Raw genomic sequence first — 225,473 nt, forward strand, 5'->3', positions numbered from 1 at the left:
TCCACCTGCGTTCTTTTCGGTGACGGCGCTGGCGCAGTGGTACTGAGTGCCTCCGAGGCCGACGGCACATCACAAGACCGTGGCATCCTGTCGACCGACCTCAATTCGGACGGGCGCTACCTCGACATGCTGTATGTGGACGGGGGCGTGTCGTCGACCGGCACCTCGGGCAAGCTGAAGATGCAGGGCAACCTGCTGTTCAGGCAGGCCGTGGAAAAGCTGACCACCACCGCCGAAGCCGCCCTTGAGAAGGCCGCGCTGAGCGATGACGATGTCGACTGGATCGTGCCGCACCAGGCCAACATCCGGATCATCCAGGGTACCGCGAAGAAACTTGAGGTCCCCATGGACCGGGTCGTCGTGACGGTGCAGGATCACGGCAACACATCGGCCGCATCGATCCCGCTGGCGCTTTCGGTGGGCGTGGCAGAGGGCAAGATCAAACGTGGCGACGTGATAGTTTCAGAGGCGATCGGTGGCGGCTTGGCCTGGGGTGCTGTGGTTCTGCGCTGGTGAATGCCGGAACAAAGCGCGATTTTTCCGCTTAAACTCTACCTTCCAAGTCATTGACATTGACTCGGAAAATTCTTCCCCCCTAAAGTTCTTCGCAAACGACAAAGGGGATGTGATGACAAACGATACTGTGACACGGATGGACCTGAGCGAAGCAGTGTTTCGCGAAGTGGGTCTGTCACGCAACGATTCCGCCCAACTGGTCGAAAGCGTTTTGGAGCATATGTCGGACGCTTTGGTGCGCGGCGAGCAGGTCAAGATCTCGTCCTTCGGTACCTTTTCTGTTCGCGACAAGTCTGCCCGCGTGGGGCGCAACCCGAAGACCGGGGAAGAAGTCCCGATCAACCCACGGCGTGTTCTGACATTCCGCCCGTCGCACCTGATGAAGGACCGGGTGGCGGCAGGCAACAAGGCCTGAGGGCTCGCCGATGGGCAAATCCGCCGACGCGTTCCGGACCATAAGTGAGGTCGCCGACTGGCTTGAAACTCCGGCGCACGTGCTTCGATTCTGGGAAAGCAAGTTCAGCCAGGTGAAGCCGGTGAAGCGCGCCGGTGGTCGGCGGTACTACCGTCCCGCCGACATGAAGCTTCTGGGCGGCATCAAGAAACTGCTGCATGACGATGGCATGACCATCAAGGGCGTGCAGAAGATGCTGCGTGAACAGGGCGTTGGCCATGTTTCGGAGTTTTCCCAACCGCTGGGCGATGCGGCGGATGACGTCGTCATAGATCATGTCGAGGATGCGCCCGCAGCAGAGACGCCTGATCCCGTGGCGGACACCACCTCGCCTGAAGCTCTGCCGGAAGCGACGGACGCGGTGGCGCGCCCTGCCCCGCCCGCGTCTGTGCCTAGGTCGGACGCACCCCCGCAACAGAAATCGCCGGGCTCCGTGCCCGACCCCGCACCTCTTACGCCAAGTGCCGCGCCCGAGCCCGCGCCGGTCGCCTCAAGCCTACCGCCGCGGCCCGATCCTCCGGTGGCAGGGGCCGAGACACCACCGTCCGTGACACCCAAGAGCGCAAGCGACGAAAACCCGTTGACCTTCAGCCGGAACAAGGCCGAAGCCGAGCCCGAACCGGAGAAGGAACCGAAAACAGAGGCAGAGTCGCCGCAAGAAGACGCCCCGCCTCTGCCAAGCTTTCTGCAACGGCGGAATGCCTCGACTGAAGCCTCGGCGGCGTCCGGCACCGTGGACGGCCCTGCCGCCGAACCGGAGCCTGTCAGCGCCGAGCCGCCCGCGCCGCAACCGATCAAGGTAGATGTGCCCGACGACCCTGACGACGGCCTCGACTTCGATCCGGGCGTTCTGTCGATGCTGGCACGGGTACAAAGACCGCTGACGCCCGAAACGATTACCAGTCTCGAAGGCCTGCTGTCCCGGCTCCGCGCGACGACGGGTTCAACGCCCAGAGAGTAGCGCGTGAATCTGGAATTTCCCCCTTGTCCTTGGCGCGAAAACCAGTATGTACGGCCAGACGTCGGGCTATGGCGCAGCCTGGTAGCGCGTCCGTCTGGGGGACGGAAGGTCGCAGGTTCGAGTCCTGCTAGCCCGACCAATTCTTCGCGTACCACAGGCCTTTTTTCCGCGCATCGGAGCAAGACATGCGCTGCGATGACGCGTGGGAGGAGGATTGCATGACCGGCGTTCTGGCCAGCCAGCAACTGAAGGCGATGATCCTGGACGGCCGTCTTTCGGCACAGCCGGCGATCACGGACGAACAAGTGCAGCCCGCATCCTTGGATTTGCGGCTTGGCAAAACGGCGTACCGGGTCAGGGCGTCGTTCCTTGCCGGGTCCGGTGCGAAGGTCGAGGACCGGCTGAAGGAATTCGAGATGCACCGGATCGACCTGTCGGACGGCGCGGTGCTTGAAAAGGGCTGTGTGTATGTCGTGCCGCTGATGGAGCGGCTGGACCTGCCTTCTGATATCCATGCGGTAGCGAATGCCAAATCCTCGACCGGGCGGCTGGACCTTCTGACGCGCACGATTACCGATGGCGGCGAAGAGTTCGACCGTGTTCCAGCCGGTTATACCGGGCCGCTTTATGCCGAGATCTGCCCGCGGTCCTTTTCGGTGCTGGTGCGGCCCGGCATGCGCCTGAATCAGATCAGGTTCCGGTCCGGCCAGGCGGTTTTGAACGATGCCGCTCTGAGCGCGCTGCATGCCGAAAGCCCGCTGGTGGACGCGGCGCCGGTGATAAGCGACGGGCTGGGATTTTCAGTTGATCTGAAGCCCGAGGACGGTACGCTGGTGGGCTATCGCGCCAAGCCTCACACGGGCGTGATCGACCTGGACAATATCGCAGGCTATGACGCCGCTGATTACTGGGAAGAAGTGCATAGCGACACGGGCCGCATCATTCTTGACCCGGGAGCGTTTTACATCCTGGTAAGCCGGGAGGCGGTGCATATTCCGCCTGCCTATGCCGCCGAGATGGCGCCCTACCTGGCGATGGTGGGTGAATTCCGGGTGCATTACGCGGGATTCTTCGACCCCGGGTTCGGCCATGACGCGGCCGGCGGTGCAGGATCGCGCGGGGTGCTGGAGGTGCGCTGTCACGAGGCCCCGTTCGTGCTGGAACACGGGCAGACCGTCGGGCGGCTGGTGTACGAGCAGATGGACGAAGTGCCCGAGCAGCTCTACGGCGCGGGCATTGCGTCAAATTATCAGGGCCAGGGGCTCAAGCTGTCAAAGCATTTCCGGGCGGCCTAGAACTTTCCGACCTTGCGCGCGACACGCATCGACTGGCGCATACGCTTCTGCGTCTCTGCCGTTTGATGCTTTTGCTGCGGATCCGCGGCGCCCTGACCGTCAGGGGGGGTCTTGCCGCGCTGCGAGAACTTGTCGATGCCGGCATTCACGCCCGAGCGGATCAGACGATTCATGACCATGCGAATGACCATGTTGATGATACGGTTGGCGTTCATTGCGTTCTCCTCGTCCTGTGCGTTTTCCATGATGTAGCACGGAAAGGTGAAATTTTCAGGGCGCTTTGACCGAAATACCGCGTCTCAATCCTCGAATAGCTCGGTTTGGCCCTCTTCAGTTTCTTCGTTCAGGTCTTCATCGCCTTCCCCCATCTGCGGCATGTCTCCGGGTGGAGGACGATTTTCCAGCAGGCCGGCTGCGCGCAATTCCTTGAGTCCCGGCAGGTCGCGGGCGTTTTCCAGGCCGAAGTGGTCAAGGAAATGCGGTGTAACCACGAAGGTCACGGGCCGTCCCGGCGTCATTTTGCGGCGTCCGAAGCGAATCCACTCCATTTCCAGAAGCTGATCCACCGTGCCGCGGCTGACGCTGACGCCACGGATTTCCTCGATCTCGGCGCGGGTGACGGGCTGGTGATACGCGATGATGGCCAGCGTTTCGATAGCGGCGCGGCTGAGCTTGCGGGTCTCGACCGTTTCTTTTTGCATAAGGAAGCCGAGGTCGGGTGCCGTGCGCATGGCCCAGGCGTCGCCAACCTTGACCAGATTCACTCCCCGCCCTTCGTAGCGTTTGCGCAGGTGCACCAACGCCTCGGCAGCGTCGCAGCCATGCGGCATGCGAGCCTCGATTTCCTTGGCGGAAATCGGTTCCGCTGTGGCAAAGAGGATCGCCTCGCACATGCGCTCCTGCTCGGCCATTGGCGGGGCCTCGAACAGGCTTTCTTCCTCCGGTGCGTGTTGTTCGGTTTCGTCCGACATGGGCCTCTTATCCTTTACGCCGCAATTCCAGCGGCGCGAAAACCTCGGACTGGCGCAGTTCGACCTTGCCCTCCTTTGTCAGTTCAAGCGCGGCGGCAAAGGTCGAGGCAGTCGCCGAGCGGCGGCGCGCCGGATCGGCGGTGAAGCCATCGGGCAGATAGGATGCGATATCAGTCCATGTGCCGGCAAAGCCGATCAGGCCGCGCATTCTTTCCAGCGCCTGTTCCAAGGTGAAAAGCGCCTCGCGGTCAAACGCGTATGGGCGAAACTCATCCCTTGTGCGAATGCGCGCGTAGCCCTGCATCAGGTCGAGCAGCGTGGCGGTGTATTGCACGCGGCGAATGCGCGTGACGTCCTCGGGTAGGCCACGGGCAAAGAAATCGCGGCCAAGCTGGTCACGGCCCATCAGCCGAGCGGAGGCCTCGCGCATGGCTTGCAAACGCTCCAGCTGGAAGGCGAGGTGTGCGGCAAGCTCCTCGCCCGAGGGTCCCTCTTCGGTGGGGTCAGGCGGCAGCAGGAGGCGGGATTTGAGAAAGGCCAGCCAGGCAGCCATCACAAGGTAATCGGCCGCCAGTTCTAACCGTAGCGCCTTGGCGCGTTCGACAAAGGCGAGGTATTGTTCGGCCAGCTGAAGCACGGAAATCTTGCGCAGATCGACCTTCTGCGTGCGGCTCAGTGTCAGCAGCAGGTCAAGTGGCCCCTCGTAGCCATCCACGTCGACGATCAGAGCCTCGGCCGCCATGCGGTCGCTCACGCTTTCGACTTGCCCCATTTCTTCGAATGTATCTTCAGACATTGCCCTGGCCGTGTAGCAGTTCGGCAAGCTTTGCCTCAAGCGCAGGAATGTCAACCGTTGTTGGGGTTTTCCGCGCCGCTAGGGCAGTTTCGGCCCGCCGCAGGGCGGCGGCGGCCAGCGTGCCGGTAGCGTCAGTGACCGCCTTCATCTCGTCGAATGTGCCGTTGCAATGCAGGATCACGTCGCAGCCCGCTTCGATCGACTGCCGCGACAGCGTGGCAAGATCGCCCTTGAGCGCTTTCATCGATATGTCGTCTGTCATGATCAGGCCGTCAAAACCGATCCGGTCGCGGATCAGTTGCATCATTCGGTGCGAGGTCGTCGCGGGCGCTGCATCGCAGGCCTCATAGACAAGATGCGCGGTCATACCCATCGGCAGATCGTTGAGAGCGGCGAAGGGACGAAAATCGATCTCGGCGAGGGTGTCAATATCGGTGTCGACGACAGGCAGGTCGAAATGGCTGTCCACGACGGCGCGGCCGTGGCCGGGGATGTGTTTTACCACTGGCAATACGCCGCCGTCCAGATGCGCGTTGGCCACGGCGCGGCCAACCTTCGCCACCGTATCGGGATCAGTTCCATAGCAGCGGTTCTTCAGGAACGGGTGCGTTTGGTGCCCGGCGACGTCGACCAACGGCGCGCAATTGGCGTCTATGCCCAGTTCGATCAGTTCGTGCGCGATGATGCGGTAGCGCGCATACATAGCCTGTTCGGCGTGGTTTCCGGCCAGTTCGACCTGTTCCAGCGGCGGCAGCCACTCGCGCCAGATCGGGCCGCGCAGTCGTTGGACGCGCCCGCCCTCCTGGTCGATCAAGATGGGGGCGTTGTGATCCGCCGCCTCGCGCAAGCTGTCACAGAGCGCCCGCACCTGGTCCGGGTTGTCGATATTACGGGAAAAGAGAATGAAGCCGAAAGGACGGCTCGCGCGGATGAGCGCGGTCTCATCCAGCGTCAGTTCCGTGCCGGCCACGCCAAGGATCGTGGCGCCAAGCGTGCTCACCTTGTCACCACCGGGATGCAATCGGCCTTCTCGGCGACGAGGGCCGAGCAGAAGCGACGCGCATCGCTGAGGTCGCCGAAGCCCATGGCCCGCAAGCGATAGAAGGTACGGCCACCGCTTTGCGCTTTCTGGATCACCCGCTGCTTATCGTCGAGATATTCCGCGAACTTGTCCGACAGCTTGCCCCATTGCTGTTCTGCAATGGCGGCGCTTTCAAAGGCGCCGAGCTGGGCCATGCGTGTGCCGGCGGGGATGGTGTCGGGGTTGATCTCGGGCGCGGCCTGCGCGGCGACGCTTGCGGCGACAGCATCCTCAACAGTGCTGACCTGCGCGGGGCGCGCCCTGGGCCGCAATGAGCGTCCAAGACCTTCAGTCACCTGTGTGGCAGTGGATTCTTCAGGCTCTGCCGCAGTCTCTTCTTCGGCGTCAGGCGCCGGGTCGGGGGCGGCGTTGTCAGTGCTGTCTTCCGTTGCAGGGGCAACCGGAGTCAGGGGGGCGACACCATCGGACAATTCGTCGGCCAAGGTGTTGAGAGCGGCCAGAGTGGCTGCGTCTTCGTCGGTTTCAACGGCATCCTCGGACTCGGCGATTGGAGCCACTTCTTCTGTTGCATCCTCGGCCCCTGTTGCCGGAGCGGCAACCGGAATGTCTGCCTGAGGCGTGTCCTCCAGGCTGAGTGTCAGCGGTTCCGGTGCCAGAACGAGCCGGTCCGCCGGCTGTGCCGCAGAGCCGTCGGCGGCCACGTCATTGACCGCAAGCCCCTGGTTTTCAGCCGTGGAGCCACCGGGGTTCTCGGGCTGAATACGCATCGGGCCTTCGGCGACGCGCACCACCGGCACGCCGCTGACATCGCGCGCGAGGATCTTGTAACCCCAGACTCCGATCCCGATCACGAGGGCCAGCGATATCGCCGCGCCTGCCATATTGGTGAATTTCTGAACTGATATCTGCCGAACTGTCCCCGTTTCATCGGAGACACCATGCATCTGTGCCATCGCTCGCCTCGCTACCTCCGGCGATACTTGGCCGCCGGGTTGGATTACTGCCACGTCCCCGGCGCTGGCACGGTTTCTTACCGCATCTCTTCGGCCGGAGTTACGCCCAAGATACCAAGACCGGCGGAAATAACAACGGTTACGGCCCGCGCAAGCGCAATTTTCGCCTGCGAACCGGCGATATCGGTCTCGTCGAGGAAGCGAAGCGCCGGCAGGTCGTTGCCCCGGTTCCAAAGGCTGTGCAGGTCACTGGCGAGGTCGTAGAGATAGAAGGCGACGCGATGCGGCTCGTTCGTGCGGCCCGCGATCTCGACCATGCGGGGCCATTCGGCGATTTTTTTGGCGACGGCCAGCTGCGCACTGTCCTGAAGCAGAGTGAGATCAGCTTCGGCCAGGGTGGTATCATCGACATCAATCCCGGCCTCACGCGCCTTGCGCATGACGGAGGACACTCGCGCATGAGCGTATTGCACGTAAAAGACGGGGTTTTCCTTGGATTGCTCCAGAACCTTGTCGAAGTCGAAATCGAGCGGCGCGTCGTTCTTGCGGGTCAGCATGACGAAACGGGTCACGTCCGGACCGACCTGGTCGACAACGTCACGCAGGGTGACGAAGGTCCCTGCCCGCTTGGACATCTTGAACGGCTCGCCGTCCTTGTAGAGCTTGACCAGCTGAGTAAGTTTGATGTCGAGCGGCACGCGGCCATCGGTGAGCGCGCTGACAGCCGCCTTCATCCTTTTGACGTAGCCGCCATGGTCGGCGCCGAAGACATCGATCAGCGCGTCGAAGCCACGCTCGACCTTATCGTAGTGATAGGCGATGTCGGGCGCGAAGTAGGTCCAGCTGCCGTCGGATTTCTTGACCGGTCGATCGACATCGTCGCCATGTTCGGTGGATTTGAAGAGCGTCTGTTCGCGCGGCTCCCAATCTTCGGGCTTCTTGCCTTTGGGCGGCTCGAGCACGCCTTCGTAGATCAGACCCTTGGCCTCCAGCGCGTCAAGCGCCTGCTCGATCCGGCCCGTGCCATAGAGGGACTTCTCGCTGTAGAAGACGTCCATCTGGACACCGAGAGCACGCAGGTCTTCGCGGATCAGATCCATCATCGCGTCGGTGGCAAAGTCGCGGACGTCTTCCAGCCAGACGGCCTCCGTCTGGCCGACATATGCGTCGCCCACCTTGGCCTTGAGCGCTTCACCGACCGCGATCAGGTAGTCGCCCGGATAGGTGCCGTCTTCGAAGGCGATTTCCTGGCCATGCGCCTCTAGATACCGCAGGTAGACGGAGCGCGCGAGCACGTCGACCTGCGCGCCGCCGTCGTTGATGTAGTATTCGCGGGTGACATCGTAGCCCACGTAATCCAGCAGGCTGGCCAGCGCATCGCCGAAGACTGCGCCGCGGGTGTGACCCACATGCAGAGGGCCGGTCGGGTTGGCCGAGACGTATTCGACATTGACCTTTTTGCCCCTGCCCAGCTCGGACCGGCCATAGGCCTCGCCGCGCTCAAGCGTGGCGCGCAGGACGTCCTGCCAGAGCGTGTCGGACAGGCGCAGGTTCAGAAAGCCCGGTCCCGCCACTTCGGCGCTCTCGATCCGGTCATCGGCGGCCAAGAGACCGGCCAGCGTGTCGGCGATATCGCGGGGTTTTTGGCCAGAGGGCTTGGCCAGAACCATCGCCGCGTTGGTGGCCATGTCGCCATGCGCGGGATCGCGGGGCGGCTCGACCGTGACGTTCGACATCTCAAGGCCGGCGGGCAGTTGCCCCTGACCCTGCATGGTATCGAGAGCGGCAAGCACACAGGCGCGGATTTCGGTAAACAGGTTCATCGGACAATCCTTCGTTTCGGCGCCGGTTTATCACCCGGGCCGGTCGCGTCAATCCGCGCTGTCCGTCTCGGCGGACGCCTCGGGTGTCTTGTCCTCGCGCGGCGGGCCGAGCCAAAGAAGCTTGAACTCGCCGCCGGTCTCGACTTTCGAGGTTTCGGACAGGAACCGCAGACCGGTGGTCGGGCTGTGCGTGGCGAGGGGGATGCCTTCTTCGTTCTGGGCTGACCAGTCCTCCATCGTGAAGTCGTCGGTCATGTTGGTGGCGCGGACCTGCCAGTCTTGGACCATCCTGCTCGCCAAATCGGTATAGCCATAGCCCTGCGCCACGACGCGCCCGCCCAGCGAGGCGGGAAGCGCGTGACGCTTGCTGTCCTGCTTGGCGCGGCCAAGCTGGTAGACGTTCTCGCGCCCGAACTCCGGCGCGAGGTCGGTGGCGACCAGCGTGTTGTAGGCATCGTTGTCACTGAGCGCGAGAACGACGCCGTATTTCATGATCTCGGCGCTGTGCTCGGCGGCCTCGGACAGCACGTCGCCGAAGAAGGTCGGCAACCCGGCTTCGCGTGCGCTGCGCAGGCGCGCGCGGTTGGTGTCGGTGATCAGGATCGGCACCTCGAGGTCCTGAAGTGTTTTGGCGAAGGAGGTGGCGAATTGCGATCCCCCCGACAGCAGAACGCCCGGCTGCCCCTTGCCCGCCAGTCCCATGGCGCGGGCCAGCGGAGCCAGCGTGAAGCCGTGCAGAACCACCGTCGCGGCGACCAGCGCAAAAGCGAAAGGGGTGAGAAAGGCTGCGTCCTCGACCCCTTCGGCCACAAGCCGCTCGCCAAAAAGACCCGCGACCGCGACCAGCACGACGCCGCGCGGCCCGGTCAGCCCGACAAGCAGTCGCTCGCGGAAGGGAATGTTGGTGAAGGCCAGCGAGAACAGCACAGTCAGCGGGCGCACCAGCAAGATCACGACCGCCACCATTGCGGCCGCGTTCCAGTTGATCCTTTTGAGTGTTGCGACATCCATGCTGGCAGCCAAGAGGATAAACACGCCCGAGACCAACAGGATCGTCGCGTGCTCTTTGAAGCGGCGCAGCTCGGTATAGCTGGGCAGGTTGGCGTTGGCCATGACTACGCCCATGACGGTGACCGCCAGAAGGCCACTTTCGTGAAGCATGTAATCGGTGACCGCGAAGATTCCGAGCAGGATGGCGAAGAGCACAGGCACCTTCATGTATTCCGGCACGTACGCCCGGCGGAAAGCCTCGCTGAGAACCCAACCTCCGGCCCAGCCAAGCGCGCCCGCGACGACGATACCACGGATGATCTGCCAAGCCGCGAGGCCGAGGCTGCTCTCGCTGGCCGTGAGGACGACAACCTCGAACGCCAGCACGGCGGCAAGCGCGCCGATGGGATCGTTGACGATGGCTTCCCATTGCAACAGCTGCGCGGGGCGACGATTGAGACGCGCCTGGCGCAAAAGCGGTGCGATGACGGTGGGACCTGTGACGATCATGATGCCGCCGAAGACTGCGGAACTTTCCCAGCTGAGACCGCCCACATAATGCAACGCCAGAGCGCTGCCGATCCAGCCCACGGGCGCGCCCAGAAGGACCAGGCGCTTGACCCCTTGCTCGGCCCCGCGAAGGGAGTGGAAGTCAAGCGTCAGGCCGCCCTCAAAAAGAATGATTGCAACGGCGATGGAAATCATAGGTCCCATGAGCGTGCCGATGTCGCGCGCGGGATCAAAAATGCCGAGGATCGGCCCCGCGATGAGGCCCGCAGCCAGCATCAGCACGATCGCCGGCATCCGCAGTCGCCACGCCACCCATTGGGCTCCGACGCCGAGTGCCCCCACCAGCGCGACCGCCATGACCGGGTCGATCGCACCCTCCGTACCGCCAGTTGCCATCGGCTATATTCCCTTTCTCTCGCTCACGTCGGCGTCGCCGCCCAGCAGCCGCGCATGAGCCTCGAGCGCGAACCGGTCCGTCATCCCCGCGATATAGTCGGCGACCAAACGCGCCAGCGCCGTTTCATCGGGGGCGCGGGCCACGTCGTGGCGCCACCGCCGCGGAAGAAAGTCGGGGTGTGACATGTAGAACGGAAACAGGTCCTCGACTACATTCGTGACACGCCTGCGCATCTCAACCACTTTAGGAGCACGGTACATACGCTTGAAAAGAAATGACCTTATTTGCTGAAGATCAGACCACATCGGTTCAGAAAAGCGGATCACGGGACGGCCAAGGTCGCGTACTGCCTGAGCGTTGGCCGGCGCGGCGCGCTGAAGAAGCGCGTGCGAGGTTTCGATCACGTCCGTGACCATGACGCCAAAGACCCGGCGCAGCGCCTCGTGCCGTCGGCGATAGGGATCGAGGCCAGGATACTTCGTATCCACTTCGCTGTAGCACGCGCCGACGACGGGAAGCTCGGCAATGTCGTCTTCGCTGAAAAGTTTTGCGCGCAGGCCGTCATGCAGGTCGTGATTATTATAGGCTACGTCATCGGCAAGTGCGGCCACTTGCGCCTCGGCACTGGCATATGTGTCGAGTTCAAGGTCGTGGCGGGCATCATAGTCGGCCAGCGCATAGGGCAGATCACCCGTGACAGGACCGTTATGCTTGGCGATGCCTTCTAGCGTGTCCCATGTTAGGTTCAGGCCGTCGAACTCAGCATAATGCCGCTCCAGCGAGGTGACGATGCGAATGGCCTGCGCGTTATGATCAAACCCGCCATACTGCGCCATCAGCGTGTCGAGCGCGTCTTCGCCCGTGTGGCCGAAAGGTGTGTGGCCCAAATCATGCGCCAACGCCACGGCCTCGGTCAGTTCGACATTCAGGCCAAGCGCCCCGGCGATCGTCCGGGCCACTTGCGCCACCTCGATCGAGTGTGTGAGGCGGGTGCGGAAATAATCGCCCTCGTGCTCGACGAAAACTTGCGTCTTGTGCTTGAGACGGCGAAACGCGCTGGAATGGATGATCCGGTCGCGATCCCTTTGATAACAAGACCGAAATGCGCTTTCTTCCTCGGCGTATAGACGTGCGCGCGCCGTTGCCGGATCCGAAGCATAAGGGGTATGCATCGCCTGTTTCCTTGTCGTCCTGTCCCAGCGTTCGTATATTCCATGATGAACGGCAAAGAAACCTTGAGGATCGCCAGATGCAAATGCCCCCCAAAGTGACGCAACGCGCTTATGAACGCCTTGCTGAAATCGGTGCCGGCGAACAGGGTCAGGCCCTGCGCGTCGCCGTCGAAGGCGGCGGGTGTTCGGGCTTTCAGTACGACATCAAGCTGGACGCACCCACGGGTGATGACCTTGTTCTGGAAAGCGGCGATGGTCAGAAAGTCATCGTCGACAGCGTGTCCCTGCCCTTTTTGGCCGGGGCGACGATCGACTTCACCGAGGAACTGATCGGCGCCCGGTTCACCATCGACAACCCGAACGTGACCAGCGCCTGTGGCTGCGGGACGTCTTTTTCAATGTGATCTATTCGGCAGGAACGGCTGTTTTCGGCGCGTGGATACGGACCTGGTCCCAGACCAGCCATGCGCCGGCTGCGATCATTAGGGCTGCGCCAAGAAACACCCCTGCCCCGGTCCGCTCGCCGAACGCGACCGATCCGATAGCGACCATCCAGAGAAACTGCAGGTTCATTAAGGGCGTGACCACGTAAGCCGGTAGCAGTTTGAGCGCGGCCACGAGAACCCAGCGCGCGGCAAACAGCAGCGCGGCGTAATAGCCGACCCACAGCACATCCAACCAACCCATCGGCACGAATACGAAGGGCAAGGCAGCGCTCATAACGACCATCAGCGCGAGGTTCGGATAGAAAACCTGTGACAGAAGTCCACCCGGGTCTCGCTGGCCGATATAACGCGAGGCGACCATGGAAACCGCCCCCATCGCAACGGCAAGAAATGCAACAAAATGGCCTGCCCCGAAACTGTCCACGCCGTCTTGAAACAGCGCGGCCATCCCAAGGACGCCCAGGATCATCGCGCCCCAGACCTGCCCGCCCGCGCTTTCTTTCAGCATCACCCGCGACAGAAGCGCGGCGAGGACCGGGATGATGGCGATAAACAGGAACACCTCGGCGAAGGGCAGCAGCTTGAACGCATAGAAGAAGGCGCAAGTGCCGATGACGGTGGCGGCGGCGCGCAGGGCCATGATGCGTGGGCAACGGGTGGCAAGTACGCGTGTGGCGGCGGATTTGTGGCCCGCTGCAAGACAAAAAAGTGCGACCAGACCGCCGGAGAGCGCGAACATCTGGGGGGCGGCAAAATTGGTTGAAAAAAGCTTGGTGATGGCATCAGCGCCTGTGATCAGCAACGTGTAGATCACTGCCAGGGACACCCCCAAAAAGACCGCCTCGCGGCCACGGGCGATCATGCTGGTATTCCTTGAGAGGCAGCGGCACGGGAAAAGCCGTGGAAGAAGGCGTCGAAATCGACGGCCTTCTCAGCGGCCTCGACCACCTCGCGAGCCTCGGAGGTCAGGAGCGGGTCGATGCGGGCGCGCATCAGAGACCAGTCGGCGACGCGGTCGCCTTCGAGACGATACATGCATTCAGACAACTCGCGCAGCGGGGCCACGGGCGGTCTTGGCGCGGTGATGCGAAGACCGCCTTCGGGCAGCATCGCGCCGAACCCGCCAAGTCCGGCAGTGGATAGGAACCATTGAACCATCAGGTAGGGATGGTAGTCGTCCGACATCCAACCCGTAGCGTCGGCCTCGATCACGAAATGCCGCGCCTGCGCTGCCAGCCAGTTTTCCCATGTGTCGGGCGGGGTTTGCCCGGCAAAGCGCAGCGCGATGCAGATTTCGGCAAGAAGGTCGATGTTCATCTCGAGAAAGGCGACCGTGCCTGCAAACCGGAGGCTGTCGAGGAACGCGTCGGGCAGGTCTGGATGATTCCTTCCGTACTCTGAAAGGTAGAAGGCGATATGGGTAAGCTCGTAGGCGGCCTTCTTGTTCGGCAGCGTAAAGGTCGCGCTGCGGCAACCAAAGCTGCGCAGGCGATCGTCGAGCCCGGTATCATGCGAGATCGGATCGATCCCACGGCGCAGGCAGAGGCGCCGCGCCTCGGCCCGCTGAAGGTCGGACAATTCGGTGGCGACAAGCCGTTCGGCGGCTACCCACTCGACTGCTCGCGCACCAGTCTCACCCTCCATGCCGAGATCTTCAAGATCGAGGCAAAGCGACAGCAGGAAACGGTAATATTGTGGGAAGAACCCCAAGCGTCGGTCGAGCGTGCGGTAATGCGTGTCAAAAGGGTCAAAAGCAAATCGCGGGAGAGCCGCGCTTGTGCTGGACAGGATGTTTAGAACTTCGGCGTTTTCCTTGAGCCAAAAAACATCGGTGTCCGAACGACGCTCGACGGCGAAGCGGTGCAATAACGCGGTTTGGCGCGCTTCCCGCGTGGTCTGGCGGAACGGAAGATCAAGTGTGACGACGGATCCCATGGTAGTGATATCCTTGTATCGTGTTTCCGTTCCGCCGTCGGCCTTACAGGCTCGACGTGAAGGCGCCGACAACGTCGCCTTCGTCTGCGCGGTCTGCCCGTGCGGGGCCAAGGCTGGACGTGAAGAGTTCGACCGCGTCTCCGGTGCCCGCATGGGACGAGACCGTGGGCGCGAGGCTGGAGGTGAAAGCCTCGACCGCGTCACCGGTCATCCGGCTGGACTCGGCGACCGGACCCAGGCTGGAGGTGAACATCTCGGTTGCGGCGCCGTCCAGCATATCGCCGGCGGCGTGTAGGGACGAGGTGAACGCTTCGACAGCGGTGCCGTCATGAAGGCTGGCCTCGTTGGAGGCGGCGAAGTTTTCGACGTGGCGAGTTTTGCGAATTGCAACCATTGGTGGTCTCCTAATTTGGTCAACACCAAAAACGGTTGCACGCAAAACGGGATTTTCAAACTACTTTTCACCGTTAGCGAGTTATCCACAGGTCACTATTTTGGGCGACGAAATTTAAGCGCCCTTGCCAGCTTTTGCGTGCGCTGCTCTGCAGCGCACGCAAAAAATTGTTTTCCACAAGGCAACAAAACTGTGGATAACTCATGGATTGTTTCCAAATCAGGCCGAATCACCCTACCTGGAAATCCTTAATGAAATGCTGTTGGCGGCTTGCCTCCGTCGCCGTGCTGGGCGATAGATCGTCCATGACCGGGAGGCCGCGGATGAAGATCGCCAGTTTCAACATCAACGGGATCAAGGCGCGTCTGAACGCCCTGACCGACTGGCTCGACGACGCGCAACCTGACGTCGCGCTGTTGCAAGAGATCAAGACGGTCGACGAGGGTTTCCCGCGCGAGATATTCGAGGACCGCGGCTATAACGTCGAAACCCACGGTCAGAAGGGCTTCAACGGCGTCGCCATCCTATCCAAACCGCCGCTGGAGGACGTCACCCGGGGGCTGCCGGGCGACGACGAGGACGATCACGCAAGGTGGATTGAGGCGACGGTCGTGGGCGATGTTTCTTCGGTGCGATTGTGCGGCCTATATCTGCCCAACGGGAATCCGGCGCCGGGTCCGAAATACGACTACAAGCTGGCCTGGATGCAGCGTCAGAAGGCCCGTGCAACCGAGTTGCTTGCCTCCGAGGAACCTTTCCTGATGGCGGGAGATTACAACGTGATTCCGCAGGACGACGACGCCAAGCACCCGGAGGCCTGGGCCGAGGACGCGCTGGCCCTGCCGCAAAGCCGGGCGGCCTTTCGTGAACTTCTGGCAATGGGGTTTACCGAGGCCTTCCGCGCTAGGGTACACGGGCCGGGTCATTACACGTTCTGGGATTACCAGGCTGGCGCGTGGAACAGGGACGACGGCATTCGCATCGACCATTTTCTGCTAAGCCCGCAGGCGGCAGATCACCTGGTGGACGTGGGTATCGACAAGGATATCCGCGGACGGGAGAAGCCCTCGGACCATGTTCCGGTTTGGGTCGAACTGGATATTTGATCCGCGAGAAAGCCAGAGGCATGCATATCATGCATGCCTCTGGCAGCTTTTTGAAACGCTCCGCGTTCAGAACGCCGCGTCAAGCCCGGTCGATACTGCATTGTGGCGCGGCGACATGACAGAGCGCGAAACGCTGTTGAGCGGAGGTTCGGCGTTGGCACCGACAAGAGGAACTGTGACCCCAAGGCGCACGGTGTCCACATCTGCGCTTCCTGCGCCCAAGGACACGTCGGTCCGCGCCAGTTCGAGCGACAGCATTGCCGAGGTACTCATGACCTGATCAAGGCTGTAGCCTGCACCGATGCCATACGTCGTAGCGTCCGCGTTCACGTTGCTGATGTCCAGATGGTTCACCCCGGCAAAACCGCTCAAGCCATTCGCAAAGGAGTAGCTGGCGCCAAGGCCCCACGCGGCAATGTCGACGCTGCCACCACCGCCGGAAAGCTCGGAGTTGATGTAGTGGCCGCCCACTCGAAATTGTTCCGACGCCGCATAACGAATATTTACGCCGTAATCTGTCCAGTCTGCGCCAGCAGGCAAGCTCGGCGAGGTTTCAGATTCCCCAAGGAAAAGCTCGATACCGAACTGATTGGTCACATATCCACCACTCAAGCCGTAAGAGGTGACATCGAGACTTCCGGCACCGGTCGGGTCCAACGAAGCGTGGTCGAGATAACCGCCAACCACGGCACCGTTGTTGAACTGGTAATTGAGTGTCAGACCGAGATCCATTGTATCCAGATCACCAGCTCCGTCGGGGTCGATTTTTGCAATCGTTCCATCAAAGCCGAGATGGACACCGCTATCGAAGCTGACGGAGCCTGCACCGTCCAAGGTGAATGAGGAAATGTCGCCACCGCCATTGGAAACGGACGAGTGGGCGTAGCCCAAAGTTCCCACGCCACGAAATTCCTGCGCCAGCAAGCCAGCCGGCAAGCAAACCACCACAGCCCCCACAAGGGTACCATACGAATAAGTCATTGCTTTCCTCACCATTACTGCTCGTAAAACAACGCTAATTCTAAGGGCGGGTGAGGTTAACGCAGCAGCTCAACGCAAGGTTGACAAGCCTTGCGGCGTGACTCATTTGCCACAATCTGTAGCCGTAACATCATAGCCATAGATCCAGTCGAATTGCCCCACCAGGCGGCCAGGCATCAACGTCCCGCCGACCCGCAGCGCCGCGTGGGCGGCACGGCGCAGCGGTGGGAAGGCGAGATGGTATTTCCATGCATTTCGGCCGGCCACGGCGACGACCCGCCGCACCCGATCGGACCGCATGTCTTGATAGGCCGCGAACGCGCTGCCCAGATCAGCGCATTGGTCCAGGCAGGTGCCAAGCGCGTAGGCATCCTCGAGCGCCATATTGGCCCCCTGAGCCATGAAAGGCAGCGTCGGGTGGGCTGCGTCGCCGGCCAGCACAACGCCACCCAAGTGCCATTTTGTGGCCACTGGATGGCGGAAAAGCCCCCACCGATGCACTTTTTCCACACGTTCGAGCAAATCCTTCGCGTCGCGCCCGAAATCGTCGAAGACGCCGCGCAGCGTGTCCGGATCATCCTCGGCGGTCCAGCTTTCCTCGTGCCACTGGGCCCGTTCCTGTACAGCGACGAGGTTGCGCATACGCCCGCCGCGCAGGGGATAGGTGACAAGATGCCGGTGCGGGCCCATGAAAACTTGCGCCTGTGGGTCGGCGCCGGTTTCGAAGATCACGGCGCGCCAGGCAACCTGCCGGGTGAAGAAAGGCGCGGACGTGCCGTTGAGCGCCTGCCGCGCGACCGAATGGAGCCCGTCCGCGCCGACAAGCAGGTCGCATGTCAGCGGCGTGCCATCGCGCAGCGACACCTTGGGCGCGGGATCCGGGCTCACGGACGCCACCCCATGATCCAGACATATCTCAACCCCGGCCGCGCGGGCCGCGTGCTCCAGGATATGGATCAGGTCGGCGCGGTGCACGAAATGGTAGTCTCCGCAAGGGAGCCGTGCGAGATCAAGCCGCACGACCTCGGCCCCCTTGTAGTCGCGCAGAAGTACCGACTGCCCGCGCACGGATGTGGCCCTCAGTGCACTGCCCAAGCCCAGCTTCTCGAGTACGACGAACCCGTTGGGACTGATCTGCAGCCCTGAACCCACTTCCGTGATCCGAGGGGCTTGTTCGAGAACACGCACGGCGGCGCCCGCGCGGCGCAGCATGATCGCCGTAGTCAGCCCACCGATGCCTCCGCCGAGAACGATGCAGTTGAGAGACGCGATATCCATGACGGTCCTTTGAATGCGAAAACGCCGAAGCAAAAGCCTCGGCGTCTCGATCTCGCTTAGGTTCCCCGGCGGTCAGTCGTCGCGGTGAACCTTTTCGCGCCGTTCGTGGCGCTCTTGCGCCTCGAGGCTCATCGTCGCGATCGGGCGCGCATCCAGACGCTTGAGGCTGATCGGCTCGCCGGTCACTTCGCAATAGCCGTATTCGCCCTCGTCAATCCGGCGCAGCGCAGCGTCGATCTTGGCGACCAGTTTGCGCTGGCGGTCGCGTGTGCGCAGTTCCAGCGCCCGGTCGGTTTCCTCGCTGGCGCGGTCGGCCACGTCGGGGATGGCACGCGTGCCGTCCTGAAGGCCTTCGATGGTGTCGCGGCTGTCCTCGAGCAATTCGCTTTTCCAGGTCAGCAGCTTGCGACGAAAATACTCCACTTGCCGTTCGTTCATGAACGGCTCGTCTTCAGCCGGAGTGTAATCCTCCGACAGAACCACGTCCTGTTTCATTTCCACTCCCTCCTGCAGGTCCCCGTCGGTCACCCAACTTCCCCTTTAGAAATCCACCTTGTGGCGTGCAATTACACGCGCCTCGACAGATTGTCACTACACAAATGCCCGCCATTGATGTGAATTCCCCATGACACTAGGGTGCAGCAAAAATTCCATGCCACCCGCCACTTGCGCGTGGCGGTACCAAAAAAGGGACGCTCATGAAATTCGAAGGCACCGACGCCTATATCGCCACCGACGACCTGACCGTTGCGGTAAATGCTGCCGTGACGCTCGAGCGCCCCCTTCTGGTTAAGGGCGAGCCGGGCACCGGAAAGACCGAGTTGGCCCGGCAAGTTGCCAACGGGCTGGGCCTGCCGATGCTGGAGTGGAACATCAAGTCCACTACCAAGGCGCAGCAGGGTCTTTACGAATACGACGCGGTGTCGCGGCTGCGCGACAGCCAGTTGGGCGAGGAACGCGTGCACGACGTGCGCAACTACATCCGCAAGGGCAAGCTTTGGCAAGCGTTCGAGGCCGAGCAAAAGATCGTGTTATTGATCGACGAAATCGACAAGGCCGATATCGAGTTTCCCAACGACCTGTTGCAGGAACTGGACCGGATGGAGTTTCACGTCTACGAGACCGGCGAGACCATCCGCGCGGTCGAACGTCCGATCGTGATCATCACCTCGAACAACGAAAAGGAACTGCCCGACGCCTTTCTGCGGCGGTGTTTCTTTCACTACATCCGCTTTCCGGACCCCGACACGATGAAACAGATCGTCGAAGTTCACCATCCGGGCATCAAGGAACGGCTGCTGACCGAGGCGTTGACCCAATTTTACGACATCCGAGAGCAATCGGGACTGAAGAAAAAGCCATCGACCTCCGAAGTGCTGGACTGGCTGAAGCTTATCTTGGCCGAAGACCTGACAGCCGAAGACCTCAAGCGCAACGGGGCCGATGCCCTGCCCAAACTGCATGGGGCGCTGCTGAAGAATGAGCAGGACGTGCATCTTTTTGAACGGTTGGCCTTTATGGCGCTTCGCCAGCGTTAGTCGCCAGCGTTAAAAGGTTTTTACCTGCAGATTTGACACCGGCGCGCAAACGCGTGCCGAAGCGGCACCAAAACCAGTCCAGAACGGAGATTGGAAATCGCATCGTCCCAGAGTTCGCGGGGCATTTCGCACACGTCTCGAATCACGATTCGCACTACTGGCGAATCGGCCACAGTTTTGTCTTTTTTGCTCCTTACTGGGAACGAAGTAAGAGGCGAACAACACAGCTGTCCGGTAGGCTCAGTGGGCAGCGGGTCGAATTGCGTGCGATCAAGGACGCGCAGAACGATCTGGCGGCGATTGCGCCGGATGGCAGTGTGGATCACGACGGCCGCCTGCCACTTGAGGTTATACAGGTATCGGGGAGCTCATGCGCCGCGTCATTCTTCCATTGTTCCTTATGCTGGGCGCGTGCGTTCCTGGTCCTTCGAGTGAAATGCCGACCCGTGCGGCAACACCGTCCGCCAGTTCCCTTCCCGCGTTGAAGTCCTTCTCTGCGCCGCGCCCTGTGCCGCCGTCACGCTCCAACCGCGAAATCGCTCGCGATTTCCTGGAACTGTCCTTCCAGCTTGAGTCGGGACGCAAGTTGCAGCACTTCTCGCGGTTCGAGGGACCGATTTCAATCCGGGTCACGGGTAATCCTCCGTCGACGCTGATACCCGACCTTAACCGGCTGGTGCACCGACTGCGCACCGAAGCGAAGATCGACATCGCGCGCGTCCGGTCTGACGTCGCCAACATCACGATCGAGGCCGTGCCGCGGGCAAAGATCCGTAGGCATCTGCCCAAGGCGGCCTGTTTCGTGGTCCCCAATATCAGCCGCCTGTCAGAGTACCGCGCTGCGCGCAACAAGCGGCAGACGAACTGGAGCACCCTGATAGAGCGCAAGAAGATCGCGATCTTCCTGCCAAATGATGCCTCGCCGCAAGAGGTGCGCGACTGCCTGCACGAGGAAGTCGCGCAGTCACTTGGTCCGCTCAACGATTTGTACCGACTGCCCGACAGCGTGTTCAACGACGACAACGTTCACACAATTCTTACCGGCTTCGACATGCTGATACTGCGGGCCTACTACTCGCCGGACTTGCGCTCTGGTATGACAAGAGGCCAGGTCGCGGCGCGCCTGCCGTCGATCCTGTCGCGCCTCAATCCCGGCGGTGATTCCATCGCACCGCGTGCCCTGTCGTCGACGCCGCGCGCGTGGATCAAAGCCGTACAGACCGCGCTTGGGCCCGGCGCAGGCCATTCGCAAAGACTGGTCGCGGCCAGTGAGGCGCTTCGGATTGCAGACGCTATGAACTGGCACGATCACCGGCGGGCATTCTCGCATTTTGCCATGGGACGCCTGACCCAGGCCGCGCAGCCCGATACGGCGTTCAAACATTTTCGCCTGGCCGAACGGTTCTACAGTCAGACCCCCGGCACCGAGCTGCACCGCGCCTACTCCGCCTCGCAGTTGGCCGCGTTCGCCATTGCCGAGGGCAATGGCCAATTGGCCCTGACCATACTGGCGCCGCATCTTGCGATCGCGGAACGCCATGAAAATGCGGCGCTTCTGTCTACGCTGATGTTGCTGAGGGCCGAGGCGCTGGACCTGACGGGCCGCGTCGCTGAGGCGCAGTCGGTGCGGCTGGACAGTATCGGCTGGGCACGGTACGGGTTCGGCGCGGACTGGGCGGTGCGCGCGAAACTGCGGGAAATCTCGTCGCTCAGCCCCCTGAAGTGACCTGACGGGAAGACACGATGATCGTAGTATTCGGCGCGATCCTGGGCGCGAGCCTGGGCGCATTCACCGCGTGGCGGCGCAAAGGGCGAACTGCCGACATTCTTCTTTACGCGGCGGTCTATTGCCTGATCTTCACCCTGCTGGGGCTTTTCGCTACGCTGATTATCCACCGCATGTCGATCTGAGGTAAGCGATGTTCCTGCCCTTCTTCGAGAATCTCAGGAAGGCGGGCCTGCCGGTCTCGCTGCGCGAGTACCTGACCTTTCTGGAAGCGATGGGCGCGGGCCTCGTGACCTATGACTTGGAGGGGTTCTACTATCTCGCCCGCACCGCGATGGTGAAGGACGAGCGGATGATCGACCGCTTCGACCGCGCCTTCGCCGCCAGTTTCGAGGGTCTGGAAGCCATCAGTTCGAACGACGTGATCGAGGCGGTCGATATCCCACAGGAGTGGCTGGAAAAGCTGGCAGAAAAGCACCTGAGCGAGGAGGAACGGGCCGAGATCGAGGCGCTTGGCGGCTTCGACAAGCTGATGGAGACCCTGAAGGAGCGGCTGAAAGAACAGCAGGACCGCCATCAAGGTGGGAACAAGTGGATCGGCACGGCAGGCACCTCACCCTTCGGCGCCTATGGTTACAACCCTGAAGGCGTGCGCATCGGCCAGAAGGAAAGCCGCCACCAGCGGGCCGTCAAGGTCTGGGACAAGCGTGAGTTCCGCAATCTCGACGATACGATCGAGTTGGGGACACGCAACATCAAAGTGGCGCTGAAGCGGCTGCGGCGATGGGCGCGGGACGGCGCCGAGGAGGAACTGGACCTCGACGGTACGATCCGAGCGACGGCCGAGCACGGTTATCTCGACGTCAAGACGCGCCCCGAGAAGCGCAACGCAGTGAAGGTGCTGTTGTTTCTGGACGTCGGTGGGTCAATGGACCCACATATCAAGATGGTCGAGGAACTGTTTTCTGCCGCGCGGACCGAATTTAAGCACTTGGAATACTACTATTTCCACAATTGCCTCTACGAAGGCGTCTGGCGCGACAACCGCCGCCGCTGGGACGCGCAGACTCCCACCGACGAGGTGCTGCGCACCTATGGGCCGGATTACAAGTGCATCTTCGTCGGTGACGCCTCAATGTCGCCTTACGAGATTGCCTATCCGGGTGGCGCAAACGAGCACTGGAACGCCGAGGCCGGACAGGTATGGCTTCAGCGGGCTCGGGCGCAATGGCCCGAGCACTTGTGGATCAACCCCGTGCCCGAGGCCTATTGGGGCTATACCCACTCGATCGGAATGGTGCGCGAGATTTTCGAGGATCGAATGGTGCCGATGACCCTAGACGGGATCGAACGCGGAATGAAGGAGTTGGGTCGCTGATCCGCCTGAGGTGCCGCACCACGCAAGACCGATTTGGGTAGACAGCCTGAAGCTCTGATCCAATCCGGGATAACGCCCCTGGCCCGGAGTATTTCCGCCAAGACAAAACATGCGCAGTGGACAAGCAATGTCCACCGTGACAGGGGATTTGCATGAGCGCGCGCAAGATCATCATCGACACCGACCCCGGGCAGGACGACGCCGTCGCGATCCTTCTGGCGCTGGGGTGTCCGGACGAGATCGACGTTCTGGGAATTACCTGCGTGGCCGGCAACGTGCCGCTCGACCTGACCACCCGCAATGCACGGATGGTGTGCGAGCTTGCCGAACGACGTGACATCAAGGTTTACGCCGGATGCGACCGCCCGCTCAACCGTGCTCTTGTGACGGCAGAGCATGTGCACGGCAAGACTGGCCTTGATGGTCCCGACCTTCCAGAACCGACGATGCCGGTCGAGGATATGCATGCCGTCGATTTCATCATCGAGACACTGCGGCAGGAGCCCGCGGGCAGTGTCACGGTAGTGCCGATTGGGCCGCTGACCAATATCGCCACCGCGCTCCACAAGGCGCCCGAGATCGTTCGGAAGGTGCGGGAGATCGTCCTGATGGGCGGCGCCTACTTCGAAGTCGGTAACATCACGCCCGCGGCCGAGTTCAACATCCACGTTGATCCTCAGGCGGCCGATGTCGTCTTCAGTGCCGGCGCGCCGATCGTCGTCATGCCGCTTGATGTCACGCACAAGGCGCTGGTGACACGCGCGCGCAACGACGCCTTTCGCAGCATTGGCAACCGGGTCGGCACGGCTGTCGCAGAGATGACCGACTTTTTCGAGCGCTATGATCGCGAGAAATACGGCTCGGAGGGGGCGCCGCTGCATGATCCCTGCACCGTCGCCTACCTGATCCGGCCAAAGCTGTTCTCGGGCCGACATATCAATGTCGAAATCGAAACCCAGTCGGAATTGACCATGGGAATGACCGTGGCGGACTGGTGGGGCGTGACAGACCGGACGCCCAACGCGCTGTTCATAGGCGACCTGGATGCCGACGGATTTTTCGACCTACTGACCGAAAGGCTGGCCCGGTTATGACGAAACTGACCCTTGCCGCAACCGAAGACTTGGAGCGCCTTGTGCCGCTGGTGGCGGCGTTCCACCAAGAAGAAGGCATCGTGCAGGACGATGTAACCCGACGTGACGCCCTGGCGCCGCTGCTGGAAGGGTCGCCGTACGGATGCGTCTACCTAGCCGGACCGAGACGTGCGCCGATCGGCTATGTCACCATCACGTTTGGTTGGTCGGTCGAATTTGGCGGGCTGGATGGGTTCGTCGACGAAATCTTCATCCGCCCCGGGGTGAGAGGCCGCGGCATAGGGTCGGAAATCCTTCTGACCTTGCCCAAGACGCTGGCGTCGGCCGGCATGAAGGCAATTCACCTGGAGGTCGGCCGCGACAACGCAAAAGCGCGGCGCATCTACGAGAAGCTGCGCTTCGAGCCACGCGAGAATTACATCCTGATGTCACGCAAGCTCTAGCGTTCGCGGGATATGCGACTATGTTTTGGGCTATGAGCCTGCAAATCCCCTTCGATAATTCCTATGCCCGCCTGCCCGACCGCTTTTACACCCGGCAACCTCCCGCGCCTGTCAAATCTCCGCAGTTGATCGCATTCAACGATGCGCTGGCACGTGACCTCGGGATCACAACGGGCTCCGAGGACGAAATGGCACGCGTGTTTGCCGGCAACGCGATTCCAACCGGCGCTGACCCGCTGGCACAGGTCTATGCGGGGCACCAGTTCGGCGGCTTTTCACCACAATTGGGTGACGGCCGGGCCAACCTGTTGGGAGAAGTCACGTCGAACGGGACGCGGTTCGATATCCAACTCAAAGGCTCCGGGCCGACGCCCTATTCGCGGATGGGCGATGGACGCGCCTGGCTGGGGCCGGTGCTACGGGAATACGTGGTGAGCGAGGCGATGCACGCGCTTGGCATCCCCACCAGCCGGGCGCTGGCGGCGACGCTGACCGGCGAGGCGGTGTTCCGCGATACGGGCGCCCTGCCCGGTGCCGTTCTGACCCGTGTGGCGCAAAGCCATATCCGCGTCGGCACGTTCCAGTTCTTTGCAGCAAGGCGCGACCTTCCCGCGCTACAGGCACTCTACGAACATGTGGTGGAACGTCACTATCCCGATGTGCAGTCCCCGACGGAGTTGCTGGACGCGGTGATCGCGCGACAGGCGCAGCTGGTGGCGCAGTGGATGTCTGTCGGCTTCATTCATGGCGTGATGAACACTGACAACACCACGCTGTCGGGCGAAACCATCGACTATGGCCCCTGCGCTTTCATGGACGCCTATCATCCCGAAACGGTGTTTTCGTCCATCGACATGCACGGGCGCTACGCCTTTGCAAACCAGCCCAACGTCATTGCATGGAACATGGCTCAACTGGCCACGGCGCTGGTGCCCTTGATGCCCGATCAGGACAAGGCGGTCGAGGATTTTACCAAGGCCATTCACGCCATGCCTGGTCAGGTACACGACGCCTGGCGCGAGCTTTTCGGGCGCAAAATCGGCTTGGCCGATGCGACGGTGGAGGACGAGCCACTGATCGTATCGCTTCTGGATGCGATGGCCGCCAATCGCGCCGACTTTACCAACACTTTCCGGGCGCTGAGGGACGGCACGCCACGGGACGAGTTTCTTGAGCCGGCAGCCTTTGATGCGTGGGAAAAGAAATGGCGTAAGCGGCTGGAGAATGAAGATGCGCCGGACGACATCATGCGGGTCGCGAACCCGGCTTATATCCCTCGCAATCACCGCGTCGAGCAGATGATCACCGCGGCGGTGGCCGGGGACATGGCGCCGTTTCACCGGCTTTGCGAGGTGCTGGCCGAGCCATACCGCTCCCGGAGCGATGCTGCGGACCTCGCCCGACCACCAGAGCCGTCCGAAGCGGTTCAGCAGACCTTCTGCGGAACGTGAGGCTACTCTTGTCTGTCGCGACGCCGGCGCAGTCTGCGGAATAGACGCGGGTTACGCCGCACAAACTCGTCGATAAAGGCTCCGATACCAACATGCCGCCCCTTGAGATAGCCATAGCCGGTCGCCGCGCCTACCAAGGCACCGACCGCGTTTATGATGAGGTCACCCATCGTATCCTGAAGTCCGGATTTCTGCATGTTGAACCCGAAGGTCTGGTCCATGCCGAACTCAAAGATTTCCCACACGGTGCCGATCGTCATGGCGAAACAGAAAGCGAGAAAGCTCAGTTGCAGGTGCGGCGCGGCGAAACGGTCGCCCTGGAACATCATGAAAACGAAAACAAAGCCGATCAGTCCGAAGGCGACAGCGGAGGTTCCGTGCATGGCAATGTCCCACCACCAGAACCGTTCGTAGAAGTCGAAGACCTCGCCCAGAAACAGTGTCGCCGCCACGAAGATCACGACGACCGCAATGAAGGTCGGCGGCACATGCACCTGCGCCCAGTTCGCCACCACGACCGGGGCGAGAGACAGGCCCAGCGTCGCCAGCGCCACGAAAGCCAACTCGAGCCGCAGTACGGCAAGCGCCCAAACGGCCGCCCCCGCAAGTGCCATCCAGATGATCCGCGCCAGCCAGGTCTGATCTGCGAACATGAGCAGCATTCCTTTCTTCGTCGTGCAGGTGTCGTAGCATGAACGAACCTTGGCTGAGAATTGCAACTTACAACCTGCAAAAATGTGTGGGCCTGGACATGCGCCGGCGACCGGATCGCAGCCTTCAGGTGATCAACGCCCTGAACGCCGATATTGTGGTTTTGCAGGAAGTCGACAAGCGCTTGCCGCCCCGACCCGCAGCCCTGCCTCATAACCTCGTGGAGCGTGACGGCTGGCACATCCTGCCATTCGGCGCGCCGGGTGGATCGCTGGGCTGGCACGGCAATGCGATGCTGGCGCGGCGCACCCTGTCGGCGCGGCAGACACGGCATGTCGAACTTCCGGGGCTGGAGCCGCGCGGTGCGGTCATGGCCGAATTCGAAACCTGTCTTGGTTCCCTCCGGGTCGTCGGCGTGCATCTGGGGCTGGTGCGACGGTACCGACTGCTGCAGATGAAGGCGGTGATGAGAGCGGTTGCCCGGTGCGAGACGATGCCGCTCGTGCTGGCGGGCGATTTCAATGAGTGGCGTCCCGCCGCCGCGCTGCGAGGTGTGGCAGGCGGCGTGGAGTTCGTGCCTACCCCGGCCAGTTACCCCGCGATACGCCCTGTGGGTCGGCTGGATCGGATCGCCCATTCTCCCGAGTTTGAAGTCGCAGCAACCGGCGTTCACTCTGACAAGCCGGCGCATATCGCCTCGGACCATCTGCCCATCTGGGCGGACCTGACACGGCAGCGTTAGTGGGTAGCAAAAAGCTGGATTTCCGATACCACACCCGTTATTCAACGCTGCGAAAACGCGAAGAAGGCCGGAATGACAGACACCATCATCGACCGTTGTGAGGCGAAGGGCTTGAGGATGACCGACCAGCGGCGCACCATCGCGGCCGTGCTGGAATCCTCGGACGATCATCCCGACGTGGAGGAACTGTATTCCCGCGCCAGCGGTCGTGATCCGAAGATTTCTATCGCTACCGTCTATCGCACAGTTAAGCTGTTCGAAGAGGCCGGGATCATCGACAAGCTGGAATTTGGAGACGGTCGCGCACGCTACGAAGACGCCGAGCGTGACCACCACGATCACCTGATAGACATGCATTCCGGCGAGGTGATCGAGTTTGTCGATCCGGACATCGAGAAGTTGCAGGAAAAAATCGCCGCCAAGCTTGGCTACAAGCTGAAGGGTCACAAGCTGGAACTTTACGGCGTGCCGATCCGAAAGGACTGACCCGGCTCCGGTCTGCCGACAGACTTGTATCGCCCCCAAAAGCCGCCTATCGCGGCAGGGAAACTCTCAAGCGGTACGGCGATCATGGACAATCTTCGCGGAATAGTACTGGTCATCCTGTCCATGGCGGCCTTCACCGTCGAGGACATGTTCATCAAGAAAATGTCGGCGGATATTTCCGTTGGCCAGATCCTGATCTTCCTCGGGATTGGCAGCGCGTCGATCTTTGCGGTCGTGTCACGCCTGGGCGGGCACCGTATTTTCGCGAAGGAAGCGTGGCGCAGACCGTTCCTGCTGCGTGCAGGATGCGAGGCCGGTGCGGCGCTGGCCTTTACCACCGCGCTGTCCCTAGTCGATATCTCGGTCGTGGCCTCGGTGTTCCAGGCGACGCCGCTGTTCATCACCATGGGCGCAGCGCTTTTTCTTGGCGAGGACGTGGGCTGGCGCCGGTGGAGCGCGATTCTGATCGGGTTCTGCGGTGTGCTGCTGATCATCCGCCCTGGCCTTGCCGGTTTCGACCCTTCGGCGCTGCTCGTTCTTGTGTCCGTAGCCTGCGTGGCCGCGCGTGACCTTATCACCCGGCGCATCGATGTCGCCGTGTCCTCAGCTGTGGTGTCGTTCCAGGGCTTTGCCGCTGTGGTACCGGCCGGGATTCTGCTGATCCTGCTTGGTCCACAGACGCTGTCGCCGTTGACGCCGCAGCTGTGGGCGATGATCGGGGGCGGTATGGTGTTCGGGGCTTTGGGGTACTACGGCATCGTTGCGGCCATGCGCATGGGCGATGCGGCGGTGGTCACACCGTTCCGGTATACCCGTTTGTTGTTTTCGCTGATCGTCGGTGTAGTTGTCTTTGCCGAACGGCCCGACAGCCTGACGTTGTTGGGGGCGACGCTGATCATAACGACTGGGTTATATACCTATCTGCGCGAGCGGCGGGTGGCTCGATGTGTTCGCCCCGCCTGAGCAGGTGAAAGATTACTGCGGCCCAGCCTTGCGTCGCAGTTCCCATTGACGCGCGTTCTTGCTATGGGACCTGCAATTGCATACTGCCAAAGGATCTCAAATGAGCATCATTCTTGACATTCACGCACGCGAAATCCTCGACAGCCGTGGCAATCCGACGGTCGAGGTGGACGTGATCCTCGAAGACGGCACCATGGGCCGCGCCGCCGTGCCGTCTGGCGCGTCGACCGGTGCCCATGAAGCGGTCGAGAAGCGCGACGGAGATGCCGCCCGCTATAACGGCAAGGGCGTGCTGGAGGCCGTGGCCTCGGTGAACGGCGAGATCGCCGATGCGCTGGCGGGGTTCGATGCAACGGAGCAGGTCGCGATCGATGAGGCGATGATCGAGCTTGACGGCACACCGAACAAGGGGCGTCTGGGCGCCAATGCCATCCTTGGCGTCAGCCTTGCCGTGGCCAAGGCTGCGGCGGATTTCGCCATGCAGCCGCTCTTTCGTTATGTCGGTGGCACGTCGGCCCGTACCCTGCCGGTGCCGATGATGAATATAATCAACGGCGGCGAACATGCCGACAACCCGATCGACATACAGGAATTCATGATCATGCCGGTCAGCGCGGGCAATATCCGCGATGCCGTGCGCATGGGGGCAGAAGTCTTCCACACGCTGAAAAAAGAGCTGTCCAGCGCTGGTTTGTCGACTGGCATAGGTGACGAGGGTGGCTTTGCCCCCGATATTGCCTCGGCCCGCGATGCGCTGGATTTCATCCTGCGGTCGGTCGAAAAGGCCGGCTACAAGCCCGGCGAGGATATCTACCTTGCGCTTGATTGCGCCGCGACCGAGTACTTCAAGAACGGCAAGTACGAGCTTGCGGGCGAAGGCAAATCGCTGTCGTCAGATGAAAATGCGGCGTACCTGGCGGCGCTAGTGAACGACTATCCGATCATCTCGATCGAAGATGGCATGTCCGAGGACGACTGGGACGGCTGGAAGGCCCTGACGGACCAGATCGGCGACAAGGTGCAGCTGGTGGGCGACGATTTGTTCGTGACCAACCCCACGCGCCTGTCGGACGGGATCAAGCGTGGTGTGGCGAACTCCATGCTGGTCAAGGTCAACCAGATCGGCAGCCTGACCGAAACGCTTCAGGCGGTCGAAATGGCACATCGCGCTGGCTACACCAACGTCATGTCGCACCGCTCAGGCGAGACCGAGGATGCCACCATCGCCGATCTTGCCGTGGCTACCAATTGCGGGCAGATCAAGACCGGGTCGCTCGCGCGCTCGGACCGGCTGGCGAAATACAATCAGCTGATCCGTATCGAAGAGGCGCTTGGCGACACGGCGATCTATGCCGGGCGCTCGATCCTGCGGGACTGACTTGACCGCCGACGAAATCATTGCCGCGCTCGATTTGTCGCCGCATCCCGAGGGCGGGTTCTTTAGCGAAACATGGCGCGCGTCCAACGCCGGGCGCGCTCATGGCACGTCGATTTACTTCCTGCTGCGGGATGAGGACAAAAACCAGTGGCACAAGGTGGACGCAGTCGAGATCTGGCATTTCTACGCCGGGGCGCCGCTGGTTCTGTCGATCTCGGAAAGCGAGGCCGGACCCGCGCGGGACGCGGTGCTTGGCCCGGACCTAAGCCAAGGTCAGCTACCGCAAGTGATCGTGCCGCCCGACGCCTGGCAAATGGCGCGGTCGACCGGGGACTACACGCTTGTCGGCTGTACAGTGTCCCCCGGATTCGAGTTCGAGCAGTTCACGCTTGCGCCTGAGGGGTTCGACATTCCGCGCTAGCCACGGATGGCTTTTAGAAAGGCCAGAAGGTTTTGGGTCGAGCTGTCCTTGTCGTCGAGCGCAGCCTCACCCGCCACCAGCGGCTCCATCTCCTTGGCCAGTTCCTTGCCCAGCTCGACTCCCCATTGATCGAAGGAGTTGATGCCGAGGATCACCCCCTCTACGAAAACCCGGTGTTCATAAAGCGCGATGATCTGCCCAAGCCGGTAGGGCGTCAGCCTGTCATAGACCAGCGTGGTCGAAGGGCGGTTGCCTGGAAAGACCCGGTGCGCGGCCTGCCGTTCCAGCTCGGCGCCTTCAAAGCCCGCCTTGCGCATCATGTCGCGTGCGGTGTCGATGTCGCGGCCCCGCATCAACGCTTCGGACTGGGCAAGGCAATTGGCGATCAGCAACCGATGATGGTTGTCCATCCCTGGCTCGCCCCCCCAGGCCGCGACCATGAATTCGCAGGGCACGACCTGGGTGCCCTGATGAATCAGCTGGTAGAACGCGTGCTGCCCATTTGTGCCCGGCTCGCCCCAGACAATGGGCCCCGATCCGCCTTCAACGGGGTCGCCCTGCTTTGTCACGCCCTTGCCATTGCTTTCCATCTCAAGCTGCTGAAAATAGGCGGGCAATCGCAACAGGCGTTGATCGTAGGGCAAGACGGCGCGCGTGGGATAGCCGCAGGCGTGACTGTGCCACAGTCCTGTCAGCGCCAGCATCACCGGCATGTTTCGCTCAAGCGGCGTAGTCCTGAAATGGGCGTCCATCGAGGCACCGCCGGCAAGAAACGCGTCGAATTCCTCCGATCCGACGGCCAGCATCAGCGACAGCCCGATCGGCCCCCAAATGGAATAGCGCCCGCCGACCCAGTCGGCAAAGCCAAACACGCGCTCGGGCGCGATACCGAAAGCCTCGGTCTTGTCGTGCGCCGTCGACACAGCCGAGAACTGAGCCTTCAGATCCCCGCCGCCAAGCTGAACCCAGGCCTTGGCGGTCTCGGCGTTGGTCATCGTCTCGATGGTTGTAAAGGTCTTGGAGGCGACAATGAAAAGCGTCGTCTTCGGCTCCAGCCCGTCGAGACAATCTGCAATATCCGCGCCATCCACATTCGACACGAAATGACAGCGCGGTCCCTCATGATACGGGCGCAGGGCCAGCGTGCACATTTCGGGGCCGAGATGCGAACCGCCGATGCCGATATTCACCACGTCGGTGATCGGACCGCCCGCGCCCATGTGCCGCCCCGAGCGTACATCGTCGGCAAAGGCGCGCATCCGGGACAACACGTCGCGGACGCCGGGCATCACATCCTGCCCATCGACCTTTATCACCGCGTCGGCCCCTGCCCGAAGCGCCACGTGCAGAACAGACCGACCCTCGGTCTCGTTGATCGGCTCGCCCGTGAACATCGCATCCCGCCGCTCGGCAACGCCGCGGTCGGCGGCCAGTTGCAAAAGCGCCTCACGGGCCGTTTCGGTCATCGAGGTCTTGGCGTAGTCGAACAGCATCCCATCGGCCTGGACCTGGAACCGGGCCGCGCGATTGGACGATTGCATGAGATCAACTATCGTCGCTCCGGTCTCAGATTTCAGCGCCGCCCAGGTCATGCGGCCTCCTCCTTTTTTTGTCTCGATCCGACTGTCCGGCATGCTAGGGCGCCCAGTGCACATCGGTTTCGTCAAGGATCGCGGCCACAGGGGCCTGTTCAGGCCGGCAGGTGCGGGCGCGCTCGACAGCCTTGCGCTTGTCCTCGCCGGTGATCACCAGATGCTTGGCCACCGCCGCGTTCAACACCCGCGCCGACAGGCTGATCCGCACATCCTCGACCTTGCCAGGCCGCAGAGGAACCAGCACCGGCGCGTCATTTGCCAGCGCTGCGTCCAACCCGTCAGTGCCCGGAAAGAGCGAGGCGGTATGCATGTCCGCGCCCATGCCAAGAAGTAGAACGGCGATTGGCAGGCGCGGCTGGATGACGGCCTCCAATTCAGCAAGCACCGCCTCGGGCGCCTCCGCGCGGGCGTATAGCGGAAGATAGCCGGCCTTAGCGGCACGGCCCACCAAAAGCCGCTCGCGCAGCATCCGGGTGTTGGAGCGGATGTGCACCTCGGGAACCCAACGTTCGTCGCTGAGGCAGATGTCGATCCGCGACCAGTCGAGGTCGGCGTCGCATAGCACGTCGAAGACCGGACCCGGCGTACTGCCCCCCGGCACCACGAACAGCGCGCGGTCGTCATGTTCCAGCGCGGTGTTGAGATCCCCGGCGAGCTGGTTGGCGAGATTGATCGCCATCATCTCTTCGTCAGCGTATTCGATAAGCCTCATGCTCGTATCTCCCGCCAGCGGCGCCCGTCGCGGTGCATTAGCATCAGCGCGTCATCGGGTCCCGAACTTCCCGTGGCGTATGTATGCGGCGCGCGGCCGGAGTCTTCCCAAAGCGCAATGATAGGGTCGATCCAGGCCCAGGCGGCCTCAACCTCGTCGCCGCGCATGAACAGCGTCTGGTTGCCGCGGATCACGTCCATGATCAGACGCTCGTAGGCATCGGGGAAATCAGCCTCTTCGGGCCCCAGTGCCTCGGCGAAGGTCATGTCGAGCGGCACGTCCACCAATCGCATACCGCCCGGCCCCGGCTCCTTGATGGTCACGCCCAGCTCGATCCCCTCGTTGGGTTGCAGCTTGATCGTCAGGATGTTGCGGTGTCGTCCCGCGTCGGCGCCGAAGATGGAGTGCGGCGCGTCCTTGAAGACCACGGCGATCTCGCTGGCTCTTTCGCGCAGGCGCTTGCCCGTGCGCAGGTAAAACGGCGTACCGGCCCAACGCCAATTGCTGATCGTGGCGCGCAGGGCCACGAAGCTTTCGGTCATGCTGTCGCGGTTGCCGACCTCGTTGCGATAGCTGCCGGATTGGCCGCTGCCTTCGTACTGGCCCCGCACGGCGTCCTCGGGCGCAACGGGATCCAGCGCGCGGATCACTTTGAGCTTTTCATCGCGCACCGAGTCTGGGTCAAACTTGGCCGGCGGCTCCATTGCGATCAGGCACAACAACTGCATGATATGGTTCTGCATCATGTCCCGCATCGCGCCAGAGCGGTCGTAGTAATCTCCGCGCCCGCCTACGCCCACGTCCTCGGCCACGGTAATTTGTATGTGATCGACATACTGGCTGTTCCACAGCGGCTCGAACAGAGTGTTGCCAAAGCGTATCGCCATGAGATTCTGCACCGTTTCCTTGCCGAGGTAGTGATCGATCCGGTAGATCTGATGCTCGTCAAAATACTCAGCGATGGTTGCGTTCAGCGCCTTGGCCGTTTCGAGGTCGCGGCCGAAGGGTTTTTCCACCACGATCCGGCAGTTCGGGCAGTCCATGCCGTATTCGTGCAGCCTGTCGGCAAGATCCCCGAACAGGCTGGGCGCGACGGAAAAGTAAAAGGCGCGAATCTGGTCATCGCGCAGCATGGAAGTCAGCTCGGACCAACCGGCTTCGCCGCGGGCATCGATCGTCACATAGTCGAGCTGTTGCAGGAAGCTGTCGAGATGCTCGCTGTCTTTCGCGGCCTCTGGCTCGAACTCCATCACGGCTTCGCGGGCGAACTCTCGATAAGCGGCAGCGTCCATGTCGCTGCGCGCTGCACCGATCACGCGGGCATTGTCGCCCATCTGGCCCGCCCGGAACCGGCGGAACAGGCCGGGCAGGATCTTGCGCTGCGCCAAATCCCCCGTGCCCCCGAAGATCACGAGGTCAAAGGGATCGACCGGAATGACGCGAGATACCATGTTTTTCTCCTGAACTCGCTGCAAGTCTAGGTGGCGATCACGAAGGTGTCACCTGCCCGAACTCGACTTTCAAGGGAAGAAAGGACAGGTTATGGCCGAAACGCAAATGAAATTCGGAAGATAGTAAGATGAAAGATGTGGCAGCGCCCCGTGCGAACGGTGGAAAATTCATCGACCCCAAGGTCACCGCAGATGGTGAACCGAGGGCGCATGTCGCGCTGAGCAACCCGCAGACGCTTTGGTTCAATACCGGGACGCTGTGCAACATCACCTGCGCGAATTGTTATATCGAAAGCTCTCCGGAGAACGACAGCCTAGTCTATATCACCACGGCCGAGGTAGAAGACTTTCTCAATCAGCTGGACACGCGTGCGTGGCCCGTCAGCGAGATCGGATTTACCGGCGGCGAACCCTTCATGAACCCACAGATGGTCGAGATGACCCGCGCCTGCCTGTCGCGCGGCTACGACGTTCTGATTCTGACGAATGCGATGCGCCCGATGATGCGCAAGCGCGTTCAGGATGGTCTGCGGGCGCTGCACGAAGAGTTTGGTGAAAAGCTGACCCTGCGCATCTCGGTCGATCACCACTCCGAGGTGCTGCACGACGAGGAGCGCGGCAAGGGCAGCTTCGCCCGGACGCTCGAGGGTATGCACTGGCTTCGTAAAACCGGGATCCGCATGGCTGTCGCAGGCCGGAGCCTTTGGAGCGACAGCGAGGCCGAGTCCCGCGCGGGCTATCAGGCGTTTTTCGACGCGCATGGGTTCGACATCGACGCACACGACCCTGCAATGACGGTTCTGTTCCCGGAAATGGACGAGAGCGTCGAGGTCCCCGAAATCACCACCGGCTGTTGGAATATCCTCGGCAAATCCCCGGACAGCTTGATGTGCGCGTCTTCGAGGATGGTGGTCAAGCGCAAGGGCGCGGAACGTCCCGCCGTGCTGGCCTGCACTCTTCTGCCTTATGACGCGGAGTTCGAATTGGGTGAAACACTGGCGGAGGCCGAGGGCGACGTGGCGCTGAACCATCCTCACTGCGCCAAGTTCTGCGTGCTGGGTGGCGCCAGTTGCTCGGGCTGACCCTGGGTTCGGGTCGCCTGTCGTTTTACAAATGTCCAAGGTTGCGCGGTCATTCTGGATCTCAGGCGGCGATGCGTCGCTTGCCCTGCCCAGCGACAGGGCCCATATCTACTAAATGATCAAGTTCACCCCGATCCTCCTGGCGATCCTCTATGCTGTGGTTATGTACCGCTTCTCAGTCTGGCGCACCAAGCGAGAACTGGACGCGCGGTCGACCGAGTTGGTTGATCCTGCTTTGACGCCGTTCTTCACGCGGCTTGCCAAGGCGCTCGATCTGCCGCGGATCAAGGTACACATCTATGAGATCGACCCGGTCAACGGGTTGGCCGCACCAGATGGGCGGATCTTCATCACGCGAGGCTTTTACCGCAAGTTTCTTTCCGGGGAGGTCTCGGCAGAAGAGATGACTAGCGTCATAGCGCACGAGCTGGGCCACGTGGCGCTTGGTCATTCGCGACGCCGGATGATCGATTTTTCGGGTCAGAACGCACTGCGTACTGCGCTGGCGATGGTGCTGTCGCGGTTTTTGCCCGGTATTGGCGTCTGGATCGCCAATGGCATGGCTTCACTGCTTGCGGCGCGGCTCTCGCGGGGCGACGAGTACGAAGCCGATGAATACGCCGCCGCTTTGCTGACAAAGGCGGGGATCGGCACCGCGCCGCAGAAGTCCCTGTTTGAAAAGCTGGAGGCGCTGACCCAGTCGCGCGGGGGCGCGATGCCGGCCTGGCTGATGAGTCATCCCAAGACGACCGAGCGGATTGCCGCTATCGAAAAGCTTGAAATGCGCTGGAACGGCTTGCCCGAGACGCAGGACTAGGGATTGGCGACGTGGTGGGAGTCAGGCAAAGGCCAAGGCCTTACCCAAGCGCGGCAACCGCGCTTTCTTCATCAGGTCTCTGATGTCCCAGTCTCCGCCGCTGAGCCGCCGTGCGTCGGCCAGCACCGCCGCGCCGACGTCCTGCATCACGTCCGGCGTTGCCTCGAAAACGCCGAGGAGGAAGGTATCGGGATCAGCCCGGCTCACGCCTTCCTCGGCCAGGATGTTGCGCGGGAAATCCTTGGCGTTGACCGTCAGGATCAGGTCGGCCGAGCCGGCGATGGCAGCCGCCAGCACATGGATATCCGCAGGGTCGGGCAGCCATAGCCGCGATTCCAGCGACGGCGGCCAGGACACCTCCGCGTCGGGCCACTCGACAGCCAGCATCGCCGCCTCGGCCTGGGCCTGTGCGATGCCATCCGGGCCCAGCTTGACAACCGAGCGCTGCCACTCCTCGATGATGCGGGCAGACCAGAGCGGTTTGAAAACGCCCCGTTTCGCTGCGCCAAGCAGCATCTGGCGCATCACGGTGGGATAGATCACGCAGGTGTCGAGAACCGCCCTCATAGCCTGAAGAAGAGGGACTTGAGATACCCGCTTTCGGCCAGTTGCGGATGCAGGGGATGGTCCGGACCGGCAAAACCGGTATGGATAAGCGCACCCTCGCGCCCGGCCCGGCCGATGCCCCGTGTGCAAGCCGTGCGAAACTTGTCGAGTGTCGCGGCATGGGAACAGGAGCAGAGCCCCAGATACCCGCCTGCCGCCACCAATGGGGCCGCCAGCCGCGCGACCCGCTCATAGGCGCGCAAGCCCTTTTCCAGCGCTTGCTTGTTAGGAGCAAAGGCCGGTGGGTCACAGATGACAACGTCAAACCGTTCGCCCTGTTCGGCGAGTGCCGTCATAACCTCGAAGGCGTCGCCGCGTTGTGTGGTGAAGCTTTCCCAAAGCCCCATACGCGCGGCCCCGTCGCGGGCCAGATCAAGTGCCGGTTGGGAGCCATCGACTGCAAGCGCCTCGGACGCGCCGGCTGCCAGCGCAGCGAGGGAAAAGCCGCCCACGTGGCTGAAAACGTCGAGCACACGACTGCCCTGTGCGAGCGTCCCGGCAAAGGCGTGATTGGGACGCTGGTCGTAGAACAGCCCCGTCTTCTGCCCACCGGTGACGTCGGCCATGTAGGTTGCGCCGTTCATATGCACCGGCAAAGGGCTGTCGGGCAAGTCGCCCACGAGAGCTAGCGTAGCATCGTCAAGTCCTTCCAGCGCCCTCGCCCGGCCCGACGCGTTCTTGATAACGCATGTAACGCCAGTGACGTCCACCAGCGCCGCGGCGATCTGCGGTAGCAGCGCTTCGGCCCACGCCGCATTGGGCTGGATGACGGCGACAGAGTCGAAGCGATCTATGATCACACCGGGCAGACCGTCCGCCTCGGCATGCACCAATCGATAGAAAGGGGCGTTGAACAACCGGTCGCGCATTTCGAGGGCGAGGCGCAGTCTGATTTCGAGCCAGGATTGATCAATCCGCGCGTTCGGGTCACGGTCCAGCACCCGTGCCATAATGCGGGACTTGGGATTGACCGCGACCGTGGCCAGCGGTTTTCGCTCGGCGTCTTCCAGGACCGCCACAGTGCCGGGCGGCAGCGCTTTGGTCCGGCGGTCGGTCACGAGCTCATTGTCGAAGACCCAAGGAAACCCGTGCCGGATGGCGCGGGCCTGCACTTTGGGTTTTAAACGTATGGAAGGCAAAGAGGACGGCGTCATGCCGTCCCCTTAAGCCGTTTCAGTTTTTGTTGGAAGCGCCGAGTTGATTAAGCGCCCCCATCAGGCCCAAGTTTGCCGCCTGATACCCCTCTGGGCTAGTCAGCTGGCGCTGGATTACCGCGGCCAAGTGGTTGGTGATGCGGTATTTCTGGGTCATGCCTTGCTGCTCGGCCTTGATCGCCGCCTGCCCGCCAAGCGCCTTGAAGTCGGCCTTCACGAATTGCGGCTCGCCATAAGCCATGCCGGTTGCGGGGTTGCGCAGTTGCATGTGGAACTGAAGCGAATGAACGCCGCCGACGGTATAGCGCGCCTTTTCCGTCAGCGCATGGAACCGCGTCACCTGGATGTCCAATATGGCGGGCACGTGACCGCTTTGCATCGCGTTTACGCCCTGCATCATCGCCGTCTCGAAGATCGCCTTTACTTGCGCGTGGCGGTCACCTGCCGGATCCTCGCGCCAGACGATGTCGCCGCCCGGATAATAGCGGTTGGCTTCGGACACCTTCAGGGTCTTGGGAACGCTGACGCGGACCTCCTGAATGGCATAGGCCGGTGCCGCCACCGTCGCTGTGGGGGTATCGAGCGGGGCGTTGCGCGTGGCGGTTTCGGGCGCAGAACACCCGGCAACGGTCAGGCCCATGATCAGGGCTGCAATGGCGTTACGGGTCAGCATGACTTCCTCCTTTGCGCACTTCAGGCGCGGTGGTCGAAGACGTTGTGACCGCAAATTAAGGCGAGTTTTCGGCGAATTCGGTACTTAACCAAGAAAACATGGCGAAACCATCAAGCGACGGCTTCGGCTCAGCGCACTCGTCCACGAGACCCGCCGCGGCGCTTAGGCGACCCTGCGGCCTTCAGCCCTTCGTGCAAGACGGCGGTCATTGGGTGATCCGGATTGACAACGCCGTAACGCTCGATCAAACGCTCGATTTGCACCCGTGTATCACCGTCACCATCCACCGACAGCGCCCAGTCCAGAAATATCGACCGGCATTCGGCGGGCGTTATTCCCTCAATCCTGTACGATTCGCGGATCAGCCCCTTGGGATCCATCGCGTCAGCCATCTTCGGTTCCTCGCGTCAATGCCGCATCAATCACCACGGCCGCGTTCGCCGTGCGTCGTTCCAGTTCTTCCAGCAGGTCCGCCATACGTTCATGCCCGGTCTGCCGCAGGACAAACGCCTTGGCTCCGTCGCCCAAGGCGTCCTCGTCCAACGGTTTGTCGCCCAACAGACGCGCGGCCTGCGTCACTTGCCAGCAAAGCGCGTAAGCGACACCGAGCGCTGCCTCTTCGGCGTCATCCAACCAACCGGCAGCGACACCGGCGGCCAGCCCTGCCTCGACGCTGCGCTCGGGCCGCCCAGCGAGCAGACACCCCGCCTGCGCGATCAGCTCGATATCCTGCATCCGGCCATCGCCCAGTTTGGTCTCCCACAGCCCGCCCGAGCTCTTGGCGGCCTTGATGCGCGCACGCATTTGTTCGACTTCCTTCAGAACGGTTTCACGGTCGCCTTTGCGCGGTAGCAAATCGCAACGAAAGGTTTCGACATCCGTGGCCAGCGCATCCGGGCCGGCCACAACGCAGGCGCGGGTAAGCGCCAGGTGCTCCCACACCCAAGCCTCATTTTCCTGATAGGTCTGGAACGAGCCCCAACTGGTGGCGACCGGGCCCTGGTTGCCCGAAGGCCGCAGGCGCATGTCCACCTCATAGAGCCGGCCTTCGGACATCGGCGCCGTCAAGGCAGTGATCAGCGCCTGCGTCAGACGCGCGTAATAGGGCCGTGTCGCCAGCGGTCGGCGACCGTCGGATCCTTCGACCCCTTCGGCGTCGTAGATCACGATCAGGTCCAGATCCGAACCTGCATTGAGTTTGCCCGCACCAAGCGACCCCATGCCCAGCACCACTGCCCCGCGACCGGGCGGCGGACCGTGTTTTTCAGCGAACTGGGCGCAGACCACGCCCCAGAGCTCGGCGAGGATCACGTGGGCCAGATCGGCATATTGTGCGCCCGCCTTATCGGCGTCGATCAGGCCGCGCAGCAGGTGCACACCGGTGCGAAAATGCCATTCCTTCAACCAGCGGCGGGCCGCGTCCAGCTTTCGTTCATAGTCGTCCTCGCGGTCCAGCCGCGCCGCCAGTTCACCGCGCAGATGCCCCCTGTCCGGCCAGGGCGCGAAGAAATCCCCGGCAATCACCGCGTCGAATACGCCGGCGTGGCGCGACAGGTAGCTAGACAGCGCGGGCGACACGCCCGCGATATCCACCATAAGGTCGATCAGCTGCGGATTGGCCTCGAACAGCGCGAAAACCTGAACACCCGCAGGCAGGCCGGACAGGAAGCCGTCGAAGGCCAGAAGCGCCTCGTGCGGGGTCGAGGACCGGCTAAGGCGCTCGAGGATTTCGGGCTTCAGCCGGTCGAAGATCGTATTGGCCCGTTCGCTGCGCAGGGCCGGGTAGCTGCGCCAACGGGCGATGATTTCATCGTCCAGCCCCTCGAAGCTTTCAGGCTTCTCGGCGCTGGTGTCGGGGGCGAAGAACCCCTCGATCAGGTCGTGCACCTGTTGCAGCCGGTCTGTCAGCTCGTCACGGAACGCGGACACGTCGCGATCACACAGCGCGGCCAGCCGCGCCCAGCCATCGGCATTTTCGGGCAGGACCTGGGTCTGCGCATCGCGCAGCATCTGAAGCCGGTGTTCAATTTCGCGATGCGCGCGGTAATGCCCGGCCAGTGTATCTGCCGCGTCCGAAGGCACCCAGCTCTTGAACGCAAGGCGCGCCAGCCCGTCGATTGTGCCACGCACTCGCAGATCGGGGTCGCGACCGCCGGAGATCAACTGCCGGGTCTGGGTAAAAAACTCGATCTCTCGGATTCCGCCCCGGCCCAGTTTCATGTTGTGACCGTCAAGCCGGATGGGACCGTGAAGCCCCTTATGCTCGCGGATGCGCAATCGCATGTTGTGGGCATCCTCGATGGCAGCGAAATCCAGGTGCTTGCGCCAGACGAAAGGGCGCAAGGTGTCAAGAAACCGCTTGCCCGCTGCAATGTCGCCCGCGGCAGGACGCGCCTTGATATACGCCGCGCGTTCCCACGTTCGACCCAGGCTTTCGTAATAGGTCTCCGCCGCTCCCATCGCCATGCACACAGGCGTGACGTTGGGATCGGGGCGCAGACGCAGATCAGTGCGAAACACATAGCCGTCCGCCGTGCGGTCGTTCAGCGTGGCCGCCATCCGGCGCGTCGCGCGTACAAAGCCGGCCCGCGCCTCGTGATAGCTGTCGCCATCGAACCGCTCTTCGTCGAACAGGCAGATAAGGTCAATGTCAGAACTGTAATTGAGTTCGTACGCGCCCATCTTGCCCATGGCCAGAACGACCATCCCGGCGGCATCTTCCAGCGCATCCTCGTCCTGTCCGGGTATCTTACCGCGCCGCAACTCGGGCAACAGGGCCGCGCGCAGCGCGTGCGTCACCGCAAGATCGGCAAACCGCGTGAGGGCGCTGGTTATGTCCTCGAGCGCCCAGACCCCGGAAAGATCGGCCAGTGCCGTCAAAAGCGCCACCCTGCTCTTGGCCCGGCGAAAGCGCGGGCCCGTTTCGTCCAGAGGGATCGCGGACACCTCGTCCATCAGCGCGTCAAATGCCGCCTCGGGGCTGTCGAAAACTTCGGGCAACCAGTCGCGCTCCTTTAGACAGAGGGCTTGCAGGAACGGGCTGGATCCCGCCGTGCCTGCGACAAGTGCGGCTGTGTCAGGGGAAAGACCCGGCACTGCTTCGCGGGCCTCCTGCCCCGGGGTGGTCTCGAAGGGGCGCGGACAACGGGTCATGCGATCGGAAAAACTCATGGGTGCAGTGATACACCCCCTGCAGATCCGGTCAACGGCCTGTGAGACAGGGTTTCAAGCCGAATGTGAAATTCTTTAACATACCCCCTTGCAACGCAAGCGACCACGTCCCATCTCTTGAATGTAAATATGCTTTACATACCAACCTCAGACCCTTCCCGAAAGGACACCTTGATGACGACATATACCTACAATTCGCCTGCCACCGACGTCTCTGGCTGGTTTGCGCGGACCGAAGCCTGGCTTGACGACAAGGGCAAACCCGCCTGGATTGCGGCGCTTGTTGTCTCGATGATCGTGTTCTGGCCCGTCGGCCTTATGCTGCTGGCCTATATGATCTGGCGCAACAAACTATCCTGCCCGTCCGGGCGCGTGGCACGTCGCCAACAGATGCGCCCGATGAACGGCTCTTCCGGCAACAGCGCATTCGACGCTTACCGCGACGAAACCCTGCGCCGGCTTGAAGAAGAACAGCAGAACTTCGAGGCTTTCCTGGAGCGTCTGCGTGCGGCGCGCGACAAGGCGGAGTTCGACCAGTTCATGGACGAGCGCGCCCGTAAGGCTGACGCCGATGCCGCCGAGGATACCGATGGCGACGCGCAAGACGACCGTGGCCCTGCACGCGCCAACTGAATCGCGAGCATCCAAGCGCTCCCCGTGCCGCCACCTTTCACGGCGCGGGAGCAAACCTATATACTGTAAATGACCGATACGATCTGGCACATACCCGACCCCGAAACGCAACCCGACTTCTACGCGGATGTCCCGCTAAAGCGCTTCCTGGCATGGCTGGTCGATAGCGTTCTGGTGCTGGTACTTTGCGTGCTCGTGCTGCCTTTCACAGCTTTCACCGGCTTGTTCTTCCTGCCGTTCCTGTTTCTTGCCCTAGGCTTGGTCTATCGTACCGCGACCATCGCGCATAGATCCGCAACATGGGGCATGCGCCTATTTGCGCTGGAGTTTCGAACCGCCATGGGGCAGCGTTTGGACACCGCAATGGCATTTTGGCATTCGATGGGTTTCACCTTTTCCTGCGCCGTGCCGCTGGTGCAACTGACGTCAATCCTGCTGATGCTGACAGGAGCGCGGCGGCAGGGCCTGACGGACCTCGCCCTTGGAACCGTTGCCATAAATCGCCGCGCGGCGAACTGACAGAGGCTACGCTGCCGAGGATTTGACCTCTTGGCGCAGCGTCACATCGTTGTTATCGTCGGTACCGAAAGTTACGAAACCTGCCATGCGTCACACCCTTCCCATAGCGCCCCAATTTTACGTGACGGCGCCCCAACCCTGCCCCTATCTGGAAGGCCGGATGGAGCGGAAGCTGTTCACGGCCCTTCAAGGCGACGGGGCGCAACGCCTGAACGACACACTTTCGAAACAGGGGTTTCGTCGGTCGCAAAATGTGCTCTACCGCCCGTCTTGCGCGGATTGCGCCGCTTGCCTGTCGGCCCGCGTGAACGTCGAAAACTTTGCAGCCTCGCGCAGTCAGCGCCGCACGTTAAGGCGCAACCGGCATCTTGACCGGCGCGCCACATCACCTTGGGCCACCGAGGAACAATACGCGCTCTTTCGCGAATATCTCGAGGACCGGCACGCCAACGGCGGCATGGCCGACATGGATACGTTCGAATTCGCCGCGATGATCGAGGAAACGCCCATTCGCACGCGCGTGGTTGAATACACCGACAGAGAAAGTGGCGAGCTGGTCGCGGTTTGCCTTACAGACGTGTTCGACGACGGCGTCAGCATGGTTTACTCGTTTTACGACCCCGACAGACCACGCGACAGTCTGGGGACTTTTATTATTCTCGATCACATCGAAATCGCGCGCGAGGCTGGCCTGCCGTACGTTTACCTGGGATACTGGGTGCCGGGGAGTGCCAAGATGGGCTACAAAGCCGCGTTCTCGGGGCTAGAGGTCTACTCGGGCGGGGAATGGCAGCCAATGCGCGATCCGGCCGATTTCGAGGCGCACCGCCATCCGCTTTCCAATGATCCGATTGCCGAGCAGGTGGCGAATATCGCGCTTCCCGACGGCAAGCCTTTGCGCAACAGGAAATATTGACGCGCTTGGCAGTTTGCCAGCAGCGCCTAGTATGAGCTTCAGAACACTTTCCCGTGTGTATCGGCGATTCATTGAACCTCACTATAGCCGTTCCCAACGACCGTGATACTTCGTGAACGACAAGCAGCGAGCGAGGTTTCATGTCTCATTTCCACCGTCGTACTGTTCTTGCTGGCGCTACTGCACTCGCCGCCTGGCCAGCCGGGGCACAGCCTGCCGCGTGGCGCGCCGTGGCCGATGCCGCAGGAGCGCTGGACCAATGCCACGCCGTTGTTATTCACCAGCACGGTGCCGAGATGTTCGTCGAGGCGTTTCGCGGGCCGGACATCGGAACACCCGTGCCGATCAAGTCGGTGTCGAAAACCCTTGTCGCCGCCTTGACCGGCGCGGCGCTCGATCGTGGTGAGATACCGACGATGCAGGCCACCATTGGGCAGCTTGCCCCTGATCTGATCCCGCAGGATGCCGATCCGGGCGTCTCGGAGATCACCGTCGAGAATCTTGTCACGATGCAGGCCGGGCTGGAACGCACATCCGGGCCCAATTACGGCGAATGGGTCAGCAGCGTCAACTGGGTCGCAAACGCCTTGTCACGTCCCTTCGAGACGAAGCCCGGAGCACGTATGCTTTATTCCACGGGTTCGTTCCACGTATTGGGCGCGATCCTTTCTGAAGTCACCGGGCGAAGCCTGCTGGAGCAGGCGCGTGACCGGCTTGGCGACCCGCTTGGCATCAGTATCCCGCCTTGGACAACTGATCCGCAGGGGCGCTATCTTGGCGGCAACGAGATGTCGCTTAGCCTGCCCGCGATGATCCATTGCGGCGAAATGTACCGGCGCGGCGGCATGTGGGCTGAGACGCGCGTGCTGAGCGAGGACTGGGTCAACCGGTCCTTTGTGCCGGTAACGCGGTCGCCCTGGTCCGGGCTGCGCTATGGCTATGGCTGGTTCCTTGGAGAAGCGCAGGGCGACAAATTCGCTCTGGCCCGAGGATACGGCGGACAGCTGATCTGCGTCGTGCCCGGGCTGGGTTTGACGCTTGCAATCACCTCGGACTCAACCCGCCCGGCCCGCAGCATCGGATATTTCGGAGATCTGATGAATTTGATCGAGGGTACGATCTTGCCACTGGCCCGGCGCGATACGACCTAAGAGTAACGAGACCGCATCTTACGCCCGTTTTCAGGGCACGCGGCTGCACGACTCCGGACCACACGCGGATGTGACTGCAAGCCGCTTGCCCTAGCAAGTGATGCCGGGAAGGATCGAAGGATGCGTATTCTGGCCTGCCTCATCTGCCTGCTTGCCGGTCCCGTCCTCGCCGAAACCCGGCAGGAGGTCGGGCTTGAGTTGGTCCTGCTTGCGGATGCTTCCGGGTCAATCGACGACATTGAACTGTCCTTCCAGCGTCAGGGCTATGCCAGCGCCATCATTGACCCGGAAGTTCTGAACGCCATCCAGGATTCACTCTATGGCAACGTCGCTGTGACTTACGTCGAGTGGGCCACCAACACCGCGGTTGTCGTGCCTTGGACGGTGATCGACGGCGAAGCTTCGGCACAAGCCTTTGCCAACGCGCTCACCGGGCCGCCGCGCCAAGCCTATGGCAGCAACGCAATCGGGGGCGCCTTGCTGGACGCGAAACGCCTGATCGAGACGAATGAGATCATCGCGCCCCGTGCGGTGATCGATTTTTCGGGCGATAGCATCCGCAACTCGTCTGGGCCCGCCATTGCCGCAGCACGGGCCGAGGTTTTGGCAGCGGGGATCGTCATCAATGCCTTGCCAATCCTGCGCGCAGAGGATGGACGGCGCGCTGGTGCCAATCTTGAGGAAGAATACGCAGAGAGGATCATCGGCGGGCCCGGCGCCTTCATGGTGACGGCCGAGGGTCGCGAAAGTTTTGCCCGCACGGTGCGCCGAAAGCTGGTGCTGGAAATCTCAGGCCGGACGCCGGCCCCGCGCAACGGGCGCATCGCCGCGCGCTAGGCACCGCGCGATTCAGCCCATACGGTTCAGAACGAAAGCAACCCGCTCGGCGACCGCGGCCTCCGGCAGGATCACCAGCGTGTATCAAAGCCGGTCATAGGCCCGGCACGAGCGGTGATACTCGTCGATCGCGGCAACGAAGCCGTGACGCCGGTCGTCGTCGTTTCGGTACGATTCAGGCCAAGCCGGCGTCATGAAGACCTCCTGGTGAAATCGCGCGGAACCGGCCAAGGTCTCTATCAGGCCACGGTTGAAGAAGATACAGCCAAGCGCGTCCCGGACACCAGCCCTGTCCTGCATCGCCATGTCCACGGCGCGACAGGCGAACGCGGCAGAATCGTCCCATGGGAGCGCGAGGCCGCGACCGGCCGACTCTTCCGCGACGATGCGTCGGCCGGGTTCGGTCACGGTTTGAAGCCCGGCAAGGCCGAAAGCCGCCAGAAGCGTGGACTTTTTTCGCCGGAACATCCCGAAAGGATGACATGCCGAATACGTGCCGTGTCTGTCATGGTGTGCGCGATGCCCGACGCAAGGATTCAGGGCCCGGTAATGACCGGGCCCATCCCAAGAGTGCAAAGTCGGGATCAGCCGCCCAGCAGGTCCGGGACGATCGTGACGATATCCGGGAAAAACCACAAGATCGCCAGTCCGACCACCTGGATCAGAACGAAGGGTGCGACTCCACGATAGATGTGGCCCGTCGTCACCTCCTTGGGGGCGACACCTCTGAGATAGAACAGCGCAAAGCCGAAGGGCGGCGTCAGGAATGACGTCTGAAGGTTGACCGCGATCATGATCGTCACCCATTTCGGGTCGAACGTGCCTCCGTAAATGACAGGCCCGACAATCGGGATCACGATGTAGATGATCTCGAGAAAGTCGAGCACGAAGCCCAGGATGAACAGCACCAGCATCACGATCAGGAAAACCTTGTACTCGTTGTCGAACGAGCGCAGGAACTGCTGGATATAGTGTTCACCGCCGAACGAGATCACCACGAGGTTTAGAAGCTGCGAGCCAATCAGGATGGTGAAAACCATGCTGGTCACCTTGGCGGTCTCGCGCACCACCGGGCTGAGCACCCCGCCGGCAAAAAGCACCCAGCAGGCGAACAGCAAGCCGAACAGCGCATAGAGATAGGCTGCTTTGGCCACGATGAACGCGATCCAGCTTTCGGCCGAGGCGCCCTCAACGTTGATCCGCAAGTCGAAGTTGATGCCCACAATAATGGCTATGACGATCGCGAAAGTGGCGAATATGATGATCTTGCCCGAACGTTCCTGGTCTTTCAGCTTGCGATAGGCAGCAAGCATGATCGCCCCGCCCGCACCCAAGGCCGCGGCCGGCGTTGGATTGGTGATCCCGCCCAAGATCGAGCCCAGAACCGCCACGATTAGCACGAGCGGCGGAAAGACCACGCGGATCAGCTCGTTCTGCGCCAGTCGTTTTGCGGCATGAGTGCAGCCATAAAGCGCCACCGCCACGGGGATTGCCATGATCGCAAAGGTAGCGGCCGAACTCCACTGAGGGCCGATCAGCAGGATATCGATCAGCAGACCCAGCACGATCCCGATTCCCCCAACAATCAACGGCGTGGGGCTTTGCGATGGCAGAACACCGCGCGCCAGCGTCAGGACGAGCGCGAAAATCAGCATCATGACGGCGATGCCAGTACCGATGGGCGCCGCGTTCGCGATCTTGCGCTCAAGCATCTCGGCGCGTTCTTCTTCGGTCAGACGCACGCTTTGGGTCACGCCGCCGGACTCGTTGATGGACTCCTGTTCGGACACTGCCCGGTCCCAGGCCGCCTGACCATGCAGTTCGATCATGGATTCCTTGCACTCAGCGCCCACGGCGGTGCGCAGGCTGGCGCTCTGGCCTTGCTCGCTGAAGCTGTCGATGCTCGTACTTTGGCTGCCAATCACGTTCATCTGACCAAGCACCAATACCCCGACAACCAGCGCGACCGGAATGCCCAAAAACCAGGTGAAAGCCTCGCCGCGGGTGATCGCCTCGGCGTTGGTGGCGCCCAGTTCGACCGCCGGCGCCCTGCTCGGGTTCAGCAGGGCGTAGCCGAAAGCGTAGAGCGCATAGAGCAAGGCCAAAAGGATGCCTGGAAGCAGAGCCGCCTGAAAGAGCGTCCCGACCGAGACCACGGCCGGCTCGCCCAGGTAGGTTAGCGCATCGGTGCAGCCCGCCTCCTGCGCCCGCGCTTCCTGTGCGACCGAATAAAGATCACCGGCCAGAGTGCCCAGCAGGACGATCACGATCGAGGGTGGAATGATCTGCCCCAGTGTGCCCGAGGCCGCGATCACGCCCGTGGCAATCTCTGGGCTGTAGTTGTTGCGCAGCATTGTCGGCAGGCTGAGCAGACCCATCGTGACCACAGTTGCCCCGACAATTCCGGTGGAGGCGGCAAGAAACGCACCCACCACCACAACCGACACGGCAAGGCCGCCCGGTAGCGGGCCGAACACCCGCGCCATCGTTGTCAGCAGGTCGTTGGCAACCTTGGAGCGTTCCAGCGTGATGCCCATGAGCACGAACATCAGCACGGCCAGCAGGGTCTCGATCGACTGCCCCGCGAAGACCCGTTCGTTCATCCTGTTGACTACGAAGCTTAAGTTCCGGTCCAGCGCCGTTTCCCATCCCTGCGGAAAGACCGGCTCGCCCACGCGCGGCAGGTCCGGGTATCGGAATATAGACACGGACTCGGGCTTCACGCCTGATCCCACCAGGGTGCGATAGGCATCGCTGCCCCTGTCGATCGCCTGGTGGATCAGCAGGCCGGCACTGTCAAGACCTGCGATGATACCGAAAGAGATGACCCCCGCGCCACCAATGGCGAAGGCCACCGGAAAGCCGGACAAGATGCCTCCGAAGAGGCACAGGAACACGATGATCAGGCCGATCTCGACGCCATCCAGTCCAAACAACATCAGTGTGTCCCCTCATAGGCTTCTTCGCCTTCTCCGAGGCTGTCCTTGTCAAGGTATTTGCCGTCGCTTTCCGGGCCCTCCTTCCATTCGAGGTAGGAGCGGTAGAAGAAGGCGACGGACTGGATGAACACCATCCCCGCGAAGGCGACCATCAGGACCTTGAACAGGAAATACCCGTTAAACCCGTTCGGGCTGAAGCCGATTGTTTCTACGTTCCAGCGGACAGCGCGGGCCTTCATCATCAGCCGTTCCAGGGATTCCGATGCCGAAGGTTTCGGCGTGATCAGGTGCCGCCACATAAAGTACCAGCCGTACATCCAGATCAGCACGGCCATGGGCGCCATGAAGACGACACAGCCGATCATGTCGATAAGGCGTTGCGTGCGAAATTTAACCGCGGCATAGACGAGGTCGACCCGCACGTGTCCCCCTTGGACAAAGGTGTAGGTACAGCACAGTGCAATCACCAGCGCGTTGTGAAATTTCAGCGCTTCGGCCCACCAGCTGATGTCGAAGGCCAGCGGAACACCGAAGCCGAACGAGATATCCGGCCGCACGAATATCCGCTGTATGAAGACGATGACGATTTGCTGGAGCACCATGATGAGGCCAGCCCAGGCAAAAAGCCGGCCGGTGATGTTGGCAAACCCCTCCATCACCCGCACACAACCCCACATGAAGCTGTTGCGCCATATCCCGATGGCTGTCAGGACCAGTACGAAGGTGAAGATGACGAAGAAAAACTCGACCGATCCGCCGTAATAGACGAACCGCATGATTGCTTCCTTGTCGGCCCAGTTCAGCCACAACCCCGGATGCGTGATCGCGTATGCCAAGTCGTAGAACGATCCGATAATACTGCCGAAGAACCAGAGTATCGCATCCAGTATGGCGAACCCGGTGCCGGCCGCTTCAGTCTCGTCCATCAACCATTCCCCCCATGTCCTGCGTATCGGATTCGCCCGGATGCCCTTGCATCAATTTGGACAGTCATGCTCCTGGACGAACTGCCGGTCGTGCAGAGGACTCACACCTTTATGCGCGAAATGCCCCCGCGCCGGTCACGGCGCGGGAAGCGTAAATTTCTGGCGACAAGCAATCAGATGTCCAGGACCCGGTCGCGCTGCGAACGGAAGCTGCCTTCGGACCGGCTGATCCATGAGGCCGAGCTTTCCAACGACTCGCGGTAGCTGTCATAGGCTTTCTTGTACAGTTCGTCGCCCATGTTCTGCTGCAGAACTTCCTGTGCCGCGGCGCCGAACGCATCCCAAACCTCGTCGGGGAATTCGCGCAGGGTGACGCCCGACGATTGCAGACGCTGAAGCGCCGCACCGTTGTTGGCCATGAACTGAGACATGTTCCAGATGTTGGTGGCTTGCGCCGCGTTCGAGATGATCGACTGCTGCGCCGGGGTCAGGCTCTCGTAGACTTCGAGGCCGACAACGCAGTTCAGGTTCGGGCCGGGTTCGTGGAAGCCGGCGGTATAGTAGGTCTTGGTGATCTCCTGGAAGCCAGCCTTCTCGTCCGCCCAGGGGCCGATCCATTCGGTACCGTCGATGGCACCCGACGACAGCGCCTGATACACTTCGGAACCGGGCAGGTTCTGAACGCTGGCGCCCAGCTTGCCCAGCACTTCGCCGCCCTGGCCGGGCATACGGAAGCGCAGGCCCTGGAAATCCTCGGGCGAGTTGATTTCCTTAGCGAACCATCCGCCCGACTGAGGGCCGGTGTTGCCACAGGGGAACGCTTTCAGGCCGAAGATCGAGTAAAGCTCGTCGCCCAGCTCCTTGCCGCCGTCGATGTACCACCAGTTGGAATATTCCTGGAAGGTCATGCCGAACGGGATCTGCGAGTAGAACGACAGCGCCGGGTGCTGACCGAGGAAGTAGTAATCGACACCATGATACATATCCGCTTGGCCGGCGGTGACAGCATCGAACACCTCGAACGCGCCGACGAGTTCGCCGGCAGCTTTCAGGTCGACGGTCAGTTGGCCGTCGCTCATCGCGGTGATCTGGTCGGCGCAATACTGTGCGGCGTCATGCACACCGGCCAGTCCGCGGCCCCAGGTTGTGACCATGGTCAGGGTGCGGTTGCCTTGGGCATAGGCCGGTGCGGCCAGCGACGTAGCGGCCGCAGCCGACCCGCCCAGTGCAGTATTCTTCAGAAATGAACGACGATCCATTCGGTATATCCTCCCAATTGATGAAGCGCGCATGCCGTCCCTAGCAGCCTGCGCGCGGACCGTTGCAGGTGCCGGGACACTATCGTGTACAGGTATCGAAGGGAATACCGAGTAGTGCGTAGGTTTTGCGCCGCAGCTTACCGGAAAACCCTGAATCCGCTCAGATTCAAGGCATGGCCGCGGGGCATCGTCAGTTCCTTTCGGTCGCCGGCACTGGGCTTCCGTCAAGATTCGCTTTAACGATTCGTCCAAGGAGAATCGATGATCCGACCGCATCTGAATTATGGTCAGAAACTGTTTTTGACGGCGACACTGCCGCTCATTCTGGCCATGGTGACGATTTCCGTTCTGGTAACCTTGCAGTCCCGGCAGATGGCGGAGCGTGAGATTCACTCGCTCGAGGAAAAGCTGATTGCGGCCAAGCGGGACGAGCTGAAGAATTATCTGTCGCTCGCCAGGACCGCGATCATCAACATATATGGCCGCGCGGCACCGGACGACGAGACCGCCAAGCTTGAAGTCACGCAGATCCTTTCCGCCATGATTTACGGACAAGACGGTTATTTCTTCGTCTTTGACTATGACGGCAACAACCTTGTCAGCCCCCGTCATACCCAGCTTATCGGGCGCAACTGGAGCGGAATGCAGGACGAATCCGGCGTCCCGATTACCGACGAACTGATCCGCATCGCCCGAACCGGCGGCGGCTATCACAGTTACCAATGGACCAAGCCGTCGACGGGCGAAAAGGCACAGATCGTTACCTATGTCGTCGGGCTGCAGGATTGGAGATGGGCCATCGGCACGGGTGTCTTCATCGACGATGTCATCGCAACTGTGAACAGCGCGCGTGCCACGGTCGAGCAGCGCGTCCAACGCACGTTTCTTTATATCGGTGGCCTGACCATGGGAGCGCTTTTGCTTGTGTTCACCTCGGGTCTTTTCGTCAACATCCGTGAGCGCCGGGTTGCAGACGCCAAGCTGAAGAAACTGACCCAACGGGTATTCGACGCCCAGGAAGAGGAGCGCGGACGTGTGGCGCGCGAATTGCATGACGGCATCAGCCAGATCCTAGTGGGTGTCCGCTATGCCCTCGACAGCGCCCGCCGCCGGTTCGAAACCGGAGATGCACGTGCCGGAGAAACACTGGATCGTGGCATCCTGAATCTTTCGGCCGCGATCCAGGAAGTGCGCCGCATTTCGCGCGACTTGCGGCCCGGAGTGCTGGACGATCTGGGCGTCGGTCCCGCGCTGAAATCTCTGGTCGAGGATTTCGGCGCACGCACGGGCATCAAGACCGAATTTCGCACCGTACCTTTCCGCAACCGGCTTGACGACGACGCCAAGACCGCGCTTTACCGTGTCGCGCAGGAAGCACTTACAAACATCGAACGCCACGCCGATGCCACCTGCGTGTCAGTCGATGTGCGCGGTCACAAGAGCGGCGCGACCTTACGGATCTCGGACAATGGTCGGGGGCTGGACCTGGGCCGATCCCTTGCCATGAACTCGCAAGGGTTGGGCCTGCGCAACATGCAGGAACGGATCGAACAACTGGACGGCACGCTGCGCATCCTGAGCTCGAAGAGCGGGACCGTGATCGAGGCCGACGTGCCGCTGACTCATATGCTGCAACCCGAAGACGGCTCCGGGTCTGGCAAGGAAACAAAGGCAAGCGCATGACTGCAACCATCCGTATCGCCATCGTTGACGACCACCCTATGGTGGCCGAGGGCATCGAAGCCATCCTCGAAAGCTATGACGATATCGAAGTCGTCGCGACCCTGTCTTCGGGGCAGGACATCATCGACAAGGCCCCTGCCCTCGATCCCGATGTGATCCTGCTGGACCTGAACATGCCAGGCCTCGGCGGGCTTTCTACTACCGAAATTCTGCTGGAACGCCGACCGGATACGCGCATCCTGATCCTGTCGATGCATGACAGCCCCGAATACATCAACTCCGCTCTGGGACATGGCGCAATGGGCTACGTGCTTAAGGACGTGCCGACGGATGAGATAAAGCGCGCCATCGAAGCGGTCAGCCGAGGCGAGCGCTATCTTTGCACCGGGGCGAAGGGCTCGCTTACACCGGACATCAGGGACGGGCGCGTTCAGCTGACCAACCGCGAACAGACGATCTTGCTGCAATTGGCGCTGGGCAAGTCGAACAAGGCGGTGGCGCAGAGTTTGGAAATCTCGGTGCGCACCGTGGAAACCCATCGCAAGAACATCAAGCGCAAGCTTGGGATCAGTTCGACAGCTGGTCTCACGCGCTATGCGATGGAACATGGCGTGCTTCAGGGGACGGGTGTCTCGCTCTAAAGACGCGGCGTCTTTGCGATCAACTTTGCGTCACCTGATGCCGCGGCGCAGAAAAAGTATGCTGCACCCCTTCCATATTTTTACGAATCTGTCATCGTCGTGACATTCTTGGCCATGGGGGACACCATGCAGAACGTTCAAGAAGACTACGGCGAAAGCACGGTGGAGTTCGCCGACTTTACCTTCGACCGCCAGAAAGCCGTGTGCTACGGCCTTCAGAACAACGCGGGCGGCACCACGACGATCATCAACTTCGCGTCGCAGCGGTTGGCCGACAGGTTTCGCACCGCTTATCTCAATGATCTCAACATCCGCATCATCCAGAACGAAGCGCAGCTGATCTGTTTCGCAGACTACGACACGGTAATGCGCAAATCCCAGGATGATCCGCGCGTGCAATCCCTACATTACAACCGCGACTATATGATGGGCACGCTGGGCCACATGATGTAGGCCATACGCCCCAAGTGTTTTCTAAAGAAGACACTTGGGCCTGAAATTCGTGCGTATTTGCTTTATCCCAGCGGCGCTCCGTCTTCTCGCTTGACGGTTATGATCGAGGACCGCGGCAGCTTGCCTTCGCCATCGGGGAACGGCGCGTCGGGATGCTGTATGCCTACGAACATCGTGCGCCGGTCGGTCGACCAGGTCAGCCCTGTCACCTCGGATCCTTTCGGCCCCGTTAGGAACCGGGCGATTTCGCCGGTCACCGGATCGCCCGCCAGCATCTGGTTGTTGCCCATGCCTTCGAATTCGCCCGCGTTGCTGTCGTCGCCATCGGTCTGGATCCAGACCAGACCCGCAGTGTCGAAGGCCATCCCGTCGGGAGAGTTGAACATGTTGCCAGCCGTGATGTTCTCGGAACCGCCATATGTGTTGTTGTAGACGTCGGGGTTGCCCGCCATGACGTAGAGGTCCCAAGTGAAACGGTCAGCGGCATGATCGTCATTTTCTGGTCTCCAGCGGACGATCTGGCCATACTTGTTGGTCTGGCGCGGATTGGGACCGTTGACCGGGGTCTCATCCCCGCCCGCGTTGGGTTTGACGCCACGGTTCTTGTTGTTGGTCAGACAGCAATAGGCCTCCACCGCATGAGGGTTCGCTGCGATCCACTCCGGGCGGTCCATGGTCGTGGCGCCGACCGCCGAGCCCGCCTGACGGGCAAAGATCCGGCTCTCGGCAAGGCTGTCCATGCCCGTCGTCTCTGGCGTCAGAGCCAGCCATTCACCGGTCTGATCGTCGTTGAACTTTGCCGCCGAAAGTGTGCCGTCATCCAGCAGCCCCTCGGTAGAGCCGCCCGGCGTGTAGGTGCCGTTCGATACGAACCGATACATGAACTCGCCCCGCTCGTCGTCGCCCATGTAGACTACGACCCGCCCATCGGGCGCCAATACCACCTCGGCATTCTCGTGCTTGAACCGGCCAAGGCCGGTATGCTTGACCGGCGTGCTTTCGGGATCGGCGGGGTCAATCTCGACCACCCAGCCGGCCCGGTGCGGCTCGTTGGGATTTTTCGAGACGTCGAAACGCGCGTCCCATTTGTGATAATCGTAGTCCCAGCCATCGGGGCCGATGCCGTACCTTTCGTACCCCGCAATGACCTCGGTGCTGGCTTTGATTTGACCGGTGGCACCGAAATAGCCATTAAAGTTCTCCTCGCAGGTCAGATAGGTGCCCCAGGGCGTTTTACCCGATCCGCAGTTATTGAAGGTGCCCAGGCTTTCGGTGCCGGTCGGGTCGGCCTTGGTCTTCATCAGCTCATGCCCAGCAGCCGGACCCGCGATGGTCATCGGCGTCAGGTGGGTGATGCGGCGGTTCAGCGGGCTGTCCTTGACCACAATCCAGCCCTCCGCATCTTCGGCGACCTCGATCACCGCGACACCCTGAAGGTTTTGCAGTTTGCGCACATCGTCGAGGCCAGTCGGCGTGCCGTCCTCGGTATGGGGCAGGTTCACCTCGGGATTGGTGTATTCGTGGTTGATGGCCAAAATCTGGCGTCCTCCAACCTGAAAGCTTTCCATCCCGTCGGTGTTCTCACCAAAGACGCGGTCGGCGCTGTCGACGGCGCCGCCGGTGTCATGATCGAACTCCGGCGTATCGGGGAAAATCGGATCGCCCCAGCGCACCAGCACGTCCCATCCGTAGCCTTCGGGCACATGAACGGTGTGGTCGGTTTGGATCGCGATCGGCCCAAAGGCAAAGCGACTCGCCGTTTGCGCCTGCGCAGTGGTGCCTGACAGCAGCGCGGGCCCCATGCCCATCGCCGTTGCGCCCGAACCAAAGGCCAGGACCCCGCCCAGAAAGCCGCGGCGCGAAATGGCGGCCTCGACCACGCGGTCGAACTCGGTCTCTTCGGGACGCGGATGCATCTTTTCGTCCCAGTCGTCGGCGCTCAAACGGGTGTGGTCAGCATCTTTCATGGCTGGTCTCCTGGATGGTGATGGCGTCAAATCACCCCAAGGTTGTCACACGAGTGTAACACCTCTCGGAAGGGTCCGTGACGATCTTGCAAACCTGCGCGTTTCTGCCGCGCCAATTTTTGCGCAACAAATGCAAAGAAACCGCCCTCTCGCGCGACATTTTTCACGGAAATCCTGTTGACGCTTCTTAGCGCCGCACATAATGTCCCCGAACGCAGCAAGGAGTCGCCTAAAATGGCATCGCTAATCGTAGTCGTAGGTAAATGGCGCATGGGCCGGTAACGGACACCATAACGGTACCCCATGCGCCCTCGGATCCCTCCGGGGGCTTTTTTATGCGTAACAGAATGAGACATACGTCATGAACGGAGCAAAAAGATGACACGTCAGATGACCGGAGCGAAAATGGTGGTTCAGGCCCTGAAGGATCAGGGTGTGGACGTCGTATTCGGATATCCCGGCGGCGCGGTGCTACCGATTTATGACGAGATTTTTCAGCAGAACGACATCCGGCACATCCTCGTTCGGCATGAGCAGGGTGCGGTGCACGCCGCCGAAGGCTATGCCCGGTCGACCGGAAAGCCGGGCGTCGTTCTGGTGACCTCGGGTCCAGGGGCGACCAACGCGGTGACTGGCTTGACCGACGCGCTTATGGATTCGATCCCGCTGATTGTGCTGACCGGCCAGGTACCCACATTCATGATCGGCTCTGACGCATTTCAGGAGGCCGACACGGTCGGCATTACCCGCCCCTGCACCAAGCACAACTGGCTGGTCAAGGAAACCGAGCGTCTGGCCCAGACCATCCACGAGGCGTTTCACGTGGCGACCTCGGGCCGTCCGGGTCCGGTACTGGTGGACATCCCGAAAGACGTGCAGTTCGCTTCGGCCAAGTACCTGGAGCCTGCGCAGACCAAGACCTCGCATTATCAGCCCCAGACCACGGGCGACATCGACACGATCACCGAACTGGTCGAGGCGCTGGAGCAGGCCGAGCGGCCGATATTCTACACCGGCGGGGGCGTCATCAATTCCGGCGACGAGGCGACCGCGCTTCTGCGCGAGTTGGTCGAGGTGACGGGTATCCCGATCACATCGACCCTGATGGGCCTTGGCTGCTACCCGGCGTCGGGCAAGAACTGGCTGGGTATGCTGGGCATGCACGGCCTCTACGAAGCCAACATGGCGATGCATGACTGCGACCTCATGATCAATATCGGCGCGCGGTTCGACGACCGGATCACAGGGCGGCTGGACGCGTTTTCGCCCGGGTCGCAGCGGGCACATATCGATATCGACCCGTCCTCTATCAACAAGGTGATCCGGACAGACTTCCCCATCGTGGGCGACGTGAAGGAGGTTCTGCGCCAGATGCTGTCGGTCTGGAAAGAGCGCGGCAGCAAGGTCAACCGTGAAGCCATTCGCAACTGGTGGGGCCGGATCGAAGAATGGAAGAAGATCAACTGCCTGGCCTTCAGCCAAGCGGGCAAGACGATCAAGCCCCAACACGCAATGCACCGTCTGGAAGAGCTGACCAAAGGGCATGATCGCTACATCTGCACCGAAGTGGGCCAGCACCAGATGTGGGCGGCGCAATACCTTGGGTTCGAAGACCCCAACCGCTGGATGACGTCCGGCGGTCTGGGCACGATGGGATACGGCTTCCCGGCCTCTATCGGCGTTCAGGTGGCCCATCCCGAGGCGCTGGTGATCAACGTCGCGGGCGAGGCGTCGTGGCTGATGAACATGCAGGAAATGGGCACAGCGGTGCAATACCGCCTGCCGGTCAAGCAGTTCATTCTCAACAACGAGCGCCTTGGCATGGTGCGCCAGTGGCAGGAGCTGCTGCATGGCGAGCGTTATTCGCACTCGTGGTCTGACGCCCTCCCCGATTTCGTCAAGCTGGCAGAAGCGTTCGGTGCGAAGGGTATCCAATGTTCGGATCCTGCCGATCTGGACGATGCGATCATGGAGATGCTGAACTACGACGGACCGGTGATTTTCGATTGCCTGGTCGAGAAGCACGAGAACTGCTTCCCGATGATCCCGTCGGGCAAGGCCCACAACGAGATGCTGCTGGGCGAGACTGCGTCGACCGCGGATGCCATCGACGCAGGCGGGGCGGTGCTGGTCTAGGCCACCCCCTTCCCTGCCCTGCACGACAATCTTAAAAGGATTACTCCCATGTCAGCCCTGAAAATCAAGAAAGGCGCGTCCAGCCATTCCGCCTATAACTTGCGGCCCACGTTTTCGGACGCAGAAGAGCGCCACACGCTGGCCGTCATCGTGGATAACGAGCCGGGCGTTCTGGCCCGCGTGATCGGCCTCTTTTCAGGACGCGGCTATAACATCGACAGCCTGACCGTGGCCGAAGTGGATCACACCGGCCATATGTCCCGCATCACCATTGTCACTACTGGCACGCCTCAAATCATCGAGCAGATCAAGGCGCAACTTGGCCGGATCGTGGTGGTGCACGAAGTCCACGACCTGACCGTCGAGGGCCGCGCGGTAGAGCGGGAGCTGGCGCTGTTGCGCGTCACCGGCACCGGGGACAAGCGTGTCGAAGCGTTGCGGCTGGCGGATATCTTCCGTGCCAATGTAGTGGACAGCACGTTGGACAGCTTCGTGTTTGAGATCACCGGCACGTCGGAAAAGGTTGACGCTTTCGCCGACCTCATGCGTCCGTTGGGCCTTGAAGAGATCGCCCGTACAGGCGTTGCGGCGTTGTCCCGCGGAAACTGATCCGCGATCCTGGTAAGCCTAGCGGGACAGCTTCACGTTTCCAAGCCGAGCTCTGGACTGCCGCGGCGGCGCATCGTTGCGGGCGTTCACGCCGGCCTTGGCTGGAAATGGCAGGATCTTGCGGTCGTCGCGGTGCGTCGCAGCGGCGTGTCCAGGATCGCTATCCGGGTTGGCACAGAGCAAATCGGCGGCGAGGCGGGGATATTCGTCGGTTGCAACAACCTTGACCTCGAACGCAAGGCGCATGCCGCGACCATCGCGGATCTTGAACGCGACGAAGTCGCCCTCCTCGAAATTCGAAGCGTCGGCGTACTCGCTTGACTCACCTTCGAAAAAGGCCAATTCACCATGATCTTCGCACCATATCAGCGCGCGGTTCGCGCACCGATCAGCCCACAATACTGCACCGTACATAGCACCCTCGCTTCTATCCTGAATTCAGGATAGGCCACTGCAAGAGGCCGATCACTCGAAATCTGGAGCATCAGTGCAACGCATTTGTGTCAGCAGCTGACCAAACTGACGCTAAAGCGCGTCAGATCCTAGACAGAGCCATGCAACTTCGTGTAAAAAGTGCATAAAGTCCAATCGCGATATCATGGAAGGCGTATGGCCGGAAAACGAATCGATGCTGTTTTGACCCGGAAAACGCCATCAATTGAACCACCGACCAAGTCCTCCGATCCTGCGGTTGTACGTGGTATATTCGGGCGCAACTTACAGATCCTTAGTGCATCGTACAATTCGATCTCCGGCCTTTGCAGGGAGATCGGGATCAACCGGACGCAGTTCAATCGATACCTGTCGGGTGAGAGCTTTCCACGGCCCGACCTATTGCAAAGAATCTGCGAGTTCTTCGATGTGGATGCCCGGATCCTTCTGGAACCGGTCGAGTCGATCTTCGCGACGTCGCCCGAACTTCTGGGGCATTCTTTCCTGTCAGGCTTTTTCGGCGCGTCGCCCACCGCCGTGCCCGAAGAGATGTTTCCCAGCGGCTTCTACAGTTTCGTCCGGCGGTCCTTCATCGACGACACCCTGTTTACCATCGGTCTTGTCCACGTCCACCGCGAGGCGCCCTATACGTTCCTGCGCGGCTTCGAGCCGCGTGATGCGATGCGCAACCAGGGTCTTTCTACCGAACCCTCAAACCGGGAGTTCCGCGGCCTGATCATGCGGCAGGAGGAAGGCGTGGCGGCGCTGGTCACGCACCGCAATTCGCTGGCCTGTTCGTTCAATTTCCTGACGCCCGAAACCTCCTTCCAGTCCAATATCTGGGAAGGGTATGCGACACGCACCGTGCGCGAGAAAGTGACCGGGCGGCGCGCGGCTCGTATGGTATATGAATACCTTGGTCCGGGGCTGACCAAGGCGCTGCCGGTCGCGCGGCAAGCCGGGCTTGTGGCTCTGGAAGACGTGCCGGTATTTCATGCGCGCCTGCTGCGCCTGAAAGAGGAATTCCGCTAGGCCGCAGATCTCCTCTGTCTTGAGACAGTCGCTTTGCGGAAATTCGTGTCGTGAATCGTCGGTTTTTCCGGCGCGATTTCAGGCAATCGGTGAACATCACCAGCCAAGGGGATGTGTTACCGATGTCTGCAACGTTCACCGATCTGTCTGCCGTTCGCGCCAGTGTCGACAAGGCCAACGGCCTTCCCAACGCCCATTACATCGACCCCGCCATCTACGCCGAGGAGCGGCAGGCGCTGCTTTATACGCAATGGGCCGGGCTGTCGGTCGCGGCCGATGTGCCGGAGCCGGGTGACGCCAAGCCGATCGAGTTTCTGGGGATGCCCTTGCTACTGCTGCGCGACAAGGATGGCGATGTCCGGGTGTTTCAGAACATCTGCCGTCACCGGGGCATGATCCTGGTGGAAGAGCCGCGCAAGATCGAAGGCGCGATACGCTGTCCCTATCATTCGTGGTGCTATTCCACCAAGGGCAAGCTGGTCTCGACCCCGCATGTGGGCGGGCCCGGTCACAACACGCACGACGCCATCAAGCGCGACGATCTGGGCCTGATCGAGGTGCGCAGCCACGTGTGGCGCGATGTCGTGTGGGTCAATGTCTCGGGCGATGCGCCGGACTTCGAGGAGGCCATGAAGGAGGTCATCGCGCGCTGGTCGGAATTTGAATTGCCGGTCTATCACGGCGGGTTCGACAGCAAGATCGAGTTCGAGGTCAATACCAACTGGAAGCTGGCGGTAGAGAACTATTGCGAGAGCTACCACCTGCCCTGGGTGCATCCGGGGCTCAACAGCTACTCCAAGCTGGAGGACCACTACAACATCGAGGAGCCCGGTGCATTCTCGGGTCAGGGTACGATGGTCTATCGTCAACTGACCAACGAGAACGGCGAAAAATTCCCTGATTTTGAAGGGGTTGGGGCGAAGTGGAATGAACAGGCGGAGTATATCGCGGTTTACCCGAACGTTCTGCTGGGTGTGCATCGCGACCATGCCTTCGCCATCATCCTGGAGCCCAAAGGCCCCGAGAAGACGGTCGAGCATATCCACCTCTACTATTCGGTGCCCGATAGTGATGAAGGGCTGCGGATGCGTAACACGCAGCTTTGGAAGACGGTGTTCGAAGAGGACATCTTTGTGGTCGAAGGCATGCAGCGAGGGCGGCACGCGGACCAGTTCGACGGGGGCCGTTTCTCGCCGGTGATGGACAGCCCGACCCATTGTTTTCACGCCTGGGTCGCCGGCAAGATCGAGGCCTATCGGGGTATGGGAAAGGCGGCGGAATGAGTGCGGTTCTGGACAACGCGATGATCGCCGCGCACGAGGCGCATGACAGCGCCGCGCTGGTGCATTTGTACACTCAAGCAGCGGATGCGGCGAACGATCTGGACGCGTCGTGCTTTTACCTGACCCATGCATATGTTTTTGCGCTGGAAGCCGGGGCGCCGGCTGCGCGGCGTCTGCATGCGCGGCTGGTGCGGCACGGGCGCGAGGCGTAAGGCGGCAGAGAGGTTAATTTTTGCGATCGCCCGTTTCCGGCGTCGGTATCGCGTCGGTATTTGGGTGGTTTCGCGACGGTGCCGTTTTCGCCGGGACCAGATTAACAGGGCGTGCGCTGCGCACCGGGCGGTCGGAAAGATGTGAAGATAGGGTGAAAACGGCGCGCGGAGGTCGCGTGGGTTTTCACCCACCCTACGAATTTGGTTAAGACGCTATCCCGGACCTGATCCGGGATCTCTGGTGGCAAGGGATTTTTAAACCCTGCCCGCAAATCGAACGATGAGCGAGCCAAAACCGCCTTAATGGAATGTAAGGGAGTTCGCTCGACAATGAGCGAAACTCTCGTTGAGGCCACATGCAAAGCAGACCGGACCATATCCCGATGTCCCGCCACGCGCGGCTGTTCGAATTGTTACGCCAAGAGAATGCGGCGCGGCGCGTGCGTGACCGGGCCAAGGCCGGACAGATCACCGACGGCAACGCGGCCCTGGTGTTTCGCGAGTTGGCGGAACTGTCCTTTGAGGCCAGGCCCGCGGTGCTTTAGCCCCGGAAGCCCGTAGCGACCACGAACTTCTCGGAACTGTCGGAACGTGAAGCGGGTGGCTTGACGTTGGCCACCTTTGTGAAGCGTTGCTTCAGCAATTTCTGCAGATCGCCCTCGGCCCCTCCGGCCAGCACCTTAGAGACAAAGGTGCCGCCCTCTTCCAGCACGTCGAAGGCGAGATAGGCCGCGGCCTCGCACAGCGCGATGATGCGCAAGTGGTCGGTCTGCTTGTGGCCCGAGGAAGACGCGGCCATGTCGGACATGACCACATCCGCCTTCCCGCCGAGCCATTCCTTCACCTTGTCGTCGGCGTCGTCTTCCATGAAGTCGAGCACGTGCAGTTCGCAACCCGCGATGGGTTCGACCTCTTGCAGGTCGATGCCGAGGATATAGCCCTGAGCCTTGCCGGATTTCTCGCCCAGTGCATTCACGCGCGGCACGGCCACCTGGCACCAGCCGCCGGGGGCGCAACCAAGGTCGACGACGCGCGCGCCGGGGACCAGAAAGCGGAACTTGTCGTCAAGCTCCATGATCTTGTAGGCGGCGCGGCCGCGATAGCCTTCCGCCTGGGCGCGTTTGACGTAAGGGTCATTGAGCTGCCGTTGCAGCCAGCGGGTGGAACTGCTGCGCCGGCCCTTGGCGGTCTTGACCTTGACGGTCAGGTCGCGCTGGCCGCGGCCAGAGGTGTTCTTGCCCGTGGGACCCTTTCCGGTGGGTGTCTTGGCCATGTCGCTACCTGCTCGCTATCTCTATGCCCTCATGGGCGATTTCCAACGTCTCGATGGCGACCTCGTTGCCCTCGGCCTTGAGATCGGTGCTGCTGATCTTGACGGGGAAAGCATTCTGCAAGGTCCACGTCATCGTCGGTTTGCCCGTCTCGTCCACCAGCGCGATGGTGACCGATTTGCGCGAGATCGTGTTCATTTTGATCGCGTTGAACCAGTCCCAGACGCCGTGATCACCGGTCACGACACCGCGTTTCAGCGTGATATTCGATGTCTTTTGCACGCCCGGCATTTTGATTGCGGAGAAAACCTTGGAGTTGCCCGCACGATAGTCGATCACGTCACTCTCGGCATCAAGGCCGGAGACCTCCTGAAAGCTGAGCTCGGTGTCGTCCCACGAGACGAGAAAGCTGAACTTCGGCAGCGGCCATGAGGTCTGATCCGGCGTATCCTGCGTCATCAGTCCTGTCCTTCGATCAGCACGCCGTCGGCAGCCATCTGGGCGTAGAGCATCCCCTCGCGCAGGCCGCGGTCGGCCACCGATAGGCGGTCCGTGGGCCAGCAGCGCAGAAGCGCCTGAAGGATCGCGGCGCCCGACATGATGAGCGCCTGACGGTCGAGGCCGATACGCGGATCGCGGCGACGGCCGGCGGGGCCCATGGCGAGGTAGTCGCGGATCACCCGGTCGATCTGATCGGAGGTCATGCGCAGCCCGTCCACCTTGTTGCGGTCATAGCGTTTGAGGCCGAGATGGCTGGCGGCGACGGTGGTGACAGTGCCGGAGGTCCCGACGATCTGGAAGCCATCACGGGGCGGCTCGTCCTTGTAAGGGGCAAATTCTGCGAGGTTTTCCTCGAAGAACCAACTCATGAGTGCGAAGCGGGCGGCGTCATCCTCGACATCGTTGAACTGGTCGCGGAGGGTGGCCACGCCCAAGGGCACGCTGATCCAGTCGACCACGCGGGCCGACGGGCCATCGCCGCGGCGCGCGTCGGGAAACCCGCCATGCATCCGCATGATGGCCGAGGCCCGCTCGCGCGGGCGCACGTTGGTGAGGTCGATCCAGACAAGCTCGGTCGAGCCGCCGCCGATATCGACCACCAGAAGCTGCTCGGTCTTCTTGCTGACCAGAGGGGCGCAGGAGACGACGGCCAACTGCGCCTCTTCCTGCGGCTCGATGATGTCGAGTCGCAGGCCGGTTTCCCGCTCCACTTTACTCATGAAGGCGGCACCGTTGGAGGCGCGGCGGCAGGCCTCGGTCGCCACGAGGCGCATGTTCTTGACCTTGTTGCGCTTGAGCTTTTGCTGGCAGACGCGCAGGGCCTGGATGGTGCGGTAGATCGAGGCGCGCGACAGCTTGCCGCTCTGTTCCAGCCCCTGCCCCAGCTGCACCGATTTCGAGAAGCTGTCCACAACTTTGAACTGAGCACCGTCAGGTCGGGCGATCAGCATACGACAACTGTTCGTTCCCAGATCCAGCGCCGCATAAAGCGAGCCGGATTCGGGCGAGATCAGTGCGGGGCTTTCAACCTTTTGCCGTCCATTTGAACGAGGGACCGCGCCCGCACTTTCGGGACGCTTGGGCGCCATAACTCACGCCCTCCATTTCGAGTTACCTTGAAGGTAGTGGTTGCGTGCGCTTCGCGCAAGCTTTGAGCCACGCACGGGATAAACTTGAATCATTTTCCGGTGCCTTGCGGTGGCCTTGAAACGGCATGGCGGATAGGGTGACGTCGCTGGATGACGTCGTTAAGTCGAAAAACGACCCTGTCGGAGGCAGCGGGTGAATTAGAGAGAGTCAACCGAGGTAGAGGAATCAGCGATGGTTGATGTGACTGTGGTATACTGGCGGGACATCCCCGCGCAGGTGATCGTCGGCAAAGGCCGGCGCGGGTCCAAGCGCCCCCTGCCCGAGCGGTTCGAGCAGGCCATCGACCGCGCCGCGATGAAGATCGGCGCGGAGGATACCGATGCCTATCTCGCCGAGTGGCGCAAAGCCGCACCCTACGAGGTGGAGGGCGAGGCCGACGCGGTGGCCGAGGCCGAGGCCGCACGGCTGGACAAGGAATACGATCAGGTGCGCATCAAGCAGCTGATCGCGAATGACGGTTGGGCCGGCTCGTCGTGAGCACGGGTCGGAAATCTTTCTGGGAGGCCGCGATGGCGCTTTTGAACTTCAAGAAACGTGAAGCGCCGGGCGCGCGCACGGTGAACCCGCAGGTCGAGGCGTTTCTCGATGGCTATTCCATCGAGGTGATGCCGCGCACCGCCGAAAAAGTGGACAATTTCCGCGACCTGCTGCCGGAAGGCACGCGCGTCTACATCGCGCATATCGAAGGCACGCCGATCGAGGACATGGTGGTGACCGCCAAGCGCGTGACCGCCGAGGGCTACAAGGTGATGCCGCATTTCCCGGCGCGGATCATCAAGGACCAGGCGACGCTGGAAGACTGGATCGCGCGCTACCAAGGCGAAGCGGGCGTCGACCAGGCGCTGGTGCTGGCCGGCGGCGTGAAAGATCCGCATGGCGATTTCGACAGCTCGATGCAACTGCTGGAAACCGGCGCGTTCGACCGGGCGGGATTCAAGCGGCTGCACGTTGCGGGCCACCCCGAGGGCAACCGCGACATCGACCCCGATGGCAGCATGAAGAACGTCGAGGATGCCGTTCAGTGGAAACAGAAATTTTCGGAACGCACCGACGCCGAGATGGCGCTGGCCACGCAGTTCGCCTTTGACGCCGACCCGATCATCAAATGGGCCGACGACCTGGCCGCGGCCGGTGTGACCTTGCCCATCCATATCGGCATCGCGGGGCCTGCAAAGCTGCAGACACTGATCAAGTTCGCCATCGCCTGCGGCGTGGGTCCGTCGCTGAAGGTGCTGCAAAAGCGCGCGATGGACGTGTCCAAGCTGCTGCTGCCCTACGAGCCCACGGATGTTCTGACCAAGCTGGCGGCGCACAAGGCGGCGAATCCGGACTTCAACATCACCAACGTTCACTTCTTCCCGCTGGGCGGCATCAAGACCAATGCCGAGTGGGCGATCGAAAACGGTGGCGCGTCGACTGTGCCCGCCGCCAAGCAAGGATAAGTCATGACGCGTACTATCGTCGAAAGCAAAACCAAGACCGCCATCATCGGGTTCGACCAGCCGTTCTGCGTGATCGGCGAGCGGATCAACCCGACCGGCCGCAAGAAACTGGCCGCGGAGCTGGAAGCGGGCGATTTCTCGACCGTGGAAGCCGACGCCATCGCGCAGGTTGCCGCCGGAGCGACGGTTCTGGATATCAACGCGGGCGTTGTCTACAACTCGAACCCCGATCCCAACCAGACCGAGCCGCCGCTGATGCGCAAGGTCGTGGAACTGGTGCAGGGGCTGGTCGATGTGCCGCTGTGCATCGACAGCTCTGTGCCCGGCGCGCTGGAAGCGGGGCTTGAGACCTGCGAGGGCCGTCCGCTGCTGAACTCGGTCACCGGCGAGGAAGAGCGGCTGGAACTGGTTCTGCCGCTGGTCAAGAAATATAACGTGCCTGTGGTGGCGATCTCGAACGACGACACCGGCATAAGCGAAGACCCCGACGTGCGCTTTGCCGTGGCCAAGAAGATCGTGGAACGGGCCGCCGATTTCGGCATCCCGGCGCATGACATCGTGGTCGATCCGCTGGTCATGCCGATCGGCGCGATGGGCACGGCCGGTCTGCAGGTCTTCACGCTGGTGCGGCGTCTGCGCGAGGAACTGGGCGTGAACACCACCTGCGGTGCGTCGAACATCAGCTTCGGCCTGCCCAACCGGCACGGCATCAACAACGCTTTCTTGCCGATGGCGATGGGCGCGGGCATGACCAGCGCGATCATGAACCCGATCGCCCTGCCCGTGAAAGAAGCCGACAAGGCCGCCAAGCGGGCCGAGGCCGAGGCCGCGGGGATCATCATCCCCGAGGACATGGACGACGAGACCTTCTGCCGGCTTTTCGAACTGGGCAGCACCAAGCCGCGTGCCGGCAAGGAAATGGAAGCCATTCGCGCAGCCAACTTCCTGACCAACAACGACCCGCATGGCGGCGAGTGGATCAAGTTCAACAAGGCCCCGCCTAAAGCCGGTGAAGAAGACGCCGGACGTGGCGGACGCGGTGGACGGCGGCGTCGCCGCGCATAAGTGACTTTGACAGTGAAGATGGAGAGGCCCCGGTTTTGCCGGGGCTTTTTCTTTTGGGAGTAGAGCGACGCGCGGCTTGGTCGCCGCTTAGCATTATGCGCTGTCCGACTGCCCGTGCGGATGGGTGTCGGCCTTGACGGCGCCACGCTGCCCCTCGGGCTGCGCCGGGCCTGTGGTGGGATCCTTGCGGGTCTGGTGTTCGATCTCGGAATTCAGTTCGGCCCCGGCCAGTACGATGAAGGACGACAGCCACAGCCATGTCAGCAGGATGATGACTCCGCCGAGCGTGCCGTAGGTTTCGTTATAGCTGCCGAAGTTCTGGACGTAGATCGAGAACCCGACCGTGCCGATCAGCCACAGGATTGTCGCGACCACCGCACCGGGGCTGACCCAACGCCACCGAGCGTTCGCCCGTGACGGTCCAAAGCGGTAAAGCACCGACAACCCCAAGACCGTCAAGAACGTGAAAAGCGGCCATTGCAACCAGATGATCGCCGTCTCGACCGTTTCGGGCAGACCGAGATAGCCGATCAGCGCAGGCAGGACGATCATTGCGCCAATCGCAATAATAAGCCCGACTATAACAAGAAGCGTGAGGGCAATGCCGGTTGCATAGAGTAGGATGAAGCCGCGTTTCTCCGCCTCGTCATAGGCGATGTTCATGCCTTCCATGAGGGTCATCATGCCCTTGGTCGCGCCGTAGAGTGCCAGGAGCAGCCCGAATAGCGCAGCAAAGCCGGTCGCGGTTTCGTCGCCGCCGGTGACCTGAAGGACCTGTTCTTCGATGATGGCGGCGGCATTCTGCGGCAGCATGGCGACAAGCGCCTCGAGCTGGCTTGCCACATCCGATGGGTCCAGCAGCAGGCCGGAGATGGAAATCAGAGTGGTCGCGGCGGGAAAGATAGCCAGCAGGCCGAAGAAGGCGACACCGGCAGAGACTACCGAGACGTGGTCGGCCACGATCTTGGACTTGACCCTGAGAAGTATGTCCCACCACCCGCGTCGCGGTATTTCGGTGGGATGATTTGCGGATTGGCCGCGGGTTGCGTCCTGCACTTTACACGCTCCTGGTCGTTATTGGCTGAGGAAAGAACGCACGAGCGGGGAAAAAGATCGGTGCTTGGTCGGGAAATTGGCGCAGGAGACAAGGAAGTCCCGGGTCAGGCCCGGGAAAGGGTGGCGTGTGGGCTTACACGATCAGCACCGGCACCGGCGACAGGTAAGTGACCTTCTGCGAGACGCTGCCCAGAAGATAGCCTTCCATCGAGCCCATGCCGCGGCGGCCGATGACGATCAGGTCGATGCCGTGTTCCTCGACGAACTTCACGATGTTGCGCGACGTCGGGCCCGCTTTGACGAAGGCGCGGACGTCGGTCTTGCCGGCATCCTGGGCGCGCTTCTTGGCGGTTCCGACGACCTCTTCGGCGTGCGTGCGCATGGCGTCGTCCATGTTGCCCGGATCGTCGGGGCGGACCATGGACAGCGACGCCTCGAGCATCGAATGGTGGCGATAGACCGTCAGGATCGTCAGCGCGGCCCCACCGCAGAGCGCGGCCATCTCGATGGCCTTGTCGACCGCCAGCTCGGAATTGGGCGACCCGTCAAAGGGCACCAGTATGGATTTGTACATGTCTCTCCTCCGGTTACTTGTCGAAGGCCAGGTCCCGCAGGAACAGGGCGATCTGTGGGAAGAAGATCAGCAGCACGGCGACCGACAGCAGGATGAAGATAAAGGGCGGCGTGCCGCGGATCACTTCCATGTAGGGCCGTTTGAACACCGCGATGGCCGTGAAGATGTCACAGCCGAAGGGCGGCGTGGCCGAGCCGATGGCGACTTGAAGCGTGATGATCGTGCCAACCAGCACCGGGTCGAGGCCAACGGAGTCGACCACCGGCGCGAAGATCGGGACCAGAACCAGGATCACCACGATCGGATCGACGAACATGCAGCCGACGAAGAAAGCGATGGAGATGACAAAAAGCACCCCGATCTGGCCCATCTCGTCAATGCCGATGGAGCCGAGGATTTCCTGCGGAATTTGCGCAAAGGAAATCACCCAGGAAAACGCGGCGCCCACGCCGACGAGGATGAACACGACGGCGGTGATGAGGCCGGTGGACTTGGCCGTCTCATAGACGCCCTTGAGGTCCATCTCGCGGAAGATGATGACCTCGAGCACCAGCGCGTAGAGCACGCAGGCCGCCGCCGCCTCGGTCGGGCTGAAGATGCCGCCGTAGATGCCGCCGATAATGATCACCGGGAAACCCAGTGGCCATAGCGCCTTGCGCCCGGCGTTGAAACGTTCGCCCCAGCTGTATTTGGGCTCGGTCGGCACGTTGTTGCGGACCGCGTAGATCCAGGCGTAGACCGAAAAGAGGAACAGGATCAGCAGGCCCGGCCCGATGCCGGCGATGAAAAGCTCGGCGATGGAGGTGTTGGACACCACGCCATAGATGATCATGCCGATGGAGGGCGGGATCAGGAAGGCGATGTCCGAGGCGTTGACGATGAGGGCGAGAATGAAGCTGTCATTGTAGCCTGCCTTTTGCATCCGGGGGCGCAGCGGCGAGCCGACGGCCACCACCGTGGCCTGGGTCGAGCCCGAGACGGCACCGAACATCGTGCAGGCGGCGGCGGTGGACACGGCAAGCCCGCCCTTGAGGTGGCCCACGAAGGCCATCACGAGGTCGATCAGGCGATTGGCGGACTGGCCACGGGTCATGATGTCGGCGGCGAAGATGAACATCGGCACCGCAATCAACGAGGCGGGCCGGATGCCGGCCATGATCTGCTGAATCATCGTCTCAAGCTGACCGAAACCGCCGAACATGGTGTAGAAGCCGATGAAGGCGGCGACGATCAGCGGGATCATCATCGGAAAGCCCAGGAGCAGAAGGACGACCATGATGGAAAAGATGGTAAGGGCCATCGGTCAGACCTCCTTCTCGGTATCGTCATACCCTTCGAGCACGGCGGTCGAGAGGTAGATATCCTTGTCGATAATGTTCTTGATCGCGGTCAGCAGGTACTGCACCCCGGTCATGAAGAAGCCCACGGGCACCCAGACCAGTGTGATCCAGACCGGGATCTGAAGCGAGGGCAGCACGCGGCCGCGGCCGGCCTGCGTGAGGATGTAGGTATAGGCGTAGTATGCCAGGCCGAACATGAACACCGCGGTGACCAGCGTGATGACGATCATCATCAGCTTGCGGGCCTTGGGCGGCATGGTGTCATAGATCGCCGACATGCGGATATGCCGGCCATGGCGGGCGGCATAGCTGATCCCGGCGAAAGTGATCAGGATGATGAGGATGCGGTTCAGTTCTTCGGAAAAGAAGATGCTGTTCTGAAAGACGAAGCGCCCGACCACGTTGGCGATGGTATTGGCCGCCATCAGCAGGACGCCCACGGCGAGCATCACCGCCTCGATCTTGCTTATCAGGATGTCGATGGTGCCGAGAAACCCGGGCAGCGTGGAGACGTATTCGCCTGTGGGTTCGTCGTCGGTTCCGGTCGTGTCGGTCTGCGACTGTATTTGTGAGCCGTGTTCGTCTGACATGGGCTGTCCCCGCATTCAGTAGGATGCCACGGCGGCCACGCGCGAAGCGCAGCCGCCGCACGGCTTTACGCCTATTGCACGGCCTCGAGATCGGCCTTGAGCTGGTCAAGGATCTTCTTGCCACCTTCGCCGGTCATTTCGAGGAACGTTTCCTCTACCGAGGCGCCTGCCTCGACGAAGGGCTGACGCTCTTCCTCGCTGAGGGTGTTGACCTGCATCGAGGGCTTGGCTTCCTTGATCTTTTCGATGCTCTCTTCGTGAAGACCTTTTTGGTAGTCGATGATGTGGTCGAAAGCGACGTCGATCGCGTTCTGGATCATCGTCTGGTCCTCTTCGGACAGGCCGTCATAGAAGTCCTTGTTGGCCATCACGGCGGTGGTGAAGTTGTTGTGACCGGCGCAGGTGATGACCTCGGTCACCTCGTACATCTTGGTCGACTCGATGAAGAACATCGGGTTTTCCTGGCCCTGAATGATACCGGTCTGAAGCGCGCCGTAGACCTCGCCCCAGGGCAGCGGCGTGGGTGTCGCGCCGAAGGCCTTGTAGCTTTCCACCAAGAGCGGGTTGGTCATGACGCGGAACTTGACCTGGTCGAGGTCAGGCGGCCCGGTGACGGGTTCCTGCGTGGTCATGCAGACCTCGCCTTCGGGGAACATGGTCAGGAGTTCCAGCCCCTGCTCGGCGTAAAGCTCGGGAAACATCTCGTTGATGGCCTTGGAGGTGCGGAAGAACTCGCCCAGCTTCTCGGTGTCCTGCGGCAGAAGGTACGGCACGAAGAAGACCTGCGCCTCGGGGATCAGCGAACCGGTGAAGCCGGGGCTTTGATCGACAAATTGCAGGATGCCGGTCTGGGCCTGTTCCATCGTGTCGGCGGATTCGCCGAGAGTGCCATAGGGGAAAAGTTGAACAGTGTGGTCGGAATTGGCTTCGACCTCTTCCTTGAACTTCTGCGCGAAGACGCCCTGCACCTCGTCGAGCGCTTCTTCGAACGCGTAGCGCCATGTCTCGGCGTTGGCGACACTTGCGCTGAGCGCGAGTCCGGCTGCGACGGCTGCCGCGAGTGACTTGGGCAAAAATCTAGCCATTTCAAATCTCCCTGATGTTTCGTGACTTTTTTAGGCTGAGGGTCACAGGATAGCGTGTCAATGGCACATTGTAAAAACGGATGGGTGCAACATCCTGGTCTGCCCCCTCGTCGAGCAATCAAATTTAAATCGACATATCAATGCTTTATGTAAGAATGCTGCAGGCGGTTACGGCAGCAAAGGCGGTATCCAAAAAATCTTTGCGATTTTCGCCCCTGCACGGGTCTGCCGCCTTTTGCACCTTAAACGCAGTCAACCAAGGCGTGCGCGGGCCTTGTAGACATGGTCGACACCGGAGTTGAACTGCGCGCGTTTCATTCTTTCTGCAGCGCCGCGCAATCGTGGCCTTCGGCGGCATTATTCTACTCCTTTAGGACCGAATTTCATGCTACCTTGAGGTTATTGCAAAAAATCAGATTGGAGTAAGGCCATGGAACTGGTTTTCGTTCCTCCGCACAGCACACTTGCGGCAACCGACAATACCGAAGAGATGCAGAAAGCCTCGGAAGCGTTGCCGGGTATCGGCGCGGCGCTCGCCGAACCGATGAAGGCATTCTGGGAAAACTTGGCTGCCGCAGGCAACCCGCCGGACACGATCGAGATGGGGCTGAACCTGCTGTTTGAGGGCAAGGCGGGCTGGGCCATCATTTCGGCCCGGACCGAGGCCAGTCTGAGCCTGAAACTGACTTGGAAGGCGAAGCCGGATGTGTAACTTCAAGCCGGGAGAGGTCCTGGCCTTCGGTCGACTGCACGAGATGATCAAGCGTACCCGCAAGTGGAGCATCCCGGGCGAGACGGATTACGTGCCATTGCTGCCTGAAGGGTTGGAGCCCGTGGTGCCGCCAGACTATAGCGGTCAGGGGTTTCTTCATGTCAAGCATGTGCCCGAGGGGCTTGAGCTGCTAACCGTATCCAAGCTGTCGGCAGCTCTGGCCGATATGATCCGCGACCACCAAGCGGTGGTGGAGCCGAATTATATTCTGCCGTTCGGCGGGCCCGCCGCAAACGCCCCAGCCCCGTTCTCGCCCGCGATGCAAACAGTGATCGACGCATTCAAGCCGATGATTGCAGCGCGATCAAACCCGTATCGGATGGCGGTGCTGGACAGCGGCCTGTCTGCCGATCAGCTGCAAAATTTCACGAATCTGAGGTGTTTCGACTACATGGGAGCGCAGCCAGTCGAAGTCCCCGACAGTGTGGTGACAGACCGGCAGAATCACGGGTCGCTGGTTTGCCGGATTATTTCGGCAGTGATGGATGGCCAGGCTGAACTGGTGTTCGGCAGGGTCGCGATCGGCCGGTCTGACGTGACGGTACTGAGCCTGTCGAAAGCCCATGCCCACATGGTCGCCGAAACGCGGCCTGACGTGATCAACCTGTCGGTCGCGCCGAGCGGCGACAGTGTTTTCTGCCCGGATTGCAACAGGGTGGTGCCGGTCGGACATCTGCATTCGATGATATTGCCGCGCATTTTTGAGCTGGCAGGGCAAACGACATGGACCGTGCTGGCCGCGGGCAATACCGGCAAGCCCAGCGTCGGTCAGCACGAACTGTCCGTGTGCGACCGCATGGTGATCGCCAGTGCCGTGGGATCTGACAACGTGAGAACGGCCTATTCGAGCTATGCCACGCATCCCGACATTGCCAACCTGTCGTGTTTTGGCGGGGATGACCGCACGGTCCCGGGTCGGCAAGGCGTTCTGGGCAGTGGTCCACATGTTTGCGGCACATCGTTCTCGGCGCCGCTGATCTCCTGTGCTTTGGCAAGTTCCATAGAATGGAACAGCGGTACAATGAGAACGAGCGCCAACACTTTCGAAAGCGATGTCGTCACCCATGCGCAAAACAGCATCGCGCAAGTACATGCGGCGCTTTAGCAGACGGGGGGAGCGCGCCGGGAAGACACGCGACGCACTATATGACGCGCCGGATCAGAGCCGTATGAACTTGAAGGGCAGAGGCGCACCCGGCCGCCGCTGCCCTTCAGGTCACGCGTTGAGCCACCAGCGTTCCATGTAGCGTTCGCCGTCGAGATCCCAGTTGGTGGCAAGCTCTTCGGGCACGCCAACGTCGTCGCCCACGCCGAAGACGTAAGACGCGAACATCGGGATGGCCGAGCCGCCCTGTTCGTTCAGAATCTTCTGCATTTCGAAATACATGTCGCGGCGCTTGGCCTCGTCGAGTTCGGCGCGCGCTTCGACCAAGAGCTTGTCGAAACGTTCGTTGGACCACTTGGATTCGTTCCACGCCACGCCGGTCTGATACGTGGTCGAGAACATCTGGTCCTCCACCGGGCGGCCGCTCCAGTAGCTGGTGATGAAGGGCGACTTGATCCAGTGATCGGCCCAGAAGCCGTCATTGGGCTGGCGATTAACCTTGAGATCGATGCCCGCGCCCTTGGCGGAGTTCTGGATCAGGATGGCCGCGTCCACCGCGCCGGCAAAGGCCGCCTCGGAGGCCATGATCTCGATCTGGATCGAGTCCATGCCGGCCTCCTTGAGGTGGAATTTGGCCTTGTCGGGGTCGTATTGACGCTGTTCCAGCTCGTCGTTGTAGAACCGCTGGCCCGAGCCGATGGGATGGTCGTTGCCGACCTCGCCGTAGCCGAAGAGGATCTTGTCCACCAGTTCCTGCCGGTTGATGGCGTATTTCACCGCGAGGCGGATGTTGTTGTCTGTATAAGGGTCGGTATCGCAGAGCATGGGCAGCGAGTAGTGCAGTGTGCCTGTGGTGGTCTTGAGGTTGACCCCGTCGCGACGGCCCAGAAGCGCGGCGGTCTTGAGGTCGACCCGGTCTATGACGTGCACGTCGCCCGAGACCAGCGCCGAGGTGCGGGCGTTCTGGTCGATGATCGACAGCACCTCGACCGTGTCAAAGAAGGCCACGTCGTCGGACCAGTGGTTGGCGTGGCGCGACAGGCTGGAGCTGACGCCGGCATCGTAATTGTCGAGCACGTAGGAGCCGCAGCCGATCAGATCCTGCCAGTTCATCGTGCCGTCGTCATTGGCGGGCATTACCGGCAGGTGGTAATCGGTCATGATGAAGGGGAAGTCGGCGTTGCCGCTTTCAAGCTCGACCACAACGATCAGGTCGCCATCGGCCTTGAGGTCGACCACAGGCGCCACGAGCGGGCCGGCGGCGGAGGTGTTCCCCTCGCCCCGGTGGTGGTTGATGGAGGCGATCACATCGCTGGCCTTGACCGTGCGGCCATTGTGGAATTCCAGCCCGTCGCGCAGCTTGAACGTCCAGGTCTTGGCATCAGGCGAGGATTCCCAGCTTTCGGCGAGAGAGGGTTCCAGGCTGCCGTCGGTGCCGATCTGGGTCAGGTAGCCCTGGTAGCCGCCAAGCGACAGGCCGATCGTGTAGCCGTTCTCGATCACGCCGGGATCAAGCTTGTCGGTGGTCGCGCCGTGGCCACGGGCGACACGGAAATGGCCGCCCTTCTTCGGCGTCTGGGCGTGGACCATGTCGGCGGTCAGGGAGAGGGCCGAGACGGTCGCCCCGGCGGCGAGGCCCTGTTGCATGAAGCGGCGGCGTGAGATCCGGCGCGTGCGCAGGTCGCGCGTCAGTTTATCGAGGAAATCCATTCTCTTCTCCTTGTTGGACCGGCCTTTTGGCGGCCGTTTTTGTATTTTCTTCGGTGACGGTCATGCCGCATTGCCCTCAGTTTACAGCGGTTGTCGCCGTTCTGTCAGGTTTCTGTTGCCGCGACGGGGATTTTCGCCCTTTGGCGACCGGGCTTTGCAGCGCCCTGCCCGTCTTTGCAGCACTGCGGCGCGATTTCGCGGAAGTTTACGCGTCATCGCGGCACAGCGCTTGGGACAAGCAATGCACGCCGCCGCCGCCCAGCGTGAACATCGACATATCCGGGTCGTAGACGGTGAAGCCCAAGCTGCGCATTTTTGCGTTGAGGTCGGTGGCGCCGGCCATGGACAGCACCTTGTCATCGCCGAGCGCCACGAGGTTGACGCCAAGCGCCTTGGCCTCGCGGTAGGCCACGTCGATGATCTCGATCCCCCAGCCGCGGATGATGTCCACCAGCCATGGCTCCATCGCGTCGATGCAGGCGACGGCCAATTTCGGGGCGAGCGGCACGATCAGGCCGTCCATGTGGACGAATTCGCGGCTGATCGGGGCCACTACGGCGTCCCACCCTTCGGCGCGAACGAACTCGGCCACCTGCTCGCTGCCCGCTTTCTCGGACCGTTCGCCGCAATAGCCGATCAGGACGCGGCCCGGCTCGATGATGTTGAAGTCGCCGCCCTCGAAATGCCCGGCGGTGGCGAATTGCCAGATGGGGATGTCGTGTGACTGGTAGAAGCGGATCGCGGTGACGTAATCGGCGCGGCGGCACTTCAACTGCATATGGCAGATCAGCGGCCCCCAGGGCGTCATGGCAGAGCTGTCGCGGGCGAAGAAATTGCGATGCAGCACCGGGTCGGCGTCGAGATAGTGGCAGGTGACGCCGTTCTCTTCGTAGATCGACACCATCTCGGCGTGTTGCTTCATGGCCAGTTGCAGGTCGAACCGGTGGCCGGTGTGCTCCGCATTGGCGAGCGTGCGACCGATCAGAGGCCCGGCCTCGACCCAGCGGTAGTGTTCGGGCTTGCCCAAGAGGACATGGCGCAGCTTGGCGTAGTCGTTGTTGATGCCCCATGGGATAGAGGCGTGCGAAGCGTCTTTCATGGTATGGCCCTTTCCGGCGTGGTGCTCTGGAAGAGTGCCAGAACGCGACGCAGCGCCAAAGCGATATCTGCGCGGAAGCGGCACGGGCCATTTGGCAGGGGGTTTTCGCGTGATGCATAGGCACGAGGCCCGGGACGGGAGTGCCGCGCCGTAGTCAGGCGACGGCGGTGCGCACGCCCTCGGTCTGGAAGAGCCGCCCCGGGCCCCATCCGCGCGCATCGGTTCCGGCACGGCCCAGTACGTGCCACAGCAGCGCCTGGTTGGAGCTGATGACGGGCAGGCCCAGCTCGGATTCCAACGTGTCGATCACGCCGAAGGTGCGCAGGTTGGTGCAGGAGGTGAAGATGGCCTGCACGCCCTTGGCCTCGGCGGCCTCGGTGACGGCGGCGTGGGTGGAGCTTTCGGTGATGCGCGCGACGCGGCGGTCGTCGGTTTCGCCGAAGCTGAGGTTGTGCACTACCTCGATGCCGCGCGATTCAAGAAAGCTGCGCATGGGCGCGATGACCTGCGCCGAGTATGGCGTGACCATCGCGATGCGGGAGGCATTGAGCGCGCGCAGCCCGGCGACCACGGCGCTGATCGGGTTGGTGACGGGGACGCCAGGATGCGCCAGCTGCACCTGCCCTTCGACCAGATCGGGGCCCATAAGTGCCGACGCGGAGGTACAGCCATAGCCCACGGCATCGAGCTCGCCCGGCAAGAGCGAGGCGGAGGCGGCCATGCGTTCCTGCATGGAAATCAGGTTTTCGGCGGTGACCTCGTTGTCCGAGAAAATGCGGGTGTGATGCGCGGCCACGTCGCGGCCTGCGAGCACGCTGCGCGCCTCGGTTTCCAGTGTCTCGTCGGTGCTGAGCACCACGAGACCGATGCGGGTTCCCATGCCGGTGTCGAGGTCGTATTTCATCGCGCGCTCCCGTCCGGCCAACTGACAGTTCCGCCTGCCACTGCCGCCGCGACGCCGGTTGTCGCGGGGCAGGATGTGGGCAGGCCGCGTAGCACGCGCACGGCGAGGTGGCCGAACGCCTGTGCTTCGAGCATATCCCCGTCGAGGCCCACCGCCTCGACCGGGTCCACCACGGCGTCGAGGGCAGCGCGCAGCATGGCCATCATGACAGGGTTCTTGCGCCCGCCGCCGCAGACCAGCAGGCGTTCGGGCGGGGATGGGCAATGCTCCATCGCCTGCAGCACCGCCGCGGCGCTCATCGCCGTGAGGGTGGCGGCGGCGTCGGCGTCGCTGAGTTCGTGCACGAGGGTGTAGAGGTCGGAAAACGCATCGCGATCGAGGCTTTTCGGGGGGATCTTGCGGAAATACGGCTCGTCGAGAAAGAGTTCGAGCGCGCCCTGGGCCACGGTGCCTTGCAGTGCCAACGCGCCGTCGCGGTCGCAGGGTTCGCCCCGGCGCTGCATCATAAGGTCGTTGACGGGGGCATTGGCGGGGCCGGTGTCAAACGCAAGCAGCGCGCCGTCCTGATCGGGGCGGTCGCGGCTGGGGTCGATCCAGGTGATGTTGCCGACGCCGCCGAGATTGAGGAAGGCCAGAGGGCGGTCGGCGCCCATCCACCTGGCGCAGGCGAAGTGGAAGAACGGGGCGAGCGGCGCGCCCTCGCCGCCCAGACGCACATCGGCGGAGCGAAAATCCCAGACCACCGGCAGGCCGAGATGCATGGCCAGCGCCTCGCCATCGCCAAGCTGGTGCGTGCCGCGCCCCTGCGGCTCGTGCGCAAGGGTCTGGCCGTGAAAGCCGATGATCTGCGCGCCTTCAAAGCGCGAGAGGACATCGACATGGGCCTGCTGGACGAGCGGCAGAACCTCCTGCCCCAGTTCATCGGGCCATTTGCCCAGAGCGTCGCGCAGCACGGCCTCTTCCGTGGGGGAATAATCGCGATAGGCGCTGTCGCCGAAGGCAAAGATCGTCTCGCCGTCGGTCTGGACCATGGCGGCATCGACCCCGTCCAGCGAGGTACCCGACATCGCCCCGAGCGCCCAGACCGGGCCGCTCTTCAAACCGGCCTTCAACATGGCCTTTTCCTTCGCCTGAACCATCCCTATACATGCCGCGCAAAACCAGCTGGGACAAGCGATATGACCTACCACGCCAAATCGGATTTCATGGCCACGATGATCGAGCGCGGCTTTCTGGCCGATTGCACCGATTACCAGGGGCTGGACGAGGCCCTGAGCGCAGGCGTGGTGCCAACCTATATCGGTTATGACGCCACGGCGCAGTCGTTGCATGTGGGGCACTTGCTGAACATCATGATGCTGCGGTGGTTGCAGAAGACGGGGCACAAGCCGATCACGCTGATGGGCGGCGGTACCACGAAGGTGGGTGATCCGAGTTTCCGGTCGGACGAGCGTCCGCTGCTGGGGCCTGAGCAGATCGAGACCAATATCAATGGGATGCAGCAGGTTTTTGCGCGCTACCTGAAATATGGTGACGGGCCGACCGATGCGCTGATGCTGAACAACGCGGAGTGGCTGGACGATCTGAATTACCTGGAGTTCCTGCGCGATATCGGGCGGCATTTCTCGGTCAACCGGATGCTGTCGTTTGAATCGGTGAAATCCCGGCTGGACAGGGAGCAGTCGCTGTCGTTCCTTGAGTTCAACTACATGATCCTGCAGGCCTATGACTTTCTGGAGCTGAACCGGCGCTATGGCTGCCTGTTGCAGATGGGCGGGTCGGACCAGTGGGGCAATATTGTCAACGGGATCGACCTGACGCGACGGGTGCTGGACCAGGAGATCTATGGCCTGACCTCGCCCCTTCTGGAAACCGCCGACGGGCGCAAGATGGGCAAGTCGGCGGATGGCGCGGTGTGGCTGAATGCGGATATGCGGTCGCCTTACGAGTTCTGGCAGTTCTGGCGAAACACGATGGATGCCGATGTGGGGCGGTTCCTGAAGCTTTATACCGAGTTGCCGGTGGACGAGTGCGAGCGGTTGGGCGCGCTGGCGGGAGCCGAGATCAACGAGGCGAAGATGATCCTGGCGAACGAGGTGACGACCCTGCTGCACGGGGCCGATGCGGCGGCGAAGGCGCAGGCCACGGCGCGGGAAGTGTTCGAGAAAGGCGGCGTCGGGGATGATTTGCCGACGCTGGAATTGTCTCCGGAGGATGTGGGTGACGGGATTTCCATCGTACAGCTGATCGTCAAATCGGGGCTGGCTGGATCGGGCAAGGAGGCCAAGCGCCTGATTGCCGAAAACGGCGCGAAGCTGGATGACCAGCCGCTGACCGATGCCGGGTTGATGGTGGATGCGCAGGCGCTGGCCAGCCCGATCAAGCTGTCGGCAGGGAAAAAGCGGCACGCGCTGGTGAAGATCGCCGGGTAAAGCATTGGCGCCCCGGAATTTTTGAGAAATTCCGGGGCGCTTATTACTTCAGGAAAGCCGCCTGTCGCGCGCTGGCGACACTCGCAGGCTCAGCCGCATTTCAGCTTGTCGGGGTGCAGGACATGGCTGCGATGCGCCTCGACATAGGCAATGATCCCGGCCATGCAGGACGGTTTGCCGCCGAAGCCCGGCCAGGGCTTGAAATGCGGGATGTGAACGTATGTGGTCGGATCGCGCTTCAGCAGGTTGGCGAAGACCGAGGCAACGATGGTGCCGCCCACGCCGGTGAGCTTGCCGCCGCCGTGTTCCTTTGCTTCTTGCAGGGCGTAGAACCACAATGGCGTCTTCTTGAAGCCCTTGTCCTTCAGTTCTTGCGGGATATCGACCGCGTCGGTCCCCAGATGGGCCGCGAATGTCTGGCCGCTTGCCAGTTGATAGGTGTATCGGTCGCGCACCATGTTGCGCAGAGCGAGGTTTTTCGACTGTGCCTCGGTTAGCGTGACGTTCACGTCTTCGAGCTCGATCTGGCCTGAGACGAACGGCAATGCCAGGAGGGCCTCGCCCATTTTCGGGCCGACCGGACGCGCCTTTTGCGACGCGTTGTCGCCCATCTCGAAGAAAAGATTATAGTCGAGGTTCTGGTCTTCGGGCCGCTTGCCGAATCCTTGCGTGGCGAAGAGCGGCACGGGGCTTCCGGCGTCGTTCATCTGATATTCGAACTGCGTGGTGGCGTGGCCGAAGCGATAGCAGGCCCCGGTAAATTCGACCGGCATGACAGGCGCGTCCCAGCCGAAGGCGGGTGCTTGCATGGCCGCGTCGAGGCAGCTTTCGTGGACGAAAGCGTCGAGCAGCTCGTTCCAGACGATCCACTGGTAATGCAGGCGGATAAAGCGGCGCACCTCCTGAAAGCTGGTCAGCGCAGGGGAAACATGGGCATCCCAGACTTCCTGGCTCATGCCGTCATGGGCGCAGGCCTTGATGTCGGCGGCCTCAGAGCCGCCCTCGATCACCTTGCTCACGAGGATGTTATGCAGTTCGATGAAGAGGCCCTGGATCTGGGCCACGATGATGTTCTCGTCATTGCGCGGATCGCCAATCAGGGCCTTGCCGGCGCAGGTCCGGGCAAGGTCGAGCGCGTTGTCCTGACGTCCGAACATCAGCATGTGATCCTGCTCGTCCGCGCCGTAGAGATGCGGCGAGGCCTCGGGGCCGTCGCCATAGACGCAATCGAGATCGAGGCTGGGCGTGCGGATGTTGCGGATCGTTGCCGGGTCGATCCGCGTGCCGAGGGCCGAGGTGGCATCGAGGGTGATGTCGTGGTCGACGAACTGCCCCAGGAAGGTCATGCCCGCATCGGCCGGACCGTCTTCGTTGCTGGTGGCGCGCATCGTCTGCGACAGGGCGTCGAGCGCGTCCACAACGTCCTGATGGGTGATGTTTTCTATGAAGACCGGGTTGGCGGGCTTGAGACGTCCCAGCGTCTGCACGAAGGGCTTGGCGGGACCTTCGTTCTGAAGACAGGTTTTGACGAGTTGGTCGAGGCGCGTAAGGCCGTGATGGATTCCTGGCATGAGAAATTCTCCTATTTAAAAAAAATTGAAAAAATCAGTTACATCGGTTCCGGGAAACAGTCCGGATACCGCGGCAATAGCATAAATTTACGCGTCATTCTACCTTGACTTGTTTTGCTCGAGGTGGAGGCGAGAATTTGCGTGCGGAGTCGCCGGATGATTGCCTTGAGATCAGCGTATGCCCCCCGCAGCGCGTCAATTTTCCGCGGGGGGCCGTAGTCCTGTCACGTAGAAACCGGCGTGGCGTCAGGGTTTCAGCATGACCTTGCCGTCACGACCGGCGGTCAACGAAGCGGTCACGGCGTCGGCAACCTGATCGAGGGAGTACGTGCCTTCCCTTGCAAGCGGCAGCTTGCCCTGCGCCGCGAGTGTCACCAGTTCTGTCATCAGGGCTTCGCGGCGGCCAGAGTCCATCTCGGACCCGACGCGGGCGCCCCAGAAGCCCTTGACCGTGATCTGCTTCATGATGAGCGGGCCGGAGGCGAGCGGCATCGGCGCGCCGGTGGCGGTGCCGAAGACGATCATTTCGCCGTCGCTCGACAGGAGGTCGACCAGATGCGCCGCGATGTCCCCGCCGACGGAATCGATGGCCGAGACGACTCTTCCGTCTTTGACGGTTGCACGGACCTGATCGGTCCAATCATCGTCAGAGGTGGAAATGACGTTCGTGGTGCCTGCATCGCGCAGGCCCTGCGCGGCCTCTTCCCGGCGCACGAGATTGACGAGGTTGATGCCGCGTTCCTTTGCCAGAACGGCCATGATGCGGCCCACCGCCCCGTTGGCGGCGGTCTGGATCACCCAATCGCCCTCATCGGCCTTGAGGCTGTCGAGCAGGGAAATGGCCGAGAACGGCATGGCGATAAGCTGGGCACCTGCGTCGTCGGAGATCTGCTCGTGCAAGGGCATGAGGCCGTTCGCGGGCGCGAGGAAATACTTGGCCCATGTGCCATGCACGCCCGCGACGGCGATGCGCTGGCCCTTGAGGCTGTCATCGACGCCCGCGCCCACGGCATCGACGATGCCGGCCGCCTCGGACCCGCCTATGGCGCCGGGCAATTCGGGTTTGTAGCCGTAGGTGCCGCGCACGGTCCAGAGGTCGTGGTTATGGATGGGTGACAGGAGGGTTCGGATTCGCACCTGCCCCTCGCCCGGTTCGGGCGTGTCGGTGTCGGTGGCGTAGAGCACCTTTGCCGGGTCGCCGAATGTGTCGTGGAGTGCGGCTTTCATGGGAATCGACCTTTCTTTTGGAGTGTGCGGCCGGGCTACGGGCCTGTTCTTGGCGAAACGGGTGGCGATCGGCTTTGTTCCTGCGCCGCCGCGCTGCCGTGGCGGCAGCGGGCAGATGTCACATAAACATCGCTTGCGTTTCGCGCCATATATCCATAGTTCTAGATATATGGATAAGCCAAGCGCCCTTGCCGCCCTTCAGGCGCTGTCGCAGGACACGCGGCTGGACGTGTTTCGCCTGTTGATGCGCGCCGGCCCCGAGGGCATGGCGGCGGGCGAAATCGCGCAGCGATGCGAGGTGCGGCAGAACACCATGTCGGCACACCTGTCGATCCTGTCGCAGGCGGGTTTGATCCGGGCCGCGCGGGAGGGGCGGTCGGTCCGCTACCGGGCCGAGATCGAGGGGGTTCGGGGGCTTCTGGGCTTTCTGATGGAGGATTGCTGCGGCGGAAATCCGGAACAATGCCAAACGCTTATCGACGAAATTTCACTCAAGTGCTGATCGCGACAGACCCGAAAGAGAGGCAAAGATGACCGACAGGGCCGACACCCCGCAGGACAGCGGTCTGGGCGTTTTCGAACGCTACCTGAGCGTCTGGATCGCGCTGGCGATCGTGCTGGGCATCGCGCTTGGCGTGGTGGCGCCGGGGTTGGTGGAGGCCGTCGCGGCAGCAGAGGTGGCACAGATCAACCTCGTGGTCGCGGTGCTGATCTGGGCGATGATCTATCCGATGATGATCGGCGTGGACCTGAGCACCATTCCGGCGGTGGCGAAACAGCCCAAGGGGCTGGTGATCACGCTGATCGTCAACTGGCTGATCAAGCCGTTCACGATGGCGCTGCTGGCGGTGGTCTTCTTCGACTACGTCTTCGCGCCGTGGATCGCGCCGGAAGATGCGGCGCAATACGTTGCCGGGCTGATCCTGCTGGGCGCTGCGCCCTGCACGGCGATGGTCTTTGTGTGGTCGCAGCTGACGAAGGGGGATGAGACCTATACGCTGGTACAGGTATCGGTGAACGATCTGATCATGGTCTTCGCCTTCGCCCCCATCGTGGCGATTTTGCTGGGCGTGACCGACATCACCGTGCCGTGGCAGACGCTGGTGACGGCGACGGTCCTCTATGTGGTGCTGCCGCTGTTGGCGGGGCTGCTGACGCGGCGGATGCTGGGCTCGAAAGCGGCGATCGAGGCGTTCACGGCACGGGTGAAACCGTGGTCGATCATCGGACTGATTGCGACGGTGGTGATCCTGTTCGGCTTGCAGGGCAGCATCATCCTGGCGAATCCCTTCGTGATCGCGCTGATCGCGGTGCCGATCCTGATCCAGAGCTACGGGATTTTCGCGCTGGCCTATGGCGCAGCCTACGTGATGCGCGTGCCGCACCGGGTGGCGGCGCCTTGTGCGATGATCGGGACCTCGAACTTCTTCGAGTTGGCGGTGGCGGTGGCCATCAGCCTGTTCGGCCTCAATTCGGGGGCTGCGCTGGCCACGGTGGTCGGCGTGCTGGTGGAGGTGCCGGTGATGCTGTCGCTGGTCGCGTTTGCCAACCGGACACGTGCGCGGTTCGGTCAGCGCCAGGAGGTACGCGGATGAGTGACATGCCCAACCTGAAGGCGGACGCCCTGCCCCGCATCGACGAAGAGGGACTGTTTCCGACAGAGCGGGCCCGCCATGCGCCGCGAATTCTGCTGCTCTATGGCAGCTTACGGGAACGATCGTTTTCGCGGCTGTTGAGCGAGGAAGCGGCGCGGGTATTACGCCATCTGGGTGCCGAGACGCGGACATTCGATCCGCATGGCCTGCCCCTGCCCGACGATGCCGAGACGAGCCATCCCAAGGTGGCGGAGCTGCGCGAATTGGTGCTGTGGTCTGAAGGTATGGTCTGGGTCAGTCCGGAGCGGCATGGCGCCATGACCGGCGTGATGAAAGCGATGATCGACTGGATCCCGCTGGCGCCCATCGGCGGCATCCGCCCGACGCAGGGCAAGACCCTGGCGGTGGCACAGGTGAGTGGTGGCTCGCAGAGCTTCAACGCGGTGAACCAGATGCGTATCCTGGGCCGGTGGATGCGGATGTTGACGATCCCGAACCAGTCGTCGGTGCCGAAGGCGTGGGATGAGTTCAACGATGCCGGGCGGATGAAGCCGGGGCCGCTTTACGACCGGGTGGTCGACGTAATGGAGGAGTTGGTGAAGTTCACACTGCTGACGCGTGGACAGGCGGGGTATCTGACGGATCGGTACAGCGAGCGGGTGGAGACGCTGGAGGACCTGTCGAAGCGGGTGAATGCGCCGAAGGCAATCGGGACGGAGTAGCGGGGTCCCGCGTGGGTTTTCACCCACCCTACGCAGGTGGCGGCGGGGCTCAGCGGGCGGCGAGCGCGTCGTGCAGCAGTGTGCGGACCACATCCATGTCCACGTCCTCGGCCACGAATGCGTCGCCAATGCAGCGCGCGAGGATGAAGCGCAGCTTGCCGTCGACCACCTTCTTGTCCTGCCCCATGAGGTCGATCAAGCCGTCGGCATCCGGCAATTCTCCTGCGATATCAGACAGGTCGACCTTCATATTCATGTCGCGCAGATGGGCGCGGACGCGGCTGGGGTCTTCTTGCGAACACAGGCCCAGACGGCTTGAGAGCTCGAACGCCAGCGCACAGCCGATGGCCACGCCCTCGCCGTGCAGCAGGCGATCACCGTAGCCGGTGGCGGCCTCGAGCGCGTGGCAGAAGGTGTGACCGAGGTTCAGAAGCGCGCGGCGGCCGTGTTCTTTTTCATCCTCGATGACGATTTCGGCCTTCATTTCGACCGAGCGTTTGACGGCCGCGATGCGGGCGGCCATATCGCCTTGCGCCACGCCCGGGCCGTGGGTTTCGAGCCAGTCGAAAAAGGCAGCGTCCCCCAGCAGGCCGTACTTTACCACTTCGCCGTAACCCGCCAGAAAATCACGATTTTCAAGCGTTCCGAGTACATCCGTATCCGCCAGCACGAGGCTGGGCTGATGGAAGGCACCGATGAGGTTCTTGCCCTGGGGCGCGTTGATGCCGGTCTTGCCGCCCACGGAACTGTCGACCTGGGCCAGCAGGCTGGTGGGCACCTGCACGAACCGCACGCCGCGGCGCAGGACGGACGCGGCAAAGCCCACGAGATCACCGATGACGCCGCCACCGAAGGCGATGATCACATCGCTGCGCTCGACCTTTTCGGAGAGGAGCCATTCGACGCAACGCTCGAACTGCGGCCAGCCCTTGGTGCCTTCGCCGGGGGGCAGCGCGAGGGCCGTGCTGTCGATGCCGCCCGCCTTCAGTCCAGCCTGAAGCGTGGCGAGATGCAACGCTCCGACGGTTTCATCCGTGACGATGGCCACGCGGGGGCGGCGCAGCAGCGGCGCGATCAGCGCCCCGGCCTGCCCCAAGAGCCCGGGGCCGATATGGATATCATAGGCCCGGTCGCCCAGCCCCACGTGAACGCGTTCTGTCATGTCACCTGCTCCAGCACATCGGGCCGCTGTTCAAGCGCCTCGCAAACCTTGGTGGCCATCTGGTCAATCGTGTAGGACGCATGCGCGGGCACCGCGAGATCGGCCATCTCGTAATATGGCAGCCGCGCCTCGTAGAGATCCTTCAACGTATTGTAAGGATCAGCCGTGCGCAGCAAGGGCCTGGTATCTTTATGCTTTACGCGATTCCACAGAAGCTTCAGGTCGGCCTGAAGCCAGACCGAGATGCCCTTGGCCCCGATAAGATCGCGGTTGCGCTCGGAGAGGAAAGCGCCGCCACCGGCGGACAGAATGCAACGATGGCCGTCGAGCAGGCGGTCGATCACCTGCGTTTCGCGGTCGCGGAAGAAGGCCTCGCCGTCGCGGGAAAATATCTCAGCGATGGTCATATTCGCCGCGGCCTCGATCTCGACGTCCGAATCGAGGAACGGCACATCAAGCATGGCCGCCAACCCCTTTCCCACGGCGGTTTTTCCGGCGCCCATCATACCCACCAGCACGACCGTTTTCTTCAACTGCCAATGTCCCGAGACCGCCACTTTCGGCGCTCCTATGCCAATCTCTTCTTTTCAGCCACTGAATGACGTGATCTTGATGAAATTGCCAGTTATAAAGTGGTAAAAGACGGTAAGAAACGGGCAGGCACCTTATGTTCAGACTTCTCAAATGGCTGATCTATCTTGGCATTCTGGCGTTCCTGGCGCTCGTGGGCTATGCCTATATCGGCCCGTTCTTTGGGGCGGATTTCTCGCCCGAGCGAGAAGAAATTCGACAGGAAATCATACTTGAAGACACTTGAAACCGTTTGTTTTTCAATAATTTTCGCCACGCCGGCACTGGCGCAGGAACCGCTGGCGGCCATTGACTGGCTGAACGATCCCGCGCCGATCAGCGTGGCACGCCCCTTGGAAGAGGCGCTGAAACCGCCCGACGCGGACGACGTTGAAGGCGCCGTGGTGCCGGACGTCGAGGTGATGCCGCTGGACGGCGCACAACCCGATGCCGCGGGGCTCTTGCCCGGCAGCACCACGGGCCTGCCGCCGAACCTGTGGGCGGGCAGCAGCACCGACACCCTTGTCTCGCAGTTCTCGCGCCTGCCGCCGGATCCGTTACCGGCGATTCAGGCGCTTTATTACACGTTGCTGTTGGCCGAAGCCGAGGCACCCGCCGACGCGGGGCGCGACGCGCGGTTTCTGCGGGCACGGCTGGCCGCGCTGCGCAAGATGGGCGCCGTCGACCCTGCGCTGGCGCTGGTGCAGCAGGCGGGGCCGTATGACGCGGGCCTGTTCGATCAATGGTTCGATCTGGCGCTCTTGAGCGGGACCGAGGAAGAGGCCTGTGCCGCGCTGAGTCAAGACCCTGAGCTGAGCGAGCGCTATGACGCGCGGATCTATTGCGGGGCGCGCGCCGGGGACTGGCAGACGGCCGCGCTGACCTATGAGACGGCGACGGCGGTGGGTGTGTTGGACGCCGCCAGCGCGCGGCTTTTGGCGCAATACCTGGACCCAGAGACGATCGACGCGGAGATGACGCTGGCCCCGTCGGCAGAGATGACGCCACTGCTCTATCGCCTGTACGAGGCGGCGGGCACGCCCCTGCCCACGCGCAACCTGGCGCGGGAATACGCGGTGGCGGACCTGCGCGGGCTGACCGGGCTGAAGGCCGAGATCGAGGCGGCCGAGCGGTTGACCCGCACCGGCGCCCTGCCCGCCAACCGCCTGCTGGGGCTCTACACCGATCAGCGCCCGGCGGCCTCGGGCGGGGTGTGGGACCGCGTGGCGGGGGTGCAAAAGCTGGAACAGGCGATTGCCGATACCGACCCGCAGGCGGTTGCGCGTCATCTGCCGGGGCTGTGGCGGGACATGAAACGCGAAGGCCTTGCCGTGGCCTTTGCCACGCTGTTCGCGCAGTCGCTGTCGACGCTGGAACTGGACGGGCGGGCGCGGGAAGCGGCGTTCGAGGTGGCCCTTCTGTCGCAGGAGTACGAGACGCTGGCGCCAAAGCTTGCCGGGAGCGACGCGCGGGCGCAGTTCCTGGTGGGGCTGGCGCGGGGTGCGCCGGATGCCACGCTGGCCAGCGAGACGCCGCAGATCGCCATCGCCGAGGCCTTTGCCGCGACGTCCGCCCATCCCGACCACGCCGACATGCTGGAGGCCGGGCGGCTGGGCCAGGCGATACTGACCGCGGCGTTGCAGTTGGACACTGCCGGACCGAACCAAGCGAGCGACATCGTGGCGGGCCTCGCGACGCTGCGCTCGGTGGGGTTGGAGGATACCGCGCGGCGGGCGGCGCTGCAGATCCTGCTGCTGAAGGCGAACACGTGAGCACGGCGCATTGGCTGGCGAATTTCCTCGACGCGCAGGCGGCCGAGGCCGGGGCGGCGAAGAACACGTTGCAGGCCTATGCCCGGGATCTGACGGATTTCACCGAATGGCTGGAGCGGGCCGGCAAGGATGCCGCCAGCGCAGGCCAGACGGATATCGAGGCCTACCTTGTGCATTGCGACGCCCAAGGGCTGGCGCGCTCGACAAGGGCGCGGCGGTTGTCGGCGATCAAGCAGCTGTATCGGTTCGTTTTCGACGAGGGGCTGCGCAGCGACAATCCGGCAATCCAGATCAAGGGGCCGGGCCGGGATCAGCGCCTGCCCAAGACGCTGGAGCTGGACGAGGTGGACCGCCTGCTGGAGGCCGCACGGGCCACGGGCCGGAGCGAGGCCGACAAGCTGCGCAACACCTGCCTGATGGAGCTGTTATACGCCACGGGGATGCGGGTGACCGAGCTGGTGTCGCTGCCGGTCGCGTCCTGCCGGGGCGATCCGCAGATGTTGCTGGTGCGCGGCAAGGGCGGCAAGGAGCGGCTGGTGCCGATGTCGCCGCCTGCCCGGCAGGCGCTGGTGGCTTGGCTGGAGAGGCGTGATGCCGCCGAGGAGGCCGCAAAGGCCAAGGGCAAGCCGGTGTCGGCGTTCCTGTTTCCCTCGGGTGGCAAAACAGGACACCTGACGCGCAATCGCTTTTTCCTGTTGGTCAAGGAGTTCGCCGTAACGGCCGGGATCAGCCCCGAGCGGGTGTCGCCCCACACGCTGCGCCATGCCTTCGCCACGCATCTTCTGGCCGGCGGCGCCGATCTGCGCACCATCCAGACGATGCTGGGTCATGCCGATGTGGGCACGACAGAGATCTATACCCATGTGCTGGAGGACCGCCTGCGCGAACTGGTGTTCGATGCGCACCCGCTGGCTCAGGAGGAACGGCGCAAGGCGGCGGGCAACACGTCTTCGGACGGCCAGTAGCCGGTGGCGAGTGCCGCGTCGTAGCCTTGGATCAGCCCTGCCGCCTGCATGTCTGCTCGGGCGGCGGCGCAATCGTAGTCCAGCTTGTGCAACGAGACCGCGCCGTCCCGCAAAAGCGCGTATTCGGTGCGCGGCGTGCCGTCATTGGGCGGCATGCCGATCACACCGGCATTGACCCAGAGGACCTGACCGATGCGACGCCGGAAGGCGATGCCGGAATGACCCGCGAAGACGATATCGACGGGGCCGCCCTGCGCTTCGATAAGGGCGATTTCGCTGGCGAAGGCAGGCGCGGGGCTGCTGGACCATAGAAAGCGGCTGATATCGCTGAGACCACCATGGATGACGGCGCAACGCAGGCCGTGATGGGTGAAGCGGATCATGTCGGGCAGACCGTCCATCCAAGCGCGATCGTCCGCGCCGATGGCGGCGTCGGCATGGGCGTACCAGCCAGCCGACAAGAGGTCACAGGTGCTGCCGTCCTCGAATCCGCAGCCGCAATCCATCTGGTACGCGGCCAGCTGTTTTTCGCAGTTGCCGGCCACGACGGGCAGACCCGCCGACCGGATCAGCGCCACGGTTTGTGCAGGCGCCCCGCAATAGGCCACCAGATCGCCGGTGCAGATGGTGTCGCGCGGGGAAATGCCGAGGCGCGCCGTACGGGCCAGCAGAGCCTGCGTGGCATGCCGGTTCGAGTACGGCCCGCCGAAGACGGCGAGCGGAGTGTCCCGCGTGCCCAAATCGACAAGTTTCATCGCCTGTTTCCTTGAATGACCGGCGTCCACGCCCCATAACCCCTGCAACGCATAACGTGACTATTGGACAATGGACCCCGCCTTAACAACCTTTGACGCCGCCTTTTGGATCACCGCCGGCGCGATCCTTCTGCTTCTTGTTCTGTCCGCCTGCTTCTCGGGCAGCGAAACCGCGCTGACCGCCGCCTCGCGCGGCAAACTGCGGGCCCGGGCGGACAAGGGCTCGAAAGGCGCCGAACGGGCGCTGCAGATCACCGAGGACAACGAGCGGCTGATCGGCTCGGTCCTTCTGGGCAACAACCTGGTGAATATCCTGGCAACCTCGCTGGCCACGGCGCTGTTCACCCGCGCCTTCGGCGAGAGTGGCGTGGCGCTGGCGACGCTGGTGATGACGCTTCTGGTGCTGATCTTCGCCGAGGTGCTGCCGAAAACCTACGCGATCACAAATGCCGAGGCGGCGGCATCGCATGCCGCTCCGGTCATTCGCTGGGTGATCGTGGTGTTCTCGCCCGTGGTATCGGCGGTGCGCCTGCTGGTGCGCGGCGTGCTGCGGGTGTTCGGGGTGAAGACGGACCCCGACAGCCAGATCCTGGCCGTGCGTGAGGAAATTGCCGGGGCGCTCTACTTGGGTCATTCAGAGGGCGTGGTGGAAAAGGAGGACCGTGACCGGATCCTGGGCGCGCTGGACCTTGGCGACCGCGCGGTCGAGGAAATCATGCTGCACCGCAGCCAAATCGAGATGATCGACGCGGCGCTTGAGCCCGAGGCGATCCTGGACCAGTGCCTGAAGTCCAACCACACGCGCCTGCCGATTTATCGCGACGATCCCGACAACATCATCGGCGTCGTCCATGCCAAGGACTTGCTGCGCGCCATGCACACGCTGGCGCTACAGGCCGAGGGCGCGCGCGGCGCGCTGGCGACGTTCGATATCTGCGATGTGGCGATGGAGCCCTATTTCGTGCCCGAGACCACGACGCTGGATGACCAGATGCGGCAGTTCCTGCGGATGCGCAGCCATTTCGCGCTGGTTGTGGACGAATATGGCGACTTGCAGGGGCTGATCACGCTGGAGGATATCCTGGAAGAGATCGTGGGCGAGATCACCGACGAGTTCGACCCCGACGGCGATCATCCGGTGGGGCGCAGCGATGACGGGCAGTTCCTGGTGGACGGGGGCACGACGATCCGCGACCTGAACCGGGCGACGGACTGGACCTTGCCAGACGATCAGGCGAATACGGTGGCCGGTCTGGTAATCTACGAGGCGCAGATCATCCCCGAGGTGGGACAGGTGTTCAATTTCCACGGCTTCCGCTTCGAGGTTGTGGAGAAGGAAGACAACCGGCTGACCAAGTTGAAGGTGCGGAAATTGTAGGGGGTGCGCGTGGGTTTTCACCCACCCTAGGCAGCCATGAGGTCACGGGTCAGGCTTGGGGCGCGGCCTTGTACGGTGGGTGAGAATCCTCGCGCCCTTCCATCCGATCTGATCGCGTCTCTCAGAACAACTCCATCTGGTCCCCGGCCCGCGCCGGCGGTTCAAACAGATCACACCGCAGCGGCGGCTGTTTGCGGTCCAGCCCCAGCCGCTTTGCAGCCACCTTGAACCGTTGCGCCACCATTTCGGCATAGGGCCCTGACCCGCGCATCCGACGCCCCCAATCCGAGGCATAGTCCTTGCCGCCATGCATGTCGCGCACATGGCCCATGACACGGGCGGCCCGGTCGGGGCAGGTCTCGGCCAGCCATTCGCGGAACAGCGGCGAGACCTCCAGCGGCAGGCGCAGCATGATCCAGCTGGCGGCGTCGGCCCCTGCCCCGGCAACGGAATTCAGAATCGGCTCCATCTCGTGGCAGGTCAGGCCCGGGATCACCGGCGACACCATGGCGCGCACGGGGATGCCCGCCCCCGCCAGGCGCTCAATCACCTTCAGCCGCCGGGTTGGGGCCGGCGCACGCGGCTCCATCGCGCGCGACAGCTTTGCGTCTAGCGTGGTCACGGAAATGCCGACCCGCGCCAGCCCGCGCGCCGCCATGTCCGACAGAATGTCGATGTCACGCTCAACCAGGCTGCCCTTGGTCACGATGGCGACGGGATGATTGAACTCCGACAGAACCTGAAGGCAGGCGCGCATGATACCATGGGTCTTTTCGATCGGTTGGTAGGGGTCGGTATTGGTGCCGATCGCGATCGGCCGAACCTTGTAGCCGGGCTTGCGCAGCTCAGACGCCAGCACCTCGGGCGCGTCGGGGCGGGCGACAAGCCGGGTTTCGAAATCAAGCCCCGCCGACAAGCCGAGCCAGGCGTGGCTGGGCCGGGCAAAACAATAGATGCACCCATGCTCGCAGCCCCGGTAGGGGTTGATCGAACGGTCGAAGGGCAGATCGGGAGAGCGATTATACGTGATGATGCTGCGCGGCCGCTCGATGCTGACGTTTGTGCGCAAGGCCGTCTCCTCGGGCGCGAGGTTCCAGCCGTCATCTTCAAAACTGCGCGACTCGCGCTCGTAACGGCCCACGGCATTGCTGACGGCGCCCCGGCCCGGACGGCGCAAACGCGGATCAATGGTGTCGGAGATATCGGACATGGCTGAATTATAGGAACATTAAGAGAACATATGCAACAAGCGCATACTGATCATGGGAATTTTCCACTGCCGGGGCGCGTGAAACTGCGCCATCTGTCGGTGCAAGAACCGCGCATGTCGGAATTGGAAAGTCGCGTGCGACAAAATGGACGTAATCGCGGGTACTAGATAAAGGGCCACGCGCCACACCAAGGGATCAAGCATATGTCCGACGAAGAAGACGACATCATCCTCAGCGAACTGGACGACGAGGAACTTGTCCAGCAGATGTTCGACGACCTCTATGATGGTCTGAAAGAAGAGATCGAAGAAGGCGTGAACATCCTGCTGGAGCGCGGCTGGCAACCCTACCAGGTGCTGACCGAGGCGCTGGTGGGTGGCATGACCATCGTCGGCAAGGATTTCCGCGACGGTATTCTGTTCGTCCCCGAGGTGCTGCTGGCGGCCAACGCGATGAAGGGCGGCATGGCCATCCTCAAGCCGCTGCTGGCGGAAACCGGCGCACCGCGCGTGGGCAAGATGGTCATCGGCACCGTCAAGGGCGACATCCACGACATCGGCAAGAACCTGGTGTCGATGATGATGGAAGGCGCGGGTTTCGAAGTGGTCGATATCGGCATCAACAACCCGGTCGAGAATTACCTCGAAGCGCTGGAAACCGAAAAGCCTGACATCCTGGGCATGTCGGCGCTGCTGACCACCACGATGCCCTACATGAAGGTCGTGATCGACACGATGGTCGAACAGGGCCTGCGCGACGACTACATCGTGCTGGTGGGCGGTGCACCGCTGAACGAGGAATTTGGCAAGGCCATCGGCGCTGACGCCTATTGCCGCGACGCCGCCGTGGCCGTGGAAACCGCCAAGGACCTGGTGGGCCGCAAGCACAACCAGGGTGCGACGGGCTAAGCCTTTGCCAATGGTGATCGAGAAAGCCCTGCCCGACCCGGCGGGGCTTTTTTCGTCGAAGGACAGCGCTTATGTCATTGCGGAAAGGAGCACGCCGATGCCGTTCAACAAGCTGGTCCTGCTGCTGATCGTGGTGATCGCCGCCGCGGGCGCTACGATCTTCCTGCTGACGTCGGCCTGGGGGCCGGAGACACTGTCGGAGAACTGGATGATCGCGGTGCCGCTGGTGCTGGTGGTCTACCTGGTGGTACGCGTCATCGGCCTGCGCGGCGGCGGGCGCTGAGATGCTGCCGAGCGACACAACCCTGACCGAGGACGGCTTTGCCGAGCGCGCGAAAGGCAACATCCTGCTGATCGCCTGCGGCGCTCTGGCGCGCGAGATCCTGGCGTTGAAACAGGCCAATGGATGGGATCACATGGTGCTGCAATGCCTGCCAGCAAAGTACCATCTTTATCCCGAAAAGATCGTGACAGCGGTCGAAGAAACGGTGGCCGAGAACCGCGATGCCTATGACGAGATCTTCGTTGTCTACGCCGATTGCGGCACCGGCGGATTGCTGCAGGCGAAATGCCGCGAGCTGGGCGTCGAGATGGTCGAAGGTCCGCATTGCTATTCCTTCTTCGAGGGCAACGAGACCTTCGCGGGCCGCGACGAGATCAGTGCCTTCTACCTGACCGATTTCCTGGTCAAGCAGTTCGACGCCTTCGTCTGGAAGCCGATGGGCCTCGACCGGCATCCCGAACTGCGCGACATGATCTTTGGCAACTATACCACGCTGGTTTACCAGGCCCAGGTCGAGGATCCCGCCCTCAAGGCCAAGGCGCAGGACTGCGCCGACCGACTCGGGCTCGACTTCGAATACCGGTTCACCGGCTACGGCGACCTTGAAACCGCGCTTGCCGCCCGCGCTTGAGCGCGCTTTTCCTCTGGCCAGAAATATCCCGGGGAGGAGGTCGAAACATCGTTTCGACCGGAGGGGCGGCGCCCCTCTTCACGAAAAAATCGAGCGTGGCGCAGCCACTCCGCTGGGTCAGGCGGCCTCCGACGCGACCGCGCGGATGCGCTCGATCATCGCGCGCAGCCCGTTGGAGCGTTGCGCCGACAAATGGTCGTTCAGTCCCAGCCGAGCCAGTTCGCCGGGGGCATCCACCTGCCCCACCTGCCCCACCGGCAGATCATTGTAGAGCGCGCGCAGCACCGCGATCAGGCCGCGCACGATCAAGGCGTCCGAATCGCCGTCGAAGCGGAACGTGCCGGCCTCGGTCTGCGGGTGAAGCCAGACTTGGCTGGCACAGCCGTCGACCTTCGTGGCGGGCACCTTGAGCGCGTCATCAAGCCCGTCCATGGACTTGCCGCGGTCGATCACGTAGCGGTAGCGGTCTTCCCAGTCCTCCAGAAACTCGAAATCTTCGACGATCTCTTCGAATGCCTGCTGCGCCATGCAACGCGTCTCCTGTCTGTTTCTTGCCCCACAGTTAGGTGTGCAACACCTCAAGGTCCAGTGCGCCAAGTCCCTTTTCAAGCCCGCGCGGATGGGGTAGTCGGAAACAAACGAGGAAGGGGCGGTCGAAATGCGGGTTCTGCTTTCGGTAATGTTGATTTCAAGCATGACGCTGACGGCGTGCAGCGGCTGGCGCGACTCGGGCGTCAACCCACGCAACTGGTTCGGAAACAGCCGATCCGCCCCGATCGTGAACACCACCAATACTGGCGAACGTCGCTCGCCCAGCGACCGGCAGACCGGCAACCCGCTGATCGAAGATGAGAACGCGGAACTGATCGTGCGCCGCAATGCCTCTTCGGCGCAGAAGGCGGGCATCTTCCGCCGTCGCGCCCGGGTTGAAATCTACGACGGTAGCCTTGTCGATCAGGTGACCAGCCTGGTGGTCGAGCCGCTGCCCACGGGGGCCATCGTGCGCGTGACCGGCCTGCCGCAGCGCGAGGGCGCGTTCGACGTGCGCCTGCTGCCGATCAGCGAGGACGGCCCCATCAACGGCGTCATGGAATACACGCTGAACGCCTATCAGCCGATCGAGACTCCGGTGGGCACGCAGAGCACGCGCGAAGTGCGCGTGGGCGCGTTCCTGAGCAATAACGATCTGGAAGAAATCAACGAGATCCGCGTGCGCGGCGAGTTGAACGCTCTCAGCTCGCGCCGCTGACTGCTTAAAGCGTTTCGCCAGAAACCTGAATCACAGCTTTTGGCGAAGCGCAGTGCAATTCTCGGTCGATGCGCGCGCCCCGCCTTTATCCGATGTGTAGGTTAAAGGAGGAACGCTTTAGAGGTCGATCGCCACGATCGAGCCGCGACGCGCGGCCAGCGCCACCTTGCCGTCGCAAAGCCGCATCGCATCATCCCCGAACACATCCCGCCGCCAGCCGCCCAAGGCCGGAACGTCGCGTTCGCCCGCCGAGATGGCGTCGAGATCGGCCGCCGAGGCGATGAGCTTGGAGGCCACTGAATACTCCTCGGATTTCGCCTTGAGCAGAACACGCAAAAGGTCGGCCAGCGCCGGGTTGATCTGAAGCCGCTCGCGACTGCGGTCGGGTTTGGGCAGGTTGTCGTTCGCGCAATCGAGCCCCGCCTTGACCGCGGCGATGATCCCGTCGGCGATGTCACCCCGCCGTGCCTCGCGCAGCAAGAGCCGCGAGCGCGACAGGTCGTTCGCGGACTTGGGCTTGGTCGAGGCCAGTTCGACCAGTGCATCATCCTTGAAGACGCGGTTGCGAGGAATGTTGCGGGTCTGGGCGTAATCCTCTCGGAAGCGGGCCAATTCCCGCACGATGGCCAGGAACCGGCCCGACGAGTTGCGGGTCTTGACGCGCTGCCAGGCCTCTTCGGGCCGGGCGATGTAGGTTTCAGGATCGGTCAGGACCTGCATTTCCTCGGCCACCCACTTGTCGCGGCCCGACTTGGCCAGTTTTCCGGCCAGACACTCGTAGATGTCGCGCAGGTGCGTGACGTCCGCAATGGCGTAGGTCTTCTGCGCGTCGGTCAGCGGGCGGCGCGACCAGTCGGTGAAGCGCGAGGTCTTGTCGAGCGACTGCTTGGCGATCTTGCGCACAAGGGTTTCATAGCCGACCTGTTCGCCGAAACCGCAGACCATCGCCGCCACCTGGGTATCGAAGAGCGGGTCGGGGATTAGCCCTGCATCGACATAGAAGATTTCCAGGTCCTGCCGGGCCGCGTGAAAGACCTTGACCACGGAAGGATCGCGGAAGAGATCGTAGAGCGGTTCGAGCGACATGTCCTGTCCCTCGATCGGATCGACCAGCACGGCGTCGTCCTCGCCGCGTGACGGCAGGGCCAGCTGGATCAGGCAGAGCTTGGAATAATAGGTGCGCTCGCGCAGGAACTCGGTATCGACGGTGACATACTCGGCCTCGGCCGCGCGGGCGCAAAAGGCGGCGAGGTCTTCGGTAGTGGTGATGGTGTGCATTCCTGCTCCGGCGGATCGATCTTGGTAACCCAACCGCCTATACCGTGGCGCGGCAGAAAGCAAAGCGCAAGTTTAGGCCATGTAAGAAGGAATTGGCGCAAGGGGGCCATACATCACCGGGATTGATGGATGGCTCAACATTCATTCATTTTCAATATGGCTTCGACGGGCCTATGTCGGATGCATCCGGCATGAAGGAGACACGCCATGACCACCCTAGACACTTATCCCACGCGCCCTGCCCTGAGGGTCGACCTGCGCAATATCGCGATGCTCGTGACCACGGTTCTGCTGTTGGCGCTCGGCGGCGTCGCCCTGACCGCCCCGGATGCGGGCGTATCCGGCGACTGGCACGGCAACGTCGCGGTGTCGGCACCGCGCTGAAACGAGGGAGGGCCGGCAGCTACGCCGGCCTTTCCCGCCCCGTCACGGCAGATAGACCGGCGTGCGGTCGCCGGCGGTGAAACGGCGCAGGACCGCCGGGTAAAGACGGTGTTCCTGTTCCAGCACGCGGGCGGCCAGCGCCTCGGGCGTGTCGCCGGGATGCACGGGCACGCGCGCCTGGCCGAGGATCGGGCCGTCGTCGAGTTCCAGCGTGACCTCGTGGACGGTACAGCCCGCCTCGGTCTCGCCCGCCGCGATTGCGCGGGCGTGGGTGTCGAGGCCGCGATACTTGGGCAGCAGCGACGGGTGAATGTTTATCATTCGGCCCTGCCAGCGCGAGATGAAACGGTCTGTGAAGATCCGCATGAACCCGGCGAAACATATGATGTCGGGAGCGTGGCGTTCCAGAGTCTCATTGAGCACGGTTTCGAAGGCCGCGCGGTCGCCCTTGAAGGGACGGTGATCGACCACTTCGGTCGCCACGCCCCGTGCCGTCGCCTTTTCAATCCCCGGCGCATCGGCGTTGTTGCACACCGCCACTACGGGGCGCGCGGGATGATCTCCAGTCATGCTATCGATCAGCGCCACCATGTTTGAGCCACCGCCGGAGAACAGGATTGCGACGCGTTTGGTCACGCGAGATTGCCACTATAACGGACGCCCTGACCCTCGGTGACATGGCCGAGGCGGACCACGTTCTCGCCCGTGCCATTCAGCAGGTCCGTGAGCGCGTCGGCGCGGTCCGCCGAGACAGCCAGCACCATGCCCACGCCGCAGTTGAAAGTCTTGAGCATCTCGGTCTCGGCCATGCCGCCCTGCTCCATCAGCCAGCGGAAGACGGGCGGCAGGTCGAAGCTGCCGAGGTCGATGTCGACGCCAAGGTCGTCGGGCAAGACACGCGGGATGTTCTCGGTCAGGCCGCCGCCGGTGATATGCGCCAGGGCGTGGACGCCGCCCGCGCGGACGGCTTCCAACGCTTGCGTCACGTAGAGGCGCGTCGGTGTCAGCAGAGCCGCGCCTAGGGTACCATCAGACCACGGGCAGTCGGCGTCCCAGCCGAGGCCCGACATCTCAACCAGTTTGCGCACCAGCGAATAGCCGTTGGAATGGACCCCATCGGAGGCCAGCCCCAGAAGGACGTCGCCGGAGGTCACGCCCGCCGGCAGGTCGCTGCCGCGCTCCATTGCGCCCACGGCAAAACCGGCAAGGTCGAAATCGCCCTCAGGATACATGCCGGGCATTTCCGCCGTCTCACCGCCGATGAGCGCGGTGCCGGAGCGCACGCAGCCTTCGGCGATGCCTTCGATGATGCGCGCCGCCGTGTCGGTGTCGAGCTTGCCGGTGGCGAAGTAGTCGAGGAAGAAGAGCGGCTCGGCCCCCTGGCAGACAAGATCGTTGACGCACATGGCGACAAGATCGATGCCAACGCCATCCACGTTGCCGGTGTCGATGGCGATGCGCAGCTTGGTGCCCACCCCGTCGGTGGCGGCCACGAGAATGGGATCGGTATAGCCCGCGCCCTTGAGATCGAAGAGCGCGCCGAAGCCGCCAAGGCCCGCCATGACGCCGGCGCGGTTGGTGCGCTTGGCGGCAGGCTTGATCCGGTCGACAAGGGCATTGCCCGCGTCGATATCCACGCCGGCATCGGCATAGGTGATCCCGTTCTTGGCGTCGGTCATGGGCGGTCTCCAAATCTTTGCCACCTGCTAGACCAAGCACACAGTGGGTGCAATATGCGAGGCGCATCGCTTGACAGGTTGCATGGACCCGCGATGATACCAGCAAAAGCAGATTGGGGAACGGGCGGTTTGGACTGGCAGACATTAGGTGCCATCGCGGGTGTGTTGGCTTTCGTCGGATTTCTGTTGCAGTGGCGGGCGACCGCGCAGCGCAACGGACGCGATGACCTAATGGTGGAGATCAAAGCGGCAGGCACACGGCAAAAATTGATCCAGCAACACGACTGCTCCCGCGCAGAGCGGTACGATGCGTTGCTCAACAAATCTTTGTCCTGGGCGGAACGTTTCTATGGACCGCGCTGGAGCTTGAGAAGCTTCGGAATATGTTTGTCTCTGGCGCTCCTGTATCCACTGATCGCGGCGCTTGTCGCGTGGGTCGTATCGGGGCAGACCGATATTGGGACGGTGCCGGTGTTCAAAGAAGTCGAGAGCAAGACACGCCGTTTCATGGCGGCGTGCCTTTTCTTGATCGCTACCGGCGCTGGTGCGGTGATCTTTTATGCAGCAGCCAAGTATTCCGCGCATGCGGGGTTGTGGGCCAGAAAAAAAGTTGAAAACATCACCGGGCGGGCCGGTTTTCTATCGAAGCCGGCCCGCCCGGTGATTGAGTGGGTTGCCTTTGCCGTTACCGTTGCCGTAACCGTTACCGTTGCCGTTGCCGTTGCCTTTGCGGTTACCCTTGCCTTTGCCTTTGCCGGTGCCTTTGCCGGTGCCTTTGCCGTCGACTTTGCCGGTGCCTTTGCCGTTGCCGTTGCCTTTGCCGTTACCGTTGCCGTTGCCGTTGCCGTTGCCGTAACCGTTACCGGTGCCGTTGCCGTTGCCGTTGCCGGGGATTCGGAAACCGCAACGTTGGTCCTGCTTATCTACAGTCTGCTTCCCCTCGCGAATGCCACTGCGGATTGGGCGTCGGTCTCTGTCACGCGCTGGTTCCTGCAGAAAGCGCATGACCACCGCCAGCGCGGCTGGTCGTTGGTGAGTTTCATGTTTCTTGATTTCCTCGCGGGGCTGGTGTGTCTGGCGCTGTTGCTCGGCGGCTTGGTGGCGCTTCTGGAATTATGGAGCGTCTTCGCGGCGCCGCCGCTTGACTGGCGGGCCTATTGGCAGGCGGCACAGAACAATCGCAGCACGGGCATAGCACTTTGGCTGATGTGTTTTACCACGCTGCTGCCCACGCTTGTGCACCTTGCCTGGGCGCTTGCGGTCTGGCTCTTCGATAGTCCCAAGGACACGCGACAGGCGGTGGAGGAGATGCGGTATTGGGACGACACGGCATCTGACGCCGATCAGGCCGCCTTGGCGATGAATGTCGCGCGCCAGATTCAGAACGGTCAAAGAACGGCATTTCTGCGCTTTGCCGGGCTATTGGCGCTCTTGGCCCCAGTGACGCTCTATTTCGAGGTCTGGAGCCTGACGGGACTATCGGAATTTCTAAGTTCCGTATCAGCAGAGCAATGAGCGTCAGAGCCCTTGACGCCCGCCCTGCCCCCGCCTATCCCGAGCAAAGGTCGGGCCTGTAGCTCAATTGGTTAGAGCAGAGCGCTCATAACGCTTTGGTTGGGGGTTCGAGTCCCTCCGGGCCTACCAGTACAACCCCGGTGAGAGGCACCATGCGCAAAACCCTTTCGATTATTGCAGCCCTAGGATTTCTGTCTGCCTGTGCCGACACCACGCCGGTCACGGCGTTCACCTCGGACATCTACGAGGTCTACGGCGTGGAAGAGGGCGACATGCTGAAGCTGCGCGGTGGGCCGGGCCTGGGGTTCGAGACGCGCGTGGGGCTGCCCAACGGCACGCTGGTGCGGGTGCGCGACTGCAACCGTGTCGGCGGCACGCGCTGGTGCGACGTGGCGCTGGACCGGGCGCCGGGGCTGACGGGATATGCGTCGGAGACCTACCTGCGGCCCAAGCGCTGAGCGGCGCGAAAGCGTGATGTCCAAGCCGTTTTCATTTGAAAAGAAGACGTTGCGTCAACTGATCACCGGCTGAAAAACTAAACTGTTGGTTTCACTTTTCGCCTGCGCTATGTGACGGCCTAGCTGCACGTCCATTGTCAGGAGCCTTGTCATGCGCCGCCACACCCTCGCGTTTCTTGCCTGCGTGCTGTCGCTGGTAATGTCCACCGCGGTCCCCGCGCAGGAGGACGGCCAGACCCCGGATGCCGAAACGCCACCCAAACCGGTCAAGCTAATGACGCTGTCGAGCGAGCCCGTCACGGTGACGCGGCAGTTCTTCGGTCAGGTTGCGGCGCGGCAGACTGTCGATCTTGCCTTTCAGGTGCCGGGCAAGCTTGAGATGCTCAACGCCGAGGAAGGCGCGCGCAAGGCTGAAGGCGCCGAGATCGCGCAGTTGGACCTGTCGGGCTACGAACGCGCCGTGGCAGAGGCAGAGGCCAATTTCGACAAGGCGCAGCGCGATGCCGATCGGCTGGAATCGCTGCGTGGACAGGCGGTCAGCGAGGTGCAGGTGCAGGACGCGCAAACTCAGCTGCGGCTGGCCGAGATCGCGCTGAACAGCGCCCGGGAAGACCTGGAGCACGCCACCTTGCGCGCGCCCTTCGACGCGCTGATCGCCAAGCGGCTGGTCGCCAATTTCCAGACGGTTCAAGCCGGCACGCCGGTGGTCCGGCTGCACGACGTTTCGGAAATCCGGGTCGATATCCAGGTGCCGGAAGTTCTGTTCCGGAAAGCCGGGGCCGATGACGACGTCGCGTTCCACGCCGAGCTTCCGGGGGACGGACGCCGCTATGAGCTTGCGCTGCGGGAATTCGAGACCGAGACTTCGGCCACGGGGCAGACCTATACGATCACGCTGGCCTTTATCGAAAATCCCGGCGCCTTCGTTTTTCCGGGTGCGTCGGTCACGGTCTACACCGCCGTCGAAGGGCCAGAGCAGACGGGCGTCATCCTGCCGGAAACCGCGCTGGTCTACGACCCAGAAGGCAATGCCCAGGTCATGGTCTTCGAGGACGGAAAGGTCACGGCACGCGCCGTCAAGATCGAGGTGCACGAGGACAGCCGCATCTATATGACCGAAGGCCCCGCCGACGGCACTCGGATCGTCGAGACCGGCGCCGCGCAACTGCGCGACGGCCAGAGCGCGCGCCCCTTCACCCGCGTCGGGGAGTAAGCCCATGTCCATCGCACGCGCCTCGATCGACAGGTCGCTGATCACGTGGATCCTGATGCTGACCTGCCTCTTGGGCGGGATCTGGGGGTTTGCCACGATCGGCCGTCTGGAAGACCCGGCCTTTACCATCAAGAACGCCATCGTGATCACGCAGTATCCCGGCGCCTCGGCCGAACAGGTGGCACGGGAGGTCAGCGAGCCGATCGAGTCAGAAATCCAGAAGATGGGCGAGATCGACTTCATCACCTCGTCCAACAAGCCGGGGGTCAGCCGGATCTCGGTGAATATCGAGAGCACCTATGACGGCTCGGAACTGCCGGCAATCTGGACCAAACTGCGCAACCGGGTCGAGGACGCCACGCGCAACCTGCCGTCCGAGGCACGGCAACCTATCGTAAACGACAATTTCGGCGACGTCTTCGGCGTGTTCTATGCCTTTACCGCCCCCGGTTTTTCCGATGCGGAAGTGCACGAGATCTCGGAGTACCTGAGGCGCGAGTTGCTGGCGGTGGAGGGCGTGGCCGACGTGGCGCTTGCGGGCCTGCCGTCGGAGGCGATCTACGTCAACGCGCGGACCTCGATCATCACCAACCTGGGCGTCAGCCCCGACGCCATCGCAGGTGCCCTGTCAACCGCCGACACGCGCACGCCCGCCGGCAGTTTCCGGCAGAACGGGCAGGATATCCGTATCCAGGCGCCCGTGGGGTCGGACACGGTGGACGAGATCGCCAACCTGACCATCGGCGTGGGCGGCGACGTGATCGACCTTTTGGACCTAGCGCAGGTCGAGCGGGACCGGGTCGAGAAGCCCACCGAAATAATCCGGTTCCAGGGCAAGGAAGCATTCACGCTGGGGGTCGCCGGCAAGGCTGACCTGAACATCGTGGATGTGGGCAAGCGGGTGGATGCGCGGCTGGCCGAACTGATGCGCGACGTGCCCGCCGGGGTGGAACTGAACCCGATCTACCAGCAACACGTGGTGGTGGACGAGGCCTCGAACGATTTCCTGCTGAACCTGGCGATGTCGGTGACGATCGTCGTGCTGGTGCTGGCGGTCTTCATGGGCTGGCGGTCGGCCGTTGTGGTGGGATCGACATTGCTTCTGACCGTGGTGGGCACGGTGTTCCTGATGGCCATCTTCGGGATCGAGATGGAGCGGATCTCGCTGGGGGCGCTGATCATCGCGATGGGGATGCTGGTGGACAACGCCATCGTGGTGGCCGAGGGGATGCAGGGCGACATGGCAAGCGGCAAATCGGCCCGCGACGCGGCAGAGGACGTGGCCAGCAAGACCCAGACGCCCCTGCTGGGCGCGACGGTGATCGGGATCATGGCCTTTGCGGGCATTGGCCTGAGCCCCGACGCCACGGGCGAGTTCCTGTTCTCGCTTTTCGCGGTGATCGGCATGTCGCTGCTCTTGTCATGGGTGCTGGCGATCACCGCGACGCCGCTTCTGGGGCATTACTTCTTCAAGGTGGGCAGTGGCGACGATCATGACCCCTATGCCGGGCCGCTCTTCCGCGCCTATCGCGCGGTGCTGTCCGGCGCGCTGCGGATGCGCTACCTGGTGATCCTGGCGCTGATCGGGGTGACGGTGGTGTGCTACATGGGTTTCGCACAGGTCAAGCAGCAGTTCTTTCCCGATTCCAACACGCCGCTGTTCTACGTTCATTACAAGCTGCCACAGGGGGCCAGCATCCACCGCGTGTCACAGGACATGGCCGAGGTCGAGGCGTGGCTGGCCGAGCGCGACGACGTGGTGTCGGTGGCCACCTTCATCGGCGGCGGCGCGACGCGGTTCATGCTGACCTACGCGCCCGAGGAGGCACTGCCGACCTATGGCCACCTGATCATCCGCACCGAGACCCTGGAGCAGATCCCGCCGCTGCGGGCGGATGTCGAGGAATTCGGCCGGACCGCCCTGCCCGAGGGCGAGTTCCGCACCGAGCGGCTAGCCTTCGGCCCCGGCGGCGGCGCCCCGATCGAGGCGCGGTTCTCGGGGCCGGACCCCGACGTGCTGCGGCAACTGGCCCAAGAGGCGGAAGAGGTCATGGTCGGTGCGTCAGATAGGCTGGTGGATCTGCGCACCAACTGGCGCGAGCGTGAACTGACGCTGGTGCCGCGCTTCGCCGACGAGCGGGCCAAGGCGGCGGGCGTTGCCCGCGACGACCTGGCGCAGGCGCTTCAGTTCGGGACCGAGGGCGTGCAGGTGGGGTTCTACCGCGAGCAGGACCGGCTGATCCCGATCATCATGCGGGCCGACAGCGCCGGGGGTGAGGGCGCGGAACACCTGGCCGACCTGCCGGTCTATTCCGACGCGGCGCAAGCCTATATCCCGGTGGCACAGATCACCGACGGGTTCGGGTGGGAAGCACAGAACACGTTCCTTGTGCGGCGCGACAGGGTCCCGACGATCTCGGTTCAGGCCGGGGTGCCCGCGGGCGAGAATGCCGCCAGCGTTTTTGGTCAGCTGCGCGGCGCGGTCGAAGCGATGGAGTTGCCCGAGGGCTATGCCCTGGAATGGGGCGGCGAATACGAAAGCTCGACAGAGGCGCAGACGGCATTGGGCAAGCAACTGCCGGTGTCCTTGCTGATCATGGTTCTGATCTCGGTGCTGCTGTTCGGCAAGATCCGCCAGCCGGTGATCATCTGGCTGCTGGTGCCGATGAGCGTGAACGGCGTGGTGATCGGCCTGTTGGGCACCGGTCTGCCGTTTTCGTTCACGGCCCTTCTGGGGCTGCTGAGCCTGTCGGGCATGCTGATCAAGAACGGCATCGTTCTGGTAGAGGAGATCGACATCGTGCGGGCCGAGGGCGTGCCCTTCCGACAGGCAGTGCTGGACGCCTCGACCTCGCGTCTGCGGCCCGTGGTGCTGGCGGCGGCGACGACGATCCTGGGGATGATCCCGCTCTTGTGGGACGCGTTCTTTGCCTCGATGGCGGTGACGATCATGGGCGGGCTGGGGTTCGCCTCGGTGCTGACGCTGGTGGCCGCGCCGGTCTTTTATTTCAGCTTCTTTCCCAAGGAGCGAAAAGCCGACGCCGCTCCCCAAGCCTGACACTCGGCCCCTGCCCCCGGCCCTGATCCTGAACCTGATTCCGGCCCGATGCCTGTCAGCGCCCGATCACCAGGTCGACCTGCAGCCCGCCGAGGCGCTCGCTTTCGCCAAGGCGCAGCGTGCCGCCATGGGCGCGGGCGATATCCATTGCGATGGCCAGGCCCAGCCCGACCCCGGTGCCGAGGTTCTGGTTGCGGGCCTCGTCCAGCCGGGCAAAGGGTTTGAGCGCCTCTTCGCGCTGTGCCTGCGGGATGCCGGGGCCGTCATCCTCGATGCGGATGCGCAAGGCGCGGTCGGTCAGTTGGACCGACACCTCGGCCCTCGTGCCGTAGCGCACGGCGTTGCCGATCAGGTTTTCGAGCGCGCGACGCACTCCGCCGGGGCGCAACGCCACGACTCCCTGTCCTTCGCAGGAGCCAAACCTTACGGGCTTGCCGACCCGTTGAAACTCCTCGACGATCCGGGCGACAAGGGCCTGCGGATCGGTGGGCTCGGGTGTCGTTTCCTGTGCGCCGCGGGCGAAATCGAGGAACTCGTTGATCAGGCGCTCCATGTCGGCCACGTCCTGTTCCATCGGTTCGCGATCCTCGGCGTCAAGCATCGAGAGCGCCAGTTTCAACCGGGTGATGGGCGTGCGCAGATCGTGGCTGACCCCCGAAAGCATAAGCGTGCGCTGTTCGATCTGGCGCTCTATCCGGGCGCGCATGTCGATGAAGGCCGCACCCGCGGCGCGCACCTCGGTCGAGCCGGAGGGCCAGTAATCGATGTGGCGGCCACGACCGAACGCCTGCGCCGCGTTGGCCAGGCGTGTGATCGGGCGCAGCTGATTGCGCAGGTAGAAATAGGCGATCACGGTCATCAGCGCGGCGAAAAAGAACATGTAGACCAATAGCTGGTGGGGGTTGGAGGCCGAGACGCGCCGGCGGTCGAAGGTCAGCCGCAGGCCCTCGTCCTGCATGGCGAAATAGAGATGCACAACCTGGTCGTCGGGCAACTCCAGCGCGTGCAGCATCGGCAGAAGCCGGTTGAACTCGGCAATCACGTAGCCAGCTGTGAAGTCATACCAGCGGCGGCTGTCGTCGGCGGGCAGCGCGTCGAGCGGCATTTCCTCGACGGAGATGCGAAGGTTGCGCGCGAGCCGTGATTGTCCGATCTCGGACGGCCCAAGGCCGGAATCGAGCAGCACCTCGACCTCGCGGCTGGCGGTGCGGGTCATCTGCTTGGTCACACCTTCGAAATGGCGCTGCACGAAGACGATCGAGACGACCAGCATCAGGGTGATGACCGGCAGCAGCAGGATCGCAATGGCGCGACCGTAAAGCGACCGGGGCATATAGGGTTTGAGCCAGCGAAAGGACATGCGCTAAACCTAGCCGCGACGATCAGGATCGAAAAGAGCCAAGCATATGGATGAAGACCGCCCCACACCCGGCATCGCCGAGGAACTGTCCCCGGGCCTACGCCGCGTTCTGGCCGACAACCCGTCGCCAATGACCTACTGGGGGACGAACACCTATCTGGTAGGCACGCGCGACATCGCGGTGATCGACCCCGGGCCCGACGATGCGGCACATCTGGCCGCCATACTGGGGGCGTTGGACACGGGCCAGAGGGTGAGCCATGTGCTGGTCACGCACAGCCACGTCGATCATTCGCCGCTGGCGCATCGGCTGGCACGCGAGACGGGCGCGCAGGTGCATGGCTTCGGGCTGTCACACGCAGGGCGCAGCGCCATCATGACGCAGCTGGCCGCGTCAGGGCTGGAGGATGCCGGCGAAGGCGTGGACGCCGGCTTTGCCCCGGACGTCGCGTTGAGCGATGGCATGGTGATCGAAGCCGAGGGATGGGCGCTGGAGGCACTTTGGACGCCAGGGCATCTTGGCAACCACATGGCCTTTGCCGTGGGCGACACGGTGTTCTGCGGCGACCTGGTGATGGGCTGGGCCAGTTCTCTGGTGGCGCCGCCGGACGGGGACCTGACGGATTTCATGGCCTCCTGCCGCCGGCTGAGGATCCGCGGCGCAAAGGTATTCCATTCGGGCCACGGCGCGCCGATCCAGGACCCGATGGGGCGGCTCGACTGGCTGCTCGCGCACCGCGAGGGGCGCGAGGCGTCGATCCTCGATGCGCTGCGCGACGGCCCGGCAGACGCGCAAAGTCTCGCGCGGCGCGTCTACACCGACACACCCGTCGCGCTCCTTGGCGCGGCCGCAAGGAACGTTCTGGCGCATCTCATTGATCTTCATGGAAGAAACCTGGTTGCCCCGGACGGAAACTTGACCGCGACCTCCCGTTTCGAATTATTGTGAAGGCGGAGAATTTTTTGTCACAATCCCTCTGGACGCCGCCAGAGGAGATTGCTATATCCGCCTCCGGTATTCCGGCGTAGCTCAGCGGTAGAGCAGTTGACTGTTAATCAATTGGTCGTAGGTTCGATCCCTACCGCCGGAGCCATTTTCCTCGACCTATCCCCTTGAAAGCCTTGAGAACAAGGGCTTGCGGTGTCCCTGCGGGCTACATTACGGGATACACCGGGGATACATCCAATCATGGCACTGCTGATGAAGCTACCGAACGTAGTCACCAACAAAGGGAAGTTCGTCTACAGCCGACGCATCCCGATTGACATCAAACACCATTATCCATCTTCCAAGGAGCCATATTTCCGCTGCCGCTTTCGAGTCCAGAACATGAACGCGGAAATGGTCGCGGAGCATTCTGCGCTTGAAGCTGCCTACGCGAGTTTGGTGGGCGATGCCCGTGATGGTGTGCCGGAGGCCTTTGGCGATAGCGGCTTAGAGGCTTACAAGCGAAAGGCATGGGCGAGCCTCGATGATCCCCGAACACTGTCTAACGTCAGCACCTACCGGACAGATTTAGGTGTTTGAGGAACGGAGGATTTCTGGTTCATCGAAGCCATAATGGAGCGAAGATGAACAAGAGATCCGGAACATCCAAGGATGCTGCTGACAAGCTTGTTAGGGGTATCAAGCGTAAGACCCGCAAGCACTACTCGGCGGAGGAGAAGATCCGCATCGTGCTTGCCGGGATGCGGGGCGAAGAAAGCATAGCGGCCCTGTGCCGTCGTGAAGGGATCGCTGAGAGCCTTTATTACAGCTGGTCGAAGGAGTTTCTTGAGGCTGGGAAGAACCGGCTGGCGGGTGACACAGCCCGTCAGGCGACAGCTCCCGAGGTCAAGGAACTGCGCTCTGAGGCAGCCGCGCTGAAAGAAGTGGTCGCGGAGCTGACACTGGAGAACAGGCTGCTCAAAAAAAGCACGTTCGGGGATGGGGAGGACGACGCATGAGATACCCAGCCTCGGAGAAGCTCGAGATCATTCGGACAGTCGAAGCCTCGCATTTGCCGGTCAGGCGGACCCTGACCATGCTCGGCATTCCCAGCAGCACCTATTACCAGTGGTATGCGCGGTGGGCCGATGGCGGCGTTGACGCTTTGCGTGACACGTCCCCGCGGCCTCGGGCGGTGTGGAACCGCATCCCGGACGAGATCCGCGACGCCTTCGTTGAGTTCGCGCTGGATCATGAGGATCTGACGCCACGGGAATTGGCGGTCAAATACACCGATGAGAAACGGTATTTTGTATCTGAGTCCTCGGCATACCGCATTCTCAAGGCCCAGGACCTGATCACGGCTCCGGCCCATGTGGTGATCCGTGCCGCCGATGAGTTCCGGGACAAGACAACTCGGCCCAACGAACTCTGGCAAACCGACTTCACCTATCTCAAGGTCATCGGTTGGGGCTGGTTCTATCTCAGCACGATCCTCGACGATTACAGCCGCTACATCATCGCGTGGAAGCTCTGCACGACAATGAAGGCCGTGGATGTGACGGACACGCTGGATCTGGCGCTGGAGGCCTCGGGCTGTGCTCATGCGACAGTCGTTCACAAGCCCCGGCTGCTCAGCGACAACGGCTCGTCCTACGTTGCGGCCGACCTGGCCGACTACCTCGATACCAAAGGTATGGATCACGTCCGCGGAGCGCCGCACCACCCACAGACCCAGGGCAAGATCGAACGCTGGCACCAGACCATGAAGAACCGGGTTCTGCTGGAGAACTACTATCTGCCGGGGGATCTTGAACGCCAGATCGGCGACTTCGTCGGATACTACAACACTCGGCGATACCACGAGAGCTTGGATAACCTGACGCCGGCTGACGTCTACCACGGTCGGGGTCGGACGATCCTGAAAATGAGAGAGGAGATCAAGAAACAGACAATCCGAAAGCGCCGGTTGCAGCACAAAGCCGCGGTCGCCTAAACTCAAACAGAAACCGAACCAGAGCCTCCGTTACCAAAACAAACGACTTGTCCGAAAAACTCTGAAGACGGACACCCGAACTGAGTCGAGGTCGATGCGGATGGTATCAGTCACTTCGGTTTTCCTTCTTGGGAAGAGAAAAGCCCCCGCCGGGGTGACCGACAGGGGCGCAATTGAGTTCGTCGAGCCATGCAAGATGCATGGTCTATAGGGTGCATGGTTAGGTGGCTTTCAGTTCAACCTCGCGGACATCTCAAGGGGTGTCGTTCGATTGCCCGTGAAGTCATCTTCATCGCCGTCATCGTCGTTGAAGTAGCCCCCTTCGTTGATGTCGGGTTCCATCCATCCGGTGTCCCTATCATCTTCTTCATCACCACCCCCGAGGTAGTCCATCACGAACGCCAACTGGCGTGCGCCTAGAGCTTCCTGAATGGCATCGCCGATGATCTCGTAGTCTCGTGTTCGGGCATCGCTGAGGGCCGTCCTGAGGGCCTGTGAGATGGAGGTGATGATCGCTTGTCGTGCGGCATCAGAGGGAGGCTCAAACTCGCTTTTAACGGGGAACCTGCGGTCTACCAGCCAGTTGCCGTCAGGGCATTCTCCTGCCTCGGCGAACTTGCGCAGTTGCTGCCTCATGTTGGCGATGGTGCGCTCTGCCACCCCTGAGGCCCCCGCCAAACGGGGCTTCGAGATGCCGTTCCGATATGTCCGCACCAACATCCATGCCGCGTTAAGGCGCTCCTGCATGGTCAATGGCAGGGTGTCCTTGGAGTTTGCCATGAGCGCGGCCAAGTGGGCCTCTATTCGGTTTCCCGTCAGAAGCACCGCAGGGATGCCTCTTCCTTCGATCTTCCCGGCGGATTGCTCTGCCCTATAGGCTGCCAGCCGATAGTGCCCATCGAGAAGAACCAAGCGACCCGTTTGGTTGTCCTTGGCGTCTGTCTCCTGCCAGACCAGCACAGGGTCCAGCCTACCAGTGTTCCGAAGGGTCTTCCTGAGGGCGGCCAGAAGGGTGCCACTATTGGAGCCTGAACGGTGCCTGAAGGTGCTGTCTGTGGTGATCTTGTTGCGGTCGATATTCGTGAGAGTTCTGTTCAGCATGTCATTAGTCCTTGTTGCATGCGGGGATGTCTGCGGGTGATGATGTGACAATCTGTGAAAAGCGTTGGTCGCGCTCCTCCGAAGGCATGCGCCAAAAAAGAACCCACCCCGGCAACCCGAAGGGTCACCGAGGAGGGAACCATGAAGTCAACATCACTTGTTCTGAGAGAAGACATCCGTCGTCGCATAGCCAGGGTCGGCAGTGCCCGTTAGAACCACCGGGAGTGACCGCTCAGGGTGTCTTATCTCTCGTATGGGGGTTAATCGCCCAACCCGCCCTCTCAGAAGCCTTCGAAACCCGCAGAACCGCTGTCTAACCCTAGTATGTGGGATAATCTGTTTTCATCCCTCAGACAGCCTTTTCCTTCGCTTCGCTTAAGATGCGATAGACGCTGGATTTGCCGATGCCGAGGGTTTCCGCGATCTTGAGCGGCGGCATGCCTTCACTCTCCAGCTTTAGAATATCATCAGCCTTGGCCTTGGCAGTCGGTTTCCTGCCTTTGTAAAGTCCAGCGGCCTTCGCCTTCGCGATACCCTCACGCTGCCTCTCCAGCATGATCTCTCTCTCAAACTGCGCGATGCTGGTGAGCATGTTGAGGTGAAGCCGTCCGTTCGCGGTCGTGGTGTCGATAGCCCCATCAAGGATACGCAAGGCCACGCCCTTGGCTTCAAGACGCTCTGTGATCTTGACCAGATGGGCTACCGAACGCGCCAGTCGATCCAGCTTGCTGACAACCATGACATCTCCCTCACGGGCGAACTCGATGGCCTCTTCCAGCTTCTCTCGCTTAAGCATATCGACTGATGACACTTGCTCGGTAAAGACCTTCTCACAACCTGCTACCGCGAGGTCGCGTTGCTGGGCCGCTAGGCCTGCCTTCTGGTCGAGTGTGGACGTGCGGGCGTATCCGATGATCATGAAATGTCACTCCAAATAGGTTCTCAGACATATGGGGAATACCTTCCCAAAATGTCAACACCACTCTTATGGGAACACTTCGGACGAGTTCGGATTTTCCCACATAACCTTGGCCTAATGGGAATTTACTTCTCTCAGCTAGATTAGAACCTGCAATGGTCGTTGCATGTGAAAGTGCGCCCCACCGGGGGGAAATTCGTGCGGCACCTTTTAATACCTGCGGCACGCAAATTTGCGCTGAAATAAACCGAGAGTCTATTCCGCGGCGCCGCGTTAAAGTCAAAAAACCTTCTGTGGCCCATTGCAGCAAGACTAGGATGCCACCATATACTGTGTTATATAGTCGTACTATAGGCTCATTTAGTAGCCAAGAGGGAGGATCGCGACGGATTGGAACCAAGGAGTTCTATATGGCTGATGATGTGAGTGCGGAGGGGCCTGAAAAGCCTGAAAATGAAAGCTGGAAGAAGGTTGCGCGGGGCGCGTTGCAAGTAGCAGGAGCTGTGCCTTTCGCGGGAGGCCTTTTCTCGGCTGCCGCGGGCTATTGGTCGGAACGCGAGCAAGATCGACTGAATGACTTTCTCAAGCAATGGATTGCGATGCTTGAGGACGAGCTACGTGAGAAACAGACTACTATAGCTGAGATTGCCATGAGGCTTGACCTACATGATGAGGAAATCGCGGAGCGCGTAACCTCTGACGATTATCAGGCGTTGGTGAAAAAGGCATTCCGAGATTGGGCCGGAACAGAGAGCGCAACCAAGCAAGAATACGTTCGGAACATACTCACTAACGCGGCGTCAGCCAGGCTAACCTCTGATGATGTCGTCCGACTATTTCTCGAGTGGCTTCACAGTTATTCTGAACTACACTTCGCGGTGGTTGCCGAAATCTACAACAGCGATGGTATCACTCGAGGGGAAATCTGGGACCGACTTGGCAAGGGCCGCCCTAGGGAGAACTCGGCCGAAGCGGACCTTTACAAGCTGTTGTTCCGCGACCTGTCAACTGGTGGAGTAGTCCGACAGCATCGTCAAACCGACTACGCGGGAAACTTCATCAAGAAGAAGCGACCGAAGCGCGCCGGATCGACTGACCCACGGATGAAGTCGGCTTTCGATGACGAAGAGGGATACGAACTGACTGCACTCGGCCAGCAGTTCGTACACTACGCCATGACCGAGATCACACCGAAGATCGAATACCACGACGCTGCAGATGATGCGGAGCCGGTCGACGAAGAAGGAGAAAAGGTAGATGCGTGATGATGTTCTGTTCTGGCAGTATGATTGGACTGCCGTAGTCGAAGGTCAGAAGCGAGCCGCACGCGACGCCGCGAGCAAGCTGACGTCGAACGCGTTTGCAGAGAAATCCATCGAAGAGTTGGCGGGTGAGCTATGCGAGAAGTATTCTCTGGAAGTCCCTGCCCTTGATACTGAAAACATCACGGTCAAACAGCGCGAAGTCGAAATCGACGTATCGAACAATCGAATGCGCCACTTCTCATCTGGCGGACCTCAATACGTGAAAGGCACGGCAATAGATGTCCGAATTCCGTTCACCGGCGATGCCCAGATGTTCAAGATAAAGCCCAACACTTGGACAACATCGATCCCGCGAGGTCGCGTGGAAGGTAACTCGGTCGTGTTCACGATCAGCGGCACCAATCTTGAGCAAGAAAAGGTGAAAGCTGAGATCGACCGTCAGATTTCCGAAATCCAGACATGGCTCGGTTTCCAACAAAAAAGCAAGGGGAACTTCGCTGCGGAGCTTTCCCAGATTGCACAACAAGCAGTTGAGGCGCGGAAAACCAAGATCGAGGCAGACGCCGATCTGGTATCTGGGCTGGGTTACAAGACTGAGTAGGCACCTCAGGGCGAACACGAGCATTGACCTTTTCGCAGATTGACGGGATACATATGGGGCACCTTCGGGGATACATGCAAAACGTCCATTTCGTTTTCTTGTTGTTTTCCAAAGGGATAGATGGATAAAGGAATCCTCCGGCATTCCTACCGCCGGAGCCAAAAATTCTTCAAGACCCGGATTTCATTGGAACGTCGCTCATGCGAATTTGCCGAATGTGTACCCTGTGCACCCGAGGTGCACGAACGGGGGCACAAAATGCGGCATGATCCGGTACACGAACCAATGCACGCGCGATTCCGGGATGCCCCGAAATGCAGAAGGCATCGCCCAGCAGAATGAGGCTCAGGCCGTTTGAGGCAATATCGGTGATCACGGTCACCAGATCCATGGGACCGGACAGAAGCCTGCTGGGGCGATCAAGATGCCCGGAAGCGCGTTCAAAGACGAGTGGATTACCGGCACGGATGAAAAGGGCGATGAAACATTCGATAGCTTTTGCCCTGCCAGCCTGCGAAGGTTGGTCGAGAACCTCGAGGAAGGCCCAAGGCATGTGCTTGCTAAGTGGTGAATTGGCCGCACTCTTATGACTCTTCGGAGAAGTCATTCCGAGCATTGCGCGCGACACTTCTCAACTTGGCTAAGGAGCACGACGACAACGCAAATCGTTAAACGCTCCATGGTCACCGTCAACGCGCATGCGTTGAACTCGCGGCAGCCAAATGCGCCGACGCGGAAATCCAAGCTGTAAGAGGTCAGAGCGCCAAAACAGTAGCATACTACTGGAAACAGGCGTACCGGAGAGCAATGTCGCGGACCGCCAAGAAGCGGCGCTTCAAGGAATGACGTGGGAGTCGCTTGTGGAAGTCACGCATAGCCCAAGGGCATGCGATAATAGCTCAGCGTGCACCCCCCTGAAGTCATTGGTACCCAAGGCCGGACTCGAACCGGCACGGTATCACTACCGGGGGATTTTGAATCCCCTGCGTCTACCATTCCGCCACTTGGGCACGGACCCAACCTCTACCCAACTCGCCACCCGAGGACAATAGGCGAACTGGCGCTGGCGTCCGGACGTGCGATTTGCTACGCGAGATCTGCCGATCTTTCTCGATCCGTTGACCAAGGGCCCACAGGAATGACCGCGAAACCGCCGGAAGATATCGCGATATCGGACCGGCTCGACCAGTTGACGGCCCTTGCCGCGGGCGACCGCGTGTCGCTCGGCTGGATTCTGGAACAGCTTCACGAACGCGCTTTCGGCCTGTTCCTGCTGATACTCGCCCTGCCCTGCTGTATCCCGTTCCTCTACGGCGTGCCACAGGTTGTCGCCCTGCCGCTGATGTTCGTCGCGGTCCAGATCGCCATCGGGCGTCGGGTGCCGTGGCTGCCGACGAGGCTGGCCGCGCGCGATGTGGCCACCGAAAGCCTGCACAGGCTTTCCGCCCGCGCGGGCCCCTGGCTGCGCCGGATCGAGGCGATTAGCAAACCGCGCTTGGCGTTTCTGACCCGCAGGCCGCTGGATCAGGTCGTCGGCCTGGCGCTGGTCCTGTTCAGCGCCTCGATCCTTGTCCCTCTGCCCGCCACCAACACCGTGCCGGGCTTTGCCGTGGTGGTGGTGGCGATGGGCCTATTGCAGCGTGACGGCATCCTGGTGCTGATCGGCGCCGTGCTGGGCACCGCTTGGATTGCCACGCTGGTGTTTGCCGGGGCGACGCTTGTCAGCCTGATCAAGGGATGGCTTGGCCTGTGACACGGAAAAATGGTCCCTTGCGCCGCCCCGCACACCCGATCTAATTGCCCCTCAAACGTCGAGGCCAAACGTGACACGTAACTCTTTCATACTTCTCGCCGCTGGCGGTTCGCTGGCCTTGCTCTTGGGGGCCTGGGCGTTCCAGCACCTGGGCGGGCTGGCCCCCTGCAAGATGTGCATCTGGCAGCGCTGGCCCCACGGCGCGGCGATTGTCCTCGGTGCGCTGGTGCTGTTGGTCCCGCTGGGCCTCGGTGCGGTGCGGCTGCTGCTGGGCGCGGGACTGCTCGCGGCGCTGACCACCGCCGTGATCGGGGGCTATCACACCGGCGTCGAGCGCGGCTGGTGGGAGGGCCCTTCGTCGTGCACCGCGGGCAGCACTACCGGCATGAGCACCGACGAATTGATGGACCAGATCATGTCCGCGCCGCTGGTCCGCTGCGACGAGGTCCCGTGGGAGATGATGGGCCTGTCGATGGCCAGCTGGAACATGCTGGCGTCATTGCTCTTTGCGGTTTTCTGGGCGATGGCGCTGCGCCGCGCAGTCTGACCGCCCTGCTTTCTAGCCGGCCTGCTTCTTCGTACTCAGCAACAGGCTCGTCTCGGAGGTCGCGACGCCCTCAAAGCGCCGGATCTCGGCCAGCACGCTGTCGAGTTCCTCCAGCGTTTCGGCCCCGATCTCGACAATCAGGTCCCAGCGGCCATTGGTGCTGTGCAAGGCCCTAACAGCAGACAGCCCGCGCAACCGCCGTTCCACCCGTTCCGTGCCGCGCCCTTCGATCCCCAGCATCATCAGGCCCCGCACCGGGTCACGGACCGTGTCCTGCTTGACCACCACGGTAAAGCCCACGATCTCGCCCGAGGCCTTGAGGCGGTCGATCCGCGACCGCACCGTGGTGCGCGACACGCCCAACGTCATCGCCAGTTCCGACAGCGACGCGCGGGCGTCGTGGCGCAGGGCCGATAGCAGTTTCTGATCCACCGCATCCATATTGCAGGTCCAAGCCTCCGTTTTGCCGATTATGGTTTCGTTCTGGACAAAATACCTGCTTCATTCCGATCAAATTCGCAACAACATTCTGCGCAACAGGAAAGGAGCCTCTGACATGACCCCGTCGAACTGTATTCTGATCGGTGCCCCCGTAGACAGCGGCAAGGCAAGGCGCGGCTGCCTGATGGGCTCGGACGCGCTGCGGGTGGCGGGGATCGAGAAATCGTTGTCCTCGCTGGGTCACAGCGTCGAGGACTGGGGCAACCTCAGCCCTGCCCCGGCCACCGCGCCGGCCTCGCTGCCCGGCCACCTGGTGCAGCCCGCGGAAACCATCGGCTGGACCAAAAGCATTGCGGACGCCGCTGAAAAGGCGATAGAGACAGGTCTGCCGATTTTCCTCGGCGGCGATCATGCGCTGTCGTTGGGCAGCGTAATCGGAGTGGCCAATCATGCAGCTCGCGTGGACCGCCCCCAGTTCGTTCTGTGGCTCGATGCCCATACCGATTTCCACACGCCCCAAAGCACCGAATCCGGCAATCTGCACGGCACGCCGCTGGGCTATGCCACGGGGCGCGACGGCTTTGACGGGTTTCCACAGGTGAAAAACCCGGTTCCCTATGAGAATATCTGCTTCCTGGGCCTGCGGTCCGTCGACCCCGATGAGCGCGAGTTCCTGCAATCCACCCCCGCGCACCGCCACGACATGCGCAGCATCGACGAACAGGGCATCGCGCGGCCCCTAGCCGCCTTCCTCGACACGGTCGCGGCAGCGAACGGGATGCTGCACGTGTCCTTCGACGTCGATTTCCTCGACCCCGGCATCGCGCCCGCCGTTGGCACCACCGTGCCGGGCGGTGCGACGATCCGCGAGGCGCATCTGGTGATGGAGATGATCTGCGACAGCGGCCTGATGACCTCGCTCGATCTGGTCGAACTCAACCCCTTCCTAGATGAGCGCGGCCGCACAGCGCAGGTGATGGTGGAGCTGACCGCCTCGGCCCTCGGCCGCCGTATCTTCGACCGACCAACGCGGGCTTTCGCATGAGCGTTCAGGCGCCTTCCTCCGTCGTAATGATCCGGCCCAACCGGTTTCGGCCCAACCCCGAAACCGCGGCGGACAACCGGTTTCAGTCGCTGCCAGACCTTGACGCAGATGCGGTCGCCACAGGTGCCGCATCCGAGTTCGACACTGCCGTGGCGGACCTGCGCGCAGCGGGCGTGACAGTGCATGTCTTTCAGGACGAAGCGTCGGACACGCCGGATTCGGTTTTTCCGAACAACTGGTTCTCGACCCATCACGGCGGCCATGTGGCCATTTACCCCATGTATGCCGAAAGCCGCCGGCGCGAACGCCGCACCGACGTGATCGAGATGCTGAAGCGGGAATATCGCGTGGCCGAGATCACCGACTATTCCGGACTGGAGGTTGACGGTCTGGCGCTCGAAGGGACCGGCGCGATGGTGCTCGACCATATCGGGCGCCTTGCCTTCGTCGCCCGCTCGCACCGCGCCGATCCGCTGCTTCTGGAACGGTTCTGCACCCGCTTTGGCTATGAGCCCATCCTCTTTGACGCGGTCGACGAGACGGGCACGCCCATCTACCACACCAATGTCCTGATGGCGGTCGGCACCCATTTGGCGCTGGTCGGGCTGGACATGGTGGCCGATCCCGAGCGCCGCGTCACCATACGTGAACGTCTGGAGGAAAGCGGCCGCACCGTCATCGCGCTCAGTGCGCAGCAGATCGCGGATTTCGCGGGCAACGCCATCGAACTCGCCACGCCGTCGGGCCTCGTGCTGGTCCTGTCGTCGCGAGCGCTGCGCTGCCTGACACACGATCAGAAAACTGCGATCGAGCAAACCATGCGCCTCGTGCCGCTGAACCTGCCGATCATCGAAAGCGCGGGCGGCTCGGCCCGCTGCATGATCGCAGGCATCCACCTCGCGCGCCGCGCCACCAACAAGGAAAGTCACTGACATGCCCATCCTCGCCCCCTCGGACAAAGCCTTCGTTCCGTTCGTCTCTGTCGAGAACATGATGCGCCTGGTGCACCGCATCGGCATCGAGAAGATGCTGGAAGGTCTGGCCGACTACATCGCCGCCGATTTTGCCCGGTGGGAGCTTTTCGACAAGACACCCCGCGTGGCCAGCCATTCGGACGTTGGCGTGATCGAGCTGATGCCCACCTCCGACGGCGAGGCTTATGGCTTCAAATACGTCAACGGCCACCCCAAGAACACCAAGGACGGGTTGCAGACCGTCACGGCCTTTGGCCTTCTGGCGGATGTGGACACCGGATACCCTGTGCTGCTGACCGAGATGACGGTGCTGACCGCGCTGCGTACCGCGGCCACCTCGGCTCTAGTGGCCAAGCATCTGGCGCCCAAGGGGGCCGACACCATGGCAATGATCGGCAACGGCGCGCAGTCGGAATTCCAGAGCCTTGCGATGAAGGCCGTCCTTGGCCTCAAGACCGTGCGCCTGTGGGACACCGACAAGGCCGCCACGAAAAAGGCGGCGCGCAACCTCAAGGGGCTGGGCCTGAACGTGGTGGAATGCGACAGCGCCGAGGACAGCATGGAAGGCGCGCAAATCATCACGACCTGCACGGCGGACAAGCAATATGCCACGATCCTGACCGACAACATGATCGGCGAAGGGGTGCATATCAACGCCATCGGCGGCGACTGCCCCGGCAAGACGGAACTGGCCCCGGCGATCCTGTCCCGGTCGGATATCTTCGTGGAATACCCCGAGCAGACCCGCATCGAGGGCGAGATCCAGCAGATGGACCCAGACCACCCGGTCACCGAATTCTGGCAGGTTCTGTCGGGGGCCGCGCCCGGGCGGACCAGCGACCGGCAAATCACGCTCTTCGACAGCGTCGGCTTCGCCATCGAGGATTTCAGCGCGCTTCGCTACATCCGCGACCATATTCCCGGCACGGATTGCTTTCTGGACCTCGACCTTCTGGCCGACCCGGACGACCCGCGCGACCTCTTCGGCATGGTGCAACGCGCGATGCCCTGACGCCTGCGACGCATACGCTCTCGCCTTGTGCGGTGAACTTGGATATGACGCCGCCCAAGACCCAAGCGAAAGAGCGTGACGATGGCTTCACTGAAACGATGGCTCGACCGGCGGCGCAACCCGTGGAAGGGCGTCTTCTACGATGCCTTCCGCCAGTGGCGGCGGCAGAACGGCCAGGCGCGGCTTGTGCAATATGGCGACCTGGTGCCCGGCGACGTGGTATTCGACGTGGGCGCCTACAAAGGCGAGTGGACTGACACGGTTCTGGGCCAGCAGCCCGCCGCGCAGATGCACCTCTTCGAGCCGCATCCCGGCTTTGCCGAGGCGCTGGAGCAGAAATTCGCGGGCCGCGACCACGTACACGTGCACGAGCTGGCCATCGGGTCGACGACCGGCACGATGGAGCTGTCGGATGCGGGCGACGCGTCCTCTTCGGTGGCCGATCACGGCAAGAGCTTCGAGGCCAAGACCATGTCGGTGTCGGATTTCTTTGCCCATACGCCGGTGGACCGGATCGCGCTGATGAAGGTCAATATCGAGGGCGGCGAATACGACCTGCTGCCCGCGCTGATCGAGTCGGGCGACATATCCAAGGTCGACCGCCTGCAAGTGCAGTTCCACCTGTTCGAGCCGGATATGAAGGCGCTGCGCGACGATATCCGCGCCCGGCTTAACAAGACGCATCATTGCGTCTGGTCCTATCCCTTCGTCTGGGAAGAATGGCAGCTACGCCCCTGAGAGACAAAGAAAAACGGGGGGCCGAAGCCCCCCGGTTGAGTTTCGCCGCTCAGGCTCACTCTTTATGTACCGCCCGGTTTCTGCCTGCGGCCTGAGCTGCGTCAGGGGCGAGCGCACCCTCCCCGGATCAGGATGGGTCAGAGCGATAGTCTGCCCCCACCCTAGTCTTCAGACCTCGCGCGATGTCTCGCGCCCCTGGCCTGTCTCGTCGGGGCGGCCGGCCTAACGCCAAACCGGGACCGCCCCTGCACATCCCCCAGGGATGTGTGTTCCGTCAGCTACACCCGCTCGTCGCGCCGCAGGTGTTGCACTTCATGCAAGTCCCGTTGCGCACCAGCGTGTAGTTGCCGCATTCGCCGCAGGCCTCACCCTCGTAGCCCTGCATCCGCGCCTTGGTCGCGGCGTTCATGCCGACCGTGCCCGAGGATACCGCCGTCGTCGTGGTCGCCGCGCTGACGGCCTTGGTCTCGGGCACCAGCGTTTGCAGGGCCGCCTCTGGATCACCGCTCTCGAGCGCCGTGGCCAGCGACGCGCCGCCGTTCAGCACCACCAGTTCCTGCGGCAGTCGCTTGCGCAGGTAGCCGGTCGAGCTGATCTGCTTGAGAACTTCGAGGGATTTCGAGGCAGCTTCGCCCGACATCTCCTTGATATTGCTCACGCCTTCCTCTTCGCCACGGCCTAGGTCGTCAAACGACGCGCCTTCGGGTTTGACGTGTGCGAGGTCCGTGCGGTCTAGGTAGCTGACCGCCAGTTCGCGGAAGATATAGTCCAGGATCGACGTGGCGTTCTTGATGCTGTCGTTGCCCTGCACCATACCCGCCGGTTCGAACTTGGTGAAGGTGAAGGCGTCGACGAACTCCTCCAGCGGCACGCCGTATTGCAGGCCGACGCTGACCGCGATGGCGAAGTTGTTCATCATCGCCCGGAACCCGGCACCTTCCTTGTGCATGTCGATGAAGATCTCTCCAAGCGAGCCGTCGCCGTATTCACCCGTGCGCAGGTACACCTTGTGCCCGCCGACGACGGCCTTTTGCGTGTAACCTTTGCGGCGCTCCGGCATCTTCTCGCGGTGCGATTTCACCACTTCCTTGACGATCACCTTCTCGACGATCTTCTCGGCCAGCACGGCGGCCTTTTCCTGGGTCGAGCCGGTCTCCAGCACCTCGGCGGCCTCGTCGTCATCCTCGACGAGCGCGGCGGCCAGCGGCTGGCTGAGTTTCGAGCCGTCGCGGTAAAGCGCGTTGGCCTTGACCCCCATCTGCCAGCTGCGCTCATACGCGGCCTGGCAATCCTCGATGGTGGCGTCGTTGGGCATGTTGATCGTCTTGGAGATCGCACCAGAAATAAACGACTGCGCCGCCGCCATCATGTCGATGTGGGAGTTCACCGACAGGAAGCGCTTGCCCTTCTTGCCGCAGGGGTTGGCGCAGTCGAAGACCACGTAGTGTTCTTCCTTGAGGTGCGGTGCGCCTTCCAGCGTCATCGTCCCGCAAACGTGGTCGTTGGCCGCCTCGATGTCCTGCTTGGAATAGCCCAGCGAGGCCAGCAGGTCGAAGGTCGGGTCGTTCAGCTTTTCCGCCGGAATGCCCAGCACGTTGCGGCAGAACTCCTCGCCCAGCGTCCACTGGTTGAAGACGAAGCGGATATCAAAGGCGCTGCCAAGCGCCGCATCGATCTTGGCCAGTTCGTTGGCGCCGAAACCGTGGCCCGCGAGCGTGGTGTGGTTGACGCCCGGCGCGTTGCCGATGGTGCCGTGACCCACAGCGTACGCGACGATCTCCTCGATCTCGGCGCTGCCATAGCCCAGCTTTTCAAGCGCGGCGGGCACCGATTGGTTGATGATCTTGAAATAGCCGCCACCGGCCAGCTTCTTGAACTTCACCAGCGCGAAGTCGGGCTCGATGCCGGTGGTGTCGCAGTCCATCACCAGCCCGATCGTGCCGGTGGGCGCGATCACGGTGGACTGCGCGTTGCGGTAGCCGTGCTTTTCGCCCAGTTTAAGCGCCTCGTCCCAGCTGGCCATCGCCAAATCGGCCAGTCGGCTGTCGGGCACGTTGGCCAGGTCCAGCGGCACGGGTTTCACGGCCAGCTTTTCATAGCCTTCGGTCGCGCCATAGGCCGCGTTGCGGTGATTGCGCATCACGCGCAGCATGTGCGCCTTGTTGCGCTTGTAGCCTGCGAACGGACCCAGCTCCTTGGCCATCTCGGCCGAGGTCGCATAGGCCACACCGGTCATGATCGCGGTCAGCGCACCGCAGAGCGCCCGGCCCTCGTCACTGTCATAGCCGTAGCCCATGTTCATCAAGAGGCCGCCGATATTGGCATAGCCCAGCCCCAGCGTGCGGAACTCGTAGCTCAGCTGCGCGATTTCCTGGCTGGGGAACTGCGCCATGGTGACCGAGATTTCCAGAGTCACGGTCCAAAGGCGCGTGGCGTGAACATAAGCTTCCGCATCGAACGTGTCGCCGTCAAAGAACTGCAGCAGGTTCATCGACGCCAGGTTGCAGGCCGTGTCATCAAGGAACATGTACTCCGAGCACGGGTTCGAGCCGCGGATTTCGCCGTCTTCCGGGCAGGTGTGCCAGGCGTTGACGGTGTCGTGGTACTGGATGCCCGGATCGGCGCAGGCCCATGCGGCATGGCCCACCTTCTCCCACAGCTCGCGGGCGGGGATTTCCTTGACCACGCTGCCGTCGGTGCGGTTGGTCAGCGGCCACATCGCGTCGTCCTTGACCGCCTTCAGGAAGGCATCGGTCACGCGGATCGAGTTGTTGGAGTTCTGGCCCGACACGCTGGCGTAGGCTTCGGAGTCCCAGTCGGTGTCATAGGTCGGGAACTCGATGCTTTCATAGCCCTGCTTGGCGTAGTCCAGGACGCGCTTGACGTAGGTTTCCGGAATGGCCGATTTCTTTGCGCCGCGAATGGCCGCTTTCAGTTGCTCGTTCTTGCTGGGGTCGACCGCATCTTCGGTGCTGCCGTCCCAGGCGCGGATCGCGCCGAAGATATCGTTCAGCTTGGCTTCGTGCATCTTGGAGCCGGCGACGATCGATGCCACTTTCTGCTCTTCGATGACCTTCCAGTTGATGAAATCCTCGATATCGGGATGGTCGACGTCGCAGATCACCATCTTGGCCGCACGGCGCGTGGTGCCGCCCGACTTGATCGCGCCCGCCGCGCGGTCGCCGATTTTCAGGAACCCCATCAGGCCGCTGGACTTGCCGCCGCCCGACAGCGGCTCGTTGGCCGCGCGCAGCGAGGAAAAGTTGGTGCCGGTGCCCGAGCCGTACTTGAACAGGCGGGCCTCGCGCACCCACAGATCCATGATGCCACCGTCGCCGACAAGGTCGTCCTTGACCGACTGGATGAAGCACGCATGGGGCTGCGGGTGCTCATAGGCGCTGCTCGATTTTGTCAGTTCGCCCGTTTTGAAATCCACGTAGTAGTGACCTTGACCGGGGCCGTCGATGCCGTAGGCCCAGTGCAGGCCGGTGTTGAACCATTGCGGGCTGTTGGGCGCCGCCATCTGCCGCGCCAGCATATAGCGCATCTCGTCGAAATAGGCGCTGGCGTCTTCCTCGGTGGTGAAATAGCCACCTTTCCAGCCCCAGTAGGCCCAGGCGCCCGCCAGCCGGTCAAAGACCTGCTTTGCGCTGGTCTCGCCGGTTTTCGGCGTGTCGTCAGAGGCGGGAACCGAGCGCCACAGGAACTCGGGCACGTCCTTTTCCTGGACCTTCTTCAACGCGGTCGGCACGCCGGCCTTGCGGAAATATTTCTGGGCGATCACGTCGCTGGCGACTTGGCTCCATTTCGCGGGGACTTCGACTTCATCCAGCTTGAAGACGGTGGTGCCGTCAGGGTTGCGGATTTCCGAACTCGTGGTGACGAAGTCCAGCTCCGCGTAAGCGTCCTGACCTGCCTTGGTAAACTTTCTTTCAATCTTCATTTTGGCTGCCCCATGATCCAGCGTTCTATGACCAGCACGACCGTTCCGGCCGCAAACCCTCGCGTTTCAGTGGCCCAGGAGGCAAAACCCATCCCCGCCGATACGCCGCATCCGGTCGCATTGGCTAAATCCGGCCCTGCCGGTGGAAGTCTTGGGTGTCTGTCCCTACCCAGATCCGCGCCACTATATCTTGTGGCTTGCTGATCCGCCTGCACAACCTGACGTATGTAGCCACAAACGGTCAACGGATTTTTTACCAAGATGGCCGAAAAAATTCAGTTGACCGGGTTATCCACAACGGCGGATTCACGCTCACCCCGATTCATTTCCAACCGCGCGTCGATGCCTGCCAAAAAAAGGAGCGGAAAAAGCGCTTTTATCCGTGTGGCTTAGCCAGTTCTGAACAAAAGAGTTCGGTAAGGGCATGGGCACGCGCCCACCAATCCACCAGATGTGGTGTTCCGGGCACGCCGGAACCCATAGATAGTGCGGCCGCGTATCCCGGCGACACGCTCAACAGTGTTATCCACAGAATCGACCCAAGGTCGCGTGCGCCCCCGTGTCATCTTCGTCATGTCGGAAAGAAGTGGTCGGGGCGGCAGGATTCGAACCTACGACCCCCTGTACCCAAAACAGGTGCGCTACCAGACTGCGCCACGCCCCGGACCGTGACGCCCATGTAGACAGCTTTGCTGCGAATGGAAAGCCCCTTTGCGACGTGCCCAAGCTCTGCGCGACATGTCATCCCGGACGCGATCCGGGATCTCGAGCGGAGAGGTCTGGGGTCAGGCCCGGGGACCCGCGCAGGCAGACCTACTCGGCCTCGCAGGGCCAGGCGGCAGTGTCTCCGATCACCGGGTGGCGCAGTTCGGAACCTTCCGAAATGCCCATCTGCCGGGCCAGCCCGCCATTGATCTCCAGCACGTACTGGATGGCATCGCCGCCATAGATCAGCGACTCGTCCAGCGGCTGGGCCTCGTGATGGACCTTTTGCACGGTGCCTGCCTGGTCGAGAAAAATCATGTCGAGCGGGATGAGCGTGTTGCGCATCCAGAACCGCACCGGGCGCGGCGCGGGATAGGCAAACAACATGCCCGCCGAGCGCGCCATGCTTTCGCGGTTCATCAGGCCCTGTGCGCGTTCGGCATTGTCGTCGGCCAGTTCCACCGTGAAGCTGGCCGAGCCCCAGGCGCCGCGCAGGTCAACCTTGTCTTCACGGCAGGCACCCATCGCCGTGCCCGCCATCAGCACCAGCGCCGCTGCGCCTGTCAGGAGCCTTTGGATTCCTTGACCGCCATTTCCCATCCACACACCTCCGTGGCCATGCGGCCGCGTTTACCTTCAATCACACGAATGGCAAGCGCCTCGCCCGGCTGCAAGTCCGCAAGGCCCGACCGGCGCAACACTTCTATGTGAACGAACACGTCCTCGTCGCGTCCGAAGGTGTTGGCAAACCCGAACCCCTTTCCCTTGTCGAACCATTTCACCCGCGCCGGTTCTAGCGGGGCGGCGCGGATCTCTTCCGGGTCTACGCCTTCCAAATCCGCAAGCCCGGTTGCGTCGGCATCCTCGGGCGGCTCGATCTCCAGAACCTCGACAGCCTGAACGCCACGCTCGGTTTTCTGAACGGTCAGCAGGATCCCCGCCCGGTCAGCGACCGAGCTTTGGCCGAAGTTCCGCAACACGTTGGCATGCAAGAGGATATCCGGACCGCCTTCGTCCGCGACGACGAAGCCGAACCCCTTTACGGGATCGAACCACTTCACATGGCCATGCAATTGCCTGGTGCCGTCTGCCGAATTTTCCACGTTCACTGTCCGGTTGGGCCTTCGTTACAGGCTGTTACAGAATATTGCGCCGAAGTGAGCGGCAGTTTCAAGGGAATCGCATTGCATTCAAAGGTTTGCATATCCGCACTCGGGCTTCCCTACGGGCTGAGCCGCGTGATTTCCCAAGCATTTTCAGGTGCTTCGCGACGCCAGACAAAGCGATCATGCAAACGGAATGCGCCATCCGCCCAGAATTCGATTTCAACCGGAGCGATACGAAACCCACCCCAAAACGCGGGTCGCGGTGGATTCGGCCCCTTGGCGGCGGTAACGCGGGCGACCTCTGCCATCAGATCCGTGCGCGATTCCAAGGGCTGCGATTGTTTCGACGCCCACGCCCCCAGCCGGCTTTTGAGCGAGCGGGACGCGAAATAGGCGTCGGCCTCGGGCCCGTCCTCGCGGGTCACCGTGCCGCGCACCCGGATCTGACGACGCAGCGATTTCCAGTGCATCACCAGCGCGACCTTTCCGCTGGCGGCGATCTCCTGGCCCTTGGCGCTGTCGTAATTGGTGTAAAAGACGAAACTGTCCGCGCCGATGCTTTTCAGCAGCACCATGCGCACATTGGGCAGGCCGTCCGGGTCCACTGTCGCAAGTGCCATAGCGTTAGGATCGTTGATTTCCGATTCTTCAGCCTCGGCCAGCCATGCGCGGGCGATCTCGAACGGATCGTCGCCTGCGAATTTTCCGGTTCTGTCGGTCATGTCGCCCCCAATCACTTATACAGGATCGCTAGCCCGCGCCCCATCCAAAGGCAAGCCGAACCTGTCTGCGCTGCCACAGGCGTCGCCGACATGGCGCATCGCTTGGTCTTTGGCTTGATGCACCTTTGGCAATCGCCTAAAGCAGTCAGACAACCGAAGTGGGCCGAGGGCACTGAATGTCAAATCAACTGATGGCGGGCAAGCGTGGGCTGATCATGGGATTGGCCAATGACAAATCCATTGCATGGGGAATCGCCAAGGCCTGCGCCGACGCCGGTGCCGAACTGGCTTTCTCCTACCAGGGCGAGGCGCTGTTGAAACGCGTCGCACCGCTGGCCGAGGAACTGGGCAGCGATACCGTCCTGCCCTGCGACGTGGCCGACATGGCTTCGATAGGCGCGCTGTTCGATGAGTTGGACAAGAAATGGGGCAAGATCGACTTTCTTGTCCACGCCATCGGCTTTTCCGACAAGAACGAGCTGCGCGGGCGCTATGTCGACACCAGCCGCGAGAACTTCATCAAGACGATGGACATCTCGGTCTATTCCTTCACCGCGGTCGCCCACCGCGCCGAGAAACTCATGACCGACGGCGGCTCGATGCTGACGTTGACCTACTACGGCGCCGAGCAGGTGATGCCCCACTACAACGTCATGGGCGTCGCCAAGGCAGCCCTCGAGGCGTCGGTCAAATACCTGGCCGAGGATCTGGGCCGTGACGGCATCCGCGTGAACGCCATTTCCGCCGGCCCGATCCGCACGCTGGCCGCCAGCGGTATCGGCGATTTCCGCTATATCCTGAAGTGGAACGAGCTCAATTCGCCTTTGCGCCGCAACATCACGATCGAGGACGTGGGCAAATCCGCGCTCTATCTTCTCAGCGATCTGGGCAGCGGCACCACGGGTGAAAACCTGCACGTGGACGCGGGGTATCACATCGTCGGCATGAAGGCCGTCGACGCGCCGGATATCGACAAGAGCTGAGCCTTACCCGCTGCGCCGCCGCACCAGTTCGCGGCGCAGCCCTTCCTCGCCCCGGGCCATGGCCCACTTGTGGTTGGCGATGAAAACCGGCCATAGCAGCGGCGCCATGATACGCATCCAGGGCCGCTCCACATCCACCGTCCAGACATAACGGGCCACGGCCACGTCGCCCTCCTGCGCGAACGTCCAGACGCCCTGCCCTTCAAGGTCGCCGCTCGCGCGGATCGTCCACCCGTCGTCCTGTACCGAGATCACCTCGCCCTGCCAGCGCAGCGTGTGGGGCAGCTTGCCCCGGCTGTGAAACGCCACCACGCGGCCCACGCCTTTTTCGTCACCGTCTTTCAGGATCTCCACGCTCAGGTAGACATCGCCCCACCAGTCGGTCAGCGCCTCGGCGTCGCCCAGCACATCGACGACCTCCTCGACCGTACCGGGGACGCGCCATTCCGAGGTCAGTATGCGCGAGGCCATCAGCGGCATTCCTTTCACGATGCAGGATACACGGCCCCGGCCCGCGCGCAAAACCCGGCTTTCGCTTTGCGCGGTGTTGCGCTAGACGATTGAGGCAAAGGAGACCGCTTGAGATGACCGACCGCCTGCCCCACGAAAAAGGCTTTCACGTCAGCTGGGACCAACTGCACCGCGACGCGCGGGCGCTGGCCTGGCGGTTGCAGGACGAGGCGCCCGCTGATGCCGACTGGAAGGCCGTCGTGGCCATCACCCGCGGCGGCATGGCGCCTGCGATGATCGTGGCGCGCGAGCTGGACATTCGCGCGGTCGATACGATCAGCGTGAAATCCTATGACCACCAGACGCAGGGCAAGCCGCAGATCCTGAAATCCCCGGACCCCGACCTGGTGGGCGATGGGACCGGCGTGCTGATCGTCGACGACCTCGTGGACACCGGCAAGACGCTGGAGGTGGTCCGCGCCGCCCTGCCCAAGGCGCATGTGGCAACGGTCTATGCCAAACCGCAGGGGCGCGAACTGGTCCATACCTTCGTCACCGAAGTCAGCCAGGATACTTGGATCTTCTTCCCCTGGGACATGGCCCTGCAATATGTCGAGCCCTATCGCGGGACCTGAGGACGCATCATGACAAGCCGCACCGAGACGACCTTTTCGCCCCCGGTGATGGAGGCGCGGCGCTGGCTCGATGGCATCACCTTTCCGCCCGAGCGCCCCCTGATCAACGTCAGCCAGGCCGCCCCGGTGGACCCGCCGCCCGACCAGTTGCGCCAAGTCATTGCCGAGGCCGCGCTCAATGAGCCGCAAGCGCATCTCTACGGCCCCGTTCTGGGCCGCCCCGACCTGCGCGAGGAGGTGGCCCGCCAGTGGTGCGGTGCCTATGGCGGCGCCATCGCGGCAGACCAGGTCGCCATCACCTCGGGCTGCAACCAGGCGTTCGCCGCCACCATCGCCGGGCTGTGCACCGAGGGCGACGAGGTCATCCTGCCCACCCCGTGGTACTTCAATCACAAGATGTGGCTGGACATGCAGGGCGTCACCTCCGTGCCCCTGCCCACCGACGACGCCCTTCTGCCGGATCCTGCGCATGCCGAGGCCCTGATCACCCCGCGCACGCGGGCCGTCTCATTGGTCACCCCCAACAACCCCGGCGGCGTGGAGTACCCGGCCGAGCTGGTGCGCGCCTTCTTCGACCTCGCCCGCCGCCACGGCATCGCGCTCATCGTGGATGAGACCTACCGCGATTTCGACGCCCGCAGCGGTGCGCCGCATGACCTCTTCACCGATCCCGGCTGGGACGACACGCTCATCCAACTTTATTCCTTCTCCAAAGCCTATCGCCTGACCGGCCACCGCGTGGGCGCCATGGTGGCCAGCCGCGCGCGGCTGGCCGAGGCCGAGAAGTTTCTCGACACCGTCACCATCTGCCCCAACCAGCTGGGCCAGATCGCCGCCCTCTGGGGGATGCAGAATCTCAGCCAATGGCTGGCCGGCGAACGTGACGAGATCCTCGACCGCCGCGCCGCCATTTCCGACAACATGGCCAAGATCCACGATAAAGGCTGGAAACTGATGGGCTGCGGCGCGTATTTCGCCTATCTCCGCCACCCCTTTGTCATGCCGTCCGATGAGCTGGCGCAGAAACTGGTGCCCGAGGCCGGCATCCTGCTCCTGCCCGGCACCATGTTCCAGCCCGCCGATGCACCCCAAGGCCAGCGCGAGCTGCGCGTCGCCTTCGCCAACGTCAACCGCGCCGAGATCGGCACGCTTTTCGACCGGCTGGCCGCGCTCGACTGGCCCCTTGCTCCTCGCTGAAACCGGCCTTAGACAGTCCTGAACGCAAGAGCAGCCCCGGGGGAGGCCAAATGGCAGCCAAAAGCATCACGAAACCGCTTGTCTGGATACTGATGGGTCTTTTGATCCTCGGTCTTGGCGGCTTCGGCGTCACCAGCCTGTCGGGGACCCTGCGCACGGTCGGCACCGTGGGCGAGGCCGAGATCTCGGTCCAGGACTATTTCCAGGGCCTGCAAAACGAGATCCGCGCCGAAGAGGCCGACCGCGGCGAAAGCATCAGCTTTGCCGAGGCGCAGCGGCTGAGAATCCCTGAGCAGGTGATGGGCCAGCTGACCGTGCAGGGCGCGCTGGACCACGAAACCATCGTCAACGACATCTCGGTGGGCGACGCGAACCTGGCCGACCAGATCACCTCGATGCGGCAGTTCACCGGTCCCGGCGGCGAGTTCGACCGCGAGGCCTACCGCTTTGCCCTTGACCGCATGGGCATGAACGAATCCGAGTTCGAGGACGACATCCGCCGCGAAATCGCCCGCAGCTTTATCCAGGCCGCCGTCTTATCGGGCGTCACCATGCCCGAAATCTATACCGAGACCATGCTGCAATACTTGGGCGAACAGCGCGGCATCGAATGGGCCATGCTCGGTCGCGAGGATCTGGAGGTCGGCCTGCCCGAGCCGGACGACGCGGATCTTGCCGCTTTCCATTCCGAGAACGAGGCGATGTTCACCCGCCCCGAGGTCAAGCGCATCACCTATGCGTGGCTGACGCCCGAAATGATCCTCGACACGGTCGAGGTGGACGAACAGGCCTTGCAAGACGCCTACGAGGCGCGGCGCGACGAGTTCGTGCAGCCCGAGCGCCGGCTGGTCGAACGGCTGGTCTATCCCGACACCGAAGCCGCCGAGGGCGCGATTGCGCGGCTGGACGAAGGCGAGGCCAGCTTCGAGGATCTGGTGGCAGACCGCGGGCTGGAGTTGGCGGATACCGACATGGGCACCGTCGAGGCGGCCGATCTGGGCGAGGCCGCCGACACGGTGTTCGAGGCCGCCCCGTCCGAAGTGGTCGGCCCCCTATCGACTGATCTGGGCCCTGCGCTCTTCCGTGTGAATGCGGTGTTGCAGGCACAGGAAACCGCCTTTGAAGAGGCCGAGCCGGAACTGCGCGACATCCTCGCCGCCGACCGCGCCCGCCGCGTGGTCGAGGGCCGCATCGACGAGGTCGACGACCTGCTGGCGGGTGGCGCCACCATCGAGGATCTGGGTGCCGAAACCGCCATGCGCGTGGCCAGCATCGACTGGCATCCCGGCATGTCCGACGATATCGCCGCCTACGAGGGCTTCCGCGCCGCTGCGGCGAATCTCAGCCAGGAGGACTACCCGGAGGTAATCGAACTGGAGGATGGCGGCATCTTCGCCATGCGTCTTGACGAGACCGTGCCCCCCACCCTGCAACCGCTCGACGAGGTGCGCGACGCCGTCACCGCTGCCTGGACCGAGACCAAGATCAACGAACTTCTGCGCGAGCAGGTGGCCGGCAAGGTCGGTCAGCTCGCCGCCGGCGAAAGCTTCGAGAATGTCAGCCTGACCGTCGACGGCAGCGAGGAAGTGACCCGCCGCGGCTTCATCGAGCAAGCGCCGGAGGAGTTCATCGACACCGTCTTCGGCATGGAAGTGGGCGATGTCGAGGTGATCAACGGCAATGGCCGCATCTTCGTGCTGAAGCTCAACACGATCGAAGACCCCGACGCCGAGGATGGCGACCTGCAACAGATCAACGAGTTTTTGCGCAACGAGGCGGCGGGCGGGCTCTCGCAGGATCTGTTTCAGGTTCTGGCCAACGACATCCGCACCCGCGCCGGGGTCAGCTTCGATGAAGGTGCGCTGAACGCCGTGCACAACAACTTCCAATAAGGGTACCTGCGTTGGACCTCACCCCGTCATTCGAGGATTTCGCCAAGGGCTACGAGGCCGGGCAGAACCAGGTCGTCTATGCCCGGCTGGCCGCCGATCTGGATACGCCTGTATCCCTGATGCTGAAGCTGACGGGCGCGGCCCGCGATGCGTTTTTGCTGGAGTCGGTGACGGGCGGCGAGGTGCGCGGACGCTATTCCATCATCGGGATGAAGCCCGACCTGATCTGGCAATGCCACGGGCAGACCAGCCGCATCAACCGGCAGGCCCGCTTCGACGGCGACGCGTTCGAGCCGTTGGACGGCTCCCCGCTCGACACGTTGCGGGCGCTGATCGCCGAAAGCCGGATCGACCTGCCAAGCGACCTGCCCGCCGCCAGCGCGGGCCTCTTCGGCTACCTTGGCTATGACATGATCCGGCTGGTCGAACACCTGCCCGACGTGAACCCCGACCCGCTGGGCCTTCCCGACGCGGTGATGATCCGCCCCTCGGTCGTGGCCGTGCTGGACGGGGTGAAGGGCGAGGTGATCGTCGTCGCCCCCGCCTGGGTCAGCGACGGGCAAAGCCCGCGCGCCGCCTACGCTCAGGCCGCCGAGCGGGTGATGGACGCGGTGCGCGATCTCGAACGCGCCTTGCCCCAGCAGGCCCGCGACCTGGGCGATGCGCATGAGGTTGGCGAGCCGGTCAGCAACTTCACCCGCGACGGCTACAAGGCCGCCGTCGAGCAGGCCAAGGAATACATCCGCGCGGGCGATATCTTTCAGGTCGTGCCCAGCCAGCGGTGGACGCAGGAGTTTCCGCAGCCGCCCTTCGCGCTTTACCGCAGCCTGCGGCGCACCAACCCGTCGCCCTTCATGTTCTATTTCAACTTCGGCGGCTTCCAGGTGGTGGGCGCCAGCCCCGAGATTCTTGTGCGCGTCATGGACGGCGAGGTCACGATCCGCCCCATCGCGGGCACCCGTCCCCGCGGCGCCACCCCCGAAGAGGACCGCGCCAACGAGGCCGACCTGCTGGGCGACCAAAAGGAGCTGGCCGAGCACTTGATGCTGCTGGATCTGGGCCGCAACGACGTGGGCCGCGTGGCGAAGATCGGCACGGTGCGGCCCACCGAGGAATTCATCATCGAGCGCTATTCCCACGTCATGCATATCGTGTCGAACGTGGTGGGCGAGCTTTCCGACGAGCACGACGCCCTCTCGGCCCTTCTGGCCGGTCTGCCCGCCGGCACGGTCAGTGGCGCCCCCAAGGTCCGCGCGATGGAAATCATCGACGAGCTGGAACCCGAAAGGCGCGGCGTATACGGCGGCGGCGTGGGCTATTTCAGTTGCACGGGCGACATGGATGTCTGCATCGCCCTGCGCACGGCGGTGGTGAAGGACGGCAAGCTCTATATCCAGGCCGGCGGCGGCGTCGTCTATGACAGCGATGCCGAGGCCGAGTATATGGAAACTGTCCACAAATCCAACGCCATCCGTCGCGCCGCCGCCGACGCCACCCGCTTTACCGGCGACGGCAACGGCTGAGCCCCCCGATTGACGCAGATCAAGGAGAGGTCTTGCGTCCTGCCCTACACTCATTCAAACATGCGAATATTTTATAGGGAGGATCCCATGTCCAAACTCACCCGCCTTCTGGCCCTGCCGGCCCTTGCCCTGACGCTCAGCCTCGCCATCCCCGGCCAAGGTTTTGCCAACGCACTACAAACCTCCGTCGCGGCCGACACACTGCCCGAGAAGAAGCAGACCAAGCCGGGCCTCTATATCACCGCGTCCGAGGCCGCCGCCGTTCTGTCCGAGCGCGGCGACGTGCTGCTGATCGACGTGCGCACGCCCGAGGAAACGCTCTTCGTGGGCTACCCAACCGTCACCGACGCCAACATTCCGTTCAAGCTGGTCGACCCGGGCCATGACTTCAACGCCAAGAAAAACAGCTATCAGACCGTGGCCAACCCTGGCTTTGTCGCCGCCGCCAAGGCGTTTCTCGACGGCAAGGACCCGGGGGCGGTCATCGTCATGTGCCGCTCGGGCTCGCGCAGCGCGGGCGCGGTGGACGCGCTGGCCGAGGCCGGGGTTAATGTGCCGCTCTACTCGATGGTCGACGGTTTTGAGGGCGACAAGAACGACGCGGGCCGCCGCGCGGTGAACGGCTGGAAAAACGCCGGCGCCGACTGGACCGACAAGATCCGCGCCGACCTGCTCGTGACCGCCGAATAGTGCCCGGGACTTGCGCCGTGCCGCGCGGCGTTGCATCACGCAGGCCATGGCCCGGCTCATCCTCTTCAACAAGCCCATGGGGGTCCTGTCGCAATTCACCGACAAGGGCAGCGAGGGCAGCCCCCGCCCGACGCTCTCGGCCTATATCGACATCCCCGGCGTCTATCCCGCCGGGCGGCTCGACCGCGACAGCGAGGGGCTTTTGTTGCTCACCGACGATGGCAAACTGCAAGCGCGGCTGTCGAACCCCAAGTTCAAGACCGAAAAGACGTATCTGGTGCAGGTCGAGGGCGACCCCGATGCCGCAGCCCTCAGCGCGCTGGCGAAGGGCGTGACACTCAAGGACGGGCCCACACGGCCCGCCAAGGTGCGCCTCATCGACCCGCCCGCCCTGTGGGAGCGTGACCCGCCGGTCCGGTTCCGCAAATCGGTGCCCGACTGCTGGCTCGAAATCACCATCTCCGAAGGCCGCAACCGGCAGGTCCGCCGCATGACGGCCCATGTCGGCCACCCCACCCTGCGGCTGGTGCGCTGGCGGGTGGGAGAGTTTACGCTGAACGGGATAGAGCCCGGCACGTGGCGCCAGGCCTGAGCTGCGGGACACGGTCCGCGCAGGTCATCCGTCGTGTCTGGATGATCCGAACAGTATCAAGCCGTCTCTGGGGTGAATGTCAGTGTCGAAACCACGCCTTGCGCGCCGTTCCGCAGGTCCAGGTCTGTGCCAAGCTCCATGCAGACAACTTCGACGATCTTCATCCCCAGGCCGCTCGTGTTTGCCCCGAGATCGGGCGGAAGACCGACACCTGTATCCGCACAGGTCAGTCGAAGACGCCCGTCCGGTTCAAGACCGAGATCGACCCGGACCGCGCCGCCCTGCCCGTCGTGAAATCCATGCTTGAAGGAATTCGCGACGAATTCGTTCACGAAGGTGCCAACAGCGACGGCCTGCTGCGCGGCGACCAATACCGACACAACCGCGACCTCGACCGTGACGCCAACAGGCGCCAACCCTTCGAGTTGGGCGCAGACCTGGGTGAGGTACTGACCCAATTCGACCACGCTGTGTTCATCGGAGTGGTACAGCATCTCGTGCAGCTGCGTCAGCGCATCGATCCGGGTCTTGACCATCGACAGGGCGAGTTTCGCGTCTTCCGATGCAAACGCCCTGGTTTGCAGATTGGTAAAGGACGACAGTGATTGCAGCGAATTCTTCACCCTGTGATCCACCTCACGACGCAGGATGTCCGCCGACCGCAGCGCTTTGCGCATCTCCAGCAATGTCATGACCTGCCGCGCCAGAACGCGCAACGTGTCGCGCTGCAACGCGGTCAGTTCGCGGGGCTGATAATCCAGAACGCACAAAGTGCCCAGCGGCAGCCCCTCCTGGGTGGTCAGCAACGCGCCGGCATAAAAGCGCAGGCCCGGCTCGCCACAGCACAGCGGGTTGTCCTGCATCCGGGGATCTTCCAGCGTGTCCCGGATCTCGGCAAACTCCTCTTCCAGGATCACATGGGCGCAGATCGAGGTGGCCAGCGGCGTCTCGCGCACGCCAAGCCCGGTTTCCGCCTTGAACCATTGGCGTTCGGCATCAATGAAATTGACCACCGAAATCGCCGTGCCACAGGCCGCCGCGGCCAGCTTCACGATCTCGTCGAACTCCTGCTCGGGGTCCGTGTCGAGGATCTCGAAGTCGCGAAGCGCGGCAAGCCTGCGCTGTTGCAGCGGGTGATGGAGGGCTTCCATTTAAGGTAACTGTCCCGAACTGTGGTCAATTTGTCGATGTCACCGCCGGGTCTACGACGTCGCTTACGGCAAAAGATCTGTTTCCTCACGCTCTTTACGATATCCCTTGCACGCCGCGCAACCGGCGACGCGCCCAGCGTAACGTCAAGCAGAGCTGGCCTACTCGGCCGTCAACACAGCCGAGATCGGGGCCAAGGCCACGCTCGCCGCACGGTCCTGAAGGCCCCAGAGCAAGAGCGCGCTGATCGTGTCGGGGCGCAGCCGGCCCACCATGATCACGCCGCCCTCTTCCTGGCCGGCGCGGAACGCGGCCTGGTCGAGGAACCGGCGCACGGCAGCGGCGTTCTGGCCATTGGAATCGAAATCGCGAAACACAGTGGCCGACGGTACGCCCTCGCGCGCGATCAGCTTCTGCGCGGTGTTCAGGCCGTTGGGAAACATCACCAGCCCATGCCCGCTGTCCTTCAGGATCGGCGCAAGCTGCTCGGCGGCCTCGCGGCTGGATTGCAGCCCGGTGCCGGTGCCCTCGAACACCGCCACCGCCTCGGGAACGGCCTCCAGCAGGACACTCATCGACGTTTCCACATCGCTCGCGGCCGCATTCTGCGGCAGGTTGACCATGGCCAGCACCTCCATCCCCGCAGCACGGTACTTGGCGGCGGTGTCAGCGGCATTGGCATACGAACTATCCACCGCAAAGCTCAGCGGATAGGGAAAATCGGCCAGCGCGGCGGGGCCGATCGGGCTGGTGCCGTCATCGATCAGAATGATCGACATCAGCGGCTTGTCCTCGGGGTTCTCAAACTCGACAGCAAAGCGTTCGACCGGCGGCAGGGTCTCTGCCTCTGTCTCTTCGGTCGCGTCTTCGGCCGTCTCGTCTCCGGCCTCGGCCTCGGGCGCGGGGTCGATGGCGGTAGGCAACCGGTTGGTGGTCACGCCGTCGGCCATATCGCCGATCGTGCCGGTCTCCGTCTCCTCGGTCGCTGCCTCCGCAGAATCCTCGCCAGCTTCTGCCGAAGGCGTGGCCGAGTCCACCGCCTCTTGCGGAGCATCGACGCCCGGATCATTCTGCGGCTCCGGCGTAGACACATCGCTGGCGGACGTCTCGGGATCGGTCCCGATCTCCGCCTCGGGGGCCGCTTCGCTCTCGCCTTCCGGCGCATCCGCACCGTCGGACCCGTCTTGCGGCTCCGGGAACGCGGCACTTTCTTCTTCCGGCTCGGGCTGAACCGGTTGGGCCGGTTCGGTAGAAATCGACAGGTCGTCCTCGCCCACCGGCGCCTCGGGCGCCTGCGCCTGCGGGTTGGGCAGGACAGGCTCTTCGGTGCCGACAGTGACGCCGGTGTCGCCCTCCGGCGTCTCCGGCGCGCTCAGCCCGGCCTCTGGCTGGCCCGTTTCGGGCTGCCCCGACGAGGTCGTGTCGGCGCCGTCCATCGAGCTCAGATCGTCAGGCTCGGGCGCGGTCACCTGCGGCACGGCGTCGGGCGTGGGCGTGTCCTGCAACTGCGGCAGCGAGGCCGCGTCGTCATCCCGCGACTGGTCGAACTCCGACCCGGCCGGCACTTCGACCGGCGTCGCCTCGGGCGGGGTATCCCCCGGCATTCCGCTCAGCACCGAGGCCCCGGCCAGAAGCACTCCCGACAAGGCCGTTCCCGAAACCACTCCGGCAAGAAATCCGCGTAACACTGCTTTTGCCCTCTTATTTCTTTCTTAACAGTTTTGCGCCTCTTGACCCTGCCGCGCAACCCTGAGCATCTATATCGCGATTGAAAGCCCGGGTCATAGGCCCGAAATGACACGGCACGGACGGGAAATTGGCGACATGCTGCTGCTCATCGATAACTACGACAGTTTCACCTACAATCTCGTGCAATATGTGGGCGAGCTGGGCGCGGACGTGCAGGTGCACCGCAACGACGCGCTGAACGTGCAGGAGGCGATGGCGATGAAGCCCGCGGGGATTCTCCTGTCCCCCGGCCCCGGCACCCCGTCACAGGCAGGCATCTGCAAGGCGCTGATCGAGGCGGCGGCGGACACGCGCACGCCGCTCTTGGGCGTCTGCCTCGGGCATCAGGCCATCGGCGAGGTCTTCGGTGGCACGGTCACGCGCCACTCGGATATCGTGCACGGCAAGATGGGCACGATGCACCACACCGCCTCTGGCGTCTTTGCCGGGCTGCCCACGCCGTTCGAGGCGACGCGGTATCACTCGCTCGTTGTCGCACGCGACACCTGCCCAGACGTGCTTAATATCACGGCAGAACTTGAAGACGGCACGATCATGGGCCTGCAACACAAGACGCTGCCCATCCACGGCGTCCAGTTCCACCCCGAATCGATCCGCTCGGAACATGGCCACGCCCTTTTGCAGAATTTCCTCGACGTGATGAAGGTGCCCGCGTGAGTGACAGCCTGAAGCCCCTGATCGGCGCCGCCGCCGACCGCCCCCTGACCCGGGACGAGGCCGAGGCGGCCTTTACCACGCTCTTCGAGGGCGAGGCGACCCCGGCCCAGACGGGCGGCTTCCTGATGGCCCTGCGCACGCGCGGCGAGACGGTGGACGAATACGCCGCCGCCGCCGCCGTCATGCGCGCCAAGTGCAACAAGGTGAAGGCCCCCGCCGGCGCGATGGACATCGTAGGCACCGGCGGCGACGGCAAGGGCACGCTCAACATCTCGACCGCCACCGCCTTCGTAGTGGCCGGCGCGGGCGTGCCGGTGGCCAAGCACGGCAATCGCAACCTAAGCTCCAAGTCCGGCGCGGCCGATGCCCTCACGCAGATGAGCGTCAACGTGATGGTCGGTCCGGATGTGGTTGAAAAGGCTTTGGAAAACGCGGGCATCGCCTTCATGATGGCGCCCATGCACCACCCGGCCATGGCCCATGTCGGCCCGGTCCGGGCCGAGCTTGGCACGCGCACGATCTTCAACATCCTTGGGCCCCTGACAAACCCCGCTGGCGTAAAACGCCAGCTGACGGGGGCTTTCAGCGCCGACCTCATCCGCCCCATGGCCGAAACCCTCGGCAAGCTCGGCTCCGAACGGGCCTGGCTGGTGCACGGCGGCGACGGCACCGACGAGCTCAGCATCTCCGCCCCCAGCCAGCTTGCGGCGCTGGAGGAAGACGGCACCATCCGAGAGGCAGAGATCCACCCCGAGGACGCGGGTCTGCCCGTCCACCCGTTCGAGGACATTCTGGGCGGCACGCCCGAGGAGAACGGCCGCGCCTTCCGGGCCCTTCTGGACGGGGCGCAGGGCGCCTACCGCGATGCCGTACTGCTGAACGCCGCCGCGGCGCTGGTGGTGGCGAGCCATGCGGACGACCTCAAGCAAGGCGTCGAGCAGGCACGCCACAGCATCGACAGCGGTGCCGCCCGCACCCGGATCGAAACGCTTGCCAAAATCACATCGGAGGCCGCATGAGCACGCCGTCCATCCTTGAGAAGATCAAGGCCTACAAGCTGGAGGAAATCGCCGCAGCAAAGGCCGACAAGCCTCTGGAAAAACTGGAATCCGAGGCCGCCAGCGCGCCACCCGTGCGCTCCTTCGGCGACGCGCTCTTGCAGGCCAGCAAGACCGGCTTCGGCCTGATTGCCGAGATCAAGAAGGCCAGCCCCTCCAAGGGTCTGATCCGCGAGGATTTCGACCCCGTCGCTCTCGCCGCCGGCTATGCCGAGGGCGGCGCTACCTGCCTGTCGGTGCTGACCGACGCGCCCAGTTTCCAGGGCGCGCCCGAATACCTGGCGCAGGCCCGCGAGGCGTGCGACCTGCCGGTGCTGCGCAAGGATTTCCTCTATGACCCCTACCAGGTGGTCGAGGCCCGCGCCTGGGGCGCCGACTGCATCCTGATCATCATGGCCTCTGTCTCGGACGCGCAGGCGATCGAGTTGGAAGAGGCCGCCATCGCGCAAGGCATGGACGCGCTGATCGAGGTGCATAACGAGGCGGAACTTGAGCGCACCGGCGTGCTGAAATCCAACCTTCTGGGCATCAACAACCGCGATCTGAACACGTTCGAGACCTCGCTCGAAGTGACCAAGCGGCTGGCGCGTCTGGCCCCGATCGACCACCTGCTGATCTCGGAAAGCGGGCTTTACACCAATGACGATCTGTCCGAGATGGCCCGCTACGGCACGCGCTGCTTCCTCATCGGCGAAAGCCTGATGCGACAGGCGGACGTCACCGCCGCCACCCGCGATATCCTGTCGGGCACCACCCCGGCGTCGCACGTCTGATGGCCGGGCTCACGCATTTCGACGGCAAGGGCGACGCCCACATGGTCGACGTCTCGGACAAGGACGTGACGGCCCGCGTCGCGGTGGCCGAATGCCACGTGAAGATGGCGCCAGAAACCTATGATATCATTACGGAAGGCCGCGCCAAAAAGGGCGACGTCCTGTCCGTCGCCCGCCTCGCCGGCATCATGGGCGCCAAGCGCACATCCGAGCTGATCCCGCTCTGCCACCCCCTGCCCATCGCCAAGGTCGCGGTGGAGCTTACCCCCGACCCCGACCTGCCCGGCCTCCGCATCGAGGCAACGGTCAAGACCACCGGCCAGACCGGGGTGGAGATGGAGGCGCTGACCGCCGCCAGCACCGCCGCCCTTACGGTCTACGACATGGCCAAGGCCGTGGATCGCGCGATGGAAATCGGCGGCTTGCGCGTGGTCCTGAAAGACGGCGGAAAATCAGGCCGTTACGAGGCGAAATGATCACCGTCGACGAGGCTCTTGACCACCTCTTCTCTCTCGTCTCCCCGCTGGAGCCGGAAACCGTTCCTCTGCGCGAGGCGCATGGCCGCGTTCTGGCGCAGGATGCCGAGGCCCGGCGCGACCAGCCGCCGTTCGACGCCTCCTCCATGGATGGCTATGCCGTGAAAGCGACCGAGGCGGTGCCGGGCGCAAGCTTTGACGTCATCGGCGAATCCGCCGCCGGGCACGGCTTTGACGGCATGGTGGGCACTGGCCAGGCCGTGCGCATCTTCACCGGCGCGCCGGTGCCCGAGGGCGCCGACAAGGTCGTGATCCAAGAGGATGTCACCCGCGACGCCGAACACATCACTCTCGGCGACAGGCTTGAGGACAAGCCGAACATCCGCCCTCGTGGCGACGACTTCAAGATCGGCGACCGGATCGAGGCGCCCCGCCTCCTGTCCCCCGAGGATGTCGCGCTTCTCGCCTCGATGAACGTGGCCGAGGTTACCGTCACCCGCAAACCCAAGGTCGCGCTCATCGCCACCGGCGACGAGCTTGTCATGCCGGGCGAAGACCCCGGCCCGGACCAGATCATCGCCTCCAACTCCTTCGGCCTCTGCGCCCTGCTGGACACTCTGGGCGCCGAGCCCCGGATGCTGCCCATCGCCGGCGACACACGCGAGGCCTTGGAAACTGCCTTCGACCTCGCCAAAGGCGCCGACCTCGTCATCACCATCGGCGGCGCGTCGGTGGGCGATCATGACCTCGTTGGCAAAGTCGCGGGCGATCTCGGCATGGAGCGGTCGTTTTACAAGGTCCGGATGCGCCCCGGCAAACCCCTTATGGCGGGCCGAATGGGGGACGCGGCCATGCTCGGCCTGCCCGGCAACCCTGTCTCGGCCATGGTCTGCGGGCACGTCTTCATGGCGCCAATGATCCGCGCGATGCAGGGACTTCCTGCCATGCCCGCCCCGCGCCTCAGCGCCAAACTCGCCGCTGACATGGGCCCCGGCGGCCCGCGCGAGCATTACATGCGCGCCCAGGTCGAGGACGGCACCATCCTGCCCGAACGCAGCCAAGACAGCGGCATGCTGTCGGTGCTGGCCCGCGCCAACGCGCTGCTCATTCGCCCCGCCGACGATGCCCGACGAGCGCAGGGCGACTGGGTCGAATACGTTCCGATCTGACCGCTTATACACAGACACGTTGACACAAAACGAGAACATGCGTAGAACAAATGTAAACGCATGGATCGTGGAGGCGTGACAATAATGCTGACCAAAAAGCAACTCGACCTGTTGGAATTCATTCACAAGCGGGTGCAGCGCGATGGCGTGCCGCCCAGTTTTGACGAGATGAAGGACGCGTTGGATCTGCGCTCCAAATCCGGCATTCACCGCCTGATCACGGCGCTGGAGGAACGCGGCTTCATCCGCCGCCTCGCCCATCGTGCCCGTGCGTTGGAAATCATCAAGCTGCCCGAAAGCATGGGCGGCGACATGATCGGCGGCGGCGAAAGCGGCGGCTTTACCCCCCGGGTGATCGAGGGCGACCGCCCCGAGGCCGCGCAGCCCGCCAATGCGCAACCGGTCGAGGCGGTGCATGCGCTGGAACTGCCCGTCATGGGCCGCATCGCCGCCGGTGTCCCGATCGAGGCCATCGCCCATGCCAGCCACAACGTGGCCGTTCCCGGCGACATGATCGCCGGCCCCGGCCAGCATTACGCGCTGGAGGTCAAGGGCGACTCGATGATCGACGCGGGCATCAACGACGGTGACGTCGTGGTGATCCGTGAGACATCCACCGCCGACAATGGCGATATCGTGGTGGCGCTGGTCGACGACCAGGAGGCGACGTTGAAGAAATTCTACCGCCGCGGCAATGCCATCGCCCTCGAGGCCGCGAACCCGGCTTACGAGACCCGCGTGTTGCCTGAGGATCAGGTCAAGGTGCAGGGCCGCCTCGTGGGTCTTATCCGCACCTACTGACGCCTATCGGATCGCCGCCGGCGGTCCGTGTTCCAAAGCCGCACGCCGGTCATGTCGCGGGCGGTCACGGCCCTGAGCCCGCCTTTCTCGCGCCAGATTGCCAGTGCCCCCGTTTCCTTCAGCGTGCCGGGATGGATCGCGCGGCAGGGCAATTCGACCTGCGGCACGTTGTTGAACACCACCCATTCCTTCGCGGCGCACTCGGTGAACTCTTCCGCCGCGCGCTTGCCCCGCACGGCGGTGATCGGCCAGCCCTCGCCGCCGGCCACCTTGGTCCAGCGGGCAAACGCCCCCTCCTGATCCACCGGATCGCCGTCATTCTCCAGCCAGTTCATCGCGACAAAGCCAGAGGCGCGGCCCGTGGACAGCGCTCGCCCCTCGGGTGTCATCACCCCCACCAAGCTGCCATTGTCGGAAACAAGGATATCGGGCCGCTCGGCCTGCGCCCACAGCACGAAAGCCAGCGCCACCGGCACCACGCCCGCAAACCGCGCGCGCCCCTGCCACAGCACGACGAAGAGCAAGCCCAGTGACAGCAGCGGCAGCACCCACGGGCCCGGGCGCACCACGGTGCCGCGCGCGCCCTCCAGACCCGAGACCCAATGCGCCACGCCCAGGATCCACTCCAGCGCGGGCTGCATCACCGCCAGCGCCAGCCCTTCCAGCCCCAAGGGCATCAAGAGCCCCGCCAGCACGGCCATGGGCATGACCAGCGCGCCCATCAACGGCACGCTCAGCAGGTTCGCCACCAGCCCGTAATGCGCGATCTGGTTGAAATGCGCGGCGGCAATCGGCGCCGTGGCCAGCCCGGCCACGAAGGACGACATCACAACCGCCCAGACCGGCCGCATCCACTTGGGTCCCACGCGCCAGTCAAGGTCGCGCAAAGCCCCAAACACGGCCACCAGCGCCGTCGTTGCCGCAAAGGACATCTGAAATCCCGGCCCCATCAACGCCTCGGGCCGCAGCACCAGGATGATGCAGGCCGCCAGCGCCACCGCCCTCAAGGACAACGCCCGCCGGTCCGCCAGCACCGCCAGCAGCATCACCGCCACCATGACAAAGGCGCGCTCCGTGGCCACGTTGCCGCCCGAAAGCGCGAGATATCCCGCTGCCGCCACCAGCGCGCCCACCGCCGCGATCTTTTTGGTGGGCAGGCGCAGCCCCCAGCCCGGAACCGCCGCCATGCCCAGCCGCAAGGCCGCAAAGACGAAGCCCGCCAACAGCCCCATATGCAGTCCCGAAATCGCCAATAAATGCGCCAGGTTCGACACCCGCAGCGCCGTCAGTGTCTCCTGCCCCATGCCCGAGCGGTCCCCGGTCATGATCGCCGCCGCAAACGCCCCGGCCTCGCCCGGCATCTGCGCCTGAATGCGGCCCGACAGGGCCATGCGCGTCTTGAACAGCACCTGTCCCCCCTGCGCGGGTTCCAGCAGCAAAACGGGCGTGCGCGTGTAGCCTATCGCGCCCAGCCCCTTGAACCATGCGTGCCGCTGGAAATCGAAACCGCCCGGCTCCACCGGGCCTGCGGGCGGCGACAGATGCGCAGTCAGGATCAGCGTTTCGCCCGGTTGCGGAACGGTCCCCTCTGCCGCGCCGTGAAACGAAACCCGCACGCGCCCCGGCGTGATATCGGGGCCCATGTTGCGCAGCACCACCCGGTCCAGCGTCACCCGCAGCGCGTCCGAACCCGAGCGGTCAATATCCACCACCCGGCCCTCCACAGGGCCGTAGTAACGCCAACCCAGCTTGGCATCGGCAACGCCATGCGCCCGGAGCGCAGCAATGCAAACGCCAAGCGCCACCAACGCCACGGCCCAGATCACCGGCGCGACCCCCGCGCCCACCAGGCGCAGCACCACAAGTGCGCTGCCAATGCTCCCGGCCAACGCCACATAAACCCAGACCCGCGGCTCGGATTTCAACCCGAAATACAGCCCGATCCCACAGGCGAGCATCACCGGCACCCACGCAAACAGGTGCCCGCGCTGATCCATCCACGCGGCGACGGCACGCTGCCAAAGCACCAAGGCTTGTCTCCCTTTTCATGGGCCGATAGACAGGCACCGTTAACGATACGTCTCCCATGCTTACCGAAAGGTTAACCGGCCCCATGTCGCAGCCAGTTGTCACCCGTTTTGCCCCTTCGCCGACCGGCTACCTGCATATCGGCGGGGCGCGCACGGCGCTCTTCAACTGGCTTTTCGCGCGGCGTCACGGCGGCTCTTTCCTGCTCAGGATCGAGGATACCGACCGCGCGCGCTCGACCCCCGAGGCGACGCAGGCCATCCTCGACGGGCTGGCGTGGCTGGGCCTCGACCATGACGGCGAGGTGGTCAGTCAGGCCGCCCGCGCCGACCGCCACGCCGAGGTCGCGAACGAATTGCTGGCCAAGGGCCAGGCCTACAAGTGCTTTGCCACGCAGGAAGAAATCCAGGCCTTCCGCGACGAGGCCAAGGCCGAGGGCCGCTCCACCCTCTACCGCAGCCCGTGGCGCGACGCCGACCCCGCGACGCACCCCGATGCGCCCTATGTCATCCGCATCAAGGCCCCGCTGGAGGGCACGACCACCATCGCCGACACCGTGCAGGGCGACGTCACCATCCGCAACGATCAGCTTGACGACATGGTCCTGCTGCGCTCGGACGGCACGCCCGTCTACATGCTCGCCGTCGCGGTGGACGACCACGACATGGGCGTCACGCACGTCATCCGCGGCGACGACCACCTCAACAACGCCGCCCGCCAGATGCTGATCTATACCGCGATGGGCTGGCCCCTGCCCGTCTATGCCCATATCCCGCTGATCCACGGCCCCGACGGCAAGAAGATGAGCAAGCGGCACGGGGCCCTTGGCGTCGACGAGTACCAGAAACAGGGGTACCCGGCGGCCGGAATGCGCAACTATCTCGCCCGCCTCGGGTGGAGCCATGGCGACGACGAGTTCTTCACGGATGATCAGGCGAAGGAATGGTTCGACCTCGACGGGATCGGCAAGTCCCCGGCCCGGTTCGACTTCAAGAAGCTGGAGAACCTCTGCGGCCAGCACATCGCCGCCAGCGACGATGCTGCGCTGCTGCATGAATTGAACGAATTCCTTGACGTAACGGAATCCGCGCCCTTGCCCGAACCAAAACAGGCGCTCATGCTGGACGGCATGTATTGCCTCAAAGAACGCGCGAAGACCTTCCCGGAACTGCTTGAAAAGGCAAAGTTTGCTCTGGCGGACCGCCCGATCCGCCCGGACGAGAAGGCCGCCGCGCAGCTTGACTCTGTATCCCGTGGTATACTGAATGAATTGACGCCGCACTTGCAAAATGCTAACTGGTCGCGCAACGATCTGGAAGAGGCGGCGAATGCGTTCGCGGCGTCCAAGGATATCAAGTTCGGCAAGCTGGCCGGTCCGATGCGGGCCGCGCTGGCCGGTCGGGCGGCAACACCGAGCGTGTTTGACATGATGCTGGTCCTGGGCCGGGAGGAATCCCTCGCCCGACTGAACGATGCTGCCTCGCAGAGCGGTTAACCCGTTCGTAAGGCGTGCTGGAATATGCAGCCAAGGCGCGCCACGCGCCGCGGCGTGACGAGGGAGACTCTGATGGCAGACAGTACCAAATCCGCAAAACTGACGATCGAAGGCAACGACTACGAGCTTCCGATTTATTCGCCCACCGCCGGTCCGGACGTGATCGACATCCGCAAGCTTTACGCGCAGGCGGGCGTGTTCACCTATGACCCCGGCTTCACCTCGACCGCCAGCTGCGACAGCACGATCACCTATATCGACGGCGGCAAGGGCGAGCTGCTGCATCGCGGCTACCCGATCGACCAACTGGCCGAGAAATCGCACTACCTCGAGGTGTGCTACCTGCTGCTCTACGGCGAGCTGCCCTCCGCCGCGCAGCTGGAAGATTTCGAATCCCGCGTGACCAACCACACCATGCTGCATGAACAGATGCAGTTCCTGTTCCGCGGCTACCGCCGTGACGCGCACCCGATGGCCATCATGGTCGGCGTGGTCGGCGCGCTGTCGGCCTTCTACCACGACAGCACCGACATTTCGGACCCATGGCAGCGCGAGGTCGCGACGATCCGCCTGATCGCCAAGATGCCGACGATCGCCTCGATGGCCTACAAATACACGCTTGGCCAGCCCTTCGTGTACCCGCGCAACGAGCTCGACTATGCCTCGAACTTCCTGCGCATGTGCTTTGCCGTCCCGGCCGAGGATTACGAGGTCAACCCGATCCTTTCCCGCGCGATGGACCGCATCTTCACGCTCCATGCCGATCACGAGCAGAACGCTTCGACCTCCACGGTGCGGCTTGCGTCCTCTTCGGGCGCCAACCCGTTTGCCTGCGTCGCCGCGGGCATCGCCTGCCTCTGGGGCCCGGCCCATGGCGGCGCCAACCAGGCCTGCCTGGAAATGCTGCAGGAAATCGGCACGCCCGACCGCATTCCGGAATTCATCGCGCGCGCCAAGGACAAGGACGATCCGTTCCGCCTGATGGGCTTCGGCCACCGCGTCTACAAGAATTTCGACCCACGCGCCAAGGTGATGAAACAATCCGCCGACGAGGTGCTGGACCTTCTGGGCGTGGAAAACAACCCCACGCTTCAGGTCGCCAAGGAGCTTGAGGCCGCGGCGCTCAATGACCCCTACTTCACCGAGAAAAAGCTGTTCCCGAACGTTGATTTCTACTCGGGCATCATCCTCGAGGCGATGGGCTTCCCGACCTCGATGTTCACGCCCATCTTCGCGCTCAGCCGCACGGTGGGCTGGATTTCCCAGTGGAAGGAAATGATCGGCGATCCGCAGCTGAAAATCGGCCGCCCGCGCCAGCTTTACAAGGGCGAGACCCTGCGCGATTACGTGGACATGGAAAACCGCTGATCGCGGCACACCCAATGCGACAACGCCCCGCCGATGCGGGGCGTTTTTCGTTGTGGCAATCCCATTGGTGGCTGATCGTTAAAATTCTAACGGAAAAGCGCGGCTCTCTCTCGGCGCGGATTCACCGGGTGTTCAGTCCTCGGGTCCATATTGCCCCGAACTGGGGTAAGCGAGGGCGCGACATGGCCATTCTGGGCATTCTGTTACTTGTGGGCGGCGCGATGGCGGGGCTTGTCGGCCTCGGCGGGCTCGACCTGCCGGAGGTCGAGCAGGAGGCAACCAGCAGCGACCCCGCTGATGACGACCCGGATGTGGCGAGCCAGGTCGAACCCGATGACAGCCTGCTTCTCGGCACCGACAGTGCCGAGGCGCTGACCGGCGGAAGTGGCGGCGACTGGCTGATCGGGCTGGCTGGTGCCGACACGCTGTCTGGCGGCGCGGGCGGCGACGTGATCATCCCCGGCGATGGTGCCGACGCGGTGCTGTCGGGCGACGGCAACGATTTTGTCGAGGCGGCCAATATCATCGACGAGGTGGCCCTGCGCGCGTCCGCCGCCACGGCCACGGATATCTTCGGCGTCACTTTCGATTACGACCTACCCGCCAAGTCCGACGCGGGCGACGATATCGATCTGGGCGAAGGCGACGACACGGTCGTGGCCGGCTCCGACGACACCGTCATCGGCGGGCCGGGAGAAGATGAGTTCGCCCTGGGCGACTGGATCGCCGGCGGCGCCCCGGTCGAGATCGCCGATTTCGACGTCGCAGAGGATATCATCACCTTCGTCTATGACCGCGATGGCGACGCGCCCGAACTCTCGGTCACGCGTAATGAGACCACGGGCGTCACCACGATCATGGCCGACGGCCGTTCCATCGCGGTTCTGCGCGACGCCAGCCCTGAATTCTCGCTGCGCAATATCGCCATCGGACGCTATACCGCCTGACCCGTCAGGCCTCTCCCGACCCGAAGGTTCAACACGTCTCGATTTTTCAAGGCATTGTTTCGGGCCCGGCGACAATCCATGTCGGGTTTGCCCGTGAGACACTGAAAAACGTCCCCCGCGTACGAATCTTCAGGACGGGATGCACACGGCGGAGTATCCTGCAAGTGTGCGAGTCTCTTGGGGAATTCTTTCATGCTCAGTATAGTTCTGCTCAGTCTTCTGGGCATCGGTGCGACGGCCGCGTTGGCTATCGACCTCTTTGACGACGACGATGACGACAACGCCCGTGCACCGGACACGCCGGGCGAGGAAGAGCCCGAAACCGGCGGGCCCGGCCCCCTGCCCGAGGAGCCGGAAACCGGTGGGCCAGATCCCCTTCCGACCGATGCGATCAACCCGATCACCGGCACGCCGGGCGCCGATTCGATTGTTGGCACGGATGTCATTGATTTCATCGACGCCGAAGGCGGCGACGACGTGGCGCACGGCGGCGCGGAGGGCGACATCGTCGATGGCGGCGACGGCGACGACCGGCTGTTCGGCGAAGCCGGCCAGGACGTGATCGCGGGCAATGGCGGCAACGACTTTCTGCGCGGCGGGGCAGACGCGGACGTCCTAGTGGACAGCGACGGCGCCGATACCCTGCGCGGTGACACGGGCGACGACCTGATCCTGTCCACCGGCCTCACCGATCAGACCGCCTTTATCGACGCGACCCGCACCGTGGCGCGAGATTTCGAGAATGGCGACGGGCCGTCACTCGATGATCTGCCGGGCCTGGACCTGACCCAGGATGACGACACCGAAGGCGACGAGGTCGATGGTGGCACCGGCAGCGACATCATGATCTTCGGGCAGGACGACACGGTGACCGGTGGCGACGGCTCGGACTTATTCATCGGCGGCAGCCCTCTGCTGGCTGGAAATCCGGCCACGATCATGGGTTTCGAGGTAAACGAGGAACTGCTGGTGCTGACCTACGAAGGCGACGACCCGCCCGCGCTGGGATTGACCTATGAAAACGGCGACGCCGTGCTCAGGCTCGACGGCGCCCCCGCCGTCATCCTGCCCGGGCTTGGCGGCTCGTTCCTGCTCAGCGACGTGGAACTGGTCGAACTCGCCGACTGATCAGCGCCCTTCGTATTCCGGCTTGCGCTTGTCCAGGAAGGCGGTCACGCCTTCCTGGAAATCCCGTGTCCGGCCACATTCGCCCTGCACCTGCGCCTCGAGGTCCAGTTGCTTGTCGAACCCGTTTTCCCAACTGCCGCGCACCGTGCGCTTGATCCCGCCATAGGCCGCCGTCGGCCCCTTTGCCAGATGCGCCGCCCGCGCCTGCCAGTGCATCTCGAACGCGTCATCCTCGACCGCCTCCCAGATCAGGCCCCAGGAATCCGCTTGCCGCGCCGAAATCGGCTCGGCAAACAGCGCCGCGCCCATCGCCTTGGCCGCGCCCACCTGCCGCGGCATCCAATAGGTGCCGCCCGCATCGGGGATCAGGCCGATCCGCGCAAAGGCCTGCAGGAAATAGGCGCTCTCGGTCGCAATCACCACGTCGAAGGCCAGCGCCAGGTTCGCCCCCGCCCCCGCCGCCGGGCCGTTCACCGCCGCAATGGTCGGCACCGGGCAGTCCGAGATCATCCGCAGCATCGGCTCGTACTCGTCGCGCAGCACGCGCTCCACGTCCAGCGCCGCCGCCGTACCGTTGTCCGACAGGTCCTGCCCCGAACAAAACGCCTTGCCATTGCCGGTCAGCACCGCCACGCGCGCCTCGCGCCCGGCGCGCTGCATCGCATCGGTAATCTCGGCCCGCATCTGGGTGTTGAGCGCGTTCATCTTGTCGGCGCGGTTCATCCGCAGCACGGCGATGTCGTCGGTCAGGTCATAGGTCAGGGTCTGATAGGTCGTCATCGGGCGGGCCTCCATCTGGCGTTTGTCGCCAATCAACGCCGCCTTGCCGCCAATTGCAACGCGCGACGGCGCGTCAGTCCTTCATGATTTCGCGCAAACGGGCCTCTTCCGCGGCGCTCAGGTCCGCCTCACCCTCCGGTTTGGCACCCGACCGACCCCGGATATAGACCGCCGCCAAAAGCCCGCCCAACAGCAACATCACCGGCCCCGCCAGCCACAGCACAAGGTTGCTGCCGCTCGCCACGGGGTTTAGCAGGACGTATTCGCCGTATCGGTCCACGACAAAATTAATGACCTCCTCGTCGCTGTCCCCCGCCACCAGCCGCTCGCGCACCAGCAGGCGCAGGTCGCGGGCCAGGTCGGCGTTGGAATCGTCGATGCTCTCGTTGCGGCAGACAAGGCAGCGCAGGCCCGAGGAGATCTCCCGCGCGCGCTCTTCCAGCGCCGGATCATCCAAAATCTCGTCCGGCTGCACCGCCCAGAGCGGCGAGGCCAAAAGGCATAGTATCAGAACCAGTCGTTTCATTCCGCCGGCACCCCCACGGCTCGGGTCTTGCGCGCCCCCGCCGCCACCCGATAGCGCCGGTCAGAGAGCGACAGCGCCCCCCCGATGGCCATCAGGATGGCACCGCCCCAGATCCAGTTCGCCAGCGGCTTGTAATAGGTCCGCACGGCCCAGCCGCCCGCCGCCTGCTCGTCGCCAATCACCACGTAAACGTCACGCAGGAAACCATTGTCGATCGCGGCCTCTGTCGTGGGCATCCCCGCGACCGGGTAAACGCGCTTTTCCGGGCTCAGCTGGCTGATCTCAGACCCGTTCCTGGACAAGCTCACATCAGCCATCGTGGACAGGTAATTCGGCCCTTCCACCTCGCGCACGTCGTCGAGCGTAATGGTCAGCCCCGCCACGTCGAAACTTTCGCCCACCTGCGCCACGCGGATATCCTCGGCTTCCCAGGCCAGCATCCCGGCGATCCCCGCGATGGTGACGCCGAACCCCGCATGCGCCACGGCCTTGCCCCAGTCCGCCCGCGGCAGGCGGCTCAGCCGCGACGTGCGCCCCCCGCCCCGGCCCGTCCGGCTCCACAGGTCCACCGCCGCACCCGACACCAGCCAGGCCGCCAGGAATAGGCCCACCGGCCCCAGCGCGCTGCGTTCGGTCTGCAAGGAATAGGCCAGCGCGCCCACCGCCACGGCCAGCACGAACGCCCCCGCCAACGGCCTCAGAACCCGGCCCAGGTTGCCCCGCTTCCACGGCAGCATCGCGCCCACCGGCAGGATCAGCCCCAGGACAACCATGAACGGCGTGAAGGCCATGTTGAAGAACGGCTCGCCCACGCTCAGCTTGCGGTCAAAGAGCAGCTCCGACACCAGCGGCCAGATCGTGCCAACGAAGATGACAAAGGCCGACACGCCTAACAGCACGTTGTTGGCCACCAGCATCGTCTCGCGGCTCACAAGGCCAAAGACACCCTTGGCCTGCATCGCCCCGGCCCGCGCGGTAAAGAGCGACAGGCCCAGCATCATGAAGAAGCCTGTGATCATCAGCAGGAATACGCCGCGCTCCGGGTCCGTCGCAAAGGCATGAACCGAAGTCAGCACGCCCGAGCGCGTGATGAACGCACCGATCATCGAGAACCCGAAGGCGATGATGGCGAGCAATATGGTCCAGCTTTTCAGCGACTCGCGCTTTTCCACAACGATGGCCGAATGCAAGAGCGCGGCGGCAATGAGCCACGGCATGAAGCTGGCGTTCTCCACCGGGTCCCAGAACCAGAACCCGCCCCAGCCCAGCTCGTAATAGGCCCACCAGGACCCCAACGCGATGCCGATGGTCAGAAAGATCCACGCCGCCAGCGTATAGGGCCGCACCCACCGCCCCCAGGCCGCATCCACGCGGCCTTCGATCAAGGCGGCCAGCGCGAAGGAATAGGTCATCGAAAGACCCACGTAACCGAGGTAGAGGAAGGGCGGATGGAACGCCAATCCCGGGTCCTGCAACAGCGGGTTCAAATCCCGCCCATCGAAAGGCGGCACTTCCATGCGCAGAAACGGGTTTGACGTGAACAGGATAAAAGCGAAGAACGCCACCCCGATCAGCGCCTGCATCGACAGCACCCGCGCCTTCAGCGTCGGCGGCAGGTTGCCCCCGAACCACGCGGCAAAGGCCCCGAACAGCGTCACGATCAGCACCCACAGCAGCATCGAGCCTTCGTGGTTCCCCCAGACGCCGGTAATCTTGTAAAGCATCGGTTTCGCGGAATGGCTGTTGGCCACCACCAGCTCCAGCGAGAAATCCGAGGTCACGAAGGCCCATGTCAGCGCCGCGAAGGCCCCCAGCGTCAGCACGAATTGCAGCGTGGCGGCGGGCTTGGCCACGGCCATCCACCCCGCCCATCGCTTGTGCGCGCCGATCAGAGGCACGACCGACTGAAAGCACGCCACGAAGAAGGCGAGGATGAGGGCGAAATGTCCAAGCTCGGTGATCATGGCCCGGTTATAGTCGCCCCGGGCCTCGCCTCCAACGGAAATCCGGAGCAGGCAGCGATCACATTGTCGCGGGCTCAGCCGCGCCATCGCTGCCCCCTGGGTGGGGGGCAGCGATGGCGAGGCGGTGCAGCAAGCTGCACCTTGATTCCGCGCCAGACAACTACCGCCCGTGGCTCGCGGCCTTCCATTCCCGAAGGGCTGCGTTCGGCTCGCCTTCCATCTCCTGCACCTGCAAGCTCAGCCCTGCATCATGCCCTGTATCCGCCACGCCCGCGCTGCCCGCCTCAAGCGCGCGCAAGGATCTCAGGTTGCCCACCACCTGCGGCGTGCGGGCCATGGTGGTGGCGATGGAACGTTGAAACTCCTGCCCCTTCGCCTGATGCCGCGCGCCGAAATAGAAACTCACGATCGCCCCCAGCAGCCACCACAACGGCTCGGGTACCAAAGCGATCCCCTGCATCCGTTCCGAAAACCAGATCGGGTCCACCATCGCGGCCACAAAGAGCCCTAGCGTCCCAAGCGCCATGGCCGGGCGTGGAACCCGGTTCAGCCCGTCGATGAACCGGTCGTACCACCCCTTGCGCTCGGCCTTGAACTCGGCCGCCAGCTGCGCCAGCGCCGCGCCCTGCAACTCCGCCGCGCGTTCGTCGGATTTCTCCGCATTCACCCGGAACACCTCGGCGGTTTCGGCCACGGCATTGCGCCCGCCGCCGAAGACCAGGCTCAGGACCGTCTCGATCAGTCCCATTTTGCCACCCGGTCCCGAAACTCCGCCGGCGTCATGTGATAGCGCGACGAGATGAACGCCTCGGCCCGGCGGATCCAGCCGCCCTTGCCCCCAGCCCGGTTGCGCGCGTATTTGCGCGACGCGGGGCGCTGATCGGCCAGCCGGAAATAGTAATTCCGCCGCGCGATCCCGTAAGCATCGGCAATATGCAGCGGCGCGACGCCATGCGCCAGTTCCGCCGCCTCGATGGTCTGCGGCCCAATGATGCCGTCGACGGCCACCTCGTGTCCCATCTGCCGCAACAGCCGCTGCAGGATCTTCACCGCATTGGCCCCGGCATTCACGTACATGTCGAACACAATGGCCTGCAAAACCTGCGGCAGGCGGGCGATGCCGGGCCGGTGGTAATAATGGTCAATGAAAATGTCCTGCGCCTGCGACCGGCTCAACCGGCGCACATCGGCCAAGTCCACATCCCCGTCACGGTCCAGGTCCATCCCCAGCCGCCGCATCGTGTGGATGGTCACGCCATGATTGGTGGCCCCGCCCGGGTCGTCGGGGTCATTCACGAACCCGCCTTCCCGCGCCAGGATATCCTCTGCGATCTCCGAGACAGTCTGCATTCCGCGCCCCCTTGGCCAGCGATTTGAACTCGCCGGCAAGGATTGTCAGGAATGGTTAATGCGTGGCTTAGCTACCGTCCGGTTCCTGGTAAACGCCCTGCTCCTTCAGCGCGTCGACCACTTCCTTGGGCATGTATTCCTCGTCATGCTTGGCCAGGATCTCGGTCGCGGTGAACACGCCGTCCTCGTAGCGGCCAAGCCCTACCATGCCCTCGTTCTCACCAAACAGGTCCGGCAGAACGCCGGTATAGCGCACCGGCACCGACGCACCGCCATCGGTTACGCTGAAGGTCACGGTCTCGCCCTCACCACGCACCAGCGTGCCTTCCTCGACCAGCCCACCAATGCGGAAGGTCTCCGAAGGTGCGGGCGGCTCAGCCATCACCTGGCTGGGCGAGCGGAAGAAGTTGATGCCGTCGCGCATGGCATAGCCGATCAGGCCCGTGGCCAGCACAAGCGCAATCGCTGTCACCGCGATGACTTGGATCCTTCTCTGTTTTTTCAGTGATTTCATCGCGCTACCCCGTCCTCCTCAGGGAAACTACGGAAACACCGGCGCCAGCATCAGCCCCGTCGTCTCGTCCAGATTTAACATCAGGTTGGCGTTCTGCAAGGCTTGCCCGCTCGACCCTTTGCACAGGTTGTCCAGCGCCGCGACCACGATGGCCCGCCCGTCGATACGGTCCGCCACCACCCCGATATGGCAGAAATTGCTGCCCCGCACATGCCGCGTGCTGGGCCCCTCGCCATAGGGCAGAACCTCGATGAACGGCTCACCGGCGTAGGCATTGTACAGGGTCTCGTACACCGCCTTCGCCTCGCCCTTCACATATCCGGTCGCCAATATCCCCCGGTTCGCCGGCACCAGATGCGGCGTGAACTGGATGCGCACGTCGCGCCCCGCGATGGCCGAAAACTCCTGGTCAAACTCGCCCAGATGCCGGTGCGTGCCCCCCAAAGCATAGGCGTGATACCCCTCCGAAAGCTCAGCATGAAGCAGGTTTTCCTTCAGCGACCGCCCTGCCCCCGACACCCCGCATTTGAGGTCCAGGATGATATCGTCGAGGTCGATTACCCCCGCCTCGATCAGCGGGCGCAGCACATATTGCCCGGTCGCGGCATTGCACCCCGTCCCGGCCACCAGGCGTGCGCCCTTGATGGCGTCGCGGTAGAACTCGGTCAGGCCATAGACGGCCTCCTGCTGCATCTCCACCGCCGCATGAGGATTGCCGTACCATTTCTCATAGGCGTCCGGATCGCGCAGCCGGAAATCCGCGCTCAGGTCGACGATCTTCAGGTCGTGGGGCAGCGCCGCGATCACTTCCTGGCTGGTCTTGTGCGGCAAGGCGCAGAAACACAGGTCGATCCCGGAAAAGTCGATCTCGTCGATCGTCACCAGCGTCGGCAGATCCAGATGCCGCAGATGCGGAAACGCCCGGCTCATGGTCTGCCCGGCCTTGGAGTTGGCCGATAAGGCGGCAATCTCCAGCTCGGGATGCGTCGCAATCAGCCGGACAAGTTCTGCGCCGGTATAGCCCGAGGCGCCCAGAATGGCGATCTTATGGGTCATGTCAGACCTCTTTCGTCAGTTAACAGTCATGTAAGGAAGAATGCGCGGACCCGCAATGCGACGCGCTGGCCTCAGGCGGCCTGAAACGTGATCCCGCGTCGCAGGAACTGCGTCGCCCGGTCCGAGGTGCGCTTGGGGTCGCCCGTGGTCAGGAACCGCACACCGGTTCCCCCCTCGGCCATCTCCGGGTGCCGCGCCAGGTAATCCGCCAGGCTCGCCGCCACCAGGTTGGGCTGAGAGAACACCTGCACCTCCGGCCCCAAGGCCGCCTGGAACACGTCCTCAACCAGCGGGTAATGCGTACAGCCCAGCACCGCGGCCTGCGGCTTGGGCATCTTGCGCTTGAGCGCATCCACATGGCTGCGCACCAGCGCCTCGGCCAGGATCATGTCACCGTCCTCGATGGCGTCCACTACCCCGCCGCAGGCCTGCGCCTCGACATCCACACCGATGGCGCGGAACGCAAGTTCGCGTTGGAACGCCCGGCTGCTGACGGTCGTGGGCGTGGCGAACAGCGCCGCGTGCTTCACCGCCACCTCGCGCGGGGGCGAGTTGTCGCCCCATTGCCGCTCAGTCAGCGCCTCGATCAGTGGCACAAAAACACCCAGAACCCGCTTGCCCGGCGGCACACCTTCCTCTTGCATCCGCCGCAACGCGGCCGCCGAGGCTGTGTTGCAGGCCAGGATCACAAGGTTGCAGCCCTCGTCATGCCACAGACGCTGCACATGGGCCTTCGTACGATCAAAAATATCCTCTGGGTCACGCACGCCATAAGGCGCGTTGGCATTGTCGCCCAAATACACCAGCGCCACCTCCGGCAGCCGCGCCTCCACGGCGTTCAGAACCGTCAGGCCGCCCAGCCCGCTGTCGAAAATCCCAACTGCCATCTGTCTCGCGCTGACTGCGCCCCTAGTCGTATTCGAAGCCAATCTCATCCGGGTTCACCGGACGCGTGCTAAGCTCATACGTCTTGTGCCGCAGAAACGCCATCATGGATTTCGTGTCCTTGGCCCGGGCGCGCAATTCCTCCTGCGGGATCGGCTGGCCCACCACGACCTGCACGCTTGTGTCCACGCGCTTGCAGAATTCCTTGATCAGAAGTCCCATGCGCAGAGTGTAATGCATGTGGCTGGCCAGCTGAAACAACCGGCTGGTATGCCCCTCGAAGAACACCGGCACCACCGTCGCGTCCGACTTCGCCACCATCCGCGCCGTGAACCCGCGCCAGCCGGGGTCGAGCGGCTGGGCAAAGGGTTTCGCCGCCGTGCTGACCGTGCCGCCCGGGAAAATCCCGATGGCCCCGCCGTCATGCAAATAGTCCAGCGCCGTCTTCCGCGTCTCGATATTCAGCGCGACGGCCTCTTTCGTCTCGTCAAAGCTGATCGGCAGGATGATCCGGTTCAAATCCTCGGCCTTGCGAAAGACCTTGTGCGCCAGGATGCGGAAATCGCCCCGCGTCTGGCTCAGGATATGCCCCATCATCAGGCCATCCAGAATACCATACGGATGGTTCGCGATCAGGATCAGCGGCCCGGTGCGCGGAATGTTCGACAGGCACCCGCCCACCACGTCCAGCGTCAGGCCATAGCGCTCCACCATCACCTGCCAGAAATCACGGCCCGCCGCGACCTCCTGCTCATAGCCCGCCGCCCGCTTGATCAGGCGAATGCGGCCGGTCAGGTTTTCCATCGTGCGGATCATGGCGCGGCCCCCGCGGGTCTGCGCCGAGTAGGCATAGCTGATGTCACGGGCCACGTGGCGTTCCTGGCGCATCTCACCTTCCATCTCGATTCGCGTGCAGCGTTTTTACATCGCGGCCCGGGTAACAGGTGAATGAAGTTTTTGTAACGCAGACGGGGCCGCGCAGGCCCCGCCGGGCGGCCTACTGTGCCGCCCGTGCCACGTCCTGCCCACCCTCGCGGATCACCTGCAAAAGATGCTCGCGCTGCTTGGCCGCCTTGCGGGCGTTCTCCATCTTCACCGGCCCGAAGCCCCTGATCTGCAGTGGCAATTCCGCCAGCGCCACGATGGCGTCCTGGGTCTTGCCGTCCAGCTTTGGCAGCACCTCGGCCATGTCGGCCTCGTACTCGCGGATCAGCGCGCGTTCCATCCGCCGCTCCTCGCTATAGCCGAAAATATCCAGCGGCGTGCCGCGCAAGCCCTTGAACTTGGCCATCAGGCGCATCGGCTTTTCCATCCACGCGCCGAATTGCCGCTTCTTCGGCCGCCCGTCTGGCCCGGTCTTGCTCAGGATCGGCGGGGCAAGGTGAAACGTCATGTCGAAATCGCCCGCGAACTCTTCCTCGGCCTTCTTCCGGCTCTGGATCAGCAGGCGCGCGACTTCGTATTCGTCCTTGTAACTCAACAGCTTGTGATAGCCCAAGGCCACCGCCTCGCGAACGGTTCCGTTCTCGATCCCATCGACCAGCTTGCGATACCGCTTGGCCAGCCGCTTGCCCTGATAGCCGACAAGGTGATCTGCCCGGAACGCGATCTTCTCCTCCAGCGACTTCGGCTTTTCCACCACGTTCGGCGTCACCATGCGGTCCGCCTCCTCGGGGTGCTCCGCGGCCCACCGCCCGATATCGAAGGCCCGCAGGTTCCGCTCCACCGCAGCGCCGTTCAGCTCGATCGCGGCGTCGATCGACGCCTTGGACAAGGGCACAAGCCCCCTCTGCCACGCGGCTCCAAAGATGATCATGTTGGAAAAGATCGCGTCGCCCATCGCCACCCGCGCCAGCTCACTTGCGTCGAACAGCACCACGTCATCCTGCATCCGCGCCTTCAGCGATAGCGCAAGCTGGTCGGTCGGCAGCGTGAACTCGGTGTCGCGGGTGAAATCTCCGGTCATGATCTCGTGGCTGTTGACCACGCCGCCCGTGCGCCCCATCCGCGTCAGGCCCAGCGTCTTGGCCCCGGCGCTGGTCACCAGGTCACCGCCGATCAGCGCGTCCGCCTCGCCCGTGGCGACCCGGATGGCACTGATATCGCTCGGTTTCTCGGCAAGCCGGCAGTGGATATGCACCGCGCCGCCCTTCTGCGCCAGCCCTGCCATTTCCATCATGCCCGCGCCCTTGCCGTCGATCTGCGCCGCCTGCGCCATCACCGCGCCGATGGTCACGACGCCCGTGCCACCGACGCCGGTGATCACCACATTATATGTCCCGTCGATCTTGGGCAGCGCGGGCTCCGGCAGATCCGGCAGGTCCAGATCCGCCGAAGCCTCTTTCCGAATCTTGGCGCCTTCCAACGTCACGAAGGACGGGCAGAACCCCTTGAGGCACGAGAAATCCTTGTTACAGCGCGACTGGTCGATGGCTCGCTTGCGCCCCAGTTCCGTCTCTTTCGGCACGATGGCCACGCAGTTCGACTGCACGCCGCAATCGCCGCAGCCTTCGCAGATATCGGTGTTGATGAACACGCGCTTGTCCGGGTCCGGAAACGTGCCGCGCTTGCGGCGGCGGCGTTTCTCGGCGGCGCAGGTCTGCACGTAAATAATGGCAGATACGCCTTTGATTTCCTGAAACTTCTCTTGAACCTCCATCATTTCGGCCCGCTCGTGCCAGCCGATGCCGGACGGAAAATGCGACTTCTCCGGCTCTTCCTTCTCGTCATAGACAACAGCGATGTGCTCCACGCCCATCGACTGCAATTCGCGTGCAATCCGGTCCGGCCCCAAGCCACCCTCGTTGGTCTGCCCGCCGGTCATGGCGACCGCGTCGTTGTAAAGGATCTTGTAGGTGATGTTCACACCCGCAGCCAACGCGGCGCGAATGGCCAGAACGCCCGAATGGTTGTAGGTCCCGTCCCCGAGGTTCTGGAACACGTGCTCGCGGTTGGAAAACGGCGCCTCGCCGATCCAGTTGGCCCCTTCCGCGCCCATATGGGTGAACCCACTCGTCTCGCGGTCCATCCACAGCGACATGATGTGGCACCCGATCCCGGCATAGGCGCGCCCGCCCTCGGGCACCTTGGTCGAGGTGTTGTGCGGACAGCCCGCGCAGAAATACGGCAACCGCGCCGCCAGTTCTTCGGCGTTATCCGATTTCTTCGCTTCATCAATCAGTTGCAGGCCGGCCTTCACGCGGTCCGTACCGCGGCCTTCCTCCACCAGGATCGTGCCGATCTTCTCGGCCACCATCACCGGGTCCAGCGCCATGCGCGTCGGGAACAGCTCTTCGGAATGCAGGCCGCCCGCGCCGCCCTTGTACCAGCCATAGACGCGCCGCCCTTGGCGATCGTCGAAAATCGCCTCTTTGATCTGGATCTCGATCAGCTTGCGCTTTTCCTCGACCACCACGATCAGGTCCAGTTCCTCGGCCCAGTCGTGAAAGCCCTTCATGTCCATCGGGAAGGTCTGGCCCACCTTGTAGGTCGTCAGCCCCAGCCGCTCGGCCTCGGCCGCGTCGATCCCCAGCATGTCCAGCGCATGCGTTAGGTCCAGCCAGTTCTTGCCCGCGGCCACGAATCCGATTTTCGCGCCGGGTTTTCCCCACACCCGCTTGTCGATTTTATTCGCATGGGCAAAGGCTTCGGCGGCGAACCTCTTGTGGTCGATCATCCGCGCTTCCTGCGCGATCCAATGATCCCCCAAGCGGATGCTCAGCCCCCCATCCGGCATATCGAACTCCGGCATCACGAAATTCATCCGGTCAAGGCTGCCATCGACGACGCTGGTCACCTCCACCGTGTCCTTCATGGTCTTCAGCCCCGCCCAGACGCCCGCAAAACGCGACAGCGCGAACCCGTAGAGGCCGAAATCCAGGATCTCCTGCACCCCCGCCGGCGACAGCACCGGCATGTAGGCATCCACCAGCGCCCAATCCGACTGATGGCAAACCGTGGAACTCTCCCCCGTATGGTCGTCGCCCATGGCCATCAGCACGCCGCCCAGGGGCGCGGTCCCGGCCATATTGGCGTGCCGCATCACGTCGCCCGAGCGGTCCACCCCCGGCCCCTTGCCGTACCACAGGCCGAAGACGCCATCGTGCTTGCCCTCACCGCGCAGCTGCGCCTGTTGCGTGCCCCACAGGGCCGTCGCCGCCAGATCCTCGTTCAGCCCCGGCTGAAAGGTCACGTTCGCCTCGGCCAGCACCTTTTCCGCTCGCGCCATCTGCATATCCACCGCGCCCAGGGGCGAGCCGCGATAGCCCGTTACGTATCCGGCGGTATTGTGCCCCTCGGCCCGGTCCCGTGCGGCCTGCATCAGCATCAGCCGTACAAGGGCCTGCGTGCCATTCAGCAGAATCTGCGATTTGGACAGGTCCAGCCGGTCGTTCAGGGAAATCTTCTGATCGCTCATCTCGTCCTCCCATGGCGCTTGCGCGATCTCGCGCAATTGCTAAGAATATAGGCGTATATTAGGTCAATATATGTGACCTAAGCGGGAATTTCACGCGAATTCGGCGGTATCGGCTGTGATCCGCAAAGGATTTTCTGCTATTGCGCGCTCGGGGATTGGATCGAATTGAAAGTTGCGGGATGGATTGGGACAAACTGAGAATATTTCACGCGGTGGCCGATGCCGGCAGCCTCACACATGCCGGTGACCAGCTTCACCTGTCGCAATCGGCCGTCTCGCGGCAGATTCGCGCGCTCGAAGAATCACTCAACGCCACGCTCTTTCACCGCCACGCCCGCGGCCTGATCCTGACCGAGCAGGGCGAGCTTCTGTTCGACGCCACCCGCGCCATGGTGAAGCGTCTGGACGCCGCCACCGCCCGCATCCGCGACAGCGAAGAGGAAGTGTTCGGCGAGTTGCGCGTGACCACCACCATCGGCTTCGGCACGCTCTGGCTGGCCCCCCGCCTGCCCAAGCTCTTCGCGACCTACCCAGACCTCAACATCGACCTGATGCTCGAGGAACGCGTGCTCGACCTACCCATGCGCGAGGCCGACGTGGCCATCCGCATGAAGGAACCCAGCCAGGCTGACCTCATTCGCAAGCGGCTGATGATGATCAACATGTGCCTTTTCGCGACCCAGAAGTACCTCGACGAGCGCGGCACGCCGGAACGGATGGAAGACCTCAGCCAGCACCGCATCCTTTGCCAGAACCCTCGGTCGGCCCAGGTCGGCGCGGGCGCGACACTGGTCAGCGAGCTGATGACCTACGATATCCCCTCGCTGCTGACGGTGAACAACTACTACGGCGTGCTGCAGGGCGTGCTCAACAATTTGGGAATCGGCGTCCTGCCCGACTACCTCGGCCAGGATTTCGACCAGATCGTGCGCGTCCTGCCAGAGGTCCAGTCATCCGACGTGCCGGTCTTCCTTGCCTACCCTGAGGAGTTGCGCCAGTCGCAGCGCATCAAGGCGTTCCGCGACTTCGTTCAGGAAGAGATTGTTCTCTATCGCAAAAACGTCGCGAAATAGGGCGCCACACCCCCTCGGACGCCGCCGAAATAGCAGCCATGCGGCAACAGCATAGCAGGTTTTCACACACTGCGGCCTCTTTACTCTTGATCGCTCGAAAAACGGGCACTAATTGCACGGCATGACGGTGATCAACCCGATCACGTCATACCTCCCTGTTGGACTATGGCCGAGCTTATTGCTCGGCCTTTTTTTGTCAGATCGCCGGGATCTCGGCCCCCGCCAAGGGCGACAGCGCCTTCGGCCCGCCTTCGGTGATGACGATCACCTCCTCATGCACCATGCACAGCCCCCCGGGCCGGTCGATCCCCGGCTCCAGCGTGATCACCATGCCGGGCGCCAGCACGGTCTGATCCCGCGCTGTCAACGACAACCCCTCGGTCAGCTGCATCCCCAGACCGTGCCCCAGCCGTCCCGCGGTCTCGCCCGCGTCGACGATCCCGGCCATGGCCTGCCACAGCTCGCAAGCGCGCGCACCGGGCCGAGCGATCTCCATCGCCGCCGCCGTGGCCTCGATCAGTCGCGCATGCGCCTCCGCCACGCCGGCGCCGACATGTCCCACGGCGAAATTGCGGTCGAAGTCACAGAAATACCCGTCCCGCACCGCGCCCGTGTCCAGCATCAGCACGTCCCCCGCCCGCAACGGCGTCTCGGGCGCGGGCGAGATCACGTCCGCGTACCCGCCCTGCGCCGCGCCCCCGGCCAGGTAGGGCACCCAGTCCGCGCCCTCCTCCAGCAAGAGGCGCTGAAAATCACGAAAGACCTGCGCAAGCGGGCGACCTTCCCCCGCGATCTCGGGCACCCGGGCAAAGGCGCGGCCCGCGATGGCGCAGGCGGTTTCGATCTTGGCGATCTCGGAGGGAGATTTCACCGCCCGCAGCCGCGCCACGATGCCGGCATCATTTGTGAAAGGCAGACCCGCCAGCTCCTTCACCCGCGCGAAATCGTCCAAAGGCATCCGCAGATGCGTCTCGTACCCCATTGGCACGCCGACCGGCCCGCCCACCTCGCGCAGCGTCGCCGCCAGCAGGCTCACGCCGTCATCCTCGGGCGCGGGCGCAGACCACGTGCGGATATCCTCGACCCATGTGCGCCCCATCAGCGCCGCCCCGATCGACGGAATCACCGCCTTGGGCGGCCCTTCGCGGGGTACCACCACGAACCACGGACGGCTCGGGCTTTCCCAGAACCGCGTCAGGAAGCCGGTGAAATACCGCACATCCGCCTCGGTCGTCAGCAAGAGCGCGCCCAGCCCCGCCCGGTCCATCAGCACCTGCGCCCGCGCGGTCCGCGTCTCGTACTCCGCCCGCTCGAACCCCCGGTTCATCCGTCGTTTTGCTCACTCAGGATGCACAGCACCCGCGCGTCGGGTCCAAGGCCCATCAACCGGGCGGCGGCCAGCCCCGCCGCCCCCGATTCCGTGCTCTCCAGCCCCATCAGCTTCAATTCCTGTAGCACCTCCGCCGCCTCATCCTCGCTGAGGGTCACGAAGGCGTCGGCATCCCGCGACAGACCACGCAGCGCAATCAGCGACGGCTCCTTGCAGTCGAGCCGCCCCATGGCCGAGACGGGGCCTTCGGTGGCGACGGGCCGCCCCGCCTCGATGCTGGCCTGCAACGCCGGTGCGGCCTCAGGCTCCACCACCACAATCCGCGGCTCCGCGCCCCAATGCTGACGAAAAAGCGCCGCGCAGGCCCCCGCCAGCCCACCGACCCCGGCTTGCAGGAAGATATGCGTAGGCACCTCCGGCATCTGTCGCACGGCCTCTTTGGCCATCACCAGGTAGCCTTCCATCAGCCGCCACGGCAGATCGACATATCCGGGCCAAGAGCTATCGGACAACAGCGTCCAGCCATTGTCTTTCGCGGCCTGCTCGGCGGCTTTCATGCTGGATTCATAGTCGGCCCCGGCCCGCACCACTTCCGCGCCCATGTCGCGCAGCCGTGCAGCAAAGCTCTCGGGCACCGTCTCGGCGATATAGACCACCGCCTTCGCGCCAAAGACCTTGGCCCCGGCGGCCACCGACATCCCGTGATTGCCCGCGCTTGCGGTGACATAGGTCCGCCCCGTCAGCGCAGTCGTCATGTCCTTCGCCCCCGTCGCCGCGGCCTCATGGGCAATCACATACGCCGCCCCAAGCGCCTTGAAGCTGCCCAGCCCCATGCGCCCGCGCTCGTCCTTCACAAACAGCGTGGTGCCGAACGCCTCGCGCCGCTCCAGCGGCGTTTCCCCATGCGCCGGGCACTGCGCCAGCAGGGCCAGGGGTGCGGCGGCGTCCACGCTAGGGCCGGGGATCTCGTCCAGCACCCCATCCACCAGCCCCTGCCCGCGCCACGGGTTCTCGATCGTCTTCATGGCAACTCCTTTTCGCACAACCCGACGGCATCGCGCGGCATCCGTCAAGGCCCATGGCACACACCGCGCCGCACCCCCTTCCCCCCGCTGCATTCATGTCCTAATAGGGGCGCCATCTGCACCGCACCTTGGGGGACATGTTTCACATGCAGGAACCGGCCATCACGTCCGAACTGATCGCGGCCCACGGGCTCAAGCCCGACGAGTACGACCGTATCCTCGAAATCATCGGCCGCGAACCGAGCTTCACCGAGCTTGGCATCTTCTCGGCCATGTGGAACGAGCATTGCTCCTACAAGTCCTCCAAGAAGTGGCTGCGCACCCTGCCCACCGAAGGCCCCCAGGTGATCTGCGGCCCGGGCGAGAATGCGGGCGTCGTCGATATCGGCGACGGCCAGGCCGTCGTCTTCAAGATGGAAAGCCACAACCACCCCTCCTATATCGAGCCCTATCAGGGCGCGGCCACCGGCGTCGGCGGCATCCTGCGCGACGTCTTCACCATGGGCGCGCGCCCCATCGCGTCGATGAACTCGCTGTCCTTCGGCGAGGTGGCCCATCCCAAGACCCGCCAGCTGGTGCATGGCGTGGTCGAGGGCATCGGCGGCTACGGCAACTGCTTCGGCGTGCCCTGCGCAGGGGGCGAAGTGCGCTTCCATCCGGCCTATAACGGCAACTGCCTCGTGAACGCCTTCGCGGCGGGCCTCGTGGACGCCGACAAGATCTTCTACTCCGCCGCCTCCGGCATCGGCATGCCCGTCGTCTACCTCGGCGCGAAAACCGGCCGCGACGGCGTCGGCGGCGCCACCATGGCCTCCGCCGAATTCGACGAGACCATCGAGGAAAAGCGCCCCACCGTGCAGGTCGGCGACCCCTTCACCGAAAAACGCCTGATGGAGGCCACGCTGGAACTGATGGCCACCGGCGCCGTCATCTCGATTCAGGACATGGGCGCTGCCGGCCTCACCTGTTCCGCCGTGGAAATGGGTGACAAGGGCGGCCTCGGCGTTAAGCTGAACCTCGACGCCGTGCCGCAGCGCGAGGCGAACATGACCGCCTACGAGATGATGCTGTCCGAATCCCAGGAACGCATGCTCATGGTCCTGCGCCCGGAAAAAGAGCCCGAGGCCCGCGCCGTGTTCGAGAAATGGGACCTCGACTTCGCCATCGTCGGCGAGACCATTGCCGAGGACCGCTTCCTCATCATGCACAAGGGCGAGGTCATGGCCGACCTGCCGCTCGCCACCCTCTCGGGCAGCGCGCCGGACTACGACCGCCCTTGGGAGGAACCTGAAACGCCCGAGGCGCTCGACGATGCGAACGTACCCAATGTCGATCCCATCGACGGGCTGAAGGCGCTCATCGGTTCGGTCAACTACTGCGCCAAGCAGTGGGTCTATGAACAATACGACACGATGGTGATGGCCGACAGCGCCCGCACGCCCGGACAGGGCGCCGGCCTCATCCGCGTCCACGGTACGGACAAACACCTCGCCTTCACCTCCGACGTCACGCCCCGCTACGTCAAGGCAAACCCTTTTGAGGGCGGCAAACAGGCGGTGGCCGAGGCCTATCGCAACCTCACGGCATTGGGCGCCGTACCGCTCGCGACGACCGACAACCTCAATTTCGGAAACCCGGAAAAACCCGCGATCATGGGCCAGTTCGTCATGGCAATCAAAGGCATCGGCGAGGCCGTCGCGGCGCTCGACATGCCGATCGTGTCCGGCAACGTCTCGCTCTACAATGAGACCGACGGCAGCGCCATCCTGCCCACCCCCACCATCGGCGCCGTAGGCCTTATCAAAGACCCCGAAACCGCCATCACCGGCCAGGCCCGCGACGGCCACGTGGCCCTGCTGGTTGGGGAAAGCAACGGCCACCTGGGCCAATCCGCATTGCTGGCCGAGGTCTACAACCGTGTCGAAGGCGACGCGCCGCCCGTCGATCTCGACGCCGAGAAACGCAACGGCGACTTCATCCGCGCCAATGCCAAATACATCAAGGCCTGCACCGATCTCTCTGACGGCGGCCTCGCATTGGCCGCCTTCGAGATGGCCGAGGCGGCCGGCGTCGGAATCTGCCTCGACAGCGACGAGACCGCGACGCTTTTCGGCGAGGACCAGGCCCGCTACCTCGTGGCCTGCAACTTCGACCAGGCCGAGGCGCTGATGATCGCCGCGGGCCGGGCGGGCGTGCCGATCCAGTCCGTGGGCCGCTTCACAGGTAGCGACGTCCAGATGGGCCGCTCCAGCGCTCCGCTCGAAGAACTGGCCGCGATCTACCGCGGCACGTTCGGCGACACCTTCGCCTGACGGCCCGGCCCATCAGCCCACACCGTAGGGCGGGGGACCAACCCTCTTCGCCGCCCCGGACTTGATCCGGGGCCTCGGCCCCCCAAGCGGTCCCGGATCAAGTCCGGGACGCGTCGCACAGAACACCCCGCTCTCGGCCTATCACGTTTGCGTCGGGGACCTTGGCGGACCCGCCGTCCCCTGCCATTCTTTCGGACGCCATTGTCCGAAAGGTCCCCCTCATGTTCCGCCTGCCTCTGATCCTCGCCCTCGTCACGCTGCCCCTCATGGCCGCCGCGCAGGACAGCGAAATGCCCGACCCGGATATCCCGGCCGAGGCGCCCATGACTCTCGATCGGCTGGACACGATCCTGAACTCGCTGGACGAGAATGCCCAAACCGACGGCCGCGTCTGGCAACTGACAATCGCCGGCACACCTGTCCTGATCATCACCGATCCCGACAATGACCGCATGCGCGCCCTCTCCCCGGTGTCCGATCTCGCAGACGTGCAGATCGACACGCTCCAACGGATGATGCAGGCCAATTTCGACACCGCGCTCGACGCCCGATACGCCATCGCCAAGGACATGGTTTGGTCCACCTACATCCACCCACTCCGCCCGCTGGAAAAGGATCAGCTGATTTCGGGCCTCGGCCAGGTGGTCAACCTCGTTCAGACCTACGGCACGCTTTACACCGGCGGCGCGATGCAGTTCGGCGGCGGCGACAGCGGCGCCTTGCAGCGCGACCTCATTGACGAGCTTCTGAAGAAGGGCGAAGAACTCTGACGCGGCGCGAACCGTGCAGTCATGACATATGAGTATTTAGAGGAACAGTGAAAGCACGCCCCCACGCCCACTTTCACTGTTCTTTAAATACTCAAAATCCGACATCCGCCGTCCCCGCGCACACGTCCGTCGCTTGCACTCTGCCCCCACCCTCTCTACATCAGGGGCAGACACCAAGGAGACGCGCACATGCCCATGCAAGTCCAGGAAATCGAGGACCTGATCCGCGAGACTTTCCCCGACGCCAAGATTACCATCACCGATCTGGCGGGCGACGGGAACCACTACGCGGCCGAGGTTATCGACGAAAGCTTCCGGGGCAAGAACCGCGTCCAGCAGCAGCGCGCCGTTTATGCCGCGCTCAAGGGCAAGATGGACGGCCCCTCGGGCGACCTGCACGCCCTCGCGCTGACCACCAAGGCCCCGGACTAGGCCCATGAGCTGGACGCTGATCATCCTGCTGGTCCTGGTTGCCGCCGCCATCGCCGCGGTCGCCATCGTGGGTCAGCGCAAATCCCCCGGCAAACGCGGCAGCGAACCGGGTGAAGGGATGCACGTCCTTGAATCCGACTACCAATCCGGCATGGGCGGCGGCAACGTGCGGCGGTGGGAAATCCCCCGCGACCCGCAGGCCTATGCCAAAATCTTTGCACCGAAGGACACCAAGAAATGAGCGATCCCAAGACGCAAATCGAAGAAACGAACAAAGCGAACGACGTGGTGCTTTACATGAAGGGCACCAAGACAATGCCCCAATGCGGGTTTTCGTCCCGCGTGGCGGGCGTTCTGAATTACATGGGCGTGGAGTATACGGATGTGAACGTTCTGTCCGATGACGGCATCCGTCAGGGCATCAAGGACTATTCCGACTGGCCCACCATCCCGCAGCTCTACGTGAAGGGCGAATTCGTCGGCGGCTGCGACATCATCACCGAGATGACGCTCTCGGGCGAGCTCGATACGCTCTTTGAGGAAAACGGCGTCACCTACGACAAGGACGCCGCCGAGAAGATCCGCGAAGCCAACGCCTGAGCCGACCTTTCGATCCGGTTAATTCAAGGCGCGGTCCCCGCTCGGGGGCCGCGTTTTTCTTTGTGACTGCTTAACGGCGCGCGGTCTGTTCATTCCGGCCTCCGGACAATGGCACCGCCGCGATACCACCCGAATACCGACGCGATACCGACGTGGGTTTTCAGTTCCGATTCGCCTTTAAGACATTGGCCACAGGATCAAAAACAGCCCCGCCGCGAACGCCACCACCCGCAGCGGCCAGCCTTTCTTCAGGACCAGTGACAGGCTGACCAGCGCCAGCCCCGCGCCCACCTTCACCGCCGCCAGAACCGCCCCTCCCGGTGCCTCGGCCAACGCCATCAGGTTCGGGTTCGCCACCAGCCCCAACGGGATCAGGTACAGCCCCACGCCCAGCGTCATTGCCGTCAGCGCGACCCGCAGCCAGTTCTCTCCGATCATGCCCGCCGCGATGAACACCGCGCCACAGACGGGCGGCGTGATGGTCGACAAAAGGGCGTACCAGAAGACGAACAGATGCGCCTGCAACGGCGCCATACCCAGCTCGATCAGCGCCGGCCCAGCGACCGAGACACAGATCACATAGGCCGCCGTGGTCGGCACCTCCATGCCCAAGATCAAGCAGGCAAAAGCAGTCAACAGCAGCGATGGCCACAGCATCCCGCCCGAGGCTGACAGGATCAGCGAGGTGATCTTGACCCCCAGCCCCGTGACGCCCAGCACGCCGATGACCAATGAGGCGCAAAAGATGATCGCCCCGATCAGCGCCACCTGCCGCGCCGCCGTCATCACCGCCGTCTCGGCCCGCGCCAGCGCCCGCGACAGGTTTATCCGCAGGTCCGACCCCAGCAGCAACAGCGCCGCCCCGGCAAAGATCGACAGGCAGGCCGCGTATTGCGGCGTCACGCCCATGCCGAACATTCCCCATAGCAGGATCAGGAACGGCACCAGAAAAAATGCCGAGGTAACAAGCACATCGCGCCTTACGGGCCGGTCCTCGGCGGAAATGCCCCGCAGATCGAAGCGCATCGTGTAGCCGTCGATCCCGACCCACACGGCCCAGAAATAGAGCAGCGCCGGAAGCGCGGCGGCAGCCATGATGCCGGTATAGGGCACGCCCGTCAGCTCGACCATGACGAAGGCTCCCGCCCCCATCAGTGGCGGCATGATCTGCCCGCCAGAAGACGCGACTGCCTCCACCGCGCCGGCGATCCGCTTGGGGTATCCCAGCTTCTCCATCGCCGGCAGCGTCACCGCTCCGGTCGAGGCGACGTTGGCCGAAGCCGAGCCGGAAATGGATCCGAACAGCGCCGAACTCAGCACCGACACCTTCGCCGCGCCGCCCCTCAATCGCCCGGCAGCGGCGGCAGCCACGTTCATGAAGCCCTGCCCCGCCTCGCCCGCGTTCAGCACCGCGCCGAAGATGACAAAGATCGCCACCACGTTCACCGACACCTGCGTCAGCGATCCCCAAAGCGCGCCTTCAGCGATGGTCAGCGTGCCCAGAAAGCTCTCGATCGGCGTGCCCGAATGGCCAAATCGACCGGGGATATATTGCCCGAAGAGACCGTAGAGCAAGGCAATTGCCGCCACCAGCGGCAACGGCCAGCCGATCGCCCGCCGCGCGGCCTCCAGCACCACGAGGATCAGCACGGCGGCGATGGCCACCTGCCCCGGCCCTTCGAGAAACCCGTACTGGTCGCCCAGCATGTCGCGGTTGAATACGACCCACAACGCCGCGCCCACGCCAAGCGCGGCCAGCACGTAGCCGCTCTGGCGCATCAGCCCCGCCTGCCCCCAGACCAGCACCCAGGGCAGCACGAAAACCAGGTGCATCGGACGGCTGACAAGGTTAGGGACCAGCCCCCAGAACGCCAGCCCGATATGAAACACCACCGAGGCCAGCGCCAGGCCAAGCCAGAAAAACCGCGCAGGACCGACCTGCGCGGCGGGATCGGGGGTCGTCAGGCTCACGTGGTCACTTCTGAGCGTCGGTCAGCGCCATGCCTGCCTCTTCGTAATACTGCACAGCGCCGGGATGAATCTGGCCGGTGATATTCTCCATCAGGCCTTCGTCCACGCCGTTCCACCATGCCGCACTCTCGCCCAGCTTGGCCTTGTTCTCCCAATAGGTCTTGGTCAGCTGATAGGCCGTCTCGTCATCCATCTTGGTGGTCGTATAGGCCGCCACCGGCAGCGAGGTCGTCACGATATCCTCGTCCTGCCCCGCATAGGTGCCGGCAGGAATGACCAGCTTGGTGCGCTTGGTTTCGGCGATCTGGTCATCGCTCATCGACAGCACCGTCACGCCGGTCGAGGCCGCGGCCTCGACGACGTTTGGCGCGGGCCAGGACCCCGCAGTCACGAACCCGTCGATCTGGCCGTTCTGCATCGCCGGCACTGCGTTCGACAGCTCCACGTCCGCGATCTCGACCTTGCCCTCCAGCCCGAAAAGGCCAAGGTATTTCTCGCCCTCACGCGCACCAAAGCTGCCCTTGCCCAGCAGGATCGTCTTGCCTTCGAGGTCGGCGAAACTCTCCGCGCCACTCTCCTCGGACATGACGAAATGCATGGTCAGCGACGGGATCGGGAAAAGCGCGCGGATATCGTCAAAGGCCGGGTCGCCCTTGCCCTCGAACATCGCCTTGCCGCCCTGCGCCAGGCTGACCAGCACCGGGGGCGTGGTAAAGACATAGTCAGCCCCCCGCGCCCGCACTTCCATCACGTTCTGCACGGACCCTTGGCTTTCCTCGACGGTCACGCTGATCTCACCGTCCGAGGCCTCTTGCATTGCTTCGGCGATCTGCACGCCCATCTGGTAATAGGACGAGGCCGTCTTGGCAGACTTATAGGTCACGCGCGTCTCGGCGGCCGCCGGCAGCGCCAGCATGGAGCCGGCCAGAACGGCGGCGGTAAAAAGGTGCAACTTCATCGTATCCTCCCAACTGTCTAGGGCGCATCAAGACACGCGCCCCGGGCAGGGTCAATGGTCAGATATCCAGCGTATGATCCTTTTCCCACTGGCTGAAATGCGCCATGTAGGAATCCCATTCCTGCCGCTTCATCTTGAGGAACGCGGACGAAAACTCGTCACCCAGCATCGCCTTCAACTCCTTGTCCTTGTCGTAAAGACGCAAGGCATCCAGCATGTTCAGCGGCAGCTTGGGTGCGCCGCGCACCTTGTGGCCCTCGGCATACATGTCGATGTCGTACCGCTTGCCCGGATCGGCCTTGGACCGGATCCCGCTGAGACCCGCCGCGATGACCACGGCCTGCAACAGGTACGGGTTCGCAGCCCCATCCGCAAGCCGCAGCTCGAACCGCCCCGGCCCCGGCACGCGCACCATGTGGGTGCGGTTGTTGCCGGTCCACGTCACCGTGTTGGGCGCCCATGTGGCCCCCGACGTGGTGCGCGGCGCGTTGATCCGCTTGTAGCTGTTGACGGTCGGATTGGTGATCGCCGCCATCCCGCTGGCGTGCTTCATGATCCCGCCCAGGAAATTTGCGCCCCGATCCGACAGGCCCAGCTCCGCCGTCGGGCTGCCCTCGGCGGTGTCGGTGGCGAATACGTTGGTCTTGGCCTTGGCCCCCGGCGCATCCCAGACCGAGATATGCACATGCGCGCCGTTGCCGGTCAGACCCTCGACAGGCTTGGGCATGAAGGTCGCGCGAAAGCCGTGCTTTTCGGCCACCGACTTGGTCATGAACTTGAAGAACGAATGCCGATCGGCGGTTACCAACGCATCGTCAAACTCCCAGTTCATCTCGAACTGGCCGTTCGCGTCCTCGTGGTCGTTCTGATACGGGCCCCAGCCCAGATCCAGCATGTAGTCGCAGATCTCGCGCACAACGTCATAGCGGCGCATCACCGCCTGCTGGTCATAGCACGGCTTTTCGGCCGTATCGAACTCGTCCGACAGCGCTTTGCCGTCCGGCGTCAGCAGGAAATACTCCGCCTCGACGCCCGTCTTGACGTGCAGGCCCTCGTCCGCGGCCTCGTCGATCAGACGGCGCAGCACGTTGCGGGGCGCTTGGGCCACGTCCTCGCCTTCCATCACCGGATTGGCGGCCACCCAGGCCACCTCGGGTTTCCACGGCAGTTGGATGACCGACTCCGGGTCCGGCACGGCCAGCATGTCGGGATGCGCCGGTGTCATGTCCAGCCACGTGGCAAAGCCCGCGAACCCTGCGCCATCCTCCTGCATCTCGGCAATCGCCTGCGCCGGCACCAGCTTGGCGCGTTGTCCGCCAAAGAGGTCCGTGAAGGAAATCATGAAATACTTTACGCCATTCTTGTCGGCGAACTTCGCCAGGTCCGTGGCCATTGTCGTCTCCCCGTGTCTTGTCGTTGTTAATTATTGTTCGCGATTACATACCGCCCTGCCCGGGAATCCAAGAGGTTCCGGCCAAAGGCACCCGCGCCATGGCGGCGGCCTCCACGGTAAGGGCTTGTAAATCTTCTGGCTCCAGATTGTGCACATGGTTCTTGCCGCAGGCCCGGGCCAGCGTCTGGGCCTCCAGCGTCAGAACCTTGAGGTAATTGTTCAACCGCCGCCCGGCCTCGACCGGATCGAGACGCTTGGACAATTCCGGGTCCTGCGTGGAAATCCCGGCAGGGTCGCGGCCTTCGTGCCAGTCGTCATAGGCCCCGGCGGTGGAACCGAGCGCGTTGTACTCGGTCTCCCACTTGGGGTCGTTGTCGCCGATGGCCACCATGGCCGCCGTGCCGATGCTGACCGCGTCGGCGCCAAGCGCCAGCGCCTTGGCGACGTCGGCGCCCGTGCGGATGCCGCCTGACACGATCAGCTGCACCTTGCGGTGCATGCCCAGTTCCTGAAGCGCGGCCACGGCCTCGCGGATACACGCCAGCGTCGGGATGCCGACATGTTCGATAAAGACATCCTGCGTGGCCGCCGTGCCGCCCTGCATGCCGTCGATCACCACCACGTCCGCGCCGGCCTTCACGGCCAGCGTCGTGTCGAAGAACGGACGCGCCGCGCCGACCTTGACATAGATGGGCTTTTCCCAGCCGGTGATCTCGCGCAGCTCGAGTATCTTGATCTCCAGATCATCCGGCCCCGTCCAGTCCGGATGACGACAAGCGGAGCGCTGGTCGATCCCCTTTGGCAGCGTGCGCATCTCGGCCACGCGGTCCGATATTTTTTGGCCCAGCAGCATCCCGCCGCCGCCGGGCTTGGCGCCCTGACCCACCACCACCTCGATGGCGTCGGCCTTGCGCAGGTCGTTGGGGTTCATGCCGTAACGGCTCGGAAGGTATTGATAAACCAGTGTTTTCGACTGCCCGCGCTCTTCGGGTGTCATGCCACCGTCGCCCGTGGTGGTCGATGTGCCCGCCATCGACGCCCCGCGCCCGAGCGCCTCTTTGGCCTGTGCCGACAGCGCGCCGAAACTCATGCCCGCAATGGTGATCGGGATCTTCAGTTCGATCGGGTTCTTGGCATAGCGCGACCCCAGCACGACATTGGTGTCGCAGCGCTCGCGATAGCCCTCCAGCGGGTAACGCGACATGGACGCGCCCAGGAACACCAGGTCGTCGAAATGCGGTACCTTCCGTTTGGCCCCGCCGCCGCGGATATCATAGATGCCGGTGGCGGCCGCGCGCCGGATTTCCGCATTCACATCGGGCGTGAAGGTATTGGAATATCTCGGCAATGTCTGTGGTGCCGTCTTGTCATCCTTGGCCATGGTCCGGCTCCTCAATACGCGTTGTCGATGTCGAAATTATAGAGCTTGCGGGCAGAGCCATAGCGCTTGAACTCGGACGGATTTGCGTCAATCCCCGCCTGTTCCAGAAGCTCGGTCAGCTTCTCGACATGCTCGGGCCGCATCTCCTTTTCGATGCAATCAGCGCCGAGGCTTTTCACGCTGCCCCGCACGAACAGCTTTGCCTCGTAGATCGAGTCGCCAAGCGCATCGCCCGCATCACCGCAGACCACCAGGTGCCCCGCCTGCCCCATGAAGGCCGACATATGCCCCACATTGCCGCCCACCACGATATCGATCCCCTTCATCGAGATCCCGCAGCGGGACGACGCGTTGCCCTTGATCACCAGAAGACCACCATGCCCGGTCGCCCCGGCATACTGGCTGGCGTCGCCGTCGACGATCACGGTGCCGCTCATCATGTTCTCGGCCACACCGGGCCCGACATTGCCCGCGACCCGCACGGTCGCTTGGCTATTCATGCCCGCGCAGTAATACCCGGTCGACCCCGTCACGGTCACATCCAGCGGCGCATCCAGTCCTACCGCAATCGCATGGCTGCCGCGCGGATTGACCACTTCCCAGCCGGTCTCGTTGCCGCTGGCTCCTTGCAGCGCGGCATTCAACCCGCGCAGCCCATCCGCTTCCAAATCGTAAATCTGCATCTCAATGGCTCCAGAAATAAACGGTGGCGGGTTCGGGCTCCCACACGCGGGCATCCTCGATCCCCGGCAGGTTCACCAACGCGCGATACTCGCTGCCGAAGGCCACGTATTGATCGGTTTCGGCCATCACGGCCGGTTTGCAGGCGATGGGATCGCGCACCACGCCGAACCCATCCTTGGTGCCGACGACAAAGGTGTAGAACCCATCCAGGTCGCCCAACCCCGCCTCCAGTGCTTCGCCAAGGCTATGACCTTGCTGCATTTTCCATGTCAGGTAGGCTGCCGCGACCTCGGTGTCGTTCTCGGTTTCCACCTCGACGCCCTCACGCGCCAACTGCCGGCGCAGCGCGTTGTGATTGCTGAGCGAGCCGTTATGCACAAGGCACTGATCCGCGCCCGTGGAAAACGGGTGCGCGCCCAGCGTGGTGACCGCGCTTTCCGTGGCCATGCGGGTGTGCCCGATGCCATGACTGCCGGTCAGCTTGGGAATGTCGAACCGTTTTGCCACGTCCCCCGGCAGGCCGACTTCCTTGTAGATCTCGATAATATCGCCCGCACTCATCACCCGTATATCCGGACGCAGCCGCTTGATCGCCTGCCGCGCCGCCGACAGCTTGTCCTGTGGCAGGTTCAGCACCGCGTGAGTGTCGATCACCCGTTGCTCGATGCGCGCGCCGATCTCCTTGCCGATCTCCTCTGCGAGCCCCTCGAACTGGCTCGGCTCGGCGGCTTGCAGCGTCAGTTTCGCCTGCCCGTCCCGATCCGTGCCGTAGACGGCGATCCCCGCACTGTCGGGCCCGCGGTCGGACATCGTGATCAGCATATCAGTCAGCATTTCGCCCAAGCGCGGCTCAAGCGTTTTGTCCTTCAGGAACAGTCCAACGATTCCACACATGACGATGTCTCCTATGTTGCAGAGACGCTAATGCGACCATCGGGCGGATGCAATAGGGGGAATTAAATATTCTTCTGGGGAATATTCATCGATCGCCTTGCGGATACGAGATGACCGACAGGTAGCGGATCGGCAGCCGCAGCAGCTCGTCCGGGCCGTGCGGCGCGTCGGCGTCGAAAAACAGGCTGTCGCCAGGCCGCAGATGAAAGCTCTGATCACCGTGGCGATAGCCCACCTCGCCTTCGAGGATATAGAGCATCTCGATCCCTTCGTGTTGAAAGGTGGGAAAGATGTCGGACTCCTCGTTCAGCGTGATTAGGTAAGGCTCGACCACGACACCGCTGTTATTGGCGCCGATATGGCCCAGCAGGTTGTACTGGTGCCCCGCACGCGTTCCGGCGCGATCCATCTCAACTGCCTCGCCCGCCTTCACATGCACCACCTCGCGCCGCTCCTCGAACCGGCGGAAAAAGGCCGTGATCGGCACGCTCAACGCGGTGGACAGCGCCTGTAGCGTGGTCAGTGAGGACGACGTGACCCCATTCTCGATCTTCGACAGCATCCCGACGGATAGGCCCGTGGCCTCCGACAGGTCCGCTACCGTCATGCCGCGGGTCTTGCGGAATTCGCGCACGGCCCGCCCGATGGCTGTTTCCAGGTTCATGTCCTGATGTTCACGAACCTTATGCGGGTCCTGATTCAGCTTTCCGGGGGCCATGGTATGCGCACTTTTGTCGTTTCGGAACTTACCCTTGCACGGTCTCGACCGGAATTACGATATAAAATTCGAGCGACCTGCCACAATTCCGCCACAATCCCGCCAAACTTATGCCCGCATCCGTAGTAATCCTGTCCGGATAACCAGGCGCCGGTCGGCGCTGTTCGGCCGGTCTGACCTATAACAAGGAGCAGGCAAATGGCAACGACCCCCGACCTCCCCCAGAAGTCGCAGAAACCCGCGCCGTCACCGCGCAGCACGGTGACGCAAGGTGCAAAAGTGATCGTGTCCAGGCAGGTCTTCACCGACTTCGCCGCGATCTGAACCGCCGCGCGCAAACAAAAACGGCGCGATCCGAAGACCACGCCGTTCCTGAAATCTCGTTCCGATCCAGTCAGCCGACCAGTTCGAGACCCGAGAAGAAGTATGCGATCTCCACCGCCGCCGTCTCCGGCGCGTCAGAGCCGTGGACCGAGTTCTCGCCGACTGACTCTGCGAACTCTGCGCGGATCGTGCCCGGGGCCGCATCTGCGGGGTTCGTGGCCCCCATCACTTCGCGGTTCTTGGCAATCGCGCCTTCACCTTCCAGCACCTGCACGACGACCGGCTCGGACGCCATGAATTCGCACAGTTCGTCATAGAACGGACGTTCCGCGTGCACGGCGTAGAACACACCGGCCTGCGCCTTGGTCAGATGGATCCGCTTCTGCGCGATGATGCGCAGGCCGGCATCCTCGAACTTGGCGTTGATCTTGCCGGTCAGGTTGCGTTTGGTGGCATCGGGTTTGATGATGCTGAGCGTGCGTTCGACAGCCATTTTAGCCTCTTTTCGTGAGTGTCATGGCGCAAACCCCATGCCTGCGCCGTCATTCGGCGCCCCGATAGCATGGGGGTGCATGATTGAAAAGCTACGATTGACGGGGCGGGCGCGATACGGCATGCGGTGCGCATGTTGCGTCTTGAAGACATAAGTTTCTCGGTCGCCGGCCGGCCCCTGATCGAGGGCGCCTCGGCCGTCATTCCCGCGGGCCACAAGGTGGGTCTGGTAGGCCGCAACGGCACCGGCAAGACCACGCTTTTCCGCATGATCCGGGGCGAGCTGCCGCTGGACACGGGCACGATCTCTCTGCCCGAACGCGCCCGCATCGGCGGCGTCGACCAGGAGGTGCCGGGCAACGAGGTGTCGCTGATCGACACAGTGCTGGCCGCCGACACCGAGCGCAGCGCGTTGATGGCAGAAACCGAAACCTCGACGGACGGCACGCGGATCGCTGAAATCCAGACGCGGCTGGCCGACATTGACGCCTGGAGCGCCGAGGCCCGTGCCGCGACCATCCTCAAGGGTCTTGGCTTTACCGACGAGGAACAGGCCCAGCCCTGCTCGGCCTTCTCGGGCGGCTGGCGGATGCGCGTGGCGCTGGCCGCCGTGCTTTTCACCGCGCCTGATCTCCTGCTGCTCGACGAGCCCACCAACTATCTTGATCTTGAAGGCGCGCTCTGGCTCGAAAGCTACCTCGCCCGCTATCCCCATACCGTTCTGGTCATCAGTCACGATCGCGGGCTTCTGAACCGCGCCGTGGGCGCGATCCTGCATCTGGAGGACCGCAACCTGACGCTCTACCAGGGCGGCTACGACACCTTTGCCGAAACCCGCGCCGCGCGGCTCGCCAATGCCGAGGCCGAGGCGAAAAAGCAGGAGGCACGCCGCGCCCATCTGCAATCCTATGTCGACCGTTTCCGCTACAAGGCGGACAAGGCGAAGCAGGCCCAATCCCGCATCAAGGCGCTGGAAAAGATGAAGCCGATCTCGCGCCCGCAAGAGGCCGCGCTGCGCCGCTTTACGTTCCCCGAGCCCGACCAGCTGTCACCCCCGATCCTGAGGCTGGACAATGTGGCCACGGGCTATGACGGCGTGCCGGTTTTGCAGCGGTTGACGCTCAGGATCGATCAGGACGACCGGATCGCGCTCCTGGGGCGCAACGGTGAAGGGAAATCTACGCTTTCCAAGCTCTTATCCGGCAAACTTGAGGTTTTCGACGGCAAGAAACACGCCGCCTCGAAACTGCGCGTGGGCTACTTCGCCCAGCACCAGGTAGACGAGTTGCATCTCGACGAAAGCCCGCTCGATCACATCCGGCGCCTCTATCCCGATGACGGCCAGGCCAAGCTGCGCGCGCGGCTGGGCGGCTTTGGCATAGGCGCGGAACAGGCCGACACCAAGGTGGCGAAACTCTCGGGCGGGCAAAAGGCGCGGCTGTCGCTGATGCTGGCCACCACGGATGCTCCGCATATGCTCATCCTCGACGAACCCACCAACCACCTCGATATCGAAAGCCGCGAGGCGCTGGTCGAGGCGCTGACCGATTACACCGGCGCGATCATCCTCGTCAGCCACGATATGCACTTGCTGCAATTGGTGGCCGACCGGCTGTGGCTGGTCAAGGACGGCACGGTCAAACCCTACGAGGGCGACCTGCAGACCTATCGCGCCGCCCTGCTGGACCAGAAGCCCCCGAAAAAGGCGGCCGCAACGCTGCCCGCGGAAAAGCCCGCGCCGAAACCCAAGCGCCCCTCTCGAGACGCCGTTCTTGAACTGCGGCAGGAGGTGAAGACCTGCGAGCAGCGCGTCGAAAAGCTGAACGTGATGCGCGACAAGATCGCGGCCAAGTTGGCCGATCCCACGATCTACGCCGATGCCAAGGCAAACGACATGGAAGCCTGGCAGCGCAAGTATGCCGAGGTGATGGACGGGCTCGACCGGGCCGAGGCGCTGTGGATGGCCGCGCTGGAACGGCTGGACGCGGTGGAAAACTGACACTGGGCGGTTTACAAGCCGCGCAGCGCATCGCAAACCAAGCCATATGGATCCGAGTTTCCTCATCACCGCCTGGGTGGCGCTTTTCGTCATCATCGACCCGATCGGGATGACCCCGCTGTTCGTGGCGTTGACACAAGGCGACAGCCCGTCGCGCCGCCGCGCCATTGCCCTTCGGTCCTGCATCGCCGGGGCCCTCATCCTGATCGTCTTTGCCAGTTTCGGCGAATCCGTGCTGGACTTCGTCGGCATCTCCATGCCTGCCTTCCGCATCGCGGGCGGTCTGCTGTTGTTCCTCACCGCGCTCGACATGCTGTTCGAACGGCGCACCAAGCGGCGCAAGGACCAGGCAGACGAGGAAGACGACCGCGAGGATCCCTCGATCTACCCCTTGGCCATACCGCTGATCGGAGGCCCTGGGGCCATCACCACCGTGATCCTGCTAGCCGGACAGCAACCCGGAGTCGAAGGGCTGGCCTGGGTCATCGGCGTGATGCTCAGCGTGGTCCTCCTGGTGTTCCTCCTGTTTCTGACCGCAGGTCTGCTGGAGCGTGCGTTGGGGCGAACCGGCATCAACGTCATCACCCGCCTGCTGGGGATGCTCCTGGCCGCGCTGGCGGTTCAGTTCGTGCTGGACGGGCTTAAGGGATTTGGACTGGCGGGCTGATGCTCCGCTCCTTATATCTTGCACCATGACCGGAGATGACACCGCCCGCCTGCTCTATCTCGTACTCCTCGGCGCCGCCGTGGTGGCGTGGTTCTTTGCACAGAACCGGACCTCGCTGGGAAAGAATGTGCAGTACATGGTGGTCTGGGGGCTGATCTTCGTGGGTGCCATCGCCGCCGTCGGCCTTTGGGGCGATCTACGAAACACCGTAAGCCCGGCCGCTTACACGACTTTGGGCGAAGACCAGATCGAACTGAGCCGGGCCCTGGACGGACATTACTACGTAACCGCGCAAGTAAACGGGGCGCCCGTGGACTTCGTTATAGATACAGGCGCCACGCTGATCGTGTTAACCCGCGCCGATGCCGAGCGCGCGGGCCTCGACACCGACGAACTCGCCTTCGTCGGACGCGCGGGAACGGCCAATGGCATGGTCAGCACGGCCCCCGTGCGGCTGGAGAGCCTGACAATCGGACCAATGGAAGACCGCGGCATCGCCGCCTCGGTCAATGGCGGAGAGCTTGACCAATCGCTGCTGGGCATGAGCTACCTGGAACGATTTTCCAGCGTCGAGATATCCAGCGGCAAGATGATCCTGACGCGCTGATCTCTCTTAAAATTCAATAATTCGAATTATTGCATATTATTGATCTGGGTCAAAGTGTTGGTGCAGACCGCTCCCTAGACTTGTGCCATCACATATCGGCACAAAGGTCTGTCATCATGAAATTCTCTCTGTTCAAACCCCTCGCCGCCGTCGCGCTGGCGGCGTTGACGCTCACCCCAGCCCGGGCCGAAGATCCAAAATCTCTAGTGACGATCCTGACAAGCGAGGAACCCCAAACCCAGTTGATGAGCATGGTCCTGACCATGCAGGCGCTGCAGCAAGGCGCCACGACCTACACCCTGCTCTGCGGCCCCGCCGGAGACCTTGCGCTCCGCGATGCCCCGGCAAGCGCGACCGCGCCCCAAAAACCCAAAGGCATGAGTCCGCAAGGCCTGATGCAAAAGATCTTGGAGGCCGGCGGCACGGTCGAACTTTGCGCGATCTATTTGCCCAACAAGGGCGTTGATGCCACCGCCCTCCTCGAAGGAATCAACAGCGCGAAGCCGCCCGAGATGGCCGCGCGCCTTCTGGCAGACGATACGCGGATCATGTCGTTCTGAGGTCCGGGAATACCGGTCGAGACCTCGTTTCAGGCCTCGGCCTTTTTCTCCCACCGGCCCGACGCCTCGGACCAGTATTGTGCCGCACAGCCCGCGCCGGTCAGCGCCTTCCACTGGCCACGCGCATGGTTCAGGGCGTGATCGTCATTCCCGTCGAACAGGATGCAGGTGCGTTCCAGAGACAGCACTTCGTCGGGAGAGACCTCGGCGCCGTCGATGCTCATGATGCAGGAGGCTTCGTTGGTGGCCTCCCCCGTGCCAAGCAGGATCGGCTGGCGGGCGTCATGCGGCCCGCCCGCGCGGCCATGCGCCAGAAACCCCTCCTCGGGACCCAGCCACAGTTTCTCGTCAAGCCAGTCCAGCCGCGCCTCCTCAGTGCCGCGTACCAGCACCCGCCATCCCGCGCCGTGCGCCTTGTCCAGCAGCATCGGCAGCGTCGCCTCCAGAGGGCGGCGGGTCAGGTGATAGAAATAGACCGCGCCCATCACTCCCCTTCGTATTGATCGGCCACCAGCCGGTCGAGGCTCATCACGCCCCAGCCGGTCGAGCCCTTGGGGGCGAAATCGGTGTCCTTGGTCACCCGCGCCACACCAGCGATATCAAGGTGAATCCACGGCGTGCCCTCCTCGACGAAACGTTGCAGGAATTGCGCCGCGGTGATCGACCCCGCGGGGCGTCCGCCCACGTTCTTCATGTCAGCGATGTCGGACTTGAGCTGCTTGTCATAGGCCTCGCTCAGCGGCAGGCGCCATGCGCCCTCGCCCTCGTTCTTGGCCGCGCGCAGGAACTTGTCGGCGAAATTGTCGTCGTTGGAAAACACGCCCGCGTTTTCATGACCCAGCGCGATGATCATTGCCCCCGTCAGCGTCGCAAGGTCGATGATCGCAGCAGGCTTGTAGGTCTGCTGCGCGTACCACAGCACATCGGCCAACAGCAGGCGGCCTTCGGCATCGGTGTTGATGATCTCGACCGTGTCACCCTTCATCGAGGTGAACACGTCACCGGGGCGATAGGCCTCGCCCGACGGCATGTTCTCGACCAGCCCGACAAGGCCCACGACATTGGCCTTGGCCTGCCGCAGCGCGAGCGCGCGCATGGTGCCCGTCACGACGCCGGCGCCGCCCATATCCATGGTCATGTCTTCCATGCCCGTGGGCACCTTCAGCGAGATCCCCCCGGTGTCAAAGACCACACCCTTGCCGACCAACGCCAATGGCGCATCGCCATCTCGCCCGCCGGACCATTCCATGACCGCGACCTTAGTGGGCGAGGCCGAGCCCTGCCCCACGGCGAGCAACAGGCCCATGCCATGTTTTTCTAGGTCCTTTTCCTCGAGGATAGTGATCTTGAGGCCGAGGCTCTCCATCTCCTTGATCCGCTTGGCGAATTCCGTCGTGGTCAGGTGGTTGGCCGGTTCCGACACCAGATCGCGGGTCATAAGCACACCCTCGGCCACGGCAAGCGCGGATTTCGCCGTCTCGGTCGCCTCGTCAGGCTTGCCGACCATGATCGAAACCGCGCCCTGCTCCTCGGGCTGCTTGGATTTACGTGCGTCGAACGAATAGGCCCGCAGCGTGATCCCCTGCGCCAGTTCACCCAGCCGCCGCGCGGTGCCTGCCAGAACCAGAAGCGGCGCGTCGCCTTTCAGCTTGCCCAGGGCGGCACCGGCCTTGCGCGTTTCGACCGGGTCAGCCCCGCGTTCCAAGCACAGCACGTCCAGCGCCTTGGCCGCAAGACCCGTAGGCCATGCCAGCGTGACGACCTGCCCGGGCTTGGTCTTTTCCCACGCCTCGCTTTCCAGCAGGCGCTTGACCGCGCCCTTGGTCAGCCGGTTCACACGCCGCGCGCCCGGACCCATCTTGCCGGTCGGTGTGACCACCACCGCGACGCGCCCTTCCGCTTCGGCGATGGCGTCCAGGTCCAGCTCGGTGAAGGTGACGGAAACGGGGGTGCTCATGCGATGCTCCTTGTGGGGAATTGTCTGTTTGTCGTACCCAGACCTAGCGTCTTGCGGGCGAGAAGGCCAGTGCCGGCCGCAAACCGCCGGTCCGCGTCGCTTTACCGGTTTTCCCCCGCTGGCAAATCGCATAACTTGGCGCGAAATGCTGTTAAGTTCCGGGGGGGATGCGTGACCAGATTCGACAGGTATATGCTGTCGCAATTCATGGTGCTGTTCGGGTTCTTCGCACTCGTGCTCGTGTCGATCTTCTGGATCAACAAGGCGGTGCGGATGTTCGACCGGCTGATCGGCGACGGCCAGCCTGCCTGGATTTTCCTGGAATTCACGGCCCTGACCCTGCCCGGCGTGATCGGCGTGGTGCTGCCCATCGCGACCTTTGCCGGCGCGGTCTATGTCACCAACCGGATGACGACCGAATCCGAACTGACGGTGATGCAGGCCACGGGGTATTCGCCCTGGCGGCTGATCCGCCCGGTGCTGATTTACGGGTGCTTGATCGCACTCATGATGTCGGTTCTCAGCCACTACCTGATCCCCAAAAGCCTGAGCCAGCTGCGCCTGCGCCAGGCCGAGGTCAGCCAGAACATAACGGCCAAGCTGTTGACCGAGGGCGAGTTCTTGCACCCGGCCCCCGGCATCACGTTCTACATCCGCGACATCACGCCCGAGGGGGAGTTGCGCGATGTCTTCCTGTCGGACCGGCGCAACGACAAGACGCCCGTCACCTACACCTCGACCCAAGCCTATCTGGTACAGGAGGGCGGCGGAACCAAGCTTGTCATGGTAGATGGGCTGGCGCAGAACCTGCGCACCGAGGGCAACCGGCTCTTCACCACGCATTTTGATGATTTTTCTTACGATATCAGCAGCCTGATCTCGCGCGATCCAACCAATCTGAACCGGGTCGACTTCGTCCTTACCGGCGACCTTCTGTTCCGGCCCGCGGAAATGTCCGAGATCACCGGCAGCACCGTGCCCGAAGTGCTTTACGAAGCGCATGGCCGGTTCGCGCAGGCGTTGATGTGTGTGGTCGCGGCGCTGATCGGATTTGCCACGCTGCTGGTCGGCACCTACAGCCGCTTCGGCGTCTGGTGGCAGATCGTCGGCGCCTTTACCCTGCTTGTGTTGATCAAGATGGTCGAGGGTGGCGTGTCCGGCGCCGTTCTGGCAAGCGCAAGCGCCTGGCCGCTGATGTACCTGCCCACGGGCATCGGTTCCGTGATCACCATCGTCCTTCTCTATCTTGCGGCGTATCCAGGTATCTGGCGCCGCCTGTGGCCCTTCGGGCCTCGCAAGGGTCCGCCGGGGCCGGTGGAGAGCGCCGCATGATCCTGCATTACTACTTTGCCCGCAAGTTCCTGTGGACCTTCCTCGCCATCGCGGCGGTTTTCGTCATCCTGTTGGCGCTCATCGACCTTGTTGACGAATTGCAGGATTTTCCGAACCTGCCGTTCGTGGAAGTGCTGGGCGTCGTGCTGCTGAATGTCCCCCATGCGAATTATGAGATCCTGCCGCTGGTCGTGATCCTGTCCGCCGTGGCGCTCTATCTGCGGCTTGCGCGGTCATCGGAACTGGTCGTGGTGCGGGCCGCCGGACGCTCGGCCCTACGCAGTCTCGCGGCCCCGATCACCGTGGCCGCGCTGATCGGCATACTGTCGATCACCATGCTGAACCCGCTCGTGGCGGCGGCCTCGAAACGGTATAACGACGTGGTCAACACGTATATGGGCGGCGGCACCAGCGTTCTGGCGATTGCCTCCGAAGGGCTGTGGTTGCGCCAAGGCAGCGCCGAGGGCCAAACGGTCATCCACGCCGCAAGGGCCAGTTCCGACGTGACCACGCTTTACGAGGCGACATTCATCAACTTCTCGCCCGAGGGGGACCCGGAACGGCGCATCGTGGCCGAGACCGCCACCTTGGCCGCGGGCCAGTGGGAGTTGAAGAACGCCAAGATCTGGGAACTGACGCTCGGGCAGAACCCCGAGGCCTCGGCCCGCCAGGTGGCGCAGTTGGAATTGCCGTCGGCGCTGACGCAGGACCGCATCATAGACAGTTTCGGCAAGCCTGAATACATTTCGCTCTGGGATCTGCCGGGTTTCATCAATCAGCTTGAAGAAGCCGGCTTCTCGGCGCGGCGCTACGCGGTTTGGTTCCAGATGGAGCTGTCGCGGCCCTTGTTTCTTGTCGCGCTCGTGATGGTCGCGGCGGCCTTTACCATGCGGCACGCACGGCTCAGCAACACCGGAATCTCGGTGCTCATTGCCGTGATGCTGGGTTTCACGCTGCATTACATTCGCAATTTCGCGCAGATCCTTGGCGAAAACGGTCAAATACCCGTCTACCTCGCCGCCTGGGCGCCGCCTGTCGCCTCGTTCATGCTGGCCGCCGGCATCCTGTTGCACATGGAGGACGGATGACGCGCCGGTCGGGAATACGCGCTTGGATTACATGCCTTGCGGCGGCGCTGATCTGCTGGACCGGAGCCGCGGTCGCGCAGGGCGGCGACGATCCGTCCCTGCCCGCCGCGCAGGACGCGCCGCAGCCTGCCATTCTCGTGGCCGACGACGTTTTCCTGTCCGGCAACGAACAACTGGTCGCAAGCGGGAATGTCGAGGCGCTTTATGACGGGCGCAGGCTCAAGGCCTCAGAGATCGTCTATGACCGGACCACCGAAACTCTGCGGGTAACCGGGCCGATTTCGCTGGAAGAGGCCGATGGCACCATGCTGGTGCTGGCCGACAGCGCCGAGCTGGACCGCGAGATGCGTAACGGCCTGATGACGGGCGCGCGGATTGTGATGGACGACCAGGTGCAGCTGGCCGCCAATGAATTGGCGCGGGTGAACGGACGCTATAACCAGCTTTACAAGGCGGCCGTCACATCGTGCCGGGTTTGCAATTCACAAAGCCCCCCACTCTGGCAATTGCGCGCGCGCCGGGTGGTCCACGACCAGCAGGAAAAACAGCTTTATTTCGATGACGCGCAGTTCAGGGTGCTGGGCACACCGGTCTTCTATTTGCCCCGCCTGCGCCTGCCCGACCCTACACTTGAGCGCGCCACGGGCTTTCTCGTGCCGTCGCTCAACAACTCGTCGCTTCTGGGGTTCGGCGCCCGGGTGCCCTATTTCATCCGGATCGGCGATCACAAGGACCTGACCGTCACGCCGTATCTGTCCACCGAAAGCCGCACGCTGGAACTGCGCTATAGGCAGGCGTTCCGCAACGGCACGATCGAGGTGACCGGCGCGCTGAGCGATGACGACATCGGTGGACGCAGCTTCAAATCCTATGTGTTCGCCAATAGCACCTTCGCGCTGCCTCGCGACTTCACCCTGCGGTTCGATATCGAGGCGGTGAACGACGACACCTACCTGCTGGATTACGGCTATTCCGAAAAGGACCGGCTGGACAGCGAGATCTCGGTCGAACGCGCCCGGCGCGATGAATATATTCGCGTGGCCCTGACGAATTTCCGTTCGCTGCGCGCGGGGGAAAGCAATTCGACCCTGCCCACGATCGTGTCGAACGGTGAATACGAGCGCCGGTTCCAGCTGGGCTATGCGCCCGGCGGCGAAATCCGGCTCGGCGTTCTTAGCCACGCGCATTACCGGTCGTCGAACCTGGCCGTCGACGGTGCCGATTTCGACCCCTTCGCGGATGGCCGCGACGTGGCGCGATTTACCGTCAGCGCGGACTGGCACCGGTCCTGGACCATTGGCGCAGGAGTGCTGACCAGCGCACAGGTCGGGCTGGCCATCGACAGCTTTCATGTGCAGCAGGCGGGCATCACCAGCCGGTCCGAGGCGGTTGAGGTCACGCCCTCGGCCTCGGTCGAATTGCGCTGGCCGCTGTTGAAAACCTCATCGGCGGGCGCCACCCACGTGATCGAGCCGGTCATGCAACTTTCGTGGGTCGGGGGCAGCAACCCACTGGTGCCCAACGACGAAAGCACGCGGATCGAATTTGACGAGGGCAATCTTTTCGCCACCTCGCGCTTTACTGCGCCCGACCGGCGGGAACGCGGCTTCAACTCGGCCTATGGTATCAGCTGGACACGCTATGGAAGCAAAGGCTGGCAAAGCTCGTTCGCGGTCGGGCAGGTTGTGCGCGACGAGGCCGAGGTCGATCCCGCCGGCGGGTTCGCCTTTACCAATTCGTCTGGCCTGCAGGACCGCTATTCGGACCTTCTGATCGCGGGGCAGTTCAAGACCGATGACGGGCTGGCCATCACCGCGCGCGGCCTGTTCGATGACGACTTCGTCACCACCAAGGCCGAGGCCCGCGCCAGCTGGCGCAACGACCGCGCAACGGTCGGCGGCACCTATATCTGGCTGCGCAACGACCCGGCCGAAGCCCGGCCCGACAACATCTCGGAATGGGCCTTCGACGCCTCCTACCGCCTATCGCGGCACTGGACCGGCAGCGCCGACTGGCGCTACGACGTGGCCAGTGACGAATCCGTGCGGGCGGGCCTTGGGGTCACCTACACCAACGAGTGCGTGGACATTTCGCTTTCGGCCTCGCGTCGGTTCACCTCTTCCACTATCCTCGTGCCATCGACCGATATAAGTTTCACGGTTGGCCTTCGCGGCTTTACAACCAAGACACGCGACAAAAGCTACGTCCGGACATGCGAGCAATGATGCCAAGACTTACACACCTTACTTCCGCGCTGCTGGCGCTTTTCCTTTTCGCCACCGCAACCCTGACCGGCTCTGGTCCGGCACGGGCCCAGCAAAGCCCGTTCGACGCGGTGATCAAGGTCAACGACATGGCCATCACCCGCTACGAGATCTCACAGCGGGCGCGGATGCTGCAACTGTTCCGCGCCCCGGGTGACCCCGTCGAACTGGCACGCGAACAGCTGATCGAGGATCGGCTGAAGCTGGACGCCGCCAACGCGGCGGGCTTCGTCATCACCGACGACGCGCTCATGGCCGGGATGGAGGAATTCGCAAGCCGCGCCAACATGGATGCAGAGCAGATGATCAGCTCTCTGGGACAGGCCGGTGTCGACGCCTCGACCTATCGCGAGTTTGTCCGCGCCGGCCTGACGTGGCGCGAATTCTCCCGCGCGCGCTTCGTTCCGCGCATCAACGTCGACGAAGACGACGTAAACCGCGCCCGCCTGTCGTTCGGCCGCGAAACCAGCGTGCGCGTGCTGTTGTCCGAAATCATCATGCCGCTTGCCAACGCCAACCCGCAGACGGTGCAAGAGCGTGCGAACCAGATCAGCCAATACACGAGCGAGGCGGAGTTTGCCGCCGCCGCGCGGCGCTATTCGGCCACCGAAAGCGCCGGGCGTGGCGGACGGATGGACTGGGTCGCGGTCACCGATCTGCCCGAAGGCCTGCGCTCGGTGGTCCTCGCCCTTGCCCCCGGCGAGGTCAGCAACCCGCTGCCGCTGCAAGGCGCCATCGCCCTGTTCCAGCTGCGCGACATCGAGGAAATCCCGCAGCCTGAGCAGGAATACGCGGAAATCGAGTACGCTGCCTATTATATCGACGGCGGCCGCACCCAGCAGACCCTGGCCCGCGCCAACCAAATCGACGCGGATACCGATACCTGCAACGACCTGTACGGCATCGCGCAGGGCCAGCCCGAAAGGGTGCTGGAACGAGGCAGCAAGGCACCGTCCGAGATCCCCGATGACATCCGATTCGAGCTGGCCAAGCTTGACCCGGGCGAAATCTCCACAGGTGTGACGCGCGCAGGCGGTCAGACGCTGGTGCTATTGATGCTGTGCAGCCGGACGCCAAAAACCGACGGCGAAGCGCCCGACGCCGATCAAATCACCAACTTCATTCGAAGCCAGCGGCTGGACAGCTACGCCAGCGCCTATCTCGAGGAGTTGCGCGCGGCGGCCCGGATCGTCGAACTGGAATGACCTCGGCACCGGCCCTGCCCGTCGCCATCAGCTGCGGCGAACCCGCGGGCATCGGGCCTGAAATCGCGGCCCGGGCCTGGCACGCGCTGCGTCATGAGGTGCCGGTGCTGTACCTGGGCGACCCCGACCACTTGGCCAAAGACGTACCCGTGGTCTGTATCGACGAACTGGAAGACGTGGTTGAGGTCGGGAAAACGGCGCTGCCCGTGCTATCGCATCGGTTCGACGGTCCGCTGACCCACGGGCAGCCCAACCCGGACCATGCGCAGGCGGTCATCGACATGATCACCACCGCGGTCACGCTGTTGAAGGAAGGGGCGGTCAGCGCGCTTTGTACGGCCCCGATCCACAAAAAGGCGTTGCAGGACGGAGCCGGGTTCGCCTTTCCCGGACATACCGAATTCCTGGCGGAGATGTCGAAAACGGCGCATGTGGTGATGATGCTGGTCAGCGAGCAATTGCGCGTCGTTCCCGCGACAATTCACATGCCACTGTCAGAGGTACCGGCTGCCCTGACGCCCGAGATACTTGAGCAGACGATCCGCATCACGCATAACGGGCTGATCCGTGACTTCGGCATTCTCGTGCCCCGTATCGCGGTTGCGGGTCTCAACCCGCATGCCGGCGAAGGCGGCAAGATGGGGCGCGAAGAGATCGAGGTGATCACGCCTGTCCTCGACAAGCTGCGAGCCGAAGGCATGGACCTGCGCGGCCCGCTCAGCGCGGACACCATGTTCCACTCCGGCGCCCGCACAGGGTATGACGCGGCAATCTGCATGTATCACGATCAGGCGCTGATTCCGATCAAGACGCTGGATTTCGACCGCGGCGTCAACGTCACGCTAGGCCTGCCCTTCGTGCGTACCTCGCCCGATCATGGCACGGCGCTTGATATCGCGGGCAAAGGCGTCGCCAATGCCTCGTCGATGATCGAGGCTGTGCGCCTTGCCGCCCATCTGGGACGGATCCGCGCGTGAGCGGTATCGACTCGCTGCCCCCGTTGCGCGACGTGATCACTACCCATGGGCTCAGCGCGCGCAAATCCTTGGGCCAGAACTTTCTGCTCGACCTCAACCTGACCGCCAAGATCGCCCGCATGGCGGGGGATATCGAAAACGCCGATGTGCTGGAAATCGGCCCCGGCCCCGGCGGGCTGACGCGCGGCCTGCTTGCCGAAGGGGCGCGGCGCGTCCTTGCGGTGGAAAAGGACGCACGCTGCATTCCCGCGCTGGAAGAGATCGCCAGTGCCTATCCCGGACGGCTGGAGGTCGTCAATGGAGACGCGCTTGAGGTCGACCCGGGCGCGCGCCTGACGCCGCCCATCAAGGTCGCGGCAAACCTGCCCTACAATGTGGGAACCGAGCTTTTGGTGCGGTGGCTGACGCCCCGATCCTGGCCGCCCTTCTGGCAAAGCCTGACTCTGATGTTCCAGCGCGAAGTGGCCGAACGCATCGTCGCACGGCCCGGATCAAAAGCTTACGGACGCCTTGCCGTGCTGGCGCAATGGCGTGCGTCAGCGCAGATCATGCTGAATTTGCCGCCCGGCGCGTTCACGCCACCGCCGAAAGTGTCGAGCGCGGTGGTGCATCTCGAGGCCCTCGCAGCGCCACGTTTCCCGGCAGACCCGAAGGCACTGGAACAGGTGGTTGCGCGCGCCTTCAACCAAAGGCGCAAGATGCTGCGCGCGGCGTTGAAAGGGATGGCGCCCGATATCGAGGACAGGCTTATTGCGTCGGGCATCAAACCGACGGATCGCGCCGAGACCGTCGGTCTGGAGCAATTCTGCGCGCTTGCCAGAAATCTCGGCTGATCCGCGCCCTTTGGAAACCCTTTGTATCGGGGCGATTATTCCGCCGCGGTTGAGGTGTCGGAATCGCCGCCCTGCCCCTGGTCACCGCCGTCTTTGCCACCCTCATCGGGCTTCTTGCGCGGTTTACGGCTGCGCTTGGGCTTTTGCGGTTTCTCACCGGACTGATCTTCGGGCGTTTCCACAAGCCCGCTATCGCCCTCGAAATCGCCTTGCATCGCGTCGGAACGGGTTTCGTTACCCTTGCCCTGGTCGTTCTTGCCTTGGCCGCCCTTGCCCTGGTCGCCCCCGCCGTTGGACTCCTGTTCCTGGCGCTGGGCGCGCTCACGATCTTTCTCGGCCTGACGTTCGCGGTTCTGCCGTTCTTGCTCTTCGCGGCGCTGATCCTGTTCCTTCTGCGCCGATCCAAGAAGCCGAAGATAATGTTCCGCGTGTTGCTGGAAATTCTCGGTCAGCACCCGGTCCCCCGCCAATTGCGAGTCACGGGCAAGCTGATTGTACTTGTCGATGATCTGCTGCGGTGTCCCGCGCACCTTGCCTTCGGGGCCGGAACTGTCGAACACGCGATTGACGACATTGCCCAGGGACGAGCGGTTGCGGTTGGACTTGTTCCGCGAACGTGACTTCGATGATCTCATAAGTTTTTGTCAGCCCTATTGCTTGAAGCGCCGTTTGTTCCGGGTGACGCCCCTCGCGTCGAAAATGACCGGATCAATGTGCTGGCTTGAACTCACGTGCGGGTGTCACAGAGACCCTCAACGCCGTGGTAGTCCTCAGTAAACACGCCTCGGCAGGTTTAACAAGGGGTAAGCTGGTAAAATTGCCAAAAATCCGGGCGAAACAGCTTATTTCCCACGGGTCACGCCGGCAATACGCCGCTGATCACCCTGTCGCGGCCTTCCATGTCGCGGACCACCGAGACTTCTTGGAAGCCGGCTTGCCGAAACAGACGGCTGACATCTGCGGCCTGTGTCCAACCGATTTCAACCAGCAAGCGCCCGCCTTGGCGCAAATGTGACACGGCCTCCGGCACGATCCGGCGATAGGCTGACAGCCCGTCGCCCTCGTCGGTCAGCGCCATGCGCGGCTCATGCCTCAGCTCCGGCTCTAGCTCCGTCATCTCGGCGGCCGCGATGTAGGGAGGGTTCGACACGATCAGGTCGAACCGCCCTTCGACAACCTCGTACCAGTCGGAGTTGAGCAGAAGGCAGCGTTCGGAGACGCCGAGGCGCCTGGCATTGCGGTCTGCCAGCGCGAGGGCCTCGGGCGAAACATCGGTCCCCACACCGGCAGCCTCCGCGCGCGCAGCGAGCAGCGACAGCAGGATGCAACCCGAGCCTGTACCAAGGTCGAGCACATGACTGAAAGGATGGGACAGCGCGGCCTCAACCAGCGTTTCGGTATCCGGTCGTGGGTCGAGCACCGCGCCGCTCACCTCGAAACGATGGCGGTAGAAGTGGCGCCACCCTGTGAGGTGGGACATCGGCACACGTTGGCCCGCACGGCGATCCAGCAGATCTCTCAGTTTCGCCATTGCGCCGGGTTGGACATTTTCGTCGGTCAACAAACGAACGCGATCAGGGGCAACGCCCAGGGAGAGCGCCACGAGGGCGCGCGCCTCGCGCGGGGCGTCCTCGATCCCCGCGGCCTTCAGCACGACCCCGGCATGGCGCACGAGGTCGGCAACCGTCTGGCTCACCCTTCCATCTCCGCCAGGAGCGCGGCCTGAGCATCGGTGATCAGCGCGTCGATCACCTCGTCCAGGTCGCCCTGCATCACCTGGTCCAGCTTGTAGAGCGTCAGGTTGATCCGGTGATCGGTCATACGGCCTTGCGGGAAATTGTAGGTGCGGATGCGCTCCGACCGGTCGCCCGAGCCCACCTGTGCGGCGCGGCTGGCCGAGCGTTCGTCATGCATCTTCTGGCGTTCCATGTCGAAAAGGCGCGTCTTGAGCACCTGCATCGCGATCTCGCGGTTGCGGTGCTGGGACTTCTCGGAACTGGTGACGACGATGCCGGTGGGAATATGCGTGATCCGCACGGCGGAATCGGTGGTGTTCACGTGCTGGCCGCCGGCGCCGGAACTGCGCATCGTGTCGATCCGCAGGTCGTTGGGGTCGATCTGGATATCCACGTCCTCGGCCTCGGGCAGTACGGCCACCGTGGCGGCAGAGGTATGGATCCGCCCGCCCGATTCCGTTTCCGGCACGCGCTGCACCCGGTGCACGCCGGACTCGAACTTCAGCCGGGCAAAAACGCCCTCGCCCTTGATATTGGCCACGACCTCCTTCACCCCGCCCAGCTCGGTCTCGCTGAACTCGATGATCTCAAGTTTCCAGCCCCGCGCCTCGGCATAGCGCTGGTACATGCGCAAGAGGTCACCAGCAAACAGCGCCGCCTCCTCGCCGCCCGTGCCGGGCCGGATCTCGATGATCGCAGGCCGCGCATCGGCCTTGTCACGTGGCAGCAACGCCAGTTGCAACCGTTCCTCCAAGCCCGGGCGTTGCTCTTCCAGCGCGTCCAGTTCCTCGGCGGCCAGCTCCTTCATCTCGGGGTCGTCCAGCATGGCGCGGGCGTTCTCGATGCCGTCCAGCACTTCGTTATAGGCGCGGATTTCCTCGACCACCGGGCGCAGTTCGGCGTATTCCCGGCCGAGCTGCGCGATATCTCCCGTCCCGGCCGACATCTGCGCCTCGATATACTCGAACCGCTGCGTGATCTCGCGAAGTTTGTCCAAAGGCACCATCCGCGCGGTGTTGCCTATTCCACGCGCTTGGTCAAGTCGCCAAGCTGTGCTAGCATGGTGGCATGAAACGGATTTTCATCCTTCTCTTCGCATTCGCCCCCGTGCTGGCCTCGGCGCAGGGAAAAACCGTCGAATGCTACTGCACCGACAAGTCCGGTACGCGTGTCGAAATGGGCGAGACAATCTGCATGCAGGTCGACGGCCGCAGCTTCATGGCGCAATGCCAGATGTCGCTGAACGTGCCGATGTGGCGCAAGGTGTCCGACGGCTGCCTCAGCTCATAGCTGTGCCAGCCACCCGTCCAGCCGCTTGGCATTGACGCCCATATCCGACTTGCCGAACCGCAGCCGACCATAAAGCACGATCTGTCCGTCCCGCCGCGCGACCGTGGTATAGTCGGGAAATCCCCACAGCGCCGACCGGGTGATGTACGTGATCATCCCCTCGTCGACCGAGCCTGCCAGCACCGTGGTCCGCGGCGTGTCGCGGATGATCGCGTCCAGCCGTTCCAGCGTCTCGCCCGCGTCCGGCACCACGCGCACGGCGCGGCCTTGGCCGTCACCGGGTTCCAGTTCGTTCGGCAGGTTATGCCAGTCCTCCACGTAAGACGGCGCAAGCCGCACGTAGACCCCAAGCGCGATGAGCGCCAGCACCAGAACGACAATGATCCGCGTGAGAATATACATGGGCTATCCCTCCCTATCGTCGCGTCCAGCCCCAAAGGCACAGCATCTCCATCACCACATGCGCGCCCGCAATGGCCGTGGCCCCTGTGGTATCGAACGGCGGCGATACCTCGACCATATCCCCGCCCACAAGGTTGATCCCCGCGATATCGCGCAGGATCGCGGCGGCCTGCCAACTGGCCAGCCCGCCCCAGACCGGCGTGCCCGTACCCGGCGCAAAGGCCGGGTCGAGACAATCTATATCGAAAGTCATGTAGGTCGGCGCGTCGCCCAGCACTTGCCTGATCCGTTCGGCCACGGCGGCGGGCCCCATCTCGTGCACCTCTCGCGCGGTCAGGGTCGGCACACCCAAGTTGTCCTCGTTCACTGTGCGGATCCCCACCTGGATCGAGCGTGCAGGGTCCACCAGCCCTTCTTTCACGGCCTTGTAGAACATCGTGCCGTGGTCGATCCGATCCATGTCGTCATCGGCCCAGGTGTCCGAATGCGCATCGAAATGCAGCAGCGAAAGGGTCCCGTATTTCTCGGCATAGGCGCGCAGGATCGGGAACGAGATATAATGATCGCCCCCAATCGCGATGCTGGCCGCCCCGCCTTTCAGGATGCCCCGGATATGTTCGGTCAAGGCGGCGGGAAACTCCGACACCTTGGCGTAATCAAACGCCATGTCGCCGTAGTCCACGATCGCCAGCGCCTCCAACGGGCTGTAGCCGTCCCAGTAGACCGGCGGATCAAACGGTTGCAGGCTCGACGCCTCGCGCACCGCGCGGGGACCAAGCCGCGTACCGCTGCGATTGGTCACCGCCTGGTCGAACGGGATGCCTGTGATGGCCACGTCCACGCCGTCCAGGTCCTTGTTGTATTTCCGCCGCAGAAAGGACGGCGCGCCACCAAAGGCGTTCTCGAACGACAACCCGCGCAACTCGTCCCGCGTGAACGCCTGGTCCACCTGTTTCTTCGCATCCTCAAGCGCCATCTTTGCTGCCTCCGTTGTTAATCGTTCAGCGGTTGCGCCCGCTCCACCAGCCGGGCAAAGAACGACGCCCCCACCGGCGCCACCGCATCGTTGAAATCAAAGCCCGGATGATGCAGGGCCGGCCCCTCGCCCTGTCCCAGAAAAAGGTAGGCCCCGGGCCGCGCGTTCAGCATGAAGGCGAAATCCTCGGCCCCCATCTCGCGCTGCCGGTCGGTCTGCACCTTGTCCGGGCCCGACACCTCGCCTGCGACTTCGGCGGCAAAGGCCGTCTGGCCGGCATGGTTCACCGTCGCCGGATAGCCCGTCTCGATCCGCAGGGCCGCCTCGACTCCGTAAGAGGCCGCCTGCCCCGCGATGATCTCTGTCAGCCGCGTGTGCACCATCTGCTGCACGTCCGGCGCGAAGGTGCGGATCGTGCCGTTCACATAGGCCGTCTCGGGCACGATATTCTCGGCGCTGCCGGTGTGGATCTGCGTCACCGACACGACCAGATCCTGCAAGGCATGGTGGTTGCGGCTGACGATGGTCTGGATCGCCTGCACCATCCCCGCCGCCGCCACGACCGGGTCGCGCGTGTGGTGTGGAAAGGCGCCGTGCCCGCCCTGCCCGGTGATGTCGATGTGAAACGTGTCCACCGCCGCCATGATCGGCCCCGGCGTGGTGCAGAACCGCCCCTCGGCATCGCCCGGCATGGTGTGCAGCGCATAGACCTCTTCGATCCCGAACCGCTCCATGATGCCTTCTTCGACCATGATCCGACCGCCGCCCGGCCCCGCTTCCTCGCTGGGCTGAAAGATCAGCGCGACGCGGCCTTTGAAATTGCGCGTCTCGGCCAGGTAGCGCGCCGCGCCCAACAGCATCGTGGTGTGACCGTCATGCCCACAAGCATGCATCGCGCCCGGCGTCTGCGAGGCATAAGACACGCCGGTCGTCTCCTCGATGGGCAACGCGTCCATGTCGGCGCGCAAGCCGATGGTCGGCCCCGGCCCCTGCCCCTCGATCACCGCCACCACGCCGGTCCGGGCAATCCCGGTCTCGATCTCGCTGATCCCGAACTCCCGCAACCGCTCCACCACGAAGGCCGCGGTCTCGTAGCAGTCGAACCCAAGTTCGGGCCGCTGGTGCAAATGCCTGCGCCACGCCGTCATGTCGTCTGCGAACCCCGTGATCCGGTTGATGATGGCCAAGCGTCTGGACTCCTCTTTGCTCTGCGGTCAGGGTCCACTCAACGCCAGAACCAAGGAGGGTGCAATGCCCGATGACCTGATCCATGACCCCAGGGGCGGGATGCCCCGGCTGCGCGCGATCATGCGCGCGCTGCGCGATCCCGACACCGGCTGCCCGTGGGACATCGAACAGGATTTCGGCACCATCGCCCCCTACACAATCGAGGAAGCCTACGAGGTGGCCGACGCCATCGAGCGCGGCCAGTGGAGCGACCTGCGCGACGAGCTTGGCGACCTCTTGTTACAGGCCGTGTTCCACGCCCAGATCGCGGACGACAAGGGGCTCTTCGATTTCGACGACGTGGCCAATGGCATCGCCGACAAGATGGTGGCCCGCCACCCGCATGTCTTTGGCGACGAGAGCCGCGACAAGTCCGCCGAACAGCAGACCCGCGACTGGGAAACCGTCAAAGCGGCCGAACGGGCAGCAAAGGCCCAGACCGGCGTCCTGGACGGCGTTGCGGTCGGCCTGCCGGCGCTTCTGCGCGCGGTCAAGCTACAGAAACGCGCGGCACGGGTGGGCTTCGACTGGCCCGATGCCTCGCACGTCCTCGACAAGATCACCGAGGAAGCGCAGGAGCTGAAAGAGGCCGCCGACACGCTCGGCCCGGACGAGGTCGAGGAAGAATTCGGCGATCTTCTCTTTGTCATGGCCAACCTCGCCCGCCACATGAAGGTCGACCCCGAACAGGCCCTGCGCCGCGCCAACGCCAAGTTCACCCGCCGGTTCGAGCGGATCGAGGCGTTGCTGGCCGAACAGGGGAAAACGCCGCAAGAGTCCGATCTGGCGGAAATGGACACGCTCTGGGACCAGGCCAAGGCCGAGGAGAAGGCCTGAGATCAGGTTGCCGTGGCACCATCCTGTTGCCGGTCCAGGCCGGCCTTTTCCTCTTGCGTTCCAGCGGCGACGATCTGGCGATAAAGGTGCCAGGTTCCATGTCCCAGAAGCGGCAGCACCACGAACAGCCCCAGGAACGCCGGCAAGAGGGCGACAAATGTCAAAGCGGCCACGATCGCGGCCCAGCCCAGCATCGGCCCGGGGTTGCCGGTCACGGTCTGTATGCTGGTGATCATCGCCGTCACGAAATCAACCTCGCGGTCCAGCAAAAGCGGCAACGCGATAACCGTCATCGAATAGAGCAGCATCGCAAAGGCCGCGCCCACGGCGCCCCCGACGGCCAGCATCGTCAGGCCTTCGCGCGTCAGGTAGATATCGTAGGACGAGGAGACGTTGGTCATGGTCGAAAAGCCCAGGAACAACGCGAAGATCATGTGGGCCAGAAAGAACCAGAACAGGAATACGACGATCACCACGGCGCAGATCGACGGCAATTGCCGATGTCGCTGGTCAAAGATGACCCCCAGGATATCCGACGCGATCAGCGGTTCACCCCGCTCCAGCCGGTGACTGACCTCGTAAAGCCCGACCGCGGCGAACGGCCCCACCAGCGGAAAGCCCACAGCCGCGAATACCAGCCAGTACGTGTGTCCCGTAGCCAACGTGACCCAAATCATGAACCAGCCGATGGCCACGTAGACACCAGCGAAAAGTACCGCGTAGCCCGGCGCGCGTCGCATGTCCTGCCAACTTCGGGCAAGGGCGCGGTTCAGCATGTCCCAGGTGACGGACCCCATCGGCGGAACGCCCAAGGGTTGTTCGGGCTTCTCCCTCTTTGCCATGTCATCCTCCATTGGATGCCAAGCTTACCGCCACCAGCAATCCTGACAAAGCCCAATTTGATTTTCCGGGGGCTCAAAGCACCGGAGGGCAGGTTTGCGGCCAGAGAGTTTCCCGATGATAGGCCTCGGCCAGCTTCAGCAGCCGTGCGTCATCGCCGTGCCGCCCGATCAGTTGCAGCCCCATCGGCAATCCTTCGGCACCAAATCCGGCGGGGACCGCCACGGTCGGCAGTCCCAGAAGGCTTGCAGGGATCACCACCTCCATCCAGCGGTGATAGGTATCCATTCCCTGCCCGGCGACCGTTTTCGGCCAGTCCAGTGTCTTGTCGAACGGCCAGACCTGCGCTGTCGGCAGCGCGATCACATCGAACCGCTCGAAGAACGCGTCGGCCGCGCGCAGCCAGTCGGATCGCAAGAGGCTCGCCGCGTGCACGTCCAGCGCCGACAGCGCGCGGCCCTGCTCGATCTCCCAGATCGCCTCGGGCTTGAGATGCCCGTGCAGCGTCTCGTCGTCGTACATTGGCGACTTGTCCGACGCGATGGCCCAGCTGCGCAACGTGGTCCAGGACTGCCACAGCGCCTCGCGGGAAAACGGCGCCGCGGGGCTGTACACAGAACAGCCCACCCGCCGCAACACATCCAGCGCCGTCTCGCACAGGGACAGGATACCGTCTTCGAACGGCAACGCGCCGTTCCAATCCGCCAGCCACGCCACGCGCAAGCCTGCCGCCTCGCCGCGCAGCGCGCCCACCGGCGCAAACTGCGGCCCCGGCACAGCGCTCCTCTGCGGCACCGACATCACGTCCAGCAATAACGCAAGGTCGCCGGGGCACCGCGCCATCGGCCCGTTGGTCGATAGCCGATGTAGGAAGAGATCACCCTCCTCTCCGCCCGGCACCCGGCCCCAGCTTGGGCGCATCCCGTAAACGTTGTTCCACCCCGCCGGATTGCGCAGGCTGCCCATCATGTCCGAACCATCGGCAATCGACAGCATTCCCGCCGCCAGCGCGACGGCAGCCCCGCCTGACGAACCACCGCAACTGCGCGTGGGGTCATAGGGGTTCGCAGTGGCACCATGCACCGGGTTATAAGTATGACTCCCAAGTCCGAATTCCGGCGTATTGGTCTTGCCGATCACAATCGCGCCCGCCGCCTTCAGCGGTGCGATATGCGGGCTGTCCCCGGTGGCGATCTGCCCGGCAAACGCGGGCGAGCCATGGCTTGTCGGCAATCCCGCCGCATCCGCCAGATCCTTCACCGCGAGCGGCAAACCGTGCAGCGGGCCTTGGGTCTCGGCTTTGTCCGCCGCGTGTGCCTCGTTCAGCAACGTCTCTCGGTCGCGCATCGACACTATGGCATTGAGCGGGCCATTCACGGCATCGATCCGGTCCAGCGTTGCCGCTATCAGGTCGGTCGCGCGTAAGCGCCCCTCTCTGATCGCGCGGGCCTGCTCGGCCGCGCTCAATGTCAGCGGATCACTCGTCATAGGAACAGATCGGCGGACGCGGGGTGCCGCGCTCGTTGGCGCTGATCCCCTCGACCCAGCCCGCGCCGATGGCCAGCACCATCATGTCCATCATTGTCCAGGCGTTGGGCGCCTCTCCGTTCGTGAGATCCGTCAGCGCCTGCCCCACCTCGACGGTGACCGGCGCGCTGTTGGCTTCGCACGTCACGCGGCTGGCGTTGTCACGCACCAGCGTGTCGAAATGCTTCAGCATCAGCGCTTGGCTGCGCCGGATGTCGTCGATCCACGGCACATCCGCACATTCGCCCGTCAGAACTTGAAATCCCATCGGCGTGCGCAGCGGGTCATCGGAGAAAAAGCTGACACGGCCCGAGCGGACGCCCTCGGCGAGAACCTCGAGATACGCGACGGCCGCCGCGTCGCGGGTCAAGCCGTCCTGCCGCATAAGATCCTGCTGCATCTCCTCGCCCGAGACGAAACATCCGTATTCCTCGAATTCCGCATAGGCATCGACGGCGCTGATACTCTGCGCGACGATGGGCGAGGTGATGTCGTAGGCTCTGTCGATCTGCGGCGGACGGATGGTGCACAATTCCGGCCCCAGCACGATCCAGTCGCCCTGCCGCTCGGCCTGTCCGGCGTCCAACGCCGTTTCGGCATAGGCCATCAATTCGTCGCGCAAGTCCGGTGCTACACCCTCATCGGCCATGACCTCCGCCGGTCCAACCACGCAGCCATGCTCCGCCAGAACCTCGCCCAGCGTGTCTTCCTGCGCGCGCAAGCCGCCAGCGGCCAGTGCCAGCATGACGCTCGCTGCGGCAAGAGCCTTAGACATCCTCGCCCTGCGCCTCGGCGCGGGACTTGCCCGACACATCCAGCGCCAGCGTGGCCGCCATGAACGGGTCCAGGTCCCCATCCAGCACACCCTTGGTGTCGCTGGTTTCGTGCCCGGTGCGCAGGTCCTTGACCATCTGGTAGGGCTGCAGCACGTATGACCGGATCTGGTTGCCCCAGCCCGCATCCCCCTTGGCCTCGTGCGCGGCGTTGATATCGGCGTTCCGCTTGTCCAGCTCCAGCTGGTAGAGCCTCGATTTCAGCGCCTTCATGGCGATATCGCGGTTCTGGTGCTGCGACTTTTCCGAACTGGTCACGACGATCCCAGTGGGATGGTGCGTGATCCGCACCGCCGAGTCGGTCTTGTTCACGTGCTGACCGCCCGCCCCGGAACTGCGGTAGGTGTCGATGCGGATATCGCTGGGATTGACCTCGATCTCGATATTGTCATCAACCACCGGGTACACCCAGACAGAACTGAACGACGTATGCCGCTTGGCCGCCGAATCGTAGGGCGAGATGCGCACCAGCCGGTGCACGCCGGATTCCGATTTCAGCCAGCCATAGGCGTTGTGCCCGCTGATCTTGTAGGCCGCCGACTTGATCCCCGCCTCGTCGCCCGGCGTCTCGGACTGCAGCTCGACGCTGTAGCCATGCTGCTCGGCCCACCGAACATACATCCGCGCCAGCATGTTGGCCCAGTCGCAGCTTTCCGTACCGCCAGCGCCCGCGTTGATCTCCAGGAAGGTGTCGTTGCCGTCCGCCTCGCCGTTCAGCAAGGCCTCCAGTTCCTTCGCCGCCGCCCGCTTGGCCAGACGCCGCAGCGCCTCCTCGGCTTCGGACACCACCTCGTCATCCTCTTCCATCTCGCCCAACTCGATCAGGCCGGTCTGATCCTCCAGCTCGGCCTTGATGGAATCATGCGTCTCGATGGCATCGACCAGCGCCTGCCGCTCACGCATCAGCGCCTGCGCCTTGGCGGGGTCGTCCCACAGGTTGGGATCCTCGACACGGGCATTGAACTCTTCCAGCCGGTGCTGCGCGGTCTCCCACCCCATCCGCTGGCGCAATAGCTCCAGCGAGGTTTCGATCTCAGAGACAAGCGTTTGTATTTCGGCGCGCATTTGGGCGATGTCCTTGGTCTGCTCAGGGCTTGGTGATATCAAGGCCCTTCGCCGCGGACAAGATCATGCGCACCGCCGCGAAGCCGCCGGCCGGCCCGTCAGTACAGGCCGCCCGAGCTCATGTTGCCAAAGCTGGATTTCTGGCCCACCTGCGCCTTGTTCCCGGTCGAGGTCGTGACCTCGCGCACCTGCTCGGTCTCGCCCGCCCGGAACAGGTCGAAATCCCCGCCCATCGCGTAACCACCATCGAAGGTGATCCCGAAAAGCGGGTCTTCGCCTTCGCGGAAGCATTCGGACACGACGTTCGCGCCCGATGCGCCCGCGGGCAGACGCGAGCCGGAATACCGGTCGATATTGATAAAGTCGCAGCCCTCGGGCACCTTGAAGTTGGACCCGCCGTATTTCTGGATCGCCTTTTCCATGAACGCCTGAAAGACAGGCCCGCACATGGACGACCCATAAGCGCCCCGCCCCATGCCGCGCGGCTGGTCATAGCCGATATAGCAGCCCGCCGCGATGGTGGACGAAAAGCCCACGAACCACACGTCGCGCGCGTCGTTGGTGGTGCCGGTCTTGCCCGCGATCGGCACCGGCAGGTTGATCGCACCGCGCGCCGTGCCCCGGTCGACCACCCCCTTCATCATCGAGGTCAGCTGATAGGCCGTCACCGGGTCCATCACGCGTTCGCGGTCGGACACGATCCGTGGACCTTTCGAGCGCGGGATGCCGGGATCGTTGCAATTCGTGCAATCGCGCGTGTCATGACGGTAAACCGTTCGGCCATAGCGGTCCTGCACCCGGTCCACCAGCGTCGGTTCCACCCGCTCGCCGCCATTGGCGAACATCGAATAGGCCGCCACCATTTTATACAGCGTGGTTTCTTCGGACCCCAACGCGTTGGCCAGGAACGGCTTCATGTTGTCGTAGACACCGAATTTCTCGGCATAGCGCGCCACCGTCTCCATCCCGACCTCTTCGGCCAGGCGGATCGTCATCAGGTTCCGGGACTGCTCGATGCCAGTCCGCAGCGGCGTGGGCCCGTAGAACTTGTTCGACGAGTTCTTGGGCCGCCATAGACCCTGCGGCGTGTTGATCTCGATCGGCGCGTCCACGACGATCGTCGCGGGCGTATAGCCGCTATCCAATGCGGAGGCGTAAACGAATGGCTTGAAGCTCGACCCGGGCTGGCGCTTGGCCTGCGTGGCGCGGTTGAAGACCGAGTGCTGATAGGAAAACCCGCCCTGCATCGCCAGCACGCGGCCGGTGTTAACGTCCATCGCCACGAATCCGCCCTGCACCTGCGGCACCTGCCGCAGCGTCCAGCGGATAAAGCTGCCGTCGCTGTCCGCTGTCATGCGGCGCACGTGAACGATCTCGCCGCGCTCGAACGTCTGCTGAAAGTTGCCCGGCAGCCAGGCGATATCTTCGCGCGGGACCACGTGGGGTTCGGCCTCTGTCTCCTCGACCCCCTCGATGCCCAACCGCATCTGCTGGTCCCCGATCTCCAGGATCACGGCGGGGTACCACGTACCGTCAAGTTCGATATCGCGCGCAACCCTCGTGTCGGCCAGCGCCGCGCGCCATGCCTCTTCGCTTTCCAGCGCCTCTGCGGGCAGTGTTTTGCCCGTCCCGCGCCACCGGCCCGTGCCGCGATCATAGGTTTCCAGCTGTTCGCGCAGCGCCTCCGCCGCGATATCCTGCAATTCGCGGTCGATCGTGGCCCGCACGGCCAACCCGCCGGAAAAGAACTCGCCTTCACCGAAATTCTGGCTCAACTGGCGGCGGATCTCGTCGGTAAAATAATCGCGCGGCGGCAGCTGCGCTGAAAATGGCTCGAAATCACCGTTCTGAACTGAACGCAGCGGCATCGCCACCTCGGTCTCGTAGCTGGCCTCGTCGATATACCCGTTCTCGTACATCTCTTTCAGCACGAAGTTGCGCCGCTTCATCAGCCGCTCTGCTTCGCGCACCGGATGATAATCCGACGGCGCCTTCGGCATCGACGCCAGGAACGCTGCCTCGTGCGGTGCCAATTCCCGCAGGGGCTTGTTGAAATAGGTCTGCGCCGCCGCCGTCACGCCATAGGAGTTCTGGCCAAGGAAGATCTCGTTCATGTAAAGCTCGAGGATGTCTTCCTTGCTCAGCGTCTCCTCGATCCGCGTGGCAAGGATGATTTCCTTGATCTTGCGCTCGATGCGCCGGTCGCCGGACAACAGGAAGTTCTTCATCACCTGCTGGGTGATGGTGGACGCGCCGCGTACGTTCTGTCCGCGCGACCGCACCGCCTCGACCATTGCCGCGGCGATCCCGCGCGCGTCGTAGCCGCCATGGCTATAGAAATTCTTGTCCTCGGCCGAGATGAACGCCTGTTTCACCAGATCGGGAATATCCTCGGCCGGGGTGAACAGCCGCCGCTCGCGGCTGAACTCGTCTATGATGCGCCCTTCGCCCGAATAAATCCGGCTGATCGTCGGCGGGGTGTAGTTGGCCAGGCTTTCATGGCTGGGAAGGTCTTTGCCATAGATATGAAACACCGCGCCAATCGACAGCGCGATCACCACGACGACAAGCGTCACGAGGCTGAAGATGGTGCCAAGGAAAGTGGTGATGGGTCTCAACAAGGCAAAGGTCCTTTCACAGTCGCCCTCGTATAGTGGTCGCCGCAAAGCGCGTCAAAACACATTCCCGCGCGGGGCGACCATAAGCGCCTCATTGCCGCACCAGTTCGGCATTGGCGGCGTCGGCCATCCTCCAGGCGACGACCGCATCGCTCACGGCCTGTGCCATCCGGTCCCGCCAGGCCTTGTCGGCGATATTCGCGCGGTCGCGCTCCGAGCTCAGAAATCCCACTTCGAGCAGGACAGACGGGATATCCGGCGACTTCAGCACCGAAAACCCGGCCATCCGCATCGGGCGCGAATTCAGCGGCAGGCCGTTTTCGCGAATGCCTAGTTGAATCGCCTTGGCAAGCTGGCCTGCGCGGGGCTGTGTTTCCAGCCGGGCCAGGTCCATCAGCACGTCGGCGACCGTGTCATCCGAGCCGGTCAGATCGATCCCGGCCAGCAGGTCAGCCCGGTCATGCCGCTCGGCCAGTGCCTCGGACGCCTTGTCGGACGCGCTGTCGGACAAGGTATAGACGGTCGCACCATGCGCCCGCCCCTCGCTCAGCGCATCGGCATGAAGCGACAGAAACAGTTCAGCTCCGGCCTGGTGCGCGATGGCCACCCGCCGCTCCAGCGACACGAAACTGTCATCGTCGCGCGTCAGAACCACCCGGATGTCGGCGTCGCGCAACAGCACGTCTTTCATCTCCCGTGCCAGCGCCAGCATCAGATCCTTTTCCGCCAGACCGTCCATTTCGGCCCCAGGGTCGATCCCGCCATGGCCCGGGTCGATCACCACGGTAAAGGGTCTGTCCGCGTCCTTGTCTGGCCGCTCCAGTCCAGAGGCCTTGCGCAGGTCCCAACCCGGCAGGTCGGGCGCGCCGGCGGCCGCGGCGAACGCCTCTGGTGTCGCCTCCTCCAGTTCGATCACAAGCTGCGCCGTGCCGCTTTCCGCGTTCAGCGCCATATCGGCGGCATCAACGGCAAACGGCCCCGTCAAATCGACCACCATGCGCGACCAGCCGGGCTGAAACGACCCCACGCGCACCTCGCGCGCCCGCTCCGCCATGTCCAGAAGCGTACCGTCCACGCCGCGCCAGTCCACTTCGCGGAAGTCGACCACCAGCCGCTCCGGCGCGTCCAGCGTGAACACGCGCCACGGCACGCCCTGGCTCAGCGCCAGTTCCAGAACCAGCCCCTGCCGCGTGTCCGCCAGGCGCGATCCCTCCATGTCGACACGCGCCAAGCCTCCAAAGGTCTGCGCGGTCGCACCCATTGCCCAAAGGCACATTATCAAAGCCAGAAACACCCGGATCATACTGCTCAGCCGCTTTCATCGGTCTTGTTGAACCAGACCTTACACCAGCCCCGGCGATTCCCACAGCCCGCTTTTTCGCTGCTCTGACGATACGTCCGGTCCAAAGCGGCATCCACGCACACTCATCACGATCCGGGGATCGGGCCTCTATCGCCTTGACGTTGCCGCCATGAAACCCGACACATGCCACGTCTTACGTACAGGAGAGCCCCGGATGATCCGCCCCCTTGTCTCAGCGACAGCCCTGACCCTGAGTTGCGCCCTGCCCCTCAGCGCGCTTGACCTCGAGTCCATGTCCGACGCCGAACGCGACGCCTTCCGCGAGGAAGTTCGCGCCTACCTTCTGGAAAATCCGGAAGTGATTATGGAGGCCGTCTCGGTCCTGGAACAGCGCGAGGCCGAGGCGCAGGCGCAGAACGATCAGGACCTTGTCGCGGCCAACGCGGACGCGCTTTTCAACGACGAAAGTTCCTGGGTCGGCGGCAATCCCGAGGGCGACATCACGCTGGTCGAGTTCATCGACTACCGTTGCGGCTATTGCAAACGCGCCCACCCCGAGGTCACCAACCTTCTGGAGGAAGACGGCAACATTCGCTTCGTTTTGAAAGAGTTTCCGATCCTCGGCGAACAGTCGGTGACCGCCTCGCGCTTTGCCATCGCCACGCGGCAGGTGGCCGGGGATGACGCCTATCATTCCGTCAGCGAGGCGCTGATTGCCTATTCCGGTGATATCACCGAACCGGCGCTGCGCCGGATCGCCGAACCGCTCGACCTTCCGTTCGACGAGATCATCGCGAAAATGGGAAGCGACGCCGTCTCCGAGGTGATCGAGACCAACCACGCGCTTGGTCGCGCCCTTCAGATTTCCGGCACACCGTCCTTCGTGATGGAAAACCAGATGCTGCGTGGCTACGTCCCGCAAGCCGAGATGGAACTGATCGCAGAGGATATCCGCAACGGCGGGTAGCCACGCGAAGAGCCGCCCGCAAGCCGTTGGAATGTAGTCTTATTCCGCGGCTTGCGCGCCTTCCGCCTCCTCGGCCTCCAGTGCGGCGGCCTTCTTCTCGACCTCTTCGACAATATGCTCGATCATCTGGTCGTTCGACATCTTGTGGCTGGCCTTCCCGGCCAGATAGACCATGCCGCTGCCCGCGCCCCCGCCGGTAAAGCCCACGTCGGTCATCAGCGCCTCGCCCGGCCCGTTGACCACGCATCCGATGATGCTCAGGCTCATCGGTGTCTTGATATGCTCCAGCCGTTCTTCCAGCGTTTCGACCGTCTTTATCACGTCAAAGCCCTGCCGCGCGCAGCTGGGGCAGGAAATGATATTGACCCCGCGATGCCGCAGACCCAGCGACTTCAGGATCTCGTAGCCGACCTTGACCTCCTCGACCGGATCGGCAGAAAGACTGACCCGGATCGTGTCGCCAATCCCCATCCACAGCAGATTGCCAAGACCGATGGCACTCTTGATCGTGCCCGATGTCAGCCCCCCCGCCTCGGTGATCCCAAGGTGAATGGGCGCGTCCGTCGCCTCTGCCAGTGCCTGGTAGGCGGCGGCAGCCATGAAAACGTCCGACGCCTTGCAGCTGATCTTGAATTCGTGAAAGTCGTTGTCTTCCAGCACCTTGATATGATCGAGCCCGGACTCCACCATCGCCTCGGGCGTGGGCTCGCCATACTTGTCTAACAGGTGCTTCTCCAGCGACCCGGCATTCACGCCGATGCGCATGGAACAGCCGTGGTCGCGCGCCGCCTTGATGACCTCGCGCAACCGGTCCTGACTGCCGATATTGCCGGGATTGATCCGAAGACAGGCCGCGCCCGCCTCGGCCGCCTCGATGCCGCGGCGATAGTGAAAATGGATATCCGCCACGATCGGCACCGGGCTTTCGCGGACGATCTCCTTCAACGCCTTTGAGCTGTCCTCATCCGGCACCGAGACACGCACGATATCGGCACCGGCATCGGCGGCGGCTTGAACCTGCGCGATGGTGCCCGGGATGTCCGTCGTCGCGGTATTGGTCATCGTCTGCACGCTGATCGGCGCATCGCCCCCGACGGGGACATCGCCCACCATGATCCGGCGGCTTGTTCGACGGTAAATGTTACGCCATGGACGAATGTGGTTCAGGGACATCTTTGCGCCTTCAGCCAAGTGTGCTTGTTACGCCAAACGTAAGCAGGCAAGTCGTGGATGACAATGCGGTCGCCGTGATTTGCCAGCCCTGCGCGATCACTCCTGGATCGGTGTCTCGGCGCGGGACTCAAGCTCGGCGACATAGCGGGACAGGTCCTGGTCCGCCTCCAGATTCGCAACAGGTAAGGCGTCCGCAAGCATCTGGGAGTCGAGCGGAAGGCCGGATGTCACCTGCCCACGTTGCCCGGCCGGGCCGTGATGCACGCCGTTGACCGCGAAATAAATCGCCCCGCTTTCGCCGATCCGGATCGTCGGCGCATCTTCCATCACCGGCACATCCCACGTGTCGCCGGCATTCATGATCGATTCGTAGATAACGCTGCCATCCGGAGCCTGCACCCGCACCCAAGCGGGGCGCACTGCAACCATCTTCACGCCCGCCGGCTGTTCGGCCAAAACTTGCGGGCTTTGACGCAGCTGGTCCTGAGGCTCCTGAACTTCAGTGACCTGGGTCGCGCCCTCGGTTGCCGAGGCATAATCGGGCGACGTCCGGTCTGCTTCGGGCAGATTGCCGCCGAACGCGCCCATTTCGGCCGGGTTCAGAGTCGAGATCGGGGCATCCCGCGCGATCATGACCGGAACCTCCAGCGCCTCGGGCCGGTACAGCCGATCCAGCCGTTCGTCCCGCGGAGCGTTGAACACCGATGCGGTCGTTGCAGGGTCGTTCTCCTGCGTCTCGCCACTATTGTTCGCAGCCGTAACGGCACCTTCGAGCGGGTCGAGGTCGCTCAGAACCGCGGGCGTATTTTCCACCGGCGCGAACTGGACGCGCTGCACTTCGTTCAGAATGCTCCATCCGCCGTATCCCAACCCACCGATCAGCAGGGCCAGAACCATGACCGAACCGATCGCACCGGGCTCGATCCGCGCCAGGAAAGATTCCGTGGCCGGCACGAACGGCGTCTTGGGCAGGGCGATGGGATCTTCCTTGCGCGACTGCCGGCGCAGCGGCCCTGCATCCGGGCGACGGATGCTGCTGGCCTCGGCCGACATGCCATGCGCGATGGAAAAACCGCTTTCTGCGCAGAAGCCCGCGAAGGCCCTGTCTGGATCCATGTTCAGGTAACGGGCGTAGGACCGGACGTAACCGGGAATGAACCCCGGCGTGTCGAAAGCGTCCGGGTCACAATTCTCGATCGCCGCGATATACGATGCCTTGATGCGAAGCTCGCGCTCGACATCCAGAAGGGATTTTCCGATGGTTGCGCGCTCGCCGCGCATCAGGTCACCGAGGCGCAACTCAAACGCGTCGAAGCCGCGCGGCTCGACGTCCGTCTCCCCCGTATTCCGCTTGGATCGGAACCCAATCATCAGGTTCTGCCCTCTAACTTCGTGCCTGTGTTTGTCCCGCCGTGCGAAAACCCTATTCCGGGTCTGTCCGATTCGCACGATGCCCTTCTTGTTTACGCTGTATTAGCATAGCACAAGAAACAATGCACCTGTGACGATATTATGCTGACAATTCGGCACGATTCAGCGCGCAATGGCTCCAAAGTTCATCCATCGCGTTAACGAGATGATCCATCTCGCGCGGGCCATGCACCGGTGACGGGGTAAAGCGCAGCCGCTCGGTGCCGCGCGGCACAGTCGGGAAATTGATCGGCTGCACATAAATGCCGTACCCGTCCAACAGCATGTCCGACAGCTGCTTGGTGTGCACCGGGTCGCCCACGATCACCGGCACGATATGGGTACCATGGTCGATGATCGGCAGCCCCAGCCCCTTCAGCCGCAGTTTCAGAATACCGGCCTGGGTCTGATGCTGGTCGCGCAAATCCTGATCGTGCTTGAGATGCGCGACGGAGGCCGCGGCCCCCGCAGCCACGGCCGGCGGCAGCGACGTTGTAAAGATGAAGCCCGGCGCATAAGACCTTATGGCGTCACACATTTTCTCGCTTGCAGCGATATAGCCGCCCATCACGCCAAAGGCCTTGGCCAATGTGCCGTTGATGATGTCGATCCGGTGCATCAGCCGGTCACGCTCCGCCACACCACCGCCGCGGGGCCCGTACATGCCCACCGCGTGCACCTCGTCCAGGTAGGTCAGCGCGCCGAACCCCTCGGCGATATCGCAAATGTCGGCGATGGGCCCGAAATCCCCGTCCATCGAGTAGATCGACTCGAACGCGATCAGCTTGGGCGCGTCGGGATCGTCCGCCGCCATCATCTCGCGCAGGTGATCCAGATCGTTGTGCCGGAAGATCCGCTTTGCCCCGCCATTGCGGCGAATGCCCTCGATCATCGAGGCATGGTTCAGCGAATCCGAATAGATGATCAGCCCCGGAAACAGTTTCGGCAACGTGGACAATGTCGCGTCATTGGCGATGTAGGCCGAGGTGAACAGCAGCGATGCCTCCTTGCCGTGAAGATCGGCCAGTTCGGCCTCCAGCCGCTTGTGGTAAACCGTCGTGCCCGAGATGTTGCGCGTGCCGCCCGATCCTGCACCGGTGGCGTCCAGCGCCTCGTGCATCGCTTCCAGCACGACAGGATGCTGCCCCATGCCAAGGTAATCGTTTCCGCACCACACGGTAATGGGTTGCTCCACCCCGTCGGGCCGCTTCCACACCGCGTGCGGGAACTGGCCGTTCGTCCGTTCGATATCGATGAAGGTGCGGTACCGCCCTTCCTCGTGAAGACGGCTCAATGCAGCTTCAAGCTTGGCAGTGTAATCCACGCGGATCCCCTCCTGGCAGTCTGACGAGAGCGCGGCGCGGGGGCGTGCAGCTTCGCCATTTGTGCGCCGGATATAAGTTTAAGGCTTCCCGCGCAACAGGTTACAAATTGCCACGCCCCGGCCCGGCTGGCAACAGCGGCCCGGCCCTTCCTTTGGTCGCAAGGGCACGCCCGCGCCCCGATCCCGCTGGACAGCGCGGCGCGCGATGGTAGGGTCCGCGCAACAACCCCTTCAGACCGGAGCCCGCGCATGTCTCTCGACGCCATTCTCACCCGTATCGACGCCCAGCTGCCCGACGCTATGGACCGCCTGAAGGACCTTCTGCGCATCCCCTCCATTTCGACCGACCCTGCCTTCAAGCAGCCCACCGAAGACGCCGCCGACTGGCTGGTCGCCGACCTGCAAAGCCTTGGCGTCAAGGCCGAGAAGCGCCCCACCACCGGCCACCCGATGGTCGTGGGCCATGTCGACGGGCCAAAAGGCGGCACCGGCCCGCACCTGCTGTTCTACGGCCATTACGACGTCCAGCCCGTCGATCCGCTCGACTTGTGGAAGACCGACCCCTTCGACCCACAGATCCAGGACACCGACGCAGGCCAGGTCATCCGCGGCCGCGGCGCCTCGGACGACAAGGGCCAGCTCATGACCTTCGTCGAGGCGTGCCGCGCCTACAAGCACGTCACCGGCGAATTGCCCTGCCGCATCACTTTCTTTTTCGAGGGCGAAGAGGAATCGGGCTCGCCCTCGCTCATCCCCTTCATGAAAGAAAACGCCCAAGAGCTTCAGGCCGATCTCGCGCTGATCTGCGACACGTCGATGGTCGCGCCCGGCGTGCCCTCCATCGCCTCGCAGCTGCGCGGCATGATGAAGGACGAGTTCACCATCCACGGCCCCCGCATCGACCTGCACTCAGGCCATTACGGCGGCCCGGCCCTGAACCCGCTCAAGGAAATCTCGCACATCATCGCCTCTTTCCACGACGACACCGGCCGCGTCGCCATCGACGGCTTCTATGACGGCGTGCGCGAGGTCCCGGCAGAGCTTTTGCGCCAATGGGAAGGCTGCGGCTTCGACGAAAAAGAATACCTCTCCTCCGTCGGCTTCACCCGGCCCCATGGCGAAGAGGGCTACAGCACCCTCGTGCAGCAATGGGCCCGACCCACGCTGGAAATCAACGGCCTTTGGGGCGGCTACCAGGGTGCCGGCACCAAGACGGTCATCCCCGCCGAGGCGCATTGCAAGCTGACCTGCCGGCTGGTCGACGACATGGACCCTGACGCGCTGCGCGTGAAAATCCGCAAACATGTCGAGGACCGCCTGTCGCCGGACGCGCGCGTCACCTGGAACGACGACCTCGACGGCTCGCCTGCGGCGGTGATGAACATCGACCGGCCCGAATTCGAGGCTGCCCGCCAGGCGCTGTCCGATGAATGGGACCGCGAGGCCGTCTTCGTCGGCATGGGCGGCTCGATCCCCATCGCGGGCTTTTTCAAGGACATCCTGTCGCTCGATTCCATGCTGATCGGTTTCGCCCAGGAAGACGACGCCATTCATTCGCCCAACGAGAAATACAACGTCGAAAGCTTCCACAAGGGCATCCGCAGCTGGGCGCGCGTGCTCGACCGGCTGTCGCGCTAGGCCATGCCCATCCCCGGCTTTCGCCACGCGACCGCACAGGTCAACGGCACCGAAATCGCCTACAGCATCGGTGGTTCCGGCCCGCCGCTGCTTCTGTTGCACGGCTTCCCCCAGACTCGCGCGCTCTGGGCCCGTGTGGCCCCGGCGCTGGCGGACACCCACACCGTGGTCTGCCCCGACCTGCGCGGCTACGGCGACAGCGCGAAGCCGCAGGATATCGCTGCCTACAGCTTTCGCGAAATGGCGCGCGATCAGACGGCGCTGATGTCCGTCCTCGGACATGCGCAATTCGCGGTGGTCGGCCATGACCGGGGCGGTCGCGTCGCCCACCGGCTCGCTCTCGATGCGCCTCAGGCGGTCACCGCCGCCTGCCTGATGGACATCGTCCCCACGCACACGATCTTGACGGAATTGCGGATGGATGTGGCGCAGGCCTATTACCACTGGTTTTTCCTCGCGCAGCCCGGCGCCCTTATAGAGGACATGATCGCCGCAGATCCGGACGCCTATTTTCACTCCTGCCTCACCGGCTGGGGCGCCGCCGACCTCTCGGACTTCGATCCCGATCAGCTGACCGCCTACCGCGATAGCTGGCGCCAGCGCGACACGATCCGGGGCATGTGCAATGATTATCGCGCCGTCATCGCCCATGACGTGCATGACGACGCCGATGATCTGGGGGGCCGCATCGCCTGCCCCACGCTGATTCTCTATGGTGCGAGCGGCGCCATGGCCCGAGCCTATGACGTGCCGGCCACGTGGGCCTCGAAATGCACCGACATGCGGGCGGACACCATACCGGGCGGGCACTTTTTCATCGACACCGCGCCAGACGCGACCATTGCGGCGCTGCGCAGTTTCTTTCTCTGAATTCAAGGGAATACGTGGCGCGGTTGACGGGGCTCGAACCCGCGACCTCCGGCGTGACAGGCCGGCACTCTAACCAACTGAGCTACAACCGCGCAAAGGTCGTACTGTTCTGCAGCAGTGGCGCGGTTGACGGGGCTCGAACCCGCGACCTCCGGCGTGACAGGCCGGCACTCTAACCAACTGAGCTACAACCGCCCGCTGCAAGCCCGGGACGGTGCCCCGAGCGTGAGGTGCTGTTTAGGCGGCACGGCCCGCCCCGTCAAGCGGTCAACACGTCAATTCGACAGGTTTTTGTTCGCTCATCCGGGCGTTGCGTCGGCCTGTTTCAACCATGTCTCGGGATGCGAGGAAACAGTGATTTTCTCGGAATTACCTGCTCGCGTTAGGGCTGAATGGGCTAACCTTCTTTACTGCTTGAGGGTCAATCGCTATTTGACGTAAATCAGAAAGACCTCTTATAAGTGACTTGTGATCCGCAAAACAGGATTTTTGCCCCGTGATTGATTTCCATGACCGACTGAAAACATACATCAAAGGTTCATCGTACGATTACAAAGCCCTGTCGCTCGAGATCGGTCAGGGTGAACGCTACATATCCAACCTCCTGTCATCGAAAAGTGACCCGGGGTACTCCAGCGTCGTCAAGATCTGCTCGGCCCTCGGGATCACGCCGAACCAGATCGCGGGCCTCAACGACCAGATCACTCTGGCCGGGGGCGAGATCGACAATCGCATTGTGAGCGCCCAGGCGGAACGCATCCTGACCTCCGTCACGCGCGAGGCGCACCGCAAGCTCTCTCAGCGTGGCGCGCGCCCGCTGCTTGACGATGTCCTGACCTGGTGGCACCAGCAAGGCGGCGTCCTGACCAATTTCGACACGCTCAGCGAACATGTCGACCTCTACCTCGCCCCCGATGAACACTCCCGCCTGCCCGAACCCTACAAGATCGGCCACCAGAGCCTTGCCGCCCAAAGTTTCGGCATCCAGACAGCCGAGCACCTGCGCTATCTGTTCACCACCTTCGACGACAAGCTCTGCGAAAGTGTGCGCCTGGCTCATGTCGAGGCGACGCGCGGCGAACCCAAGCTGACGATCGAGGAAATCGACGTTATGCTGCCCGGCCACAGCTTTCCGCTGCGGTTCACCTACAAGCGTCTGCTGCTGCCCGTGCGTGACGGACAGGGCAACAAGTTCGTGCTGAACTATTCACAAGCTCTCGAGTGAGCCGGCGTAATACGCCATCATGTGGGCAAGATGTTCGGATGACAGCGCCACGAGCCATTCGCTGTCGCCCCGCCCCGGCGGCGCCGGATCCGCCCATTTCGCGACACCAGGAACCTGCACTGTAAAGCCGTATGTCGTGGCGAACCCCGCCATGACGTCCCGGTCCCGCATCATCGCATAGGTCCAGTCGACCGGCCACTTGGTGGCGATGCAGCAATGCAATAGCAACATTAACTGCCGCAGCCGCTGCCGTGAACCGCGTTGCCCCGGCGCCACGAACAGCTCACCGATATAGGCCATGCGTCCGTGAAACCCCGGCGGCAGCGCCGTGGTGAACTGAAGCAACGTGTCGCCGGACGGGTGGGGATAATGCCGGCGCATGGTGCGGCGCATATAATCGCCCATGTTTTCGCGTCCGACATTGTCATACCGCGTGGCGACCGCGGCGACGAATGTCTCGCCTTCCCAAAGCACCAGCCAGAAGCCCGAGTGTTCGGTGAAGTCGTTGTAATGTGATGACAGTTTCGCGGTCACGCTGGTTTTCCCGTGCGTGCGGACAAGTTGCTCCATCTCCTCGAAGTCGGAAACCGTCTCAATGCGGTAGCCGTTCCGGCTCAACCCGGCGACGCAAGCGCCACCGACCTTGATGACATCAAGTGAATTCAGCATCTGGCTTTGCTTCCCCGCGCCAACCTTCATCCCCGCCTCGGGTTCGTTCCCGGCTGCCAGACATGGTTAACAGCCCATTATGCAGGTTAAAATGACTCCGGTCCTCAAAAACGGTATGTTTCTGTCAAAGAAACAGTTGTCCCGGATCAAGGAAAAGCGCGAAAGCAAGAAGGCATGGTGGGCGGTGAGGGACTCGAACCCCCGGCATCTTCGGTGTAAACGAAGCGCTCTACCAACTGAGCTAACCGCCCCTTTCCAGGTTCCTCTAGCAACACCTTCAACGCCTTGCAAGACGCATTGGTGCCCATGACGCGGCATTCTCAACCGCTTCCCATCTGCGCGGCCTCAAACACAACTTTTACGCAACAATCCCGATCAATCGCGTCGCATTTGTTTGAAAAGGCATTCGGATCGCGACAATCGGGGCTACTGTCCCGAACCGACGAAAGACAAACGGCGCTCAAGCATGGCAACCACCCTTTTGGCCGCCGCCGTTGCGGCGGCATTGTTCCTTTTTCTGGCACTGCTTCCCTATGGACGCACAGCCCTGAGGGCTGGCCTGTTGTCTGCAGCCGTCCTGGTGTGTCTTTGGATCGGGCACTACTTCGACCTTTTGGGCTACGGCGCGCGTGGCGAGGACACGGCCCGTGTCAGGGCCTTCCTGGTGCTCCTGGCGCTCAGCCTCGCATGGTTCCTCGCAACGTCGCTGCAGGTGTTGCGCCGCAGCTTTCCCGCGCACTGGCCCGGATGGAGCTGGCCTGCCGTGGTGCTTGTGACGCTACTGGTTATCGGTTTCGGCGTCTGGCGCATGGTAACGCTCTGACGCGGCGGTTTTCCGGGCGGAAAATGGTGGGCGATAGAAGATTCGAACTTCTGACATCTTCGATGTGAACGAAGCGCTCTACCACTGAGCTAATCGCCCGCCGGAGCCGCTGTTTAGCGCCCCTTTCGCAACGGTGCAATAGCAAAGCTGCACGGAAATCCGGTTGGCAATCGACTTCTCGCCACGCCGTCTTATGGCCGCTTTGGCGTCAGGCTCCGTCGGCTGGGGTATCCGATTTGGGCTGACGGATCTTCGCCACCGTGACGCGCGCGTTGCCGGTATCCTTCTGCCGGTTGATCTTCACCTTGCCGAAGGGCTTGAGGTTCAGTTCCCGCCCCTCCGCGAGCGCCTCGCCCAGAACCTCGAGCATGGCCTCGACCACCGGCTTGACCTTGTTCTTGTTCAGATCGGCCCGGTCTGCCACCAGTTGGAAAAGTTCCTGCTTCTTAAGTTCCGTCGACAGGATATCGGCACCGGATGTCTCGGTGACCACTTCCAGTTCCGGCTTGACCGCGGGGGCCGCGTCCTTGGTGGATGCTCCGGTTTTCGGGCTTGCTGTACTGCGCGATGCCATTTTGGACCTCTATTATTGAAGTTTTGCCACACGATACCTGAAATCGCGGCGATTGCTACCGCCGAGTTGACCTTTGGTCGGCTTCGACGCATAACGTTCGGCGTAACGCAAACTGGGGATCACAACGTGACCAAACTCATTGCCGCAGCCGCCTTCGCATCACTCATCGTGATCGAACCCGCCGTCGCGGGAAATCTGTCGGACCCCGTTCTCGATCAGCAGATCGTCATGGACGCCGCGGTCGAGGATTCCACCGCCAAAATCGATATCCTGATGATAACGCTGATCTACGTTTTCACCATGGCGATCGCCGGCGGCGCGTTTTAAGCGGCCCGTTTACGGAACCTCATATTTGTCCGAACCAGCCCGCTTGCGGTTGTCGGATCTTTTGCGACTCGCGCTTGGCCCCCGGATCATCGGTTGATTGAACCTTTCCCGTTCCGGGCACGACCCACATGCAAACGCCGCACGTACGGCGTGGTATGACAGGGAAGACAAGCGCATGGGGTTTTTCACCGGCACAAGCGGAAATAATTGGATTTACGGCACGTCGCAGAACGACATCGTCTACGGATTGGGCGGTCATGATCGCATTTATGGCGGCTATGGCGACGACACGCTGTCTGGTGGCGCGGGAGTGGACACGGTCCATGGCGGCTGGGGCGACGATCTGCTCATCGTGGAAGGCGCGCAGCTCGCGGATGGCGAACCCTATGTCGGCGAAGGCGTGGAAGATTACCGAGGCGGCACTGGCGACGACCGCATACTGATCCTCGATCTGGGCAACATGCACACCCAGGTGCGTGGCGACAGCGGCTATGATCTCCTCGATTTCAGCTGGTTTCACAGCTCCGTGTTTCTCGCCGGAAGTCACTATCAAGGGCCTGGATCACTGGATTACTCCGGGATCGAGCATGTCCGCGGATCGTCTTTCGACGATGTTCTGATAGCGGACTGGAGTGTCGACCGGATAGAAGGACAGGCCGGGAACGACATCATCATGGGTCGCCTGAAAACCGACACGCTCAGCGGCGGCGCCGGCAATGACACACTCTCCGGTGGCCCCGGCGATGACGTAATGACCGGCGATGGAGGCGCCGATATCTTCGAATTCCTCGAAAACGACGATGCGCCGCGCGGTAATGACAGGTGGGCCACAATCACCGATTTCAACAGCACCGAGGGCGACCGGATCGACCTGTCGCAGCTGGGCACCCTGCACTTCGTCGGTGAGCGCGATTTCGGCTACTCGCTCACCGGGCAAGTCCGGATCGAGCGGGATTGGTGGTCGACCAGCCGCGCGACGCTGGAGATCGACCTTAACGGCGACCGGATCGCAGACGGACACGTGGATATCTTCATCGAGGGCGGCGGCCCGATCACCGCCGATGACCTGATCCTCTGAACCGAAAAAGGCGCCCGACATTGCGGGCGCGTTTCGTGTTTCTGCATCACAGGGTTCAGTGGGTTACAGCCCCTGCCCCGTCCTCGCCGGACTTCCGCGCCGCTTCGGCCGCGGCAGCCTCTTCAGCCGCTTCGTCCCACTCAACCGGTTCGGGCGCTTCCACCAGCGCCAGTTTCAGAACGTCGCTCACGTGTTCTACGGGGATGATCTCCAGCCCCTCTTTCACGTTGTCCGGGATCTCGGCCAGATCCTTTTCGTTCTCCTGCGGGATCAGCACCGTCTTGATGCCACCACGCAGGGCCGCCAGCAGTTTCTCCTTCAGCCCGCCGATGGCCAGCGCATTACCGCGCAGAGTGACCTCACCGGTCATGGCGATGTCCTTACGCACCGGTATACCGGTCAGCACGGACACGATGGACGTCACCATCGCCAGACCCGCGCTCGGCCCGTCCTTGGGCGTCGCGCCTTCGGGCACGTGCACGTGGATATCCCATTTCTCGAACCGCGGCGGTTTCACCCCGATCTGAGGACTGATTGACCGCACATAGGAAGACGCAGCGTCGATCGACTCCTTCATCACGTCGCCCAGCGTGCCGGTGGTCTTCATCCGGCCCTTGCCCGGCAGGCGCAGCGCCTCGATATTCAAAAGCTCGCCGCCGACCGAGGTATAGGCCAGCCCGGTGACGACACCCACCTGGTCCTTCTCCTCGGCAAGCCCATAGCGGAACTTTTTCACGCCAAGGAACTCGTCGATATTCTCCGACGTCACGTCGACGCGTTCAGCCTCTTTCTTGATGATCTTGGTCAGCGCCTTGCGGCACACCTTGCTGATCTCGCGTTCGAGGTTCCGCACGCCCGCCTCGCGGGTGTAATGCCGGATGATCGCCGTCAGCGCAGAGTCGTCCAGGCTGAACTCCTTCTGCTTCAGACCGTGGTTCTTGATCTGCTTGGCCAGTAGGTGCTGCTTGGCGATCTCGCGCTTTTCGTCCTCGGTGTAGCCGGCCAGCGGAATGATCTCCATCCGATCGAGCAGTGGCCCCGGCATGTTGTAGGAGTTCGCGGTGGTCAGGAACATCACGTTCGACAGGTCGTACTCGACCTCAAGGTAGTGGTCCACGAACGTACCGTTCTGCTCGGGGTCCAGAACCTCCAGCATGGCCGACGCCGGGTCGCCCCGGAAATCCTGACCCATCTTGTCGATCTCGTCGAGCAGGATCAGCGGGTTCGTCGTCTTCGCCTTTTTCAGCGACTGGATGATCTTGCCCGGCATGGAGCCAATATAAGTCCGGCGGTGACCGCGGATCTCGGACTCGTCGCGCACGCCACCCAGGCTGATGCGAATGAACTCGCGCCCCGTGGCCCGCGCCACGGATTTGCCAAGGCTCGTCTTGCCCACGCCCGGCGGGCCGACAAGGCACATGATCGGGCCCTTCAGCTTTTTCGAGCGTTGTTGCACGGCCAAATACTCGACGATCCGCTCCTTGACCTTCTCGAGGCCATAGTGGTCCTTGTCCAGCACGTCCTGCGCCCGGCCCAGATCCTTCTTCACGCGGGATTTCTTGCCCCACGGGATCGACAACATCCAGTCCAGGTAGTTGCGCACCACCGTGGCCTCGGCGCTCATCGGGCTCATGTTCTTGAGCTTCTTCAGCTCGCCCTCGGCCTTCTCGCGCGCCTCTTTCGACAGCTTGGTATTCTCGATGCGCTCTTCCAGCTCGGCAATCTCGCCTTCGCCGTCCTCGCCATCGCCCAGCTCCTTCTGAATGGCCTTCATCTGCTCATTCAGATAGTACTCACGCTGCGTGCGCTCCATCTGGGATTTCACGCGCGTCTTGATTTTCTTCTCGACCTGCAGAACGCTCATCTCGCCCTGCATCAGGCCATAGACCTTCTCAAGCCGCTCGCTGACGCTCAGCGTCTCCAGCAGCTCCTGCTTCTGCGCCACCTCGATGCCCAGATGCCCCGACACCAGGTCGGCCAGCTTGGCGGCATCGTCGGCTTCGGTCACGGCGGCCAGCGCCTCTTCGGGGATGTTTTTCTTGACCTTGGCATAGCGCGCGAACTCGTCCGACACGGTGCGCAGCAGCGCCTCGATCGTCGCGGCGTCGCCCGGCATTTCCTGCAGGTACTCGGCCCGTGCTTCGAAGAAATTCTCGTTTTCCAGATACTCGGTGATCTTGACCCGCGCCACGCCTTCGACCAGCACTTTCACGGTACCATCGGGCAGCTTGAGCAATTGCAGCACGTTGGCAAGCACGCCGGAATTGTAGATACCGTCGGCATTGGGATCGTCCTCGCCTGGGTCGATCTGGCTCGACAGCAGGATCTGCTTGTCGTCCTGCATCACCTCTTCAAGCGCGCGCACGGACTTATCGCGCCCAACGAAAAGCGGCACGATCATGTGCGGGAACACGACGATATCGCGTAGCGGCAGGACCGGGTAAGAGGCGTTAAGGGGTTCTAGCATGCTCGTTATCCTGTATTGGCAAGAAGGCTCCGGTCCCGACTTGGCGGCAACCACCGTCCTTCTCCGTTTCGATACTGTTAATCTGGGCGCTCGCGGCCCGGTTTCAACCTCGCACCCCGGCCAGGTCACGCGCAGAATGCCTTGCGCCACGCACGGGTACAAGCATCAAATATACGCATTCTTACTGTTGGCCTCGCGAAGACTGGCCCGATCTAGCGGTTGGCACAAAACGAGATCACCACCCCGACTTGCATCTCGCCGCCATGAAAATACGGGCGAACCAGACTGGGCGTTCGAGTCAACTATCAGGCTCGACGCACCAAGGATGGGCTCTGAAATCGGCGGCGCGTCAGGCCAGAAGTATCGCGGCCAAAATCGCCACCGAGGCCCAGCTGATCGTGAATGCGGCATATGTCATCTCATTGCTCCCAGTATGTCACGCTGTCGTGATGCCTCTGGGTCGCGCTCTACCGCCGATGGGTTCAAAAAAGGTGTACCGGCCCCTGCAAAGGGACCGGCACTTTTCATGGTAATAAAGATGTGTGTCGCATGATCCGTGTCAGGCGAGCAGAATAGCCGCGAAAAGTGCGACAGACATCCAGCTAAAAGCAAAGGCAGCATAAGTCATTGTATTATCGATCACTTCATTAAATCGCAGACTCAGTATAAGCGGAAATCCGCCCACCACCAAACGAATTCAGATCACATTTTGGAAACACTCTGATGCGAAAGACCGGCAATCAGGCCAAGTGTCTGAGGCGCCTATAAAATCGGTGCGATATCCCCTTCGGCGCGCCGGGCATGAAACTCCGCCTCCCACGCGTCGAATGCTCCAGCGGCGATGGCCTCGCGCATCCCCGCCATGATCTCCTGATAGTAATGCAGGTTGTGCCAGGTGAGCAGCATGGAACTGATGATCTCCTGGCTACGGAACACATGATGCAGGTAGGCACGGGAATAGTTTCTGCACGCCGGACAGGTACAGGCTTCGTCCAGGGGCCGCGGGTCGTCCTGGTGCCGGGCGTTCTTGATGTTCAGCACGCCGCGCCGGGTGAACACCTGCCCCGTCCGCCCCGACCGCGACGGCAGCACGCAATCCATCATGTCCACGCCACGCTTCACGGCGCCCACGATGTCGTCCGGCTTGCCCACCCCCATCAGGTAGCGCGGCCTGTCCTGCGGCAGATACCCGGTGGCGTAATCCAGCACGCCGAACATGGCCTCCTGTCCCTCGCCCACCGCAAGCCCGCCGATGGCGTAGCCGTCGAAGCCGATCTCGACCAGCGCCTTGGCGCTTTCCTCGCGCAACTCCTGCGTCACGCCGCCCTGCATGATACCAAAGAGCGCATGGCCGGGCCGGTCCCCGAACGCGTCCTTGGACCGCGCGGCCCACCGCATCGACAGGCGCATCGCGCGAGCGACCTCGTCATCGCTCGCCGGAAGCGCGGGGCATTCGTCGAAACACATCACGATATCACTGCCCAACAGGCGCTGGATCTCCATCGACCGCTCCGGCGTCAGCTCGTGTTTCGACCCATCGATATGGCTCTTGAACGTCACACCCTCCTCGGTCAGCTTGCGCAACCCGGCAAGGCTCATCACCTGGAACCCGCCGCTATCCGTCAAGATGGGCCGCTCCCAGTTCATGAACCGATGCAACCCACCCAGGGCGTCGATCCGCTCTGCCGTGGGGCGCAGCATCAGGTGATAGGTGTTGCCCAGCAGGATATCCGCGCCGGTCTCACGGACCGATCCGGGCATCATCGCCTTCACCGTGGCGGCGGTGCCCACCGGCATGAAGGCCGGCGTGCGCACCTCACCCCGGGGCGTGCGGATCACCCCCGTCCGCGCCTGCCCGTCCTTTGCGCCCAACTCGAAAGCGAACCCGTTCGTCATGTCATTACCCTCTGGCCTCGATGCGCCCTCCATAACGCCTTTGGCGAAAGCTTCAATCATCCCGCATATGTGCCCGACGCCACGGCGCGCAGAATAAAATGAACCAAACCGAGACGGGCTGGTTTAAGGTGAAACAAAAACGACGGGACACGTGAAGAGACACATGCACACCATCGCCGCCTCGCTGCGCAGCCTCTCGGCGGCGCTTTTCATCATCGTGTCCGGCGCGGTCGCGGCGCTTGCACAAGACCCCTATTTCGAGATCGACCTGCTGAACCCCGGCCTGCCCGAGCCTCCCGCGGCGCTCGACCGCGATACGCCCCGCTCGGCGATGGAATCGCTGCTGTCCTTCTTCGACGACGACCAGTACGGCGCCGCAGCCCACCTGCTGGACCTCGGCGATCTGCCACTCGAGGCGCAGGCCAATCGCGGCGCGAACCTTGCGCGCCAGTTGAAGATGATCATCGACCGGCAGGTGCTGATCCCCTGGACTGATCTCTCGGATCGCCCCGACGGCTGGCTCGACGGCGCCCAGGAAGACCCCGGTGCCGGTCGGGTGCGCCGCTCGATCCTGCTCAACATGCTGGAGCTGGAAAAGCGGCCCGTGCCGCTGCGCCTCAATCGGGTGAAACCCGCGAACGGCGATCCCGTCTGGGTCATCTCGCGGCAAAGCGTGCGCGACATCCCGGCGCTTTACGAGCGCTTCAAACCGACCGAACTGGAAATGGCGATGCCCCCCTGGGCGCGCGAACGCGGGCCGTTCGGGATGTATGTCTGGGAATGGCTGGTGCTGCCCGTCATCACCGTCATCGCGTTCCTGCTGGGCTACATCGCCTATCGCATCGTCGGCTGGCTGGGTAGTTTCTCCAGCCGCAGGATCGTGCAGGCTTGCGTGCGCGCCTTCCGCCTGCCGGCCACGATCATCGTGATCTCCGCCTTCATCGGCTTTACCACCAACCGCCTTCTGGTGGTCACCGGCCCGATCAGCGTCGTCGTCGGACCTCTGGTGCTCTTGGGCTATGTCGTGGGCTTCGCCCTCGCCGCGGTGCGCGTCGCCGACGAGATTTTCGACCGTGTCAGCCTCAACAGCCCCGAGGAACTGGCCGATCCCGTCAACTCGCATTATCGCAACATGGCCACCATGCTGTCGGGCTTTCGCAAGTTCGTCATCATCCTCGCCGTTATCGTCGGCGCAATCACGCTGCTCAGCTCGGTGCAGGTCTTCAACTCGCTCGGCTATACGCTGCTGGCCGGTGCGGGTGCGATCACCATCGTGCTCGGCTTTGCTGCGCGCGAGGTGCTGGGCAACCTGCTGGCCGCCGTGCAGATCGCGCTCAACCGCTCGGCTCGCATAGGCGACTACATCGTGTTCGAGGATCGCTTCTGCACCGTCGAACGCATCCACTTCACCTATGTCCAGCTGGCGATCTGGACCGGCAACCGCTTCATCGTGCCGGTCAGCCATTTCGTCAAACACCCGTTCGAGAACCTCTCCGCCGGCGACCGCGAAATGACGCGCCCCATCCGCATGACCTTCGCCCAGACCGCCGATGTCGAGGCGCTGCGCAAGGCGTTCTTCGAGGTCATGGACGAAATCGACGACGGCACGCTGGGGTCTAAGGACGACGCCGGCGTCTGGGTCGCCGACCAGGACGTCTTCGGCAAGAAGATCCTCTTCGCTCTGCCCACGCCGGACCAGTCCACCTTCTGGGATCTCGAAACCGCCTGCCGCGAACGCCTGCTCGCCCGCGCGGCCGAGCTTGAAAAGGAAACCGGCACGCCCTTCCTGCCGCAAGGCCCCGCGCAGGATTACCCCGACGGCTGATCCCGCGCTGCCGCGCGCCCGGCACCGCCACCAAAGCCTTGCAATGGCGCGCGCGCTGGCCCTATTAAACCGGGACCTTTCCAACGGGGATCCCGATGACCGAAGACCAGATTATCGACCTGCTCTCTTCCAACCTGTCCTACATCCTGCTCGCGCTGCTGCTCTTCATCGTGATCTTCCAGGGCGTGAAGATCGTGCCGCAATCCGAACAGCATGTCGTCGAACGCTTCGGCCGCCTGCGTTCGGTGCTGGGGCCGGGGATCAATTTCATCGTGCCGTTTCTCGACAAGATCCGGCACCGCGTCTCGATCCTCGAACGCCAGCTGCCCAATGCCAGCCAGGACGCCATCACCCGCGACAACGTGCTGGTCGAGGTTGAAACCTCCGTCTTCTACCGCATCACCAATCCCGAAAAGACCGTTTACCGCATCCGCGACGTGGACGCCGCCATCGCCACCACGGTCGCAGGGATCGTGCGCGCCGAGATCGGCAAGATGGATCTCGACGACGTGCAGGCCAACCGCTCGCAACTGATCGACACGATCAAGCAGCATGTCGAGGATGCCGTCGACAACTGGGGGATCGAGGTCACCCGGGCCGAGATCCTCGACGTCAACCTCGATCAGGCCACGCGCGAAGCCATGCTGCAGCAGCTCAACGCCGAACGCGCCCGCCGCGCGCAGGTGACCGAGGCCGAGGGCCAGAAACGCGCCGTCGAACTTGCCGCCGACGCCGATCTCTACGCCGCCGAGAAAACTGCCGAGGCCCGCCGCATCCAGGCCGACGCCGAGGCCTACGCCACCGGCGTCGTCGCCCGCGCCATCGCCGATAACGGGCTCGAAGCCGCGCAATACCAGGTCGCCCTGAAGCAGGTCGAGGCGCTCAACGCCCTGGGCCAAGGCCCGTCATCGCAGACCGTCATCGTGCCCGCCCACGCGGTCGAGGCCTTCGCCAACGCCTTCACCATGCTGAAAGGCAAGCCATGATCGACCTGCTGTCGCACTGGTGGGTCTGGCTTTGCGCCGCGCTGGCCATCGCCATCCTCGAACTTCTGATGCCGGGCTACATCTTCCTCGGCATCGCGGCCGGGGCCGCGGTGATGGCGCTTCTGGTGGCGCTGCTCGGCCCTTTCATGCCGCCGACGCTCATCGCGCTCTTCGCCGGCGCCTCGCTGGTCGCGTGGCTGATACTGCGCCGCGTCTTCCGGTCGTCCGACGATCAGACCCGCTATTTCGACGAAGATATCAACAAGTAGCCTCCTGCGCCGCCCCTGCGGTCATCCCGCACCGTAACCTTGTGCCGACATGCATTACGTGGTGAAACTTGCAGTTCCACCGCCGACCGATCCACAACCAAAAGGCAACCTCATGACCGATAGCCCCGACAGCCCGGAGATCCTGAACTTTGGCTGGGAAGAGTGGATCTCCCTGCCCGGATTGGGGGTGCCGGCGTTGCGGGCCAAGGTTGATACCGGGGCACGCACCTCCGCGTTGCACGCCTTTGACATCGAAACCTTCGGGCCGTCCTCGAAACCCAAGGTCCGCTTTACCGTTCACCCGATCCCGGGCCGCGACGACCTTGTGATCCCCTGCTCCGCCCCCATCGTGGACCGGCGCGAGGTGGCGTCGTCGAACGGCGAGAAGGAACTGCGCTACGTCATCGAAAGCAAGCTCGAGGTCGCGGGCCAATCCTGGCCGATCGAGATCACGCTGACCAACCGCTCCACCATGAACAGCCGGATGCTTCTGGGCCGCACAGCGCTCAAGGATCACATCTCGATCGTCGCCACCGACCGCTTCCTTCAGCCCGAATTGAACTACGACGTCTACCACACCAAGAAGATGCGCGAGGCCCAACCCAACCGCTCCCTGCGCATCGCCGTGCTGTCGCGCGAAAACAACTACTCCACCCGCCGCCTCGTCGAAGAGGGCGAGAAGCGCGGCCATTCCGTCGAGGTGATCAACACCACCCGCTGCTACATGGCGATCAACACGCTGGCGCCCGAGGTGCATTACGACGGCAAGCGCCTGCCCCGCTACGACGCCGTGATCCCGCGCATCGGCGCCTCGATCACGTCCTACGGCGCCGCCGTCGTGCGCCAGTTCGAGACCATCGGCACCTATTGCGTGAACCCTTCCGCCGGCATCTCCTCCAGCCGCGACAAGCTTTACGCACATCAGCTCATGGCCCGCGCCAAGGTCGGCATGCCCAACACCGCCTTCGCCGCCTCGCCGCAGGACACCGGCAACCTCATCGGCCTCGTCGGCACGGCCCCCCTGATCGTCAAGCTGCTGGAATCGACCCAAGGCAAGGGCGTCGTGCTGGCCGAAACCAAGAAGGCCGCCGAGTCGGTTATCGACGCCTTCCGCGGCCTGCGCGCCAACTTCCTCGTGCAGGATTTTGTCAAGGAGGCCGCGGGCGAGGACATCCGCTGTCTCGT

General features: G+C 63.1%; 219 protein-coding genes and 9 tRNA genes (2 of these 228 running past the window's edge). 117 read left to right on the forward strand and 111 right to left on the reverse strand.

The window, feature by feature from the left end; translation table 11 throughout:
* From FIU86_RS09425 to FIU86_RS09445, 5 genes are all read left to right on the forward strand, one after another.
* On the forward strand, positions 1 to 516 hold the 3' portion of the coding sequence (locus FIU86_RS09425) for a beta-ketoacyl-ACP synthase III (protein WP_152474851.1). It extends 459 nt beyond the left edge of the window; only the last 516 of its 975 coding nucleotides appear in the window; its start codon lies beyond the left edge, outside the window; its stop codon occupies positions 514 to 516.
* Positions 517 to 628: 112 nt separating this feature from the next.
* On the forward strand, positions 629 to 931 hold the full coding sequence (gene ihfA, locus FIU86_RS09430) for an integration host factor subunit alpha (RefSeq protein WP_057789467.1): 303 nt from the start codon (positions 629 to 631) through the stop codon (positions 929 to 931).
* Positions 932 to 941: 10 nt separating this feature from the next.
* Positions 942 to 1,931 (forward strand): MerR family transcriptional regulator, encoded by a 990-nt coding sequence (locus FIU86_RS09435; RefSeq protein ID WP_152474852.1) that lies wholly within the window; start codon positions 942 to 944, stop codon positions 1,929 to 1,931.
* A 62-nt stretch (positions 1,932 to 1,993) separates the two neighbouring features.
* Positions 1,994 to 2,070: transfer RNA gene (locus FIU86_RS09440), tRNA-Pro, on the forward strand.
* Between the two features lie 79 nt (positions 2,071 to 2,149).
* On the forward strand, positions 2,150 to 3,226 hold the full coding sequence (locus FIU86_RS09445; protein WP_152477059.1) for a 2'-deoxycytidine 5'-triphosphate deaminase: 1,077 nt from the start codon (positions 2,150 to 2,152) through the stop codon (positions 3,224 to 3,226).
* On the opposite strand, the gene FIU86_RS09450 is transcribed toward FIU86_RS09445, so the two are convergent.
* From FIU86_RS09450 to FIU86_RS09485, 8 genes are all read right to left on the reverse strand, one after another.
* On the reverse strand, positions 3,223 to 3,441 hold the full coding sequence (locus FIU86_RS09450) for a hypothetical protein (RefSeq protein WP_172977478.1): 219 nt from the start codon (positions 3,439 to 3,441) through the stop codon (positions 3,223 to 3,225). The genes FIU86_RS09445 and FIU86_RS09450 overlap by 4 nt on opposite strands.
* 84 nt (positions 3,442 to 3,525) lie before the next feature.
* On the reverse strand, positions 3,526 to 4,197 hold the full coding sequence (gene scpB, locus FIU86_RS09455; protein ID WP_152474854.1) for an SMC-Scp complex subunit ScpB: 672 nt from the start codon (positions 4,195 to 4,197) through the stop codon (positions 3,526 to 3,528).
* A gap of 7 nt (positions 4,198 to 4,204) precedes the next feature.
* Entirely contained in the window at positions 4,205 to 4,993 is a 789-nt protein-coding gene (locus tag FIU86_RS09460) for a ScpA family protein (protein ID WP_172977479.1), read from the reverse strand.
* A complete protein-coding gene (nagZ, locus tag FIU86_RS09465) occupies positions 4,986 to 5,993 on the reverse strand; it encodes a beta-N-acetylhexosaminidase (protein ID WP_254703986.1) in 1,008 nt (335 codons plus the stop codon). The genes FIU86_RS09460 and nagZ overlap by 8 nt, the downstream gene beginning before the upstream one ends.
* Entirely contained in the window at positions 5,990 to 6,988 is a 999-nt protein-coding gene (locus FIU86_RS09470; protein ID WP_152474856.1) for an SPOR domain-containing protein, read from the reverse strand. The genes nagZ and FIU86_RS09470 overlap by 4 nt, the downstream gene beginning before the upstream one ends.
* A 77-nt stretch (positions 6,989 to 7,065) precedes the next feature.
* Positions 7,066 to 8,811: an arginine--tRNA ligase gene (gene argS, locus FIU86_RS09475; protein ID WP_152474857.1), complete on the reverse strand. Its 1,746-nt coding sequence runs from the start codon at positions 8,809 to 8,811 to the stop codon at positions 7,066 to 7,068.
* A gap of 48 nt (positions 8,812 to 8,859) precedes the next feature.
* Complete coding sequence (locus tag FIU86_RS09480; protein WP_152474858.1) at positions 8,860 to 10,707, reverse strand: sodium:proton antiporter; 1,848 nt, start codon at positions 10,705 to 10,707, stop codon at positions 8,860 to 8,862.
* A 3-nt stretch (positions 10,708 to 10,710) separates the two neighbouring features.
* On the reverse strand, positions 10,711 to 11,880 hold the full coding sequence (locus tag FIU86_RS09485) for a deoxyguanosinetriphosphate triphosphohydrolase (protein WP_152474859.1): 1,170 nt from the start codon (positions 11,878 to 11,880) through the stop codon (positions 10,711 to 10,713).
* A 77-nt stretch (positions 11,881 to 11,957) separates the two neighbouring features.
* Between FIU86_RS09485 and FIU86_RS09490 the strand changes: the two genes are divergently transcribed.
* Entirely contained in the window at positions 11,958 to 12,284 is a 327-nt protein-coding gene (locus FIU86_RS09490) for an iron-sulfur cluster assembly accessory protein (RefSeq protein ID WP_152474860.1), read from the forward strand.
* Between the two features lies 1 nt (position 12,285).
* Here the strand turns inward: FIU86_RS09490 and FIU86_RS09495 are convergent, their stop codons facing one another.
* From FIU86_RS09495 to FIU86_RS09505, 3 genes are read right to left on the reverse strand one after another with little or no spacing between them, the layout of a single operon-like run.
* On the reverse strand, positions 12,286 to 13,188 hold the full coding sequence (locus FIU86_RS09495; protein ID WP_152474861.1) for a DMT family transporter: 903 nt from the start codon (positions 13,186 to 13,188) through the stop codon (positions 12,286 to 12,288).
* Positions 13,185 to 14,261, reverse strand: coding sequence for a hypothetical protein (locus FIU86_RS09500; RefSeq protein ID WP_152474862.1), 1,077 nt, complete (start codon positions 14,259 to 14,261; stop codon positions 13,185 to 13,187). The genes FIU86_RS09495 and FIU86_RS09500 overlap by 4 nt, the downstream gene beginning before the upstream one ends.
* Positions 14,262 to 14,304: 43 nt before the next feature.
* Positions 14,305 to 14,655, reverse strand: coding sequence for a DUF6749 family protein (locus tag FIU86_RS09505; protein ID WP_152474863.1), 351 nt, complete (start codon positions 14,653 to 14,655; stop codon positions 14,305 to 14,307).
* 323 nt (positions 14,656 to 14,978) lie between these two features.
* On the opposite strand from FIU86_RS09505, the gene xth reads away from it, so the two are divergent.
* Complete coding sequence (gene xth, locus FIU86_RS09510; protein ID WP_152477063.1) at positions 14,979 to 15,761, forward strand: exodeoxyribonuclease III; 783 nt, start codon at positions 14,979 to 14,981, stop codon at positions 15,759 to 15,761.
* A 66-nt stretch (positions 15,762 to 15,827) separates the two neighbouring features.
* Here the strand turns inward: xth and FIU86_RS09515 are convergent, their stop codons facing one another.
* From FIU86_RS09515 to dksA, 3 genes are all read right to left on the reverse strand, one after another.
* Complete coding sequence (locus FIU86_RS09515; RefSeq protein ID WP_172977480.1) at positions 15,828 to 16,742, reverse strand: porin; 915 nt, start codon at positions 16,740 to 16,742, stop codon at positions 15,828 to 15,830.
* A 102-nt stretch (positions 16,743 to 16,844) separates the two neighbouring features.
* On the reverse strand, positions 16,845 to 18,020 hold the full coding sequence (locus FIU86_RS09520) for an FAD-dependent monooxygenase (protein WP_152474865.1): 1,176 nt from the start codon (positions 18,018 to 18,020) through the stop codon (positions 16,845 to 16,847).
* Positions 18,021 to 18,092: 72 nt separating this feature from the next.
* Positions 18,093 to 18,515, reverse strand: coding sequence for an RNA polymerase-binding protein DksA (gene dksA / locus FIU86_RS09525; protein ID WP_057790282.1), 423 nt, complete (start codon positions 18,513 to 18,515; stop codon positions 18,093 to 18,095).
* A 203-nt stretch (positions 18,516 to 18,718) separates the two neighbouring features.
* Here dksA and FIU86_RS09530 point away from each other — a divergent pair, with 203 nt between their 5' ends.
* From FIU86_RS09530 to FIU86_RS09555, 7 genes are all read left to right on the forward strand, one after another.
* Positions 18,719 to 19,558, forward strand: coding sequence for a MoxR family ATPase (locus FIU86_RS09530; protein WP_152474866.1), 840 nt, complete (start codon positions 18,719 to 18,721; stop codon positions 19,556 to 19,558).
* Positions 19,559 to 19,928: 370 nt separating this feature from the next.
* On the forward strand, positions 19,929 to 21,284 hold the full coding sequence (locus FIU86_RS09535) for a DUF2927 domain-containing protein (protein ID WP_152474867.1): 1,356 nt from the start codon (positions 19,929 to 19,931) through the stop codon (positions 21,282 to 21,284).
* Positions 21,285 to 21,301: 17 nt separating this feature from the next.
* On the forward strand, positions 21,302 to 21,469 hold the full coding sequence (locus tag FIU86_RS22545; protein WP_170067084.1) for a hypothetical protein: 168 nt from the start codon (positions 21,302 to 21,304) through the stop codon (positions 21,467 to 21,469).
* An 8-nt stretch (positions 21,470 to 21,477) separates the two neighbouring features.
* A complete protein-coding gene (locus tag FIU86_RS09540) occupies positions 21,478 to 22,662 on the forward strand; it encodes a VWA domain-containing protein (protein WP_152474868.1) in 1,185 nt (394 codons plus the stop codon).
* Positions 22,663 to 22,814: 152 nt separating this feature from the next.
* Entirely contained in the window at positions 22,815 to 23,756 is a 942-nt protein-coding gene (locus FIU86_RS09545; RefSeq protein ID WP_152474869.1) for a nucleoside hydrolase, read from the forward strand.
* Complete coding sequence (locus FIU86_RS09550; protein WP_152474870.1) at positions 23,753 to 24,199, forward strand: N-acetyltransferase; 447 nt, start codon at positions 23,753 to 23,755, stop codon at positions 24,197 to 24,199. The genes FIU86_RS09545 and FIU86_RS09550 overlap by 4 nt, the downstream gene beginning before the upstream one ends.
* 32 nt (positions 24,200 to 24,231) lie before the next feature.
* A complete protein-coding gene (locus FIU86_RS09555; protein ID WP_152474871.1) occupies positions 24,232 to 25,650 on the forward strand; it encodes a YdiU family protein in 1,419 nt (472 codons plus the stop codon).
* A gap of 2 nt (positions 25,651 to 25,652) precedes the next feature.
* Here the strand turns inward: FIU86_RS09555 and FIU86_RS09560 are convergent, their stop codons facing one another.
* Positions 25,653 to 26,303, reverse strand: a complete 651-nt coding sequence (locus FIU86_RS09560; protein ID WP_172977481.1) for a hypothetical protein — start codon at positions 26,301 to 26,303, stop codon at positions 25,653 to 25,655.
* A gap of 38 nt (positions 26,304 to 26,341) precedes the next feature.
* Here FIU86_RS09560 and FIU86_RS09565 point away from each other — a divergent pair, with 38 nt between their 5' ends.
* The 5 genes from FIU86_RS09565 (at position 26,342) to FIU86_RS09585 (ending at position 30,291) form a co-directional block, all read left to right on the forward strand.
* On the forward strand, positions 26,342 to 27,043 hold the full coding sequence (locus FIU86_RS09565) for an endonuclease/exonuclease/phosphatase family protein (protein ID WP_152474873.1): 702 nt from the start codon (positions 26,342 to 26,344) through the stop codon (positions 27,041 to 27,043).
* A gap of 72 nt (positions 27,044 to 27,115) precedes the next feature.
* Positions 27,116 to 27,529, forward strand: a complete 414-nt coding sequence (locus tag FIU86_RS09570; protein ID WP_103761123.1) for a Fur family transcriptional regulator — start codon at positions 27,116 to 27,118, stop codon at positions 27,527 to 27,529.
* An 84-nt stretch (positions 27,530 to 27,613) separates the two neighbouring features.
* Positions 27,614 to 28,492, forward strand: coding sequence for a DMT family transporter (locus FIU86_RS09575; RefSeq protein ID WP_152474874.1), 879 nt, complete (start codon positions 27,614 to 27,616; stop codon positions 28,490 to 28,492).
* 100 nt (positions 28,493 to 28,592) lie between these two features.
* Entirely contained in the window at positions 28,593 to 29,870 is a 1,278-nt protein-coding gene (gene eno, locus FIU86_RS09580; protein WP_152474875.1) for a phosphopyruvate hydratase, read from the forward strand.
* Between the two features lies 1 nt (position 29,871).
* Complete coding sequence (locus FIU86_RS09585) at positions 29,872 to 30,291, forward strand: cupin domain-containing protein (protein WP_152474876.1); 420 nt, start codon at positions 29,872 to 29,874, stop codon at positions 30,289 to 30,291.
* Here the strand turns inward: FIU86_RS09585 and pgi are convergent.
* Genes pgi through zwf form a run of 3 tightly spaced genes read right to left on the reverse strand, consistent with a single transcriptional unit; the run spans position 30,288 to position 34,049 of the window.
* Entirely contained in the window at positions 30,288 to 31,883 is a 1,596-nt protein-coding gene (pgi, locus tag FIU86_RS09590) for a glucose-6-phosphate isomerase (RefSeq protein WP_152474877.1), read from the reverse strand. The two genes, FIU86_RS09585 and pgi, sit on opposite strands and share 4 nt — an antisense overlap.
* A gap of 43 nt (positions 31,884 to 31,926) precedes the next feature.
* Positions 31,927 to 32,598, reverse strand: a complete 672-nt coding sequence (gene pgl / locus FIU86_RS09595; RefSeq protein ID WP_152474878.1) for a 6-phosphogluconolactonase — start codon at positions 32,596 to 32,598, stop codon at positions 31,927 to 31,929.
* Complete coding sequence (gene zwf / locus FIU86_RS09600) at positions 32,595 to 34,049, reverse strand: glucose-6-phosphate dehydrogenase (protein WP_152474879.1); 1,455 nt, start codon at positions 34,047 to 34,049, stop codon at positions 32,595 to 32,597. Before zwf ends, pgl begins: the two co-directional genes overlap by 4 nt.
* A 128-nt stretch (positions 34,050 to 34,177) precedes the next feature.
* Here zwf and FIU86_RS09605 point away from each other — a divergent pair, with 128 nt between their 5' ends.
* Positions 34,178 to 35,131: a radical SAM protein gene (locus FIU86_RS09605; protein WP_152474880.1), complete on the forward strand. Its 954-nt coding sequence runs from the start codon at positions 34,178 to 34,180 to the stop codon at positions 35,129 to 35,131.
* Positions 35,132 to 35,246: 115 nt separating this feature from the next.
* The gene (locus tag FIU86_RS09610) at positions 35,247 to 35,948 is read left to right on the forward strand and encodes a M48 family metallopeptidase (RefSeq protein WP_152474881.1); all 702 of its coding nucleotides are present in this window, start codon (positions 35,247 to 35,249) and stop codon (positions 35,946 to 35,948) included.
* Positions 35,949 to 35,969: 21 nt separating this feature from the next.
* Here the strand turns inward: FIU86_RS09610 and FIU86_RS09615 are convergent, their stop codons facing one another.
* The 5 genes from FIU86_RS09615 to FIU86_RS09635 form a co-directional block, all read right to left on the reverse strand.
* Positions 35,970 to 36,515, reverse strand: a complete 546-nt coding sequence (locus FIU86_RS09615) for an RSP_2648 family PIN domain-containing protein (RefSeq protein ID WP_152474882.1) — start codon at positions 36,513 to 36,515, stop codon at positions 35,970 to 35,972.
* Complete coding sequence (locus FIU86_RS09620; protein WP_152474883.1) at positions 36,512 to 37,708, reverse strand: RSP_2647 family RNA methyltransferase; 1,197 nt, start codon at positions 37,706 to 37,708, stop codon at positions 36,512 to 36,514. The genes FIU86_RS09615 and FIU86_RS09620 overlap by 4 nt, the downstream gene beginning before the upstream one ends.
* A gap of 19 nt (positions 37,709 to 37,727) precedes the next feature.
* A complete protein-coding gene (locus FIU86_RS09625; RefSeq protein ID WP_152474884.1) occupies positions 37,728 to 38,381 on the reverse strand; it encodes a DUF6778 family protein in 654 nt (217 codons plus the stop codon).
* Between the two features lie 128 nt (positions 38,382 to 38,509).
* Complete coding sequence (locus FIU86_RS09630; protein ID WP_152474885.1) at positions 38,510 to 38,773, reverse strand: hypothetical protein; 264 nt, start codon at positions 38,771 to 38,773, stop codon at positions 38,510 to 38,512.
* Positions 38,766 to 41,552 carry a glutamine-synthetase adenylyltransferase gene (locus FIU86_RS09635; protein WP_152474886.1) on the reverse strand — a complete coding sequence of 929 codons (2,787 nt, stop codon included), beginning with the start codon at positions 41,550 to 41,552 and terminating at the stop codon, positions 38,766 to 38,768. Before FIU86_RS09635 ends, FIU86_RS09630 begins: the two co-directional genes overlap by 8 nt.
* A 174-nt stretch (positions 41,553 to 41,726) precedes the next feature.
* On the opposite strand from FIU86_RS09635, the gene FIU86_RS09640 reads away from it, so the two are divergent.
* The 5 genes from FIU86_RS09640 (at position 41,727) to FIU86_RS09660 (ending at position 45,608) form a co-directional block, all read left to right on the forward strand.
* Complete coding sequence (locus FIU86_RS09640) at positions 41,727 to 42,185, forward strand: DUF2852 domain-containing protein (RefSeq protein ID WP_152474887.1); 459 nt, start codon at positions 41,727 to 41,729, stop codon at positions 42,183 to 42,185.
* 69 nt (positions 42,186 to 42,254) lie between these two features.
* Entirely contained in the window at positions 42,255 to 42,704 is a 450-nt protein-coding gene (locus FIU86_RS09645; protein ID WP_152474888.1) for an RDD family protein, read from the forward strand.
* Between the two features lie 85 nt (positions 42,705 to 42,789).
* A complete protein-coding gene (locus FIU86_RS09650; protein WP_152474889.1) occupies positions 42,790 to 43,620 on the forward strand; it encodes an arginyltransferase in 831 nt (276 codons plus the stop codon).
* A 140-nt stretch (positions 43,621 to 43,760) separates the two neighbouring features.
* Complete coding sequence (locus tag FIU86_RS09655; RefSeq protein ID WP_152474890.1) at positions 43,761 to 44,771, forward strand: serine hydrolase; 1,011 nt, start codon at positions 43,761 to 43,763, stop codon at positions 44,769 to 44,771.
* 120 nt (positions 44,772 to 44,891) lie between these two features.
* Complete coding sequence (locus FIU86_RS09660) at positions 44,892 to 45,608, forward strand: DUF1194 domain-containing protein (RefSeq protein ID WP_152474891.1); 717 nt, start codon at positions 44,892 to 44,894, stop codon at positions 45,606 to 45,608.
* Between the two features lie 84 nt (positions 45,609 to 45,692).
* Here the strand turns inward: FIU86_RS09660 and FIU86_RS09665 are convergent, their stop codons facing one another.
* The 4 genes from FIU86_RS09665 to FIU86_RS09680 all read right to left on the reverse strand — a co-directional run bounded on the left by FIU86_RS09665 (position 45,693) and on the right by FIU86_RS09680 (position 50,732).
* A complete protein-coding gene (locus tag FIU86_RS09665; RefSeq protein WP_254703987.1) occupies positions 45,693 to 46,076 on the reverse strand; it encodes an AAA family ATPase in 384 nt (127 codons plus the stop codon).
* A 116-nt stretch (positions 46,077 to 46,192) separates the two neighbouring features.
* Positions 46,193 to 48,547, reverse strand: coding sequence for a TRAP transporter large permease subunit (locus FIU86_RS09670; RefSeq protein WP_152474892.1), 2,355 nt, complete (start codon positions 48,545 to 48,547; stop codon positions 46,193 to 46,195).
* Positions 48,547 to 49,473 carry a TRAP transporter small permease subunit gene (locus FIU86_RS09675; protein WP_152474893.1) on the reverse strand — a complete coding sequence of 309 codons (927 nt, stop codon included), beginning with the start codon at positions 49,471 to 49,473 and terminating at the stop codon, positions 48,547 to 48,549. The genes FIU86_RS09670 and FIU86_RS09675 overlap by 1 nt, the downstream gene beginning before the upstream one ends.
* Before the next feature lie 173 nt (positions 49,474 to 49,646).
* Positions 49,647 to 50,732 (reverse strand): TRAP transporter substrate-binding protein, encoded by a 1,086-nt coding sequence (locus tag FIU86_RS09680; RefSeq protein WP_152474894.1) that lies wholly within the window; start codon positions 50,730 to 50,732, stop codon positions 49,647 to 49,649.
* 261 nt (positions 50,733 to 50,993) lie between these two features.
* On the opposite strand from FIU86_RS09680, the gene FIU86_RS09685 reads away from it, so the two are divergent.
* From FIU86_RS09685 to FIU86_RS09695, 3 genes are all read left to right on the forward strand, one after another.
* Positions 50,994 to 52,415: a cache domain-containing protein gene (locus FIU86_RS09685; RefSeq protein ID WP_152474895.1), complete on the forward strand. Its 1,422-nt coding sequence runs from the start codon at positions 50,994 to 50,996 to the stop codon at positions 52,413 to 52,415.
* On the forward strand, positions 52,412 to 53,056 hold the full coding sequence (locus FIU86_RS09690; protein WP_152474896.1) for a response regulator transcription factor: 645 nt from the start codon (positions 52,412 to 52,414) through the stop codon (positions 53,054 to 53,056). The genes FIU86_RS09685 and FIU86_RS09690 overlap by 4 nt, the downstream gene beginning before the upstream one ends.
* Positions 53,057 to 53,182: 126 nt before the next feature.
* Positions 53,183 to 53,509, forward strand: a complete 327-nt coding sequence (locus FIU86_RS09695; protein WP_152474897.1) for a hypothetical protein — start codon at positions 53,183 to 53,185, stop codon at positions 53,507 to 53,509.
* Between the two features lie 62 nt (positions 53,510 to 53,571).
* On the opposite strand, the gene FIU86_RS09700 is transcribed toward FIU86_RS09695, so the two are convergent.
* Positions 53,572 to 55,476, reverse strand: a complete 1,905-nt coding sequence (locus FIU86_RS09700; protein ID WP_152474898.1) for a PhoX family phosphatase — start codon at positions 55,474 to 55,476, stop codon at positions 53,572 to 53,574.
* Positions 55,477 to 55,854: 378 nt separating this feature from the next.
* Between FIU86_RS09700 and FIU86_RS09705 the strand changes: the two genes are divergently transcribed.
* On the forward strand, positions 55,855 to 57,612 hold the full coding sequence (locus tag FIU86_RS09705; protein WP_152474899.1) for an acetolactate synthase 3 large subunit: 1,758 nt from the start codon (positions 55,855 to 55,857) through the stop codon (positions 57,610 to 57,612).
* Positions 57,613 to 57,660: 48 nt separating this feature from the next.
* Positions 57,661 to 58,221, forward strand: coding sequence for an acetolactate synthase small subunit (gene ilvN / locus FIU86_RS09710; protein WP_152474900.1), 561 nt, complete (start codon positions 57,661 to 57,663; stop codon positions 58,219 to 58,221).
* An 18-nt stretch (positions 58,222 to 58,239) separates the two neighbouring features.
* On the opposite strand, the gene FIU86_RS09715 is transcribed toward ilvN, so the two are convergent.
* Positions 58,240 to 58,563: a hypothetical protein gene (locus FIU86_RS09715; RefSeq protein ID WP_152474901.1), complete on the reverse strand. Its 324-nt coding sequence runs from the start codon at positions 58,561 to 58,563 to the stop codon at positions 58,240 to 58,242.
* Between the two features lie 492 nt (positions 58,564 to 59,055).
* Between FIU86_RS09715 and FIU86_RS09720 the strand changes: the two genes are divergently transcribed.
* The 4 genes from FIU86_RS09720 to FIU86_RS09735 all read left to right on the forward strand — a co-directional run bounded on the left by FIU86_RS09720 (position 59,056) and on the right by FIU86_RS09735 (position 61,725).
* Positions 59,056 to 59,685 carry an XRE family transcriptional regulator gene (locus FIU86_RS09720; protein ID WP_368373161.1) on the forward strand — a complete coding sequence of 210 codons (630 nt, stop codon included), beginning with the start codon at positions 59,056 to 59,058 and terminating at the stop codon, positions 59,683 to 59,685.
* Positions 59,686 to 59,807: 122 nt separating this feature from the next.
* Positions 59,808 to 60,968, forward strand: coding sequence for an aromatic ring-hydroxylating dioxygenase subunit alpha (locus tag FIU86_RS09725; RefSeq protein ID WP_152474902.1), 1,161 nt, complete (start codon positions 59,808 to 59,810; stop codon positions 60,966 to 60,968).
* Positions 60,965 to 61,180, forward strand: coding sequence for a hypothetical protein (locus FIU86_RS09730; RefSeq protein WP_152474903.1), 216 nt, complete (start codon positions 60,965 to 60,967; stop codon positions 61,178 to 61,180). Before FIU86_RS09725 ends, FIU86_RS09730 begins: the two co-directional genes overlap by 4 nt.
* Before the next feature lie 356 nt (positions 61,181 to 61,536).
* Entirely contained in the window at positions 61,537 to 61,725 is a 189-nt protein-coding gene (locus FIU86_RS09735; protein WP_152474904.1) for a hypothetical protein, read from the forward strand.
* Here FIU86_RS09735 and FIU86_RS09740 read toward each other — a convergent pair.
* Genes FIU86_RS09740 through FIU86_RS09750 form a run of 3 tightly spaced genes read right to left on the reverse strand, consistent with a single transcriptional unit; the run spans position 61,722 to position 64,040 of the window.
* Positions 61,722 to 62,453, reverse strand: a complete 732-nt coding sequence (locus tag FIU86_RS09740) for an RlmE family RNA methyltransferase (RefSeq protein WP_152474905.1) — start codon at positions 62,451 to 62,453, stop codon at positions 61,722 to 61,724. The two genes, FIU86_RS09735 and FIU86_RS09740, sit on opposite strands and share 4 nt — an antisense overlap.
* A 4-nt stretch (positions 62,454 to 62,457) precedes the next feature.
* A complete protein-coding gene (locus FIU86_RS09745) occupies positions 62,458 to 62,910 on the reverse strand; it encodes a phage tail protein (RefSeq protein WP_152474906.1) in 453 nt (150 codons plus the stop codon).
* Entirely contained in the window at positions 62,910 to 64,040 is a 1,131-nt protein-coding gene (locus FIU86_RS09750) for a Ppx/GppA phosphatase family protein (protein ID WP_152474907.1), read from the reverse strand. The genes FIU86_RS09745 and FIU86_RS09750 overlap by 1 nt, the downstream gene beginning before the upstream one ends.
* A 232-nt stretch (positions 64,041 to 64,272) precedes the next feature.
* On the opposite strand from FIU86_RS09750, the gene FIU86_RS09755 reads away from it, so the two are divergent.
* The 3 genes from FIU86_RS09755 to FIU86_RS09765 are packed head-to-tail and all read left to right on the forward strand — an operon-like array spanning position 64,273 to position 66,608.
* Entirely contained in the window at positions 64,273 to 64,578 is a 306-nt protein-coding gene (locus FIU86_RS09755; RefSeq protein ID WP_152474908.1) for a virulence factor, read from the forward strand.
* A 32-nt stretch (positions 64,579 to 64,610) separates the two neighbouring features.
* On the forward strand, positions 64,611 to 65,543 hold the full coding sequence (locus FIU86_RS09760) for a methylenetetrahydrofolate reductase (RefSeq protein ID WP_152474909.1): 933 nt from the start codon (positions 64,611 to 64,613) through the stop codon (positions 65,541 to 65,543).
* A 3-nt stretch (positions 65,544 to 65,546) separates the two neighbouring features.
* Complete coding sequence (locus tag FIU86_RS09765; protein WP_152474910.1) at positions 65,547 to 66,608, forward strand: methyltetrahydrofolate cobalamin methyltransferase; 1,062 nt, start codon at positions 65,547 to 65,549, stop codon at positions 66,606 to 66,608.
* 93 nt (positions 66,609 to 66,701) lie between these two features.
* Here the strand turns inward: FIU86_RS09765 and FIU86_RS09770 are convergent, their stop codons facing one another.
* From FIU86_RS09770 to dctP, 5 genes are all read right to left on the reverse strand, one after another.
* Positions 66,702 to 67,664 carry a YihY/virulence factor BrkB family protein gene (locus FIU86_RS09770; protein WP_152474911.1) on the reverse strand — a complete coding sequence of 321 codons (963 nt, stop codon included), beginning with the start codon at positions 67,662 to 67,664 and terminating at the stop codon, positions 66,702 to 66,704.
* 133 nt (positions 67,665 to 67,797) lie between these two features.
* A complete protein-coding gene (locus tag FIU86_RS09775) occupies positions 67,798 to 68,238 on the reverse strand; it encodes a universal stress protein (RefSeq protein WP_152474912.1) in 441 nt (146 codons plus the stop codon).
* A gap of 13 nt (positions 68,239 to 68,251) precedes the next feature.
* A complete protein-coding gene (locus tag FIU86_RS09780) occupies positions 68,252 to 69,538 on the reverse strand; it encodes a TRAP transporter large permease (RefSeq protein WP_152474913.1) in 1,287 nt (428 codons plus the stop codon).
* A 3-nt stretch (positions 69,539 to 69,541) separates the two neighbouring features.
* Positions 69,542 to 70,168 (reverse strand): TRAP transporter small permease, encoded by a 627-nt coding sequence (locus FIU86_RS09785; RefSeq protein WP_152474914.1) that lies wholly within the window; start codon positions 70,166 to 70,168, stop codon positions 69,542 to 69,544.
* Positions 70,169 to 70,239: 71 nt separating this feature from the next.
* Complete coding sequence (dctP, locus tag FIU86_RS09790; RefSeq protein ID WP_152474915.1) at positions 70,240 to 71,253, reverse strand: TRAP transporter substrate-binding protein DctP; 1,014 nt, start codon at positions 71,251 to 71,253, stop codon at positions 70,240 to 70,242.
* A 430-nt stretch (positions 71,254 to 71,683) separates the two neighbouring features.
* Between dctP and FIU86_RS09795 the strand changes: the two genes are divergently transcribed.
* Positions 71,684 to 71,965, forward strand: coding sequence for a CU044_2847 family protein (locus FIU86_RS09795; RefSeq protein WP_152474916.1), 282 nt, complete (start codon positions 71,684 to 71,686; stop codon positions 71,963 to 71,965).
* Positions 71,958 to 73,130: a S8/S53 family peptidase gene (locus FIU86_RS09800; RefSeq protein WP_152474917.1), complete on the forward strand. Its 1,173-nt coding sequence runs from the start codon at positions 71,958 to 71,960 to the stop codon at positions 73,128 to 73,130. The genes FIU86_RS09795 and FIU86_RS09800 overlap by 8 nt, the downstream gene beginning before the upstream one ends.
* 111 nt (positions 73,131 to 73,241) lie before the next feature.
* Here FIU86_RS09800 and FIU86_RS09805 read toward each other — a convergent pair whose 3' ends face one another.
* From FIU86_RS09805 to FIU86_RS09820, 4 genes are all read right to left on the reverse strand, one after another.
* Complete coding sequence (locus FIU86_RS09805; protein ID WP_152474918.1) at positions 73,242 to 74,840, reverse strand: ABC transporter substrate-binding protein; 1,599 nt, start codon at positions 74,838 to 74,840, stop codon at positions 73,242 to 73,244.
* A gap of 205 nt (positions 74,841 to 75,045) precedes the next feature.
* Positions 75,046 to 75,939 carry a dimethylarginine dimethylaminohydrolase family protein gene (locus tag FIU86_RS09810; RefSeq protein ID WP_152474919.1) on the reverse strand — a complete coding sequence of 298 codons (894 nt, stop codon included), beginning with the start codon at positions 75,937 to 75,939 and terminating at the stop codon, positions 75,046 to 75,048.
* A 154-nt stretch (positions 75,940 to 76,093) separates the two neighbouring features.
* Positions 76,094 to 76,843, reverse strand: a complete 750-nt coding sequence (locus FIU86_RS09815) for an aspartate/glutamate racemase family protein (protein ID WP_152474920.1) — start codon at positions 76,841 to 76,843, stop codon at positions 76,094 to 76,096.
* Entirely contained in the window at positions 76,840 to 77,958 is a 1,119-nt protein-coding gene (locus FIU86_RS09820; protein ID WP_152474921.1) for an anhydro-N-acetylmuramic acid kinase, read from the reverse strand. The genes FIU86_RS09815 and FIU86_RS09820 overlap by 4 nt, the downstream gene beginning before the upstream one ends.
* A 63-nt stretch (positions 77,959 to 78,021) precedes the next feature.
* Between FIU86_RS09820 and tyrS the strand changes: the two genes are divergently transcribed.
* Positions 78,022 to 79,275, forward strand: a complete 1,254-nt coding sequence (tyrS, locus tag FIU86_RS09825) for a tyrosine--tRNA ligase (RefSeq protein ID WP_152474922.1) — start codon at positions 78,022 to 78,024, stop codon at positions 79,273 to 79,275.
* 89 nt (positions 79,276 to 79,364) lie between these two features.
* Here the strand turns inward: tyrS and FIU86_RS09830 are convergent, their stop codons facing one another.
* Entirely contained in the window at positions 79,365 to 80,846 is a 1,482-nt protein-coding gene (locus FIU86_RS09830) for a peroxidase family protein (protein ID WP_152474923.1), read from the reverse strand.
* Between the two features lie 246 nt (positions 80,847 to 81,092).
* On the reverse strand, positions 81,093 to 82,073 hold the full coding sequence (locus FIU86_RS09835; RefSeq protein ID WP_152474924.1) for a zinc-binding dehydrogenase: 981 nt from the start codon (positions 82,071 to 82,073) through the stop codon (positions 81,093 to 81,095).
* Positions 82,074 to 82,242: 169 nt separating this feature from the next.
* Here FIU86_RS09835 and FIU86_RS09840 point away from each other — a divergent pair, with 169 nt between their 5' ends.
* From FIU86_RS09840 to arsH, 3 genes are read left to right on the forward strand one after another with little or no spacing between them, the layout of a single operon-like run.
* On the forward strand, positions 82,243 to 82,575 hold the full coding sequence (locus FIU86_RS09840; RefSeq protein WP_152474925.1) for a helix-turn-helix transcriptional regulator: 333 nt from the start codon (positions 82,243 to 82,245) through the stop codon (positions 82,573 to 82,575).
* Positions 82,576 to 82,603: 28 nt separating this feature from the next.
* Positions 82,604 to 83,668 (forward strand): ACR3 family arsenite efflux transporter, encoded by a 1,065-nt coding sequence (gene arsB / locus FIU86_RS09845; RefSeq protein ID WP_152474926.1) that lies wholly within the window; start codon positions 82,604 to 82,606, stop codon positions 83,666 to 83,668.
* On the forward strand, positions 83,665 to 84,390 hold the full coding sequence (gene arsH, locus FIU86_RS09850) for an arsenical resistance protein ArsH (RefSeq protein ID WP_152474927.1): 726 nt from the start codon (positions 83,665 to 83,667) through the stop codon (positions 84,388 to 84,390). Before arsB ends, arsH begins: the two co-directional genes overlap by 4 nt.
* Positions 84,391 to 84,439: 49 nt before the next feature.
* Here the strand turns inward: arsH and aroB are convergent, their stop codons facing one another.
* Both aroB and FIU86_RS09860 read right to left on the reverse strand, forming a co-directional pair.
* A complete protein-coding gene (gene aroB / locus FIU86_RS09855; RefSeq protein WP_152474928.1) occupies positions 84,440 to 85,552 on the reverse strand; it encodes a 3-dehydroquinate synthase in 1,113 nt (370 codons plus the stop codon).
* Complete coding sequence (locus tag FIU86_RS09860; RefSeq protein WP_302848764.1) at positions 85,549 to 86,109, reverse strand: shikimate kinase; 561 nt, start codon at positions 86,107 to 86,109, stop codon at positions 85,549 to 85,551. Before FIU86_RS09860 ends, aroB begins: the two co-directional genes overlap by 4 nt.
* Before the next feature lie 110 nt (positions 86,110 to 86,219).
* On the opposite strand from FIU86_RS09860, the gene FIU86_RS22550 reads away from it, so the two are divergent.
* From FIU86_RS22550 to FIU86_RS09870, 3 genes are read left to right on the forward strand one after another with little or no spacing between them, the layout of a single operon-like run.
* Positions 86,220 to 86,369 carry a hypothetical protein gene (locus tag FIU86_RS22550; RefSeq protein WP_170067083.1) on the forward strand — a complete coding sequence of 50 codons (150 nt, stop codon included), beginning with the start codon at positions 86,220 to 86,222 and terminating at the stop codon, positions 86,367 to 86,369.
* Positions 86,356 to 87,894, forward strand: coding sequence for a hypothetical protein (locus FIU86_RS09865; RefSeq protein WP_152474930.1), 1,539 nt, complete (start codon positions 86,356 to 86,358; stop codon positions 87,892 to 87,894). The genes FIU86_RS22550 and FIU86_RS09865 overlap by 14 nt, the downstream gene beginning before the upstream one ends.
* Entirely contained in the window at positions 87,891 to 88,859 is a 969-nt protein-coding gene (locus FIU86_RS09870; protein WP_152474931.1) for a site-specific tyrosine recombinase XerD, read from the forward strand. Before FIU86_RS09865 ends, FIU86_RS09870 begins: the two co-directional genes overlap by 4 nt.
* Here FIU86_RS09870 and FIU86_RS09875 read toward each other — a convergent pair.
* Complete coding sequence (locus tag FIU86_RS09875; protein ID WP_152474932.1) at positions 88,808 to 89,614, reverse strand: metallophosphoesterase; 807 nt, start codon at positions 89,612 to 89,614, stop codon at positions 88,808 to 88,810. The genes FIU86_RS09870 and FIU86_RS09875 overlap by 52 nt on opposite strands.
* 70 nt (positions 89,615 to 89,684) lie before the next feature.
* Here FIU86_RS09875 and FIU86_RS09880 point away from each other — a divergent pair, with 70 nt between their 5' ends.
* Positions 89,685 to 90,992, forward strand: a complete 1,308-nt coding sequence (locus FIU86_RS09880; RefSeq protein ID WP_152474933.1) for an HlyC/CorC family transporter — start codon at positions 89,685 to 89,687, stop codon at positions 90,990 to 90,992.
* 121 nt (positions 90,993 to 91,113) lie between these two features.
* Here FIU86_RS09880 and FIU86_RS09885 read toward each other — a convergent pair whose 3' ends face one another.
* The gene (locus FIU86_RS09885) at positions 91,114 to 92,202 is read right to left on the reverse strand and encodes a PA0069 family radical SAM protein (RefSeq protein ID WP_152474934.1); all 1,089 of its coding nucleotides are present in this window, start codon (positions 92,200 to 92,202) and stop codon (positions 91,114 to 91,116) included.
* Positions 92,203 to 92,406: 204 nt separating this feature from the next.
* Between FIU86_RS09885 and FIU86_RS09890 the strand changes: the two genes are divergently transcribed.
* Genes FIU86_RS09890 through FIU86_RS09900 form a run of 3 tightly spaced genes read left to right on the forward strand, consistent with a single transcriptional unit; the run spans position 92,407 to position 94,025 of the window.
* Positions 92,407 to 93,111 carry a B12-binding domain-containing protein gene (locus FIU86_RS09890; RefSeq protein ID WP_103761068.1) on the forward strand — a complete coding sequence of 235 codons (705 nt, stop codon included), beginning with the start codon at positions 92,407 to 92,409 and terminating at the stop codon, positions 93,109 to 93,111.
* 10 nt (positions 93,112 to 93,121) lie between these two features.
* Positions 93,122 to 93,394: a hypothetical protein gene (locus FIU86_RS09895; protein ID WP_152474935.1), complete on the forward strand. Its 273-nt coding sequence runs from the start codon at positions 93,122 to 93,124 to the stop codon at positions 93,392 to 93,394.
* 1 nt (position 93,395) lies between these two features.
* Positions 93,396 to 94,025, forward strand: a complete 630-nt coding sequence (locus FIU86_RS09900) for a DUF1638 domain-containing protein (protein WP_152474936.1) — start codon at positions 93,396 to 93,398, stop codon at positions 94,023 to 94,025.
* A 117-nt stretch (positions 94,026 to 94,142) separates the two neighbouring features.
* On the opposite strand, the gene FIU86_RS09905 is transcribed toward FIU86_RS09900, so the two are convergent.
* The gene (locus tag FIU86_RS09905) at positions 94,143 to 94,553 is read right to left on the reverse strand and encodes a SufE family protein (RefSeq protein ID WP_152474937.1); all 411 of its coding nucleotides are present in this window, start codon (positions 94,551 to 94,553) and stop codon (positions 94,143 to 94,145) included.
* A 130-nt stretch (positions 94,554 to 94,683) separates the two neighbouring features.
* On the opposite strand from FIU86_RS09905, the gene FIU86_RS09910 reads away from it, so the two are divergent.
* Positions 94,684 to 95,274: a hypothetical protein gene (locus FIU86_RS09910; RefSeq protein WP_152474938.1), complete on the forward strand. Its 591-nt coding sequence runs from the start codon at positions 94,684 to 94,686 to the stop codon at positions 95,272 to 95,274.
* A 117-nt stretch (positions 95,275 to 95,391) separates the two neighbouring features.
* Here the strand turns inward: FIU86_RS09910 and rnd are convergent, their stop codons facing one another.
* Positions 95,392 to 96,552, reverse strand: coding sequence for a ribonuclease D (gene rnd, locus FIU86_RS09915; protein ID WP_152474939.1), 1,161 nt, complete (start codon positions 96,550 to 96,552; stop codon positions 95,392 to 95,394).
* Positions 96,553 to 96,759: 207 nt separating this feature from the next.
* Between rnd and FIU86_RS22555 the strand changes: the two genes are divergently transcribed.
* Entirely contained in the window at positions 96,760 to 96,936 is a 177-nt protein-coding gene (locus FIU86_RS22555) for a hypothetical protein (RefSeq protein WP_172977483.1), read from the forward strand.
* A 42-nt stretch (positions 96,937 to 96,978) separates the two neighbouring features.
* Here FIU86_RS22555 and purN read toward each other — a convergent pair whose 3' ends face one another.
* Both purN and purM read right to left on the reverse strand, forming a co-directional pair.
* The gene (gene purN / locus FIU86_RS09920) at positions 96,979 to 97,572 is read right to left on the reverse strand and encodes a phosphoribosylglycinamide formyltransferase (protein ID WP_152474940.1); all 594 of its coding nucleotides are present in this window, start codon (positions 97,570 to 97,572) and stop codon (positions 96,979 to 96,981) included.
* The gene (gene purM, locus FIU86_RS09925) at positions 97,569 to 98,615 is read right to left on the reverse strand and encodes a phosphoribosylformylglycinamidine cyclo-ligase (protein ID WP_152474941.1); all 1,047 of its coding nucleotides are present in this window, start codon (positions 98,613 to 98,615) and stop codon (positions 97,569 to 97,571) included. The genes purN and purM overlap by 4 nt, the downstream gene beginning before the upstream one ends.
* A gap of 93 nt (positions 98,616 to 98,708) precedes the next feature.
* On the opposite strand from purM, the gene FIU86_RS22560 reads away from it, so the two are divergent.
* The 5 genes from FIU86_RS22560 (at position 98,709) to FIU86_RS09950 (ending at position 104,859) form a co-directional block, all read left to right on the forward strand.
* Complete coding sequence (locus FIU86_RS22560) at positions 98,709 to 100,130, forward strand: hypothetical protein (RefSeq protein WP_172977484.1); 1,422 nt, start codon at positions 98,709 to 98,711, stop codon at positions 100,128 to 100,130.
* 52 nt (positions 100,131 to 100,182) lie between these two features.
* Positions 100,183 to 100,259 (forward strand) — tRNA-Ile (locus tag FIU86_RS09935).
* Between the two features lie 23 nt (positions 100,260 to 100,282).
* The gene (locus FIU86_RS09940) at positions 100,283 to 100,588 is read left to right on the forward strand and encodes an SH3 domain-containing protein (RefSeq protein ID WP_152474942.1); all 306 of its coding nucleotides are present in this window, start codon (positions 100,283 to 100,285) and stop codon (positions 100,586 to 100,588) included.
* 151 nt (positions 100,589 to 100,739) lie between these two features.
* Entirely contained in the window at positions 100,740 to 101,801 is a 1,062-nt protein-coding gene (locus FIU86_RS09945; protein WP_152474943.1) for an efflux RND transporter periplasmic adaptor subunit, read from the forward strand.
* A 4-nt stretch (positions 101,802 to 101,805) separates the two neighbouring features.
* Positions 101,806 to 104,859 (forward strand): efflux RND transporter permease subunit, encoded by a 3,054-nt coding sequence (locus FIU86_RS09950; protein ID WP_152474944.1) that lies wholly within the window; start codon positions 101,806 to 101,808, stop codon positions 104,857 to 104,859.
* A gap of 55 nt (positions 104,860 to 104,914) precedes the next feature.
* Here the strand turns inward: FIU86_RS09950 and FIU86_RS09955 are convergent, their stop codons facing one another.
* Entirely contained in the window at positions 104,915 to 106,219 is a 1,305-nt protein-coding gene (locus FIU86_RS09955; RefSeq protein WP_152474945.1) for an ATP-binding protein, read from the reverse strand.
* Positions 106,220 to 106,265: 46 nt separating this feature from the next.
* Here FIU86_RS09955 and FIU86_RS09960 point away from each other — a divergent pair, with 46 nt between their 5' ends.
* From FIU86_RS09960 to FIU86_RS09975, 4 genes are all read left to right on the forward strand, one after another.
* Complete coding sequence (locus FIU86_RS09960; protein ID WP_152474946.1) at positions 106,266 to 107,168, forward strand: MBL fold metallo-hydrolase; 903 nt, start codon at positions 106,266 to 106,268, stop codon at positions 107,166 to 107,168.
* A gap of 70 nt (positions 107,169 to 107,238) precedes the next feature.
* Positions 107,239 to 107,313, forward strand: a tRNA-Asn gene (locus tag FIU86_RS09965).
* A gap of 95 nt (positions 107,314 to 107,408) precedes the next feature.
* Positions 107,409 to 107,747, forward strand: coding sequence for a hypothetical protein (locus FIU86_RS09970; protein ID WP_152474947.1), 339 nt, complete (start codon positions 107,409 to 107,411; stop codon positions 107,745 to 107,747).
* Positions 107,748 to 107,791: 44 nt separating this feature from the next.
* Positions 107,792 to 109,143, forward strand: a protein-coding gene (locus FIU86_RS09975) for an IS3 family transposase (protein WP_152473331.1) whose coding sequence is annotated in 2 segments (ribosomal slippage) — positions 107,792 to 108,128 and positions 108,128 to 109,143 — 1,353 coding nt in all. Because the reading frame shifts where the segments join, the coding sequence is not laid out codon by codon here.
* A 231-nt stretch (positions 109,144 to 109,374) separates the two neighbouring features.
* On the opposite strand, the gene FIU86_RS09980 is transcribed toward FIU86_RS09975, so the two are convergent.
* Both FIU86_RS09980 and FIU86_RS09985 read right to left on the reverse strand, forming a co-directional pair.
* A complete protein-coding gene (locus tag FIU86_RS09980) occupies positions 109,375 to 110,244 on the reverse strand; it encodes a hypothetical protein (protein ID WP_152474948.1) in 870 nt (289 codons plus the stop codon).
* Positions 110,245 to 110,593: 349 nt separating this feature from the next.
* On the reverse strand, positions 110,594 to 111,163 hold the full coding sequence (locus tag FIU86_RS09985; protein ID WP_152474949.1) for a recombinase family protein: 570 nt from the start codon (positions 111,161 to 111,163) through the stop codon (positions 110,594 to 110,596).
* 410 nt (positions 111,164 to 111,573) lie between these two features.
* Here FIU86_RS09985 and FIU86_RS09990 point away from each other — a divergent pair, with 410 nt between their 5' ends.
* Entirely contained in the window at positions 111,574 to 112,428 is an 855-nt protein-coding gene (locus FIU86_RS09990; RefSeq protein WP_152474950.1) for a hypothetical protein, read from the forward strand.
* The gene (locus FIU86_RS09995; RefSeq protein WP_152474951.1) at positions 112,421 to 113,029 is read left to right on the forward strand and encodes a hypothetical protein; all 609 of its coding nucleotides are present in this window, start codon (positions 112,421 to 112,423) and stop codon (positions 113,027 to 113,029) included. Before FIU86_RS09990 ends, FIU86_RS09995 begins: the two co-directional genes overlap by 8 nt.
* 169 nt (positions 113,030 to 113,198) lie before the next feature.
* On the opposite strand, the gene FIU86_RS10000 is transcribed toward FIU86_RS09995, so the two are convergent.
* On the reverse strand, positions 113,199 to 113,582 hold the full coding sequence (locus FIU86_RS10000) for a hypothetical protein (protein WP_172977485.1): 384 nt from the start codon (positions 113,580 to 113,582) through the stop codon (positions 113,199 to 113,201).
* Positions 113,583 to 113,953: 371 nt separating this feature from the next.
* Positions 113,954 to 114,039: transfer RNA gene (locus FIU86_RS10005), tRNA-Leu, on the reverse strand.
* A gap of 128 nt (positions 114,040 to 114,167) precedes the next feature.
* Here FIU86_RS10005 and FIU86_RS10010 point away from each other — a divergent pair.
* Together FIU86_RS10010 and FIU86_RS10015 are read left to right on the forward strand one after the other, a co-directional pair.
* Positions 114,168 to 114,782: an exopolysaccharide biosynthesis protein gene (locus FIU86_RS10010; RefSeq protein ID WP_152474953.1), complete on the forward strand. Its 615-nt coding sequence runs from the start codon at positions 114,168 to 114,170 to the stop codon at positions 114,780 to 114,782.
* Positions 114,783 to 114,852: 70 nt separating this feature from the next.
* The gene (locus FIU86_RS10015; protein WP_152474954.1) at positions 114,853 to 115,329 is read left to right on the forward strand and encodes a disulfide bond formation protein B; all 477 of its coding nucleotides are present in this window, start codon (positions 114,853 to 114,855) and stop codon (positions 115,327 to 115,329) included.
* Positions 115,330 to 115,341: 12 nt separating this feature from the next.
* Here the strand turns inward: FIU86_RS10015 and FIU86_RS10020 are convergent, their stop codons facing one another.
* Positions 115,342 to 115,770, reverse strand: coding sequence for an Lrp/AsnC family transcriptional regulator (locus FIU86_RS10020; RefSeq protein ID WP_152474955.1), 429 nt, complete (start codon positions 115,768 to 115,770; stop codon positions 115,342 to 115,344).
* A gap of 115 nt (positions 115,771 to 115,885) precedes the next feature.
* Here FIU86_RS10020 and rocF point away from each other — a divergent pair, with 115 nt between their 5' ends.
* From rocF to FIU86_RS10040, 4 genes are all read left to right on the forward strand, one after another.
* Positions 115,886 to 116,815, forward strand: coding sequence for an arginase (rocF, locus tag FIU86_RS10025; RefSeq protein ID WP_152474956.1), 930 nt, complete (start codon positions 115,886 to 115,888; stop codon positions 116,813 to 116,815).
* A complete protein-coding gene (ctlX, locus tag FIU86_RS10030; RefSeq protein ID WP_152474957.1) occupies positions 116,812 to 117,747 on the forward strand; it encodes a citrulline utilization hydrolase CtlX in 936 nt (311 codons plus the stop codon). Before rocF ends, ctlX begins: the two co-directional genes overlap by 4 nt.
* 7 nt (positions 117,748 to 117,754) lie before the next feature.
* On the forward strand, positions 117,755 to 118,801 hold the full coding sequence (locus FIU86_RS10035) for an ornithine cyclodeaminase (RefSeq protein WP_152477067.1): 1,047 nt from the start codon (positions 117,755 to 117,757) through the stop codon (positions 118,799 to 118,801).
* 81 nt (positions 118,802 to 118,882) lie between these two features.
* On the forward strand, positions 118,883 to 119,539 hold the full coding sequence (locus tag FIU86_RS10040; protein ID WP_152474958.1) for an FkbM family methyltransferase: 657 nt from the start codon (positions 118,883 to 118,885) through the stop codon (positions 119,537 to 119,539).
* Between the two features lie 274 nt (positions 119,540 to 119,813).
* Here FIU86_RS10040 and FIU86_RS10045 read toward each other — a convergent pair whose 3' ends face one another.
* From FIU86_RS10045 to pdxH, 5 genes are all read right to left on the reverse strand, one after another.
* Positions 119,814 to 123,482, reverse strand: a complete 3,669-nt coding sequence (locus FIU86_RS10045) for a vitamin B12-dependent ribonucleotide reductase (RefSeq protein WP_152474959.1) — start codon at positions 123,480 to 123,482, stop codon at positions 119,814 to 119,816.
* Between the two features lie 587 nt (positions 123,483 to 124,069).
* Positions 124,070 to 124,146 (reverse strand) — tRNA-Pro (locus FIU86_RS10050).
* 149 nt (positions 124,147 to 124,295) lie between these two features.
* Positions 124,296 to 124,787, reverse strand: a complete 492-nt coding sequence (locus FIU86_RS10055; RefSeq protein ID WP_152474960.1) for a DUF192 domain-containing protein — start codon at positions 124,785 to 124,787, stop codon at positions 124,296 to 124,298.
* The gene (locus FIU86_RS10060) at positions 124,751 to 125,290 is read right to left on the reverse strand and encodes a cold-shock protein (protein ID WP_152474961.1); all 540 of its coding nucleotides are present in this window, start codon (positions 125,288 to 125,290) and stop codon (positions 124,751 to 124,753) included. Before FIU86_RS10060 ends, FIU86_RS10055 begins: the two co-directional genes overlap by 37 nt.
* 119 nt (positions 125,291 to 125,409) lie before the next feature.
* Complete coding sequence (pdxH, locus tag FIU86_RS10065; RefSeq protein ID WP_152474962.1) at positions 125,410 to 126,015, reverse strand: pyridoxamine 5'-phosphate oxidase; 606 nt, start codon at positions 126,013 to 126,015, stop codon at positions 125,410 to 125,412.
* A gap of 176 nt (positions 126,016 to 126,191) precedes the next feature.
* On the opposite strand from pdxH, the gene fabI reads away from it, so the two are divergent.
* A complete protein-coding gene (gene fabI / locus FIU86_RS10070) occupies positions 126,192 to 126,998 on the forward strand; it encodes an enoyl-ACP reductase FabI (RefSeq protein WP_152474963.1) in 807 nt (268 codons plus the stop codon).
* 3 nt (positions 126,999 to 127,001) lie between these two features.
* Here fabI and FIU86_RS10075 read toward each other — a convergent pair whose 3' ends face one another.
* On the reverse strand, positions 127,002 to 127,469 hold the full coding sequence (locus FIU86_RS10075; protein ID WP_152474964.1) for a polyketide cyclase: 468 nt from the start codon (positions 127,467 to 127,469) through the stop codon (positions 127,002 to 127,004).
* A gap of 113 nt (positions 127,470 to 127,582) precedes the next feature.
* Here FIU86_RS10075 and gpt point away from each other — a divergent pair, with 113 nt between their 5' ends.
* The 6 genes from gpt to FIU86_RS10105 all read left to right on the forward strand — a co-directional run bounded on the left by gpt (position 127,583) and on the right by FIU86_RS10105 (position 133,977).
* Entirely contained in the window at positions 127,583 to 128,083 is a 501-nt protein-coding gene (gene gpt, locus FIU86_RS10080; protein ID WP_152474965.1) for a xanthine phosphoribosyltransferase, read from the forward strand.
* Between the two features lie 9 nt (positions 128,084 to 128,092).
* Positions 128,093 to 129,280, forward strand: a complete 1,188-nt coding sequence (locus FIU86_RS10085) for an aminotransferase (protein WP_152474966.1) — start codon at positions 128,093 to 128,095, stop codon at positions 129,278 to 129,280.
* A gap of 50 nt (positions 129,281 to 129,330) precedes the next feature.
* On the forward strand, positions 129,331 to 131,172 hold the full coding sequence (locus FIU86_RS10090) for a peptidyl-prolyl cis-trans isomerase (RefSeq protein ID WP_152474967.1): 1,842 nt from the start codon (positions 129,331 to 129,333) through the stop codon (positions 131,170 to 131,172).
* A gap of 11 nt (positions 131,173 to 131,183) precedes the next feature.
* On the forward strand, positions 131,184 to 132,695 hold the full coding sequence (gene trpE / locus FIU86_RS10095) for an anthranilate synthase component I (protein ID WP_152474968.1): 1,512 nt from the start codon (positions 131,184 to 131,186) through the stop codon (positions 132,693 to 132,695).
* 87 nt (positions 132,696 to 132,782) lie between these two features.
* Positions 132,783 to 133,385, forward strand: coding sequence for a sulfurtransferase (locus FIU86_RS10100; RefSeq protein ID WP_152474969.1), 603 nt, complete (start codon positions 132,783 to 132,785; stop codon positions 133,383 to 133,385).
* A 46-nt stretch (positions 133,386 to 133,431) separates the two neighbouring features.
* Positions 133,432 to 133,977, forward strand: coding sequence for a pseudouridine synthase (locus FIU86_RS10105; protein ID WP_152474970.1), 546 nt, complete (start codon positions 133,432 to 133,434; stop codon positions 133,975 to 133,977).
* 56 nt (positions 133,978 to 134,033) lie between these two features.
* Here FIU86_RS10105 and FIU86_RS10110 read toward each other — a convergent pair whose 3' ends face one another.
* Both FIU86_RS10110 and FIU86_RS10115 read right to left on the reverse strand, forming a co-directional pair.
* Positions 134,034 to 135,128: a sensor histidine kinase gene (locus FIU86_RS10110; RefSeq protein WP_152474971.1), complete on the reverse strand. Its 1,095-nt coding sequence runs from the start codon at positions 135,126 to 135,128 to the stop codon at positions 134,034 to 134,036.
* Positions 135,129 to 135,287: 159 nt separating this feature from the next.
* Positions 135,288 to 136,763 carry a divergent polysaccharide deacteylase family protein gene (locus FIU86_RS10115; RefSeq protein ID WP_254704011.1) on the reverse strand — a complete coding sequence of 492 codons (1,476 nt, stop codon included), beginning with the start codon at positions 136,761 to 136,763 and terminating at the stop codon, positions 135,288 to 135,290.
* Positions 136,764 to 136,950: 187 nt separating this feature from the next.
* Here FIU86_RS10115 and FIU86_RS10120 point away from each other — a divergent pair, with 187 nt between their 5' ends.
* The 6 genes from FIU86_RS10120 to lexA all read left to right on the forward strand — a co-directional run bounded on the left by FIU86_RS10120 (position 136,951) and on the right by lexA (position 141,809).
* Positions 136,951 to 137,532: an aminodeoxychorismate/anthranilate synthase component II gene (locus tag FIU86_RS10120; RefSeq protein WP_152474972.1), complete on the forward strand. Its 582-nt coding sequence runs from the start codon at positions 136,951 to 136,953 to the stop codon at positions 137,530 to 137,532.
* Positions 137,529 to 138,551, forward strand: a complete 1,023-nt coding sequence (trpD, locus tag FIU86_RS10125) for an anthranilate phosphoribosyltransferase (protein WP_152474973.1) — start codon at positions 137,529 to 137,531, stop codon at positions 138,549 to 138,551. The genes FIU86_RS10120 and trpD overlap by 4 nt, the downstream gene beginning before the upstream one ends.
* Positions 138,548 to 139,363: an indole-3-glycerol phosphate synthase TrpC gene (gene trpC, locus FIU86_RS10130; RefSeq protein ID WP_152474974.1), complete on the forward strand. Its 816-nt coding sequence runs from the start codon at positions 138,548 to 138,550 to the stop codon at positions 139,361 to 139,363. Before trpD ends, trpC begins: the two co-directional genes overlap by 4 nt.
* Entirely contained in the window at positions 139,363 to 139,839 is a 477-nt protein-coding gene (gene moaC / locus FIU86_RS10135; RefSeq protein ID WP_152474975.1) for a cyclic pyranopterin monophosphate synthase MoaC, read from the forward strand. The genes trpC and moaC overlap by 1 nt, the downstream gene beginning before the upstream one ends.
* Positions 139,836 to 141,008 carry a gephyrin-like molybdotransferase Glp gene (gene glp / locus FIU86_RS10140; protein WP_152474976.1) on the forward strand — a complete coding sequence of 391 codons (1,173 nt, stop codon included), beginning with the start codon at positions 139,836 to 139,838 and terminating at the stop codon, positions 141,006 to 141,008. Before moaC ends, glp begins: the two co-directional genes overlap by 4 nt.
* 84 nt (positions 141,009 to 141,092) lie before the next feature.
* A complete protein-coding gene (gene lexA, locus FIU86_RS10145) occupies positions 141,093 to 141,809 on the forward strand; it encodes a transcriptional repressor LexA (protein ID WP_152474977.1) in 717 nt (238 codons plus the stop codon).
* Here lexA and FIU86_RS10150 read toward each other — a convergent pair.
* Positions 141,803 to 143,836: a ComEC/Rec2 family competence protein gene (locus FIU86_RS10150; RefSeq protein WP_368373164.1), complete on the reverse strand. Its 2,034-nt coding sequence runs from the start codon at positions 143,834 to 143,836 to the stop codon at positions 141,803 to 141,805. The two genes, lexA and FIU86_RS10150, sit on opposite strands and share 7 nt — an antisense overlap.
* Before the next feature lie 86 nt (positions 143,837 to 143,922).
* On the opposite strand from FIU86_RS10150, the gene gltX reads away from it, so the two are divergent.
* From gltX to FIU86_RS10170, 4 genes are all read left to right on the forward strand, one after another.
* A complete protein-coding gene (gltX, locus tag FIU86_RS10155; RefSeq protein ID WP_152474978.1) occupies positions 143,923 to 145,332 on the forward strand; it encodes a glutamate--tRNA ligase in 1,410 nt (469 codons plus the stop codon).
* Positions 145,333 to 145,404: 72 nt separating this feature from the next.
* Complete coding sequence (gltA, locus tag FIU86_RS10160; RefSeq protein WP_152474979.1) at positions 145,405 to 146,700, forward strand: citrate synthase; 1,296 nt, start codon at positions 145,405 to 145,407, stop codon at positions 146,698 to 146,700.
* Positions 146,701 to 146,882: 182 nt separating this feature from the next.
* Positions 146,883 to 147,647 (forward strand): calcium-binding protein, encoded by a 765-nt coding sequence (locus FIU86_RS10165; protein ID WP_152474980.1) that lies wholly within the window; start codon positions 146,883 to 146,885, stop codon positions 147,645 to 147,647.
* Between the two features lie 192 nt (positions 147,648 to 147,839).
* Positions 147,840 to 148,775 carry a calcium-binding protein gene (locus FIU86_RS10170; protein ID WP_152474981.1) on the forward strand — a complete coding sequence of 312 codons (936 nt, stop codon included), beginning with the start codon at positions 147,840 to 147,842 and terminating at the stop codon, positions 148,773 to 148,775.
* Here FIU86_RS10170 and FIU86_RS10175 read toward each other — a convergent pair whose 3' ends face one another.
* The 10 genes from FIU86_RS10175 to FIU86_RS10220 all read right to left on the reverse strand — a co-directional run bounded on the left by FIU86_RS10175 (position 148,776) and on the right by FIU86_RS10220 (position 160,267).
* Positions 148,776 to 149,555: an enoyl-CoA hydratase-related protein gene (locus tag FIU86_RS10175; protein WP_152474982.1), complete on the reverse strand. Its 780-nt coding sequence runs from the start codon at positions 149,553 to 149,555 to the stop codon at positions 148,776 to 148,778.
* 73 nt (positions 149,556 to 149,628) lie between these two features.
* Positions 149,629 to 150,081, reverse strand: coding sequence for a cytochrome c-type biogenesis protein (locus tag FIU86_RS10180; protein WP_152474983.1), 453 nt, complete (start codon positions 150,079 to 150,081; stop codon positions 149,629 to 149,631).
* Positions 150,078 to 152,045, reverse strand: a complete 1,968-nt coding sequence (locus tag FIU86_RS10185; RefSeq protein WP_152474984.1) for a heme lyase CcmF/NrfE family subunit — start codon at positions 152,043 to 152,045, stop codon at positions 150,078 to 150,080. Before FIU86_RS10185 ends, FIU86_RS10180 begins: the two co-directional genes overlap by 4 nt.
* Before the next feature lie 160 nt (positions 152,046 to 152,205).
* On the reverse strand, positions 152,206 to 152,793 hold the full coding sequence (locus tag FIU86_RS10190; RefSeq protein ID WP_172977486.1) for a holin family protein: 588 nt from the start codon (positions 152,791 to 152,793) through the stop codon (positions 152,206 to 152,208).
* Positions 152,784 to 153,395: a holin-associated N-acetylmuramidase gene (locus FIU86_RS10195; RefSeq protein ID WP_152474985.1), complete on the reverse strand. Its 612-nt coding sequence runs from the start codon at positions 153,393 to 153,395 to the stop codon at positions 152,784 to 152,786. Before FIU86_RS10195 ends, FIU86_RS10190 begins: the two co-directional genes overlap by 10 nt.
* 67 nt (positions 153,396 to 153,462) lie before the next feature.
* Positions 153,463 to 153,909, reverse strand: coding sequence for a cytochrome c maturation protein CcmE (gene ccmE, locus FIU86_RS10200; protein ID WP_152474986.1), 447 nt, complete (start codon positions 153,907 to 153,909; stop codon positions 153,463 to 153,465).
* A gap of 27 nt (positions 153,910 to 153,936) precedes the next feature.
* A complete protein-coding gene (argC, locus tag FIU86_RS10205) occupies positions 153,937 to 154,965 on the reverse strand; it encodes an N-acetyl-gamma-glutamyl-phosphate reductase (RefSeq protein WP_152474987.1) in 1,029 nt (342 codons plus the stop codon).
* Between the two features lie 71 nt (positions 154,966 to 155,036).
* Positions 155,037 to 155,852, reverse strand: a complete 816-nt coding sequence (locus tag FIU86_RS10210) for a glutamate racemase (RefSeq protein WP_152474988.1) — start codon at positions 155,850 to 155,852, stop codon at positions 155,037 to 155,039.
* 22 nt (positions 155,853 to 155,874) lie between these two features.
* The gene (locus FIU86_RS10215) at positions 155,875 to 156,738 is read right to left on the reverse strand and encodes a lysophospholipid acyltransferase family protein (RefSeq protein WP_152474989.1); all 864 of its coding nucleotides are present in this window, start codon (positions 156,736 to 156,738) and stop codon (positions 155,875 to 155,877) included.
* 109 nt (positions 156,739 to 156,847) lie between these two features.
* Complete coding sequence (locus tag FIU86_RS10220; RefSeq protein ID WP_152474990.1) at positions 156,848 to 160,267, reverse strand: indolepyruvate ferredoxin oxidoreductase family protein; 3,420 nt, start codon at positions 160,265 to 160,267, stop codon at positions 156,848 to 156,850.
* 179 nt (positions 160,268 to 160,446) lie between these two features.
* Between FIU86_RS10220 and FIU86_RS10225 the strand changes: the two genes are divergently transcribed.
* Positions 160,447 to 161,340, forward strand: a complete 894-nt coding sequence (locus FIU86_RS10225) for a LysR family transcriptional regulator (RefSeq protein ID WP_152474991.1) — start codon at positions 160,447 to 160,449, stop codon at positions 161,338 to 161,340.
* 196 nt (positions 161,341 to 161,536) lie between these two features.
* On the opposite strand, the gene FIU86_RS10230 is transcribed toward FIU86_RS10225, so the two are convergent.
* Entirely contained in the window at positions 161,537 to 162,667 is a 1,131-nt protein-coding gene (locus tag FIU86_RS10230) for a Xaa-Pro peptidase family protein (protein ID WP_152474992.1), read from the reverse strand.
* Positions 162,664 to 163,695 carry a pyridoxal-phosphate dependent enzyme gene (locus tag FIU86_RS10235; RefSeq protein WP_152474993.1) on the reverse strand — a complete coding sequence of 344 codons (1,032 nt, stop codon included), beginning with the start codon at positions 163,693 to 163,695 and terminating at the stop codon, positions 162,664 to 162,666. Before FIU86_RS10235 ends, FIU86_RS10230 begins: the two co-directional genes overlap by 4 nt.
* A 146-nt stretch (positions 163,696 to 163,841) precedes the next feature.
* Here FIU86_RS10235 and purL point away from each other — a divergent pair, with 146 nt between their 5' ends.
* From purL to grxD, 5 genes are all read left to right on the forward strand, one after another.
* On the forward strand, positions 163,842 to 166,007 hold the full coding sequence (purL, locus tag FIU86_RS10240) for a phosphoribosylformylglycinamidine synthase subunit PurL (RefSeq protein ID WP_152474994.1): 2,166 nt from the start codon (positions 163,842 to 163,844) through the stop codon (positions 166,005 to 166,007).
* Positions 166,008 to 166,228: 221 nt separating this feature from the next.
* A complete protein-coding gene (locus FIU86_RS10245) occupies positions 166,229 to 166,777 on the forward strand; it encodes a hypothetical protein (protein ID WP_152474995.1) in 549 nt (182 codons plus the stop codon).
* A 189-nt stretch (positions 166,778 to 166,966) separates the two neighbouring features.
* Positions 166,967 to 167,209, forward strand: coding sequence for a BolA/IbaG family iron-sulfur metabolism protein (locus FIU86_RS10250; protein WP_057793905.1), 243 nt, complete (start codon positions 166,967 to 166,969; stop codon positions 167,207 to 167,209).
* A 4-nt stretch (positions 167,210 to 167,213) separates the two neighbouring features.
* A complete protein-coding gene (locus FIU86_RS10255; RefSeq protein WP_152474996.1) occupies positions 167,214 to 167,450 on the forward strand; it encodes a hypothetical protein in 237 nt (78 codons plus the stop codon).
* Complete coding sequence (grxD, locus tag FIU86_RS10260) at positions 167,447 to 167,809, forward strand: Grx4 family monothiol glutaredoxin (RefSeq protein WP_152474997.1); 363 nt, start codon at positions 167,447 to 167,449, stop codon at positions 167,807 to 167,809. The genes FIU86_RS10255 and grxD overlap by 4 nt, the downstream gene beginning before the upstream one ends.
* 177 nt (positions 167,810 to 167,986) lie before the next feature.
* On the opposite strand, the gene FIU86_RS10265 is transcribed toward grxD, so the two are convergent.
* The 7 genes from FIU86_RS10265 to FIU86_RS10295 all read right to left on the reverse strand — a co-directional run bounded on the left by FIU86_RS10265 (position 167,987) and on the right by FIU86_RS10295 (position 175,808).
* Entirely contained in the window at positions 167,987 to 169,780 is a 1,794-nt protein-coding gene (locus FIU86_RS10265) for a TRAP transporter fused permease subunit (protein WP_254703797.1), read from the reverse strand.
* Between the two features lie 4 nt (positions 169,781 to 169,784).
* Positions 169,785 to 170,738, reverse strand: a complete 954-nt coding sequence (locus FIU86_RS10270; RefSeq protein ID WP_152474998.1) for a TAXI family TRAP transporter solute-binding subunit — start codon at positions 170,736 to 170,738, stop codon at positions 169,785 to 169,787.
* 58 nt (positions 170,739 to 170,796) lie between these two features.
* Entirely contained in the window at positions 170,797 to 172,131 is a 1,335-nt protein-coding gene (gene glnT, locus FIU86_RS10275; protein WP_152474999.1) for a type III glutamate--ammonia ligase, read from the reverse strand.
* 43 nt (positions 172,132 to 172,174) lie between these two features.
* A complete protein-coding gene (locus tag FIU86_RS10280; RefSeq protein WP_152475000.1) occupies positions 172,175 to 173,512 on the reverse strand; it encodes an FMN-binding glutamate synthase family protein in 1,338 nt (445 codons plus the stop codon).
* 11 nt (positions 173,513 to 173,523) lie between these two features.
* Positions 173,524 to 174,195, reverse strand: coding sequence for a GXGXG domain-containing protein (locus FIU86_RS10285; RefSeq protein ID WP_152475001.1), 672 nt, complete (start codon positions 174,193 to 174,195; stop codon positions 173,524 to 173,526).
* 1 nt (position 174,196) lies between these two features.
* On the reverse strand, positions 174,197 to 175,090 hold the full coding sequence (locus FIU86_RS10290; protein WP_152475002.1) for a glutamine amidotransferase family protein: 894 nt from the start codon (positions 175,088 to 175,090) through the stop codon (positions 174,197 to 174,199).
* Between the two features lie 85 nt (positions 175,091 to 175,175).
* Positions 175,176 to 175,808, reverse strand: a complete 633-nt coding sequence (locus FIU86_RS10295) for an XRE family transcriptional regulator (protein ID WP_152475003.1) — start codon at positions 175,806 to 175,808, stop codon at positions 175,176 to 175,178.
* A 198-nt stretch (positions 175,809 to 176,006) separates the two neighbouring features.
* Between FIU86_RS10295 and FIU86_RS23020 the strand changes: the two genes are divergently transcribed.
* The gene (locus tag FIU86_RS23020) at positions 176,007 to 176,132 is read left to right on the forward strand and encodes a hypothetical protein (protein ID WP_302848739.1); all 126 of its coding nucleotides are present in this window, start codon (positions 176,007 to 176,009) and stop codon (positions 176,130 to 176,132) included.
* Between the two features lie 70 nt (positions 176,133 to 176,202).
* On the opposite strand, the gene ndk is transcribed toward FIU86_RS23020, so the two are convergent.
* Positions 176,203 to 176,625: a nucleoside-diphosphate kinase gene (gene ndk, locus FIU86_RS10300; protein ID WP_152475004.1), complete on the reverse strand. Its 423-nt coding sequence runs from the start codon at positions 176,623 to 176,625 to the stop codon at positions 176,203 to 176,205.
* Between the two features lie 132 nt (positions 176,626 to 176,757).
* Between ndk and FIU86_RS10305 the strand changes: the two genes are divergently transcribed.
* From FIU86_RS10305 to FIU86_RS10320, 4 genes are all read left to right on the forward strand, one after another.
* Positions 176,758 to 178,623: an ABC-F family ATP-binding cassette domain-containing protein gene (locus FIU86_RS10305; RefSeq protein ID WP_152475005.1), complete on the forward strand. Its 1,866-nt coding sequence runs from the start codon at positions 176,758 to 176,760 to the stop codon at positions 178,621 to 178,623.
* 46 nt (positions 178,624 to 178,669) lie between these two features.
* Positions 178,670 to 179,290, forward strand: coding sequence for a MarC family protein (locus FIU86_RS10310; protein WP_152475006.1), 621 nt, complete (start codon positions 178,670 to 178,672; stop codon positions 179,288 to 179,290).
* A gap of 25 nt (positions 179,291 to 179,315) precedes the next feature.
* The gene (locus tag FIU86_RS10315; RefSeq protein ID WP_152475007.1) at positions 179,316 to 179,897 is read left to right on the forward strand and encodes a TIGR02281 family clan AA aspartic protease; all 582 of its coding nucleotides are present in this window, start codon (positions 179,316 to 179,318) and stop codon (positions 179,895 to 179,897) included.
* Positions 179,898 to 180,013: 116 nt separating this feature from the next.
* Positions 180,014 to 180,457, forward strand: coding sequence for a hypothetical protein (locus FIU86_RS10320; protein WP_152475008.1), 444 nt, complete (start codon positions 180,014 to 180,016; stop codon positions 180,455 to 180,457).
* Between the two features lie 29 nt (positions 180,458 to 180,486).
* Here FIU86_RS10320 and FIU86_RS10325 read toward each other — a convergent pair whose 3' ends face one another.
* Both FIU86_RS10325 and FIU86_RS10330 read right to left on the reverse strand, forming a co-directional pair.
* Positions 180,487 to 180,942, reverse strand: coding sequence for a DNA polymerase III subunit chi (locus FIU86_RS10325; protein WP_152475009.1), 456 nt, complete (start codon positions 180,940 to 180,942; stop codon positions 180,487 to 180,489).
* Positions 180,942 to 182,414 (reverse strand): leucyl aminopeptidase, encoded by a 1,473-nt coding sequence (locus FIU86_RS10330; RefSeq protein WP_152475010.1) that lies wholly within the window; start codon positions 182,412 to 182,414, stop codon positions 180,942 to 180,944. Before FIU86_RS10330 ends, FIU86_RS10325 begins: the two co-directional genes overlap by 1 nt.
* Positions 182,415 to 182,606: 192 nt before the next feature.
* Between FIU86_RS10330 and lptF the strand changes: the two genes are divergently transcribed.
* Genes lptF through rsmA form a run of 6 tightly spaced genes read left to right on the forward strand, consistent with a single transcriptional unit; the run spans position 182,607 to position 190,113 of the window.
* Positions 182,607 to 183,746 (forward strand): LPS export ABC transporter permease LptF, encoded by a 1,140-nt coding sequence (gene lptF / locus FIU86_RS10335; protein WP_172977575.1) that lies wholly within the window; start codon positions 182,607 to 182,609, stop codon positions 183,744 to 183,746.
* Positions 183,743 to 184,834, forward strand: a complete 1,092-nt coding sequence (gene lptG / locus FIU86_RS10340) for an LPS export ABC transporter permease LptG (protein WP_152475012.1) — start codon at positions 183,743 to 183,745, stop codon at positions 184,832 to 184,834. Before lptF ends, lptG begins: the two co-directional genes overlap by 4 nt.
* Positions 184,831 to 187,059 (forward strand): LPS-assembly protein LptD, encoded by a 2,229-nt coding sequence (lptD, locus tag FIU86_RS10345; protein ID WP_152475013.1) that lies wholly within the window; start codon positions 184,831 to 184,833, stop codon positions 187,057 to 187,059. Before lptG ends, lptD begins: the two co-directional genes overlap by 4 nt.
* Complete coding sequence (locus FIU86_RS10350; RefSeq protein ID WP_152475014.1) at positions 187,059 to 188,303, forward strand: peptidylprolyl isomerase; 1,245 nt, start codon at positions 187,059 to 187,061, stop codon at positions 188,301 to 188,303. The genes lptD and FIU86_RS10350 overlap by 1 nt, the downstream gene beginning before the upstream one ends.
* Positions 188,300 to 189,280: a 4-hydroxythreonine-4-phosphate dehydrogenase PdxA gene (pdxA, locus tag FIU86_RS10355; protein WP_152475015.1), complete on the forward strand. Its 981-nt coding sequence runs from the start codon at positions 188,300 to 188,302 to the stop codon at positions 189,278 to 189,280. The genes FIU86_RS10350 and pdxA overlap by 4 nt, the downstream gene beginning before the upstream one ends.
* Complete coding sequence (gene rsmA, locus FIU86_RS10360) at positions 189,277 to 190,113, forward strand: 16S rRNA (adenine(1518)-N(6)/adenine(1519)-N(6))-dimethyltransferase RsmA (protein WP_152475016.1); 837 nt, start codon at positions 189,277 to 189,279, stop codon at positions 190,111 to 190,113. The genes pdxA and rsmA overlap by 4 nt, the downstream gene beginning before the upstream one ends.
* A gap of 35 nt (positions 190,114 to 190,148) precedes the next feature.
* On the opposite strand, the gene FIU86_RS10365 is transcribed toward rsmA, so the two are convergent.
* The 3 genes from FIU86_RS10365 to prfA all read right to left on the reverse strand — a co-directional run bounded on the left by FIU86_RS10365 (position 190,149) and on the right by prfA (position 192,855).
* Complete coding sequence (locus FIU86_RS10365; protein ID WP_152475017.1) at positions 190,149 to 190,748, reverse strand: DUF4167 domain-containing protein; 600 nt, start codon at positions 190,746 to 190,748, stop codon at positions 190,149 to 190,151.
* A 221-nt stretch (positions 190,749 to 190,969) separates the two neighbouring features.
* Positions 190,970 to 191,809: a peptide chain release factor N(5)-glutamine methyltransferase gene (gene prmC / locus FIU86_RS10370; protein ID WP_152475018.1), complete on the reverse strand. Its 840-nt coding sequence runs from the start codon at positions 191,807 to 191,809 to the stop codon at positions 190,970 to 190,972.
* Entirely contained in the window at positions 191,806 to 192,855 is a 1,050-nt protein-coding gene (prfA, locus tag FIU86_RS10375; protein WP_152475019.1) for a peptide chain release factor 1, read from the reverse strand. The genes prmC and prfA overlap by 4 nt, the downstream gene beginning before the upstream one ends.
* A gap of 62 nt (positions 192,856 to 192,917) precedes the next feature.
* Between prfA and FIU86_RS10380 the strand changes: the two genes are divergently transcribed.
* Entirely contained in the window at positions 192,918 to 193,139 is a 222-nt protein-coding gene (locus FIU86_RS10380) for a hypothetical protein (protein WP_152475020.1), read from the forward strand.
* On the opposite strand, the gene FIU86_RS10385 is transcribed toward FIU86_RS10380, so the two are convergent.
* From FIU86_RS10385 to FIU86_RS10395, 3 genes are read right to left on the reverse strand one after another with little or no spacing between them, the layout of a single operon-like run.
* Positions 193,134 to 193,541, reverse strand: coding sequence for a DUF1499 domain-containing protein (locus tag FIU86_RS10385; RefSeq protein ID WP_152475021.1), 408 nt, complete (start codon positions 193,539 to 193,541; stop codon positions 193,134 to 193,136). The genes FIU86_RS10380 and FIU86_RS10385 overlap by 6 nt on opposite strands.
* A gap of 13 nt (positions 193,542 to 193,554) precedes the next feature.
* On the reverse strand, positions 193,555 to 194,517 hold the full coding sequence (gene speB / locus FIU86_RS10390) for an agmatinase (protein ID WP_152475022.1): 963 nt from the start codon (positions 194,515 to 194,517) through the stop codon (positions 193,555 to 193,557).
* A 17-nt stretch (positions 194,518 to 194,534) separates the two neighbouring features.
* On the reverse strand, positions 194,535 to 195,704 hold the full coding sequence (locus tag FIU86_RS10395) for a M20 aminoacylase family protein (protein ID WP_152475023.1): 1,170 nt from the start codon (positions 195,702 to 195,704) through the stop codon (positions 194,535 to 194,537).
* Between the two features lie 64 nt (positions 195,705 to 195,768).
* Between FIU86_RS10395 and mazG the strand changes: the two genes are divergently transcribed.
* Positions 195,769 to 196,581 carry a nucleoside triphosphate pyrophosphohydrolase gene (mazG, locus tag FIU86_RS10400; protein WP_152475024.1) on the forward strand — a complete coding sequence of 271 codons (813 nt, stop codon included), beginning with the start codon at positions 195,769 to 195,771 and terminating at the stop codon, positions 196,579 to 196,581.
* A gap of 2 nt (positions 196,582 to 196,583) precedes the next feature.
* On the opposite strand, the gene FIU86_RS10405 is transcribed toward mazG, so the two are convergent.
* The 6 genes from FIU86_RS10405 to FIU86_RS10430 all read right to left on the reverse strand — a co-directional run bounded on the left by FIU86_RS10405 (position 196,584) and on the right by FIU86_RS10430 (position 204,725).
* Positions 196,584 to 197,423, reverse strand: a complete 840-nt coding sequence (locus tag FIU86_RS10405; RefSeq protein WP_152475025.1) for a DUF2189 domain-containing protein — start codon at positions 197,421 to 197,423, stop codon at positions 196,584 to 196,586.
* 73 nt (positions 197,424 to 197,496) lie between these two features.
* Positions 197,497 to 198,909 carry an amidase gene (locus FIU86_RS10410; protein ID WP_152475026.1) on the reverse strand — a complete coding sequence of 471 codons (1,413 nt, stop codon included), beginning with the start codon at positions 198,907 to 198,909 and terminating at the stop codon, positions 197,497 to 197,499.
* Positions 198,899 to 199,723, reverse strand: coding sequence for a hypothetical protein (locus FIU86_RS10415; protein ID WP_152475027.1), 825 nt, complete (start codon positions 199,721 to 199,723; stop codon positions 198,899 to 198,901). The genes FIU86_RS10410 and FIU86_RS10415 overlap by 11 nt, the downstream gene beginning before the upstream one ends.
* The gene (prfB, locus tag FIU86_RS10420; protein WP_152475028.1) at positions 199,716 to 200,846 is read right to left on the reverse strand and encodes a peptide chain release factor 2; all 1,131 of its coding nucleotides are present in this window, start codon (positions 200,844 to 200,846) and stop codon (positions 199,716 to 199,718) included. Before prfB ends, FIU86_RS10415 begins: the two co-directional genes overlap by 8 nt.
* Before the next feature lie 98 nt (positions 200,847 to 200,944).
* A complete protein-coding gene (locus tag FIU86_RS10425) occupies positions 200,945 to 203,467 on the reverse strand; it encodes a penicillin-binding protein 1A (protein WP_152475029.1) in 2,523 nt (840 codons plus the stop codon).
* Positions 203,468 to 203,555: 88 nt separating this feature from the next.
* The gene (locus FIU86_RS10430; protein WP_254703798.1) at positions 203,556 to 204,725 is read right to left on the reverse strand and encodes an N-acetylmuramoyl-L-alanine amidase; all 1,170 of its coding nucleotides are present in this window, start codon (positions 204,723 to 204,725) and stop codon (positions 203,556 to 203,558) included.
* A 256-nt stretch (positions 204,726 to 204,981) separates the two neighbouring features.
* Here FIU86_RS10430 and FIU86_RS10435 point away from each other — a divergent pair, with 256 nt between their 5' ends.
* Complete coding sequence (locus FIU86_RS10435; protein WP_152475031.1) at positions 204,982 to 205,734, forward strand: DsbA family protein; 753 nt, start codon at positions 204,982 to 204,984, stop codon at positions 205,732 to 205,734.
* Positions 205,735 to 205,773: 39 nt separating this feature from the next.
* Here FIU86_RS10435 and ispG read toward each other — a convergent pair whose 3' ends face one another.
* The 3 genes from ispG to hemA form a co-directional block, all read right to left on the reverse strand.
* Positions 205,774 to 206,907, reverse strand: a complete 1,134-nt coding sequence (ispG, locus tag FIU86_RS10440) for a flavodoxin-dependent (E)-4-hydroxy-3-methylbut-2-enyl-diphosphate synthase (RefSeq protein ID WP_152475032.1) — start codon at positions 206,905 to 206,907, stop codon at positions 205,774 to 205,776.
* 96 nt (positions 206,908 to 207,003) lie between these two features.
* Positions 207,004 to 208,278 carry a helix-turn-helix domain-containing protein gene (locus FIU86_RS10445; RefSeq protein ID WP_152475033.1) on the reverse strand — a complete coding sequence of 425 codons (1,275 nt, stop codon included), beginning with the start codon at positions 208,276 to 208,278 and terminating at the stop codon, positions 207,004 to 207,006.
* 139 nt (positions 208,279 to 208,417) lie between these two features.
* The gene (gene hemA / locus FIU86_RS10450) at positions 208,418 to 209,641 is read right to left on the reverse strand and encodes a 5-aminolevulinate synthase (RefSeq protein WP_152475034.1); all 1,224 of its coding nucleotides are present in this window, start codon (positions 209,639 to 209,641) and stop codon (positions 208,418 to 208,420) included.
* A gap of 249 nt (positions 209,642 to 209,890) precedes the next feature.
* Between hemA and FIU86_RS10455 the strand changes: the two genes are divergently transcribed.
* Positions 209,891 to 211,279, forward strand: a complete 1,389-nt coding sequence (locus tag FIU86_RS10455) for a dipeptidase (protein ID WP_152475035.1) — start codon at positions 209,891 to 209,893, stop codon at positions 211,277 to 211,279.
* 3 nt (positions 211,280 to 211,282) lie between these two features.
* Positions 211,283 to 212,149, forward strand: coding sequence for an alpha/beta fold hydrolase (locus FIU86_RS10460; protein WP_152475036.1), 867 nt, complete (start codon positions 211,283 to 211,285; stop codon positions 212,147 to 212,149).
* Positions 212,150 to 212,164: 15 nt separating this feature from the next.
* Here the strand turns inward: FIU86_RS10460 and FIU86_RS10465 are convergent.
* Together FIU86_RS10465 and FIU86_RS10470 are read right to left on the reverse strand one after the other, a co-directional pair.
* Positions 212,165 to 212,241: transfer RNA gene (locus FIU86_RS10465), tRNA-Asp, on the reverse strand.
* A gap of 26 nt (positions 212,242 to 212,267) precedes the next feature.
* Positions 212,268 to 212,344, reverse strand: a tRNA-Asp gene (locus FIU86_RS10470).
* Between the two features lie 301 nt (positions 212,345 to 212,645).
* Here FIU86_RS10470 and FIU86_RS10475 point away from each other — a divergent pair.
* On the forward strand, positions 212,646 to 213,374 hold the full coding sequence (locus tag FIU86_RS10475; RefSeq protein WP_152475037.1) for a helix-turn-helix transcriptional regulator: 729 nt from the start codon (positions 212,646 to 212,648) through the stop codon (positions 213,372 to 213,374).
* Here FIU86_RS10475 and FIU86_RS10480 read toward each other — a convergent pair.
* Positions 213,357 to 214,043: a hypothetical protein gene (locus FIU86_RS10480; protein WP_152475038.1), complete on the reverse strand. Its 687-nt coding sequence runs from the start codon at positions 214,041 to 214,043 to the stop codon at positions 213,357 to 213,359. The two genes, FIU86_RS10475 and FIU86_RS10480, sit on opposite strands and share 18 nt — an antisense overlap.
* Before the next feature lie 175 nt (positions 214,044 to 214,218).
* Positions 214,219 to 214,294 (reverse strand) — tRNA-Val (locus FIU86_RS10485).
* Positions 214,295 to 214,509: 215 nt separating this feature from the next.
* Between FIU86_RS10485 and FIU86_RS10490 the strand changes: the two genes are divergently transcribed.
* Positions 214,510 to 214,866: a hypothetical protein gene (locus FIU86_RS10490; RefSeq protein WP_152475039.1), complete on the forward strand. Its 357-nt coding sequence runs from the start codon at positions 214,510 to 214,512 to the stop codon at positions 214,864 to 214,866.
* Between the two features lie 24 nt (positions 214,867 to 214,890).
* Here FIU86_RS10490 and FIU86_RS10495 read toward each other — a convergent pair.
* Both FIU86_RS10495 and FIU86_RS10500 read right to left on the reverse strand, forming a co-directional pair.
* A tRNA-Val gene (locus FIU86_RS10495) sits at positions 214,891 to 214,965 on the reverse strand.
* A gap of 109 nt (positions 214,966 to 215,074) precedes the next feature.
* Positions 215,075 to 215,440, reverse strand: a complete 366-nt coding sequence (locus tag FIU86_RS10500; protein ID WP_152475040.1) for an HU family DNA-binding protein — start codon at positions 215,438 to 215,440, stop codon at positions 215,075 to 215,077.
* A 126-nt stretch (positions 215,441 to 215,566) separates the two neighbouring features.
* Between FIU86_RS10500 and FIU86_RS10505 the strand changes: the two genes are divergently transcribed.
* Positions 215,567 to 215,767, forward strand: coding sequence for a hypothetical protein (locus tag FIU86_RS10505; RefSeq protein ID WP_152475041.1), 201 nt, complete (start codon positions 215,567 to 215,569; stop codon positions 215,765 to 215,767).
* Between the two features lie 175 nt (positions 215,768 to 215,942).
* On the forward strand, positions 215,943 to 216,845 hold the full coding sequence (locus FIU86_RS10510; RefSeq protein ID WP_152475042.1) for a calcium-binding protein: 903 nt from the start codon (positions 215,943 to 215,945) through the stop codon (positions 216,843 to 216,845).
* A gap of 55 nt (positions 216,846 to 216,900) precedes the next feature.
* On the opposite strand, the gene lon is transcribed toward FIU86_RS10510, so the two are convergent.
* On the reverse strand, positions 216,901 to 219,312 hold the full coding sequence (gene lon / locus FIU86_RS10515; RefSeq protein ID WP_152475043.1) for an endopeptidase La: 2,412 nt from the start codon (positions 219,310 to 219,312) through the stop codon (positions 216,901 to 216,903).
* A gap of 762 nt (positions 219,313 to 220,074) precedes the next feature.
* Entirely contained in the window at positions 220,075 to 221,208 is a 1,134-nt protein-coding gene (gene tgt / locus FIU86_RS10520; protein ID WP_152475044.1) for a tRNA guanosine(34) transglycosylase Tgt, read from the reverse strand.
* Between the two features lie 151 nt (positions 221,209 to 221,359).
* On the opposite strand from tgt, the gene FIU86_RS10525 reads away from it, so the two are divergent.
* From FIU86_RS10525 to rimK, 4 genes are all read left to right on the forward strand, one after another.
* On the forward strand, positions 221,360 to 223,033 hold the full coding sequence (locus FIU86_RS10525) for a mechanosensitive ion channel family protein (RefSeq protein WP_216647172.1): 1,674 nt from the start codon (positions 221,360 to 221,362) through the stop codon (positions 223,031 to 223,033).
* 95 nt (positions 223,034 to 223,128) lie between these two features.
* Entirely contained in the window at positions 223,129 to 224,019 is an 891-nt protein-coding gene (locus FIU86_RS10530) for an SPFH domain-containing protein (protein WP_103764186.1), read from the forward strand.
* A complete protein-coding gene (locus FIU86_RS10535) occupies positions 224,016 to 224,288 on the forward strand; it encodes an NfeD family protein (RefSeq protein WP_152475046.1) in 273 nt (90 codons plus the stop codon). The genes FIU86_RS10530 and FIU86_RS10535 overlap by 4 nt, the downstream gene beginning before the upstream one ends.
* A gap of 112 nt (positions 224,289 to 224,400) precedes the next feature.
* Positions 224,401 to 225,473, forward strand: partial view of a 30S ribosomal protein S6--L-glutamate ligase gene (gene rimK, locus FIU86_RS10540; RefSeq protein ID WP_152475047.1) — the 5' portion only. 334 nt of this gene lie beyond the right edge of the window; the window shows 1,073 of its 1,407 coding nt (coding positions 1-1,073); the start codon lies at positions 224,401 to 224,403; the stop codon falls past the right edge of the window.

Origin of the sequence: Roseovarius sp. THAF9 (assembly GCF_009363715.1) — a bacterium.
In the GTDB taxonomy this organism is placed as follows: domain Bacteria; phylum Pseudomonadota; class Alphaproteobacteria; order Rhodobacterales; family Rhodobacteraceae; genus Roseovarius.

Bases quoted from the DNA above. Each gene is read 5' to 3' on its own strand.
- ihfA (WP_057789467.1), top strand. From the start codon at position 629: ATGACAAACGATACTGTGACACGGATGGACCTGAGCGAAGCAGTGTTT.
- FIU86_RS09435 (WP_152474852.1), top strand. From the start codon at position 942: ATGGGCAAATCCGCCGACGCGTTCCGGACCATAAGTGAGGTCGCCGAC.
- FIU86_RS09445 (WP_152477059.1), top strand. From the start codon at position 2,150: ATGACCGGCGTTCTGGCCAGCCAGCAACTGAAGGCGATGATCCTGGAC.
- FIU86_RS09450 (WP_172977478.1), bottom strand. From the start codon at position 3,441: ATGAACGCCAACCGTATCATCAACATGGTCATTCGCATGGTCATGAAT.
- scpB (WP_152474854.1), bottom strand. From the start codon at position 4,197: ATGTCGGACGAAACCGAACAACACGCACCGGAGGAAGAAAGCCTGTTC.
- FIU86_RS09460 (WP_172977479.1), bottom strand. From the start codon at position 4,993: ATGTCTGAAGATACATTCGAAGAAATGGGGCAAGTCGAAAGCGTGAGC.
- FIU86_RS09470 (WP_152474856.1), bottom strand. From the start codon at position 6,988: ATGGCACAGATGCATGGTGTCTCCGATGAAACGGGGACAGTTCGGCAG.
- argS (WP_152474857.1), bottom strand. From the start codon at position 8,811: ATGAACCTGTTTACCGAAATCCGCGCCTGTGTGCTTGCCGCTCTCGAT.
- FIU86_RS09480 (WP_152474858.1), bottom strand. From the start codon at position 10,707: ATGGCAACTGGCGGTACGGAGGGTGCGATCGACCCGGTCATGGCGGTC.
- FIU86_RS09485 (WP_152474859.1), bottom strand. From the start codon at position 11,880: ATGCATACCCCTTATGCTTCGGATCCGGCAACGGCGCGCGCACGTCTA.
- FIU86_RS09490 (WP_152474860.1), top strand. From the start codon at position 11,958: ATGCAAATGCCCCCCAAAGTGACGCAACGCGCTTATGAACGCCTTGCT.
- FIU86_RS09495 (WP_152474861.1), bottom strand. From the start codon at position 13,188: ATGATCGCCCGTGGCCGCGAGGCGGTCTTTTTGGGGGTGTCCCTGGCA.
- FIU86_RS09500 (WP_152474862.1), bottom strand. From the start codon at position 14,261: ATGGGATCCGTCGTCACACTTGATCTTCCGTTCCGCCAGACCACGCGG.
- FIU86_RS09505 (WP_152474863.1), bottom strand. From the start codon at position 14,655: ATGGTTGCAATTCGCAAAACTCGCCACGTCGAAAACTTCGCCGCCTCC.
- xth (WP_152477063.1), top strand. From the start codon at position 14,979: ATGAAGATCGCCAGTTTCAACATCAACGGGATCAAGGCGCGTCTGAAC.
- FIU86_RS09515 (WP_172977480.1), bottom strand. From the start codon at position 16,742: ATGACTTATTCGTATGGTACCCTTGTGGGGGCTGTGGTGGTTTGCTTG.
- FIU86_RS09520 (WP_152474865.1), bottom strand. From the start codon at position 18,020: ATGGATATCGCGTCTCTCAACTGCATCGTTCTCGGCGGAGGCATCGGT.
- dksA (WP_057790282.1), bottom strand. From the start codon at position 18,515: ATGAAACAGGACGTGGTTCTGTCGGAGGATTACACTCCGGCTGAAGAC.
- FIU86_RS09530 (WP_152474866.1), top strand. From the start codon at position 18,719: ATGAAATTCGAAGGCACCGACGCCTATATCGCCACCGACGACCTGACC.
- FIU86_RS09535 (WP_152474867.1), top strand. From the start codon at position 19,929: ATGCGCCGCGTCATTCTTCCATTGTTCCTTATGCTGGGCGCGTGCGTT.
- FIU86_RS22545 (WP_170067084.1), top strand. From the start codon at position 21,302: ATGATCGTAGTATTCGGCGCGATCCTGGGCGCGAGCCTGGGCGCATTC.
- FIU86_RS09540 (WP_152474868.1), top strand. From the start codon at position 21,478: ATGTTCCTGCCCTTCTTCGAGAATCTCAGGAAGGCGGGCCTGCCGGTC.
- FIU86_RS09545 (WP_152474869.1), top strand. From the start codon at position 22,815: ATGAGCGCGCGCAAGATCATCATCGACACCGACCCCGGGCAGGACGAC.
- FIU86_RS09550 (WP_152474870.1), top strand. From the start codon at position 23,753: ATGACGAAACTGACCCTTGCCGCAACCGAAGACTTGGAGCGCCTTGTG.
- FIU86_RS09555 (WP_152474871.1), top strand. From the start codon at position 24,232: ATGAGCCTGCAAATCCCCTTCGATAATTCCTATGCCCGCCTGCCCGAC.
- FIU86_RS09560 (WP_172977481.1), bottom strand. From the start codon at position 26,303: ATGTTCGCAGATCAGACCTGGCTGGCGCGGATCATCTGGATGGCACTT.
- FIU86_RS09565 (WP_152474873.1), top strand. From the start codon at position 26,342: ATGAACGAACCTTGGCTGAGAATTGCAACTTACAACCTGCAAAAATGT.
- FIU86_RS09570 (WP_103761123.1), top strand. From the start codon at position 27,116: ATGACAGACACCATCATCGACCGTTGTGAGGCGAAGGGCTTGAGGATG.
- FIU86_RS09575 (WP_152474874.1), top strand. From the start codon at position 27,614: ATGGACAATCTTCGCGGAATAGTACTGGTCATCCTGTCCATGGCGGCC.
- eno (WP_152474875.1), top strand. From the start codon at position 28,593: ATGAGCATCATTCTTGACATTCACGCACGCGAAATCCTCGACAGCCGT.
- pgi (WP_152474877.1), bottom strand. From the start codon at position 31,883: ATGACCTGGGCGGCGCTGAAATCTGAGACCGGAGCGACGATAGTTGAT.
- pgl (WP_152474878.1), bottom strand. From the start codon at position 32,598: ATGAGGCTTATCGAATACGCTGACGAAGAGATGATGGCGATCAATCTC.
- zwf (WP_152474879.1), bottom strand. From the start codon at position 34,049: ATGGTATCTCGCGTCATTCCGGTCGATCCCTTTGACCTCGTGATCTTC.
- FIU86_RS09605 (WP_152474880.1), top strand. From the start codon at position 34,178: ATGAAAGATGTGGCAGCGCCCCGTGCGAACGGTGGAAAATTCATCGAC.
- FIU86_RS09610 (WP_152474881.1), top strand. From the start codon at position 35,247: ATGATCAAGTTCACCCCGATCCTCCTGGCGATCCTCTATGCTGTGGTT.
- FIU86_RS09615 (WP_152474882.1), bottom strand. From the start codon at position 36,515: ATGAGGGCGGTTCTCGACACCTGCGTGATCTATCCCACCGTGATGCGC.
- FIU86_RS09620 (WP_152474883.1), bottom strand. From the start codon at position 37,708: ATGACGCCGTCCTCTTTGCCTTCCATACGTTTAAAACCCAAAGTGCAG.
- FIU86_RS09625 (WP_152474884.1), bottom strand. From the start codon at position 38,381: ATGCTGACCCGTAACGCCATTGCAGCCCTGATCATGGGCCTGACCGTT.
- FIU86_RS09630 (WP_152474885.1), bottom strand. From the start codon at position 38,773: ATGGCTGACGCGATGGATCCCAAGGGGCTGATCCGCGAATCGTACAGG.
- FIU86_RS09635 (WP_152474886.1), bottom strand. From the start codon at position 41,552: ATGAGTTTTTCCGATCGCATGACCCGTTGTCCGCGCCCCTTCGAGACC.
- FIU86_RS09640 (WP_152474887.1), top strand. From the start codon at position 41,727: ATGACGACATATACCTACAATTCGCCTGCCACCGACGTCTCTGGCTGG.
- FIU86_RS09645 (WP_152474888.1), top strand. From the start codon at position 42,255: ATGACCGATACGATCTGGCACATACCCGACCCCGAAACGCAACCCGAC.
- FIU86_RS09650 (WP_152474889.1), top strand. From the start codon at position 42,790: ATGCGTCACACCCTTCCCATAGCGCCCCAATTTTACGTGACGGCGCCC.
- FIU86_RS09655 (WP_152474890.1), top strand. From the start codon at position 43,761: ATGTCTCATTTCCACCGTCGTACTGTTCTTGCTGGCGCTACTGCACTC.
- FIU86_RS09660 (WP_152474891.1), top strand. From the start codon at position 44,892: ATGCGTATTCTGGCCTGCCTCATCTGCCTGCTTGCCGGTCCCGTCCTC.
- FIU86_RS09665 (WP_254703987.1), bottom strand. From the start codon at position 46,076: ATGTTCCGGCGAAAAAAGTCCACGCTTCTGGCGGCTTTCGGCCTTGCC.
- FIU86_RS09670 (WP_152474892.1), bottom strand. From the start codon at position 48,547: ATGTTGTTTGGACTGGATGGCGTCGAGATCGGCCTGATCATCGTGTTC.
- FIU86_RS09675 (WP_152474893.1), bottom strand. From the start codon at position 49,473: ATGGACGAGACTGAAGCGGCCGGCACCGGGTTCGCCATACTGGATGCG.
- FIU86_RS09680 (WP_152474894.1), bottom strand. From the start codon at position 50,732: ATGGATCGTCGTTCATTTCTGAAGAATACTGCACTGGGCGGGTCGGCT.
- FIU86_RS09685 (WP_152474895.1), top strand. From the start codon at position 50,994: ATGATCCGACCGCATCTGAATTATGGTCAGAAACTGTTTTTGACGGCG.
- FIU86_RS09690 (WP_152474896.1), top strand. From the start codon at position 52,412: ATGACTGCAACCATCCGTATCGCCATCGTTGACGACCACCCTATGGTG.
- FIU86_RS09695 (WP_152474897.1), top strand. From the start codon at position 53,183: ATGCAGAACGTTCAAGAAGACTACGGCGAAAGCACGGTGGAGTTCGCC.
- FIU86_RS09700 (WP_152474898.1), bottom strand. From the start codon at position 55,476: ATGAAAGATGCTGACCACACCCGTTTGAGCGCCGACGACTGGGACGAA.
- FIU86_RS09705 (WP_152474899.1), top strand. From the start codon at position 55,855: ATGACACGTCAGATGACCGGAGCGAAAATGGTGGTTCAGGCCCTGAAG.
- ilvN (WP_152474900.1), top strand. From the start codon at position 57,661: ATGTCAGCCCTGAAAATCAAGAAAGGCGCGTCCAGCCATTCCGCCTAT.
- FIU86_RS09725 (WP_152474902.1), top strand. From the start codon at position 59,808: ATGTCTGCAACGTTCACCGATCTGTCTGCCGTTCGCGCCAGTGTCGAC.
- FIU86_RS09730 (WP_152474903.1), top strand. From the start codon at position 60,965: ATGAGTGCGGTTCTGGACAACGCGATGATCGCCGCGCACGAGGCGCAT.
- FIU86_RS09735 (WP_152474904.1), top strand. From the start codon at position 61,537: ATGCAAAGCAGACCGGACCATATCCCGATGTCCCGCCACGCGCGGCTG.
- FIU86_RS09740 (WP_152474905.1), bottom strand. From the start codon at position 62,453: ATGGCCAAGACACCCACCGGAAAGGGTCCCACGGGCAAGAACACCTCT.
- FIU86_RS09745 (WP_152474906.1), bottom strand. From the start codon at position 62,910: ATGACGCAGGATACGCCGGATCAGACCTCATGGCCGCTGCCGAAGTTC.
- FIU86_RS09750 (WP_152474907.1), bottom strand. From the start codon at position 64,040: ATGGCGCCCAAGCGTCCCGAAAGTGCGGGCGCGGTCCCTCGTTCAAAT.
- FIU86_RS09755 (WP_152474908.1), top strand. From the start codon at position 64,273: ATGGTTGATGTGACTGTGGTATACTGGCGGGACATCCCCGCGCAGGTG.
- FIU86_RS09760 (WP_152474909.1), top strand. From the start codon at position 64,611: ATGGCGCTTTTGAACTTCAAGAAACGTGAAGCGCCGGGCGCGCGCACG.
- FIU86_RS09765 (WP_152474910.1), top strand. From the start codon at position 65,547: ATGACGCGTACTATCGTCGAAAGCAAAACCAAGACCGCCATCATCGGG.
- FIU86_RS09775 (WP_152474912.1), bottom strand. From the start codon at position 68,238: ATGTACAAATCCATACTGGTGCCCTTTGACGGGTCGCCCAATTCCGAG.
- FIU86_RS09780 (WP_152474913.1), bottom strand. From the start codon at position 69,538: ATGGCCCTTACCATCTTTTCCATCATGGTCGTCCTTCTGCTCCTGGGC.
- FIU86_RS09785 (WP_152474914.1), bottom strand. From the start codon at position 70,168: ATGTCAGACGAACACGGCTCACAAATACAGTCGCAGACCGACACGACC.
- dctP (WP_152474915.1), bottom strand. From the start codon at position 71,253: ATGGCTAGATTTTTGCCCAAGTCACTCGCGGCAGCCGTCGCAGCCGGA.
- FIU86_RS09795 (WP_152474916.1), top strand. From the start codon at position 71,684: ATGGAACTGGTTTTCGTTCCTCCGCACAGCACACTTGCGGCAACCGAC.
- FIU86_RS09800 (WP_152474917.1), top strand. From the start codon at position 71,958: ATGTGTAACTTCAAGCCGGGAGAGGTCCTGGCCTTCGGTCGACTGCAC.
- FIU86_RS09805 (WP_152474918.1), bottom strand. From the start codon at position 74,840: ATGGATTTCCTCGATAAACTGACGCGCGACCTGCGCACGCGCCGGATC.
- FIU86_RS09810 (WP_152474919.1), bottom strand. From the start codon at position 75,939: ATGAAAGACGCTTCGCACGCCTCTATCCCATGGGGCATCAACAACGAC.
- FIU86_RS09815 (WP_152474920.1), bottom strand. From the start codon at position 76,843: ATGAAATACGACCTCGACACCGGCATGGGAACCCGCATCGGTCTCGTG.
- FIU86_RS09820 (WP_152474921.1), bottom strand. From the start codon at position 77,958: ATGTTGAAGGCCGGTTTGAAGAGCGGCCCGGTCTGGGCGCTCGGGGCG.
- tyrS (WP_152474922.1), top strand. From the start codon at position 78,022: ATGACCTACCACGCCAAATCGGATTTCATGGCCACGATGATCGAGCGC.
- FIU86_RS09830 (WP_152474923.1), bottom strand. From the start codon at position 80,846: ATGCCAGGAATCCATCACGGCCTTACGCGCCTCGACCAACTCGTCAAA.
- FIU86_RS09835 (WP_152474924.1), bottom strand. From the start codon at position 82,073: ATGAAAGCCGCACTCCACGACACATTCGGCGACCCGGCAAAGGTGCTC.
- FIU86_RS09840 (WP_152474925.1), top strand. From the start codon at position 82,243: ATGGATAAGCCAAGCGCCCTTGCCGCCCTTCAGGCGCTGTCGCAGGAC.
- arsB (WP_152474926.1), top strand. From the start codon at position 82,604: ATGACCGACAGGGCCGACACCCCGCAGGACAGCGGTCTGGGCGTTTTC.
- arsH (WP_152474927.1), top strand. From the start codon at position 83,665: ATGAGTGACATGCCCAACCTGAAGGCGGACGCCCTGCCCCGCATCGAC.
- aroB (WP_152474928.1), bottom strand. From the start codon at position 85,552: ATGACAGAACGCGTTCACGTGGGGCTGGGCGACCGGGCCTATGATATC.
- FIU86_RS22550 (WP_170067083.1), top strand. From the start codon at position 86,220: ATGTTCAGACTTCTCAAATGGCTGATCTATCTTGGCATTCTGGCGTTC.
- FIU86_RS09875 (WP_152474932.1), bottom strand. From the start codon at position 89,614: ATGAAACTTGTCGATTTGGGCACGCGGGACACTCCGCTCGCCGTCTTC.
- FIU86_RS09880 (WP_152474933.1), top strand. From the start codon at position 89,685: ATGGACCCCGCCTTAACAACCTTTGACGCCGCCTTTTGGATCACCGCC.
- FIU86_RS09885 (WP_152474934.1), bottom strand. From the start codon at position 92,202: ATGTCCGATATCTCCGACACCATTGATCCGCGTTTGCGCCGTCCGGGC.
- FIU86_RS09890 (WP_103761068.1), top strand. From the start codon at position 92,407: ATGTCCGACGAAGAAGACGACATCATCCTCAGCGAACTGGACGACGAG.
- FIU86_RS09895 (WP_152474935.1), top strand. From the start codon at position 93,122: ATGGTGATCGAGAAAGCCCTGCCCGACCCGGCGGGGCTTTTTTCGTCG.
- FIU86_RS09900 (WP_152474936.1), top strand. From the start codon at position 93,396: ATGCTGCCGAGCGACACAACCCTGACCGAGGACGGCTTTGCCGAGCGC.
- FIU86_RS09905 (WP_152474937.1), bottom strand. From the start codon at position 94,553: ATGGCGCAGCAGGCATTCGAAGAGATCGTCGAAGATTTCGAGTTTCTG.
- FIU86_RS09910 (WP_152474938.1), top strand. From the start codon at position 94,684: ATGCGGGTTCTGCTTTCGGTAATGTTGATTTCAAGCATGACGCTGACG.
- rnd (WP_152474939.1), bottom strand. From the start codon at position 96,552: ATGCACACCATCACCACTACCGAAGACCTCGCCGCCTTTTGCGCCCGC.
- FIU86_RS22555 (WP_172977483.1), top strand. From the start codon at position 96,760: ATGACCACCCTAGACACTTATCCCACGCGCCCTGCCCTGAGGGTCGAC.
- purM (WP_152474941.1), bottom strand. From the start codon at position 98,615: ATGACCGACGCCAAGAACGGGATCACCTATGCCGATGCCGGCGTGGAT.
- FIU86_RS22560 (WP_172977484.1), top strand. From the start codon at position 98,709: ATGATACCAGCAAAAGCAGATTGGGGAACGGGCGGTTTGGACTGGCAG.
- FIU86_RS09940 (WP_152474942.1), top strand. From the start codon at position 100,283: ATGCGCAAAACCCTTTCGATTATTGCAGCCCTAGGATTTCTGTCTGCC.
- FIU86_RS09945 (WP_152474943.1), top strand. From the start codon at position 100,740: ATGCGCCGCCACACCCTCGCGTTTCTTGCCTGCGTGCTGTCGCTGGTA.
- FIU86_RS09950 (WP_152474944.1), top strand. From the start codon at position 101,806: ATGTCCATCGCACGCGCCTCGATCGACAGGTCGCTGATCACGTGGATC.
- FIU86_RS09955 (WP_152474945.1), bottom strand. From the start codon at position 106,219: ATGTCCTTTCGCTGGCTCAAACCCTATATGCCCCGGTCGCTTTACGGT.
- FIU86_RS09960 (WP_152474946.1), top strand. From the start codon at position 106,266: ATGGATGAAGACCGCCCCACACCCGGCATCGCCGAGGAACTGTCCCCG.
- FIU86_RS09970 (WP_152474947.1), top strand. From the start codon at position 107,409: ATGGCACTGCTGATGAAGCTACCGAACGTAGTCACCAACAAAGGGAAG.
- FIU86_RS09980 (WP_152474948.1), bottom strand. From the start codon at position 110,244: ATGCTGAACAGAACTCTCACGAATATCGACCGCAACAAGATCACCACA.
- FIU86_RS09985 (WP_152474949.1), bottom strand. From the start codon at position 111,163: ATGATCATCGGATACGCCCGCACGTCCACACTCGACCAGAAGGCAGGC.
- FIU86_RS09990 (WP_152474950.1), top strand. From the start codon at position 111,574: ATGGCTGATGATGTGAGTGCGGAGGGGCCTGAAAAGCCTGAAAATGAA.
- FIU86_RS09995 (WP_152474951.1), top strand. From the start codon at position 112,421: ATGCGTGATGATGTTCTGTTCTGGCAGTATGATTGGACTGCCGTAGTC.
- FIU86_RS10000 (WP_172977485.1), bottom strand. From the start codon at position 113,582: ATGCCTTGGGCCTTCCTCGAGGTTCTCGACCAACCTTCGCAGGCTGGC.
- FIU86_RS10010 (WP_152474953.1), top strand. From the start codon at position 114,168: ATGACCGCGAAACCGCCGGAAGATATCGCGATATCGGACCGGCTCGAC.
- FIU86_RS10020 (WP_152474955.1), bottom strand. From the start codon at position 115,770: ATGGATGCGGTGGATCAGAAACTGCTATCGGCCCTGCGCCACGACGCC.
- rocF (WP_152474956.1), top strand. From the start codon at position 115,886: ATGACCCCGTCGAACTGTATTCTGATCGGTGCCCCCGTAGACAGCGGC.
- ctlX (WP_152474957.1), top strand. From the start codon at position 116,812: ATGAGCGTTCAGGCGCCTTCCTCCGTCGTAATGATCCGGCCCAACCGG.
- FIU86_RS10040 (WP_152474958.1), top strand. From the start codon at position 118,883: ATGGCTTCACTGAAACGATGGCTCGACCGGCGGCGCAACCCGTGGAAG.
- FIU86_RS10045 (WP_152474959.1), bottom strand. From the start codon at position 123,482: ATGAAGATTGAAAGAAAGTTTACCAAGGCAGGTCAGGACGCTTACGCG.
- FIU86_RS10055 (WP_152474960.1), bottom strand. From the start codon at position 124,787: ATGGGAAATGGCGGTCAAGGAATCCAAAGGCTCCTGACAGGCGCAGCG.
- pdxH (WP_152474962.1), bottom strand. From the start codon at position 126,015: ATGACCGACAGAACCGGAAAATTCGCAGGCGACGATCCGTTCGAGATC.
- fabI (WP_152474963.1), top strand. From the start codon at position 126,192: ATGTCAAATCAACTGATGGCGGGCAAGCGTGGGCTGATCATGGGATTG.
- FIU86_RS10075 (WP_152474964.1), bottom strand. From the start codon at position 127,469: ATGGCCTCGCGCATACTGACCTCGGAATGGCGCGTCCCCGGTACGGTC.
- gpt (WP_152474965.1), top strand. From the start codon at position 127,583: ATGACCGACCGCCTGCCCCACGAAAAAGGCTTTCACGTCAGCTGGGAC.
- FIU86_RS10085 (WP_152474966.1), top strand. From the start codon at position 128,093: ATGACAAGCCGCACCGAGACGACCTTTTCGCCCCCGGTGATGGAGGCG.
- FIU86_RS10090 (WP_152474967.1), top strand. From the start codon at position 129,331: ATGGCAGCCAAAAGCATCACGAAACCGCTTGTCTGGATACTGATGGGT.
- FIU86_RS10100 (WP_152474969.1), top strand. From the start codon at position 132,783: ATGTCCAAACTCACCCGCCTTCTGGCCCTGCCGGCCCTTGCCCTGACG.
- FIU86_RS10105 (WP_152474970.1), top strand. From the start codon at position 133,432: ATGGCCCGGCTCATCCTCTTCAACAAGCCCATGGGGGTCCTGTCGCAA.
- FIU86_RS10110 (WP_152474971.1), bottom strand. From the start codon at position 135,128: ATGGAAGCCCTCCATCACCCGCTGCAACAGCGCAGGCTTGCCGCGCTT.
- FIU86_RS10120 (WP_152474972.1), top strand. From the start codon at position 136,951: ATGCTGCTGCTCATCGATAACTACGACAGTTTCACCTACAATCTCGTG.
- trpC (WP_152474974.1), top strand. From the start codon at position 138,548: ATGAGCACGCCGTCCATCCTTGAGAAGATCAAGGCCTACAAGCTGGAG.
- moaC (WP_152474975.1), top strand. From the start codon at position 139,363: ATGGCCGGGCTCACGCATTTCGACGGCAAGGGCGACGCCCACATGGTC.
- glp (WP_152474976.1), top strand. From the start codon at position 139,836: ATGATCACCGTCGACGAGGCTCTTGACCACCTCTTCTCTCTCGTCTCC.
- lexA (WP_152474977.1), top strand. From the start codon at position 141,093: ATGCTGACCAAAAAGCAACTCGACCTGTTGGAATTCATTCACAAGCGG.
- gltX (WP_152474978.1), top strand. From the start codon at position 143,923: ATGTCGCAGCCAGTTGTCACCCGTTTTGCCCCTTCGCCGACCGGCTAC.
- gltA (WP_152474979.1), top strand. From the start codon at position 145,405: ATGGCAGACAGTACCAAATCCGCAAAACTGACGATCGAAGGCAACGAC.
- FIU86_RS10165 (WP_152474980.1), top strand. From the start codon at position 146,883: ATGGCCATTCTGGGCATTCTGTTACTTGTGGGCGGCGCGATGGCGGGG.
- FIU86_RS10170 (WP_152474981.1), top strand. From the start codon at position 147,840: ATGCTCAGTATAGTTCTGCTCAGTCTTCTGGGCATCGGTGCGACGGCC.
- FIU86_RS10175 (WP_152474982.1), bottom strand. From the start codon at position 149,555: ATGACGACCTATCAGACCCTGACCTATGACCTGACCGACGACATCGCC.
- FIU86_RS10180 (WP_152474983.1), bottom strand. From the start codon at position 150,081: ATGAAACGACTGGTTCTGATACTATGCCTTTTGGCCTCGCCGCTCTGG.
- FIU86_RS10185 (WP_152474984.1), bottom strand. From the start codon at position 152,045: ATGATCACCGAGCTTGGACATTTCGCCCTCATCCTCGCCTTCTTCGTG.
- FIU86_RS10190 (WP_172977486.1), bottom strand. From the start codon at position 152,793: ATGGGACTGATCGAGACGGTCCTGAGCCTGGTCTTCGGCGGCGGGCGC.
- FIU86_RS10195 (WP_152474985.1), bottom strand. From the start codon at position 153,395: ATGCAGACTGTCTCGGAGATCGCAGAGGATATCCTGGCGCGGGAAGGC.
- ccmE (WP_152474986.1), bottom strand. From the start codon at position 153,909: ATGAAATCACTGAAAAAACAGAGAAGGATCCAAGTCATCGCGGTGACA.
- argC (WP_152474987.1), bottom strand. From the start codon at position 154,965: ATGACCCATAAGATCGCCATTCTGGGCGCCTCGGGCTATACCGGCGCA.
- FIU86_RS10210 (WP_152474988.1), bottom strand. From the start codon at position 155,852: ATGGCAGTTGGGATTTTCGACAGCGGGCTGGGCGGCCTGACGGTTCTG.
- FIU86_RS10215 (WP_152474989.1), bottom strand. From the start codon at position 156,738: ATGCGCCAGGAACGCCACGTGGCCCGTGACATCAGCTATGCCTACTCG.
- FIU86_RS10220 (WP_152474990.1), bottom strand. From the start codon at position 160,267: ATGAGCGATCAGAAGATTTCCCTGAACGACCGGCTGGACCTGTCCAAA.
- FIU86_RS10225 (WP_152474991.1), top strand. From the start codon at position 160,447: ATGGATTGGGACAAACTGAGAATATTTCACGCGGTGGCCGATGCCGGC.
- FIU86_RS10230 (WP_152474992.1), bottom strand. From the start codon at position 162,667: ATGAACCGGGGGTTCGAGCGGGCGGAGTACGAGACGCGGACCGCGCGG.
- FIU86_RS10235 (WP_152474993.1), bottom strand. From the start codon at position 163,695: ATGAAGACGATCGAGAACCCGTGGCGCGGGCAGGGGCTGGTGGATGGG.
- purL (WP_152474994.1), top strand. From the start codon at position 163,842: ATGCAGGAACCGGCCATCACGTCCGAACTGATCGCGGCCCACGGGCTC.
- FIU86_RS10245 (WP_152474995.1), top strand. From the start codon at position 166,229: ATGTTCCGCCTGCCTCTGATCCTCGCCCTCGTCACGCTGCCCCTCATG.
- FIU86_RS10250 (WP_057793905.1), top strand. From the start codon at position 166,967: ATGCCCATGCAAGTCCAGGAAATCGAGGACCTGATCCGCGAGACTTTC.
- FIU86_RS10255 (WP_152474996.1), top strand. From the start codon at position 167,214: ATGAGCTGGACGCTGATCATCCTGCTGGTCCTGGTTGCCGCCGCCATC.
- grxD (WP_152474997.1), top strand. From the start codon at position 167,447: ATGAGCGATCCCAAGACGCAAATCGAAGAAACGAACAAAGCGAACGAC.
- FIU86_RS10270 (WP_152474998.1), bottom strand. From the start codon at position 170,738: ATGAAGTTGCACCTTTTTACCGCCGCCGTTCTGGCCGGCTCCATGCTG.
- glnT (WP_152474999.1), bottom strand. From the start codon at position 172,131: ATGGCCACGGACCTGGCGAAGTTCGCCGACAAGAATGGCGTAAAGTAT.
- FIU86_RS10280 (WP_152475000.1), bottom strand. From the start codon at position 173,512: ATGGCCAAGGATGACAAGACGGCACCACAGACATTGCCGAGATATTCC.
- FIU86_RS10285 (WP_152475001.1), bottom strand. From the start codon at position 174,195: ATGCAGATTTACGATTTGGAAGCGGATGGGCTGCGCGGGTTGAATGCC.
- FIU86_RS10290 (WP_152475002.1), bottom strand. From the start codon at position 175,090: ATGTGTGGAATCGTTGGACTGTTCCTGAAGGACAAAACGCTTGAGCCG.
- FIU86_RS10295 (WP_152475003.1), bottom strand. From the start codon at position 175,808: ATGGCCCCCGGAAAGCTGAATCAGGACCCGCATAAGGTTCGTGAACAT.
- FIU86_RS23020 (WP_302848739.1), top strand. From the start codon at position 176,007: ATGGCAACGACCCCCGACCTCCCCCAGAAGTCGCAGAAACCCGCGCCG.
- ndk (WP_152475004.1), bottom strand. From the start codon at position 176,625: ATGGCTGTCGAACGCACGCTCAGCATCATCAAACCCGATGCCACCAAA.
- FIU86_RS10305 (WP_152475005.1), top strand. From the start codon at position 176,758: ATGTTGCGTCTTGAAGACATAAGTTTCTCGGTCGCCGGCCGGCCCCTG.
- FIU86_RS10310 (WP_152475006.1), top strand. From the start codon at position 178,670: ATGGATCCGAGTTTCCTCATCACCGCCTGGGTGGCGCTTTTCGTCATC.
- FIU86_RS10315 (WP_152475007.1), top strand. From the start codon at position 179,316: ATGACCGGAGATGACACCGCCCGCCTGCTCTATCTCGTACTCCTCGGC.
- FIU86_RS10320 (WP_152475008.1), top strand. From the start codon at position 180,014: ATGAAATTCTCTCTGTTCAAACCCCTCGCCGCCGTCGCGCTGGCGGCG.
- FIU86_RS10325 (WP_152475009.1), bottom strand. From the start codon at position 180,942: ATGGGCGCGGTCTATTTCTATCACCTGACCCGCCGCCCTCTGGAGGCG.
- FIU86_RS10330 (WP_152475010.1), bottom strand. From the start codon at position 182,414: ATGAGCACCCCCGTTTCCGTCACCTTCACCGAGCTGGACCTGGACGCC.
- lptF (WP_172977575.1), top strand. From the start codon at position 182,607: ATGCTGTCGCAATTCATGGTGCTGTTCGGGTTCTTCGCACTCGTGCTC.
- lptG (WP_152475012.1), top strand. From the start codon at position 183,743: ATGATCCTGCATTACTACTTTGCCCGCAAGTTCCTGTGGACCTTCCTC.
- lptD (WP_152475013.1), top strand. From the start codon at position 184,831: ATGACGCGCCGGTCGGGAATACGCGCTTGGATTACATGCCTTGCGGCG.
- FIU86_RS10350 (WP_152475014.1), top strand. From the start codon at position 187,059: ATGCCAAGACTTACACACCTTACTTCCGCGCTGCTGGCGCTTTTCCTT.
- pdxA (WP_152475015.1), top strand. From the start codon at position 188,300: ATGACCTCGGCACCGGCCCTGCCCGTCGCCATCAGCTGCGGCGAACCC.
- FIU86_RS10365 (WP_152475017.1), bottom strand. From the start codon at position 190,748: ATGAGATCATCGAAGTCACGTTCGCGGAACAAGTCCAACCGCAACCGC.
- prfA (WP_152475019.1), bottom strand. From the start codon at position 192,855: ATGGTGCCTTTGGACAAACTTCGCGAGATCACGCAGCGGTTCGAGTAT.
- FIU86_RS10380 (WP_152475020.1), top strand. From the start codon at position 192,918: ATGAAACGGATTTTCATCCTTCTCTTCGCATTCGCCCCCGTGCTGGCC.
- FIU86_RS10385 (WP_152475021.1), bottom strand. From the start codon at position 193,541: ATGTATATTCTCACGCGGATCATTGTCGTTCTGGTGCTGGCGCTCATC.
- speB (WP_152475022.1), bottom strand. From the start codon at position 194,517: ATGGCGCTTGAGGATGCGAAGAAACAGGTGGACCAGGCGTTCACGCGG.
- mazG (WP_152475024.1), top strand. From the start codon at position 195,769: ATGCCCGATGACCTGATCCATGACCCCAGGGGCGGGATGCCCCGGCTG.
- FIU86_RS10405 (WP_152475025.1), bottom strand. From the start codon at position 197,423: ATGGCAAAGAGGGAGAAGCCCGAACAACCCTTGGGCGTTCCGCCGATG.
- FIU86_RS10410 (WP_152475026.1), bottom strand. From the start codon at position 198,909: ATGACGAGTGATCCGCTGACATTGAGCGCGGCCGAGCAGGCCCGCGCG.
- FIU86_RS10415 (WP_152475027.1), bottom strand. From the start codon at position 199,723: ATGTCTAAGGCTCTTGCCGCAGCGAGCGTCATGCTGGCACTGGCCGCT.
- prfB (WP_152475028.1), bottom strand. From the start codon at position 200,846: ATGCGCGCCGAAATACAAACGCTTGTCTCTGAGATCGAAACCTCGCTG.
- FIU86_RS10430 (WP_254703798.1), bottom strand. From the start codon at position 204,725: ATGGGTGCGACCGCGCAGACCTTTGGAGGCTTGGCGCGTGTCGACATG.
- FIU86_RS10435 (WP_152475031.1), top strand. From the start codon at position 204,982: ATGATCCGCCCCCTTGTCTCAGCGACAGCCCTGACCCTGAGTTGCGCC.
- ispG (WP_152475032.1), bottom strand. From the start codon at position 206,907: ATGTCCCTGAACCACATTCGTCCATGGCGTAACATTTACCGTCGAACA.
- FIU86_RS10445 (WP_152475033.1), bottom strand. From the start codon at position 208,278: ATGATTGGGTTCCGATCCAAGCGGAATACGGGGGAGACGGACGTCGAG.
- FIU86_RS10455 (WP_152475035.1), top strand. From the start codon at position 209,891: ATGTCTCTCGACGCCATTCTCACCCGTATCGACGCCCAGCTGCCCGAC.
- FIU86_RS10460 (WP_152475036.1), top strand. From the start codon at position 211,283: ATGCCCATCCCCGGCTTTCGCCACGCGACCGCACAGGTCAACGGCACC.
- FIU86_RS10480 (WP_152475038.1), bottom strand. From the start codon at position 214,043: ATGCTGAATTCACTTGATGTCATCAAGGTCGGTGGCGCTTGCGTCGCC.
- FIU86_RS10490 (WP_152475039.1), top strand. From the start codon at position 214,510: ATGGCAACCACCCTTTTGGCCGCCGCCGTTGCGGCGGCATTGTTCCTT.
- FIU86_RS10500 (WP_152475040.1), bottom strand. From the start codon at position 215,440: ATGGCATCGCGCAGTACAGCAAGCCCGAAAACCGGAGCATCCACCAAG.
- FIU86_RS10510 (WP_152475042.1), top strand. From the start codon at position 215,943: ATGGGGTTTTTCACCGGCACAAGCGGAAATAATTGGATTTACGGCACG.
- lon (WP_152475043.1), bottom strand. From the start codon at position 219,312: ATGCTAGAACCCCTTAACGCCTCTTACCCGGTCCTGCCGCTACGCGAT.
- tgt (WP_152475044.1), bottom strand. From the start codon at position 221,208: ATGACGAACGGGTTCGCTTTCGAGTTGGGCGCAAAGGACGGGCAGGCG.
- FIU86_RS10530 (WP_103764186.1), top strand. From the start codon at position 223,129: ATGACCGAAGACCAGATTATCGACCTGCTCTCTTCCAACCTGTCCTAC.
- FIU86_RS10535 (WP_152475046.1), top strand. From the start codon at position 224,016: ATGATCGACCTGCTGTCGCACTGGTGGGTCTGGCTTTGCGCCGCGCTG.